Origin of the sequence: Streptomyces sp. NPDC102402, assembly GCF_044765765.1 — a bacterium.
In the GTDB taxonomy this organism is placed as follows: domain Bacteria; phylum Actinomycetota; class Actinomycetes; order Streptomycetales; family Streptomycetaceae; genus Streptomyces.
The window spans coordinates 1-230,686 of sequence record NZ_JBIWKR010000006.1; the positions used below are offsets into that span (position 1 = coordinate 1).

A 230,686-nucleotide genomic window follows, 5' to 3' on the forward strand; every position below is an offset into this window, starting at 1 on the left:
GCCGGGCCCGCGCTCGGGCGCGGAGGTCCACCCGAGCGCCACCGGGCGCTCGCCGGGGGTCCCCCTCTGTGCCACCGCGACTCTGGCGGGGGGGGGGGGGGGGCCCCCCGCCCCCCCGCCCCTCCCCTTATTCCGGCTTTACCAAAAACTGACCGGGTGGTCTTTATCACCACCCGTCAACCCCTTATTACGGTCGCGTAGGTCACATTCGAAGGTGCAGGATAAGCCCTTGTGGCAGACGATTCGAGAAACAGACGACGAGGCATCATCGGGTCGTACGCAGCGATTGGCGACAGCTTCACCGAGGGAGTCGGCGACCCCGGCCCCGACGGGTCACTCGTCGGCTGGGCGGACCGCTTCGCGGTCCTCCTCGCGGACCAGCTCCCCGTCCCCCGAGCGCTGGCCGACTCCGCGGACGACCCGCACGGGAGCTTCCGGTACGCCAATCTCGCCGTACGCGGACGCCTCCTCGACCAGATAGTCGAGGAACAGGTCCCCCGGGCCAAGGAGCTGGCGCCTGATCTGGTGAGCTTCTGCGCGGGCGGCAACGACATCCTCCGTCCCGGTTCCGACCCGGACGACGTGGCGGATCGCTTCGAGCGCGCGGTCGCCGAGCTGACGCAGGCGGTCGGCACCGTCATGGTCACCACCGGCTTCGACACCCGCAGCATCCCGGTGCTGAAGCACCTGCGGGGCAAGATCGCCACGTTCACTGCGCACGTCCGGTCCATCGCCGACCGCTACGACTGCCCCGTGCTGGACCTGTGGTCCCTGCGGTCCGTGCAGGACCGGCGGGCGTGGGACAACGACCGGCTGCACCTCTCGCCCGAAGGGCACACCCGGGTCGCGCTGCGCGCCGCACAGGTCCTCGGCCTCGAGGTGCCGGCCGACCCCGACCAGGTGTGGCCTCCGCAGATACACCGCGGGGCCTTCGAGGTGCGCCGCGACGACATCCAGTGGGCGCGTGAGTACCTGGTCCCCTGGATCGGGCGGCGACTCCGCGGCGAATCCTCCGGGGACCATGTCGAGGCCAAGCGCCCCGACCTGCTGCCGCTCTGACACCGCCCCCTGACGTCTCGTCAACTACGCTGCGCCGGCCGTCGGCCGCCGGTCGACCGCGGCCGGCGTCAGCGGCTGACGAAGGGGACGAGCCCGTACGGGGCGGCCTCCCCCGCGGGTGCCTCCCGTACGGGCCGTGCGCGCGGGTGCCTCCCGTACGGGCCGTGGGCGAGCGGCGCTCTCAGGCGGTCAGCACCTCGTGGTCGATGCCGAGTTCACGGGCCAGCGCCTCCTCGGTCCACCGCAGCATGGTGGCCCGGGAGAGCGGCCCCACGTACGACGTCATCTGGACGGCCAGCCCGTCCAGCAGAGCGGTCAGCCGCCAGGCCACGGACATGGGGTCCTCGCAGTGGAACTCACCCGCCGCGGCACCCTCCTCGATGACCTCGGCCAGCTCCGCCTTCCACTGCTGGTCGAGATCGCCGGCCACTTCGCGCAGCACCGGATCACGCAGGGAGGAGGCCCAGCCCTCGATCCACAGCCGCCAGCCCTTGGCCCGGCCGGTCGGCGCGTACCAGCGGACGGCGGCCCGTAGCCGTCGGACCGCGCTGGTGCGCCGGTTCAGAAGCTTGCGGAGATGGGCGAGATCCGCCTCCGCCGCGTACGCGAAGGCGGCGGCGACCAGTTTCTCCTTGGACGAGAAGTGGTACAGCACCAGCGCGTTGCTCACCCCGAGAACGGCGGCCACGTCGGCGATCCGGACGGAGGACACACCCCGGACCTCGATCTGTTCGACGGCAGCGCGCAGGAGCTCCTCACGACGCTCCGCCACGCTCAGCCGTACTCTCGCCACGCGGTCACCTTAGCCAACGCGCCGCTCCGGGTGTCCGGCCCCCGGCGCCCGACGTCCTACCGGTACCAGCCGAACCGCTCCTCCATCACCGGCAGCCGGTCCGCGGCGAGCGCGTGAGCGGCTGCCCGTGGTGTGCAGCGGTCCGACGCCGCCCGGTCCAGGACGTGGCCGACGAGGGCGCGCATCGAGCGGCGGGTGTGCTCGAACGCCTGCTCGGCATCGGCCCCTATGTCCCCGAACAGTGTCCACCACCACCAGGCATTGGTGCCGGAGTTGACGACCACGTCGGGCAGCACCGTGATTCCCCGGGCGGCGAGCAGCGCCTCCGCTTCCGGCAGTACCGGCATGTTCGCCGCTTCGACCACCCAACGGGCCCTGACCGAAGCCTGGTTCGTCGTGTCCACGGAGTACGACACGGCGGCCGGGACCAGCACCTCCGCGTCCGTCGCCAGCCATGCTTCCGCCGGCAGCTCCCGTTCCCCCTGCCGCAGCGCCCCGCGGTCCACCGCCCCGTGGGTGTCCCGCGCGGCCAGCAGTGTCTCGATGTCCAGGCCGGCCGGATCGGCGATCGTGCCCTTCACATCGGCGACGGCGACGACGGTCAGCCCGGCCCGTGAGAGAAAGCGCGCCGTCGCCCCTCCCATCGTGCCGAATCCCTGCAGGGAGACCCGGGTGCCCGCGTGTGCCACCCCTGCCCGGTCCAGAGCGGTGAGCACGGACTCCGCGACACCGCACCCGCCGACCAGACCGTCCAGCCCGATCCCGTCCACCGTGACGGCGAAGGCGTCCGCCAGCCGTCGCCGGGCCTCCGCCTCGTCGTCCAGCAGGGGAAAGACCGCCTGGACCGTCGAGACGAGCCCGGCCTCCGCCGCCGCCCGGTCGACGAGGTCCTGGCTGAGCCCGAGATCCTCGCCGGTGGTCCAGGCACTCTCCACGTACGGTCGCATCGCCCTCAGGAAGCGGACGAGCACTCCGTACGCGGCCGGGTCGCGCGGGTCGCAGTCGATGCCCCCCTTGGCGCCGCCGAGCGGGACGTAGCGCGACTGCGTGTCGCCGGCGTCGAAGTGCAGGGCCTCCTTCATCGTCATGCCCCTCGCCAGGCCCGCGACCTCCGCGAGGGTGCACCCCTTCCTCATCCGCAGGCCACCGCTCGACACGCCGCGCACCAGCCGGTCGACGACGAGGTGTCCCTCGGTGCCGGTGACGTGGTCCGTCCAGGTCAGGGAGATCAGCGGCGGGGGGAAGGGGGACGTCATCGGGCGGCTCCTGTGGATCACCTGAGTCGATTTACTGAACAGCGAGTCAGTATCAGGAGGCGCGGCGACGGCTGTCAACGGGTGTGGGTTCCCCCGGATGTGACGCGACCGTCCGCCGAACGCGGAATCCTGCAGAGGGCACGGACGTTGGAGTCGGCATGACTGACTTCGAACCGGGGCGCGAGGCGCTGCTCCGACTCCTCGGTGAGTGCGACGGCGGGGTGCTGGTCACCCTCCAGCGTGACGGCAGGCCCCAGGTGTCCAACGTGAACCACGCGTACTACCCCGACGAAGGGGTGCTCCGGGTGTCCGTCACGGAGGGCCGGGCGAAGACCCGCAACCTCCGCCGGGACCCGCGAGCCGTGTACCACGTGACCAGCGACGACCGCTGGGCCTGGACCGCCGCCGATGTCACCGCCGACCTCACCCCGCCCGCCGCGGACCCGCACGACGCGGTGGTCGAGCAGTTGGTCACCCTCTACAGGGACGTCCGGGGCGAACACCCCGACTGGGACGAGTACCGCCGGGTGATGGTCGAGGACGGCAGGGTCGTCCTCACCCTGCGGATCGGCCACGTCTACGGCCAGCCCCGTGCCTGAAGCGGCACCGCTCCGGGGGAGCGTGGGAATGTGCTCCGTTCCCCGTCGAGCTCTCGCCCCGCCGCACCGCCCGACCATAATGAGACGACACCGACTCCCCCAGGAGATGTTGTGACCGGCGCCGACCATCAGCCCTCGCTCCGCACCCGACTCCGCTCACTGCGCCCGGACGCCTTCGGGGCGGACCCGGCAGGTGCCCGGATGGAGCGGATCCGCCGTTCACCCAATTTCGCCGACGGGGTGTTCCAGAACCCGGAAGGGGCCCGGACCAGGCCGTCCGGGTCCATGATCGAATTCGCCAAGGTCTACTTCCACAAGGAGCAGCGGACCCGCAGGTCCCCGGTCGGCACCGTGCCGGTCCACGCCACGACCCTGGCCGATCTGTCCACTCCGCCGGCCACGGGACTCCGGGTGACCTGGCTGGGCCACTCCAGCGTGCTCACGGAGATCGACGGCCGGCGGGTGCTCTTCGACCCGGTCTGGGGTGACCGCTGCTCACCGTTCGCCTTCGCCGGCCCCAAACGGCTGCACCCCGCGCCGCTGCCGCTGGCCACGCTCGGGCCGGTCGACGCCGTCGTGATCTCCCACGACCACTACGACCACCTCGACCTGCCGACCATCAAGGCCCTGGCGGGCACGGACACGGTCTTCGCGGTGCCGCTCGGTGTCGGCGCCCACCTGGAGCGGTGGGGGGTGCCCCCGGACCGGATCCACGAGCTGGACTGGAACGAGACCGCGCTGATCGCGGGCATCAGCCTGACCGCCACCCCCGCGCGCCACTTCTGCGGGCGAGGCCTGCGCAACCAGCAGCACACGCTCTGGGCGTCGTGGGTCGTCGCGGGCCCGGAGCACCGCGTCTACCACAGCGGGGACACCGGCTACTTCTCCGGCTTCCAGGACATCGGGGCCGAGCACGGCCCCTTCGACGCGACGATGATCCAGGTCGGCGCCTATTCGGAGTACTGGCCGGACATCCACATGACACCGGCCGAGGGTCTGCGGGCGCACCTGGACCTGCAGGGCGGCAGACCGCACGGCGCGCTGCTGCCCATCCACTGGGGCACCTTCAACCTCGCCCCGCACCCGTGGTCGGAGCCCGGGGAGTGGATGAAGGACGTCGCCGACGAGGCGGGGCAGACGGTGGCCCTCCCTCGGCCCGGCGAGCCCTTCGAGCCCTCCGGTGACGTCCCCACCGAGCCGTGGTGGCGGTCGGTGGCCCACCCGATCACGCGCCCGTGGCAGCAGGCGCAGACCCCCATCGACGTCACGGCAGACGTGCGGCCGGCCACCGGTCTCGCGGCCGAGCGATGACGCCGGGCCGCGTGACCTCTCTGTGAGCGGTCCGCTTCGCGCGTCGTCGCGTGAGGCGGACCGCGACCGGGTCCCGGCACGAGCGCACTCCGTCGACCGGGGTGCGGTGGTCCGCCCCGGTGGGCCCGGCTCAGCCGTCCAGGGACTCCACGTAGGGAGCCAGCTTGGCGGGGTTCATCACCCACATGACGTGCTCGATGCCGCGTGCCGAGACATCGACGGACAGCAGCGCCACGGCCTCGCCGCCGGCCGAGACGAGGACCGCCGGCCTGCCGTTGGCCTCGACCCGGCGGATCTCCGCCCCGGGCCAGAAGCGCGGCGCGAAGGCGACGAGGTACCTGGAGACCTGTGACCGCCCGACGACCGGGATCCTGGAGGCACCGCGCACCCCTCCGCCGTCGGAGTGGCTGACGACGTCAGCGGTGAGCACGTCCTCAAGCGCCGACAGGCTTCCGGTCCGTGCCGCGGCGAGGAACACCTCCAGCAGGCGACGGTGGGCGTCGGAGCTCGCCGGCTCCCTGCGTTCCGCCGACAGGTGCTTCCGGGCGCGGCTCACCAGCTGGCGGGAATTGGCCTCGCTCGTCTCCAGGATGTCCGCGATGCGCCTGTACGGGTAGTCGAAGGCCTCCCGAAGGACGTAGGCCGCCCGTTCAACGGCGTTCAGCTTCTCCAGGAGGAAGAGCACGGCCAGGTCGAGCGCCTCCGCGCGTTCCGCGCCCAGCTGCGGATCGGCACTCGTGTCGACCGGCTCGGGAAGCCAGCACCCCGTGTAGGACTCCCGGCGGACCCTGGCCGACTGAGCCAGGTTGATCGCCAGCCGAGTGGTGACCGTGGACAGGAAGGCGGCCGGTTCGTCGATGCCGGTGCGGTCGGTCCTCTGCCACCGCAGCCACGCTTCCTGGACGATGTCCTCGGCCTCCACCGCACTGCCGAGCACGCGGTACGCGATGCCGAAGAGCTGAGGCCGAGCCCCCAGGAAATCCCTCGTCGCCCGGTCGAGGGGGTCCGAGTCGTTCCCGGCGCGCATACGTGTCCTCCAGCTCTGGATCGCCAGGTCGAAAACCGCAACGGCGTGATCGACGCCGTGATACGGGGGCCGGTCCCCGGTGACGTCCCCCGGGTCGGGAGGCTGACCCGGCCCGCCCCCGGCTCCCGCCGGGCGGTCGTCGCCGATTCCTCCCGCAGGGACCACCGGCTCGTCCTCGACGGCCGCGCGGCCGGCCCGTGCGCCGCCGCGCGGCCTCGGTCAGCAGACCGCGCCCGGGGACCGGGCCGTCGCCCTCAGGAGGTCTCGTACCAGCTCGAAGTCGATGCTCGCGGGACTGCGGAACCTCAGGCAGCCCTTCCCCATGTCCTGGACCGCCAGCCGCGCCTCGAACGCCTCCCGGACGTCGCCCCGCATGAGGTAGAAGGACATGTACTGCTTCTGACTCGCGAAGGCGATCTCGGCAGAGCCGTCGCGCCGGTAGACGGGCATGCCGTAGGCCATGACCTCCTCGAATCCCTTGAGTTCCGTACGGCACAACCGCCGCAGTCGGCTCAGGGCGCTCCGGCGGTCCTCCGGCAACTCCGCCAGGTACCCGTCAACGTCTCCCGCCTCGCTCCGCACCATGTGGCGAGCCTACGCCGGACGGCTGACCGGCACCTGCCCGGCTTCCGGCCCCGTGCAGGGGCGGGGGTCCCGCCAGGCCGGAGGCGCGGAAGCGGAAGGGAGGCTGCCACCTGGCGGGAGACGCGCCCCGGGACCGTCTTCCGCCGCCAACGGGCGGAGCGGCGAGGGGACGGACCGCCCCGGGGGCCCGGTCAGCCGAACTGGCCGGGCCGGTAGCCCCCTGCGGGCTGCTGGTTGATGACGTTGATCCGGTTGTACGCGTTGATGACGGCGATGAGGGAGATCAGTGCGACCAGTTGCTCCTCGTCGAAGTGCTCGGCCGCCCGGGCCCACGCCTCGTCGGTGACGCCGCCCGCGGCGTCGGCGATCCAGGTGCCCTGTTCCGTGATCTCCAGGGCCGAGCGCTCGGCGTCGGTGAACACGGTGGCCTCGCGCCAGGCCGCGACCAGATGGAGGCGCTGTACGGTCTCCCCGGCGTGCGCGGCGTCCTTGGTGTGCATGTCGGTGCAGAAGCCGCAGCCGTTGATCTGGCTGGCGCGGATCTTGACGAGCTCCTGGGTCGCGGCGGGCAGCGTCGAGTCCGCCACCGCCTTGTTCGCCGAGTTGATGTGCTTCAGGACCTTTCCCGCGAGGGGGTGGCCGAAGTAGTCGAGACGTGATTCCACGAGGGTCTCCTAGGCGTGTTGTGGATACACATCACTGACCGGGACGACCGGGGAAACGTGACAGGAAGGGCGGCGTGACCTGCGTCTCATCGCCCGGCGAGGCGGTCCGCCGCGTGTTCACCGCCGGTCCTCGGGGTGACGAGGAGGCGGGTGGGAGCGGGCTGGGCCGGTCACGCCTAAGCGATCTCCTCAGTGGGATGCCAGCCAGTCCGCGTAGAAGGTGGGGGCGAGAGAGGCGTCGGCCTTGCCCGTGAGGACGTCCCCGCGAACGGCGGCGAACATACCGGCGGTGTCGTCCGTGGTGACGGTACGGCTGTCGGACCGGGCCGCGAGAGTGATTCGGCCGAGTTCGTCGAGAGGGAAGACCTCCGGACCCGCGATGTTGTGGATCCCCTGCAGAGGAGCGCCGGCCGCCACCGCGGCGACCGCGTCGGCGACGTCCTGGGCGGCGATGGGCTGGATGGGGGTGGTGGGCAGCCGGACGGTAGCGGCATCGCTGGTCCAGCCCATGATCGCGTCGACGAACTCCATGAACTGGGTGGCGCGGACGATGGAGTACGGGAGCGGCCCCGAGGCGAGAAGCTCCTCCTGGAGGGTCTTGGCGCGGTAGTAGTCCAGTTCGGGCACCTGGTCCACGCCGACGATCGACAACACCACGTACTGGGACACCGCTGCCTTGCGCCCGGCCTCCAGCAGGTTGTCCATGGACTGCCGGAAGAAGGCTGGTGAGGCGTCGTCGAACGTCGGGGAGTTCGTCAGGTCGATGAGGACGTCGGCGCCGGCCGCGGCATGCTCGAGGCCCTCGCCGGTGATGACGTCCAGGCCGGTCGACCTGGAGTGGGGCACCGCCTCGTGTCCGGTGGCATTCAGCTTCTCCACGACCTTCGAGCCGATCAGCCCGGTTCCACCGACCACCGCGAATTTCATGACAGGCCTTTCCGCCGGGGATCCCGTCCTTGCCGCAGATCACCGGTCCACTGAAACACGGCTGTCTCCGTGCCGCACACGCTCTCGGCCACCGGAGCACAGCCGTCGGCGCGGCCCTCCCCGAGCGAGGCGGCCGAGGCCGGTCCATGGGCTCCCGTCCGTCCTCGGCCGGCCCGGGAAGTGATCCCCGGCCGGGCGGGAGGCGGCTCGCGTGGCTCCCCCGGGGCCGGGTGGCGTCGCCGAGGGCGGCGACGGGCCTCATGCCCGAGGAGCGCCGCGGTCCGGCAGTAGGTGGTGTGCCCCCACATGACGCGCTCGACGCGGGAGGCGCGCGGTGCGGGCGCCTGACCGCCTGCCATTCTGTGCGCTGACACATCGTCGACTCCTGAGGAGCGTCACCACTCATGCGCATGAACCGTCTCACCGCCGCCGCCCTGGTCACCGCGCTCGGCTTCGCCGGGGCGCTCGTCACCGGCCCGGGTGCCAGCGCCTCGGCCCAGGCCGGATGCCAGTACAAGGTCCTGTGGCCGACCGCCGGTGTGTACGAGAACCCGAACCCGAACAGTGTCGTCGTCAAGACCAAGCACGCCGGTGACATAGTCGGCGCGTCGACCTGCGAGGGCGCCGGGTACAACGAGTACGGCTATGTGCTGGTCACCACCGATGCGGCGGCCGACGGCCGCGGCTGGATGCGCGTCGAGGCGGTTGTCCCCGTCTGACCGCCCCCTCGTGAGCGTCCGGTGTGTCGCGGGAGCCCGGGGCCCCGGGCGCGAGGCCGGAACCGCGTCGGCGGGGCGCCTGCCGGAGGCGTGTCCCGGGACCCCCGCGGTACACGGGCGGTCCTTCCGCGGTCTCCGCGGAAGGACCGCCCGTGCCCGCTCTCATGGGCGAACGGCTGGGGCACCGGTCGGCGCCGCCCACGGGTGGCCGGTGGTCACACAGCGGTCATGGCCGCGTGGTGCTCCGCCAGCCGGGCCGCGGTCAATTCCCGCGGGTAGACGGCGACCTTGCCGATCCCACCGAGGAAGAACGAGCGCAGTGCGGCGCTCCCGACGCGCAGGGGCGAGGTCGTGTTGCCCGGGACGATGTCGTAGTCGGCGAGTGCGTCGCTGTCCCGCAGCTGACCGTCCCGGTAGATCCTGGTGCTTCCCGGGGGCCGGGCCGGGCCGTTGGGTGCGGTGGTGATGACGAGTGCGTAGTGGATCCACTCGCCCGGCCGGAGCGGGTCCTGGAAGTACGAGCCCGCGCCCAGCCCGCCCGCAGGGTTGAAGGCGTAGCCGGAGACCCGGTTGACACGGCCCTCGGTGTTGTCCGCGGAGTAGATCCGCGCGACCCACTCGCACTGGTTGACGGTGGCGTAGGTGAGCTTGCCGAGCCAGTGGACGTATCCGGAACCTTCCGTACGGGGGAAGACCAGCGTGTCCGGTCGCAGCCATGCCTCGATGGTCAGCGCTCCCGTGGTGGAGACGGACAGCAGGTCGCTGTCCGGCACTTCGACGTACTGGGTGCTGGTGCCGTCGAACAGGGTGGCCGGGTCGCCGTTCGGCAGATGGGTGTGTCCGGGGGAGCCGTGGTACGTCGCGGTCGGCGCACCGGGGAACACCTCGGTACCGGCTCCGCCGAGCCTGAGGAACAGCACCGGGTCGTCCGAAAGGATCATCTGGTCGTAGCTGCTCACGCGACCTCCTCGCTGCCGTCGTGCCGTGGTCGTGCCGACGCGGTCCGTCCTGAACGGCGCGGCAGAGCACAGCAGGAGCCGTTTCCACTCTAGGAGGCGTCGGCCGTTGAGGTAACGGCGCTCGAGCGGGCGCCGGGCAGAGGGAGACGTGCGCCGGAGCACGCGTCTGCGGGGATGCGCCGGGACGGCGCGCCGGCCGGTCATGGTGTCGTGAATCAAGACACCACGTCCGCCGCCGAGTTGTCCGTGCGACGTCCGGACGCTCCGCTCGGCCCGCGCTTCCGACGCGTCGGATCGGCCCAGGGATCGAGCGTCGGATTGGCCCTCACTTCTGGGCCTGTGCGCCCATGGAGTCGTGTCCATGACCGAGAACGCGACCTCCCCGTTCCCCCCGGCGGAGATCGCCGAGTCCGCCCTGCGCTTCGACAACCACTACGTGGAGAGCGCTGTCTGGAGCGACGCGCTGAAGACGTCGTGAGCGTGTGCCGCGTCCGGCCGGTCCGAGCTTGACGGCGGAACGGTATGCGTGTGCTGCCGACTACCGGGTAGTCGGCAGCACAAGGCGTAACCGAGTGAAAGAAGGGGTTGTTCTCCATGTCCGCCTCCCTCGTCGAGACCGTCGATATCAAGGCACCCGTCAGCGTCACCTGGGCGCTCTGGAGCGACGTGACGCAGTGGCCGAAGTTCCTGAGCCATGTGCGACGGGTCGACCCGATGGACGAGCGCCGCTTCTCCTGGCAGTTGTCCCTGCCGGGCGCCGACAAGGGCTTCGTCGCGGAACTCACCGAGGTCGTCCCGGAGGACCGGATCGCCTGGAAGACGATCGAGGGCGTGCACCACGCGGGTGTGGTCACCTTCCACCGGCTCGACGACACCTCCAGCCGAGTCGCCCTGCAGATCGAGTACGACCCCAGCGGCTTCGTCGAGCACCTGGGTGCGCTCACCAACCTCGATTCGGCGCTGGCCAACTACGACCTGGGTGAATTCCAGAAGCTGGCCGAGTCCACGGCGGCAGGCGCCGGCCCGCGGGCCCTGTGACCCACGGCCGTTCCACCGGGGCGTAGGCCCCGCACACACCACCGCCCGTGCGCACCTCCGAGTGCGCACGGGCGGTGACGTACGTCGCCGGCCCGCGACGCACGGGCGGTGAGGTACGTCGCGGGCCCGAACGGCGGGTCAGTGCCGTGACGGCGTGGGCGAGCCGGAACGCCGGGTGCCCGCATCGCCGACGTTCGCGTACTCCCCGTCCGTGGCCTCGTCCCGCGTCTCGCAGGCTCCCTCGCCCCGCGGCTGCCGTGTCCCCTCGGACTCGCGTGCGGCTCTCGACTCGCGTGCGGTGCGCAGCGGCTGCTGCGTCCACTCGGCGAACCACCAGACGCCGGCCACCACACCGGACCACAGGAGACCGCCCAGAACCGCGCTCGGCCATGGGGCCCGCTCCGCCCATCGCTCCACGGCCGTCAGCGCCACCCAGCCGCTGAGCAGCACGGTCAGAACTCGTACGCGCCTATACCTGAACATCTCGGCCCGCTACCCTGTCGGCCCGGGATTACACAGCGTGATCGCGAAAAACATCCACATGCCGTTCTTGAGCCCCTGCTGGTGAGGGGCCGTCACGACTGGCCGGCGGCTGTCCGTCATCGGTCTCTCCCCGTGGAAGGGGGGTTGTAGGCAGCGGTGGGAGCAGGTGGGATGAACCCATGAAGAAAGCGCTTTCACCGCTCGGTGCCGAACCCCCGGCGTCCTTCGACCACCTCGATCACCGCTACCGCGGCGAGAACCCGGTCCGCACCCTCGGCCATCTCTTCCGCCCCGACCGTGGCCGACTGGCTCTGGCGGTGGCCATCTTCGTCGTGAAGCACAGCCCCATCTGGCTGTTGCCCCTGATCACCGCCACCGTGCTGGACGTGGTCGTCCAGCACGGGCCCGAGTCGGGCATCTGGAAGTCCGCCGGCGTCCTGCTGTTCATCCTGGTGATCAACTACCCGCTCCACCAGTGGTACGTGCGGTTCCTCGGAGGCAGCATCCGCCGCATGGGCACGACCCTGCGTTCGGCGCTCTGCCGACGTATGCAGCAACTCTCCATCGGATACCACGCGCGGGTCAGTTCGAGCGTGCTGCAGGCCAAGGTGGTCCGCGACGTCGAAGCCGTGGAGCAGATGGTCCAGCAGAGCTCCGACATGGGGCTCGGCGCCGTCGTCACCCTGGTCGGCGGGCTCGTCGTCATCGGCATCCGGGTGCCCGAGTTCCTGCCGGTCTTCCTCGTCGTGGTCCCCGCGTCCGGCTTCCTCGTGATGAAACTGCGCAGCCGGCTGCGCAGCCACAACGAGTCCTTCCGGCGTGAAGTCGAGCAACTGTCCTCTCGTGTCGGTGAGATGACCACCCTCATTCCCATCACCCGCGCCCACGGACTGGAGCGGACCGCGCTCGGCCGGGTCGACGGATCACTGCGCCAGGTCTTCGCGGCCGGGCTGCGCCTGGACATGATCAACGGCCGGTTCGGATCGCTCGCCTGGGTCATCCTCAACACGCTCGGCGTCCTGTGTCTCACGGGGTCCGCCGTGGTCGCGTACCACGGCTGGATGCCCATCACCGCCGGTGACGTGGTGATGCTCAGCGCCTTCTTCACCGTGCTGACCGGCTCCGTGACGACGCTGCTGGGCCTGGCCCCCGTCCTCACCAAGGGTCTGGAATCGGTGCGTTCGGCAGGTGAGGTGCTGCAGGCGCCCGACCTGGAGAACAACGCCGGAAAGGCGCGGGTCGACAGCGTGGTCGGCCGCATCGACTTCGAGGAGGCCGGATTCGCCTACGAGGGCGGGGAGTCGGCGGTCGACGGGTTCACCCTCTCCGCGCGGCCGGGGGAGACCATCGCGCTCGTCGGGGCTTCGGGCGCGGGCAAGTCCACGGTGCTCAACCTGCTGATCGGGTTCATCCGGCCCACCTCGGGCCGCATCCTGCTGGACGGCACCGACATGGCCGGGCTCGATCTCCGGACGTACAGGCGCTTCCTGTCCGTGGTGCCCCAGGAATCGATCCTCTTCGAGGGCAGCATCCGCGAGAACGTCACGTACGGCATGGCGGACACGGACGAGGACACGCTGATGCGCGCCCTCCGCGACGCCAACGCGCTGGAATTCGTGAGCGAACTCCCGAGTGGACTGGACACCGTCATCGGGGAGCGGGGCGCACGGTTGTCGGGCGGCCAGAAGCAACGTCTCGCCATCGCCAGGGCGTTGATCCGTGACCCCCGGGTGCTGGTGCTCGACGAGGCCACCTCCGCGCTCGACAACCGCTCCGAGGCGCTCGTGCAGGAGGCACTCACCCGGCTCGTGCACGGCCGGACCGTCTTCGTCGTCGCCCACCGGCTCTCGACGATCCAGGGGGCGGACCGCATCGTGGCCATGGAGGGCGGCCGGATCGCCGAGATGGGAACGCACGAGGAGCTGCTGAGGGCGGGTGGCGTGTACGCGGGTCTGCAGCCGGTCAACCCGGGCTGAGGCGGGCACTCTCCCGATGGCGGGCCGCCCCGCCCGGCAGGCTGCCCACGCCGGCGGCCGCCGTGGTCCGCGACGGCTGGAACCTGCCGGGCGGGCACGTGAGCACAACGGGTGGGGATCCCGCTGGGGGTCCTCGCCTCCTGGGCGTCCGACAGCACGCGCCGACCACTGATGGCCGATGTGTCGCCTGGTAGTGTCGCTCTCTTCGGCTGGGGCAACCTGCTGGAGTCTCAACGGGACGCACAGTGACTTCTCCGGACGACCATGCCCTTGCCTCTGCGATGGCGAGAGTCGCGACGGCCTTCGCCGGCATGACGGCCCGGGCGGACGAGGCCGGCTGCGGCCGCTGCTTCGACCCGGACGAGGTCGAGCTGCTGCGGACTCCTGGCGTCCCGCTCCCGACGGACCTCGTCCGCCGGGTCGTGAAGAAGCATCCCTCTCACTGGGCCGACCAGCCCGCGATCATCCGCCGGATCCTCCCGCAGCTCGTCGCGGTGCTCGCCGGGGGCGAGTCCGAGCCCGATCTCATGGCTCGCGGACTGGCCGCGGCAGGCTGGTCGCGGTGGCCGCGTGAGCAGGCGGGGGCGGTGGCCGGTTTCCTGGACACATGGTGGACGCGGACCCTGCGGACGAAGTCGCCGCCGATTCCGGCGTACGCGGTGTTCGAGAGTTGCGTGACCGCGAGTTCCTCGGCCACCCCGTGGCTCGCCCGTTGGGAGGCGGAGACGGGTCCGGCCGCCCGTCGTCACCTGGCGGACGGTCTCGGGCGGTGGCAGGAGGATCTGGCGTCCGACTGCTCGCCCTTCTGGTGGTGGTGGGGCACCGAGGCCGAGGAGCAGGCCGCCTGGCGTGAAGTGAAGCGGTGGCTGGCCGGTCAGGCACGGGCGACGTGATGCCGGAAGGGCGTGGGGAGTCGGCCGGGGGTGTGAGCCACGTCGACGGTGTTCGCCCGGCCCCGGTCATTCATCCGCCTCGTCGTCGGTTTCGCAGTGCGCCCCGTCCTTGTCGGAGTCCGGACCCACGAGAAGTCCTAGGCTGAGGCCATGACGGAGCACAGCGGATTCGCCCCGATGCTGGCGCGGTTGCTGAACCACCGAGAGCTCCGGGTGGAGGCTCTGGCCGACCGGGCCGGAGCGGCTGCGGACGAGATCCGGAGGGTGCTCGCGGGGGAGGCACCCGGAGAGGGGCTGATCCGGCGGCTCGCGCCCGCGCTCGGTTTCCACGCCCTCGATCTGTTCATCCTCGCGGGGTCGGCGGTCCCGGACGACATGGCACCGGTGGACGCCACTGCCGAGCAGTGGGTGTGGCAGGCAGTGATCGAGGGGGTGCACCTGCCGGCGATGGAACGGCAGGAACTCCTGCGGCTGATCCGCTCGCTTCCGCAGGCGGAACGTACTCCCGGCCCCGCCCCGAAGCATCTCCCGCACCTCGCCGACGGTCCGGGTGCCCGGCTCGTCTCCATGCTCCGGTACCGCAACCTGAGCCGGACCGGAATGGCGCACACACTGGCGGTGGTGACCCCCACCTATCTGTCGGCCGCGACCTACGGAGTGATCGGTGCCGGCCGCGCGGACCTGACACCACGTCTGGTGACGGACTTCGCCGCCCTGCTGGGCGTCGACGCCCGCGCACTCGCCGCGTTGACGGACGTCGTTCTGCCCGAGGTGCCTCCGCCTCCCGCGCCGGAGGCCCAGGACGCCGCAGCGCTGCTGTGGGAGGCATGCCGCCTGTCCGCGGAGCAGGCGCGCCACGTCCACGCACTGGCGTACTCGATGCGCGGGCGCTCCCGCGACGTCTACCGCCTTGACCTGCCCGCATCCTGACGGCTGTGGGCGCCCGCCTGCGGAGGATCGGATCGCAGGGCTTGCCGGCCCGGCACGGATGATCACCGTGGTGGAGGCTTGTGCATGCTCCGGGGGCCGGAGCGCCCAGGCCTCCGCGGCCACGGTCGGCACGCACCGAGCCGAGTACGCCGACCGGTTCGGTGGGATCCGCCGCGGCTTCGGCCGACCCCGCCGGAACGCTCCCACTCCTCCCGAAGCCGTCCTCCGCGAGTTCCGCCTGCGATGCGTACACGCGGGCGGGACCCGGATCTCCGTGCGATGTCGACGGCATACGGATTCGGCTGCCCGTACGAGGCGTCATACCAGAGCGGGACGCCTGGCGGGCAACTTCGACAACTGCACGCCGAGCACGGACGATTGACGACTACCGTGTGTTGCCGGTGATCAACGGTGGGCTCCTATCGGTCGAGCCCGCCCCGACCGTTGACCCGGGCCTGACCGACCACCGTAGGTGTCACCACACGAATGCCGATTCCTGGTGCCCCACGTACCGAGGACGATGATGTCTCAACTTCGCGCACCCACCGCGCGACCGGAACGCCGCGAAGGCGGGCGGCACGGCCGCCCGGGTGGCCGTTCGCACTCGGCCGTGAACCGGCCGCGTGCCGCGCAGCCCGCTCCCGACCCCCGGCTGCGGCCGCAACTGCTGCGCACTGCCCTCCTGCCGACCGTGGCCGCCGTGCTCAGCGGGGCCGCAGCCGTCATCTTCACCATCCGGGCCTCCGGAGTACGTCCGTCCGGCAGCCTCCTGGCCGCGCTCGGCGGATCCGGGGCGCTGGCCGTGGCAGCCGTGGCGGCGGCCCTCCTCGGCGCCAACCGCGTCGCCGCCGGGGTCCTCGACCGCTGTCTCGCGCTCCGGCGCACCGGTGCCCGGCACCAGGCCGAGCTCCAGCGCCTGGTGGAGCAACTGCGCGACGGCGAACCCCTGCCTGCCCGCAAGGCCACGCCCGCCGCCGCTCCCGGCGCGGACCCCTTCGATCTCCTCGCCCATGAGATGAACCGCGCCCAGGACGACGCGGTGGCCGCGGTGGTCCAGGCCTCGCAGCTCTTCCGGAGCAACGGGAACGAACAGAAGGTCGAGGTCTTCGTCAACCTCGCACGGCGGCTGCAGTCCCTCGTGCACCGCGAGATCCAGATCCTCGACGAACTGGAGCACGAGGTCGAGGACCCCGACCTGCTCAAGGGCCTCTTCCAGGTCGACCACCTCGCCACGCGCATCCGCAGGCACGCGGAGAACCTCGCCGTACTCGGCGGTGCCGTCTCGCGGCGGCAGTGGAGCAGTCCCGTCACCATGACCGAGGTGCTGCGCTCGGCGATCGCCGAGGTCGAGCAGTATCCGCGGGTGAAGCTGGTCCCGCCGATCGACGGCACCCTCCGGGGGCACGCGGTCGCCGACGTGATCCACCTCCTCGCCGAACTCGTGGAGAACGCCACGGTGTTCTCCGCCCCGCACACCCAGGTCCTGCTGCGCGCCCAGCGCGTCACGGCCGGACTCGCCCTGGAGGTGGAGGACCGGGGGCTCGGCATGCCGGGCCCCGAGCAGAAGCGGATGAACACGCTCCTCGCCGACCCGGACCAGGTGAACGTCGCCCATCTGCTGCAGGACGGGCGGATCGGACTGTTCGTGGTCGCTTCCCTGGCCCGCAGGCACGGCATCGCGGTCCGGCTGCAGAGCAACATCTACGGGGGTACCCAGGCTGTCCTCGTGCTGCCCGAGGTCCTCCTGGGCATCGACATCGATGCCACGGCCGCTCCCGGAACGGCGTCGGCCCCGCCCCCCGGCCCCGTGCACCGGCCGCCCGCACAGGACGCGCCGCCCGCGGCCCCGTCGCCCGCCGTCCCGCCGCAGGCGACGGACCGGCCCCCGTCGCGGCTGGACCAGCAGCCCGGGCAGGGGCCACGCCAGGGCGAGGGGCCACCGCTGCCACTGCGGGCGGAGCGGGTCGACCGTCCGAACCTCGCGGCGTCCCCGCCTGCCGTCCGGCCCGCCGGGGGAACGGGCTCCGCCCCTGCGGCAGAGCCCGTTCCCCCGGCCGGAGCCGTCCCTTCGGCCGGGACCGTCCCCCCGGCCCGGTCCGCCACGTCCGTCCGGCCCGCCGTGGACGCGGCTGCTCCCGCCGGTGACTCCGCCGCCGGCCCCGGTCGCCCCCAGCTCCCCAGGCGCAGCAACCAGGAGCATCTGGTTCCGCAGCTCAGGGAGGCCCCGGTCCCGCGGTCCGCGGACGAGAACGCCCTCCACGACCCCGGCCTGATGGCGGCCTTCCGGCGAGGGGTCGACCTCGCGGAGGCCCAGAACGCCGAGGAACCGCAGCCCGCGGACATCAACGGCGCCGTCGGTGCCGTGCGTTCCGGCCCCGCCGACGGCCCCGTCATGAGCGTCGGGCCCCAGCGGGACCGCGGCCTCGCCCCGCTGCCGTTCCGCAGCCCCACCACCACCGCGACGGCCCCGGCGGACCCCGGACACCGGCGGCCGCAGATGTCCGAACCGGATCCACGCACCGAGAACATGTTCAAGGAGTAGATGCACCATGACGACGGAAATGCCGTCCGGGCAGGTCTCGGACCTCGACTGGCTGCTGAGCGGCCTCGTCCAACGCGTGCCCTACACGCGCAGCGCGGTCCTCCTCTCCGCGGACGGCCTGGTGAAATCCGTCCACGGCATGGACTCCGACAGCGCCGATCACATGGCCGCCCTGGCCGCCGGGCTGTACTCACTCGGGCGGAGCGCCGGTGCCCGGTTCGGTGACAACGGCGACGTGCGCCAGGTCGTCGTCGAGCTCGACTCGACGCTCCTGTTCGTCTCGACCGCCGGAGCCGGCACCTGTCTCGCCGTCCTCGCGGGCCGCGAGGCGGATGCCGCCGTCCTGGGTTACGAGATGGCCATGCTGGTCAAGAGCGTGCGGCCCTACCTCATGACGCCGCTCCGGCAGTCGGCCGGAGCGCCGTTCACCTCGGGGCTGTGAGGATGCCGGTCCCGCAGGACGGGCCGTTGCTCGACGACGCGGCAGGCCGGCTCATCCGCCCGTACACCGTGAGCAACGGCCGGACGAGGCCGACCACCGTGCTCGACCTGCTCTCGCTCGTGATGGCCACGGGGAGCCGGCCCCAGGCCCACCTCGGCCCCGAACACACCGTGGCCCTGGAGCTCTGCGACGGGCCCATGTCCGTGGCCGAGATCGCCGCACATCTGCGGTTGCCCGCGGTCATCACCAAGGTCCTTCTCTCCGACCTGGTCGACTGCGGGGCGGTCACCGCACACGCCCCCGCGTTCCATGACATGCCAACCGACCGATCTCTGCTGGAGGCAGTGCTCGATGGTCTACGACGACAGCTCTGACAGCTCCGGAAGCTCCGGCTACTTCCCTGTCGCCCTCAAGGTCCTCGTGGCGGGCGGGTTCGGCGTCGGCAAGACGACGTTCGTGGGTGCCGTCAGCGAGATCGCGCCGCTGAGCACCGAGGAGCTCCTGACACAGGTCAGCGCCGCGACCGACAGCCTCGAAGGCATCGAATCCAAGTCGGCGACCACCGTGGCCATGGACTTCGGCCGGATCACCCTGTCCGAGCAGCACGTGCTCTATCTCTTCGGCACCCCGGGGCAGGAGCGGTTCTGGTTCATGTGGGACGAACTGTCCAAGGGTGCGCTCGGAGCGGTCGTGATGGCCGACACCCGCCGACTGGCCGAATGCTTCGCGGCCGTCGACTTCTTCGAGCGCCGCGGCATCGGGTTCATCGTCGCGGTCAACGAGTTCGACGGCGCCTACCGCTACGAACCCGAAGAGGTACGGGCGGCGCTCGATCTGGGGCCCGACGTGCCCGTCGTGCTCTGTGACGCCCGGATCGCCAGCTCCGGAACCGGGGCGCTGGTCACCCTCGTCCAGCACCTGATCAACGCGACGGCACCGGCACCGCTCTCGGGATTCGGAGCCCGTCCGTGATCCCGTACGGGACGTGGCGCCGCCGTTGCTCTTCCCGGTCGGCCGGGGCGGCTCACGCCGGAGCGCAACGCGGGCTCGGGCCGGTGGTCCCCTTGTCCGCATTCCGGCGGCGTGCTGGTGAGCCCTGCGCACAGAGTGCAGCGGCCCGCCGTCACGGTGATCAGGCCGTCCTCGCACCCGGCCCGTTGAAGCGCAGCCAGTCGACCGCGAACAGGTCCGGCCCCTCGCTGTTCCACGCCGAGTCGGTGAACACCAGGTACAGCCGCGCGCTCTCGGGCGTGCCCTTCAGCGCGGTCGTCGTCGACACCGGCCGGGCTTGGTCCCCGCCCCTCGCGCCCGGGACGGTCACCGAGCCGAGCAGGGGGCCGTCGGGGGATCCGGCCCGGACCGCGATCGTCCCGCCGATCCCGCACGGCGTCGCACGGATCGTCACCGACCGGACGCCGCCCAGGTGCACCGGGCCGAAGGAGACCCAGTCCCCGTCCTCGATCTCCGTCAGCGTCCTGCCGTCCGAGGCCTTCGCGCGGTTGCCGGCGACGGCTCCGCCGTGGCTGCCACCGGTCGACGTGAACCGCTCGGCCTCCTGGAAGGCCGTACGCACCGTGAGAGAGGCGGAGCCCGTCAGCGCGGGGGCGTTCGGGCCGCCCCTGTCCGTGTAGCGCACCGTGATCCGGTGGGCGCCGGACACGGGCGCGTCCCCGGCCTCCGTGACGATCGAGCCCTGGCATCCCGGGGCGCCGGGGAGAGGGCGCAGCGGGCCCGGGCGGCCGGCGTCGGAGCGTACGAGGATCCGGGAGCAGTCGACCGGAGAGGTCGCCCCGTCCTCGGCGTCCGTCACGCCCACTGTGACAGCCAGGGTGTCGCCGGGGCGGAACACACCGCCGTCCCCCGGCCGGTGGACGGTGACGCGGGGCCGGGTGTTGCCGACGGTGATCTCCTGGCCCGCCATTGCCGTGGTGCCTTCGTGGCCGGTCACCGTGAGGCGGGCCGTGAACCGCCCCTCGTCGCGGTACGTGTGCGAGGGGTTCGGCTCGGTCGAGTCGGTTCCGCCGTCGCCGTCGAAGTCCCAGGCGTAGGTGACCGGAGCCCGGCCGGGCAACCCGGACCCGTCCCCCTCGAAGGCCACCGTGAGAGGGGCGGATCCGTTGTCGCGGTCGGCGGTGATGTCCGCGCCGGGCAGCCGGCTGTCACCGACGTGGTCGATACGGAAGACACCGGCGCCCGCGTCGCCGCCGTCGTGCCCCGCCTCGCCGCTCCGCCCCGCGTCGACGACGTACAGAGCGCCGTCCGGACCGAAGGCGGCGGCCGTCGGCCGGTGCCACTCCATGTCCCCGAACACGGGCTTGACGGACTGGAGTCCACCCGCTGCGACCGGTCCGGACCCGGGGCCGGAGAGCGTCCGGTCCTCCCGCTGGAACGTGTGCGTGGTGAAGCGCCGTCCCGCCGGGTCGTACGTCAGCCACTTCCCGGCGAAGTACTCGGGGAACTTGGTGCGGTAGAGGCTCCCCGGGTCGTGGGCGTAGACGGCGCCGCCCATCGCGGCGGAGCCGCCCGGGACGGCGGCGCCCATCCCCCCGGCGGTCCGCTGGGCGCACTCCGCGGCTCCGTGGGCCTTGCCGCCGGAGCAGTACGGACGGCCGACCGGCCCCGACCCGGTGATCCGGAAGTAGCCCACCACGCCGTCGGAGGAGGTGTCGGCGGCCAGCAGCCTGCCACTCACCGGGTCCACGGTCAGGCGGAAGGGATTGCGCATGCCCGTCGCGTAGATCTCCGAGCGGGTGGACGCCGTGCCCGCTCGGACGGGATTGCCCTCCGGCACGGTGTAGGTGCCGTCGTCCTGCGGGGTGATCCGCAGGATCGCACCCCGTGGATCGTCCGGGTTTCCCGACGCGAGGGGCGGCGTGGCGTCGCCCGTCGCCACGTAGAGACGGCCGGTCCGGTCGAAGGCGAGCGATCCGGACGGCGGCGATGCGGACGGCGGAGGGCCCCCGGCCGTGGTCCGCCGGCCGGGAAGGGTGAGCAGCCGCCTTTCCGACGCGGGGTCGACCGTGTCCCCGTCGACCGTGAAACGGGAGAGGGCGACGTCCTTCCCCGGCGCGCCGGACCGCAGGAGGTACAGCCAGTGGTTCTCCGCGAACCGCGGGTCGAGGGCGAGGCCTGTCAGCCCGTCCGCAGGGTCCGCAGCCTCAGGCGCGTACCCGAGGTCGAGTGCCGTGGAGACCTTCATCGTCCGCTGGTCGACGAGCTTGAGCTCGCCGGTGCGCTGGGCGACGAACACCCGTCGGTCGGGCGCCACAGCCACGTCGACCGGATCGGTGAGGCCGCCGGTGGTGAGCCGGGTCCGCTGGAACGAGCCGTCCTGCGTCGCGGTGCAGTCACCTGGCTTCGCGCCCGCCGCCCACGCGATGCCGCCCAGAAGATGGGCGAGGAAGGCGTCCTCCCGGAAGGCCGAGGGTGTCTGGCCGCCCGAGGTGAACCACGAACGGCCGCCGTCGTAGTTCTGGCACCACGACCAGGGGTGGCCGGGATCTCCGTCGAGGTCCGCGATGCCGTCGTCCGCCCGGATCTGGGCGAGGATGTGCACCGTGGGGGCCGGACCGGTCCGCCGGCCGGGCCACTCCTCCGGGCTCTCCCACGCGCCCGGGAGCGTCGCCGTCGAGGGGTGCGCGTGGTCGAGCACCTCGATCCTTCCGTGCCGGACCGGGGCCTGCCGGTCCGGGGCCTGCCGGTCCGGCACGGCCCCGACCAGCCCGTCGTACCAGTCCCATTCGCCCGTGCCGGCGGCGTCGTGCAGACCGACCCAGCCGCCGCCGGCCCGGACGTACTTCTGGAGCGCGGCGCGCCCACCCTTGTCCAGGGTGGCGGAACTGCCTTTCCCCGGCGCGGTGTTGTTGAAGACGACCGCGTGGAACCGGGCGAGGTCGGTGTCGTTGAAGACGGCCGGATCGCCCGTCGCCTCGACTCCGAATCCGTTGTCGGTGCCGAGCTTCCTCACCGCGTCGACGCCGGCGCGGACCGTGTCCTGGGAGGCGTTCGCCGCCCCTGAGTACACCAGCACGCGGACCGGGGCCGCCGGAGCCCTCGGTGGCGAGGCGGCCGCGACCGATCCGGTGATCAGTGCCAGAAGGGCGAAGAGGGACATGAGGGCGACGGACGCCGGAGGGAGAGGGGCGGCCGGGGACGCGGGATCGCCGGGTAACGGGCTGCTGCTCATGAGGGCGCTCCCGGTGCGGTGGGGGCCGGGCATGGGGGCAGAAAGCGCTTTCTGGCGTGCGTGATTCAGAGTAGGTTCACGACATGTCCGGGTCAATGGGCCGTCGGGGCCGTCGGGGCCGTCGGGGCCTCCGGGGCCTCCGGGGCCTCCGGGGCCTCCGGAGGCGGGGCGGCCGCCGGTGGACGGCTGAGGCGGCTCAGAGGCGCAGGAACGCGGCGATCCGCCGCCGCAGGGACTCCGCGTCGAGCCCGTGCGCCACGAGGTGCTCCGCCATCTGTCCGTACCTGCGCAGTTCCCTCCTGCCCACACCCAGTCCGAGGACCCGGTGATCCACATCGGCCAGGGCGTCGTTGGCCGCGGCCGTGGACGTTCCCGCCAGGTAGGGCTCGACGAGCACGACGTACGCCGCGGTGCCCCCGCCGGCCGCGCGGCGGAGCCCCGCCGCGTCGAAGGGGCGCACGGTCGTCGCGTACAGCACCGTCACGTCCAGGCCGCTGGTCGCGGTCAGGACGTCGTCGAGCATCGGCCCCACGGCGATCACCACCCCGCCCCTGCCCTGCCGCACGGTGCTGAAGCCGGGCTCCGCCACCGTGCGGCCCGTGCTGTTCGACTGGAGGGAGAGACGCACGTAGGCGCGGTCGTCCCCCGTGACGGCCCGCCGCAGCAGGGCCTCGGCCTCGTCGGGATGGCCCGGCACGTGAACCGTCCAGCCGTCGAGCGTGTCGAGGAGGGCGACATCGCCAGGTGCCATGTGGGTGAATCCGCCGGCCGGCCAGTCGTACGAGCCTCCTGCGCTCACGAGCACGCCGCCCACGCCCTGGTGCCCCAGGTCCAGCTTCACCTGCTCGAACGGGCGCTCCACGAGGAAGCTCGCGAAGGTGTGCATGATCGGCCGCACACCCGTCAGGGCCATCCCGGCGCCCGCGCCGATGAGCAGCTGCTCCCTGATCCCCACGTTGACCACCCGGTCCGGGTGGGCCCGCTCGGCCCGCTCGAAGCCGTCGCGGCTGATTTCGGCGAGCACCAGGGCGAGGCGGGGGTCCTCGTCCAGCAGTCGGGTCGTGGTGGCGATGAAGCGGTCGCGCATGGTGTCCATGGGTATTTCCTCCGTCGTCCTCGGGCGGGGCCGGTCAGCGCTTGGGGGCCACGCGGGCGATCACCGCGTGCGGCCGGCCGGGGTGCGGTGCTGTGAAGGCGGCGTGCAGTGCCTCGTGGTCCCGGCCGTCCACGGTCCGCGCGGACCAGCCGGCGGCCTCGAACCGGGCGGCGATGCCGCCGAGCCGGGCGTGCGACGCCGAGGCGTTGTCGATCACCACGGTGTGCAGCTGCTCGAGCGCGGCCGGACCCGCGTAGGCGATCGCCTCGTGGTTGCTGCCCTCGTCCAGCTCGGCGTCACCGGTCAGCACCCACACGCGGGGGCCCGTCAGCCCCTGGGCCCGCAGCCCCAGCACGTTCCCCACGGCGAGTGGGAGTCCGTGGCCGAGCGATCCGCTGCCGATCTCGGCGCCGGGCACGAGCAGCCGGTCGGGATGGTGTCCCAGTGGTGAGTCGTACGAACCGAAGCCCGTGAGCAGTTCCTCGCCGAAGAAGCCGCGTGCGGCGAGCACGGCGTAGTACGCCATGGGGCCGTGCCCCTTGGAGAGCAGGAAGCGGTCGCGGCCGGGTGAGCCGATGGTGGCGGGGGAGACCCTCAGCACCCGGTCGTACAGGACCCAGAGGGCGTCCAGCGTCGAGGTCGCGGCCGGACCGTGCTTCTCGTCACCGGTCATGAGGCTCATCAGCCGGTCCAGCTCGTCATAGCCGTGCACCGGCGGGAGTGTCGTTGGCGTCATGCGGCTCAGCGTTCGACATCAACCATGGTTGAGGTCAAGTGGCAGGAAACGGGTTCGTGAGCACCGGTGTAAGTGCGGTATTGTTCTCATGCGCGTTCAGCCAGGGGGAAACCCCAGGTCAGGCGGGCAGCGGGACGTAGCGCAGCTTGGTAGCGCACTTGACTGGGGGTCAAGGGGTCGCAGGTTCAAATCCTGTCGTCCCGACTCGTGAGAGTCGTGTTCGAGGGCCGGTATCGGAGTCATCCGATACCGGCCCTCGACCGTTCTCGGGACCGGTCCGGGACCGGCACGCTCGACCGGGGGCCGCGGGTCACGACGACCGGGTTCGGCAGCGAGGCCGCTTGCGCCGCCGAGGCCCCGGGGCCCATCCGCCGCCCGCGGCGGTGACACGGGCGGATCCCGCCACTGTCGGCGCGACCGCTGTCCTTGGCCCGGGTGGTTACGAGAGCCGCTGGTCAGATCGGTACGCGGTACTCGCTGTCTTCGTCCGATGGGGAAGACTGAGTCCATGAGCGACATCGTTTTCACGCGCCGGAGCGGCTGGATACCGAACGTGATCCGCGAGAGCGGCGAGCTGAAGTTGACGCTCGGTGCCGGTGCGGACGCCAACCACGCGCCTCGCACGTTCACGTTCCCGATCGGGGACGCCCATCTCGCCGTGATCCGGGAGGACCTGGCACGGCACCTGCTTCTGTGGAGCGCGGTCCTTCCGCTGTGCGACGCCGCCGGAACCGGGGGCCCGCTCGACGAGGACGCGGCCGTCGCACTCCTGGACCCGATCCTCCTCTCCGCACCCGCGGACGTCGACGCGCTCTTCCGGCGCATCCAGTGGGACAGGGGCCGGCTGGTCGCGCACGGAGCCGACCTCGATCTGCTCGAGCGCGGTCAGGTCTGCGCGGCGATGCGCGCCGCGACGGAGACGTCCGACGGGAGGCGGGCCCAGGAGTACGACGCGAGCCGCCGTCGCGCCCAGCGCGGAGTGGTGCTCGGGCCGCTCGACGCCGCGATTCTGATGTACACCGGCCAGTACCTGCACGGTGCGACGGTTCCGAGGCGGACGCCCGACGCCGTCGACCCCGCGTTGCTGCCCGAGGTCATGGGTGTGATCGCCACCGCGGAGCGGGCCTGCGCCGGAATGCGGATCAGCCGCGATCCGCGACGGGGGAAGCGTGCCACCGACAAGCGCGACTGGGATCGGATGACGACGGCGGTCGACGCGGCCGTGCGCCGCGCACACCCTGAACTCGTCGATGACGCGGTGCGCAGCGTGAGCTTCCTGATGTGCTCGGAGGCCACGGACCGCTCCAGGAACGAGCCCATGGAGGATGAGGAGACGGCTGCTGACGACCGCGCCGGCTCCGGAGGCGGTGTGCGGAAGACGCTCCTGTCGTTCACCGACGACAAGGGCGTCGAGAAGAAGTGGCTCGCCGGCGGTCCCCGCACCGCCCCGGCGGAGTTCTGGGAGTTCGTCGGGGACCGCTCCGCCGCGGACAACGAAGTGTTCACCATCGAGGACGAGGAGCGGGGCGAAGGGATCCAGCTCCACTTCTACGCGGATTCCATCGCCCGGATCACGACGGTGCGCGCGGGTGAGGGCGGGGCGGATCCGGAGTACCGGGTCGAGTACGGCCTGGTCGACGGGATCGGTGGGTACCGGACCCTCGTGAGCGCCTTCGTCCGCGGCGGCTGCGCCGCACTCGACCCGCACGGCCCGTGGATGCCGGACGCCGCTGAGTTCGAGCGCGCACGCCGGCGGCGCGCCGCCGAGTAGTCCCAGTCCCGGCTGAGCCCGTGCACGCTCCGAGGGCCCCGGTTCCCTTGGGGCGTCCCGCACGCTCCCCGTGAAGTCTCCTGACGGTGCCGCCCCTGTCGGGAAACGCCTGTCGCGCGGCGGTGGGCCCCCGGCCTGCCGACCGGGGCCACCGCCGTGTGCCGTGTCAGCCCAGGTTCTGGGCACGGCGGCGGCGCACCGCGAGGAGGGTGCCCCCGCCCGCGATCACGGCTGCCGCGGCGACGCCAGCGACGGCCGTCGTGGAGGAGGAGCCGGTGGCCGCCAGCTGGCTGCTGTTCGCGACCGACTGGTTACCACCGGTCGAGCCGCCGGATCCGGTCGAGCCGCCGGATGCGGTCGAGCCGGTCGATCCCGTGGAGCCGCCGGACCCGGTGGAGCCGCCCGAGCCGGTGGACCCGCCCGACCCGCCGGAGCCGCCGGAGCCGGTGGAGCCGCCCGACCCGCTGTCCTTCACATCCAGCGTGATGTCCGCCTTGTCGTTGCCCTTGTCCGGGTCGAACGGCCGCGGCGCGGTGCCCAGTGCCACCGAGCCCTTGGCACCCTCCACCTTCTTGTCGATCTTCAGCTTGAACGTGTAGTCCCCGCCCTCGCCCTCGTTGATCCACCGCTGGTTGGTCCCGCACACATAGGTCGCGCCCTCCGCTTCGCAGAAGCCGTCGGCCTTGACGACGGACGTGCCGGCCGGGAGTGTGATCCGGACTTCGGGCAGCGGGTCGCCTTCGTCGGTCAGCACCCAGGCGGGACCCGCGTTGGTGAACTTCGTGTTCAGCGTCACCGTGTCGCCCGGGCTGCCCGCGAGCTCGGCACCCTCGACCTGGAAGTCGGCGGTGTTGACCGAGGAGACCGTCGCGTCGACGCCGCTGCCGGTGGCCTCGCCGCCGCCCGGGCTCTCGACCAGCTTCACCGCGGGGCCGGTTCCGTCCGTCGGCGCGGTGGCGGCATCGTCCAGACTCGGGACGGTGTCCCAGACGGTCACGCGCAGCTTGTCGTTGAGCGCGTTGCCGAGCGCCTTGATCGCGAGGGGCTTCTCCGGGGTGTAGTCGGCACCGGGCTCCACCGACTGGTCGAACGCGCAGACCACGTTCGACTTGGCCGTCATCTCGTCGTAGGAGGGAACCTGGTGCGCCTGGCAGTTGGACGGAATCTGCGCGTAGTCCAGTCCACGGGTGACGGAGTACACGATCCAGACCTTGTCGGCGGCCGCGGTGCCCTTGTTCGTCACGACGACGGGCTGGTCGAAGGTGCTGCCCGGCTTCACGCCGTCGACCGGAGCGATGTTCTCCAGGGCCAGATCGGGAGCGGTGTCAGCGGCGAACGCGGTGGGGGCGACGCCCAGTGTCATCAGGCCCGCGGCGCTCAGAGCGGCGGCGGCGACGCGGACGGAACGGTGGGGGGGAATCGGCATCGAAATGAACCTCTGTCGTACGCAGTTGGGCGGGAGGAATCCCAGGGAATGAACAGTCCTTCGGTATTCGAGACTGTTCTCGACTGCGATCGGTTGCGTTCGCGGGGCCTGCTTGTGTGACCCATGGGTCGCACGTGCCCGCCCGCGGATCCGTTCCAGGGCGTCGGGGAGGGCCGGGCGGACCCGGCGGTTCCGCGGCGGCGCGGGTGGGCGACCGGTACGGCCGGAGGCCGCGCCGGAGGTGTCCGGCGCGGCCTCGTACGGCTCTCCGTCAGGCCGCCGGGAAGCGGAAACGGTTCAGTTACTTCAGGCGGTCTCGCCCGGACCCGAACCGGAACCGGCCCCTTCGGCCTTCTTGATGCCCTTGGTGATCTCGTCCAGGACCGTCAGCTTCGGCGCGTCGGCGTTGATGTCGAAGCCGGAGCGGATGACGACCAGCATCCCCTTGACGTTGGGGGAGGGGAAGGCGAGTGACTCGACGTACCCGTCGTCGCCGTTCTTCGTCACCACCTTCCAGCGCACCGCGTAGCCCTTCTGTCCGGCGACCGTGACCGCCCCGGACTTCAGCTCCTCGTGCGAGGTGATTCCGCCGTAGACCTTCTCGCCGTACGACTCCTCGGCGTTGGTCTTGATGTCGGCCTCGGCCGCCGCCTTCGCGTTGGTCGCCTCGATCTTCAGCGCCTGCGCCGGTGCGGAGGAGACCCCGCCGCGGACGCACTTCTCCGACCCGCCGCCGGGGCAGGTGTACTCGCCGGTCTGCACCCCCGCGCCGATCGGCCCGGACTGACCGGTCCAGCCGTCGGGTACGGGGATGCTGATGCCGCTGGCCGCGTCGGTGGCGTACCCGTCCTCGGTCTGTGGCATCTGCTGGCCGGGGTCCTGTCCGCCGCCCCCCTGTCCGCCGTCCTGTCCGCCGCCTCCCTGCCCGTCGTCGCCCTGTCCGCCGGGGAGGCGGGGGCTCTCCGAGGGGGCGGGCGCCGTGGCGGACGACCCGGCGCGGTCGTCGGAGCTGTCGCCCAGCAGGTAGGCGCCGGTGCCGACGGCCGCGAGCAGGACGACGCCGGCGGCGATGCCCGCACCGATCCGTATGCGACGTCGCCGGACCGCCGCGGGGGGTATCCGGAGCTGGTCGGTCCAGCGGCTCCCGTCCCACCAGCGTTCCTGAAGGGGGCCGATTCCTGAGTGCCCGGGGTCTGGATGCCAGCCGGGCGGGGTCGTCTGGGTCACGAGAGCACCGTAGGCGCACTGGGTGAGAATCGTATGAAACGCACAGCGTGGCCGTCGTCACGTCCCGGTGCCCATGGCGGTCGGGCGGACTCCCAATTCCTCCCGCCACCGCAGCGGTTCGCCCTTCGGGGTGGCGGGTGCGTCTCGTGGGCGTCCGGCATCCGGCGCGGTGTGGAGGATGCGCGGCTCCGGAATCCCCCGGGGCAGGTCACGGGGGTCCGGAATCACCCGGGGCAGGTCACGGGCGTCCGGAATCACCCGGGGCCAGGTCACGGGCGCTTGAACGCCCGTCAGGCGGGGTGCCGCAGGAGGATGCCGCGGCCACTTCATCCCCTCCGGGTTCTGGTCCGACCACATGCGTTGTGTGACATAGTCGAGGCATGCGCATGACCCGGAACATCGCCCGGAACAGGGGGTAGCGGATGCCCGTCGAGTGGCAGCCCGTACGGCAGTCCCGCACCCATGAACTCGTGCTCCAGAGCATCGAGGAGCGGGTTTTCGCCGGAGAACTCAAGGCGGGTGACCGCCTGCCGCCCGAGAGGGAGCTCGCACCTGTGCTCGGCGTGAGCCGGTCCGCGCTGCGCGAGGCGCTCAGGGTGCTGGAGACCATCGGTGTCCTGGTCGCCCAGCCCGGCCGGGGTCCGGACTCCGGGGCGCGCATCGTCCGCAACCCCGACGACGCCCTGGGCCGGCTGCTGCGCCTCCACTTCGCGCTCGGGAGCTACAGCCTGCACGACGTCCTGGAGGCGCGCGTCGTGCTGGAACGGTCGAGCTGGGAGGCCGCAGCGCGCCATGCCGGGGCCGAGGACCTCGACGCGGCGGCGGAACTCGTCCGGCGGATGGGGGAGCCGGACGTGGGCGTGGCCGAATTCAACGACCTCGACACTCGCTTCCACGTGCTGATCGCCGGCAGCTCGGGCAACGCGCTCACCTCCACGCTCACCTCGGCGGTGCGTGAGTCCGTCCGCCCGCTGATCCTGCGGGCGCTGGAGGAGACCGAGGACTGGCCGGAGACGGCGGGCGCCCTCAACGCCCAGCACGCGCGGCTGCTCCGGCTGGTGCGCGAGGGGCGGGGAGGCGAGGCGGCCGACCTGGTCGAGGAGCACATCCGGGGCCTCCACGGAACGCTGGTGGACGAGAACGGCGCCTCGTAGGGGCCGCGCGACTGCGGGTGAAAGGGAGTGGGGGGGGGGGGGGGGGCCCCCCCCCCCCCCCCAACCCCCCCCCCCCCCCGCCGGGGGGGGCCCCCCCCGGCCCCCCCGGGCCCCCGCGCGTGTTGTGTGGGGGAAAAAAGAAAGGGGTGGGGGCGGTGCACAGGCACCGCCCCCACTCCCTTTCCGCTCTCCTTCCGGCCGGGCGTGCCCGAACGCTTCCCCATGCGGACCGAGGCTAGTATGGTCGGACCATAAATCGACCGGGGAGGTCCCATGCGCATCGGACTCTTCGCCACCTGCCTGGGGGACACGCTCTTCCCGGAGGCGGTCAGATCCACCGCGGTGCTGCTCGCCCGCCTGGGCCACGAGGTGGTCTTCCCGCCGGGCCAGACCTGCTGCGGCCAGATGCACGTCAACACCGGCTACCAGCGCGAACCCGTCCCCCTGGTACGCAACTTCGCCGAGCAGTTCGGGGACGCGTCGATCGAGGCCGTCGTCATGCCGTCCGGTTCGTGCGCCGGCTCCGTCCGCCACCAGCACGAGCTCGTCGCCGAGCGGTACGGGGACGCCGCGCTGCGCGCCGGGGTCGCCACGGTCAAGGCGAAGACGTACGAGCTCTCCGAACTCCTCGTCGACGTCCTCGGCGTCACCCAGGTCGGCGCCTACTTCCCGCACCGGGTCACCTACCACCCGACCTGCCACTCCCTGCGCATGCTCAGGGTGGGTGACAAGCCGCTGGAACTGCTGCGCGCCGTCGAGGGGATCGATCTGGTCGAGCTCCCCGAGGCCGACTCGTGCTGCGGTTTCGGCGGCACGTTTGCCGTCAAGAACGCCGAGACCTCCACGGCGATGCTCCAGGACAAGATGCGCAACATCGCCGACACCAAGGCCGATGTGTGCTCCGCCGGGGACTCCTCCTGCCTGATGCACATCGGCGGCGGGCTCTCCCGCATCAGGTCCGGTACACGCACCCTGCACCTCGCCCAGATCCTGGGGTCCACCCGCACCGCGCCGTACGCCCTGATGGAGGCCGCCCGATGAGTACGTTCCTCGGCATGCCCGCCGCCCCGCCCCGCTCCCCGTACGGCACGGGAAATCTGCGCGGCGACAGGAAGTTCCCCGAGGCGGCCCACGACGAACTCCGCAACGAGCAGCTCCGCGGCAATCTCGGCAGGGCCACCCGCACCATCCGGACCAAGCGCCTCAACGTGACCGGGGAGCTTCCCGACTGGGAGCCGCTGCGCGACGCGGGGTCGGCCGTCAAGACCGACACCATGAACAGGCTTCCCGAACTCCTGGAGCAGTTGGAGCGTAAGGTCACCGAGCACGGGGGCACCGTCCACTGGGCGCGCGACGGCGTCGAGGCCAACGAGATCGTCACCCGGCTGATCCGCGCCACCGGCAGCAGCGACGTCATCAAGGTCAAGTCGATGGCCACCCAGGAGATCGGCCTCAACGAGCACCTCGAAGCGGCCGGCATCACGCCGTACGAGACCGATCTGGCCGAGCTCATCGTGCAGCTCGCCGACGACAAGCCCTCGCACATCCTGGTGCCCGCGATCCACCGCAACCGCGACGAGATCCGGCAGATCTTCCTCGACGAGATCCCCGGCGTCGACCCGGACCTCGACAACGTGCCCGCGCACCTCGCCGCCGCGGCCCGCGCCTACCTGCGCGAGAAGTTCATGACGACCAAGGTGGCCGTCTCCGGAGCCAACTTCGGCATCGCCGAGACCGGAACCCTCGCCGTGGTCGAGTCGGAGGGGAACGGGCGGATGTGCCTGACGCTGCCCGACACCCTCATCACCGTGATGGGCATCGAGAAGGTCCTGCCGCGCTACCAGGACCTGGAGGTCTTCCTCCAGCTGCTGCCGCGCTCCTCGACCGGTGAGCGGATGAACCCGTACACCTCGATGTGGACGGGCGTGACCCCCGGAGACGGGCCCCAGGACTTCCACCTGGTCCTCCTCGACAACGGCCGTACCGCCGCGCTGGCCGACACGATCGGCCGCGAAGCGCTCAACTGCATCCGCTGTTCGGCCTGCCTGAACGTCTGCCCCGTGTACGAGCGCGCCGGCGGCCACGCCTACGGATCGACGTACCCCGGCCCGATCGGCGCGGTCCTCACCCCGCAGCTCGCCGGCATGGACGCCGCGAAGAACGACCCCAACAGCTCGCTGCCGTACGCCTCCAGCCTCTGCGGCGCGTGCTTCGACGCCTGTCCCGTCAAGATCGACATCCCCTCGATGCTCGTCGAACTGCGCCACCAGCACACCGAACAGGCCGGCACCACGGCGGAGAAGCTCGCGATGAAGGCCGCGGCCGGGGTGATGAGGAAGCCGAAGCTCTTCACCGCGGCGCAGAAGGCCGCCGCCCTCGGGCGCGTCGTCGGTGGACGTGACGGCACCATCGCCCGGCTGCCCGCACCGCTCAGCGGCTGGAGCGACAGCCGCGACACCGCCGCACCGCCCAGGCAGTCCTTCCGCTCCTGGCTGGCATCGGCCGAGGGCGCGGAGACGATGCGGGCCGCGGCGGAGGAAGGTGCCAGGCGGACCGCCGAGGCCCCCGAGGAGGACCAGTGACCACCACCGCCCGCGACACCGTGCTCGGCCGGGTCAGGGACGCCCTGGCCATCGCGCCCGCCTCCGCCACCGAGATCCCCCGCGCCTACCGCACGGGCCGCACCCTCCCGGACGGCGAGCGTCTCGCGCTCCTGACCGACCGGCTCGTCGACTACAAGGCGGAGGTCCACCCCTGTACGGGCGACCGCACGGCCGAAGTGATCGGTGAGATCCTGCGCGAACGCGGTGCCCGGCGGATCGGGGTCCCCGACGGCCTGGACGAGCGGTGGCTCAGCGCCTACGACGGTGAGGCCCAGCGGGACTCCTCCGACATCCCCGCGCCGAGTCTCGACGACCTGGACGGCGTGGTGACCGCCTCGGCCGTCAGCTGTGCCGAGACCGGCACGATCTTCCTGGACGGATCGGCGGACCAGGGCAGGCGGGCGCTCTCCCTCGTGCCCGACCTCCATGTCTGCGTCGTCGACCTGTCCTCGGTCGTGGCCGGAGTCCCGGAGGCGGTGGCCCGGCTCGTGCCGGAACGGCCGACGACCATGATCAGCGGGCCCTCGGCGACCTCCGACATCGAACTGGAGCGGGTGGAGGGCGTCCACGGACCTCGCAACCTCGTCGTGGTGATCCGCACGGATGCCTAGCCAGATCCTCGGCCTACGAGATCAGCTCCTCGCCCGGCGGCCGGGCCGGGGCCGCTGCCGCGGTGAGACTGCCCCGGAGCGGACCCCGGTAGCCCTTGTCCGAGTCGACCACCCGGAACCACTGACGGGCTCCGCCGTTGCGGGCCACCGCTGAACGACGTTCGCCTCAGCAGCACTTGCGCCGGGCAGGCCGGTGCGGGCCGTGGTCGGCACGCGCAGGTTCTGCAGGTGCGCGGCGAAGCCGTGCTCGACCGGCGGAACGGCAGGCGTGCCGCCCGCCGGACCCCCACCTCGGTGCCCGCGCCCCACCGCGGGCACCGAGGGGCGGGACCGGGTCAGCCTTCCAGGCCGTAGAGGGTGAACTCCTCCCAGGAGCCGGTGATCTCGGTCGAGCGGGCGCGCAGCGCGTACTGGAGCGAGCCGGTGTAGCCGTTCTCCATGGCGACGAAGAGCCCGTTCAGCGTGGACTGGAGCGCAAAGCGGTCCAGGCTCTCGTTGTAGTACAGGAAGAACCGCTCCCAGCCGCCCACGCTCGTCGAGCGGGCGCGCAGGATGTTCTGTGCGTTGCCCGTGTAGTTCTTCTCGACCGCCACATAGCGGTCGTTCGCCAGCGACTTCAGCGAGACGGTCTCGGTCGCTTCGTCGAACTCGAAGACGAATCCCTCCCAGCCGCCGCCCACCTGGGCGGAGCGGGCCCGCAGGGCGCCGGTGTTCGGGGCGGCGTAATTGGCCTCGGTGGCGACGAACTTCTCGTTACGGGCCGACTGCAGGGCAAGGAGTTCCGGCTCGGCGGCCACGGCGGAGGCGCTGCGGCCTGCGGCGGGCGGGGCCTGCAGGGTGTCCGCGGTGTCGGTGATGTGCTGCAGTCCTGCGCCGTCCACGGCGACCCAGCCGCTGGGCACCGCGGTCGGACCATCCGCCTGCGGAGCGGCTCCTGCCAGAGGTGCGGCCAGTGCGGAGGTCGCCAGAAGGGCGCTCAGGGACAGGAATACGGACGTGATGCGTCGCACGGGTTTTCCTCACTTGTCGTCACATTGATTGCGGGCCGTGGGAAAGCCTTGCGAAGGAGTTCACGGTCGCCTCGCCGGGCGATCCGTGGAAATGAACAGCAGCAGCCCGGGCGGGTGTTCACCCATCGCCCCGTTCCGCAGCACGGCGAAGCCGCCCCCCGACTTTTCCCCACCCCCTGAAGCCGCTGTCAACGCCTCCCCAGGCGTATCGGCAGCTGCCGCACCATCAGGTGAAGCGGCCTCAGCGTAACCGCGCGACGCGATATCCGGAAATGATTTCGGGGGGTTCCGTGAAGACCCGGAAACGGTCGCCCTGAATTTCTTGTTCCGCAGTTCTCCATTAATTCAGGAGAAGTCTTTCGTTTCCCTTGTGTTCGCTCGGGAGGGTGCGTGAACGGGCCGGACGTCTGCCTTCAGTCCTCGGCGAGGCCCCGTTCGTAGGCCGTGAGCGTGTCGACGAACATCCGCCGCTGCTCGTTCGTCAGTGGGGCGAGCGCCTCCCGCCAGGCCGTCGCTCCGCGCCCCAGCCACCCGTGGATCGTGTCCCGGTGCGACTCGGAGATGCTCACGATCTTCCGGCGCCGGTCCGTCTCCGACTCCCGCCTCTCCAGGACGCCCTTCCGGCTCAACTCACTCACCATCAGGCTGACCGTCGTGGGCGCGACCTCCAGCCCCGCCGCCAGTTCGTTGACGCTCATCGGTCCGTCGAAGAGCAGGTGGGCGAGGAGTGACAGGTGACGGGGGGTGAGCGCGAGCGGCCGGAGCTCCTCAGGGACCGGGATCCGCTTCGCCCGGCCGATCACGCGCGGCATGAGGAGGAGCAGGGCGCGGATGGACTCGTCGACGTCCGGTCCGGGGTCTCCCTGTGCCGGGGCAGCGGTTGACACGGTCTCGACCTCTCTTTAGCTTTGACGTCAAAGATAATTTGCTTTCGAAGCAAATAGGTGTGCGACCTGATGCTACCGGAGAGGCTGATTCCGTGACTGACCAGCACCCTTCACCCGCAGCGTTCAACCAGCAGGTCATCGAGGAGTTCCGGGCGAACGGCGGCGCCGTGGGAGGGATGTTCGAGGGGGCGCCCCTCGTCCTCCTGACCACCACGGGTGCGCGGACGGGCCGGCCCCGCACCAACCCGGCGGTGTACGCGCGTGACGGCGACAGGATCCTGGTCTTCGCCTCCAACGCGGGCGGGCCCAGGCATCCCGACTGGTACCGCAACCTGCTCGCAGATCCGAGGGTCACCGTGGAGACCGGCACCGAGGGCGGCGCCGTCGAGACGTACGCCGCCACCGCGGAGCCACTCCTGGGCGAGGAGCGTGATCGCCTCTACCGGGCGCAGTGCGAGCGCGACCCGGCCTTCAGCGCCTACCAGGCGGGCACCACCCGGGTCATTCCGGTCATCGCGCTGAACCGCCTCGATCTCTCGGACCGCGAGCACACTCGTGCGATCGGCGCGTACCTGGCCCGTGTCCACCGCGAACTCCGGGAAGAGCTCGCCGTGTTGCGTCGGGACGTCGACGACTACCTCGCCGGCCCGGCCGCAGCACAGACGGGCGTCCGGCCGGAACCGTCTCCCGGAAAGCGACTGGCCGTGCACTGCCTGGCCTTCTGCGACGCGCTGCACGCGCACCACACCGGCGAGGACGGCGCGTTCACCGACTTCGAGAAGCAGTTCCCCCAGCTCGCCCCCGCGATCGGGAGGCTCCGTGCAGAGCACCACGTCGTGGCGCAGTCCCTGCGGGACATCGAAGTGATCCTCGGGAGCCTCTCCGCACGGACGGCCGCGGGCGAGGCGGAGACGCTCAGGGCCGAACTCGCGCGTCTGGCAGCCGACCTCGAAGCCCACTTCGACCACGAGGAGCGACAGCTCCTCCCCGCACTGAGCGGAGAGGAACCGCACGCTTCGTGAGCCGGGCTAGGGGCGGTGCGTGACGCCCGGAGGGGTGAAGCGGACGAGGGTCCTCGAGCCGTCGTCGGCCCAGGAGACCTCGACGGTGTCCCCGTCGACGTTCACCCCGCTCAACGCCGCCTCCGTCGGAGCCGGGTCCGCCTCTCCCGTCAGCGAGGCCAGCGCCACCAGCAGCTCCGTTCCCTCGACGTCGGCGCTCAGCCGGGGCAGGACCGCCCACCGGGTGAACGCCGTGCCCTGCGGTGCCCGTACGTCCTCCTGTTCCTCCCAGCCGTGCAGCCCGTGCAGCGTCGAACGCACCGCGCCCCGCGGGTCCGTCGCCCAGCCCGTCAGCTCGGCGCGCGCCCCGGCGGGGGCGCCCAGGATCCGGTGGACCCGTAGCTCGAACCGTCCCCGGACGACGGTCACGCTCTCCACCCGCAGCCCGGGCACGGTCGGCGGGCCCTCGGGAAAGACCGGGGTGTGCCAGGACGCGGCCCAGCCCCAGCCCTCACCGTGCCCCGCACCCAGCGGATGGATCCGGACCCTGCTGCTGCGGGAGCCCCGGACACGTAGCGACAGGTGATTGTCCGCCGTGTTCGCCGCAGAGGTGGGGCCGGTGGCCGTCGAATAGGCGAGGCGTGCGTAGAGCGGGTCCGCCACGTTCGCCGTCTCGCCCTCGTGCGGCCGGACATGGTCGCTGCCGTGGTTGTGCAGCCGCACGATGCCGTCCGACCGCGTCGACTGCACCAGCAGTCCCGGTGAGGGCAGCGACAGCACCTGGTCGGGGCCCTCGCTGGGGGCGGGCTCCTCGTCCGCCGTCCACAGCGGGTGCTCCGCCGGGGCGAGCAGTGCGACGAAGCCCTTGGACGCCCAGTACGGCGACGAGGGACCCGAGTACCCCTGAAGCGTCGCGTCGTGCGGACCGTGCCAGCCCAGGCTCAGCAGCCCGTCCTCCCCGGCCGACCCCCGGTCCAGGAAGTACCGCAGCGAGCCGCTGACCAGCCGCCTGGAGACACCCGGCGCCAGAGGGGTGTGCCCCGACACCGCGCCCATCGCGACCGCCGCGCCCGCCGCGAAGCGATAGGTGAGCGAGCGCCCGAAGTGCATCGGGGCACCGTCCGCACCGAACATCAGCGAGAAGCTCTCCAGATGCTCCCTCAGCCGCGCCCCGTAGTGGGCGGACAGCTCCGCGTCGCCCGAGAGGTACGCGTCCAGCACGGGATACAGGTGCAGCGCCCAGCCGTTGTAGTGGTCGAAGGCGCGCCCGTCCCCGTCGGCGTACCAGCCCTCGCCGCGGTACCAGCCCTCCAGCAGGTCCAGCGCCCGCTGCCGGGCCCGTGCGGTCTCCGCGTCACCCCGGCCCACCGACTCCAGGAAGCCGGCGACGGAGAAGGGGAAGAGATACCAGTTGTTGGGAGCGGGGCTGTGCCGCAGCGCCCCGCGCAGCCATTCCTCGGCCCGGTCCTGGGTGGCCGCGTCCAGCCGGTCCCACAGCCAGGGGCGGGTCAGCCGCAGTCCGATGGCCACCGACGCCGACTCCACCATCGGCTGGCCGAACACGGTGTGGTCCAGGATCAGAGGCCAGGACTCCGCGTCGTCCCGCCCGGCCGTGCGCGTGCCGGCGGTGAGCCCGTCGGCGTACCGCTCCAGCCAGTTGTGCGGGTCCTTGCCCTCCGCGCCGGCGACCCGGAACGCGGCGGTGAGGAACGTACGGGCATAGCCCTCCAGTCCGTCGGACCGCACCCCGGAGCCGGAGGGCCGGCCGGGCAGGTCGAGCAGGGCCCTTCCGGGGGTGGCCCACTTCCACGCGGCGTCCAGCAGTCCGTCCGCCACTGCTTCCCAGTGGGCACGGGTGTAGCCGGTGCGGGGGCTCCGTCCGCGGTCTTCAGGGGGGAGAGGAAAGGGGATGGAGGTCATGCGAGGAATGCCAGCCTTTCGCGTCGTACGGGGTGGGCGAAGCCTTCGCCCGCGGCCCAGCGGGCGACCTCACCGACCGCGAGGTCGGCCAGCCGCCGTAGTTCGTTGCCCTGGGAGCCCGCGAGATGGGGGGTGATGAGGGCGTTCTCGCAGTCCCACAGGGGATGTCCGGCAGGCAGCGGGTCGGGGTCGGTGACATCGAGCACCGCCCGGATCCGGCCCCTCCGCAGGACGTCGGTGAGCGCGTCCTGGTCGACGACCGCACCCCGGGAGGTGTTGATCAGGGCGGCGTCGGGCCGCATCGAGTCCAGGAGTTCGCGGCTGACCAGCCCGGTGGTCGCGGGCAGCAGCGGTGTGTGGACGCTGACCACGTCGCTCTCCGCGAAGAGCCCGGCGAGCGTGACGGGCCGGACGCCGAGTGCGGCGGCCTCCTCGTCGGTGACGTACGGATCATGGAGCAGCACCCGCAGGTCGTAGGGCCGCAGCAGTTCGATCACCCGGCGGCCGATCAGGGAGGCGGACAGAACGCCCACCGTACGTCGGTAGTTGCCCACGTCGGGCGGTGTCGCGAGCCAGGCGTCGCGCACCCGGGCCGCCCGGAAGTCCCTGGCCCGTTCCAGGACCCGCTTTCCGGACAGCAGGATCATCGCCAGGGTGTACTCCGCCACCGGCAGGGCGTTGGCCGCCGCCGCCGACGACACCTCGATGCCCCTGTCCCAGCAGGCCTCGGTGACGTGACCGCGCACCGTGCCCGCGGTGTGCACGACCGCCCGCAGCGCGGGCGCGGAGGCCAGTACCCCCGCGTGGAGCGGTGGGCAGCCCCACCCGGTGACCAGGACCTCCGTGTCCGCGAGTACGGCACGGGCCGACCGGGTCGAGAAGTCGTCGATCGCCGGCAGGGGCGCGAGGTCGCACACCTCGGCCAGCGCCGCCAGGGAGTCCGGGGAGAGCACCGCGGCTGCGGCGTCCGCTCCCATGGCGAGTGCGGCGCGCGGCCGGCGGTGGGCGGGGGGAGTGCTGTGCATGGTTCTCCTGTGCGGTGGTCCGGGCGGGGCGGCACGGTTACTTGACGGCGCCCGCCGTCAGGCCGGACCGCCAGAAGCGCTGGAGCAGGGCGAAGGCGAGGATCAGGGGCACCACCGCGAGCAGCGAGCCCATGATCACGGCGGGGTAGTACTCGGGCGACACGGACGCGGAGCTGTTCCACGTGTACAGGCCGAGGCTGACGGGATACAGGTCCTGGTCGGAGAGCATCACCATGGGCAGGAAGAAGTTGTTCCAGATGGCGGTGAGCTGGAAGAGGAAGACGGTGACCAGCCCCGGGCCCAGCATGCGCAGCGCCACCTTGAAGTAGGCGGCCAGTTCGCCGGCGCCGTCCATCCGGGCCGCCTCCAGCACCTCGTCCGGCACGTATCCCTGGCTGAAGATCCGGCCGAGGTAGACCCCGAACGGGTTGAACAGGACGGGGACGAAGACCGCCCAGAAGGTGTTCACCAGACCGGCGCCGGACGCCATCAGGTAGAGCGGCAGGGCGAGCACCGTCTGCGGCACCATGACGGCGGCCAGCACCAGTCCGAACAGCTTCTCCTTGTGCGCGAAGCGGTACTTGTCGAAGGCGTACCCGCACGCGATGCTGATCAGCGCGCCGAGGGCCGCGCCGAGAACCGCGTACAGCAGGCTGTTGCCGTACCAGCGGCCGAACAGCCCGCCGTCCATCGCGAACAGGTCCTTCAGGTTCTGTACGAAGGAGAAGTCGCTCAGCGACAGGATGTTGCTGCTGAACAGGGCGTCCCTGTTCTTGGTGGCGGCGAGCACCAGCCAGAGCACCGGCAGCAGGGTGTACATCACCGACACGAGCACCACGAGATTGACGACGGAGCGCCCGAGGAGCCGGGGCCGCAGGGGTGCGGCGGTGCGGGATACGGTCGACGCGCTCATCGGGCGCCCTCCTCGGCGGCGTTGGAGCGGTTGGTCCAGCGGGTGACGCCGTAGGAGAGCGCGATCGTGCACAGCAGCAGGACGACCGAGGCCGCCGCCGCGAGGCCGTAGTTGTTGCGGGTGAACGCGGCGTCGTAGATGTACATGCTGGGGGAGAAACGCGAGTTGATCATCGGCGTCGACTGGCTGAGCAGCATCGGCTCGGTGAAGAGCTGGAGGGCGAAGATGAGGGTGAACATCGCGACCATCACGATCGACGAACGCACCAGGGGGGTCTTGACCTGGAGGGCCGTGCGGACGGGGCCCGCGCCGTCGACGACCGACGCCTCGATCACCTCGCGCGGGACCGCCTGCAGCGCGGCGTAGAACACGATCATGTTGTAGCCGAGGTTGCTCCACAGCGCGATGTTCACGATGGACGGGAGCACCGTGTGCACCCCGAGGAAGTCGACGGTGATGTCGGCCCTGCCGAGCAGGTCGATGACCGGGCTGATGCCGGGGGTGTACAGGTACAGCCAGATCAGGGCCGCGATGATGCCCGGCACGGCGTGCGGCAGGAAGAGCGCGAGCTGGACGGTGGCCCGCAGCCGGACCACGCCGGAGTCCAGCAGCAGCGCCAGGACGAGGGCGCCGGCCACCATCGGCGGGATGTAGACCAGGCAGTACAGGGCGACGACCCCGAGGCCGCCGAGGAAGGTCGGGTCCGCCAGCACGGCGGCGTAGTTGCGGACTCCGGCGAAGACCGTGCGCTCCGGCCCGAAGCCGAGCCCGGGCTGGTCGTCGCTGAAGAAGCTCAGGTAGACGGCGGTGCCGACCGGGATCAGGAAGACGGTCACCAGAAGGACGAAGAACGGAGTCATCAGGACGCCGCAGGCTCCGAGTTCACGCCGACGGGCGGACCTGCGGCCCGCGGGCGCGGGCGGGGCGGCGGCCGGGGTCTTCGGGGACGGCCGAGCGGGGGCGTCCGCGGCCACGGACACGGGGGTGGCGCTGGTCATGGGTGTCACCTGCCTCTCTGCTGCTGGGAAGGGGATGCGGATCACCGGTCAGGTGGAGCGCTGGGTGGTGGAGAGGCCGAGCGCCTTGAGATCCGGCATCGTTCCCTCCTGCGCCGCACGGACCGCTCCGAGGATGGAGCCCTGGCTCCCGCTCGCCCGCGCCAGTCCGTCCTTCATGATCCTTCCGGTGGCCGACATCCGGGGGCCCCAGACCCAGCCGGGCCGGATCCTGCGGGCCTCCTGCTCGAAGAGGGTGTAGATGTCCTGGCCGCCGTAGTACGTGCGGTCGAAGGCCTTGCGGCCCACGCCGACCAGCCCGGGCGCGGCGGGGTACTGGCTGCTCGCCCCGCTGGAGAGGCGGGCGCGCAGGGCGTCCGGGTGCGAGACCTGCCATTCGACGAACTCCATGGCGGCTTCGGGGTCCGCACAGTCCTTGGTGATCGCGAACGTCGATCCGCCGTGGGTCCCGACACCGGGGTCGGCCGGGTCCCACTGGGGCATCGGGGCGACCTTCCACAGGCCCTTCTGCGCGGGGCGGGCCTTCATCTGGGCACCGGCGTCCCATGCGCCGCTGAGCCGGCTGAGCACCAGGCCTTCTGCGATCTGGACGTCGCTCTGCCTGCTCTCCACGGCGTTCATGAACACCAGGTCCTGGTCGGTGAGCCGCTGCCAGTAGGCGGACACCCGCCGGGTCGGCGCATCGGCCAGCGAGAGGTTCCAGGCGCCGCCGGAGGTGTCGAACCACTGGGCCCCCGCCTGCCACGCGAACGCGGCGAGCTGGGTGTCCCCGTCCGTCGGGAAGAGAGCCATCCTGCGCTCACCGCCCTTGCGGCGGACGGCCCTCGCCGCTTCCTCGAAGTCCGCCCAGGTGCGCGGGACGCTCAGCCCGAACCGCTCGAAGAGGTCGGTGCGGTAGTGCAGCACCATCGGCTCCACGTCGAGCGGGACGCTGAACACCCGCTTCTCGAAGGTGGTCAGCTCCAGGGCCTGCGGCAGCAGCCTGGCGCGCAGCCGCTCGCCGACCAGGTCCGTGATGTCACGGCAGACCCCGTCGATGGCGAAGCCCGGGACCTGGGGGTACTCGATGGTGGCGATGTCCGGGGCGTTGCCCGCCCGGGCGGCGTTGCTGAGCTTGGCGTAACCGCCCTGGGCCCCTCCGGGGACCTGCTGGAAATCGACCTCGATGGTGTCGTGACCGCGGTTGAACGCGTCCACGACCTCCTGGCTGCCCCGCAGGGCCGACCAGAAGGTGATGCGTGTCTTTTTGCCCGTCCTGCTGCTGACGGTCCTGCCGGTACTGCTCGTGCTACCCGATCGTGTGTCTCCGCCACCACCTCCGCAGGCGCTGAGCGCGCCTGTCAGAGGCAGTGCGGCGATCGTGGCGAGCACGGATCGACGGCTCTGTCGACCAGGCATGTGCGCCTCCCGCGGCTCCTGATTCGAGACACGGGGAATACTGATCGGCTGGTCGATCGCGGTCAATAGATCGATCAAAAGAAGCGTGAAGTGTTCAATCGATCAGTCGGCCTGGCGGGGCAACGCCCCCGTCGATCCGCGTACTTCGAGACGGGGCAGGAGCTCCGTCCTGCGCACCGGACCGGTGGTGCCGGCCGGCCGGCCCAGCCGGTACAGGAGCAGTTCGGCCGCGGCCCGTCCGATCTCGGCCCTCGGCGGGGAGACTGCGGTGAGGGAGGTGCTGGCCAGGGCCGCGACCACGTCGTCGTACGCCACCACCGAGCAGTCCCGCGGCACCTCGATGCCGTTCTCCGTCAGCCGCTGGACCAGCATCAGGGCGTCCTCGTCGCCGTGCAGGACGGCGCCGGTGACGCCTCGTTCCCGCAGGTGCGCCGTGAGGTCCGGGGCCTCCTCCAGCGTGCCGGGCTCCCCGGGGCCCGCGTTCGGCGAACTCAGCACCACCGACCACTCCTCCACCTCGGGCCGGGCGGAGGCGATCTCGGCGAACGCGGCCCGTATGGCGCGCGCCGTGGGGCTGTCGTTCCTGGCCGCCAGCACGAGCCGGCGGTGGCCGAGCGAGACCAGGTGGTCCACGGCCAGGTGGATCCCGTACCAGTGGTCGGTGCACACGGTGTCCATGGCGTGCAGCACGCTGCCCGCCCGGGGCCGCCGTTCCATCATGACCGTGGGCACCCCCACGTCGGCCAGCCAGGCGTAGTCCGCCTCCTCGCCTGCCGCGCTGCGCCACCGCGGGGCGATCAGCAGACCGCGCACGCCGGCGGCCAGGGCCCTTTCCACCTGCGGTCGTTCGGCCCCGGCCATCTGCGGGGCGATGTGCAGGGTGATCCGCGCGCCCGCCTCCTCCAGCGCCGTCCTGGCGCCGTGCAGCGTCTCGTGGAGGTAGGAGTGCCGCTCGGGGACGACCAGGCCGACGGCGGCCCCCTCGCCGACGGGCTCGCCGCCGCGCGCGGCCGGCTCCGGCGTCACCGGCCCGGTGCCGCCCATCGGCCGGACCACGCCGTGCCCGCGCCGCAGCATCCCCGTCCTGGCGAGCTCCTCCACGTCCCGCCGGAGCGTGACCATCGAGACCTCCAGCTCGGAGGCGAGCGCGCTCACCTTGACCGCGCCCCGTGCGTGCACCACCGCGAGAATGCGCGTGCGCCTCGCGTCGACCGGCTCCCGCATGCTGGCCCCCTTGCCTACCGCTGTGCGATGTTCGTTTGAACGCTTACGTGAGCGATCGCAGCATAGCGAGGGACTCGCTCCCGGGAAGGTCACAGGATGGAACGATGATCCGCCGACAGGAAGATGTGTCTACCATCTGAGCTGGAATGGATACCCTCACACTCTGGCAACTGGCCGCGCTCGCCGCGGCATCGACCCTCGTCGGCTTCTCCAAGACGGCGGTCAGCGGTGCCAATACGATCAGCCTGGCGGTCTTCGCGGCCGTCCTCCCGGCCCGCGAATCCACCGGGGTGCTGCTCCCGATCCTGATCGCGGGCGACGTCCTCGCCGTGCTGGTCTACCGCCGTCACGCCCACTGGCCGACCCTGCTGCGGCTGTTCCCCGCCGTGGCCGTAGGTGTGGTGGCGGGCACCGTCTTCATGCTGTGGGCCGACGACGGCGCCGTACGCACATCGATCGGCGCGATCCTCCTCTTCATGGCGGGTGTCACCCTCTGGCGCCGGCGTGAGCGGCCCGTGCCGGCCACCGAGGGGGAGGACGAGGACGGCCCCTCACGCGGCGGGCGGTTCAAGGCCCGCTCCTACGGGGTGCTCGGCGGCTTCACCACCATGGTCGCTAACGCCGGGGGCCCCGTGATGTCGCTCTACCTGCTGTCGGCGGGCTTCCGGAAACTGGGCTTCCTCGGAACGTCGGCGTGGTTCTTCCTGATCGTCAACACCTCCAAGGTCCCCTTCAGCGTGGGACTCGGCCTGATCGACGCGCAGTCGTTGCTGCTGGACGCCGCCCTGGTGCTGTTCGTCGTCCCGGGCGCCTGGCTGGGCCGCGCCTGCGTCGGGCGGATCAACCAGAAGCTCTTCGACCGGATCGTGATCGGAGCCACCGTCCTGGGCGGCCTCCAGCTGCTGCTGCGCTGAGGACCGCCCGGGGGAGGGGCGGTCAGACGATGCCCTCGGCGATCTCCGCCTGCTCACGGGCGTTCCCGTACGCGGCCGGAGTGCTGTACGTGCGGCGCGCGACGAACCACCAGACCGTGGCCAGGACCAGGACGACGACCAGGGCGATCGACGCGTAGTTCATCGAGTCGATGGTCACCGGCGAGGACTGGGGGAGCAGGAAGATCACGGTCACGATCGCGACCCACGTCACGGCGATCCAGCCGACCGGCTTCGACCAGCGGCCCAGATGCCAGGGGCCGCGCTCGAAGCGGTCACCGGCGCGCAGCTTGAGATAGATCGGGATGGCGTACGCCGGCGTGATCCCGATGACGTTGATCGCCGTGACCGCCCCGTACGCCGTCGCCGAGTAGAGCGAGGGCACCGCCAGCAGGGCGGCGACCGCGACCGACAGCCACACGGCGGGCACGGGCGTCTGGGTACGCGCGCTCACCTTGCGCCACAGGGCGGAGCCCGGCAGCGCGTTGTCACGGCTGAAGGCGAAGACCATCCGGCTCGCGGCCGCCACCTCGGCGTTGCCGCAGAAGAGCTGGGCCGCGATGACGATCAGCAGCATGGCGGTGGCGCCCGCCGTGCCCAGTGCGTCGATCAGGATCTGGGCCGGCGGTACCCCGGTGGCGCTGTTCTGCGTGCCCGCGTAGTCCTGGATGGCGAACGTCAGCCCGGCCAGCAGGACGAACCCGGCGACCCAGGAGACCCAGATGGCCCGGACGATGCCCTTGGCCGCCGTCACGGACGCGTTGGAGGTCTCCTCGGACAGGTGGGCGGAGGCGTCGTAGCCGCAGAAGGTGTACTGCGCGAGCAGCAGACCGATCGCCGCCACGTAGATCGGGTTCTCCCAGCCCGTGCCGTTGACGAACTCGGTGAAGACGAACGACGGCGACTGGTGGTTCGAGGGCACGATCGCCAGCACCGTCACGATCACGGCGACACCGGCCAGGTGCCACCAGACGCTGATCGAGTTGAGCACGCTGACCAGGCGTACGCCGAAGAGGTTCAGCACGGCGTGCAGGAGCAGGATGCAGAGGAAGATCAGCATCGTGGAGCCGGGAGTGGGATCGAACCCCCACTGCAGGTTGAGCAGTGCGCCCGTGAACAGCGCCGCTCCGTAGTCGATTCCGGCAATGGCACCCAGCAGACCGAGAAGATTCAGCCACCCGGTGTACCAGCCCCACTTGCGGCCGCCCAGCCGGTCGGCCATGTAGTAGAGGGCCCCCGACGTCGGGTACGCGCTGGTGACCTCGGCCAGGGCCATGCCCACACAGAGCACGAACAGGCCGACACCGGCCCAGCCCCAGAGCATCACGGCCGGACCACCGGTCGACATGCCGAAGCCGTAGAGGGTCATGCAGCCGGAGAGGATCGAGATGACGGAGAAGCTGATCGCGAAGTTGCCGAAGCCGCCCATGCGACGGGCCAGCACCGGCTGGTAGCCGAGCTCACGCAGCCGCTGCTCTTCGTCCTTCTGCGGCACGGGCTCCGTGCCCGACTGGGTCGAGGCGGATATGGACATGGAGATGACCTCCGGGTGGGGGATGGGGGGACGGGAACGTACATGGGGTTCCGGCCGGGTGCGTGGATCCTCCTGGGGAACGCACGCGCCGGCCCGTCAGCCGTGCGGCTCTCTGCCGGGATCGGGCCCGGCGGTCAGACAGCGGCCGCGGGCCCGCAGGAACACGTCCTCGGCCCCGGCCGGATCATGAGGTGTGCGCGTGCGGTGGGCCCATGGGGCCGAGGTGTAGTAGGGGCCCATCGCCCGGAACACCGGCGCGGCCTCGGCGAACCGGAGCGAGCCCCACAGCGCGTGGGCGAGATGGTTGAGATCCAGAAGGGACCGGGTGGCCGGGTCGGCCGCGGCGAACCAGACACCGAGCGCACGGCGGGCGTCGCGCTCGCCGTCCTCGGTGACCCAGTGCAGGTCCAGTGCGTGTTCGTTACCGTGTTCACGGCGGTAGCGCTCCACCCGCACGTACAGCGGCAGGACATGGAGAGCGGAGCCCTCCGGGGCGGAAGAGGCCGCCCACTGGACGAAGTTGACGGCTTCCGAGAGCGTGCCGCTCGCCTGTCTCGCGTAGACGAACTGCAGCATCCGGTGGTAGGCCTCGCGATTGAACGGATCGCGCTTGTCCGCCTCCGCGAGCAGTCCCCAGGGCCCGGGGAACAGCATCGGGCCCGGCGGGAGCAGCCGGTGCTCCTCCAGGCGCTGCCCTTCGTCGATCTGCGACAGGGCGAGCAGGCAGACCCAGGGCACCGGGTCGCCGGGTGAGGCGTGCGCGGCGGAGCGGCACCCCTGCCACGCCTCCTGCCACAACCCCTGGGCGCCGGGGCGCTTCTCCCGGTGGGCACGGACGGCCCGTTCCACGGTCACCCGGGCGTGCATCACCGTCGCCGCGACACTCCGGGGCTCCTCCGCCAGCCAGGCGTGCACCGTGTCCGAACCCGCGGCCACGGCCCCGAGGACCTGGGTCCGCTGCGTCCAGAGCGCCCAGTCCGGTGTGCTCTCCAGCAGATTCCGCATGGCGAGCCAACGGCCGGTACGCAGGTCCTGTAACGCCACACGCAGGGGGTGGTCGTGTCCCGCGGGGTGGTAGACCGGTCGGAAATCACCGGCAGCCATGTATACGCCCCGCCCCTGAAAGCGTGGTGGGGGCGGGGCGGTGAGCCGGGCACCGGGGCACGGCACAGGTTCGTCTCGTCATGAATCCTCTAGCGGCGTGGGGGGTTGGGCGTTCCGGTCGTGAACATCCTTTGGTCATCGTCCGGTTGTCCACTGGGCGGTGAGTGTAGAGCTCCCCGCGCAGCCCGTCGGGCGACTTCGTGGATCTTACTCAAGTGATGCTTTTACGCAGGACGTTGACGCTCATATGTGGCTCAAGGCGGGATGTTCTGAATGGCGACGGGATGTTCCGGAGAGGGTTGACGCGCGACGTGGTCTGCACGACTGTGGGCGGAGGGACCAGATGATCACGATTCCGCCCGGCACGGGCGGCCCGTACGGCTGGAGCGTCGATTGACAGGACCGGTACTCGCCATCGACCAGGGGACGTCCGGATCGAAGGCGCTGGTGATCTGTCCCGAGCGAGGGGTGATCGGTTCCGGTTCGGCGCCCGTGCGCCCGCACCACGGCGCCGGTGGCCTCGTGGAGACCGATCCCGCCGAGCTGATCGGATCCGTCCTGGACGCCGGCCGGCAGGCGGTGGCGGACGCCGCCGAACCCGTGGCTGCCGTCGGACTGGCCAACCAGGGGGAGACGGTGCTGGCCTGGGATCCCGCGACGGGCAGACCACTGACCGGTGCCGTCGTCTGGCAGGACCGGCGTGCGGCGGGACTCTGCGGTGAGCTCGCCCCACACGGAGAAGAGCTGAAGCTGCTGACCGGGCTCCCGCTCGATCCGTACTTCGCCGCGCCCAAGATGGCGTGGATACGCCGTGAGCTGACCCGGGAAGGGGTGGTGACCACCAGCGACTCCTGGCTGATCCACCAGCTGACCGGGGCGTTCGTCACCGACGCGGCCACCGCGGGCCGCACCCAGCTGCTCGGCCTCCACGACGTCGCCTGGTCACCCCGGGCCCTGGACATCTTCGGCCTGTCCGACGAGCGGCTGCCCGCCGTCGTCGACTGCGCCGGTGCCGTCGGCACCACCACCGCGTTCGGCGGGGAGATTCCCCTGACCGGCCTCCTCGTCGACCAGCAGGCCGCGCTGCTCGCCCAGAACGCCCTGGAGCCCGGACAGGCCAAGTGCACCTACGGCACCGGGGCGTTCCTCCTCGCCCAGACCGGCGGGCGGCCCAGCACCGGCTCCACCGGCCTGGTCAGCTGCGTCGCCTGGCGCCTCGGCGGCCGGACGGACTACTGCCTCGACGGCCAGGTCTACACGGCAGCCTCCGCCGTGCGCTGGCTCACCGACCTCGGGGTGATCTCCGGAGCCGCGGACCTCGACCCGGTGGGCGCCTCGGTCCCGGGCACCGGCGGGGTCACCTTCGTCCCGGCGCTCGCCGGTCTCGCCGCCCCCTGGTGGCGCAGCGACCTGCGGGGCTCGGTGACCGGCCTCGGCCTCGACACCACCGCGGGCCACCTGGTCCGGGCCCTGTGCGAGGGCATCGCCGCGCAGGTCGTCGCCCTGGCCGACGCCGTCGCCCACGACCTGGGCGCACCACTCACCACGCTGCGGGTGGACGGCGGCCTGACCCGCTCCTCCTTGCTCATGCAGACCCAGGCGGACCTGCTGCAACGGCCGGTCGAGGTCTCGGCGCTGCCCGACGTGACCGCACTCGGGGCCGGAGTCGTGGCACGGCTCGGCCTCGACCCGCGGCTGACGCCGAGCCGTGCGGTCCCCGCATGGCGGCCCTCCGCCGTGTACGAGCCCCGGATCGGCCCGGAGGAGGCGGGGGAACGCCTCGCGGGCTTCCGGGCCGCGGTGGACAGCCTGCTGGAGCGCGCGTGACCCTCACCCTCACCACGGCCGGCCCGCTGCCCTCGGACCGGGACCCGGAGAACACCTACGACGTCACCGTCGTCGGCGCGGGCGTCGTCGGCGCGGCCATAGCCCGCGAACTGGCCCGCCATGATCTGCGCGCCGCCCTGATCGACGCCGCCGACGACATCGGCAACGGCACGTCGAAGGCCAATACCGCGATCCTGCACACCGGCTTCGACGCCGTCCCCGGTTCACTGGAGGCCCGCCTGGTGCGCGAGGGACGGGAACTCCTCGCCGCCTACGCGGCGGAGACGGGCATCCCCGTGGAGCGCGTCGGCGCCCTCCTCGTGGCCTGGGACGACGACCAGCTCGCCGCGCTGCCGGGGCTGCGGGCGAAGGCCGAACGCAACGGCTACCACGCGTCCCGCATCATCGGCGCCGACGAACTGCGGGAGCGTGAACCCCGTCTGGGACCCGGTGCGCTCGGCGCGCTGGACGTTCCCGACGAGAGCGTCATCTGCCCGTGGACCACCCCGCTCGCCTTCGCCACCCAGGCCGTCCGCGCGGGCGTCCACCTCCACCTCAACTGCCGTGTGGAGGGCGTCGCAGGCGATGCCGGGGGGCATGTGCTCACCACCTCGCGCGGTCCGCTGCGCACCCGCCACCTCGTCAACGCCGCCGGGCTGTACGCCGACGAGATCGACCGGCTCCTCGGCCACGACGTGTTCACCGTGACCCCGCGGCGCGGTCAGCTCATCGTCTTCGACAAGCTGGCCCGGGACCTCGTCAGGCACATCCTCCTGCCGGTCCCCGGCCCGGCGGGCAAGGGCGTCCTGGTCGCACCCACCGTCTTCGGCAACGTCCTCCTCGGCCCCACCGCGGAGGAAGTCGACGACAAGACCGCCACAGGGTCCACCGCCGACGGGCTCCGCCTCCTGCGCGAGAAGGGCCGCCGGATCGTCCCCGCGCTGCTGGACGAGGAGGTCACCGCCGTCTACGCGGGCCTGCGTGCCGCCACCGGGCAGGAGGACTACCGCATCCAGGAGTACCCCGGCCTGCGCTACGTCGCCGTGGGCGGCATCCGGTCCACCGGCCTCACCGCGTCCATGGCGATCGCCCGGCACGTCATGGGACTGCTCAGGGCCACCGGCCTGGAAGCCGGCGAGCCGCGCGCACTCCCGCCACTGACGATGCCCAACCTGGGCGAGGCGTTTCCCCGTCCCTACCGGAGCGCCGCACTGATCGCCGGCGATCCGGCGTACGGCACGATCGTCTGCCACTGCGAACAGGTCACGCTCGGAGAGATCCGGGACGCGCTGTCCGCGACGATCCCGCCGCACTCCCTGGACGGCCTGAGGCGCCGCACGCGCGCCGGGGGCGGGCGGTGCCAGGGGTTCTACTGCGGCGCGGCCGTCCGCGCCCTGTTCGAGGAGGCGCGACCATGACCGGGAGCGAACGCACGACCGACGTCCTGATCATCGGCGCGGGGCCGGCGGGTCTCGCGGCCGGAGCGGAACTCGCCGCGGCCGGCGCGGGCCGCGTGGAGATCCTGGAACGCGAGCAGGAGGCGGGCGGCGTCCCGCGCCACTGCCACCACGCGGGATTCGGCGGGCGCCTGGAGCGGTCGGTGTACGCCTGGACGGCGGCGACCGGGTCCGCGTACACCGGGGGCGGGACGAGCGGACCCGCCTACGCCCGGCGGAGTGTGGCCGCCGCCGTGGAGGCGGGCGCGAAGCTGCGCACCGGGGTCACCGTCACAGGCTGGGCGGGACCCCGCACCGTCGAGACCACCGGGCCCGCCGGGCCGGGACGGATCACCGCCCGGGCCGTCGTCCTCGCCACCGGCGCCCGTGAACGGCCGCGCAGTGCCCGTCTGATCCCCGGCACCCGGCCGCCCGGTGTCTACACCACCGGAGAGCTCCAGCGCGCCGTCCACGCGCACGGACAGTGGATCGGCAGCAGGGCCGTCGTCGTCGGCGACGAGCCCGTCAGCCGTGCCGCCGTCGCCACCCTGCGCGCCGCGGGGGTCCACGTGGTCGCCGTCGTCACCGACCGTCAGCCCCTCCCCGTCCGGCTGCGGAGCCGGCACGTCCCCCTGCTCACCGGCGCCACCGTCACCGGGCTCACCGGCAGGACCCGGCTGTCCGGGGTGGCGCTGCGCCACGACGACGGGCGTACCACCACGCTGCGCTGCGACACCGTCGTCCTGACGGGCGACTTCGTCCCCGACCACGAACTCGCCAGGCGTGGTGGCCTCCACCTCGACCCCGGAACCCTCGGCCCGGCCTACGACGCCGCGTTCCGCACCTCGCGGCCGGGCGTCTTCGCCGTCGGGAATCTGCTGCACGCCGTCGAGCGGGCGGGGTTCGCGGCCCAGGAGGGCCGGGCCGTGGCGGTGTCCGTGCTGCACCGCCTGGCCGGAACCGAGGATCCGCCCGGAGCCGGACGGCGCCTGGTCGTCGACGCCCCCCTGCGGTGGATCGCCCCCAACGTCACGGGACCGGACGGTGCGCGTCCGCCGGGGGACCGGTTCGTGCTGCGCACCGAGAGGCGACTGCCCCGCCCGCTGCTCGTCGTCTCGCAGAACGGACGCGAACTCCACCGCCAGCGACTCCTGCTGCCCGCCCTGCCGGGCCGGCCGTTCGCTCTCGCCGCCGACTGGACCGACCGGGTCGACCCGGACGGCGCGTCCGTACGGATCACAGCGTCGTGACCGTCCGGGCGGAGGCTCCCGGGGAACCGGCCGGTGGGGGAGCGCTCAGGGGATCAGCAGCCAGTCAGCGCCGACGGCCGCCACCAGGCCGACCCCCAGCAGCCAACTGCCGAGCCGTGTACGGCCGTTCCTGCTGAGCTCGATCACCACACCGCACAGGATGAGCGCCAGTCCGTACACCCCGACGACCAGTACCGACGAGCGGCTCGCTATCCGCAGGGCCAGGACGACGGCCATCGCCGCCATGCCCACCGAGGAGAGGAGGATCCGCAGCCGCCGCGCCTGACGAGGCGTCAGCCTCCCCTCCCGCGCGGCGGGCCCGGGTATCTCCTCGGGGCTCTCGTCCGGCTCCGCGTCCCGCTCGCGGGCCTGCTCCTGCTCCTGGTGCTCGTGCTGGTCCTGGTGCTGGTCCTGGTCCTGGTCAGAAGTGCTCATGACGCCGGATCGTAATGGGTGCGCACCGTCGAATTCACCGGTCCGCGGGGAACATCCGCGTGATCAGGCGATCGAGGCCGACACGATCGCGGACACCGCCAGGTTGCAGGACGCCGTCACCCACACCGCCGGGTGCGGCTCACGCTCGACGAGCGTGGCCCCCAGCTTCCCGGGCGTGACCAGGTCCACGACGAGGAACGCCACCGCCATCATGATCAGGCCCAGCAGCCCGAACGCGGCGGTGGAGGCGAGTCCCTTGCCGAAGTCCTCGTACGTCGTCCAGATCGACGTGAACACGATGCCGCCGATGCCCAGCAGGGCCGAGCTGAGGAGCAGCGCGGCGTTGCGGTTGCGCTCCTCCCATATCTGCCGGCCGAGCTTGCCCGGCGTCAGGGCGTCTACGAGGAATATGCCGAGTACGAGCAGTACGACGCCGAGGGCCCCGTATGCGGTGGCACGGCCGAGGCCGTTGATGATGTCGGTCATCGGGGCGTCCGTCTCCTGAGCGAGTGGTCGAGGCATGGAGCAGCAACATGACAGGCGCGGTCAACACGCCGTCAGGAAGGTGCAAAACCTATCGCACGCAGACGTTCACTCTCCGGCCCGGTCCCCGCGCCGCAACCGTGGTGCCTCCGCCGCCGCGTCCACGGCCGCCGCGCGCACGGGGGCTCCGCCCGCGGCCCCGGCCCCTGCCTCCGCGTCCTTCGGCTCCACGGGGTCCACCCGGTCCGCCAGCTCCCGGGCCCAGCCGATGAGCGCGTCCACACCGATCCCGTGGGGACCGGACACCCGGAACCCCTCGACGGCTGCGGCGCCCCGCCTCAACAGCCGTGCTCCACCGGCCGCGTTGCCCCGGGCGGAGTGGGTCAGTCCCACCGCCATCTGGGCCAGGCCCCGCCACAGCTCGCGCTCCTCCTCCGGCCCCGACTTCCAGGCGTCCTCGAACACCTCGTGGGCATGGAACGGCATGCCCGCGTCCAGCAGCCGCTGGGCCTCGCGCACCGTCTCGTCGGCCGAGCGGACCACACCCTCGGGCTGGCGCTCCACCCCCGGAGTCCCGTACGGCAGGGGGCGCCCCAGCCCGTCCCGGGGGCGCGCGTTGCGCGCCCGCCCTTCCTCGTCGCGGTCCCTGCGAGATTCGTCCACCCCCCGATTGTGCCTCGCACCTGCGGAGAACCACGCGAACCCTGCCCGTGAGCACCCGCGCGCGGATAGGCTCGGATCCTCCGCAACCACCCTGGGAAGGGGAGGCATGAAGCCGTCCCGGCCGTTGTACGAGCGCGAACCGGAACTCGCCGCCGCCGCACAGGCGGTGGACGCCCTCTGCGGCGCGCAAGCAGCCGGAGGGCTGCTGGTCTTCAGCGGGGAGGCCGGCATCGGGAAGACCGCGCTGCTCGGTGAGATCCAGACGATGGCCGCAGACCGCTGCACCGTGTGGTCCGCACGCGGCGGTGAGACGGTCACCTCGGTCCCGTTCCACGTCGTACGCCAACTGCTCCAGCCCGCGCTCGACCGGTTCCCCGCCGACGAGCTCCGCGTCCTGTTCGGCGACTGGTTCGACAGCGCCGCGCCCGCTCTGGGCCTCGCCACTCCCCGGGGCCCGCAGCCCGACCCGCAAGGTGTCAGGGACGGTCTCGACCACGTCGTGTCCCGGCTCGCCTCCCGCCTCAGCCACCGGCCGCTGCTCCTCATAGTGGACGACGCGCACTGGGCCGACGGCGAATCCCTCGCCTGGCTCTCCGGCTTCACCGCTCGGCTGTCCGAACTGCCCGTGCTGGTCGTCCAGGCGCACCGTCCCCAGGAGTTCGCCGACCGCGACGCGGACTGGGCCGTCGCCCGTACCCCGGAGGGCGGTGCCACAGCGGCCCACCCGGCGCTGGTCCGGGTGGCGTTGCGCGCGCTCACCCCGGAGGCCACCGCCGACCTGGTGCGGGCCGGCCTCGGCGACCACGCGGACGACCCGTTCTGCCGCGAGGTCTGGGCCGTGACCGGAGGCAACCCGTACGAGGCGGTCGAGCTCGTCGCCAAGGCCCAGGACCGCGAGCTGGCTCCGATCGAGGAATCCGCCGGTCTCCTCCGCGAGCTCGGAGCGTCGGCCCGGGGCAGCGGTCTCGTCGCACGCCTGGAACGCCTGGGCACCAACGCCAACCGCTTCGCCTGGGCGGCGGCCGTACTCGGCACCGAGATCTCCCAGGACCTCGCCGCGACGCTCGCCGGCATGAGCTCCGCGGAGGCGGCGGACTGCACGGCACGCCTGCGGGACGCCCGTATCGTCAGCGGCTTCGACCCGCTGGAATTCGTCCACCCGCTCATCGCCACCGCCGTCTACCGCTCGATCCCGCCGGCCACCCGCACCGCGATGCACGGACGGGCGGCCTGGGCCATCGCCCAGGCCGGACTCGGGGCGGCCGCCGCCTCCCGCCATCTCCTCGAAGTCCACCCGGACGACGACCAGGAGCTGGTCGCGCAGCTTCGCGAGGCGGCACGGCAGCACCTGGCGGTCGGAGCGCCGGAAGCCGCCAGGCGCTGTCTCGAACGCGCCCTGGACGAGCCGCCGCGCCCCGACGACCGCGCAGCCCTGCTCTACGAACTGGGCTGCGCCACACTGCTCTTCTCACCGGCCACGACCGTGCAGCACCTGCGTGCCGCCCTCGACACACCCGGCCTCGACGAGACACTCCGGATCGACGCCACCTTCCGGCTCGCCTCCGCCCTGTCCCACAACAACCAGCTCAAGGACGCCGCGCTCTCGCTGGCCGCCGAGGCGTCCCGCACCGCTCCCGGGCCCGGTCTGATGCGCCTCCAGGCAGCCCACTTCCTGTGGGAGGGCATGCAGGCAGCCGAGGACGACGGGCCCGGACGCTCGGCCCGGCTCGCCCGCAACGCCGACCACCTCAAGGGACGCGACAACGCGGAGCGCGCCCTGCTCACCCTGCGGGCCTTCGACGCCATGCTCCGGGGTGAGAACGCGCAACTCGTCGTGGACCTCTGCGAACGCGCCCTCGTCGACGGCCGGCCCGCGCGAGGCCTCGGCTGGACCGACACCGAGTGGGGCTTCGAACTCCCCACGATGGTCGGCATCACCTACGCCTTCACCGACCGGACGGACCGTGCCGAGGAACTCTTCGGCGAGGCCGTACGCGCCTTCGAGATCTCCGGCTGGAGCGGCGCGCACCTCGCGTTCGCGCACACCCTCCTCGGCCTCGTCCACCGTCGGCGCGGCCGTCTTGCCGAGGCCGAGGGCTTCCTGCGCGAGGGGCTGCGCCTCGCCGACCGGGCCGGCCGAGGACTGCCCGTCCACTGGGACGCCGCCTGCCTTTTGGTCGACACACTGCTCGCCCGCGGCCGGACGGCGGAGGCCCGGCTGGTCGCCGACCGGTACGACTTCGGCCCGCCCTACCCCACCGCCATGGTCCTGCCGGACGCCCCGTGCGTACGCGGACGGCTCCTGCTGGCCGAGGGCCGTACGGAGGAGGCGGTGGCCGAGTTGGAGTCCGCGGGGGCGGCCCTGGAGCCACGGGGCCGGTTCAACGGCGTCTGGGCGCCCTGGGCCGGCGACCTGGCCCGTGCCCTGGCCGACAGCGACCCGGTCCGGGCCGCGCAGCTCGCCACCCGCGCCCGTGTCCACGCGGAACGCTTCGGCACGGACACGGCGATCGGCGAGGCCCTGCGCTGCGTAGCCCTCTTCGCACCCCCGGAGGAGGCCGCACACCTGCTGGCGGAGTCCGTACGCCACCTCGAGGCATCCTCGTCCGCCTACGAGCACGCCCTGGCCCGTTTCGAGTACGGGATCGCGATCCGCTCCCCGCAGGAGATCGCCCGTGCCCAGAAGCTCGCCGCCGCGTGCGGGGCCGAAGGGCTGGCGAACCGCGCCCAGCAGGTACGGGCGTCGATCCGGTCCTCGGAGTGAGGTAATGTTTGTCCTGCGCAGCCCCCCGGGAACACCGGGAGGAGACGCATCGGGACGTAGCGCAGCTTGGTAGCGCACTTGACTGGGGGTCAAGGGGTCGCAGGTTCAAATCCTGTCGTCCCGACTCGTGAGAGTCGTAGTTCAGGGGCCGGTTTCGGAGCAATCCGAAACCGGCCCCTTGGACATTCTCGGGAACCAGCCGGGACCAGCGTCTTGACCGGGGCAGCGGTGCAGTGTCTCGAGCGGGGCAGCGGGCCGTCACGATCGGGTTCGGCAGCGAGCGTGGTGTGCGCGGCGCGCTGAAGTGAGCCGTGAGCGCCGCCCCGGCCCCCGGGATCCTGTGGGCGTCCGGGTGCGGGCAGCGCCGGGTGGTGGTCGGTGAACCGTGGTCGGCGGTCCTGCGGGGAGTGACCTCAGTCCGCGTCCTTCGCAGCTTCGAGGAGGACTTCGCCGGTGTACCGGAATTCCTCCATGAGCCGCGTCGCCTCGACGACGAGGATGCCGTACGGGGCAGAGGCATCGGTGAGGGACACGGACAGCCGGTGGGTCTCCTCGACCACCTCGTCGCGGCGTGCCTCCGCCTCGTGGGCAAGGCGCCGCAGCCGTTTCGCCTGCGGCAGCAGGGTGGTCTCGTCCAGCGTCGTCAGCACCTCGGCGACCGCGGCGACGGACTTCAGGAATGCCGCGTAGCGCTGGAGGAACGGCTGGCGGGCCGCGTCCTCCTCCAGGGTCCGGTCGAGACCGCGGATGAGGGAGGCCGTCTGGTAGAGCGTGCGTTCCAGGGCGCCGAGCACAGCCTCGTAGCCCTGAAAGCCGGGGTGCTCCCGGTAGGGGCGAAGCAGGCGACGCGGGTTGAGCAGGCCGCTCTCCTTGGCCGTCTGGAGCCGCGACCGTGCCTGGCCGATCACCTCCCCCGTACGTTCCGCGCGCGTACGCCACCCTCCGGTGGTGTCCCGGTCGGGTACCCCTTCGGCGAGGACCGGGTACATGTCGGCGAGGAGGTCGTGGAGGGTGTGGGCGAGGTTGCGGATGCCGTACTCGGCGCTGCGGTAGCGCAGCGGCGGGGCCACGAGGACGTTGACGGCCGTGCCGATCGCGCAGCCGATGAGAACGAGAACGACGATTTCACCCAGGCGGTACACACGCTGGGCGTCTCCGGACGAGGAGGTGTAGGTCGAAAAGGCGAAGAAGGCGGCGGTGGCGACCTGCGGTCCCTGAACGCCCAGGACGTGCCAGCGGCCGATGGTGAGGGCGATGAGGGCGACGAGCACGAAGGTCAGCAGGTCCGGGCCGGCCAGGAAGCCGAGGGCGGCCTGCACGAGGACACCCGCGACCACCGCGCCGACGTAGCGCAGTGACTGCAGGACCGAGCGGTAGACGGTCACCTGCATGATCAGCACCGCGGAGAAGGGGGCGAACGCGGGCGAGCGGGAGTCGAGGACGTTGTAGGCGATCACCCAGGCGAGCGTGGCGGCGAGGGCGCTCTTGCCGATCACCAGCAGCGTGTCGCGTTCGTCGCCGGAGTAGGCCAGAGCGCGCCGCCACCACCGGGACAGTTCAGCGAGCCTTCCCGTACCGCCCTGTGAGGTTGCCGACGTGCCCGGAGTCATGAACCCTTGTGCCCTTCGGCTTTCATAGTCCTGCAGCCTGCTTCCAGCCTGATCCGCGTCCGGACGACGGTACTCCCGGACACCGGACGTCACGCCGAAGGACGCCCGTGCGCCGGGCAAGCCGCTCCTCGAACAGCGGCGGCGGAGCGGTGAGGCCGGGGGCAGCCGGGGCGCGGAAGGCTCGCGAGCGACGAAGCCCCCCGCGTGGCTGGTGTGCCTCACGTCTGGCAGTGCGGGCACCACACCGTGCGACGGCCGGCGACACGGCTCGACTCCAGGGCGCGGCCGCAGTGAGGGCATGAGGGCTCGGGCGCGTCTCTCCGGCCGGTCAGCCACGACCGTTCGGGGGGTACGCGCTCGGCGGTCACGGACGCGCGCAGTGCACGTCTCATGACCCGGTGGACTCCCCGGTGCCGTTCCTCTGCCCCACATCGCGTGACCGGTCGGTGGCGAGCCACTTCTCCAGTTCGCCGGCGGTCATGTTGACCGCCTCGCCGAAGCGGTCGAGCGTACCCTGCCGTTCCTCGTCGTTCCCGCCGCTCACGAGCCACCCCCGCTCCTCTTCTTGTGCAGCGACTCCGGCTTGTGCACGGCGTGGTTGCCCGTCTTGTCGCTCCGCACCTCGTACTGCGGCTCGTCGTCGGAGGCGTCCACGGTCCGGCCGGCGGCCTCGGTGCGCTCATCGATCTTCCGGGTGACCGACCCTTCGACATCCTGACCGTGACTCTGCCAGGTGACGTCGTCGCCCTTGGTGAGTTTCTTGTTCTTCTTCGCCATGATGGTCTTCCCTCCGCTCACGCTGCGGCCCGGCGAGCCGCTCACGGGCCGCCGTTCGCGTGCCCGACCTCGCCAGGATCAGCGCTGTGCGGGCGCTGCGCACGGCGGCGGGAGCCGTTGTGCCGACGTGCAGCTGCCCGCCGCGTGGTGCGGCCGGTGCGTCGCGGGCATCGACCGCTTCGGGCCGCACGCGGGCGGGCGGGCAGGCACTCCGGACGCCGGCGCCCGGCACGGTCAGGCGCCGTCCTGCTCGTCCTGCTCCTGTACTTCCCCGTTCGGGGTCACCGCGTCTCCGCTCTCGCCGTCCTTCGCACACCGCATGTCCAGAAGCATCAAGGCGGACCGGACCGTCGGTGAGTGCCCTGGGCAACCGCTGAGCCGAAGGCCTACGCTCAGATCCTCCTGGGAGACAGCGGGCGTAGCGCGGGTCCGTGGAGGACTTCGCCGTCGATGCCGAACCGTGAGCCGTGGCAAGGACACTCCCAGGCGGTCTCCGCCTCGTTGAAGGCGACCAGGCAGCCGAGATGGGTGCATCGCGCCGACACGGCGTGCGCGGTACCGTCCTCGTCGCGGTAGACGGCGCAACGGCGCCCTTCGACCCGGACGACCGCACCTGAGCCGGGGGCGATCTCGGCGACCGAGTCGACATGGGTCGTCTTCAACCGGTCACCTACGAAGTGCCGGGCGACTTCCGCCTGCTGCTTCAGCAGTGCCGTGCCCTCGCGGAGGGTGCTCCACAGGCGGCGTGGGTCGTACAGCCCCGCCCATTCGGGTTCGGCGCCGGTGATGAGGGAGGCCAGCAACTGGCCGGCCATGGCGCCGCCGCTCATGCCCCAGCCGCCGAATCCGGTCGCCACGTACACATGGTGCGCTCCGGGGTGGTAAGGGCCGACGAGGGGCACGCCGTCGCTCACGTCGTTGTCCTGGGCGGCCCATCGGTAGCTCGTCGGGCCGACCGGGAAGTGCTCGTGCATCCATGCGTCCAGGCTCCGGAAGCGCTCGCCGGTATCGCCCGTGCCGGGAGTGAAGCTCTCGCCCGTGACGATGAGCAGCCGTAGGTCCTCGCCGAGCGGAGCCGTACGCACCGATCGCTTGCCCATGTCGTCCGTGATGTACATGTGCTTCGGGGCCTCGGAGACCGGCAGAGCCGCGGCGACCACGAGTTCGCGACGTGGCGACAGACGCGCGAAGTGAAGAGCGCGGTCGAAGACGGGGTAGTGCGTCGCGACGACGACGTCGTGCGCGGTGACCGTTGTTCCCCGCTCGGTCGTCACCGTGCACGGGCTGCCCTCACTCAGGCCGGTGACGCGGGTCCGTTCGTGGATGACACCGCCTCGTGCGGTGATGTCGTCCGCGAGGGCCAGGAGATATTTGCGCGGGTGGAATTGTGCCTGGCCGGTGACGCGCACAGCCGCGGTCACCGGGAACGGCAGGTCCGTCTCCGTCACGAAGCCGGCGTCGAGGCCTGCATCCGCGGCCGCGTCGGCCTCCGCTTCGAAGGCGGCGCGCTTCTCCGGATCCGTGGTGAAGGTGAGAGCCGACGCCCGTTCGAAGTCGCAGTCGATGCCGAGCTGCTCAGCCACCGATGCGACGCGTTCCACCGCCGCCTGTTGCGAAGCCGCGTACCAGCGTGCGCTTTCCCTCCCGCGCGTACGGCGCAGCCGTTCGTAGACGAGGGAATGAGCGGCGGTGAGCTTCGCCGTCGTGTAGCCGGTCACTCCTGCGGCGACGCGGTCCGCCTCCAGCACGATCACCTTCCGGCCCGCCGCGGTCAGCTCCCAGGCCGTGCTCAGGCCCGCCATACCGGCGCCGATCACGACGACATCTGCGGTGGCGTCGGTTTCCAGCGCAGGCCATGGAGTGCCTGGTGCCGTGGCCATCCAGTAGGAGTCGGCCATGCCGGGGAGTGCGTCTCGTGTGCTCATGAAGCACGTGTTCCCTCAGCTGCCGAGCGGAGACGCCGCGCTCCGATTGTTCCCCTGAGCGGCTCTGCACCATGCGGTCTCGGGCCACGCATCGCGATCCGGCGTGGACTCGCACCGTTCGGGGCGCGACGTCCGCGTTCACCTCTCCGCTCCTACCGGTGCCAGAGTGAGGAGCAGTTGGCAGATCGAGACGAGGAGGCCACCGCTGACCGCGGTGGCCTCGGTGTCCTCCGGGTTGTGCACCTTGCCCAACAGCTGCTCGTAGCGTCGCCAGGACGTCACCGCCCGCGCCGGCTGCTCGTTGCTGCCCTCGTCGTGCCGCGCGATCAGCTCGGCCCGGTCCGCGCAGAGACAGGAGAGATCGTGGGCCAGGGCTGCGTACTCGTGTGTGAAGGCGTCGGTGGGTGAGGAAAGGGCGTGCGACCGGGCTGCGACGCCGGAGAGTGTGTGGGTGAGAGCGACGAGGTGGTGAACGACGTCTTCCCACTGTCGGTCCAGCCGCAGTGGGGGATGGGGGGTGCGGTGACCGCGGCGCATGCGCCGCCCCGGGTTGAGGCGCGTGCTCTCAGCAGCCAGGTGCCGTGCGAGGGCGACAGCCTGGACACCGCGGTGAAGTCTGCGTGCCTGGTCCTCCCATGCGTCGGCCTGGGCCGCGCCCCATGGGCGCCTGAGGCCGTCACTTATGGCTAGCAGGAGGTCGCTGCACTCGACAGCCAGGGTGTGAAGGTCGGCCCGCACGCCGTCGAGGCGTACGGGCGGCAGCACGCAGGCGTTGACGGACAGGCCGATCAGTGCTCCGATCAGTGTCTCCAGGAGGCGGTGGCCGACCTGCCATGGCTGGTAGGCGCCGTAGGCGATCACGAGCAGAGCGGTGGTCGCCCCGTAGATGCCGTGTGCCCCGAGTCTGCGGTAGCCCGCCATCAGCATCAGGGGAGGCAATGAGATCGCCATGGCCGGCAGCGTGCCGCCACGTGTGAGATACATGGCCACCGAGGCCCACACCGCGCCGATCGAGATGACGCCCAGCTGCTGCGCACCGGCCCGTAAACTCCTGTAGACCGTCGAATCGACGAGGACCAGTGCGGTCCAGGGTGCCATCAGAGCCATAGGGCTCTCGATCCAGAACGCAGCCACAGCCCAGGCGAGCATCGCTGCCCCCGCCGCTTTCAGTGCCTGAACCGCGGTGGCGCGCTCCGGTCCCGGATAACGCACAGCCCGGGCCGCACTTCTTCGCACGGCTGTGACTTCGTACCCTGACCGTCGCCGGACAGCCCTCATCACGCGCACCATGGGCACCCCTCAGTACGTCAGCCAAAGGCGCTTTCGCCTCTCAGCCGACCGGGTTACCCGGCAAACGATCTCCATGCTTCCGGTGCTGAACCGTCACGGAAGGCCGGTGGCCTGTGGCCCCGGACTCATCCCCTGATGGCGCGCTCACGTCGTGATGAAGCGACGCTGACGCACGGGACCCGCCCCGCGAGCAGTCGCGAGGCGGGTCCCATGAGGATGAAGGGCTCAGGCAGGGGTGATGTTCTCGGCCTGCGGGCCCTTCTGGCCCTGGGTGACATCGAAGTTCACCTTCTGGCCTTCCTGAAGCTCCCGGAAGCCGGAGCTGGCGATGTTCGAGTAGTGGGCGAAGACGTCGGGTCCGCCGCCGTCCTGCTCGATGAAGCCGAAGCCCTTTTCGGAGTTGAACCACTTCACGGTTCCGCTGGCCATGTTGCCCTCCAAGGCGTTGAGAAATCAGTCCCCGCACCCTGCGGGAACCGGAGGTGATCGCCCTGGTCCTTCGAGACTCGCTTGAACAGCACAATCGCCCGCTGACAATCTCGCGGGCGATTTCCTAGGAACCACGACAGCTGGACCTGACGCTACACCGAAAGGTCAACTCGCGTCTCTTAATGGCGCGAGATCGAGCGTCACATCCTGAACTGAGCCGACAGGCGAGAGGCACAACGAAGCAGCGATCGTGCCTTGGCCGGTGGCCGCCTGGTCCTTCGGAGACGGTAGAGCGACTTCGGGAGCCTCACCCCCTGTGGCCGTCGCCGTGTCCGTTGGGATGCAGGACTACCTTGGTCCAGCCCTCGTCCCGGGCGTCGAAGTGTTCGTAGGCGGCGGGGGCCTCGTCGAGGCCGAGTTCGTGGGAGACGATGAAGCCCGGCTTTGCCTTGTCGCCGGCGATGAGGTCGCGCAGCGCCCGGTTGTACCTCTTCACCGGTGCCTGTCCGGTGCCCATGTGCTGGCCCTTGAACCACATCATGCCGAAGTCGATCGGGACCTTGCCCTGCGCCTCCAGCTTCCCCTGGGCCTTTTCGCCGCCCGGGTCCTCGGGCAGGAACACGCCCACGACGCCGAGGTCGCCGGTGAACCTCACGGAGTCGATCAGGCCGTTGAGCGTGAGGCCGGCGTCCTCGTTCCCCTGGGGGTCGTGTGCCTGGTAGCCGACGCATTCACAGCCGTTGTCGGCGCCCAGGCCGAGGGTGGCTTCCTTGACGACTTCTGCCGGGTCCTGCTCGGCGGTGTTGATGGGGATGGCCCCGATCTCCTCCGCCTTGCGCAGCCGGTCGGGCTGGTGGTCGGCCACCCAGACGCGTCCGGCGCCCTTGATGAGGGCGGAGTAGGCCGCCATCAGTCCGACCGGGCCGGCTCCGAAGACGACCGTCTGGTCGCCGGGTTTGACGTGGGCCATCTCGGTGGCGTGATAGCCGGTGGGGAAGATGTCGGCGAGCATCACGTAGTCGGTCTCCCGCTCGGCGGCGTCCTCACCCAGACGCAGCGCGTTGAAGTCGCCGTACGGCACGCGCAGCAGTTCCGCCTGGCCGCCCTGGTAGGCGCCCATCTCGGCGAATCCGTAGGCGGCTCCGGCGAGGGCCGGTTCCGGCTGCATGGTCAGGCAGTAGTTCGTCAGACCCCGCTCGCACTGCTTGCAGAAGCCGCAGGCGATGTTGAAGGGCAGGACCACGTACTCGCCCACCCGCACCTTGCTCACGGCCGAACCGACCTCCACGACCTGGCCCATGTTCTCGTGGCCCAGGGTGCGACCGGACTCGAACGAGGTGCGCCCCTCGTACATGTGCAGGTCGGAACCGCAGATGTTGGTGGCGGTGATCTTGACGATGATGTCGCAGGGGTGCTCGATCTTCGCGTCCGGCACGTCCTTCACCGTGACCGTACGCGGGCTCTCATATATCGCTGCCTTCATGATCGCTTCTTTCGGCGCCGCGGCATGACCGCAGCGCGACTGCGATGGAGGCGGAACGCGCAGCCCGACTCTCGCGTATGCGGAACGAAGGAGTCTGTGGCTCCGGCCCGCCTGCGCGGGCCGCCCACCCGGTTCAGGTGCGCGGGAACGCCACGGCCGGACCGCCAGGAGGAACTCCGGCGCGGCACACTATGGCGGTACCCGTGGACCCCTTGGCTAAACGACTGTGCACCGGTCGAGCAGCGCAGCGGATTCTGCGGCTCCGGGCGGCCGTCGAGCGGCGGAACACCCCAGCGGGCCACGACCTGCGGGAACACAGGCGGGTCACCTGCCCTGCTCGAGCGTGGTGACAAAACATGCGGACGGCAGTGGCCATCGGCGACGGGGTGGATCTCGGCGGTCAGTCCGCCGCGGGAGCGCCCGAGGGCATGGCTGGGCGGCTCGCCGCCGGAGACCCTTCTGGCAGGCCCCCGGCGGCGAGCTGATGAGCACTCGCGACGGCGGAGCCGCAGGCTCCGAAGCTCATTCCGAACGATCAGTCGGATCAGGTTCATCGAGTCGGAGGCTGTTCCGCACCCGCACCCGCACCTCGGCCGGGCAGAGGGGGAGTGGAGCCGGAAGGGGCCTGGGGCTGGCCGACCGGGCTGAGCGGGGCCGGTTCTCCTCGCGGGTGGACCGGTGTCAGCGTTCGGCGTTCTCGACGGCGGTCTTGATGCCGTCCAGGGCTTCTTGAAGGCCGTGGTCGACGTGGTCGCCTTCGGTGGTCCGGGTGTGCAGTTCGACGGTGAGCCGGGAGCTGTCCGGCCCGTTGCCTGGTGACACATGGAGCCGGCCTCGGTAGTCGTGGGGGCCGGGTGCTCCCCACTGAAGACTCTTGCCTTCCTCGACGACGCGGATCCAGGCCTCGCTGGTGACGTCCTGTTCGGGGGCGTCCGGCGGGTCGATATGGGCGGTGACCGTGACCCGGTCTCCGTCATGAGGGTGTGCGGAGGTCAGCCGGGGCATGTACGCGGGCAGGTTCTGCACGTCGGCGAGGTAGGAGAAGAGCCGCTCGGGCCCGACCGCCACCATGATCGAATTGTCGTAGTCACCCATGGTTCTCGTTCTGCCTGCCCGGCCCTCCGTGCAAACGGAATTCTGGATTCATCGCTCTGATGAACGGAATCTCGCGCGCATGAAGAGATTTGCCCGGATTGCCTGCTCCGCGTGGGACCCCGGCACACTGATGCCTCTCGACGGCACCGCGGACGGGCTCCCTCAGGGTGGTTTCCGTCGATCGGTCCTCACCCTGCATGTGAGGCCATGCCGTCCGACGCAGGCGTCGACTGCTCGTGCATGCCCGCTCGGCGGTCTGCCCGACTGGTCAGGGCTGGTTACGGGCCTGGTCGGCTGCCTGGCCGGCGGCGCCGGACTCCGTGGTTGCGCCGCGTGTGCTGAGCCGGCCGCCGCTGGACTCGAGATGGGCGCGGACGAACCACTGGAACAGTTCGAGACCGCGTAGCTGCTCGATGAGCATGTCCTGGGTGACAGGATCGGACTCCTCGGTAGCCCGCATGGCTTCCCGGTGGTCCTTGATGAGGGCGGTGTAGACGAGGTCGAGAGCACCGAGGTGCTCGATGGCTTCGGCGCGGCCTATCGAGTAGTCGTTCCAGGTGCGTGCCTTGACCAGCGCCCCGGGGGTCCCGTCCGGCTCACCGCCGAGAGTCGCGATGCGTTCGGCCAGGTCGTCCGTCATCGAGCGGACCTGGTCGACCTGTGGGTCGATCATCTCGTGCACGGCTATGAAGTGAGGTCCGACGACGTTCCAGTGGATGTGCTTCAACGTGAGGTGGAGGTCGTTGAGCGCGTGCAGGCGCACCTGCAGCATCGTCACTATCCGGCCGCTGTCCTGAGTGCTCATTCCCGGCACGGTGTACGAGATGCCGGAGCCTTGTGACGCCACGATGCTCTCCTTCGGACGGTTTTCGGCTGATAGCTCCAGAAGAGCAGGCTTTCAAGGGTTTCGCCGCCTGACCGTGGGTGTACCGAGCAGACCCGAGGATCACTCACGGCGCGCACCGGCCGTCAGCCTGGCGGCCAGTCCACACTGGACGCGGCGTGGAATCGGGCGGTCGGGCGGTGTTCGGCCGCCGCAGCCCCGCGGCCGGTGTGATCGGCACACGTGTGTTCGATGTGAGCAACGCCGGGCCCGCGACGACGCCGGGACACATGGAGCATGCTGGATGACGGGGCGAGGAAGGTCATGATGGCGCGCACGGTGGGTGTCGAGGAGGAACTGCTGCTCGTCGACGCGCGGAGCCATGAGCCTCGCGCACTGTCGAAGGCCGTGGTGGCCCTCGCGGAGCGCCGTGCGCAGGGGGACTCCGTCTTCGAGCCGGAGCTCCACGATCAGCAACTGGAGTTCGCCACCCGACCGCGCGCCGACATGGGCGAACTCGCCGAGGAGATCTGCAGCCGGCGGGCCGAAGCGACGCAGAGTGCGGCCCGGGCGGGTGCCGCCGTGGTCGCACTCGCGACCACGCCCCTGCCGGTCAGCGCAGCCATCGGCGAAGGTGAGAGGTACCAGTGGATGGCCAGGAGGTTCGGACTGACCGCGCAGGAACAGCTGACCTGCGGGTGTCACGTGCACGTCTCCGTGGAGTCGGACGAGGAGGGTGTGGGGGTGCTGGACCGCGTCCGTCCCTGGCTGTCCGTGCTGCTCGCGCTGAGCGCCAACTCCCCCTTCTGGCAGGGCCGTGACACCGGGTACGCCAGTTATCGCAGCAGGGTCTGGGGGCGCTGGCCGTCGGCCGGGCCGGTGGAGTCCTTCGGCTCCGCGGAGCGCTACCACGCGCAGGTCGACGCGCTCATCGGTACCGGAGTGCTGCGCGACAAGGGAATGATCTACTTCGACGCACGGCTGTCGCACCGGTACCCGACAGTCGAGATCCGGGTCGCGGACGTATGTCTGGAACCCGCCGACGCCGCCCTGCTCGCCACGCTCGCGCGAGGGCTGGTCGAGACGGCCGCACGCGACTGGTGCGCGGGCGCACCGGCTGACCCGGTCAGCGTGGGTTTGTTGCGGATGGCCGCCTGGCAGGCCGGCCGCGCCGGTATGGACGGGAAACTACTGCACCCGGCGACCATGCTCCCCGTGCCGGCGTCCGAGGTCGTGGACGCCCTGCTGGCGCACGCCCGCGATGCCCTGGAGGACAGCGGCGACTTCGAGGCGACCGAAGCGGCTCTGTGCGCACTGCTGCACCGTGGGACGGGGGCACGGACCCAACGGGAAGCGCTCGCCCGCACGGGCAGCCTCCGCGGCGTGGTCAGCGACTGCGTGGCCAGGACGCTCAGCTGACATCCGGTGACCAAGGCGCCGGTCCCTCGCTGAACAGGGCCTTCAACCATCCAGACTGCGGTGGCCTGCCCACGGTCGGAGCCGAGGACGTTCGTCGGCAGGAAACGGGGACAGGAGCCCGTAAGTAAACGCTTCGGTGTCCAGCGGATCACGGGACACCGTGCTGCGGGAGAGCTGCCTCCACGCACTTCGACCACCGCGAGCGAGCGTTCGCGTCTCCCTCAGCCGCGGCGCAAGCTGGAAGCAGTGGACCCGAGGAAAGGGAGCGGCAGTGATGGGTGGCACTCCGCAGGACCCGGCGACCAAGCACCCGCAGCCGGAGTTCGCTCAGCAGGACCAGGAGCCGCCGGGCTGGACCGGTCCGATGGACCCGCCCCCTGACCACGGCGAGGACTCCTACCGTGGGAGCGGATTGCTGGCGAACCGGGCTGCGGTGGTGACCGGTGGTGATTCGGGTATCGGGCGGGCCGTCGCCCTCGCCTACGCACGCGAAGGTGCGGACGTCCTGTTCACCCATCTGCCCGCCGAGGCGGCGGACGCCGAGGAGACGGCCCGCCTCATCGAGGAGGCGGGCCGCCGCGGCTTGGCCGTGCCGTGCGACATCCGGGAAGAGGAACAGTGCCGTCGCCTCGTCGAACGGGCCGTGTCGGAGTTCGGGCACATCGATGTACTGGTCAACAACGCGGCCTATCAGATGTCCCAGCCCGGCGGCATCCAGGACATCACCACGGAGCAGTTCGACCGGGTGATGCGCACGAACCTGTACGGCATGTTCTGGCTGAGCAAGATGGCCGTGCCGCACATTCCGTCAGGTGGATCCATCATCAACACCACCTCGGTGCAGGCGTACAAGCCGAGCCCTCACCTGCTCGACTACGCCATGACCAAGGGCGCCATCGTGACGTTCACACAGGGCCTCGCACAGATGCTGGTCGAGGAGGGAATCCGGGTCAACGCCGTTGCTCCGGGGCCGGTGTGGACGCCGCTGATCCCGGCGACGCTGCCGGACACCAAGGAGTTCGGCAAGCAGGCGCCGATGGGCCGGCCGGCTCAGCCCGCGGAGATGGCGCCCGCGTACGTGTTCCTGGCTTCGGAGCACGCGAGCTACATCACCGCGGAGATCATGAACGCCACCGGAGGCACTCCGCTTCCCTGATCCGGCCAGGGCTCGTCCGGTGATCACGACGCCTGTCGGAGAGGCCTCAGGGCCCCATACGTCCATCCAGGCCCTGAGAGAGCGGCCCCCCGAAAGCTCATGGAGTGAGTGGGCCCGTTCGCGTCGGGTACCGGGGCCCGGCGCACACCTGCGAGACCTGGAGGGTCGATGGCTGTACGACACCGATTGATCAGAAGCAGTGTGGAAGACGTCTGGGCGGTTCTCGCCGACAGCAGACGATACGGCGACTGGGTGGTGGGAACATCCGAGTCACGGCCTGACGAGGGTGTATGGCCGCAGGTCGGCTCCAGCATCACGTACACGGTCCGTCTGGGACGGTGGTCCGCGGCCGGAAGCACCGTCGTCCGGCGCAGCGAGCCCCCCGACGTGCTGGAGCTGGAGGCTCACAGCGGGTGGCTCGGCACCGCCCGCATCGCGTTGGAGGTCCGGCGATGGGGCGAGGACGCCCTCGTGACCATCGACGAGCACCCTCTGCGCGGGCCGGCCGGGAAGCTTCACAACGCGGTTGCGGACGCACTGATCCAGATGCGCCACCGCAGCGTGCTGGCGCGATTGGCCGACACCGTGGAGAAGACCGCGAAGCGGGTGCATGACACAGCGGGATCCTGATCCGCGGCTGTGCGCACGGCGGCACGGCGGGGGCTGACGGATCTCATGTACCAGACTCCTGGAGGCATCGATGCCGGACGCGGTGGTCATCGGCGCGGGGCCGAACGGTCTCGTCGCAGCGAATCTGCTCGCCTCCGCGGGGTGGAGCGTGGAGGTGCTGGAGGCACAGCCCGAGCCTGGTGGTGCGGTCCGTAGCGACCGGGGCGTCCATCCCGATCACGTGAGCGACCTCTTCAGCGCGTTCTATCCGCTCGCTGCCGCCTCGCCGGTCATCGACGGCCTGAAGCTCCGGGAGGAGGGGCTCAGGTGGAGCCGTGCCCCGCGTGTGCTGGCGCATCCGCTGCCTGCCGGCCGGTGCGCGGTAATCGACCGCCGGGCGGAGGACACAGCGGCGGGGCTGGACGCGTTCGCAGCGGGCGACGGGGCTGCCTGGCTCGCTCTGTACCGCACATGGAGTCGCCTGGGCCCCGACATCCTGCGGGCCCTGTTCACCCCCTTCCCGCCGGTGGGCTCCGCTGTCCGTCTCGCTGCCAGGCTCCGGGCCTCCGGAGGTCTCCGGATGGCACGGACGATGGTGCTGCCCGTGCGTCGACTGGGTGAGGAGGAGTTCCGCGGGGAGGCGGCCAGGATCCTCCTCGCGGGCAACGCGCTCCACGCGGACCTCGGCCCCGAGGCAGCGGGCAGCGGAGGCTACGGATGGCTCATGTCCATGCTCGGGCAGACCTACGGCTTCCCGGTGCCTGCAGGGGGAGCCGCGGCCCTCACGGCGGCGCTGGTGCGACGGCTGGAGCGGTACGGCGGAGTGGTCCGCTGCGGAGAGCGCGTGACCGAGGTCGTCGTACGCGGCGGACGCGCTGTCGGCGTACGCACCGCGGGGGGTGAGGACGTGCCGGCGTCCCGTGCCGTGCTTGCTGACGTGTCCGCGCCGGCGCTCTACGGCGAACTGGTCGACGCACGGCATCTGCCCAGCCGGATGCTGAGCGACCTGCGCCGGTTCCAATGGGACTTCGCGACGTTCAAGGTCGACTGGGCGCTGGACGGTCGCGTGCCCTGGACCGCTGGGGCCGCGTCCACGGCGGGAACCGTCCACCTGGCCGACGGAGTGGACGGTCTCACCCGCTTCGCCGCCCAGATCGCGACAGGCCGGGTGCCCGACCGGCCCTTCCTCGTCTTCGGGCAGATGACCACCGCCGACGCCACGCGCTCACCCGCCGGCACGGAGTCGGCCTGGGCCTACACCCACGTCCCGCACCGGGTCAAGGGAGACGCCGGCGAGGACGACCTGACGGGGCGATGGGACCGGCGCGAGCAGGAAGCGATGGCCGACCGTATGGAGAACGAGGTCGAACGCTGGGCACCGGGGTTCCGCTCCCGCGTCATCTCCCGGCGCCTTCTGCCACCGCCCACCCTCGAGTCCATGGACGCCAACCTGCACGGCGGCGCGATCAACGGCGGGACCGCGGCCGCACACCAGCAGCTCGTGTTCCGCCCGACGGCCGGTAACGGGCGGCCGGAAACACCGGTGAAGGGCCTGTACCTCGCTTCGGCCTCGGCCCACCCGGGCGGCGGCGTGCACGGCGCCCCCGGCGCCAACGCCGCGCGTGCGGCGCTGCGGGGGAGGAGTGTGTACGGGCTGCACGCACCGTCATTGCCGTGGTCCGTCCGCACGGGACCGACGGGCGGGTGAAGTACGGCCTGTGCTGCCCACCGCGTTGTCAGGCGCGGGGCAGCAGGCTGGAGGCCGCTGCTCAAGTGACGGCGGACTGCGTCATTGATGACGGCCCAGCGGCCCAGCAACGAGATCTGGCGGCACACAGCGAGGACAGCACCGGGATCGGTGCGCCTCTGAAGTGGTCTGTCCGGGCCTGGCCTCGCGTACTCAGCGCGCTCGCTCCGGTCGTGCCAGGGTGCGACCCCTGCGACGAGGAACGGCCTCAACGCCGAGCACGGCCCCGGCGCGTGGTCAGCGGCCGAGTGCCTTGCTCAACTGGTCTTTGGTCATCGACGAGCGTCCTTCGACGTTCTTCTTCCTGGCCTCCTCGTAGAGCTGGTCCTTGGTCGGCCCTCCGGGGCCGCTGTGGGAGCGCTGACCGCCGCGCTGAGGGGCGGACTTGGGGTCACGCGTGGACGTCTTGCTCGCCGTCTCCGACTCCCCTGAGCGGGCCCGTTCCTTGTTGACCGTGCGGGCGGCGATCTCCTTCGCCCGCTTCTCGGAGGTGCCGCGCTTCTCGGCACCTTCCTTGATGTGCTCGTACTGGCGCTCACGCTTGCGACTGGATCCTGCCGGCATGGCACTTCCTCCTCCATCGAGCAGACCGACGAGCCTTCACGACTCGCGGCACATGGACGGCTACCCCCATCACACGCGCAAAACCAGGCGCTCGCGATCCGGGAGAGCCCTCTCGCGCCGCGACCGGCCCCGAGAGGCCCGACGGGGCGGGAGCCCGGCCGCGACCACGCCTGTGGGACACCGGTACGTCAATGGTTCTCCTCGGTGCTGTCGTGCCGCCCGGCGCCGGGCCGGCCGGAACGGTGCCGGCTTCCCGGCAGCACGTCCTGCACCTTGGCCTTCAGACCATGCCTGATCATGGAGCCGCGGTCGCTGTCACCGTGGAGGATCGCGGAAGCCGCGGCCTCGATCTGGTCCAGCGAGGCGTGCGGCGGAATGGGCGGGACGGCGGGATCGGTGCGGAAGTCGATGACGAAGGGGCGGTCGGCTGCGAGCGCCTGGTCCCATGCGGCTTCCACGTGCTTGGGCTTCTCCACCCGTACGCCGTCAAGCCCCAGGTTCCTGGCGATCTCCGCGTAGTTGACACCGGCCGCCGGCGGTGAAGCCTCCCGCGGGCGGAAGCGGTGCTCGTCGCGCGGAACCGGCGCCGTGCGCACCGTGCGCGAGGACTGACACTTCGAGAAGTGCGCCGGTAGGGCGGATCCAGAGCCCGCCGGCCCCGGATTCCGAAGAGCGGAGCTTTTGAGCGCTGTCGGGAAGCCCTGCTCGTGCACTGCTCGAAATCGCTTGACACACCTGTTTCACCTAGGACGGCTTATCGTCGTATATGTGAGTGACGGCAGTGCTGCACCTGGCAGTGGGGCGTCTCTGGACCAGGTGCTCAACCGCACGGTTCAGAGCACAGGGGCGCTGGCCGCAGGCGTGTATCTGCTCGCGGCTGACGAACCGGTGCTGTGCCTCACGGCGGTGTGCGGTCTGCCGGTGAACACGGCGGCCCCATGGCGGAGGGTGGCCGTATCGGCTGCCGGGCCGCTGTCCGAAGCGGTACGGGAGAACCATCTGGTCTGGGTGGGGCGGCAGGAGGAGATGGCGCGCCTGTACCCGAACGCCGCGGCCGGCCTGCCCTACCAGTTCGCGCTGGCTTTCGCGCCACTGAACGGCCTGCGCCTCTGGGGAGCACTGGTGCTGGTGTGGCCCAAGGACCGTCCGCCTGCCCTGACCCGCCGCGAGCGGGGGCACGTCCTTTCCAGCGCCAGCCGCATCGCCCGAGTGCTGGACGAAGCGCCTGTGCCATGGAGGATTCCCGACCAGCCGCGTGCGGTGCCTCTGCGGACGCCGGGCCCGGACCCGGCGCAGACCGGCCTCGCCGCCGACGACCTCCTGCAGCGGCTGCCTGCCGGTGCCCTCAGTTTCGACCTGCAGGGCCGCATCACCTATGTCAACGACGCCGCTGCCCGGATGCTCGGCCGTCCGGTGGAGAGCCTCCTGGGAAATCTGCCGTGGCAGGCGGTGCCATGGCTCGACGATCCGGTGCACGAGGATCACTACCGCACCGCTGTCTTCAGCCGGGAGCCCGTCGCGTACACCGCGCTGCGCCCGCCCGATGACTGGCTCGACATCCGGCTGTACCCCGGTGACAGCGGCATCAGCGCCCTCATTTCCCCCAGCCCCGGCGGACAGCCGGCAGCGGAGAGCCCGCCGCCCCACATCACCACGCCGCTGGGCGCCTCGCCCGGGGCAGCCGGCACCGGGAGGATCCATCAGCTGATCCACCTGGCGGCCGCTCTGAGCCAGACCGTCACCGTGGCAGACGTCGTCACCATGGTGGCCGACCAGATTCTGCCCGCCTTCGGAGCGCAGGGCATGGTCATCTCCGCCGCGGATGCCGGACGCCTGAGGATCATCGGGCACCGGGGCTACGACCCGCGCAACGTCGCCCGCTTGGACGGCCTGCCCCTGGACACGGACCTCACACCCGCCGGTCAGACTCTGCGCAGCGGTGTCCCGGCCTTCTTCGCCGATCCCGCCGAGATGACCCGCGCCTATCCACGGGCATCCGTCCTCAGCGGAAAACGTGCCTGGGCATTCCTGCCCCTGGTGGTGTCCGACCGCCGGGCTGCTGTGTCCTGTCCTACGACCGCCCGCACACCTTCAGCGCGAGCGACCGCGCGATCCTCGTGTCACTGAGCGGGCTCATCGCACAGGCCATGGACCGATCCCTCCTGTACGACGCCAAGCACGACCTCGCGCACGGTCTGCAACAAGCCCTCCTCCCGATGACACTGCCCGCCGTTCCCGGCCTCTCCGTCGCAGCCCGCTATCTGCCGGCCGCCCGCGGCGTCGACGTCGGCGGCGACTTCTACGACCTGATCCGACTCAGCGACACGTCCGCCGCCGCCGTCATCGGAGACGTGCAGGGGCACAACATCAACGCCGCGGCCCTGATGGGGCAGGTCCGCACCGCCGTCCACGCCACCGCCGGCACCCTGCCCGGCGAAGTCCTGGCCCGCACCAACCGCGTGCTCATGGATCTCGAGACGGACCTGTTCGTCTCCTGCCTGTACATCCACATCGACCTCGCCGCGCATCGCCTTCAACTGGCCAGCGCAGGACATCCGCCGCCGCTGCTGCGCGACCCGGCGGCTACTCCGCAGACCATGGCGCTCGAGGTGGAACCCGGCCCCCTGCTCGGCATCGGCATGTGCGCAGAGGCCGACTATCCGCTCACCACCGTTCCGCTGCCTCAAGGGTCCCTCCTCGCCCTCTACACCGATGGGCTCGTGGAAACCCCGGACGTCGACCTCACCGACTCGATCGCCGCTCTGGCTCACGTCCTCACCAGGGACGGTGACCGGTCTCTCGACGACCTGTGCGACAGCCTCCTCCGTCACGCAGGCCTTCATCACGCGCGCACCGACGACATCGCTCTGCTCCTGCTGCGCAGCCGCTCCTGACGGGTGGTCGGCTGCCGCGGGTTTCCCTCCACGCGGTCCGTCGTCACGCCACGGCCATGCCCGTCATCCAGGCTCGGTCCGCCGTCCGACGGACCTGTCCCCGGATCCTGCGGCTCCGGCCCACCGTCCCGGAGCCTGCGGCTCCGGCCCACCGTCCCGGAGCCTGCGGCTCCGGCCCACCGTCCCGGAGCCGACGAGCGACCCGCCGGGTGGTTCAGCGCGTGACGAACGGCTGGGTCAGGTGCGGTGTCGCGAGGTGGAGGGTGTCGGCGGCCCGGCTGCGCAGCAACTGCTCCCTCGAGGACCTGGCCTGTGCGACGTCCGTCTCGTGGGCGTAGGCGAGTTCGGGGTGGAGCAGCTGGATCGCGTGCACGAGCAGATCGCCGGTGACAGCGACCAGGTCGCGGCCGGACTCGACGAGCACGCTCTGGTGTCCGGGTGTGTGGCCGGGAGTGGCGAGCACGCGCACGCCGCTGCTCAGCGGGGCGCCGCCGTCGAGCAGCCGTAGCTGACCGGCCTTCCGGAGCGGGTCGATCACCGTGGACCGCAACTGCGGGTTGATCTCCTCGATCGCGTCGATCTCGGCCTGCTGCAACAGGTACTCGGCGTTCGGGAAGAACGGCCGTGCCTCCTCGCCGACGACGGCCCAGCCCACGTGGTCGGTGTGGAGGTGCGTGAGCACCACCGTGTCCACGTCGGACGGTTCGATACCGGCGGCGGCCAGTGAGGCCGGGAGCGCCCCGGGCACGGGAGCCCACGAGGCCGCCGGGCCGTCGGCCGGGCCGATTCCCGCGTCGACCAGCGTCACACCCTGGCCGCCGCGGATGGCGAACGCGCGGAACTGGAGCCACCAGCGCCCGTCGGCGTCGAGCGCGCCGGGGTCGAACTCGTCCGCCGCCGCCCACTGTTCCCCGGTGGCATCGGGGAACGCCTCGGACCTGGGCGAGAAGAAGGGGCCCGCGCTGTCGGCGAGGGCGGTGACGGTGTAGGGGCCGAGCTCCAGGTGATCGGGCATCCCGCAGATGATGCCATCGGCGGGCGGCCCTCGGCCAGGCCGGCTGACTCGGAGCCGGCTCCAGGACAGGCCGTGGGCGGCGGTGGAGCCGGCTCCAGGGCTGTGGGCGGCGGGGGGCCCGTCCGCCCGGTTCGGGCGTCCGGGCCGGAAGGCGCTGTGAGCCGAAGGGACCGGTCGCGTGGACGACGCAGCCCGTCGGGAGTTGACGGCGCTTCCTCACCCCGCATGTCCCCGTCGCTTTGTCCGCCTGCGCCTCGCTGCTCCCGGATCGTTCCCCGTTCGGGCGGCAAACGGCTACGCGGGCGCCCGATACGGACCCTGGGCGGACGTCCACGGGTGGGGCTGGTGTGACATCCTGTTGATCGGTTTGACCGGTGTCGGCGTGTGCTCAAGCCGCTCGGCACCCAAGGATGCCTACGTACCCAAGAGTTCAGGTGGAGATGCGGCCCGGAGAGCGGCAAGAGGGCGGGCAGAGCGTCCCGTTCGTCGTCAGTCTCCCCGCTGACGGGTTGTCATCCGACGGCGGAGCTGTCGAACCACCCCTCATACCCGAGGCCGTGAGCGCTGCCGCCCGCCAGGCGCCGGGTCACTGGATCGGCGTGGTGGACCCGGAGTGGACCGCGGAGGGGGCGCCGCCGGAGTGGGCGGTGGTCGGCGAGTGGCAGTCGGACGACGACGGCGGAGTGGGGGAGTACCGGGCCAATCCCGCGTACCGCCCTTCCGCGCGGACGCTCGACTGGCCGGAGCCCACCGACCCGGTGGACGCCGCGGCGCAGCGGGCCGCCACCGGCTACGGCTCGGTGGCAGCGGCGCTGGAGGCGCTGGCGGCGGCCGAGGTCTCCGTGGTGCGTGGAACCGACGGCGGGCCGCTCATGGCCACCGGGCGGGACGGCGCGCCTGTGGTGCTGTTGTTCACCTCGCCGGCACACGAGTTCATGTCCCGGGCACTTCACCATGACACGCTGCCGGCGGCGGAGCTGGCCCGGTCACTCAGCGATCCCGGCACGCTGCTGATGGTCAACGCCGCAGCGGCGGCACCCCTGCTCGTCCCGGCGGACAGCCTGCTCGGCCCCGACCGTGCGATGGACGAGAAGAAGGCCCCTGCCGGGGAAACGCCCGTACACCTCTCCGGCGCGGTGCTCCGTACCGGTGCTCCGTCCGCGGACCCCTCCGCGGGCGGGGCCGACAGCCCACCCCGACCCTGGCCCCACACCACAGGGAGAACCCCGTGACGCGTTCGGCTCAGCAACCCCCCGCCTCCCCACGGGTTCCCGCGGAGTCCGGTTCCGAGAGCGAGGAGTCGGCCCCCGCCGCCCTCGCGGAGTCCACACCGGAGGCGAAGTCCGCCACGTCCGGGCCCGAGGCCGGGGCGAAGCCCGCCACGTCCGGGCCCGAGGCGGAGACAGCGGCGGCTGCCGACGCGGCGGAGACCGCAGCGTCGGGCAACGCGGCGGAGGAGAGGCCGGAGTCAGGTACGCCGGGCGGTGCGGCCGAGGCGAAGACAGCTGTGGGCGCCACCACCGAGTCAGGGTCCGAGCCCGGGTCCGAGTCCGGGGCCGAGCCCGTGTCCGGGTCCGGGGCCGAGCCTGAGCCCGAGTCCACCCCCGGGAACGCCTCCGGCAGCCGCCCCGAGGGCGACCCCGACTCCGGTGCCACCGCCGCCGCGCAGAGCCGGCTGCCCGCGCTCGTGCGCACCATGACCGCGACCGCGATCGGCCGGCCGCAGCAGGCCGGACCGGTCGGGCGGCCGGGCAAGGCTGTGCTGGCAGGGGCCGCGATAGCGGGGGCGCTGCTCGTGTCGGTGCCGTTCCTGGTGCTTGCGACGGGCGACGACAAGGACCCCGACCAGCCGAGGACGGCAGCCGGGACCGTGCTCACCGGCAGCGGGCAGGAGACCCCGGGCGAGTTCGGCCTGACCCCGACCGAGCCCGCCGCACCGGGCGACAGCACAAAGGGTCCGGACGCGTCCGAGAAGCCCGCCAAGACGGTGCAACAGGCCCCCGAGGCCCCGGCGCCGGACAAGGACGAGGCCGCGGGAGCGGAGAAGAAGGACGACGCCGAGAAGCCGGCCGCGCCGAAGAAGCAGAGCGGCGATCAGAAGTCCGGCACCACCAGGAACAAGCCGGCGGCCGCTCCAGCGGTCACCCTCAGCGCCCCTGTCTCCTTCCGCAGCCATCTCTCGGGCCGTTGCATCGACGTACCGGGGCACGACTTCAGCGACGGCAAGGCGCTGCACATGTGGGACTGCAACAACGCGGACGCGCAGAAATGGCAGTTCGCGTCCGACGGCACCATTCGCATCAAGGGCCTGTGCCTGGACGTGGCCAACGCGAACTTCAGCGACGGCGCCGTCATCCAGATCGCCCGCTGCAGCGACAACCCGGCCCAGAAGTTCGCCCTGAACGGCAGCCATGACCTGGTCAACACCGTCGTCGGCATGTGCGTCGACATCGCGGGGGCCAACCGCGACAACCGGGCTCCCCTGCAGCTGCTGAAGTGCTCGGGCAACCCCGCCCAGAAGTGGAGCACCTGACCGCGACGCCTCGGCACCGGGAGTACCGCTCCCGGAACCCGCCCGTCCCGGGGGCGAGGCATGATGGCACCGTCGGCTCCCCCGACACACGTCCCCGGCGAAGAGGGGGACGCACGCTGAAGACGTTGCCGTAGCAAGGAGGTTGGTGCGTGTCGCGCCAGGTACTGTCGGTCGGCCCTGACAGCCGGGACCGCTACCGGACGATCGGTGAGGCACTCGCTGCCGCCCGGACCGGTGCGCTCATCAGCGTCCGCCCCGGGACGTACGCGGAGAACCTCGTGATCCACACGAGGGTGACCCTCACCGCCGCCGAGGGGCGGGGCACCGTGGAGATCCGGCCGCGTGCGGGCAGCGTCGTCTCCCTGCGTGCCGACGCCGTGATGCTCTCCGAGCTGACGCTGCGCGGCGGTGACGCCGAGCTCCCGGCCGTCGACGTACGGCGCGGTCAGGCCGCGCTCGACGGCTGCGAGGTCGTCGGCGCCGCCTGGACCGCGATGCTCGCCGGAGGAACGGGCTCCCTCGCGCTGCGCGACTGCCGGGTCAGCAACCCGCAGGGCGCCGGCGTCGTGGTGACGTCGAACGCGCCCACCACCGTGGAGTCCTGTACGTTCGAGCACCTGGGGACCAGCGGCCTGGTGCTCGCGGAGCAGGGAGAGGCGCGGGTCCGCGACTGCACGGTGCGCGGTGCCCGCGGAAACGGACTGCTCGCCAACGGCGAGTCCCGAGGCAGCGTCGAGGACTGCGACATCTCCTCCACCGACAAGCCGTCCATCGCCCTGGAGGGGGGCTGCGCCGTCTCGGTCGTGCGCACCGTGGTGCACGACACCAGCACCGGTGTGCACCTGAGCAGCACGGGCCGTACGACGCTGGAGGACGTCCGTGTCACCGGTGCCTCCGGGAACGGAATCACACTGGCCGGGGGCACCGACCCGGTGCTGCGCCGCTGCCGCGTCTCGCGCACCCGTGGCCACGGCCTGCTGGTCACCGACCGGGCGCGCGGCACCTTCGAGGACTGCTGGGTGGACGGCGCGCAGGGCGCGGCGGTCCGCGTCGCGGGGGGATCCTCCCCGGCGCTGACCGGACTGACGGTGCGTGACTGCGACGGGGCGGGGCTGCTCCTGGAGGAGGACTCCGCACCGGAACTGGACCGGCTCGAGGTGATCGGGGGTTCACCCGCGGTGGCGGTGCTCGGCGGGGCCAACCCGCTGCTGCGCCGTGCCCGGCTGGTGGAGCCCTCCGGCGACGGACTCACGGCCACCAGGGAGGCCCGGGGGAGGGCCGAGGACTGCGAGATCGTCCGGCCGAAGGGGGCGGGCGTACGCGTGGCCTCCGGCAGCACCTTCTACCTGGCCGGGGGCGGGGTGTCGGACACCGCCACCAGCGGCCTCGTCGTGGAGGACGGGGGCAACGTCACCGTCCGTGACTTCCGCGTCGAGATGTCCGGCGAGGAGGGTGTGGTGGTCGCCGCCGGTGGCGAGCTGACGGCCAACCGCACCGCGGTGCACGCCCCCAAGGGCCATGCCTTCCTGCTCCGGGAGGGTTCGCTCGCCTCACTCAGCGGCTGCGAGGCCACCGGCGGTGCCCAGGACGGCTTCCGGGTGGAGTCCACCGCCCCGGTCTCGCTGGTCAACTGCCACGCCCGGGAGAACGAGGGCGGTGGCCTGGTGCAGACCGTGCCCGGTGAGCGGCTCGCCGTGGAGGGCCTCAACAGCGTCGGCAACGGCAAGCGTGACGCCTGGGGCACCGGCAGCGCGGAGAACACCGACCCGGCCGGCGCCGGGGCCGCGGACACGCCCCCGCCGGACCGTGCGGACGGCCCGCTGGGCGCACTCAACGCCCTGATAGGCCTGGAGAACGTCAAGCAGCAGGTGGGCACCCTCGTCAACCTGACCCAGCTCGCCCAGCGCCGCGAACAACTCGGCATGTCCGCACCGCCGATGAGCAGACACCTGATCTTCGCCGGTCCGCCCGGCACCGGTAAGACCACCGTCGCCCGCCTCTACGGGGCCATCCTGGCCGAGCTGGGGTCGCTGCGCAGCGGGCACCTGGTGGAGGTCTCGCGTGCCGACCTTGTCGCGCAGGTCGTCGGCGGCACCGCGATCAAGACCACCGACATCTTCCAACGGGCGCTGGGCGGCGTGTTGTTCATCGACGAGGCGTACACGCTGACCGCCGACAGCGGAAACGGCGGCGCCGACTTCGGCCGCGAGGCGGTGGACACCCTGCTGAAGCTGATGGAGGACCACCGCGACGACGTGGTGGTGGTCGCCGCCGGCTATTCCCGGCAGATGGTCTCCTTCCTCGGCTCCAACCCCGGTCTCGCCTCCCGTTTCTCACGGACCGTCGAGTTCGAGAACTACTCGGTGCCCGACCTGGTCGCGATCATGGAGAGCATGTGCGCCCAGCACCAGTACGAGCTGGGTGAGGGCACCGCGGCGGCGCTGGCCGCGCACTTCGGCGCGATGCCGAGGGACGAGGGCTTCGGCAACGGCCGTGCCGCACGCGGGGTGTTCGAGGAGATGGTCGACCGGCAGGCGGTCAGGCTCTCCACGCAGGCGCAGGTCGGTGAACACGATCTGCGGCTGCTGCTGCCGGAGGACGTCTCCGTCACCGCCGCGGCGAAGGCCGGGGAGCCCGCGGCAGCGGACCACGACCCGCTGACCCGCCTCGGCGACATGATCGGCCTCGCCGAGGTGAAACGCGAGGTGGCCGACCTGGTCAACCTCATCACCACCGCCCGCCACCGGGCCGCCGCAGGGCTTCCGGTCCCCTCGCTCAGCAACCACCTGGTCTTCACCGGTCCGCCCGGCACGGGCAAGACCACCGTCGCCCGCCTCTACGGAGAGGTCCTGACCCAGCTCGGCATACTCGACCGGGGCCAGCTGGTCGAGGCCGCCCGCGCCGACCTGGTCGGCCGCTACATCGGCCACACCGCCCAGCTCACCCGCGAGGTCTTCGAACGGGCGCGCGGCGGTGTGCTGTTCATCGACGAGGCCTACACCCTGACCCCGCGCGGCGGCGGCGCCGACTTCGGCCAGGAGGCGGTGGACACCCTGTTGAAGCTGATGGAGGACCACCGCGACGAGGTGGTGGTCATCGTCGCCGGCTACACCGACGAGATGGAGCGCTTCCTCGGCTCCAACCCGGGTCTGGCCTCTCGCTTCCCGCGCCGGATCGCCTTCGCCGACTACTCGTCCGAGGAACTGGTCACCATCGTGCGCGCCCAGGCATCGGCCATGGGGTACGAGTGCGGACCCGGCACGGGGCCGCTGCTCAGGGAGTACTTCGACGCGCTGCCCCGGGACCGTTCCTTCGGCAACGCCCGACTGGCCCGCCAGGTGGTCGAGTCGATGGTCACCCGACAGGCCGGACGGCTCAGCTCGCTGGCCGCCCCCACCCTGGACGACCTGCGCATCCTCCGACCCGAGGACATCGTCGCCGCCGCACCGAAGGTGGCTCCCCGATGAGGCCGCACCCCCGCGGGACCGCTCGACTGCTCTCCGGTGCCGGTCTCGCCGCCGCCCTGCTGCTGCCCTTCGCCCCACCGGCCCAGGCGACGTCCCCCTCGCGCGTGCCCGCGGCCGACGGGGCGAAGGGCCAGGAGCTGCCGGGGATGCCGTCCGCACTTGATCCGGGGGCCGAAGAGGCGGCCTGCACGCCCGCTTCCCGGGAGAGGGCGGAGAAGCAGGACTGGTCGCGTCAGCGCCTCGACCTGGACCGGCTGCACGGGCACAGCACGGGTGAGGGCATGACCGTCGCTCTGATCGACACCGGTGCCGCCCCCGACGCGGCCGGGCTGAAAGGCCGGGTCTCGGCCGAGGGCGCGGCCGGTGAGGACTGCGTCGGGCACGGCACGTTCCTGGCCGGGCTGATCGCCGGGAACGGCGCCGGCAACCCGCGACTGGCCGGTGTCGCCCCACAGGCGAGGATCCTGGCCCTGCGCGGCACCGACCCGCGCGGCCGGGCGACTCCCGCCCTGGTGGCCGAGGCCCTGAACGAGGCGACCGCCGCCCGGGCCGACGTGATCGCGGTCGCGGTGGCCCTGCCTCGCCGGGACGCGGCGCTGACCCGCGCGGTTGCGGAGGCCCGGCGTTCGGGCGCGGTGGTCGTCGCCGCGGCGACCCCGGACCCGCCCCGGAGCGGCACGGAGGAGATCCCGGCCCGCACCTACTGGCCGGCGGGCGAGCCCGGCGTCCTCTCGGTCGCCGACATGCTCCCCACCGGTGTCCGCCCGGACGACGCCCCGCCCACCGCCGGCATCGACCTGGTCGCCCCCGGTGCCGGGGTGGTCTCCGGCGGCCCGCGCGGCGACGGGCACTACCTCGGCGCCGGCGCTTCGGTGGCCACCGCATTCGCCGCCGGCTCCGTCGCGGTGGTGCGCGCCGCCTATCCCGGGGAGGAGCCCGACGACGTCATCCGCCGTCTGACGGCCACCGCCTACCCGGCCGGCATTCCCCAGCTGGACCCCTATGCCGCGGTCACCACGATCCTCGGCGCGCCCGGTGCTTCCCCCGGTGCCGAGCGGCCGTCGGAACCCGTGACCGTCCGCGACACGGCTGCCGCCGACCGCGCCACCGGTCGTGCCACCCTCCTCGCCCTCGTCGGCTCCGCCGCCGTCCTGGCCGTCCTGTGGGCGGGCTTCGCCGTCACCCGGGCCCGCGCCCGGGGCTGGCGTCCGGCGGGAGCGGGAGGAACGGGAGCGGGAACGGACTGAGCTGACACCCGGTACGACACGGCACGACGCCCTCCCGGAATCCTTCCGGGAGGGCGTCGTCGCGTTCGCCGGTCCTACTGACCCTGGTTCTCCTCGACCAGCGCAGTCTGCATCAGGCGCGGCTTGCGGCGGGCGATGTGCAGGGCACGGCCGGGAGGGAGGTTGAGGGGCTTCGCGTCGCCGAAGAGACGGCCTTCCGTGGGCGGGCAGGAGAGCAGGACGGCCGGGTTGTTGGCCTCGTCGAGGCGGCGTACGAGACCGTCGCTGAGGCCACGGCCGGCTCCCATCGCGCTGCGGGCGACGACCAGGTGCAGGCCCATCTCGAAGCCGAGCGTCAGACTCTCGAAGAGCGGCTCGAAGGGGCTCTGGAAGGAGTTGCCGGAGACCATGTCGTAGTCGTCGACCAGGATGAAGAGACGCGGCCCGGTCCACCAGTCGCACCGGCGCATCCGGGCGGGGGCGATGTCCGCCCCTGGCACACGGGTCTTCAGTGCGCGTGCCGCACCGTCGATGGTGTCCTTGAGGTTGTCCAGGGAGATCACGTGCCCGATGCGGTACTCCTCCGGGACGGCGTCCACCAGGGTGCGGCGGTAGTCCACCGCGATGATCTTCGCCTCGTTCGGGGCGTATCGGGCGGTGATGCCCTTGGTGACGAGGCGTAGCAGGTTGGTCTTGCCGCTCTCCGTGTCGCCGACCGCGATCAGGTGCGGCGTACGGCTGAAGTCGTGCCAGACCGGCTCCAGGGAATCCTGGTCGATGCCGAGCGGGAGACGCATGCCTCCGCCCTCGGTGGCCTCGGGTGCGGGGAGTTCGGCGAGCGGGAGGCGGTGCGGCAGCATCCTCACCTGAGGGGCGGGCGGGCCGGACCAGTGCCGGGAGACCTCGGCCACCAGGTGGGCGACACCTTCGCCGAGGTCGTCGAGGGAGCCGCTGCCGTCCAGGCGGGGCAGACCGGCGAGGAAGTGCATCTTGCTGTCGGCGGTGATCCCCCGGCCGCCGGTGCGCGGCACCGAGCGGGCCTTGCGCGTGTCGATCTCGGAGTCCATCGGGTCGCCCATCCGCAGTTCGAGACGGGTGGCGGCCTGGTCACGTACCTGGGCGGACAGCTCCACCCAGCGCGTGGTGGTGATGATCAGGTGGATGCCGTAGTTGAGGCCGCGGGCGGCCAGTTCGTTGAACTTCGGGATCAGGCCGTCGTAGTCCTGGCGGACCGTGGACCAGCCGTCGACCACCATGAAGACGTCGCCGAACGGCTCGTCGGAGAACTCCCCGGCGGCCCGGCGGCGGCGGTAGGAGTTCATGGAGTCGATGGTGTGGTCCACGAAGAACTGCTCACGGCGGGCGAGCAGCGTCATCACCTCGGCGACGGCCCGGTGCACACGCTCCGGGTTGAGCCGCGCGGCGACACCGCCGACGTGGGGGAGGGCTGCGAGTTGCGAGAGCCCGCCACCGCCGAAGTCGAGGCAGTAGAACTGGACCTCGGCGGGGGTGTGGGTGAGGGCGAGAGCGGTGATCAGCGTGCGCGTCAGGGTGGACTTGCCGCTCTGCGAGCCGCCCGCGACCGCGACGTGTCCGCCCGCTCCGGAGAGGTCCACGACCAGCGGGTCGCGCCGCTGCTCGAACGGCTTGTCCACGAGACCGACCGGGACCCGCAGCCTGCCGGTGCCCGACCAGCCGGCGGCGCTGAGACCGCGCTCCGGGTCCGGGGCGATGCCGGGCAGCAGGGCGTCCAGGGCGGAGGGCTCCTTCAGCGGCGGCAACCACACCTGGTGGGCGGCGAGACCGGAATCGCGCAGCCGGTCGAGGGCCACGTCGAGCAGGGCCTCCTCGTCACCGCTCTCCTCGGTCTCCGGCTCCGGCACGGCCGAAGGCGCCACCGTGCGCGGCACCACCCAGCCGCTGGTCCACGGCACCACCTGGCTGGCCACCCGGGCCTGCACCACCGCACCCGTACGGCGCCGGTAGGTCCCGGACGAGTAGGCGGCACGGAACCTGGTCAGCGCCTCCACACCGGACTTCAGGTAGCCGCTGCCGGGCTGGGCCGGCAGTTCGTAGGCGTCCGGTACGCCGAGCACCCCGCGGCTCTCCATGGCGGAGAAGGTACGCAGTCCGATGCGGTACGACAGATGACTCTCCAGCTGGTGCATGCGCCCCTCGTCCAGGCGCTGCGAGGCGAGCAGCAGATGCACCCCGAGGGAGCGGCCCAGGCGACCGATCATCACGAACAGGTCCATGAACTCCCGGTGGGCGGAGAGGAGCTCGCTGAACTCGTCGACGACCACGAACAGGCTGGGCAACGGGGCGAGACCGGCCCCGGCGGCACGCGCCCTCTCGTACTCCAGGGCGGAGGTGTAGTTGCCCGCGGAGCGCAGCAGCTCCTGGCGGCGGATGAGCTCGCCGTGCAGGGCGTCCTGCATGCGCTCCACCAGGGCCACCTCGCTGGCGAGGTTGGTGATCACGGCGGACGTGTGCGGGAGCTCCTCCAGGCCGAGGAAGGTGGCACCGCCCTTGAAGTCGACCAGGATGAAGTTGAGGGTCTCGGAGGAGTTGGTCAGGGCGAGGCCGAGGACGAGGGTGCGCAGAAGCTCGCTCTTGCCGGAACCGGTGGCGCCGATGAGCATGCCGTGCGGGCCCATGCCGCCCTGCGCGGACTCCTTTATGTCGAGCTCGACCGGACGGCCGTCCACACCGACCGCGATCGGCACCCGCAACCGGGCGGATCCGGTGTTCCGGTCGAAGAGGGTCCGCGGCTCGTGCCGGTGCAGGTCGGGGATGCCGAGCAGTGTGGTCAGCTCGACGTCGGAGTCCAGCGGCTGCGCGATGTCGGTGCCCAGGCTCATCCGCCGTGACGTGAGGAGCCTGGACAGGGACTCCGCGCCGAGCAGGCCGAGCCGGTCCGGCCGGCCGAGCGGCACGGAGCGCTCCTTGCGGCTGCGGTCCGTGCGCACCAGGCTCACCTCGTCGGGCCCGGCGGTCAGCCGCAGTGTGTTGCGGCCGGGGCGCCAGCGCAGCGCGCCGGAGACATCGAGGGCCAGGGCGTTGCGGTAGCCGTGCCCCTCCCAGCGGTGGCCCTCGGGGACGCTGACGCCGTCCAGGACGACGACGGTGTAGGGCTCGTCGCGGCCGGGGCGGGCGTCCGGGTCGAAGTCCGGCCGTTCGGCGAACTCGGCGCCCAGCAGATCGTCCAGCTCGGCGACATCAGCGGTGATCCGGCGCACCTGGCCGGCGCCGTCCTCCTCGTGCGGGTCGAGCACGTGCGGCAGCCACTTCGCCCACTCCCAGTCGGGTCGCCGTTCGTCGCTGACGCAGAAGGCGATCCACAGCTCCTCCGGCGCGTGGAACACCGCGAGCTGCCCCAGCACGGCGCGCACCAGCGCGCGTACCGCGTCGGCGCCGGGGGCGTTCTCCTCGCGTGAGGGGGCACCCCCCTCGGGGGACGCCCCCTCCGGTGCCTCCTCCGGGCGCAGCAGTATCCGGGCCGAGGAGCGCAGGTAGAGGCCGAGCGGCTGTTCGGGGATGGTGGAGTAGGCCCGGATGAAACGGCGCAGGGCGTGTGCGCAGAGAGGTTCGAGGTCCTCCACCGGGCGGGTGGAGACCGGTTCCAGGGTGAGGGCGAGCTGCTGTTCGCCGACCGCCAGACGGACCTCACCGAAGTCCTCGTCGGCCGGGCGGCGTTCCCAGAGACGGGAGGTGCGGGCCAGGGAGCGGAGCGAAGAGGGCTCCGGATGGCGCCAGGCGAGTGCTCGCTGCTGCTCCGCGATGGTGGTCCTGACCCGCTTGCGGGTCTGCGCCAGATAGCGGAGGTAGTCGCGGCGTTCGCCCTTAAGGCGCTGTTTGCGCTCGCTGGAGCGGCGCATCAGCTGCCCCAGGAGCATGGCCCCGGCGGAGAGCGCCATCACGCCCATCGCCAGATACATGAATACGCCGTTGCCGCCACCCGGTCGCAGGAACATCAGCATCATGGACACCGACATGAGCGCCATCGGCAGATAGGTCCATATCGCCGAGGTGTCCGGCACGGTCTCGGCGAGGACCGGCGGCTCCTGGAGCGTCAATTGCCCTTCGGGCATCTCCGGGCCGCGACGGCGGGCCGGACGGCGGAACAGCACCACACTCAAGGAACAGAACCTCCGGTTTTACGGCTTTCCGGCCCGTACCGAATACCGGTGCGCCCGGTAGTGGGAAAGACCGCACCGCGCTGATTCTCCGGGTCCCGCATGCCGCGGTGAACGCCGGGTGAATGTTTCGGGCGGACAGCCGGGGAGGACCAACTCCCCTGACGGCCAATTGCATACCGGATAGTGAGTCCGGTCCGCAATACGACCCGGTGGTCGTAGGCAGTAGTCTGCATTCACGGAACGCGAACTGTCCACGCGGGGACGGTCGTCGCAGTGCGCGGCAACCCAATTCCCGGGCCAGGCAGGTGTTCCCGGCCGTACGGACCTTCCGTACTGTTCGCACACCCCCTCTCCCGGGGCCCACCCAGTCGAAGTCCCCCACGGAAGCCGAGAGTTCAGCTGATGACCGACAGTGCGGTGGCCGAGTCGTGCCGCCTGACCGTACGTGCGCCGAGCGTCACCGTTGATCTGGCCGTGCCCGCCGACGTACCGGTCGCCGACCTGCTGCCCACGCTGCTGCGCTACGTCGGCCAGGAGGCCGAGGAAGCCGGGCTGGACCACGCCGGCTGGGTGCTCCAGAGGCTCGGCGACGCCCCGCTCGACGAGGAGACCACCCTCGTCGGCGCCGGACTGTCCGACGGCGCCGTCCTCTATCTGCGTCCGCACACCGAGGCGCTGCCCGAGGCGCGACTGGACGACCTCGTGGACGGGATGGCCGACACCGCGGGCCGGCGGCTTCACACCTGGCATCCCGAGGCGGCCCGCGGCCTGCTGGTGGGCACCGCGGTGGCGACCGTCGCGGCCGCCCTCGTGCTGGTGTTCTGGCCGGGGGTGAGCGCCTCCGCGTCCTCCCGAGCCGCGTGCGCGGCGGTCGCGGGGCTGCTGCTGCTCGCGGGTGCGGGCTCCGCCAGCCGGGCCGTGGGAGACCGCCTCTCCGCGACGGCGCTCGGCCTGCTGGTCGCCCCGTGCCTGGCGCTCGCCGGCTGGGTGCTGCCCGGCGGCGACGTCACCGGCCCGGACGCGGCCCAGGTCGTGGGGGCGCGGCTGCTCGCGGCGGGCGCCGCGGGCGCGGGCGGCGCGGTCATCGCGCTCGCCGCCACCGCGGTCGGCGCACCGGGCCTGCTGGCCACCGCGGTCGTCTCGGTGGCCACCGCGATCGCCGGGGCCCTGATGGGATACACCGGCCTGGGAGCCCCCGCGGCGGTGGCGCTGGTCGCGACGGTCGTCGCGCTGGCCGCCGGCACGGTCGCGCCGTTCGCCTTCAAGCTGGCCGGGATGCGGATGCCCGCGCTGCCGTCCTCGGCCGCCGAGCTCCAGCAGGGCATCGACCCCTACGCCGGCGACGAGGTCGCCGAGCGCACCGAACTGGCCGGACGCTGGGTCGCCGCGCTCTTCGCCGCCACCGGCGTCATCGCCGCGGCCGCACTGACCGTCCTCGCCGAGCACCCAGACCTGCCCGAGGTGCTGACCGCTCTCACCCTCGGCCTGCTCCTCCTCCTGCACTCCCGGGGCCTGGTGCACATCTGGCAGCGGCTGTCCCTGGCGGTGCCCGGGATCTGGGGGCTGCTGCTCCTGGCCCGCGCCTGGGCGGTGGACAGCGGGAGCGAAGGGCGCCTCGTGGTCTTCGCTGTACTGCTCGCCGCGGCGGCCGGGTTCGTGACCGCCTCCTGGACGGTGCCCGGCCGCCGGCTGCTGCCGTACTGGGGGCGCGCGGCCGAACTGGCCCACACCCTCTTCGCCGTCGCGCTGCTGCCGCTCACGCTGTGGGTCGCGGGTCTCTTCGGCTGGCTGCGCGGCCTGTTCGGCTGAGTACGCCCGCACACCGGGACATGGGAAACGAGTTGGTGAGGAGAGGCAGTGCAGTCCAAGCGCGACCAGGTACAGGCCCACACGTTCATGATGGGCAGGCTCAGCTCGGGCCTGCTGACCGCCGACCCGGACGCCGCGGAGAGCCCGCTGGGACGCACCACCCGCGGCGTCGTGTTCGGCGTACTGGTGACCGTACTGATCGGAGCGGGCGCCACGGTGTTCGGGCTGCTGCGCCCGGGTGGCAACGACGGCTGGCGGGACGGTGAGCACCTGGTCGTCAACCGCGACACCGGTGCCCGCTACCTGTGGACCGGCACCGACGGCGTGCTGCACCCGATCCGCAACTACGCCTCCGCGCGGCTGATCGGAGGCTCCGACCTGGAGACCGCGGATGTCGCCACCGCGTCGCTGCGGGACGTCCCCGTGGGCGCCCCCGCCGGTATACCCGGCGCGCCCGACGCGGTGCCCGGACCCGGTGAACTCGACAACGGGGCCTGGCACATGTGCGTCACCGGACCGGGCGGCGCGCTTCCCAGCACCTCCGGAGCCGTGGCGGGCAACGGGGTGGACGAGCCGGGGGCCACCACCGTGGTCGCCGGGGCACCCCTGGACTCCCAGGACATCGGCGGAGACCGCGGAGTGCTCGTGCGCGGCCCCGGTGACACCGAGTACCTGGTGTGGCGCGGCAGCCGGCTTCCGCTGGACCGGGAGTCCGACGCCCGGAACGCCCTCGGCTACGGCTCGGAGCAGCCGATGCCGGTCTCCGCGGCCTTCCTCGACGCCCTGGCCCCCGGCCCCGCCCTCAAGCCTCCCGCGGTTCCCGGGCGCGGTCAGGACGGCCCGGTCCTCGGCGGCGAGGCCAGCCGGATCGGCCAGGTGTTCAACGTCCAGGTGCCGGGCGGTGGCAGTACCTACCACCTGCTGCGGAAGGACGGGCTGGTGCCGCTCACGCGGCTCGGCGCGGCCCTCGTGCTCGGCGACCCGGCCACCCAGAGGGACGCCTACCAGGGCCGGTCCCCCGAGGCGCGGGACGTCGGCGCGGACGCCCTGCGCGCCCACCGTGCGAAGGACTCGGCCACCCCCGGAACGGCGGACCTCCCGGACGCGCCTCCGGCCCCGCAGCCCGCACCCCGCGGCACCGCGCTGTGCGCGCAGGTGGACGGGGACGACGGCGGCACCCGGATCAGGTCGGTGCTGGTCCCGCTGGCCCGGCTCGCACCGGTCGTGGTGTCGGAGGGCACCGCCCAGCCGCTGAGCCCGGCCTGCGGGCGCACCGACGCCACGGTGGTGCGCCCGGGACGCGGCGCCCTGGTCCGCGCCCTGAACGCGAGCGGTGCCGCGCACGGCGGGACGACGTACCTGGTGGCGGAGAACGGCGTGAAGTACCGCGTGCCGGCCAAGGACGCACTGGCGGCGCTCGGTTACGCCGAGGGGGACATCGGCTCCGTCCCGGCACCCCTGCTCGCCGCCCTCCCGACCGGTGCGGACCTCGACCCGGCCGCCGCCACAGGCTCGGCGGAGCCCCGCGTCACGGCTCCACGGTGCGGCGTCGACGAGGAGGAGGGGGAGGGCAAGGCGGACACGCGGGATCCTTCCGGCACAGCCGACTCCGCGGCCTGATCCATGCAAAATCCCGTATAGGGCGTCGAAGAACGAGAAAAGCATCGGTCGGATAAGACTCCGCGCGGCTCGCGCCGATTTCCCGGGTGCCGGACACGGCGAGAAACCTCAAATGAACCTCAGATATCCGGGCGGTCGCGTCCCCGGATTCCCGGGCACGCACCGCGTGCCGCCCGGAACGGGCGGCACGCATGACCGTTCCGCTCCTTTCCCTGCCCGATTCCCGGCCGTATCGCGCCGCTCGGCGAGCAGCCGCCCGCCGGAAATCCGGTGCTCGCCAGGACTGGTTCATCTCGTGGAAACACCGGGACAACTCCGTTGCCATGCAGCGGTTCTGAGGAACTGACCTATGCTCAAATCTTCCCCACACGCGTTGCGCGGAACGCCGGGTTCTCTTTAGCCTCGGCAAGGCAACGGCGCAACAAGACTGGTCTGAAGGAAGGGAGCGCGACATGGCGGACACTGGCTCAAGGAAAGCGGACTATGCCAAGGGCTTGGGAGGTGTCTCCTCCCTGGAGTCGGCCCGGAGCGCGGTCGAGAAGATCCAGAACAACGTCGCCGAGATCGCCGCGCGTTCGGGCGTCGGGGGCGACGAGGGCCAGGCCCTGCTGAAGCTCTTCCGCAGCTGGAACGGCGAGGCGCAGAAGGTCGTCGTCCAGATCAGCAAGATGGTCGACGCGCTCCAGGAGAACGTGACATCGGCCGACCGCCTGGCGAAGGAGAACCAGGACCTGACCGAGGTGCTCAACAGCAAGACCAGCCAGGGCGTCTTCGAAGCGCTGCGCTGACCCACCCCCGCGGAACCGGTTCCCCGCGGAGCGGGCCGGAACACGTGAGCTCGCCGGGCTCCCCAGCCCGGCCACCCGAGAGGAGCAGTCATGGCTGACGGCATCATCGATGTGCAGTACTCCACGGTCCGGAACGCGATCGAGGAGCTGAAGGGCCAGACGCAGCAGATCATCACGACCCTCAACAACCTGGAGGACGAGCTGAGGCCGCTCGTGACCTCCTGGGAGGGTGACGACCAGCAGATGTACCGCGGGGTCCAGGCCGAGTGGGACCAGGCCACCAAGAACATGGCCCTGCTCCTCGGCGACAGCGGCGAGCTGGTGCAGAGCATCCACGACAACCACTCCCGTGACGAGCGCAGGAGCGCCGACAACTGGGGCAGCGTGCGGGCCCGCTGAGCCCCTCGTCCGGATCATGCCGGGACACGCTTCCCCGGCATGATCCGGACGGCAGTTCCTGGGCCCGGCCGTGGCTCTCCCGTCCGTACGGCCCGCCCCAGACCCCCGTCCGGTACCGAACCGCAGGAGGACGTCCATGGCTGGTGACAGGGCCGACGTCAAGCATTTCGACCTCAAGCAGATGGAGAACTTCCGCGACAACGAGGTGCATCCGGTGTACACCGCCGCGAAGAAGCACCGCGAGGACGGCAACGGCCCCGACACCCGGCCGCTCGGCGACCTCATCGACGGGCACACCACCGCGGAGAACCTCGACCAGGACCAGCAGCTCCTGCGCATCGGCAAGATGGCCACCGACAAACTGGTCTCGGGGCCGGCACTCCTGGCGGACATCCGCACCGCCGCCACAGCCATCGACAAACTGCTGGGCGACCAGATGAAGCTCTTCAAGGAGCTCAAGGAAGCGCTCAGCGAGACCATCGACGACGCCAACGAGACCAAGAACAAGAACCTCGACGCGATCGACGCCCAGACGCTGCTGCAGAACTTCGAAGAGGTCGACACGCTCACCAGCGGGTCGACGGGCGAAGAGAGCACCTGAGCGCACGCCGCGTGCGGCCGGCGCCCCGCGCCGGAGCGCCCGCGTGAGAGACCCCCTGCCGCACGCCTGCGCGGGGACGTGGTGTGCCGCACCGAAGGACAACCGACCGGAAAGAGTGCACGGTGGCCAAGGGATACGACGACGACTCCGACGACCACGTCGCGAAGTACGCGGAGGTCAACGACACGCCGGACGACGTCTGGGCTGCTCTGGTCACCCACATCACCGGCTACCCGGTGCCGGACCGCAGCACCGTCTTCGACACCCTCCGCTCCGATCACGGGGGCAAGCTCTTCCGGATGGACATCCAGGAGAAGAGCCTCGGCCTGCTCGTCAAGGACTCCGGCTTCCTGATGAACGCGGGCGAGGACTACGACATCTGGTTCTTCGACAGCGGCAAGAAGTACTCGATCCGGCAGGCCAGGATCGTCTTCGAGGGCCGGGTGAAGGCCGGGGACGAGATCATCTTCGCCGCTCCCGGCTCCGACGACGTCCATGACGCGCAGGTCCGCGAAGGCAACGAGTTCACGGACTACAACAAGGACAAGATGAGCACGGTGGCGCTCGCCCGCTACATGAACGGACCGCGGGCCGCGCTCCTCCAACTCCTGACCGGCAGCACGAAGGAAGCCAGGTTCAGCGACCTGGGCGTACCCACGGCCGGTGTGGTGGACCTGAACTCCTTCGACGAGACCGGGCGGTCGTTCGACTTCGCGGCCAAGTTCTTCAAGGACCACGCCGAGGTGCTCAAGGACTGGGAGGAGCGCTTCGGCCGGGACGACGCCGGCTGGAAGGGCGAGGCGGCGGAGGTCTTCCGCGGTCTGGTCAAGAAGATCCGCGAGAACTACGACAGTTACGTGGAGACGTTCAACAACACGTCCGGCACCGGGGACGAGGCCGGCACCGGGTCCACGGTCTACTCACGTGCCCTGTCGCTGGGGCGCTCCTACCTGGTGGACGCCGCCAACGATCTGCTGGACGCGTGGCTGGCCTGGGCCAAGTCCGCCTACTACGACCCGCATCAGGTGCTGCGCTACGTCCTCGACGAACTCGGCCGGTGGGTGGACCAGCACAACGTCGACAAGTCGGAGATCCAGTCGTACACCTCGCAGTACAACACGACGATCAGCCACAGTCCGAAGGAGGGGTTCACCCAGGTGCACCCCGAATACGGCGACCTGACCGACATCGCGAACTGGGCGAAGGTCGGCGACGCGGCGGTCAAGCTCTGGTCGCAGGGGATCGACGACTACCTCGGAAAGCCCGCCGCGAAGGTGCAGTCCGCCCTGAACAACCACTTCCTCGAGCTGGGCAACGACTTCTCCGACAACATCCCCGAGCCGAAGTCGACCAGCACCGCCGCGGAGGAGTACGAGGAGAAGAAGCTCAAGGACGAGCAGGACGAGGCGGACAAGAAGCTCAAGGAAGCCCAGGACGAGGCCGACCGGCAGCGCGACGAGGACAGGGCGTACCAGGACGAGCTGCGGGACGAGGCGAACAAGCAGCGCGAGGAGGACAAGGCCGAGGCCGAGAAACTGCGGGCCGAGGCCGAGGCCCAGCGCGCCGAGGACAAGGCATATCAGGACAAGCTGCGGGACGAGGCGAACAAGCAGCGCGAGGAGGACAAGGCCTACGCCGAGAAACTGCGGGCGGAACAGAAGGCCGAGGAGGAAGAGGCAAGGCGTCAGGCCGAGGAACAGTCCAAGGCGCTCGGCGACAGCCTCGGCAACATCAACGGCCCCGGTGGGGGCGGCCAGGTGAACCTCGACGGTCTCGACGACCTGCTGAACAGCAACAAGCCGGTCACCGAGAGCCTGGGCGACCTGGGTGGTCTGAACAACCCCGGCGGCGGCAACGGGCCCGGCGACGTGAACGGTGACGTGAACAGGGCGGTCACCGAGACGCTCGGCGGCCTCGGCGACCTGAACGACCCGGGCGCCGAGAACGGCAACCAGCAGGGATCCACCGCTGTCCCGCCCCCGACGGTCCAGAACCTGGGCGGACTCGGTGGGCTCAACAGCGGCCCCGGCGGGGCCAACAAGGCTGTCAACGACGCCAACCAGGCCATCACCCAGGACCTCGGCGGTCTCGGAGACCTGAACAACGGCGCCGGCGGCTCCCTCGACACCCCCACCGGCGGCAGCACCCAGCTGGACGGGGGCAAGCTCACCTCGGAGTTCCCGGACGGCAGCACCAGTACCTTCGACCCGGGCAGCGGGCTGGTCACCACCACGCACCCGGACGGCAGCGTCACCACCCAGAACCTGGGCGACGGCGTGAAGGTGACCAACCCCGACGGGTCCACCACCTCCCTCGGCGACGACGGCAGGCTGACCACCACCTTCCCCGACGGCACCACCCAGGTCGTCGACCCCACCACGGGCCAGGCCACCACCACCGACCCCGACGGCGCCACCACCACCCAGAACCTCGGCAGCCTCGGTGATCTCAACGGTCGGAACGGCCTCGGCGGTCCGGGGGATCTCGGCGACATCAACGCCGACCTGCCCACCCAGTCGATCGGCGACCTGGGTGACCTCGGAGGTCTCAACGGCGGTCCGTCCGGACTGGAGACGCCGACCGGCGGGCACACCGCACTGACGAACGGCGACTTCGCCACCACCTTCGCGGACGGGAGCAAAGGTGTCTTCGACCCGGACACCGGGTCGTTCTCCATGACCGGCCCGGACGGCTCCACCGTGACCACCGACCTCACCCACGGGGCGTCGGTGACCAACCCGGACGGCTCCACCACCGCCCTGGACAACGGTCAGCTGACCACCACCTTCCCTGACGGCAGCAAGCAGGTCATCGACCCCGACACCGGCATCGCCACTGTCACCGACCCGCGGGGCAGGACCGACACGGTCGACCTGCACGACCTCAACCAGGCAGGGCGTGACGGAGGTTCGAGTGGTCTCGGCGGGCTCGGTGATCTCGGTGGCCTGAACGGATCGGGTGGCCTCGGCGACCTGGGAAGCCTGAACGGAGCGGGCGGGTCGGGCGGACTCGGCGGCCTCGACACGATCGGCGGTGGCGGCACCACCAGCGAGGTGCCGTTCTCCGACCTGGGTGTCGGCGGGGGACAGGCGAGTGCCGGCGCCCTCGGCGGTGGCCTCTCCGGACCGGGCTCCCTCTCCCCGGACGGCCTCGGCACCGTCGCCCCACTCTCGGACGGCCCGTCGGCCGGCGCGGGCACCCCGCTCGCGGGCGCCGCCCAGGCCGGTACGCCGGGAGCGCCGGGCACGCCCGGCAGCCCGGGCATGCCGATGGGCGGCGGCATGGGCGGCATGGGCGGAGGCGGCGAGAAGGGCAACGGCGAGCGGGTTCGCGCCGTCCTGGTCGACGCGGCGGAGGAGAGCGAACGCCGCAACCGCCGCCGGCGCAGCCCGTGGAACCGTCAGGAGGACAGCGACACCTTCCTGGCCCCGGCCCGCCGGGTGCAGACCACCGGCGGTGACACACCGGAGGAGGAAGGGGAGCCGCGCCACGGGGCCACCACCTCCGCCGACTACCTGGAGGAGGACGCGGACGTGTGGGGCACCGAGGAGGGCGGCACGCCGGCCGTCATCGGCCGATGACCGGCGGCCGGATCCGGCGCGCCACGGCGGCAGGTCCCGGCGCCCCGGTCCGGCGTGCCACGGCGGCCTGCCCATCACGGGCGGAGGCGTCCCAGCCACCCCCGGCTTCCCTCGCCCGACGTCCACCAGGCAAGATCGACAGAGCAGTTGACACACCGTTCAGGACCGTACGCCCCGATCGGGCGTCCGGAGAGACCTGCGGAGAGGAAGGAGAGCGGGCGTGACGGAACCGCTGGAGAAGCGCCTGGAGAAGGCCATGGCCGAACTGCGGTCGGCCCAGGAAGCGGTGGCGCGCACCGAGCGCGAACTGCGGACGGCGTCGTTCTCGTCGCTCTCCTCCGACCGTGCGGTCCGGGCCACCGCCGGCCCCCAGGGCGAGCTGACCGGGATCGAGTTCCTGGAGAACAAGTACCGCGACATGTCCCCGCAGGAGCTGGCCGCCAGCGTCCTGGAGGCGGCGAGCGCGGCGCGCCTGAAGATGAACCGGCACGTCATGAAGGCGATGGCCCCCTTCGCCGAGCCCAGCAGCGACGTGCCGGAGCTGAAGGGCTTCGAGCTGGAGTGGGAGCGCATCTTCGGCCCTGACGTGCTCCGCGACGACGAGGACACGGCGCGCGGCGGCCGGGCGGTCCCCGGCTGGCGGGACGCACTCGGCGAAGAGGGAGGGGACTGAGGATGGGCGAGAGGTACTACGTCGATCCGCAGCGCATCGAGGCGCTGGCAGGACAGCTGGAGGAGATCGGCGCCCTCACCAGGAGCATGACCGAGGAGTTCCTCGACGAACTGGCTCCCACGGTGAACTGGCCGGGCTCGGAAGGTGAGTTCGCGGAGAAGGCCAAGCCGCAGGAGCAGAAGGAGCGGCAGACCACCAAGGACACCATGCTGTCCATCCGTGACGCGCTGGTGGGCATCACCGACGCCACGGTCGGGCAGGTCCGGATGATGAAGGACACCCGCGACCACAACATCGAGCAGGTCGAGAAGGGCACCAGCCGTATCGACGCCGACGGACTCGGCAGCGGCTCGGGCGGGCATGGCCGCCGCTGAACCCCGCACCGCGGGCCGCTCCCGCACCACGCCGGGAGCGGCCGCTCCGTCCTGCCCGAGCGGGCTCCGGGGCGGACAGCGATGAGCATCCACGTATCGCCCGAGATCAACACGATGATCTTCATCCTCACCGGGGAGAAGCTCATCGACGCCGACGAGGACCTGGCCTTCGACAGCCGAGTGCCCTACTCAGGTCTGGGCCGCAAGCTGGAGCGGCTGTCCTCGCTGATCGACAAGTCGATCCATGACATCGGCGAGTCCATGCCGGACGACCTGTCCAAGTCGTACGCGAACGCGATGGGCATGCTCGTCGACGACGGCGGCAAGAACTACCTGAAGGACTTCGCCGACCAGCTCGACAAGATCGCCGAAGGGCGACGCAAGACCTCCATGGACATCATGGAGTCGAAGTGGCAGGTCATCGCCGAGATCATCCGCCTGCTCATCGAGATCGCCATCTACCTGGCGTTGTCCTTCTTCACCGGCGGGGCCTCGGCCAGCCAGATCATGCTGGCCAAGCTGCGCAGCCGGTTCTTCATCCTCACCACGATGAGCCACCTGCTCCAGCGGCTGCACCTGGCGCCCTCCCTGACCGAGGCGTTCGCCGAAGCGTTCACCACCTTCGCGGTCCGGCTGGCGATGATGAACTTCGCCCCCGACGGCCGCCGTCCCGACGGCTTCGACTGGAACGACATCCTCAAGGCCGCTGCGTTCGGCGCGGCGGCGGGCGGCCTCACCAGTCTCTTCGACAGCTTTGCGAAGAACATTGTCAACAGCTTCGACAACAACTTCCTCAAGAACGGCCCGGACCTCGGCTTCAAGAACAACCCCGGTCCGCCGAACACGCCGGGCCCCGACTTCAAGCACAACGGGCCGGCCCCCACGCCGACTCCGAAGCCGGATCCCACCCCGGGCCCGAAGCCGAGCCCTACGCCCACCCCCACCCCGACGCCCACCCCGACCCCGACGCCCACCGACCGTCCCGGCCCCACGCCGTACGGGGGCGGCCCCGGCCCTTCGGGTAACCCACCGGTCACCTTCCGCAACGATCCGCTCTCGTTCCGGAACAACCTGAACCTGTGGCGGAACAACCCGACCCTCCTCAACAACCTCGACCGGCCCGGCGCGCTGGCCGCGCACTACGGACTGAAGGGGACGACCGATTTCCTGGCCGCCGGCGCCGGCGAGGCGCTCGCGGAGATCCTGATCAAGGGCGCCTTCGACGGCGACTGGTCGACCAGTTGGTCCACGTTCGTCGGCGCCGGCATCAGCAGCCAGGTCGAGAGCACGCTGAGCGACACCGCCGTGAACAGCGGCGCCGAACTGCGCCACGCCATCGACAACCTGCGCAACCAGCCGCCCACCGTCTCCGGTGGAGTCGGCGGCACCGGTACCGACGGATCCGCGCGTTCCGGCGCGGACTCCGACCGCGCCGACGGTTCCTCGGACAGGAACACCGCGGGCGGCGACGGACCGGCGCCCGCCTCGTCCCCGCCGGTCGTCCAGCAGACCACCGGACAGGGAACCGACGTCACCGGCAGTCAGTCCCCGCCGCCCTACGCCCCGGAGAACCAGCCGCCGTACGCGACCGCGGCCCCGCCGCTGTACACCCCGGGCACGCTGCCTGTGACCGCCGCCGAGAACGAACTGTGGCAGCAGGTCCACAACGGATCCGCCGAGGTCCGTGAGCAGGCGCTGAACGACCTCGCCGCGCTGCGCGGCGGCTCCTCGGCGCCGGGCGGAACGGAGATAGGCATCCGTGACGGTCTGCAGGGCGGCTTGTCGCAGGTGCCGGAGGTGCGGGTGGTGCCCGCCGGCAACAGCCCTGCCGTGCAGATCGACGCCGACGAGGTCCGCCGTGCCCTCGGTGGCTTCGACGCCCCGGTCACGACGGGCCCCCCGCTCACCGTCGCCGCCGGGACGCAGGCCGACAGCGTCGCCCCGGTCGCGGAGGGGGCCGCCGAAGGCCCCACCGGGGGCGACCCGCAGGGCACCGTCCCCGATACGTCGCCGGAGAGCGCGGGCGTGGACGCGGACGTGGACGTGCCGGAGAACCCGGCCGCGACGGGGGCCGGTGACCCGGAGGTCGCACCGCCCGAGGGCACGGCCGTTACGCCCCCTGCGGATTCGGCGGTGACGTCTCCGGAGAACCCGGCGGTGACGTCTCCGGAGAACCCGGCCGTGACGTCCCCGGAGAACCCGGTCGTGACGTCCCCGGAGAACCCGGTCGTGACGTCCCCGGAGCAGGCGGAGGGCGAGCTCCCGAGCGCCCCCCACGAGTCGCACGAGTCGGCCCCGCAGAACGGCCCGGTGGCCGCGCCGACGGTCCAGGAAGCGGGCACCCCCGTCCCCACGGGCGGACCCGCCGCCTCCAACCCCGCCGCCGGGACGGGCAGCGGAGCCCGGCCGGGCAGCGTCCCGGCAGGGTCTACGCCCCCCTCCGCCCCGCCGCAACAGGGCACCCGCACTCCGGATGGAGCCGCCCCGGCGGACGGCTCCCCGCAGACCGGGCCCTCCCCGCAGGCCGCGCCGTCCCCAGATGCCATGGACGCCGCTTCGGATGCCGCGAACCCGACAACGCACGCGGGCACATCGGATTCCGCGCCGGTGGCCACCCCTCCGCCCGGCCCCGTCGCCACCGACCAGGCCGCGGACGACACTGACACCGCTCCGACGCGGATCAGCACCATCGGTTCGTCCCCCGACACCGGAGACGTGCGCGACGCAGGCGGCACAGCCGACGTGAAGACCGGGCCCGCTCCTGCCGCAGGCCTTGGGCCCGCCCAGGCCACGCCGCTGACGATCGTGGTGTCGGAGGCGCCGCCACCGGGGGAGGGATCGTCCGAGGCGGTCGCGCTGCTGGACGGCGCCGGCACCGACCGGGCCGTCGTGCTCGGGCCGGCGGTCGCGTCGGAGGGCGGGGGACGCCCCGTACGCGCTGCGGTGGAGCTGACCCGGGAGGGGCCCGGTGCACCGGTCCGGGTCCGCCCGCTCGCCGGACCGGTGCCCGCCGCGACGACGGACGGCAGCACGGACACCGCGTTCCCCGGCGCCGACGTGCTCCTGCCGCTCGCCGACGCCCTCGGCCCGATGCCCCGTCCCAGCACCGAGAGCGGCCTGACGACCGAAGGCACAGCTCCGGCCGTCACGTCCTCGGCCACGCCCGCGACGGCGGCCCCGGAGAAGCCGGCCCCCGTACGCGGTACCACGGCGGCCCCGGAGTCCACCGTCATCACCGCACCCGCCCCGGACGAACTCGCCACTCCGTCCCGCCCCTGGACCGGGACGGCCACGGACCTGTACCTGGAGTCGGGCAGGAGCGACACCGATGGCCGGGGCACCGACGGGCCGGGTACGGGTTCCGGCCCCGGACGAGGGTCGAGCGGCGACGGAACACCGCCGCCGCTCCCGATGCCGGACACCCGCCCCGAGTCGCTCCTGCCGACGGCCCTTTCGCCGGCTCCGCCTCCGTCGGCCCGGATCGTCGTACGCCCCGCCGGCAGCGGATCCACCGAGGACGGCGGCAACGGTCCGTCACGTCCGCCGAGTGAGCCGTCCGTCACCACGCTGGACGGCCACACCGTGCCCGTCGCGCAGCTTCGACGCCTGATTCCCGACACCGGGGCGAGGCCCCGGCCCGGTCGTGCCGTACAGACCCTGACCATCTCCCAGAGCCCCGCGGAGGACGGCACGGCGCACGCCGAGGGGCGCCGTGCGCTGCTCGGGCAGGACACCTTCCGTGGTGTGCGGACCACCTCCCGGGCCCCCGGCCCCACCGGGGCCCCGCCCGCCCCCCGTACGGTGTTCACCGGCCCGCCGACCGCGCTCCCCGGCTCGGGAACGGAGCACGGCGCCGACTACTTCGCCGGGCACGGCACCTCCCGCACCGTCTCGCTCGGCACCCAGGACGCGGCGCGCCCCGTCGTGAAGGTCAGCGGTGTACAACTCGGCGAGGTGCTCAAGTCCTGGGCCCAGGACGGCCGGCAGGACCGGCCGCTGGTGCTGTTCTCCTGCGAGACCGGACGGCAGCCCGAGGTCGCGGGACTGCCGGTGGCCCAGCACGTGGCGAACCGGACCGGGCGCACGGTCCACGCGCCGACCACCGAGGCCGGCACGGCCAGGGACGGCGACGGCAACGTCCGCGCGGTGCTCACCGAGGGCGCCGACGGGCCGGGACGGTGGCGCGTCTTCACCCCGGAGCCCAGCGGTGCCGACCTGGACGGCCTGGCACGCGACGCGGGCCTCCACGCGGGACCGGAGCCGGCCGACGCCTTCGCCCTGACCCGTACCCTCCAACAGGTCCGCACCCTGCGCGAGATCCTCGGCCCGGACGCCGAGCAGCGCCCGGAGAACCGCGAACTCCTCGCAGGTCTCGCCTTCGTGGACGGCCTGCGCTGGCGCGCTCCGGACACCGCGGCCCGCTACGGAGACGGCCGCATGACCCCGGACCTGCTCCGCCGGATGGTGACGGCCCGTCAAGATGCCATCGGTGCGGCCACGGGCGATCCGGCGGCCGGCCCCACGCCTGAGCAGTACGCCGATTTCCTGCGTGCCGCGGCCGAGTTGCGTACCACCGCCGGGCCCGGCACCACGCTCGACGCGCTGCTCCCCCCGCCGCCGCCCACGCTCCCGCCGGGCACCCTGGTGTCGCCGGAGGACGTGCGCGGTCTGGCCTACGCGCCCACCGCCCAGATCACCTGGTCGCTCTCCGACAGCCCCCTTCCGCTGTCGGAGCTGGCGCTGAGCCCCGAAGACACCGCCGAACTCGCCCGCCGCAGGCCCGATCTGACGCTCCCACCCAGCGGCCCGGAGAGCCTCGCCGAGGACATGGACCTCCTGAGCAGGCCCACGCCCGGTGCGGCGGACACCGTGCACGCCGACGGATCGGCCTTCCGCCGGCTGGACACGCCGGGTGGCGGGAACTGCCTCTTCCGGTCGCTGCTCGACAGCGCCCGCGGCCAGGACGTTCCGCCTGCGTGGGCCGCGCGGAACGTAGCCGGACTGCGCCGGCTGCTGCGGGACCGGATCACCCGGACCGAACTGGGCGACGCCGTGGCCGTGGCGATCCCCGACCCGGTGTTCGCCGTCGTGGACGACCTGCGGATGCGCGCCGTCGCGGGAGTGCGGGACCCGGCAGAACTGGACCGCATCACCCGGCAGTGGAACCGGACCGCCCAGGCCGTCGTCACCGAGGGCGACGCCGCCGCCTGGCAGCGGATCCTGCGGGACGGCGACTACCCGCACCTCGCCGACCTGGCGCCCACCCCGGCCGACGCCAGGCGGCTCGGCACAAGGGAGCTCGTCGCCTCGTCGGCCGAACTCCCCGCGCTCTGGGCCTCGCCCTTCGCCGACCTGCTGCCGGAGGCGCTGGCGCAGACACTCGACCTCGACCTGCGGCTCGTGCAGCCCGACCCGCGATCGCCGGGCGGCACCTTCGTCAACACGCTCAACCCGGGGGGCCAGGGCGGCGTCCTGCACCTGGCCTACAACGGCACGGACCACTTCGACGCGCTGGTCCCGGCGTCGGCCCCGCTCACGCCCGTACCGGACCCCGGCACCACGCAGGACCCGAAGCCCGTACCGGACCCCGGCACCACGCAGGACCCGAAGCCCCTACCGGATCCCGGCACCACGCAGGACCCGGACGCCACGGCTGCCGACCAGGACCCGCCAGGTTCCGGCCCTCTCGGGGAGTGGCTGCGCAGCATGGGCGGGATCACCGACCTCGACACCCCCGACGCCGGGACTCCGGACCGGGGCGACCCGGTGCCGCTGGAGACCCAGCTCGAACGGCATCGTCCGGCGCGCCTGCTGACAGGTCTGGACGCCCGGCCCCCGGGTCCGCCGCCGGAAACCGTCACCTTCGAGGACGGCAGCCGGCTGCCCAGGATCCTGATCAGCCCGGAGGCCGACCCGGCCGACGGGACACCGGGCGGCCTGACCGACGGGACCGGGCGGAGCGACCGGACGGGACTCTTCACCGGCATCGGGAAGACCACCCTCCGCTCGCCCGAGCAGGTGGCGGAGGAGGTCCTGGGCAAGCTGCCGGCGAAGCTCCGCGCCCAGTTCGACGAGGCGGAGCTGCTGCGGCTGCTGACCGATCAGCCCGGCGCCTTCACCGCCCCGCGCGGGGCGCGCTTCGTCGGCCGTGAGAAGTCCGGGGTCGGCCACGAGATGACAGTCGAGGCCATCCCCTACCACCGGTGGGAACGCTTCTCCGACGTGGGCGGTGCCACCGTCAGGCTGGACACCATGCGACGCGGCCAGGCGGGCACCGGCGGCGGGCGCAGCGTCGGCTTCGGCCGGCGGATCGCAGGCGGGCTGAGCATGGGCCCGCCGCTCAACTGGCTGCTGAAGCTTGGCTTCTCACTGGGCTGGACCCGCAGGACCGACTATGCGCAGGGCACCCAGGCGTACAACCAGTCGGAGTGGCGCAACTGGGAGGGCTCACACCTGCACCTGGACGACGTCCACTACCGGGTTCGGGTGAACCGCGTCACCGAGGCGCCGACGGCTCCAGGGCCGGACACCCGGTCCGACGGCACCCCGGGACGGACCGCCCCGCCCCCGCGGAGACCGAACTGGCAGCGCACGCAGGTGCACGCCGCCGAGTTCGCGATGCGTGACGGGCTCAGCTGGCGGATCCCCGACGACCTCACCGTGCCCTCCAAGGGGCCCCGCCGGGCACCCGAGACGCTCACCTTCCCGGAGGGCGCCGAGCCGCGGATGGCCGACACCACGGGGCTGCACCTGGTGGACCCGCCGGAGGACATCGCCCTCGCCGTCTCGGGAGCACGTCCCGGGAGTTCGGCACACCGCACCCTGGTCTCGTACGTCCGGCCGGGGCGGCTCCTCGCCTTGTTCGGCCGGTTCGCGGGCCCGGTCACCGGACCCGAGCTGACCAGGGGCAGCGGGCAACACCCGCTGGGCCACCTGATCGTGGAGCGGTCGGTGCCGCACCGGGCCACCCTCGTCGCCGAGTCCGTCAGGACGGAGCTGCGCGACCTCACCCAGACCACGTACCAGAACGAGCGCGGTCACGTCCGTGACACCCGGCTGGGCCTCCAGGTCACCGCCGGTCCCAACTACACGCTCACCGGCGTGGACACCGACGTACGGCTCCAGGGCGGCCCGCTGGTCCGTGTGGACGTGTCCACCGGACGTGGCCACTTCCTCGGTGCCGACGCGGCCAGGAAGACCACCGGGCGTGTCCGTAACCACCCGGTCGCGCTCTACCGGGTGGAGCGCACGCTGATGGTGCGCAAGCCGGGCGAGCTCCCGTCGGCTGCCCGCCCCGTCCGGGTCGTCAGCCTGGACTGGATCTCCACCCAGGACGCGCGCCGCCTGGCGGGCTGGGACAGCCGCACCCCGGGGCGCACGGGCCCCGACCCGGACGTCGAGCCGCCGGTGCCGTGGTACCTCACCCGCGAGGACCCGGTCCACCTGAGCGGCCAGGTACGCGCCGAGGGCTTCCTCCCCGACCGTCCGCAGCCGCAGCCGCAGCCGCAGCCGCAGCCGCAGCCGCCGGCCGTGGACGGGGCACCCGCCCCGATCCAGCCGCAGACCGCGCAGTCCGCCCCGCAGGACCCCATGCGGGCGTTCGCCGACACCGTCCTGGACACGCTGCACCAGTCGTACCCGTCGCTGTTCGTCCCGCCGTTCATGCTGCGGCACCCGCGGCTGGCCAAGTTCTGGTACGGCGACGGGCGTATGAGGACCGCGCTGCACAACGACCGTCAGGTCCGCGAGGCCCTCAACCGGCCCAGCCTGGCACAGAGCCTGGACGACCTGACGACCACCGGGGTGCCGGTCACCCTCACCGAGGACGGCAAGGTACGCCGCGGTCACCACACGCTCATCCTCGGGGCACGCCTCACCGACCGGCGGTTCGAGACCACCATGAGCGAGCGCTCCCTGCGGAACGCGGTGATCGGCACCGAGGTCTCCGGACAGGGACAGCAGGCCGCCGTCACCCTCTCCGGCGGTGTGGAGCTGGGCATCTCGCCGCGTGACCACGACAAGGTCCCCGAGGCGGGACTGCCCCGTCAGACCGGCAGCGTGGCAGTCGGGGCACGCCATGCCCGGACCGACCAGAAGGCCACCAGGAACACGGTCGCGGTCACCCACGACCACCTGATGTTCCAGAACGGTGCCGACCTCTACAGCTACCGGGTGGAGCTGAACGCCTCCTTCGAGGGCCACCGACGTCCGCGTGGCTGGGCACGGCTCGCCTCGATCGGCCTGCTGGGCGCGGGCGTCTTCGTCAGCAAGGTCGAGGAACGGCCCCTGTTCACCCGGGGGAACGAGACGGTCGGCCGGGTCGAGCTCGCCGTGCCGGCCGCCCACGGTTCCGAGCACCACGCCCCCGCGGACCCGCCGGCGGCGGGACAGGCACCGACGGCTACGCCCCCCGCACCGCAGCAGCTCTCCTCCACCGAGGCGGACCAACTCCTCGACGGTGTACGCCCGCTGCCGAGGACGGACTCGTCCGACCGGCAGCTCACCGGCAAGCTGCTGAGCGCCCCGCACGTGGTGCTCAGCACCGAGGGCGGCCCACAGCGCCAACGGCTCACCCAGGACACCGCCGACCGGGCGTCGGGCACCTCCTGGCACGTCAGCGCACCCGGCGCTCCCGTGCGCACCGCGCTGCGCCGGGCGATGGCGAACCTCAACATCGCCGGCCAACTCGGCCAGTACCTCGGCCCGTTCGGCTCCCGCGTCACCGGTCTCAACGGCGCCGGCCCCTTCCGTACGCACTACCTGAAGGCAGCGATCCGCGGCGAGCTGAGCAACTTCCGGGTCAGGAGTGATCCCAAACCGGCCAGTCTCGAGGCCACCGTCGGCAACGAACACCGGGTGAACGGCAGCGCGAGCACCGTCTCGCGCACCACCCTCGGCCTCCAGGGCGCCGACATGCCTCTGCAACAGGCCCCCGGACAGCCCGCCGTCGTCGGCTCCTACTCGACCGCCCTGCAGTACGCCTGGGGCAAGGGACGCAGCGTCGCGCAGACCCTCACCAGGGGACGCAACACCACCCTCACCTACGCCGGGCGGATGTACCTGGTGGTCGCCGACACCGCCGAGACCGTCGCGGTACGGGACCGCTGGACGGCGGCGATGGGCGCGGTGGGCACCCGCTCCGGGGCTCGCATCAGCTCCCTGGCCGGACGGCTCTCCGAGAACCTCGGCAACAGCACCGCCCCGCGCCGCGCCGCCGCAGCACTCCAGCGCATCCGGGACGCTGTGATGTTCCACCTCCCCATGCAGGACGTCATCGAGGCCGGGCTCGCCCCCGACGGCCTGGCCACCACCACCCCGCACAACCTCGGCGGGGGATACCGGGTGCCGCCCTTCCTGCGCGGCCGCCGGTTCCCCACCCACCCCAGCGGTCAACTCGACGCCGGGCCTGCCGCGCAACAGCTGATGAGCCGGCTGGAGAAGGCCGGAGTGCCCTCCCACGACCGTGAGCAGGTCCTCCAGCGGCTCTCCCCGGACTTCCTCGCCGCTCATCTGCACGAGCTGACCACCGACGGGATGACCCTGCCGGTCCGTTACCGGAGCTGGACGAGCCCGTTCCACCTGCCGGTGGGCGGCAGCCCGGGACAGATGACGTTCAAGCTGACCCCGGTCACCACCACCGTGGACAGGCTGCGCACCGGCTACGAGCTGGAGGACTACCGCACCACCGCCCGTGACACCGCCGGCGGCACCTCCCAGGACCGCGGCGCCGACGTGACGCTCAGCGCGGGCGAGCGGGCGGCGGACAGTGGCATCCTCGTCGCCAACCCGTCGCTCCAGGGCACCGCCGCGAAACAGCGGTCGAGCACCCGGACGCAGACCTCCGGCACCACAGCGATGCCGAACATCGCCACCACCCAGGCCCACGCCGAGATCGTCACCAGCTACACCCTGACGGTCACCATGACGGACGCGACCGGTGGTCCGCTCGCCCCCGGCGTCTCCGCCGTACCCGTCGGCAGCCTCCACGAGATCCTTCCGGCGAGCCTGCTCACCCCTGACGGCGACGGCACCGACGGAGCGCTCACCGAACAGGACGTCCAAGGGCCCGAGCGCGCGGTGCGGATGCTGACCGCCGACCAGGCACGCCCGGAAGGCATCGCCGCCTGGCGCACCTCCGGCGGGAGCCGCACCACCGGCGCCGATCCGGACGTGCTGCCCTTCGACGACGTCGTCGGCTCCGGCATCCTCGCGGTGGACATCCGGGGCGCCGCCAACGTGCACGACGCCCTGACCCTGGCCACCGCACGCGCCGACGGCCTCGGCGACACCGACCTCGGGCAGCGGCACACGGGCACGGTCCTCGAAGGCCGGGTGCGCATGGCCCGCCACACCCCGCTCACCGGCCTCGGCACCGCCCCCGGGCAGGCCCAGCAGGAGGCCACCGCACAGGTCGGTCTGACGTCCGGCTTCCGCGAGGCACTCGGAGCGAGCGGCACGTCGCTGCCCACCCAGGCCTCCACCCACCTCTTCGGCCAGTCCCACACCGCCGACTCACGCCTCTACGCGAGGATGCACCGGAGCGGGGCCCGGCTGCTCGCCGTCGAGAACAAGCCGCGCATGGAGGCCATGCAGCGGGCGAAGACCTCCGACGCGCTGGACGCCGGCATCACCGACAACGTCGAGGGTGCGGTGGGCACCGCACCGCTGGCCGGCAACAGCAACGCGGGTGTCACCAACCCCGGCGCCACGGTCCCGATCGGCGGTACGAACGACGGCACCACGCTCAAGGGCACCGCGGACACCACCCTCGGCACCCACACCAAGGTCGTCACCGACCGCAGCATGCTCTTCGCGATCCCGGTGAGCTGGCTGGCGGTGGCCGACGTGCACCACCGGGTCACCGACAGCCGGACCATGTACGCGCTCGGCAAGGCCGAGCGGGGGCCGCGCGCGGCCGAGGCCGAGACGACGGCGCTGGTCTGGCTGCGCGAGGACATCGCGCGCGACCACGGCCTCCTGGAGGACTCCACGTTCACCGGGGAGGTCCTCACGGCCTGGGACGACCAGGCCAAGGCGGCCGGCGACCTGGCCACGGCCGAGAAGGGCTACTACGACGCCCGGGCGCGGGCCAGGGAGACATGGCTCAACCTGACCGACGACGAACGGACCGCCCTGGGCGCCGCCGGTTCCGGCGCCGCGGTGACGCCGTCCCCGGCCGTCACCGCCTGGCAGTCCGCCCGCGACGAGGTACGCCGGTGGGAGGAGCGCACCGACGCCGCCGCCGCCGACCACCACCGGCTGCACCTCGCCGCCTCCCGCCTCACCGCCCACCACCAGGGCTCGGCCTCGGTCCCGGTGAAGGACCTCCCGCAGGAGTACACGGCGCCAGGCTGGCGCTCCGAGGCACCCGAGCCGTACACGATCACCGGCGGCACCGGCTCCGCCCCGCGCACCCTCACCTCGCCGGACCGCGCCACGGTGCGCGAGGTCCACGACATGCCGCACGACGGTGCCTCGTTCTTCCACGCACTGCTCGCCGCCGCCCAGGACCGGGGCAGGCTGCCCCACCTGCTCGGGACCGGCCTGGCCGACCGGTTCGCCGCCGACCCGGGAGACCAGGCGGTCACGGCCGAGGCCATCGGCACCGCACGCGACCGCCTGGCCTGGGCGCTGGGACAGGACGGGAACGAGGACCTGCTCGACGCCCTGGCCCTGGACACCGCGGACACCTTCACCCAAGCCGAACTCGACGCCGCGGGAATCGATCTGACGGTCCCTCAACAGGCCGAGTTCGACGCGTTCGGACGCCTCCCGGTGACGCTCTGGCCGACCCCCGCACAACGGGTGGCACTGGCCGGGGCCGCCCTCTCCCGTCCGTTCGCGAGCGAACCGCGCCAGGACGGCGCGGACGGCGAACCCGCCCCGCCGGGGCGCCGCGCGGGCGACCACGGCGGCGCCGACCTGCTGCCCGCACTGGCCGCCCGGGTCCTCGGAACCCCGCTCACCGTGGTCACCGGCGAGGGCCGTGACCAGCTCTTCCTCCCGCACGGCACCGACCCGGCCACCGTCGATCCGGTCACCGACCCGGTCCTCTTCGCCGAGGGCGGTTTCTTCCACGCGGCCCTGCCGCAGGGAGCCGCGGCTCCGGTCGCCACGCCGCTGCCGGCCCCGGTGTCCGAGGGCACCCCGGAGACCGCACGCCCGGCGTCCGTGCAGCCGACCGCGCACCGCAGCCACACCACCGCACCCTGGCTGCCGCCCGCCGACAGCACCGGCGCGCGCTTCCGCCTCGACAGGGACGGCGTCCTCACCGCCCCCGACGGCGCCACCTACGCGCAGGGCGCACCCTCCGGGCGCGGCAACGGATTCTTCGGCGCGCTCTCCACCGCCCTGCACCTGGCGGCGGCACATCCCGGGACGGACCGCCACGACGCGGCGCGGCTGCGCATGCGCGCAGGGGTGCCGCCCGCCCAGCTGATGCGCCTGAACGGACTGCCGGGTGAGCCCGGCGACCGTGACTCGCTCTTCGCGCCGCCTCCCATGAACTCCCGCTCGGGCGGGCCGGATCCGAGCGCCGAGGCCCGGGACGGCCACCTGCGCCGTCACCTCGCCACCGCCCCCTGGGGGCCGGAGGCGGACCGGGCCTTCGCCGAGTGGGCGGCGGCCGCCACCGGCACCACCGTCACCCTGGTCGAGGAGAACGGCACCACCCACACCTACTCCGGACCTTCCGCGGACAGCCCCTCCGTCCTGCTCCGCCGCCGTGGGGGAGACATCGTCCCCCTGATCACCCGCACCCCGGCGCCCGCGCCGGACACGATGAGCACCGACCGGAGTTCCCCGCCGCCCCCGGACCCGGCCACCGTGCCGCTGCCCCCCTCACCCGGGTCCCCGGCCGGGAGGGACGTCCCCGGGCTCCCGGGCGAGGAGGAGGCGTACGAGCTGAGCACGCTCTCCGGCGCCGAGGCCGACGCGCTCGCGCGTTTCCGCTTCACCGACGACTCCGACTCCGGGGCGCTTGCCCAGTTCCGGTTCACCGACGACACAAGCGACTCCGACGGTGAGGACGGCACCCCGGACGACGCCACGCACGAGGTATGGCTCGGACTCCTCTTCGGATCCGCGTCCCGCGACGACTATCCGCCCGAGATGCTGGTCGGCACGGCCCTGTCGCTGCGGGAGCTCGCCGAGAGGCACTCCCCGCCCTCCTCCGTGGCCGAAGGCGATCCCCTGCACGGCCTGGCCAGGCGGGTGCTGGGCCTCGCCCCGGACGCCGAGGTGAGCGAGCGGCAGCTGCTGCTCCTCGGGTCGCTCGCCCTCAGCGCCGCCCCGGCCCAACTGGCCGACGAGGAATCCCTCTCCGCCTACCTGAGGAGCCATGACGGCGCCCTGGTCCGGGGAACCCGGCTCGTCCCCGAGCACGGCCCCGGGCGGAACTGGACCGGCACCGGAGCCGAGGTGCCGCCCCTGGACTCGTACGCGGTGGAGGGTGCGGACGGCCGGCTGAGCACGTGGCCCGCCCCGTGGCCGGCTGCCTACACCGTCCTCGCCCAGGCGGATGCGGATTCGGTCCAACTGAAAACGCCACGCGGCACGTTGACGCTCGACGATCCCGCGGAGTTCGCCAGGATCATCGCCCGGGACCCGGCACGGCCCCCCGGCACCGACATCGCGCTGGTCGTGCCCCACGGCGACATCGCGTCCCTGGCGCGGCACGTCGCCGACCTGACCGGCGCCCGGGTCTGGTACTCCGAGCACGCCCCCCGCCCGTCGACGGACTGGCGCACCGGCACCGACCGCATCACGCTGGGCCCCCTCGGCGACGGTGACGACGTCGGCGCGGTGTGGACCTCCGTCCTGCCGGGGGAGGAGGCCGACAGTGACTCGGACGTCTCGGACATCGTCGGCATGTACGGCGGCCCCGAGCGCCGGGAGGGGATCGACGCACGCCGGGCCGAGCCGCTGACCACGACGGAGTACGGCGTGGTGAACGGCGGCGACTCGAACGTGATCTTCCGCAGGCCCGGCGGGATCCGGGGGAGCTGGCAGACCCCGCACGCCCTGACGGGCACCGACGACGCACCCGAACTCCTCCTGTCCGTGCAGGAACACCACGAGACCCTGGTCTCGGAGCGGCCCGCCCTGCGGATCTCCTCGGACCGCACGCTCGCCGTCGAGGACGGCGCTTACGGGCAGCAGATCTTCGCGACGGAGGAGGCCGTCGCCCGCGCGTCGGTCAAGCTGGCGCGAGCGGGGACCTCGGTGCGGCTGCGGACCGACACGGAACTGAGTGTCATCCTGCCCACCCCCGGCGGCGGCAGCAGGCAGCTGTTCCTGGTGACCCCCGTCTTCCTGACCCGCTCCGGACAGTCCACCGAAGAAATCTGCCGGGACTTCGCCGACATGCTCGCCGACACCTCCCGCACCTCGCACATGGTCTTCCGCACCCCAGGCGCCGGCCCGGTGATCACCGCGCCGGTCAACGCGTCCGACGGGGCCGAGGTCACCGGTACCCACCACCTCGCCGCCGCCCTGGGCCACCTCGCGGACGGTGACACACCCCCGGCCACGGCGGATCCGGAGTGGGCGGCGACGCTCGTCCGGCAGGACGACCGCCCCACCGGCGGCGACGGCGGTCCACTGCCGGGCCGCGCCTACGGCAGCGCGCTGAGCCTGGCAGAGGAGGACGACCCGCGCCGCGACGCCCTGTCGGACGCCGCGGGCCGGATCGGGGTCAACGAGCATGCCTGGGCCGACATCGGCGAGGGCTACGTCGTGCAGTCCGTCGCGGCCCCCGGCGAACAGGGCCAGCCGAGCCTGGAGCACAACCACGCCAAACCGCAGGCGGGTTCCGGCGGTGCGCACTTCGGCTACCACTTCGTCACCGTGGTCCTGGCCAGCGAGGACGGCAGCCACCAGATCTCCCTGGAGAACCACGCCCGCGCCTCCCAGCGCAACCACCGGCACCGCAGGGCGGTCCAGGCGAACCTGCGCAACCACGACCTGGGCGATCTCCGGGAGATCGCGTCGCGGCTGCGCCAGGAGATCGAGAAGCAGCCGGACGAGGGCGCGGACAAGCCGCTCGCGGAGCTGCGCGGCTACCTCGACCTGACCCTCGCCCTGGTCCGGGCGAAGCAGGCCCAGACGGAGATGCACGCGGCGCCCGCCGGTTCACCGGAGCGTGCCGCTGCCGAGAAGACGCTGGAGGGCGCCACCCGCGCCGCCGCACTGCGGGTCGGACAGCTCGAACCCGTCATCGCGGGCAAGCACCAGTGGTACATGCGGATGTACGCGCAGCGTCCGGGCGAGTCCGCCCACGACACCAACGCCGAACTGCTGGGCGACAACCCCTCGGCCGAGGCCAATCCGCTCACCGCCGTCGTGCTCCGGGGCCAGCAGGCACTGCCCGTTCCCATCGTCTTCGAGAAGGGTGTCCAGCAGACGCCCCAGAGCGCCGGGCACTCCCTCCGGTACCTGGCCAAGGTGGTCGCCAGGGCCGCCCTGTGGAACGAGACCAACGGTCTGCCGCTGCCGGACGTCCGGGTCACCGGCCGGCGCGGCGGCCGTCTCGCCGGCAGGGACCTCGCGAAGGTGCGTGCCGAGGCGGTCGCGGCCTCGTTCCGGCAGGACCTCTCCACAGCACTCGCGGAACTCCAGGACGGCACACCCGAGCCGCACCTCACCGCCGACCGGTTCTCCGTCGAACCGGTCTCGGTGCGCGACCGGGGGACGTCCGCGGGCGACTCGGCGGCCTCCACCGTGACCCTCACCGTCGACGACCACCGGGGCGGGCCCCGGCACGTCGCCACCCGGGGGCCTGGCGGCCGGTCCCGGCAGGGGGGCCTGCCCGGAGGGTCGCGCGACGACGGTGTCGACCCGATGGCCGAGCACTGGCCGATCGGCCGCGAGGTCACCGTCATGAGGCCCCGCTTCGGCGTCGACCCGGCCTCCGCCGTGTCCGCGGACGACGTACGCGCGGCCACCGCCACACCCGCGAGCGAACCGTCCCCGGACACCGGCACCGCGAAGGGCAAGGCCCCGGTCCGCGCCGAGGACGGCGCGCCGGCCACCACGGGACCGCGTCCGGACGAGTGGTTCACCTGGACCCGTTCGGCGGAGTCCCGCTCGGAGCCCTTCTCCTACGAGGTCGCCGACACCGGGCACATCAGACTCCCCGACGGTCAGGAGATCCCGCCGGACGGGTGGACGCGCTTCGGCCACGACTTCGTCCACGCCGCGGCGGGCACGATCCTGCGCGGCGACAGCGGCTGGATCGGCCGCATCGCCAACATGGACACTCTCGCGCCCGCGATGGCCGACCTCGACCAGGAGGCCACGCCCCACCGGGTCGTGGCGGACTCCTCGGCGCTGTACCTGGTGCCGGAGGGCGAGGGCGACACGGCCCTGCGCATCCCGTTGCGTGAAGCAGGCTTCGGTGACACGCCCCCCGCCGGCCCGGAGCGCCCCGGCGCCACGGTTCCCGTCACCACGCGGCCGTCCGGAGCGCTCCGCGCCCGCCTCGACGACCGGCCGCGCACCGTCGTCCGATCCGCCTTCGACGTAAGGAGGTTCACCCACGGAGGAGAGACCTTCACCGATCTGACCGTGCGGCTCGCCCTCCGTGACGGCGACGGGCAGGCCGACACGGACGCCGTCATGGCGCGGGTGCTCCAGGGCGTCGAGGAGTTCTACAACGGTCCGGGGCACCGGCTGCCCGACGGCGACCGGCTGCACGTCACCGTGGAGCGGGTGGAGCCCGGCGACGAACCCCACCTGACGGTCGACCTGGTGGGCCGGGACCAGCGGATGAACCAGCGGGCGTGGTGGGCCGACGCCGACCCGGTGGAGTTCGCGCACGAGCTGGCACACCAGCTGTTCCTGCGCGACGAGGCGCGTGACGCGAGCAACCCGGACCGGTTGCACACGCCCGGCAGCCTGCTCGGCCCGTTCCGCGAGCAGGCCCCCGACGGCCTCGCGCAGAGCGGTCTGCGACCGCGCCACCTCCAGCTGTGGGCCGCGGTGGCCGGCGAGATCACGCCGCACGCCCCACCGGAGGGGACCAGCTGGCCCGACGCCAGGACGGGCGCCACGCCGGAGCTCCGGCAGCCGGTGTGGGTCGACCCGGTGTCGCTCCCCACGGCCTCCCCGCAGACCGGTCCGGACGGAGCCGTGCCGCCCGGGCTGCCTCCCGGGGACGCCCTGCCCACCGTGGCGGAGGCGTCCGACGAGTCGGACTCCGACACGGACTCCGACGACGGGGCGCAACCCCCGGTCCGGGCCGGCCAGGGCTGGTTGAACACCCTGTTCGGCCCCTTCCTCGGGAGTGTTCCGCGCGACCGGCTCCAGGAGACCTCCGAGGCGCTGTACGGACTCGTCGCGGAGGAGGCCGGTCCCCGCCCGACACAGCAGCAGCTGCGCGACGGCCTCGTCCGCGTCACCCGGCAGGTCCTGCACATGGCCGACGGGGCGAGGCCGGCCGCCGGAGACGTCCACCTGCTCGGTTCGCTGGCACTCGACGCCTCCTCTGACGACCTCGCGAGCACCGACGACCTCGCCCTGTACTTCATCGACCGGCAGATCGAGACCGGACGGGGCGCCCTCGACGCGGCGACGCAACTGCAGGACGGCGAAGGCAACCCCCTCGGGCGCGACTTCACCGGACCGGGGAGGCCCGCCCCCGAGACGGAGACCTACGCCGTGCGGGGCCGGGGCCGGGTCATCCGGCGGAACGCCCCCTGGCAGAACCCGTACCTGGTGGTGGCCGAGGCGGCCGGCCACGGCGTCGACGTCGCCGTACCGGGACGGACCTTCCGGGTGGACAGCCCCGAGGAACTGGCCCGGCTCATCTCGTACGACTCCCGGCGGCCCCGCGGCGCGGACATCGTCCTGGCGCTGCCGCCGGAGTACGCCGCGACCGTCGCGTCCCTCGTCGCGGGGACGACGGGCCGCCGCGTCTGGTACCCCGAGGCGCCGGTCGGCGTGGCCACGCACCCGACCGCAGGGACCCGCCACCTCATGCTCGACCTCGACGCCGGCGACACGGGCGCGGGCTGGGCGTCCACGGAACCGTCCGAGGACGGCGGCCTGCCCGGAGCCCGCGACACCGACAGCCTGTCGGACCCGGACAGCGACGACGACCGGTCGAGCAGCGACGGGGACGCAGAGTTCGACCGCCTGGCCGACCAGGCGGTCCTGGAGCGCCGGATCGACGCGCGCCGCCCCCGGCCGCTGACGACGCGCGACTACGGGGTCGTCGACCGGCGGGGCACCGGTGTCCTGTTCACCGGGCCGCTGCCCCGGACCGTCGGGGAGGTCGGGGCCGGGGACGGCACCCACGCCCTGGTGATGCCCCGGCAGGACCACGGCGACGTCCTCATGGCCGACCGGCCGCCCCTGCGCATCTCCGAGGACCGGACGCTGGCCACCCTCGCGACCGGCGACGGTCAGCAGGCGTACGCCACCCGAGCGGCGATCGCGCGCTCGTCGGCGCGGCTGTCCGCGGCCGGGGCCGGTGTGCGGCTGAGGGCCGACGAGTCGGTGGGTGTGCTGCTGCCCAGGGAGGACGGTTCCTACGGTGAGCCGCTCTTCCGGGTCGAGCCGGAGTTCCTGACAGGCTCCGGCGGTCCGGAACACGCCTTCACCCGGGACTTCGCCCGGATGGTGGCCGGCCAGAGCTCCGCGCCCTTGTCCCACATCGCCTTCCGCGGCCCCACGGGCGTCGTCACCGCCCCGGTGAACGGGATGCACGGCCGGGAGGTCACCGGCACCCACCACCTCGCCCAGGCGCTGGCGGAGGTCGCCGAAGGCATGGGCTCCGCCGCCGAGGTGACCCCCCGGTGGGCCGCACGCCGGACCGGCCAGGACAACCGCTTCACCGGAGGCGTGGTGGGCGCCCCCACGCCGGGTGAGCGCTACGGCAGTGCCCTGAGCCACGAGCCGCAGGACAACCCGGCGCGCACCCGGCTGGCCACGGCCGCGCGGCGCATCGGCGTCAACGAGTACGCCTGGGCGGGAGTCGGCGAGGGCTACCTGGTCCAGTCCGTCAGCACCACGAACCCGGGCGGCGCGCAGCTGTTCACGCACAACCACGCGAAGCCCGGCGACCGGGTGGGCCCGCACGCCCCCTACCACTTCGCGCAGGTGGTGCTGGAGGGCGAGGACGGCACCCACCAGATCACGCTGGAGAACGAGACCCACTCCCGGGCCGAGCTCCCGGCCGAGCTCCTCGACGACGTCATCGACGAGAACCTCGACCGCTACCACGAGGACGAACTCACCGCGCTGGCCGCCCGGACCGAGCGGCGCCTGGCCGAACTGCGGCGCGGCGGTGCGGACGAGACGGAGATCTCCCGCTCGGAGGGCTTCGCGGCCGTGGCCAGGGCTCTCGCCGACGTCCACCAGGCGGAACAACTGCCCTGGTACTTCGACGAGGACCGGCCCGAGCACGCGCTGGCCCTCAGGGAGGCGGCCGGCGCGCGCACCCGCGCCAAGGAGCTGATCCGGGCCGCCGCGCCGGTGATCGAGAGCAAGGACCTGTGGTTCCTCCGGGCGTACAGCAAGCGCCCGGGCGAGTCGGCGCACGAGACCAACGCGGCTCTGCTGACGGAGGACCCGCCCGCCGTGGCCAACCCGCTGACGACGGTGGTGCTGCACGGCCACACGCCGCGCGCGCACCAGCGGACGATCCACTTCGAGGAGCGGCGGCACGACATCCCCGCCGACGCGGACAGCACACTCGACGGCCTGGCGCAGGCGCTGGCGCGCGCGGGGCTGTGGAACCGGGCTCACGGCCTGCCGATGCCATCGGTCACCGTCACCGGGCACGGCAACCGTTCCCAGGCCAGCGGCCGGGCGAGGGCCGACGCCGTCACCGCGGCGCTCGCGGGGAAACTGGCCGGGGCGCTGGGCACCTTCCAGGCCGGCGCGGACGGACCACGGGTCGGGGTGCGGGACTTCGGCCTCACCAAGTCCGCGAAGCGGGTGCGCAGTGCCACCGGACCCGCCCAGGGACGCGTGGTGACGATCGATGTCGACGACCACCGGCTGGTCACGCCGACGCCGTCCGGCCGCACCACACCGGCCGGGGAAGCCGCCCCGGCAGAGGAGCCCGCCGCCACGCGGCCCACGACCGATTCCGGGACGACGACCGGCGAGCCCGCCACGACCACCGGCGAACCCGCCACGACCACCGGCGAACCCGCCGTCACCCGGCCCGCGACCCCGGAGTCCGTGACCACCGCCGGGCGCGCCGGGTCCCGGCCGCCGGGCAGGTCCGCGCGGCCGAGCCCCGAACGCCGTAACAGCGACGCGCCCCCGTGGGTCCTGGCGCGCATCCGCTACGCCGAGGAGTCGGTCGCCTTCGACGAGCGGCTGGGCGAGTACCTCGCCGAACACGGCCCGGTGGTCGCGGAGTTCCGCAGGATGGCGACCGCCGCCTGGGCCGCGGCACGCCGGGAGCACCCGCGCGCGCTGGCGACGTTCGGCGACACCAGCAAGGCCAAGGCGGGTGTCGTCGGCACGTCCCGCGAGGCGCTTCAGCGCGTGCTGAGGAGCGGGAACCTGCGGGAGCTCGTGGCGTTCCTGTACGAGGGCATCTCCAGCGACCTCGTACCGGAGATGCTCGGCGGCGCCGAGGAACAGCACCCGGTGATCGCCGAGGAGCGGCCGAGCAGGCGGCAGCGCGAGGTCTACGCCGAGTTCATGCGGCGAGCCCTGGAGATCTCGGCGTCGGACAGGACCGTGGCCGAGAAGGAGGCCGCGGTCGCGGAGCTCCAGCGTTCGGTGGTGACCCCGGCGCATCCGGACACCGCACGGCCCCCGTTGAGCGAGGCGGAGCGCCGGTTCGCGGTCAACGAGGCCGGACTGACCTGGATGCCCGCGACAGCGGTGTACGACATTCCGCTGGACGCCGGTTTCCAGGGCGTCTCCGAGGACTCGGGCGGCCTCGTGGCAACCGGAACCGCCGGGTCCACGTACCGCTTCATGGTGCACGCCGCCCGGATGCGGGAGCAGTGGGGCCTGGACCTGGACCTCGGCCTGATCCGTGCGGGGATGCTGGCCATCTCGCTGACGGTGGGCCATCACACCGCCCACGAGGTGATGCGCGGTGCCCAGCTGGCCCTGGACGACGTGCCCGGCCACGACCCGGCCCTGGACTACGCGGACAACTGGGGCCGGTACTGGAACATCCATCCCCTCACCGAGCAGGAGCTGCGCGAGAACGTCGCGCGGGAGGGGCTCTTCCCCGATGAGCACGCCCGTGCCCTGCTCGACGAGCCGACCCCCGGGCCCCCCACGGACACCGGCACGCGGGCCGGCGGAACGGACACCGGCGCAGCGCTCCCGCACCGTCCGGGTCCGGTCCGCGACCGGCCCGTCACCGCCGGGCGGGGCCACCCGGCGCCGCAGGGGCCGAACCCGCCCGGTGTACCCGCAGCCCCCCGTCCGGGGGCCGCCCGCGGGACCGAGGCCGCGAACCAGACCGCGGAACTCGCCGAGGCGTGGCACGCGCACGCCCGGCAGTTGAAGGCGCTGGGCGCGGCCGTCGCCCAAGCCGTGGCCGCAGAGCGGCACGGCTTGGGCGACGCGACGACGAGCGCATCTGCCTCAGCCGTGGCCTGGGCCGGGGTCGACGAGGCACGCGAACGCCTGGAGGCCGCCGAGCACCGGCTGTGGACCCTGGGCGTCGCCCCGGAGGCGCTGGGCGCGGCACGAGGCGACGGTTCCGGCCTGGGCCAGGCGCCCCCGGCCGTGCCGAGGGACGCGGGCCTGCGCCGCTGGATCGCGGGACAGCTCACCGAAGGTGACCTGCCGCCCGCCCCGCCGGAACCCGCCGAGGGCGAAACGGTCGGCACGGAGGAACTGAGAGCCGTGGGCATCACGCTCTCCCAGGGACAGCGGACCGAGATGTCGCTGCGGGGTGACGGCCGGCTGCCCGCGGGCGAGTTGTCGCCGCTTGACCTGCTCCGTGTGCGGATGACACGCCCCGACGTGTGGTCGGAGACGGTGGACACGGCCGCCGCCCAGGTGGCACGGCGGCTGTGGGCGGGGGCCCACGCCGACTTCGCGGACGCGGCACCCGGCGGCACGGGCGAGGCCGACACCACCCGGGCCTGGAGCGCCGCCGTCGCCCTGGTGCTGCCGGCGGAGCCGCACGCGGTGCTCGCCGACTCCCGTTACGCGGGTGACGCCTTCCGCGACGCGGTGCGCCGTGTCGCCGACCGCCTGCTGGGCGGCGGAGGGACCGGCGCCGGGATCGCGGCGGAGCTGGCCGACGCCCTCCGTCCCGGGCTGGGCCTGCGGCAGCGATGGGCTCCTCCCGCCCCTGGCAGCCGGAGCGGCTGACGGTGCGGGCCCGGCGACACAGCCGGGCACAGGTGTGGACATCCCCGGCCTCGATCTGCCGATGCCGGACCACGTCGACCTGGACGCGCCGGCCACCGGCGCCACCCTGGCCATCCGGATCCGGCCCGGTGGAGGGTCACCGCGGCCCTGGCCGGGGCTGGGCGCCGGTCCAGGCCGGCTCCCTGCCGGGCCCGAGCCGGCTCACCCGTGCCGGTGGACTCTCACCGTGGCCCGCCCAGCGCCCGTGCGACCGCTCCGGGCTTCGAGAGGGCTCTCGGCCGGTTCGGGTCTTGTGCGCGCACCACTCGTGATGAATGAATAGACATGCGATCAGGCGCATAATGAAAACACGGAAGAGGGCAGGCGATCATGACCCGTACGACCACTCGGGAGCCCGCGGGGTTCGTGGTGCACACGGCGGCGGTGGGAGTCGTCGGCGATGGGCGGGACGACTTCACGGTGCTGGCCTCGACCGAACCCGCGCAGGTCAGCGCGGTGTTCACCAAGTCGCGCTTCTCCGGCCCGAGCGTGGTGCTCAGCCGGGCCGTGGCGGCCGACGGGCGTGCGCGAGGGGTCGTCGTCGTCGCGCGGAACGCCAACGTCGCCACAGGGCCGGAGGGCGAGAGCAACGCCCGCGAGGTGCGTGACGGGGTGGCCGCCGCCACCGGGCTCTCCCCGGACGAACTGCTGATGGCCTCCACGGGGGTGATCGGCATCCAGTACCCGATGGAGCAGATCAGGGCACACATCAAGACGCTCTCCTGGCCCTTCCCCGAGGGCGGGTTCGACCGGGCCGCGCGAGCCATCATGACGACCGACACCCGGCCCAAGGAGGTCAGGGTCCGGTGCGGCGGGGCGACGCTCGTCGGCATCGCCAAGGGGGTCGGGATGCTGGAGCCCGACATGGCGACCCTGCTGACCTTCTTCGCCACCGACGCCCGACTGCCCCGGGACGTGCAGGACCGGATCTTCCGCAGCGTCATGGACCGCACGTTCAACGCGGTGTCCATCGACACCGACACGTCGACGAGTGACACCGCGGTCCTGTTCGCCAACGGGCTTGCGGGCGACGTGGATCCGGTGGAGTTCGAGGAGGCGCTGTACGAGGTGGCGCTCGCCCTGGTGAAGAACATCGCCTCCGACGGCGAGGGGGCCGACAAGCTCATCGAGGTGCGGGTCACAGGGGCGCGGGACACGGCTCAGGCCAAGCGCGTCGGCAAGGCCGTGGTCAACTCGCCGCTGGTCAAGACCGCCGTGCACGGCAGCGACCCCAACTGGGGCCGGGTGAACATGGCGATCGGCAAGTGCACCGACGACACCGACATCCTCCCGGAGAACGTGACCGTCCGGTTCGGCGGGACCCTGGTCTATCCGCAGCGCGCCGACGGTCCCGGCGACACGGAGCTGCGGGCGGCGGTCGCCGGGCACATGCGCGGCAGCGAGGTCGTGATCGGCATCGGACTGGGCATCGGTGAAGGGGAGTTCACCGTCTACGGCTGTGACCTGACGGAGGGATACGTGCGGCTGAACTCCGAGTACACCACCTGATCCGCCTCGGCACGGCCCGCCGCCCCCTCGAACGCGGCACCGCACCGCACAGCGAAGCGGCGCGCGAGGCGGACCCGGACCCGGCCGGGTGGCGGAGGCCGGCTCGTGGCCCCGGCGGTGCTGTGCGGCCCGGGCTCTCCGCCACGCCGCGGAGAACCCGGGGCGGGGCGGCCGTACTCCATGCCGGGCACGGAACGACGGCCCGTGCCGCGACGACGTGCCTCTGCGACGGCCCGTGCCGCGACGACGTGCGTCTGCGACGGTCCGCGCCGCGACGGGGCGGAGGCGGTCACCGGAGGGGTCCGGTTCCGCCTCCGACGTGCTGCCCGGGCAGGTTCCGCGGGCGTTCCAGGCGGCTCAGGTCGCGTCGTCGTCCTGGATGTGCACCGCGGCCTCCTCGGCGGAGGCCGCGCCTCCGTCGATGCCGACGTCCCTGCCCAGCACCCGGTTGTTGCGCACGGGGCCGCCGGGCTCCTCGTCGGTGACGGCGACGCGTCCGGCGCGCTCCTGTCCGGCGTCGTCCTCCTCCGGGCCGTTGTCCTCCGGCCCGTCGTCGGTCCCGTCCGCCAGGACGGGATCCGCCTCGGGTACCTCCTGTGCGAGGCGCCGGTCGAGGGACTCGCCCTCCCGCTGCTCCTCGCCCGTCGTGCCGTACTTCGAGACGCCCAGGGGCTTCTCCGGAGGGGAGTACCCCGTGTCCAGCATGTCGTCGAGGTCCGGCTCGTCGATCACGTTCTCCGGGTCGAGGTCGTCCGTCGGCCGGTTGTCACTGTCCGAACCGTCCGGCTGGTAGACGTCGTCACCGCGTCCTTCTTCCGGCATCGGATCGCTCCTTCCCTTGAGGTAGGCCGTGTCCGCCGTCGCCCGTACGGGGGTCGGGCGGCCTTCGCCGCTCTCCTGCCCACAGATGCGCACGTCAGTACCGCTGATTTCCCGGTCTGCCGCCGGGGCGGAAGGCCTGGTCGGACCCTTCGAGGTCGGCACCCTGTCGGCCCCGGCAGCTTATGACCGATCCCCGGCCGCTGCGACCGGGAGGCCCCCGGCCCCCGGCGCAGGGTTCGAGCGCCGCCACGGGCGGCAGGTCTGGAGGCGCGAGGAGGGGGAAGACGGCGAAACGCCGGGGGCAGCCCTGGTCCCACTCGTAGTCCGAGGGGCACCGAAACGACGGGAAAGCCATGCCGACCGACATACCGGACAGACGCGCAGCCTTCGCCGGCGGGCCCGTGTCAGCCGTGCCGCCGCACCCGGGCGAGCGCGTGCCGACCCACCCGCTCCCGTCCGGCCGGGAGCGCCCGGAAGGAGCCCTGCCGACCGCGGACGGAGCCCCGGGAACCGCGTACGGAGCCCCGGGAACCGCGTACGGAGCCCAGACGACCGCGGGTGGAACCCCGCAGGCACCCGTCGGTACACCCGCGACCGCCGGAGGCATGGGCCGGGCGGTGGGAGTCATCGCCTCGACGGCGGTCTGTCAGGCCGCCCTGATGGTGGGAATCGGGCTCCTGATCACCGGTCCGGCGGCCGGGGTGTGGCCGCTGACGTCCGAGGACCGGTTCACCGACGCGCTGGAGCGGGCCCGCACCGGCACACTCGACACGGTGTCCCTCGTCGTGTCCGAGGCGGGCAACACGGCCACGGTCGTCGTCGGCACCCTCCTCGCCTGCCTCCTCCTGCTCCTGGCACCTCGGCTCCCACGGTGGCGGGACGCGCTCTTCCTCTCGGTGGCCGTGTCGCTCCAGTCCCTCGTCTTCCTGGTCGTCACCGAAGCGGTGGACCGCACCCGGCCCGACGTCGAGCGGCTCGACGCCTCGCCCCCCACCTCCAGCTACACATCCGGACACACCGGAGCCGCGACGGCCCTGTACGCCGGTCTCGCGGTCCTGGTCCTGCACCGGACGAAGGCGCCGTGGCGCAGGCCCGTCGCGTTCCTGCTGCTGCTCGTGCCCCTGCTGGTGGGGATCGCCCGCGCGTACCGGGGGATGCACCACCCGACGGACATCGCCGGGGGTCTGCTCAACGGCGGGCTGTCCCTGCTGATCGTCGGCCGCGCGCTGCTGACGGGGTCCCACGTGCCCGCCGCCGCCCCGTCCGTCGCGACGGCCCCGGAGGGCGCGGCCACCTCCGCGCACGGCCGCACCGCGGTGGTCTTCAACCCCACCGTCACCGACGAGAGCGCCCGCGCCGAGCTGCGGCGGGTCCTGGAGGACCACGGCCACCACGGTGCGGATTTCGTGCCGACCACGGCCGACGACCCGGGGGAGGGCCAGACGGAACGAGCCGTACGGCACGGGGTCTCGCTCGTCGTGGTCTGCGGCGGCGACGGGACGGTCCGAGCCGCCGCGGAGGCTCTGGCGGGCACGGGCGTTCCGCTCGCGGTGGTTCCCTGCGGCACGGGCAACCTCCTCGCCCGCAACCTCGGCCTGCCGGTGAAGCCGGCGGAGGCCCTCGCCGTGGCGCTGCGTGGCGCTCCGCACCGCATCGACCTCGGCCGGATCGAGGGCGACGGCATGGCGCCCGCGCACTTCACGGTGATGTCCGGAGCCGGTCTCGACGCCGCGATGCTGGAGAGCACCAGTGACCGGGCCAAGGCACTGCTCGGCTGGCCCGCCTACGTCATGGCGGGCCTGCGGGAGTTGCGTGCCCCCCGCATGCGCCTGACGGTCTCCCTCGACGGGGCACGCCCCCTGCGCCGCAGCGCCCGGATGGTGCTCGTGGCCAACACCGGCAAGGTGCAGGGCGGGGCCGCCCTCGTCCCGGCCGCCCGGCCCGACGACGGGCTGCTCGACCTCATGATCCTCGACCCGCGCGGCCCGGGAGGCTGGCTGAGCGCCGTCGCCACACTCGTGCGCCGCGGGCCCACGAGCGGGCCCGGCGGCGACGGAGGCGCCCGCTCCGTGGAGTACTTCACCTTCCGCCACGCGGACCTCCGCTTCGACGCGCCGCAGCAGCGCGAGCTGGACGGTGACCCGGTGGCACCCGGCCGCCGCCTGAGTGCCGAGGTGAGGCCCGGCGCGCTGACCGTGCTCCTGCCCGTGAGAGGGAAGTGACATGGGCACCGCCACCAGGGTCCCGCAGACCCGCGACATGGCCGGCAGCGAGCTCTCCGGTGACGAGGCCCTCGTCACCTTGAGGCGCTACGGCCGCTGGCCGCTGCTGCGCGACTCCTTCGTCCGCTTCCGCTACGCCGACGGCTTCAGCCACTCCCGGGCACTCGCCCTGCAGACCGTGCTGGCGGTGGTGCCGCTGGCCATCGCCTTCGTCGGGCTGTCCACCGCCCTGCACACAGAGGACCTGGGCAGGGTCGCGGAGCTGACGATCCACCGGATCACGGCGGGGCCGAGCGCGGAGGTCGTCGAGGACGCCCTGGACCGCAGCCGGCGGAGCGCCGACGACGGAGCCCAGCTCGCCCTCTGGTTCGGACTGGTCTTCTCCCTCACCAACACCACCACGGCGATGTGCCAGATAGAGCGCGGGGCCAACCGGATCTACGGCGTGGAACGCGACCGCGTCTTCCACCTGAAGTACCTGCGCGGCCTGGTGATGTCGCTGACCGCGGGCATCCCGCTCGGTATCGGCTTCATCGCGATGGTGGCCGGAGGCGACCTGGTGGCGGCGGTGGTCGACGTGTACGACCTGGGTCCCGGTGCCCGGTCCGCCTGGGACCTGCTGCGCTGGCCCGCCGGAGTGGTCCTGGTGCTCCTCTCGGCGAGCGCCATCTTCCGCCGCTCGCCGAGGCGCCGGCAGCCGGGCTACACCTGGCTGGCCTTCGGCGCCGCCGTGTATCTGGTGCTGTGGACCACGCTGACCTGGCTGCTGAGCCTCTATCTCGAGGTCAGCGGTTCCTTCGACACCGTCTACGGCCCGCTCACGGCGTTCATGTCCTTGCTGCTCTGGGCCTACCTCACTTCCATCGCCCTCTTCCTCGGCCTCTCCTTCGCCGCCCAGCTGGAGGCGGTGCGGGCCAGGCGGCCCGGCCCCGTACAACCCGACCCAGGAGCCTGAATGCCCGCACGACCCGTTGTCCCGGCCGCCCTGCGGCGGAGGCGAAAGGATGCCGACCGCCGGTTCGGCATGCGGCTGTTCGGTTCCGCGGCGGTCGCCGCGGCCGCTGCCGTCTTCTTCGGTCTCCTGCTCGTCCTGGTGGAGAGCGGGTGGCATCCGCTGCGGCGGCTGGACGCCGGTGCGGCCCGGTGGCTGAACCGGACCGCGCTCGACCATCCGGCATGGACCGGCACCCTCCGCTTCTTCTCCGACGTGGTGTGGGATCCCGTGACGCTGCGCGCGGCGGTCGCCGTGCTCACCCTCTGGCTGCTCCACCGGCGTGCCTGGAGGCTCGCCGCCTGGTCGGCCGTCACGGCGGTGGCCGGCGGCCTCATCGGCCTGCTGGTGAAGGTGGTGGTCGAGCGTGCCAGGCCGTCGCTCCCGGACCCGGTGGCCCAGGCCCCCGGCTACTCGTTCCCCTCCGGTCACGCCATGGCGGCGACGACCTCCTTCGCCGTCCTCCTGCTCGTGCTCCTGCCCCTGGTCCGTCGCGGTCTCCGCCCCCTGTGCTGGGCCGTGGCGGTCGTCTCGGTCCTGGGTGTGGGATTCACCCGGGTCGCGCTGGGCGTCCACTGGTTCAGCGACGTGGTCGGCGGCTGGACACTCGGGCTGGCCGTGGTGGCACTGACCGGCTGGTCCTTCGAGGCGTGGCGTGCCGACGCCGGCCTCGGCCGCACCGAGGTGTCCGAGGGCCTGGAGCCGGAGCTGAGCGGCGACGACCCCGAAGCGAGGGGCCCCGCCCAGTGATGGGAACGCATGTTCTAATCGCCGGGTAGGCTTGTCCCATGTCCGCTCATCTCCAGGGTTCACTGTTCGACCAGGCCGACCGCCCCCACCTGGGCCGTCTCACCGGGCTGCGCAGGACGGTCCTCGGCGACGGGGCGTGGATCGACCTGCTCCCGGGCTGGCTGAGCGGCGCCGACGAGCTCTTCGCCGAGCTCGCCGACGGAGTGCCCTGGCGGGCCGAGCGGCGCCAGATGTACGACCGCACGGTCGACGTGCCCCGCCTGCTCGCCTTCTACCGCACAGAGGACGCCCTGCCGAGCCCCGTCCTGGACGAGGCCCGCGACGCGCTGTCCTCCCACTACGGCGACGAGCTGGGGGAGCCCTTCACCACGGCCGGGCTCTGCTACTACCGGGACGGGCGTGACAGCGTCGCCTGGCACGGCGACCTGACCGGGCGCAGCTCGCACGAGGACACGATGGTGGCGATCCTCTCCCTCGGCGCCCCGCGCGATCTTCTGCTGCGCCCGTGCCGCGGCGGCGACACCGTGCGCCGGCCGCTGGGCCACGGCGACCTGATCGTCATGGGCGGCTCCTGCCAGCGCACCTGGCAGCACGCCGTACCCAAGACCGCGCACGCCCGCGGCCCGCGGATCAGCGTCCAGTACCGCACCCGCGGAGTGCGCTGAGGAGGCCGGACGGCCTTCTGGAGGAGCAGGCCCCGCATGTCGGCCGATGTGCAGGGCACGCGCTGTGGTGCAGGAACACCTCCTACGGAAGGGAACCGCCACATGCCCCAGGGGCAGCGCAAGAACATCTTCGTCATCGGTCTCGACGACGCCAACCTGCCGACGCTGGAAGCCGTCCCGGACGCAGGCTCCTACCGGTTCCACCGTCTGCTGGGCGTCGGGGAACTGCAGGAGGGCGAGGTGTCCGTGCCCGCCCTGATGGACCGTGCCCGAGCCGTCCTCGACGCGCACGACGGCAGCATCGACGCGATAGTCGGGTACTGGGACTTCCCGGTGAGCACCCTCGTCCCCATGCTCGGCAAGGAGTACGGCGTGCGGACGACCAGCCTCGAATCCGTGGTCAAGTGCGAGCACAAGTACTGGAGCCGCCTGGAGCAGCGGAAGGTCATCGACGAGTACCCGCGCTTCGGCCGGGTGGACCTGGACACGGACGACCCGAAGCCGCCCGAGGGCGTGAACTTCCCCATGTGGCTCAAGCCCGCCCTCGCCTACTCGTCCGAACTGGCCTACGGCGTGTCGGACATGACCGAGTTCAGAACGGCCGTCGACCGGATCCGGGAGGGCATCGCCCGGGTCGGCAGGCCCTTCGACTCCGTACTGGGCCTGCTCGAACTGCCGCCGGAGATGGAGGGTGTCGGCGGCCAGGTCTGTCTCGCGGAGGAGGCGATGACCGGCATCCAGGTGGCCGTCGAGGGATACGTCCACGAGGGCCGGGCGACCGTCTACGGTGTGCTGGACTCCATCAACTACCCTGCCTCACCCTGCTTCCTGCGCCACCAGTACCCGAGCAGCCTCCCCGCCCCCGTGATCCGGAAGCTCCACGACGTCAGCGAACGGACCATGCGGCAGATCGGCATGGAATCGGCCACCTTCAGCATCGAGTACTTCTACGACCCGAAGACCCAGGACATCAGCCTCCTGGAGATCAACCCCCGCCACTCGCAGTCCCACGCCGAACTCTTCCACTACGTCGACGGCGCGCCCAACCACCACCGGATGATCAGTCTCGCGCTCGGCCGCGACCCGGAGCTCACCGGCGGCAAGGGGCCCTACGCCGTGGCCGCCAAGTGGTACTACCGCTGGTTCGGCGACGGGAAGGTCCACGAGGTCCCCACCCCGGAACGGATCGCCGCCATCGAGCGCGAGATACCCGGGGTGCGCATCGACGTCGTACCCGAGGAGGGGCAGAAGCTCTCCACGGTCTCCCAGCAGGACAGCTACAGCTACGAAGTGGCACACATCTTCACCGGGGGAGACGACGAGGAGGACCTGCGCGGCAAGTTCGACCGCTGCGTGGCCGCCCTCGGACTCACCTTCGACGAGACGGAGCCGGGAGGCCGCGGCACGAAGACCGGATGACCCGGCGGGTCCCGCACACAGACCGGGTGACCCGTCAGGTCCCGCACGACGAAAGGAGGCCGCACAGGCATGCGCCACGTCGACCAGCTGCCCTGCGCGATCCAGGAAGAGAAGCACGTCACGATCCCCATGGAGGACGGAGTGAAGCTCTCCGCGCGGATCTGGCGTCCCACCGCCTCGGACGCCGAACCCGTGCCGGCCGTGCTGGAGTACATCCCGTACCGCAAGAACGACCTCACCTCCACCCGTGACGCCATCCACCACCCCTACATCGCCGGACACGGCTACGCGTGCGTACGCGTCGACCTGCGGGGGACCGGCGAATCGGAGGGCGTGCTGCTGGACGAGTACCTCGAACAGGAGCAGCGCGACGCCGAGGCCGTGCTGGCCTGGATCGCCGAACAGCCCTGGTGCGACGGGAACACCGGCATGATGGGCATCTCCTGGGGTGCCTTCGCCGCTCTCCAGACAGCCGCCCGCAGGCCGCCGAGCCTGCGCGCCATCTGTATCGCGTCGTTCACCGACGACAGGTACGCGGACGACATGCACTACCTCGGCGGCGCGATGCTCTCCGACAACCTGGCCGAGGCCGGCACCATGTTCGCGTACGCCACCTGCCCGCCCGATCCGGCGGTGGTCGGTGAACGCTGGCGGGAGATGTGGCGGGAGCGGCTCGACGCCGCACGCCCCTGGGTCCTGGAGTGGCTGCGCCACCAGCAGCGGGACGACTACTGGCGCCACGCCTCCCTGAGCGAGGACTACTCCGCCCTGCGCTGCCCGGTGCTCGCCTCCAGCGGGTGGGCGGACGGCTACTCCAACGCCGTGACGCGGCTGCTGAGCCGTGTCGACGTACCCCGCAAGGGGCTCATCGGCCCCTGGTCGCACAAGCTCCCGCATCTCGGGGAGCCGGGACCGGCCATCGGGTACCTCCAGGAGGTCGTGCGCTGGTGGGACCACTGGCTCAAGGGTGCCGACAACGGCGTCATGGACGGTCCCATGCTCCGGACCTGGATGCAGGAGAGCGTCCCGCCCTCCACCTCCTACGAGGAGCGGCCCGGACGGTGGGTCGGCGAACCGTCGTGGCCCTCGCCGAACATCGGTGAGAGCGTCCTCCCGCTGCGCGACGGCAAGCTGGGCCGGCCCGAGGAGCTGGAGGACCAGGAGGACCGCGTCCACACGGTGCAGTCGCCGCTCTCCGTCGGTCAGTTCGCCGGCAAGTGGGCCTCGTACAACGCCCCGCCGGACCTGCCCTACGACCAGCGCGAGGAGGACGGCGGCTCACTCGTCTTCCAGACCGAGCCGCTGGACGGACGCGTCGAGATCCTCGGCGCCCCGGTCGTCGACGTGGAGGTGTCCGCGGACGCGCCGATCGCCCAGCTGAACGTCAGGCTGTCCGATGTCGCACCGGACGGGCGCTCGACCAGGGTGACCTACGGAGTGCTCAACCTGACCCACCGCGACAGCGAGGAAGCCCCGGAGGCGCTGGAACCGGGCAGGCGCTACCGGGTCCGTGTCCCGCTGCACAGCGTCGCGCAGGCCTTCCCGCCCGGACACCGCATCCGCCTGTCACTCTCCACCTCGTACTGGCCGCTCGTCTGGCCGGCCCCCGCGCCGGCCCTGCTCAGCGTGTACGAGAAGGGCGGCACGCTCACCCTGCCCGTCCGCCCCGACGACGTGCCGGAGGACAAGGCGCTGCCGCCCTTCGGGGAGCCCGAGGGCTGCGCACCCCCCGCCGTGGTCCGCCTCAGCGAGCCGGAGCAGGCGTGGACCGTCTCCAGGGACCTGGTGAACTACCGGTCGGTGCTGGACATCGTGAAGGACCGCGGGCTCCAGCGGTACGAGGACACCGGCATCGAGACCGGGCTCAGGGCCTGCGAGCAGTACAGCTGGACCGGTGAGGAGTTCGGGTCGGTGCGCGGTGAGTCGGGTTGGGAGATGCGTTTCCGCCGTCCCGGATGGGACGTCCGGGTCGAGACGCGCACGGTGCTGACGTCGGACGAGCACGCCTTCCACGTGGACGCGACGCTCGACGGGTACGAGGACGGGCGGCGTGTCTTCTCCCGCACCTGGAACGAGGAGGTCCCCCGGGAGAACGTCTGACGGGCGAGCCGCCGGGGCACCAGGGTGCCCCGGACGCCGTCGGACGCGTGCACGCCGGGTCACCGGGGGGCTGTCCGCTCGCACGAGCGGACAGCCCCCCGGTCGGCGGGTGGCGGGGCTCAGTCGGGGAGCCGGTCCATGAGCCAGGTGCACAGCTCCTCGGAGACAGCCGTGTGCGCGGTGGTCGTGGACGAACAGCGGAAGTCGTCCAGTTCGCTCTCCTCCGGGCTCAGTTCGTCGATGTTCGCGTACAGGTCGGCCTGCTTCTCGATGTCGCGGATCGCGACCGCGCTGACCGAGGGGACGAAGCACACCTCCTCGTGCCGCAGGTCCGCCTTGCCGCCGAGCTTCTCCACCGTGTCGGCGAGGATCCTGTAGGTGTGGAGGGTTCCTCCCGGCGCACCGTCGAGCTCCGGGAAGCCGCTGGTCGTGATGGTCTTCTCGGCCTTGGGGAACCTGCGGTTCAGGTACGCGGCCGTCACGTCGTCGCCCTGGGCGTGGGTGTAGAAGGTGGTGCCCGGATAGATCTGCTCGATCCGCAGGGCCACCTGACCGGGCGTCACGTCCGGGAGGCCGACCCCGTCGGCACGGCCGTTGGCCACGGCGATCTTCATCGGGATCTGCGGCCAGCCGCCGACCCGGTCCAGGGCTGCCAGGAACTCCGCGCGCTCCGGGGCTGCCCCGACCTTCCCCGTGTCCTTGTCGTAGTGCTGCCAGAGCATCTGGCGTGCGGCAGGGCTGTTCATCTGCTTCGCGAAGCTGTTCGGGAAGGGGATGAAGTGGGAGAAGGCCTGCACGCCGACCGGGATGGACGCGCCGCGGTGCGGGCTGTCGTAGGAGAAGTACAGCGCGGTCCGGTGGTCCATGCGCATCGTCTCCATCCTGGCGAGCGCGTAGCGGGTGACGATGCCGCCCATGCTGAAACCCCCGACGACCAGGCGGGCGTCGCCCACCTGCTCGGCGCTGGTCCTCAGGACGGCGGCCAGTACCGCTTCCGCGTTGTCCAGGATCGACGCGCTGCGCTCGTCGAAGCCGAGCAGGATCACGTCCCTTCCTCGCCGGCGCAGCTCGCTGATGAACGGGAAGCCGCTCTCCAGCCCGTGGTAGAGCTGGTCGAGCTTGCTCCGGCCGAGGTTGAAGCCGTCGGCCATGATCACGGGCCGGACGAGCCCGCCGCGGTTGCCCTCGCCGGGGAAGACCCAGGCGAAGCCGTTCGGCAGGGTCCACTCCTCGTGCTCCCGTACCTCGGTCGCGCTGACGGGTTCGGCGGTCAGCGGACCGCCGAGGGTGAACGAACCGACGTCGGGCTCGGTCGTCGCGGACATGGACGTACTCCTTACGGAAGGGTGGTCGGGACGACGTCATCATGGGGGGCGATCCGGGTGGATCACTCTTCTGAGCTGCGGAGTTCACCACATCTGATGGAGCGCTCGCGGGACATGTTTGGTGTGCCCGGCATGTGCCCGTGGCCTGTTCTCATCGCTCGTCCGTTCACCTCGCCGAGGCCGGACACCCGGCTGCGGAAGTGCGGGGGCGACCACTCGGTACGGCTGAGGCTCGCGCCGGCCGCGAGAGGCAGGGGAAGTCCGACGGCGGTCACGACTGCCGGTCCGGGCGGCTGCTCTCCGGGCCACGAACGACGCGGATCCGTGGGTTGCCCTGACCGCGCTCCAGGTACTGGCCCAGCGGTGGCGGGACGACCCCGAGACCCGCGCCGTCGCGGAGCGCTGCGTGGACGGCCCGCTGCGGGTCGAAGCCCTCAGGCTGCTCGCCCTGGTCTGGCCGCAGGACGCTGCGACCCTCCGGACCGTCGAACGGGTGGCACGCGAGGGGCCGGCCGCGATGCACGCCGTGACCACACCGCTCCTGGCGTTCCTCGCCGGGTTCCGCGACGGCACCCCCGACGCCTGCGGCCCTTGACCTGCCCCTGCTCATGGATGGCGGTGCCGGCTCGCGGACCCCGGCCGGGGGCGGCGGGGACGCGGATGATCTCAGACCCGCTCCCCGCCCCGCTCCGGCGCGGCGGCACACGCCTCGTGCGGAGCCGGGCCGAACCGTACGGTCCATCCCGCCGGCACCTCCCGCCAGACCGGCCAGAGGGACGACTGCCCGAGGGCGTTCGCCAGCACCAGGTGCGTGGCCCGGCCCTCCGGCCCGCGATCGAACGGGCCTCTCCGCGCGCTCACGTGTCCAGCCCCTCCTGACGTGCCGCCAGAACGGCTGCGACGGTCTCGAGATGACGGCCCCGCATCAACCGAGCCGCTGCTCGCCCGGTCCTCCCGCACCACGGCGCAGACGGCGTCCACCCCGCCCCGGGCCGTCAGCGCGGTCTCGACCTCGCCGGGCCCGGTGCGCTGCCCGCGGGGCCTGACCCGGTCGTCCGTACGGCCGAGGCGGACCACCTCGCCCCCCGGCGTCCAGTGCGCCAGGTCCCCCGTGCGGAACATGCGCCGCTCCGGCCGTCCGAAGGGGTCGGCGACGAAGCGGGACGCGGTCAGCTCCGGGCGGTTCAGGTATCCGTCAGCGAGCTGGCGCCCTGCCAGGTAGAGCTCTCCGGGCATACCCGGAGGGCAGGGCCGCAGCGCCGCGTCGAGCACGTACAGGCTGGTGTTCCACACGGGCCGGCCGATCGGCACCGGGCCGACGGCGTTCGCCTGGCACGCGTGGAAGGTGACGCCGGCAGTGGCCTCCACGGGGCCGTGGAGACTGTGCAGTTCGACGCCGGGCAGGCCGCGCCCGAACGCGTCCGCGGTCTCGCGGGGCAGGTCCTCGCCGCTGCAGAAGACCCTCCTGAGGGTTCCGTACGCATCCGCGTCCGCCCCGGCCTCCGAGAGGAAGTCCCGGAGCGCCGACGGCGCGAAGTGGCAGGTGGTGACGGACTGTTCGCGGACCAGCCGGGCCAGAGAGGCCGGATCCTCGGTGCTGCCCGGTTCGGCGACCACCAGCACCGCACCCTGGCGCAGCGGCCAGAAGAACTCCCACACGGACACGCCGGACGACGCCGGCGACTTCTGCAGCACCCGGTCGTCCGCGGCGAGCCCGTAGGCACCCTGCATCCAGCGCAGCCGGTTGTCGACCGCCCCGTGCGACACGACGACGCCCTTGGGGCGGCCCGTCGAACCGGTGGTGTAGACGACGTACGCCGGATGGGCCGGGGTGAGGGGCCGCGACGGGTTCACCCAGAGGTACTCCGAGACGTCGAGGCCGTCCAGCACGACCAGCGGTGTCCCGGTGTCCTCGGGGAGCCGGCCCGCCCGGTCGGCCACCGCGCACACCGGTGCCGCGTCCCGCAGCACGTACGCCGGCAGCTGCTCCGGACAGTCCGGGTCCAGCGGCAGGTACGCGGCCCCGGACTTCAGGACGGCGAGCAGCGACACGACGAGCTCCACCGAGCGCGGCACCGACACCGCGACCACGGCACCCGGCCGGGCGCCGAGCGTCCGCAGGTGCCGGGCCAGCCGGTTGGCGCGGGTGTTCAGCTCCTCGTAGGTGAGTGAGGTGTCGCCGCAGACGAGGGCGGTGGCGCCCGGGGTGCGCGCGGCGCGCGCCTCGATCGGCCCGATGAGGGTGGTGGCCGGCAACGCGCGGTCCGTGTCGTTGAACGTGCGGACGACCAGCTCGTGTTCGTCCGCCGTGGCCATGCCGTGCGCGGCTGTCGGCACATGCGGATCGGCCCGGCTCAGCCGCCCCACCAGATCCACGAAGCGTTCCTGGTGCGCGACCAGTTCCCCGTCGTTGTACAGCGCCGGATTGGCGTCGTGGTCGATCCGCAGGCCACGTCCTTCGGCCTGCTCGTGGATGCGGACCGTCAGGTCGTCGACCGGTCCGGCCGACAGGTTCCGGGCCCGCGCCGGGGCGCCGGCGAAGTCCACGTCGTGGTCGAAGGGCATGACGTGGACCAGCGGACCGGCCGGCCCGCGGTTCTCCCCGGGGAGCCCCGGGCTCCGGCGGATGTCCTCGCAGCGGAAGCGCTGGTGCCGGCGGGCCCCGCGGACGCCCAGCACCACTTGGCGCACCAGCTCGGCGAAGGTGACCTCGGGGGACACGTCCAGCCGCAGCGGGAGCACGTTCGTCACCATGCCGGGCACCCGCGGCGGGACGGACCCCACGCGGGCGGCCATCGGCAGGCCGAGTACGACCTCCTGGTGGCCCGTCGCCCGCGAGGTGTAGAGGGCCTGAGCGGCGATCAGCACATCCGGCCATGTGGCGCGGAGCCGGGCGGCCAGGGCGTGAACGCCTTCGGTGGCCTCGGCGCCCAGGTGGGCCGTGCGCCGGAGGAACGTCCGGGAGGGCAGCGCCCCGCGTCCCGCGATCCGGGGTGCCTCGGGGCGGTCGGCGAGCGTCTCCGCCCAGTGCGCCCGGTCGGCGGTGAAGGCCTTCGAGGACCGGTACACGGTGTCCTCGTGGACGAGTTCGGCCAGCGTCCCGAAGGCACGCGGCCCGGGGCCCTCGCCCCGGGCGAGGGCCGTGTAGACCTCGGCGGTCCTGCGTACGACGAGCGACCGGCCGAAGTCGTCCATGATCAGGTGATGGACGTGCAGGTACCACAGCCAACGCTCCTCGCCCACCCGGAACAGGGCGTGCCGGACCAGCGGGCCGGACGTCAGGGCGAAGGGTTCGGTCAGGTCCGCGCGCATCCACTCCTCTGCCTGACGGCCGGGATCGGACGCCTCGCGCAGGTCGTGCGCGGTGAACGGCAGCACCACGGAGGGAAGGACCCGCTGGCGCGGGCCCTGCGCGGAGTCCTCCACGGACACCCGCAGCGTGTCGGCCTCCTCGGTGACGCGGTGCAGAGCCGTGGCGAAGAGGTCCGGATCGAGCGGTCCTTCGATCTCCAGGCACTCCGCCGTGCTCTGCGCCGGACCGAGCGGATCGACCGACTGCGCGAACCACACGTCCGACTGGGCGGCCGTCAGCGGCAGCACCGCGCCCGTCGTGCCCGGGCCGGGTGCGGGCTCCGCCCCGTCGGCGTCGGTGAGCAGGACGGTCATGAGGCCTCCAGCAGCGGCGCCCGTACCTCGACGGCGGCCCCTCCGGCGAGGTCCGCGAGGCCCGTCTCCACACCGTGGTCCCGGCGCCGGCGTGCGGGCAGCGCCGTGACGCGCGGCGAGTCCGGCCCCTGGTCCGGGGGCTTCGCGCCGGGGGAGATCTCCGCGGGCTTCTCGCCGAAGGCGTCGGCGACGTCGTGACGGAACGGTTCAAGGGCGAGCGCCACGGCTTCAGACCTCCTTCAGGAACGCGTCGGTCGAGATGACGACCGCGCAGCGGCCCGCGGCCCAGCGCAGCGCCATGTCGTGGTCCTCGCGGGAGAAGTCCGCCACGGCGTCGGCGACCACGAAGGCCTGGACGTCGCGCATCCACGCGTCGCAGGCGCTCATGAGCACGCCGATGTGCGCGTAGACACCGGTGATCACCAGCTGGTCGCGCCCGGACTCGGCCAGCAGCGCTGCGAGGCCGGTGCGGACGAACGCGCTGTACTTCCATTTGGTCAGGACCGTGTCACCGTCCGCGGGCGCGACGACGCCGGGGATCGCCAGTGCCGCGGGGTCGTCGGCCGCGCCGGCCCCCCAGAAGTCGAGCTGGAGACCGCGCTCCTGCGGCGTCTGGCCTCCGCGCTGGACGGAGTAGACGACCGGCACACCGAGGCGGCGGCACTCCGCGACGACCCGGGCCGTGTTGTCGAGCATGCCGGTGAGCGGCTGCTCACCGGTCGGGAACGCGCCGAGGAAGTGGTTCTGCAGGTCGTGGACCAGGAGCACGGCGCGCGCGGGGTCTACGGTCCAGTCCACGCGGTTCGCGGGCAGTTCGGCCTCGGCCGGCAGTGCGTAGGAAGCGATGGCGGGAAGAGCCATGGGTGGAACCTTTCGGTGCCGCTCTGGGCGGAACTCGGTGCTGATCTCAGTGCTGAGCGGGTGCGGTGCGGCCGGGGACCGCGTCGGAGCGCAGTCCCTTCTTGCTGACCTTGCCGATTCCGGTCTGTGGGAACGCCTCGACGAATTCGACGAGGTCGGGAATCTTGTACGCGGCGACACCGTGTTCGCGCACGAGGCGTTTCACCGCCGCCGGCCTCAGCGGCTCGGCGCCGTCGCGCAGGACGACGTAGGCCAGAGTGCGTTCGCCCAGGTACTCGTCGGCCACCCCGACCACGGACACGTCGTGCACCGACGGATGGCCGAGGATGATGTTCTCGATCTCCTCAGGGGCGACCTTCTCACCGCCCCGGTTGATCTGGTCCTTGGCACGCCCCTCGACGACCAGGTGGCCCGTCGGGGTACGGCGGACGATGTCGCCGGTGCGGTAGAAGCCGTCGGCGGTGAAGGCCTTCCTGTTGTGCTCGGGCGCACGCCAGTACCCGCGGATCGTGTACGGCCCGCGGGTCAGCAGGTGCCCGAAGCCCCCCTCGGCCACGTCCTGGTCGGCGTCGTCGACGACACGGATCTCGTCGTCCTCGGAGATCGGCAGGCCCTGGGTGGTGACCACCGTCTCGTGGTCGTCGTCCAGCCGCGTGTAGTTGACGAGCCCCTCGGCCATGCCGAAGACCTGCATGAGCCGGCACCCCAGCGCGGGTTCCAGCCGACGGGCGGCCGCCTCGCTGAACTTGGCGCCGCCGACGAGGACCAGGTCCAGGCTGGAGAGGTCGTGTGCGGTGGCGGGCGCGGCCTGCGTCCACAGCAGGGCGAGCGGCGGGACCATCCCGGTCATTGTGGCCCGCTCGCGCTCCACGAGCGGGAAGGCGGTGGCCGGGTCGGGGCCGGGACACAGGACCACGGTCCCCCCGGCGTAGAGCACTCCGAGCCAGCCCGGCGAGCTCATCGGGAAGTTGTGGGCGGCGGGGAGCACGACGAGGAAGCGGGTGTCACGGTCGACACCGCAGATCTCGTTGGACCCGCGCAGGGAGTAGATGTAGTCGTCGTGCGTCCGCGGGATGAGCTTGGGAACCCCCGTCGTGCCGCCCGAGAGCTGGAGGAAGGCCAGATCGTGCGGCTCCGGCTCGTACCCGGTCTCCGAGGGTTCGCACGGCACCTCGGACAGGGCGGTGTGCACGCCCGGGGAGCCGACGACGAAGACGTGCTCCAGGCTCGGAGTGCGCTCCTTGACCTTCGACGCGAGCGCGAGGTGGTCGAAGCCCGCATGGCGGTCGGGGATCACGTAGGCGACGGCCTCCGTGAAAGAGCAGAAGTACGCGATCTCCGTCTCGCGGTGCGCGGGGAGCGCGAAGACGGGCAGCGCGCCGACGCGGAAGAGCGCGAAGACCACTTCGATGAACTCGGCGATGTTCGGGAGCTGGACGACGACCCGGTCGCCAAGGGACACGCCACGGGCGGCGAATCCGGCGGCCAGCCGGGACGCCCGCTCGTCCAGCTCGCGGTACGTCCACGCGCGGCGCTCAGGGGCGGGGTCGACGATCGCGACGCGGTCGGGGTGCGCGGTGGCGCGCTCGCGCAGCACACCGCCGAACGTCTCTCCGCGCCAGTGGCCCGCCGCCCGGTAGCGCTCGGCGAACTCGGCCGGCCAGGTCGGTGCGTCAGGTGCCTGAGGGGTGGTCACAGGGAGGCTCCCACGGCGCTCAGGAAGGTCTGGAACTTGGCCTCGGTCTCCGCCGTCTCGGCGGCCGGTGAGGACTGCGCCACCACGCCGGCCCCGGCGAACAGCCGCAGGGTGCGGCCCTCGGCCTCGGCGCAGCGGATGGTCACGACCCAGTCGCCGTCGCCGTCCGCGTCCTGCCAGCCCACCATGCCGGTGTAGGCGCCGCGGTCGAAGGGCTCCGAGTCCGCGATGACCTGCCGTGCCACGTCGGTCGGCGTGCCGCAGACCGCGGGGGTGGGGTGCAGAGCCGACGCCAGGTCCAGAGCGGTGGACGACGGGTCGCGCAGTTCACCGGACAGCGTCGTCGACAGGTGCCACATGGCGGCGGTCCGTACGAGCGTGGGGCGTTCGGGCACGTCCAGGCGCGCGCAGAACGGCGCGAGAGCCTCGCGGATCGCGTCGACCACGACCGCGTGCTCGTGGAGGTCCTTCGGTGAGTCCAGCAGGGCGGCGGCCCTGCGGACGTCCTCCGCCAGATCGCTGCTGCGCGGGGCGGAGCCGGCCAGCGGGTTGGCGACGAGCCGGCCGCCCCGGCGGGCCACGAGGAGCTCGGGGCTCGCACCCACGAGCGTGCGGCCCGGGCCGCTGGGGACGGCGAAGGTGTATCCGTCGGGGTCGCGGCGGGCCAGCCTGCCCAGCATGCCCGTGAGGTCGAGGTCACGCGCCGAGGTCAGCTCCAGGGTACGGGCGAGGACGACCTTGTCGAACTCCCCGGCGCGCATCCGCCGCACGGCGGCGGCGACCGCGGCGGAGTACTCCGCCGCGGCCGGGATCTCCCGTATCCGCCAGTCGTCGCCTTGCTCCACGCCGGGGCCCCGCAGCGCGATCAGAGGGTCCGCCCGAAGGGAGGCCGCCCGTCTGACGGTCTCCGGGACGGCGAGGACCGCCGCACCGCCGGGCGAGAACGGCACGGAGCCGACGACGACCGGCGCGGGGCCGCCCGCACGCCGGGCGGCGTCCAGGACCTCCCGCACCCGCTGTGCCAGAGGCCGTGCGCCGTGTGGCACGAGTGCCGTGGTGCCCGAGGCGAGCAGCGTGTGCCGGGGGGTGGCGAGGAAACGGTCCGTGCCGGGCCGGTAGGCCTCCAGCAGGGCGGTCGCCGCACCGGGGGAGTCGGCCGGGGGAGGAGCGGCGGGCGAGGTGGGGACGCGCAGGGAGGCGGACATGGGTGGTCTCCAGGGGGCTGGCTCGAGCTGCGGCAGGGTGGCGGGGCGGGACGGGACTCAGGCCCGCAGCGTGGCTCCGCCGTCGACGTACAGGTCATGCATGGTGATGTGGCGGGCGCGGTCGGACACGAGGAAGGCGACCGCGTCGGCCACGTCGGAGGGCTCCGCCATCCGGCCGAGCGGGATACCCGTGCGGTACGCCGCCGAGTCGCCCTCGATGACACTGCGGGCGGAGGCCTCCTCGTCACCCGGCGTCCACATGCCGCGCTGCATGTCGGTCAGGGTCGACCCCGGGGAGACGGTGTTGCACCGCACTCCCCTGGCCGCCACCTCCAGGCCGAGGCACTTCGTGAACATCACGGACGCGGCCTTGGACGCCGCGTAGGCGGCCATGTTCGTCCTGGGGATGCCCGCGGCGTTGGAGGCGACGGTGACGATGCTTCCGCGGCCCCGCCCGGTCATGCGGCGGGAGACGGACCGTGACACGTGGAAGACACCATGGGTGTTGACGGCGAACGTGGCCGCCCACTCCTCGTCCGGAATGTCCGCGACCGGTGAACCGCGCAGGATTCCCGCCACGTTGACCGCGATGTCCAGCGGGCCGAGCGTGCTCTCGGCGTCCGCGACGAGGTCCTCGACGGCGGTGGGGTCCGTGACGTCGAGCCGGCGGGCGGTCACCTGGCCGTCGTACGCTCTCGCGAGGTCCGCGACGCCGTCCTCGGCCAGGTCGGTCGCCAGGACACGGGCTCCGCGTGCGGCGAGGGCGTGGACGACCGCCGCGCCTATGCCGCGCCCCGCGCCGGTCACGAGGGCGAGCCGGCCCGCGAGTTCCTGGTCGCCGCTCACTTGGCCACGGCCTTCCGGATGCCGCCGAGCGCGTGGACGGCGGCCTGTGCGCCACTCCGGATGGTCCACCTGCTGCCGTCGACGACGGGACGTGCGATGCCGCGGGACGAGGGGGGCGAGTACGGCGCCATGGCCTGGGATCTCCGTTTGCATTCGGACGAGTCCCGTTCCGGCGGGGCGCTCTCCGTACTCCGTGCCGGAGAGAAGCGGTACACGGCGCACCACTTCAGGGCACAGGGGTGCCCCATGGCCTCGCCAGAACCGGACGAGTGCGTTTAGGTTAGGCTAACCTTATGTGGTCTGCGCAAGGGGGTCGGCCGAGATCAGCCGGATCCCGACCGTCGAAGGGCCTTCCGGCCCGGGGCACCCAACTCCCCGGACGGTCAGGTGACTTCTCCCGGTCGCGGGGCTCCGGGGGCGGTCCCGCAAGGGCGGGTGGCGTCCTCGCGGCGCCCGCACGTGACCCGTACACGCGTCTGCCGCCCGGTTCGGCCGAACCGGGCGGCAGACGCATGTACGGGTCAGACGAGGAGCTTGGCCTTGGCCTTCTCGTACTCCTCCTGGCTGAGGTGGCCCTTCTCCTTGAGCTCGGCGAGCTTGGCGAGCTCGGACGCGTGTCCGCCGCCGGTTCCCGAGCCGTCCTCCGGTCGGGCGGCCTGCCGCACGTACTGCCGGAAGGCCGCCTCGCGGTCCTCGGCCTCCTTCACGTCGCGCCGGCCCATGCTCTTGCCCCTGGCGATGAGGTAGACCAGTACGCCCACATAGGGCAGCACGATCACGAAGACGACCCAGCCGGCCTTGGCCCAGCCGTTCAGCGAGTGGTCCCGGAAGATGTCCGTGACCACCTTGAAGAGCAGGAAGAACCACAGCACCCAGAGGAACACGTACATCATGGTGAGGAAGAGGTTCAGGAGCGGATAGTCGTCCATGGGGCTACTCCGATCGCGCGGACAGTCCCCTATTCGTACATCCGCTCACGAGCCATCGCATTTCTGGAGGACTCAGGCAGCCAGCAGGTCGAGGAACGCCGAGAGCTTGTTCCTCGACCGTTCGATCTGCTGTTCCACCGTCAGCGACTCCTCGAAGCGCCCGCCCGGGGCGGGGGTCTTCTTTCCGCGTACGTACAGCGAGCAGTCGAGGTCGGTGCAGAGGTAGATGCCGACCGAATTGCCGTCCCGGCCGGCCTGGCCCCGCTTGCGGGCCGTCATCAGGGAGACGCCGCTGCCCGGGTGCGTCGTCAGGCAGACCGAGCACATGCTGCGGTGCAGGAAGCCACGCTGCTGGGACGGGAAGCGGAGCGTGATGCCGATGAGCTCGCCCCGCAGTTCGGTGACCACATAGCTCCGGTCGGGGGCGGACAGGTCGCGCCAGCCCAGGAAGTCGAGATCGTCCCAGCTGCGCTCGTCGAGGTCCCGTGGGAGCGGCAGGCGCTTCGCCTCTCCCTTGGAACAGTTGACGAACGACGCCCGGATGTCCTGCTCACTGACTGCTTTCATGGCATCGACGCTAACTCTGCCTATGACTCCTAGGCAAATAATTATCGGACCTAGGGCTACGCCTGGGAGGATTCGATCCGCAGGAGGTGGGCCGCCGGATGCCCGATACCGAGGTCCGGGCGCCAGGCGGCCAGGATCTGGGCCGATGGGTCGAACAGCGGGCCGGGGAGGTCGTCGGGGGCGGTCCACCGCCAGGTGCTGATCAGGTGCGGCTCGGTGACCCTGGGCTCCGCCGCCTCCACCCTCACCAGCGCGGCCATGCTGATCCGGTGGATGCCGCCCACCACGTCGTGCAGCATCGCGAACACGGTCACGTCCTCGTCGCGCACGAGGAGTCCGGTCTCCTCGCGCAGCTCACGGGCGGCGGCCGCCGCGACCGACTCGTGCGTCGGATCGACCATCCCGCCGGGCAGCTCCCAGGTGCCGCCGCGATGCCGGCCGAGCAGAATCCTGCCTTCTCCGTCCTGTACGACGACCCCCACCCCGAACCCGGCCCGGGCGAGTGGCGGACGGGTGTTGCGGGTCAGGTCGCCGAGGGGGTTGTCGGCCATGCGCTGCTTGTCTCCCGGCTGGTCGGTCACTTGTCCTCAAGGGGTCCGTCATCGTCGCACGAGGCTCACGCCACCAGGTTGAGCGAGGTGTCCGAGACTCCCAGACGGATCGTCTGACCCCAGGTCAACTCCAGTGCGTCGGACTCCATCCCGTCACCGAACACCACCATCCGGTCCGACTCCACGGTGAGCCTGAGCGCGTCGCGGCGGCCCAGTTCGCCCGCGACCATCGAGGTGCCGGTGGCCGGTGAGGGCCAGGCCTCGCGAACGAACCAGACGAGCCGCGGATCGGACGGGGCCGGCAGGGGCGGCGGGCTGTCACGCTCGATCCAGAGGGAGCGCAGCCAGCCGGTGGATCCTGTCCCGGTGCCGACCAGCACGCCCGAGGACGCCTGGGACTCACCGGCGGAGGGGGAGCCGTCCGGGGCGATGCGGTAGCGGGCCGTCTGGTGGCCGGGTGACCCGAGGTAGATCTCGTTGAGGGCGAGCAGCCGCTGCGTGTCGTCGGCGACCGCCTCGGTCATCGTGAGCGCGTCCACGCGCCCGCCGGGGGTGACGGCGGCCCGGCACAGCGCCGCCGTGTCGCGGGACCGGTGGCGGACGAGGACGCCGGGGTTGCGCCCGGGGTCGGCGTCGATGCCGACGACCGGCTGGCCGGACAGGTACTTGGCGGCGTTGGCCACCAGGCCGTCCTGTCCCACGACGATCACCACGTCCTCCGGGCCGAAGAGGAAACGGTCGAGGTCCGCCCGCTCCACCCGGGTCCGCCGCCACCGCAACGGCAGGGCGGCGGCCACCTCGGTGAGCGCCTTCTCGTTGCGCCGGTGACGCGCGGCGACCTCCTCGATCGACCGGCCGCGCGCGGCGAGCACGAACGCGGCCTGCCCGTGCGTGCCGTGCCGCGCCAGGAGCTCCTCGTACTCGGTCGTGCGGTGCACCAGCACCGCGCGCGGGGCCAGACTCACGCCCCCGCCTCCGGCCTGCCGAGCCGGGTGAGCAGGCCCGTCACGACGTCGGGGGAGAGGGTGAGGCTGTCGATGCGGGGCAGATTCTCGGCCAGCCGCGTCGCCGCCAGGGCGTGCAGCGTCCCGGGATCCACCTCGGCGTGCGCCCGCAGCCAGGCGGCCTGTGCCTCGGCGCGGGCCGCCCCGACCTCGCGCGCGGCCGCCGCCTCCGCGCGGGCCAGCCGCACGGTGCGGTCCGCCTCGGCCGCCGTGCGTACTCCGTCGGCCGCCGACTTCTCCTCGGCCTCCCGGCGGGCGTTGGTGCCGCGCTGGTCCACCAGCTGCTCCTCGCGCCGCGCGAGCTCGATCTTGCTGGCCAGCTCGTTCTCGGCGATGGTGCGCTCGCGCTCCACGGCTACCGCCCGGCGCTCGTACACCGACCGGTCGGCCTCCTGCTGGATCTGTTCCCTGGCCGGGGTGCGCAGGGCGCGCTCGACCTCGGCCTCGGGCCGGATGGCGACGACGCGCACGGCGACCACGTCGATGCCGGTCGCGGGCAGCCGGGGCTCGGCCGCCAGTCCGGTGGCCACGCTCTCCCGGACGGCCGCGACGCCGTCGACCAGGGCGGTGGCGAGGGGGGTCCGGGCCAGGACGTCGAGAGTGTGCTGCTGTGCCGTCTCGGTGAGCAGGGTGGCGATCTGCTCCAGCGGCGTACCGCGCCAGACGCCGGTGTCGGGGTCCACCGAGAAGTCGAGCCGGGTGGCCGCCACGGCGGGGTCGCTGATCCGGTAGGTGACCGTGGCCTGCACGGTCACGTCCTGGAAGTCGGCGGTACGGGCGTGGAACGCCATCGCCAGCTCGCGGTCGTCGACCGGGATCTCGGAGAGCGCAGCGGTGAGCGAGCGGTACCAGAAGCTCAGCCCGGGACCGTCGTGGACGAGCTTGCCGCGCCTGTGGTGGCGGATGTGGGCGGTGGGCGCGGAGCGCAGGTGCCGCCTGCCGAAGCGCCGGGTGATGTCTGCCATGTCTGGGACCTCTTTCTCGTCATAGCGACGATAACGAAGCCCCGGCGATATCGTCAAGAGGACGACAAGGGTCCTCGGGGTGTGACGCGGCCGGCCGGTGGTCTCCTCGGAAACCACCGGCCGGCCGGGTGTGCGCCGTCCCCGTCCCCACGGTGCGGCGCGCGGGTGGGCCCTCGTCATCCGCTCGGACGACGGCCCACGTTCATCAGGTCCCGCTTCCCCGGGGAGCGGGAGGGGTGGGGGTGAGGCCGAGTGCGGGGAGTACGGCGCACTCGATGAAGCCGGTGAGGAAGGCGTCGTCCGTGTACCGCCCCTCCAGGAGCGGCCGGGCGCGCATGATGCCCAGCACCTGTGCGGCCACGTAGTCCGCGGCGGGGTTGTCGGCCGTGATCTCGCCGCGCCGGACGGCGCGCCCGACCATCGCGTCGATCGCGGCGATGGCCGGCGTGATCAGCGTGGAGCGCATGGCGCAGAGCAGGTCGGGATTCTGGAGCGCGGCGTGGCTGAGTGCGTGCATCAGGGCGGTGTCCTGGCCGGAGGCGGCGTCCACCACCCGCGCGGTCTCGTACAGGTCGCCGCTCAGGCTGCCGGTGTCGATGTCGGAGAACAGGGTCCTGCGGGTGCTGTGCAGTGCGGCGACGACCAGCTCCGGCTTGGAACCCCACTGCCGGTAGAGCGTCGACTTCCCGCACCGGGTCCGGGCGGCGACGCCCTCCATGGTCAGCGCGTCGTACCCGCTCTCGCGGACCAGGTCCAGCACCGCGTTGTAGAGCTCCTGTGCCCGCTCCGGTGTGATCTTCGACCTGCGTGACGCGGGTGCGGACTCCTGTGCGGAACCGGGCGACGGCATCTGCTTCCCTCTCTGCGGCTCTGCGGCTGGGGACCCTCGGTACGCCAGTGTACCGATACGCCAGTGTACCGATACGCCGTCGTATCGGTACACTGGCGTATCGATACGGCGTGGAGCGGCCATGCCGTACGCCGCGACAGCGCACCGTCAGCAAAGGGGCACGGGTGATGCACGCCCGCAGTGAGCCCGCGGAGCGGGAGCCGGACACCACAGCCCGACCGCCCCTCGTCCGCGAACTGCTTCTGATAGCCGGACTCTTCCTCGTCTACAAACTCGGCCGGCAGGCCGCGAACGGCCACGTCGAGGAAGCCTTCCGCAACGCCGGGCACGTCTGGAGCTTCGAACGGGCCGTCGGCCTCCCCGGCGAGGGAGCCGTGCAGGGCCTTCTCCTGCACAGCCGCACCCTCGTCGAGACGGCGAACACCTACTACGCGGCCGTGCACTTCCCGGCGACCCTCGGCTTCCTGCTCTGGCTGTACCTGCGCCGCCCGCGTCACTACGTCTGGGCGCGACGGATCCTGACCGCGCTCACCGGCGCGGCGCTCGCGCTGCACCTGCTCTTCCCGCTGGCGCCCCCGCGGATGCTGCGCGCGGCGGGCCTCGTGGACACCGCCCAGGTCTACGGCCCCTCGGTGTACGGGGACACCCCCGCGACCGACTCGATGGCCAACCAGTTCGCCGCCATGCCGTCCCTGCACCTGGGCTGGGCACTCGTGGTGGCCATCGGGCTGATCGCCGCCACCCGCTCCCGGTGGCGGCTGCTCTGGCTGCTGCACCCCGCGCTCACCCTGCTCGTCATCGTGGGCACCGCCAACCACTACTGGCTCGACGCGATCGTGGTCTCCGCCCTGCTCGCCGTCGCCTTCGCCGCGCTCAGGCTGCCGGGCGCACCGGTCCGCACGCACCTGCCGTGGGCCGCCCCCATCCCTGTCCAGACCTACGCGTCACCCGCGTACGCACGCCCTGGAGCGCGGCGATGAACGCCACCCTCACAGCCGTCGCCCTCTCCCTCGTCTCCGCCGGCGCCTACGCGGCCGCCGCCGTGGCACAGGCCCGGCTCGCCGGCCGTACCGATCCCTCCGCCGGGGCGTTCCGGCTGATGCGGCGGGGGGCCTGGTGGTCCGCGGTCGGCCTGAACGCGGGCGGGGCGCTCCTGCACGTGGCCGCGCTGAAGTACGGACCGCTGACCCTGGTCCAGCCGCTGGGCGCACTCACCCTCGTTGCCGCCGTCCCGCTCGGGGCCCGCGCCGCGGGCCGCCGGGTCAGCCGTACGGAATGGCGCGGCACGCTCCTCACCCTCGTGGGCCTCGCCGCGCTGCTCCTGGCCGCGGGCGGTGCCGCGCCGCACGACACGCTGAGCCTCCCCGAGGCCCTGGGTGCCGGAGCCGTGACCATGGCGCTCGTCGCCGTGCTCAGCCGCCCGGGCACGCGTCCGGGGCTCCGGCACGCCGCGGCCTCGGGCATCACCTCCGGAGTGGCCTCCGCCCTCACCCAGACCCTGACGGTCGCGGCGACCGACCACTCCGGGCCCTTGCTCAGCTGGCGGCTCGTGACCGTGGCGCTGCTGGTCTCCTTCTTCGCCCTGGGCGGGCTGATGCTCTCCCAGACCGCCTATCGCGGCGGCCTCGGGGCCCCGCTCGCCGTCGTCACCCTCGCCAACCCGGTCGCCGCCGCCGCGATCGGCCTGGTCCTGCTCGGCGAACGCCTCCAGGGAGGGCTGCTCGGCCTGGTCCCCGCGCTCATCGGTGCCGCTGCCGCCGTGCACGGCGTGATCCTGCTCAGCCGTGCGCAGGCGGGGGACGCCCCGGCGGCCGCCTCTGTTCCGGCTCCGGCGCCGTCGCGGGTCGTCATCGCCGGCCCGTCGACCACCGCCCCACGTCCCGCCGAACCGTTCGCGCTCCGGTCGGAGCCGATGCACGACATGGTCCCCCACGCCTCGGGTTGACGGCCGACCGGAGGACGCCCTCTGCGCCGGCCTGTCGGGGGAGGGGTGAATCAGCTCGGTCCGCCGGGCCGGCCGCGGTCGAGGTCCTCGATCGCCCTGCTCAGCCAGCCCGTCCAGAACGTCTCCAGGTCGATACCCCCGCGCAGCACCAGATGGCGCAGCCGGTCCTCGTCCGCGGTCCGCTCCGGCGGGAAGTCCCGCTTCTCGATCTCCAGGTACTCCGCCAGCTGGTCCTGGTGCAGCACGAGGTGCCTGCGCAGCTCCCCGGCGAGGCCGGGGGCGCCCACGACCGCCGCCGCCCGCATCCTCAGGAGCAGGGGATCACGGACCGGCCGCGGGTCCTCGGACAGCGACACCCAGGCCGCCAGCTCCGCACGGCCGGCGGGCAGCACCTCGTACTCCTTCTTCTGGCCGCGGGCGGGCCGCGGCGCCGGCAGGACCCGGATGTGACCGGCGTGCTCCAGTTTGCCCAGCTCGCGGTAGATCTGCTGATGCGTGGACGGCCAGAAGTAGCCGATCGACCGGTCGAACCTCCGCGTCAGTTCGAGACCCGACGACGGCTTCTCGAGCAGCGCGGTGAGGATCGCGTGGGGCAGTGACATGGAGTGCAGTCTAAGGACGGCGGGAGCGGTTGCTCACAGCTCCGCGGCGAGCTCTGTGCCCTGGCGGATCGCCCGCTTGGCGTCCAGCTCCGCGGCCACGTCGGCTCCGCCGATCAGGTGTACCGGGCGGCCCGCGGCGCGCAGCTCCTCGTACAGCTCACGGCGCGGTTCCTGACCGGCGCACAGCACCACGGTGTCGACCTCCAGCAGGTGCTGTTCGCCGTCGACGGTCACGTGCAGGCCCTCGTCGTCGATCAGGTCGTACGAGGCGCCCGCGATCATGTTCACCCCGCGGTGGCGCAGTTCGGTGCGGTGGATCCAGCCGGTCGTCTTCCCGAGCCCCGCACCGACCTTGGTGGTCCTGCGCTGGACGAGGTGCACCGTGCGCGGCGCCTTCGGACGCTCCGGCACCCCCAGCCCGCCCCGGTCCGCGTACTCCGTGTCGACGCCCCACTGCCGGAAGAAGACCTCGGGGTCCAGGCTCGCCGCGTCCCCGCCGTCGGTCAGGAACTCGGCGACGTCGAAGCCGATGCCGCCCGCCCCGATGACCGCCACCCGCTCACCGACCGGGGTGCCGTCGCGCAGGACGTCCAGGTAGCTCACCACGCTGGGGTGGCCGACCCCGGGGATCGCGGGGGTGCGCGGCTCGACCCCGGTCGCCAGGACGACCTCGTCGAAGCCGTCGAGGGCGGCCGCCGTGGCCCGGGTGCCGAGGAGGAGCTCGACGCCCTCCTCGGCGAGGCGGGTACGGAAGTAGCGCAGGGTCTCGTTGAACTCCTCCTTGCCCGGGACCCGCCTCGCCACGTCGAGCTGGCCGCCGATCTCGTCGGCCGAGTCGAACAGCGTCACCGCGTGGCCGCGCTCGGAGGCCGTGACCGCGCAGGCGAGCCCGGCGGGCCCGGCGCCCACCACCGCGACGCGCTTGCGGGTCCGGGTCGGCGACAGCACGAGTTCGGTCTCGTGGCAGGCGCGCGGATTGACCAGGCAGGAGGTGATCTGCAGGCTGAAGATGTGGTCCAGGCACGCCTGGTTGCAGCCGATGCAGGTGTTGATGGCGTCGGCGCGGCCCGCGGCGGCCTTGGCGACGAAGTCGGGGTCGGCCAGGAAGGGCCTCGCCATGGACACCATGTCCGCGCGGCCCGAGGCGAGGACCTCCTCGGCCAGCTCGGGCGTGTTGATGCGGTTGCTGGTCACCAGCGGCACGGAGACCGCGCCCCGCACCCGCTCCGTCACCCAGGTGAAGGCTCCCCGCGGCACGGAGGTCGCGATGGTCGGGATGCGGGCCTCGTGCCAGCCGATGCCGGTGTTGATGATGGTCGCGCCCGCCGTCTCGATCTCTCGGGCGAGGTGGACGACCTCCTCGAGCGTGGAACCGCCGGGCACCAGGTCCAGCATCGACAGCCGGTAGATCAGGATGAAGTCGGGGCCGACCCGCTCACGGACCCGGCGCACGATCTCCACGGGGAAGCGGATGCGGTTCTCGTACGAGCCGCCCCAGCGGTCCTCGCGGCGATTCGTCGCCGCGACGACGAACTCGTTGATCAGATATCCCTCGGAGCCCATGATCTCGACTCCGTCGTACCCCGCGCGCCGTGCGAGTTCCGCGGCCCGGACGAAGTCCTCGATGGTCTCCTCGACCTCGTCGTCCGTCAGCGCGTGCGGGGTGAACCCGCTGATCGGAGCCTTGAGGGCGCTGGGCGCCACCAGGTCCGGATGGTGGGCGTACCGCCCGAAGTGCAGGATCTGCATCGCGATCCGGCCGCCCGCCGCGTGCACGGCCGACGTGACCTCGGTGTGCTGCTCCGCCTCCGCCTCGGTGGTCATCTTCGCGCCGCCGGGGAAGGAGCACGCGCGCTCGCTGGGCGCGATGCCGCCGGTGACCATGAGGCCGACCCCACCCCGTGCACGGGCCGCGTAGAACGCGGCCATCCGCTCGAAGCCACGCTCCACCTCCTCCAGACCGATGTGCATCGACCCCATCAGCACCCGGTTCGGGAGCGTGGTGAATCCGAGGTCGAGCGGGCTCAGCAGGGTGGGGTACGGGCTCATCCGGGTCTCCTCGCAGGTGTCGTCGAGCCAGTTGTAGACCACCCGGCCCTGCTTATGCAACAAGTTGCACAATGGCGTACGTCGCAGTCGCCGCAAGGCGGGGACACGAATGGCCCAACACCATCGGACCCCGCTGCCCGGACCGGACGAGAGTGGATCGGTAAGGCCCGACGCCGCTGCTCCTCCTCGCTGACAGGAGACACCTCATGACCTGCATCAACCGACGTGACCTCGGACTGCTCGCGCTCAGAGTCGGAACCGGGGCAGTCCTCGCGGCCCACGGCAGTCAGAAACTGGCCGGGTGGTTCGGCGGTGGGGGGATCGAGGGGACCACCGCGGCGATGGAGGCCATGGGCTTCCACCCGCCGAAGCACAGCGCCCTGGCGGCGGGAATCGGGGAGGCGGGCGGCGGCATCCTGCTGGCACTCGGCCTGGCCACCCCCGCAGCGGGTGCCGCGGCCGCGGGCACCATGGCGGGTGCCGTCGCCGTGCACGCTCCCGCGGGCTTCTTCGCCATGAGCGGCGGCTACGAATACCCGGCGTTCCTCGGTTTCACGGCCGCCGCGATCGGACTGACGGGCGCGGGGCGCTACTCCCTGGACCACGCCACCTGTCACGTCCTCGACCGGCCGTGGGTCGTCGCCCTCGCGTTCGCGGGCAGCGCGCTGGCCGCTGCGGCCGTCGTCGGACGGCGGGCCAAGGAGCAAGGGGCCGCGGACGAGCCGGCTGACGACGGCGTGTAGCTCTTCCGCATTGTTCGCCGTTTCAGGGGCACTCGGCAGTGCATGAATGCGAACGCACTGTCGATGAACGCACGCGGCCAGGCACGAAGAGCCGCACGCAGCCGCGCCATGGACATCGGGGCCCGCGCCGGGTTCGTGGCGCGAGGAGTGATCTACCTGCTGGTGGGGATGCTCGCCCTGCGCATCGCCTTCTCCGACGGGGGCGGAAAGCAGGCCGACCGTGGCGGCGCCATCGCGGAGATAGCGGAGAAGCCTTTCGGGAACATCCTGCTCTGGGCCCTCGGCCTCGCGCTGGCCGGCATGGCCCTCTGGCGGCTGTCCGAGGCCTTCTTCGGCCAGGCGGGCCCTGACGGCGACAAGCCGGGCAAGCGGGCCATGGCGGCAGCGCGCTTCCTCTTCTACTCCTTCGTGTCGTACTCCGTGCTGTCCTACGCGGCCGGTGACAAGGGCAGCGGCAGCGGATCCAGCGACAAGCAGACCGGCGACGTCACGGCGCGCGCCCTGGAGTGGACGGGCGGTCAGTGGATCGTCGGGGGCGCGGGTGTCGTCGTGGCCTGCGCCGGCCTCTGGATCGCCTTCCGGGCCGCCGCACGCAAGTACCACAAGCATCTGAAGATGGCCGAGATGACGAAGAGGACCCGTCAGGCCGTCGACGTCACGGGCGTGTTCGGCGGCGTCGTGCGCGGTGCGGTCTTCGCGACGGCAGGCGGGTTCGCCGTGGCCGCGGCCGTCCAGCACGAACCGGGCCGAGCCAAGGGCATGGACGACACCCTGCGGTCCTTCACCGAGACGCCCGCGGGCCCCTGGCTGCTCGTCTTCATCGCACTCGGCCTGGCCGCCTTCGGCCTCTTCTCCTGGGCCAACGCCCGTTACCGCAAGGTCTGAGCCGGAACGGCCCGATCCGCCCGGGGCCCTGCCCCGGGCTCAGTCGAGCCCCCGCGCCTCCTTGAACCGGGCCAGCCCCTCCGACAGCCCGACCGACGGCTCCGGGTAGTCGCAGCGGGCGCGTTCCCGCTCCGGCAGCTTCCACGGCTCGTGCACGGCCGCCCCGGTGACCTCCGCGAGCTCGGGCACCCAACGGCGTACGTAGGCCCCGTCCGGGTCGTACCGCTTGGCCTGCGTCACCGGGTTGAGCACGCGGTTGGGGCGGCTGTCGGTGCCCGTCCCGGCCACCCACTGCCAGTTGAGCTGGTTGTTGGCGACGTCCCCGTCGACGAGCAGGTCCAGGAAGTGCCGCGCTCCGGTCCGCCAGTCCACGTACAGCGTCTTGGTGAGGAAACTGGCTGTCAGCAGCCGCCCCCGGTTGTGCATCCAGCCCTCCTGGAGCAGCTGGCGCATCGCCGCGTCGACGATCGGATAGCCCGTGCGGCCCTCCTGCCAGGCCGCCGTCTCCGCCTCCGCCGAACGCCCCGTACGCCAACGGTCCTGCCGCGGACGGTAGTCGGAGCCGGACGCAGCCGGGCGGGCCGCCAGGACCTGGTGGTGGAAGTCCCGCCAGCACACCTGCCGTACGAAGGCCTCCGCGCCCGGTCCGCCCGCGTCGCGGGCACGGTGGACGACCTCGACCGGGGAGAGCGTGCCGAAGTGCAGGTGTGGCGAGAGCCGCGAGGTCGCGTCGCCCGCCAGGTCGTCGTGGAGCTCCTCGTACGAAGCGAGTCCGTGCCGGCGCCACGCACTGAACAGCTTGCGCCCTTGCCCCTCCCCGCCCTCGGCCAGGCCTGGCGACAGTCCCCGCACGCCGTCCCGCGAAGGCAGTGCGGCGGACGCGGGGCCCTCCGGCACACGCACGTTGCGAGGCGCCCGGAACGGCGAGCGGAGCCCTTCCTCGCTCCAGCGGCGGAAATACGGGGTGAAGACGGCGAAGTGGTCCCTGCCCGCGCCGGAGGGAACCACCGCGCCGGGCGCGACCGCGGTGATCACCGCGTCGTGCACGCTCAGCCGGCAGCCCATGGCCGTGAGGGCCTCGCGCAGCCGCTCCTCACGGCGCTGTGCGAACGAGCTGACGCCCGCCGCCATGTGCACCGCGCCGGCCCCGGTCTCCGTGACGATCCTGCCGACCTCCTTCGCCACCTCGCCCTCGCGGACGACCAGGCGCCCGCCGCGCTCGCGGAGCCCCGCGTCCAGGTCCCGCAGGCAGTCGGCCAGGAACGCGCGCCGGTTGGGGGCGTCGAACCCGGCGGCCCCGACGGCGTCGTCCAGCACGAAGAGGGGCACCACCTCGTCGGCCGACGCGAGGGCGGCGTGCAGGGGCGGATGGTCGTGGAGCCGCAGATCGGAAGTGAACAGGACGACGGCCACGGTCATTTCGTCACACCCGCCGCTCCTCGGACCGCCGCCTGGGCGATGTTGCGCGCCATCCCACCGAAGACCACCGCGTGGAAGGGGGAGACGCTCCACCAGTACGCGTGGCCGAGCAGTCCCGCCGGATGGAAGACGGCCCGCTGACGGTAGTGGGACCGGCCGTTCTCGCCCTTCTCCGCGTACATCTCCAGCCAGGCCAGGCCCGGTAGCCGCATCTCCGCGCGGAGCCTGAGCAGCCGGCCGGGCTCGATCTCCTCCACCCGCCAGAAGTCCAGGGAGTCACCCACGCGCAGCCGCTGGGCGTCGCGCCTGCCCCGGCGCAGGCCCACACCACCGATGAGTCGGTCCAGCCAGCCTCTGACCGCCCATGCGAGAGGGAACGAGTACCAGCCGTTGTCACCGCCGATCCCCTCCACGACCCTCCACAGGGCCTCGGGGGAGGCGTCCACATCGAGCTCGCGCACATCGGTGTACAGGCTCCCGCCCGCCCAGTCGGGGTCGGTGGGAAGCGGATCGCTGGGGATGCCCGGGACGGACGCGGAGGACCACCGCGTCGTCACCCTCGCCTCGCGCACCCGCTGCAGGGCGAGCGAGAGAGCCGTGTCGAAGGGAAAGGGCTGCCCGGGTTCGTCCGGGACGTGCTGGGCGATGTCGTGTTCGTGGCACACGACCTCGTAGCGCAGGGACTCCGCGAGCGGCCGGGCGATCGTCGCGGGCACGGGGGTGACCAGGCCGACCCAGTGACTGGAGAGGCCCGGCGACAGCATCGGTACCGGCAGGATCAGGCGGTGTCGCAGGTTGGCGACCGCCGCGTACTTCTGCATCATGTCGCGGTACGTCATGACGTCCGGCCCTCCGATGTCGAAGGTGCGGTTCACGTCGGCGGGCATGCGCGCACTGCCCACCAGGTAGCGCAGGACGTCCCGGACGGCGATCGGCTGGATCCGTGTCGACACCCAGCTCGGCGTGACCATGACCGGCAGGCGCTCGGTGAGATAGCGCAGCATCTCGAAGGACGCCGAGCCCGACCCGATGATGACGGCGGCGCGCAGCACGGCCGTCGGCACGCCCGAATCGAGCAGGAGGCGGCCGACCTCGGCGCGTGAACGCAGGTGCGGGGACAGCTCCTCCGCGGGGACGTCATCAGGGGCCAGCCCGCCCAGGTAGACGATGCGCCCCACGCCGGCCGCCTTCGCCTGCTCTCCGAAGATCCGCGCCGCCTCACGGTCGGTCTTCTCGAATCCGGGCCCGGAGGTCAGCGCGTGGACGAGGTAGTAGGCGACGTCGACGTCGCGCATCGCCGCGCTCAGGGACTCGGCGTCGGTCACGTCGCCCTTGACCACGTCGGCCTCGCCCGCCCACGGGTAGTCCCGCAGCTTCTCCGGGGTCCGCGCCAGGCAGCGCACCCGGTGGCCGGCCTCCAGGAGCTCCGGCACGAGGCGTCCCCCGATGTATCCGGTCGCGCCCGTCACCAGACACCGCAGTGCGCCGCTGTCGTCCTTGCTCTCCATGACCCCTCGCTCCGGCTCGTGTCTCCTCCGACCACCGTGTCCCCGAGAGGGTCGTTCCGCATGCCTGCGGGGTCCGGACACGCCGAAGCCCACCCCTCCGGGTGGCGGGGCGGGCAGGGAGTCAGTGAGGCCCGGGCTTCTCCGTGGCGGTGCCGCGGATGACGCGCGGACCGTCCGTGCCGTCGGCCTGCGGCGCCGCAGGGGGGACTCCGTCGGACTTCAGGGCCCGTGCCTCGCTCTTCAGGATCCGGGCCGACTTGCCCAGCGAGCGTGCGAGTTCGGGAAGCTTCCTGGCACCGAAGATCAGGACGGCGAGGAGGAGGAAGATCGCGATCTCGCTGATTCCGAACATGATGGCTGTCTTCTCCCTGGTGGATGCGGGGCGCTCTCCCGGCGCTCCGGACGGTCCGGGGCCACGGGGAGCGGAGCGCCAAATCTACAGCACTGTAGAAAGTGTTGACAGGGCGTCCCGGGGTGGGGCTGTCAGCCCTCGTCGCCACCCTCTTCCTCCTCGTCACCCTCGTCCTCCTCGAAGAAGTCGCCCACCTCGTCGACCACTTCGGCGGCGACCATCCCGCCCACGACGCCGACGGCGACCCCCGCCGCACCGGCGGCCACCACGGTGCCCATGCCGGGGGCGGAGTGATGCTCCGGCTGCCCGCCGCCGTGTGCGTGGACCTCGGGGGTGCCGTGCCACGCGCGTGCGTCGGCCATCGACCGGATCAGGCTGTCCAGTTCGGTGGTCACGTCGCGGGCCTCCGCCTCGTGGTGGCCCAGGGAGAGCCGGCTGAGTGCGTCGTCGCCCCCGGAGAAGCGGCCGCCGCGCTTGTCCGCTTCCAGGATGACCTCCAGCCCACCCGGGCCGGCCAGGAAGGTCACCTCGATCTCGTTGATCCGGTCGGCGTAGCGAGGTGCGGGCGAGAGCTCGATCTCTTGGTAGAACGGCAACTGCTGACCGCTGCCGCGGATGTGTCCGAGCTCCAGGTCGGCCGACCGGAAACCGAACCCGAGCTGTCCGAGCGCTTCGAGAACGGCCTCCTGGGCGGGAAGGGGAGTCACGGTGAGGCGGTCGAGGTCGCCCTTGTCCCTGGCGCCCGCCACCGAGAGCTCTGTCCGGACGCCGAGTACGATCCCGAGGTCCTGGCCGTGGAGCTCGGTGACCGGGGTTTCCCACGGCAGGGTCACACCGAAGGGGACGGCCTGCTCCTCGCCCTCGGGCAGCACGAAACCACCGGCGACGGTGAAGCGCTCGAAGGGCACGGCTCCTTCGGCCTCGCCGTCCCCGTGTTCCGCCTCGACCCTGGCGACGAGCTCCAGGGTGATGTGCTCGATCGTGACGTCGGCGGTGCCGCCCTTGAGCCGGACCTCGCCGCTCAGTGTGCCGCCGGGGCGGCCCCCTCCGGGGTGCAGCACCGTGTCCACGGTCGGGCCGCCCACGCCGAGTGAGCCGAGCAGCTTCTTGAACACCATCGTGGCGTTCACTCCTTCTTCCGTACGCGGAGAACGCGTTCAGCCTAATTTCTACACAACTGTAGAAGTATAAGGGCGGGATGGGCGGTGGAAGCGGCCCTGGCGGAGGGGTGCGGGTGGCGTCGGCGTGCCGCCGTACGCGCCCTACTATGGGTCGGTGGACAGTGCAGACGACCCTCGCGACGGATCTGGCGCGGATGTGGCGGGGGTGTCGGAGCTCCAGGCCCTCGCCGTGGAGCTGCGCAGGATGAACGGTGAGATCAACCGTCTTGTCCACGCCTTCGCGCACGCGCAGGGGCTGCACGCGACAGATGTGCAGGCGCTCGGCGCGATACTCGACGCGGACGCCCCTCTGACCCCCGGCCGGCTGCGCGAACACCTCGGCCTGACGTCGGGCGCGGTCACCGCGTGCCTGGACCGGCTCGAGCGTGCGGGGCACGTCAGGCGCGCGAGGGAGAGCTCCGACCGCCGAGTGGTGCACCTCTACTACGAGTCGGGGGCCAAGGCGGCCGCGCGCTCGTTCTTCATGCCGTTGGCCGAGGCGGCGGCCGGCGCGCGCGCCGTGTCCGGACCTCAGGAGATGGAGGCCGCCCTCCGCTTCCTGGGCCGTATGAACGGTGAACTCGCCCGCGTGGAGGTCCCGCGGCGCTGAGCGGCGAGCCCATGCCGGTGCGGAAGCGCTTCGTGGGCCATGTAATCTCAATCATTGAGATACATCATGATTGAGAGATAGCGGCCGACCCAGGAGTGTCATGTCCACCGCATCGAAGCCGGTCCGCCGGCTGGTCCTTGTACCTGTCTTCCTCGTCCTCGCCTGGCTGGTCGTCGGCGGTGCCTTCGGCTCGTACGCCGGGAAACTCGGGGAGGTGGCCACCAACGACCAGGCCGCGTTCCTGCCGCAGAGCGCCGAGTCCACCAAGGTCGTCGAAGCCCAGAAGGCGTTCAGCCGCCAGGAGACGGTGCCCGCGATCGTCGTCTGGACCTCGGACAAGGACGGCGGGAAGCTCGGCCCGGAACAGCGGGAGGCGGCGACGGCCGCCCTCGCCTCGGTCGAAGGCAGCCCCGGCGTGACGGGCAAGGTGAGCCCCGCGCTGCCGTCCGAGGACGGGAAGGCACTGCAAGGGGTCGTCCAGCTGAGGCCGGACCTGGGGGACGCGCTTCCTGACTCCCTGGCGGACATCCGGAGCGCCGCGGAAGGCGTCCCGGGGACAACGGTCGGACTGGCGGGGCCCGCTGCTTCCCAGGCGGACCTGTCGGACGCCTTCGCCGGCATCGACGGACTACTGCTCGGCGTCGCGCTGGTGACCGTGCTGGTCATCCTGCTCCTGGTCTACCGCAGCGTCCTGCTTCCCCTGATCATCATCATCGGCGCGGTGTTCGCGCTCGGGGTGTCCTGCGCGATCGTCTATGTCCTGGCCGACCACGACATCGTCCGGGTCGACGGGCAGGTCCAGGGCATCCTGTCGATCCTCGTCATCGGAGCGGCGACCGACTACGCGCTGCTGCTCACCGCCCGGTTCCGCGAGGAACTCTCGCGGAAGCCCGACCGCTGGACCGCGATGCGTGCCGCACTCCGCGAGTCCGCCGGGCCGATCACGGCCAGTGCCGCCACCGTGGCGCTGGGACTGCTCGCCCTCCTGCTCAGCGACCTGACCAACAACCGCGCACTGGGGCCCGTGGGGGCCATCGGCATCGTCTGCTCGGTGCTGAGCGCTCTCACCTTCCTTCCCGCGGTCCTGGTCCTGCTCGGCAGGGCCGCGTACTGGCCGTCCGCCCCCAAGAAGGGCGACGCGGAGCCCGAGTCCGGCACGACGGGCATCTGGTCGCGGATCGCCGGGCTGGTCGACCGCGCCCCGCGCAAGGTGTGGGCCGTCACCCTGGTCGGGCTGCTGGCCTGCGCGGCCTTCATGCCCACGCTGAACTCCAAGGGCGTGCCCCTGGAGGAGATCTTCGTCAACGACGCGCCGTCCGTCGCAGCGCAGGAGACCCTGGGGCGGCACTTCCCCGGCGGATCGGGCAACCCGGCCGTCGTGATCGCCGACGCGGGCCGGACGAAGCAGGTCGTCGCCGCCGCGGAGGATGTCCCCGGCGTCGCGAACGTCTCCGTCGTGACGGCCTCCGGACGCCCCGGTGGCGGGGAACCGCTCGTCGTGGACGGCCGCGTACGTGTCGATGCCACCCTGGTGGACGCGGCGGACAGCGACGCCGCCAAGGCCGCGGTCACGCGGCTCCGCGAGGCCGTCCACGCCGTGTCCGGAGCCGACGCGCTCGTCGGCGGCTACACCGCGCAGCAGTACGACACCCAGAAGACCGCCGAACACGACCGCAACATCATCGTGCCGGTGGTTCTGGTCATCATTCTGGTCATCCTGATCGGTCTGCTGCGCTCGCTGCTGATGCCGCTGCTCCTCGTTGCGACGGTGGCGCTCAACTTCCTGGCCACCCTCGGCATCTCCTCGCTGGTCTTCGAGCACGTCTTCGGCTTCACCGGCACCGACTCCTCCGTACCCCTGTACGGATTCGTCTTCCTGGTCGCGCTCGGGGTCGACTACAACATCTTCCTGATGTCGCGGGTCCGCGAGGAGTCCCTGATTCATGGGACCCGGCAGGGCGTACTGCGCGGACTCACGACCACGGGTGGCGTGATCACCTCGGCGGGCGTCGTCCTGGCGGCCACCTTCGCGGCCCTGGGGGTCATCCCGCTCGCCTTCCTGGTCCAGATCGCGTTCATCGTCGCCTTCGGCGTTCTGCTGGACACTCTCGTCGTGCGCTCGCTCCTGGTGCCCGCCCTGGTCAGGGACATCGGACGCACGGCCTGGTGGCCGGGCGCGTTGAGCCGGGGCGGGGAGGAGACGCCGGAGGAGACGAACCCCCGGTTGTAGCAAGGCCTCATGACGGGCGGGAACACCGAGCCGCACGCCCATGTCGTGAGTGCGGTTCTCCCGGCAGCGCTTCCGGGCATCGTCCGCCGCAGCGGTGCGGTGCCGCCGGTGGACACGGCCGAGGGCCTCGAAGCGCATCACGCGGCCACCGGCTTCCGCGCCTTCCTGCCCGCGCGACGCATGACCACCAATCGCCCGCGGACGGCTGGCGACTCGAGCCGGGTCGTCGCCGACTACGCGCGGGAGGCCAGTGGGCACGGTGCTGTGTACCCCGAGGCCCTCTTCTCGCCCGCCGGGCGGGTGGAACGCCTGGCCCCGGGGCTGGGAGCTGCTGCCCGGCAGGCCTGTGACGCGGGGCGTGCCGGTGCGCTGCGCGAAGAGGACGTCAGGACGCGGCACCAGGAGGGTGCGGGGGCCGCGACCTGATCCTCCGCGCCCGGACGCATCGTCAGACGAAGTGCCGGCTGGGCCTGTTCGGCGGCCTGTCCGTGTGTAGTCGGTCATGGATCAACCGTGACAGCCACCGGTGCGAAAGCCCTCCCCCATGCGTGCGACCCGCCTCCCCCTGCCGGGGGAGAAGCGGCGGGGAGAAGCGCCAGAGAGAAGCACCGGGGGAGAAGCGTCTCCGTCTCCCGGGACATGCGCTGCACAGCGCTCCCGCGTGTGCGTGGCTGATCGGCCCGGCGGCGCAGAGCGGCGAAGCCGTCCATCCGCATCCTCCCGCGTGTCCTCGGCCGGCGGACCCGCCGGGCGGGCGCCGGGTCCGGGCCCGCGAGGGCGGCGGCCGGGCGGCGCGCACGCGCTCGACGTCCGCAGCGGACGGGACGGCCTCCCCGTCCGCTGCCGTCCCCACCCGCCCTCGTGCGACATCACGCGACATCACGCGACATCGTGTGGTGCCGCATCGCCGCCTTCGGACCCCGCTAATGTCCCGTCGCGACAGATGTCCCGTCGGGACATTTGAAGGTGTACGGTGCAACTATGAAGGAAACAGGGAGTGGCCCGGACCGGCGCAGTCGCAAGGCGCGCATGACCCGGGACGCGCTGGCGCGGAGTGCGTTCGAGCTCGTACTCGACCGTGGTCTGCGGAGCGTGACGGTCGAGGAGATCGCGCAGGCGGCCGACGTCGACCGGCGCACCTTCAGCCGGTACTTCCCGAGCAAGGAGGCCGCCGTCCTCGACACAGTGCGGGGCGACGGCGACAGAATCAACCGAGCGCTCCGTGAGCGCCCCCCGGCCGAGCCACCGCTCACCGCCTACCGCCGGGCCGTCCTCGACTGGCTGGACGACCAGGAGGCGGAGCCCTGGCACCGTCGGCCCCGCATCTTCGACCTGCTGGTCATGGCCGAGGAGGAACCCACTCTGTACGCGGCCTACCACCACATCCGGGTGGATGCCCAGACGGAGTCGGTGGCGATTCTCGCGGAACGCCTCGGCGTGGACCCACGACAGGACCTCCGTCCCGCCGTGGCCGTCGCCGCGGGAGCCGGAGCGCTCCTCGCGGCCCAGGCGGCATGGGTACGGGGCGGCCGGCCGGCCGACCTGCCCACGTTCGTCGTACATGCCTTCGACGCCCTCTCCACTCACCTGCTGGATTCCCGGCAGGACGGGCCGGCGCCCCACAGCACCACTCAAGGAAGCACAGCATGAGCACCAACCTCCCCACCGCCTACGAGGCGGAGTTCGCCGGCAAGGTCGCCCTCGTCACCGGCGGCGCCTCAGGCATCGGCCTCGCCCTGGCCCGGCGTCTCGCCGGGAGCGGCGCGACCGTCGTCGTCGCCGACCACAACGAGGCGAGCGCCCGCGGGGCCGCCGCGGAACTCGAGGCCACCGGCGCCCGCGCCGCGGCCGTCGCCCTCGACGTCACGGACCCGGCATCCGTCGAGGCAGGCGTGCGGTTCGCCGTGGACACCTTCGGCTCCCTGCACCTGGCCGTGAACAACGCCGGCATCGGCGGCCCCGCGCAGACCACGGGCGAATACGGCATCGAGGACTGGAACAGGGTCGTCGCCACCAACCTCAGCGGCGTCTTCTACTCGATGCGCTACGAACTCCCGGCCATCCTGGCCTCGGGCGGCGGCGCCGTCGTCAACATGTCGTCGATCCTCGGCACCAACGGCTTCGCGAACTCCCCGGCCTACGTCGCCGCCAAGCACGGTGTCGTCGGCCTCACCAAGACCGCCGCACTCGAGTACGCGGCGCAGAACATCCGCATCAACGCGGTCGGCCCGGGCTTCATCGACACCCCGCTGCTCCGCGACACCGACGGACCGGCCCGCGACCACCTGATCTCCCTCCATCCGGCCGGCCGTCTCGGCACGTCGGAGGAGGTCGCCGAGCTCGCCGCCTTCCTCCTCTCGGACCGCGCCTCCTTCATCCACGGCAGCTACCACCTGGTGGACGGCGGCTACTCCGCCTCCTGATCCTCCGAGTGGTGCCACGCCACCACGGGGTTCACAAAGGAAGCACGGAGAAACGAAGGAGAGACCATGAAAGCCGTCCAGTACCGCACCATCGGCGCCGCACCCGAGGTCGTCGAGATCCCCGAGCCCGTGGTGGGGCCCGGGCAGATCCTGCTGAAGGTCAGCGCCGCCGGCGTCTGCCACTCGGACATCGCCGTGATGAGCTGGCCGTCCGAGGGCTTTCCCTACGAGCTGCCGCTCACACTCGGCCACGAGGGCGTCGGCACCGTCGCCGCACTCGGTGAGGGCGCCACGGGCGTCTCGGTCGGTGACGCGGTCGCCGTCTACGGCCCCTGGGGCTGCGGCACCTGCGCGAACTGCGCGGAGGGCCGGGAGAACTACTGCCTGCGCGCCGCCGACCTCGGCATCAACCCGCCCGGACTCGGCAACCCCGGTGCGATGGCCGAGTACATGATCGTCGACGACGCCCGTCACCTGGCGCCGATCGGCGGCCTCGACCCGGTCAAGACCGTCTCGCTGACGGACGCGGGCCTCACCCCGTACCACGCGATCAAGCGCTCGCTGCCGAAACTGTTGCCCGGCGCCACCGCCGTGGTCATCGGCACCGGAGGTCTCGGCCACGTCGCGATCCAGCTGCTGCGCGCCATGACGGCCGTACGGGTCATCGCGCTCGACGTCACCGAGGAGAAGCTCGCCCTCGCCAAGGCCGTCGGCGCCCACGAGGCCGTGCTGTCCGACGAGAACGCCGCCGCCGAGGTCCGTCGGCTCACCGGTGGCATCGGTGCCAAGGTCGTCTTCGACTTCGTCGGTGCCGAGCCCACCGTGAAGACGGCCGGTGCGGTCGCTTCCATCGACAGCGACGTCACCATCGTCGGCATCGGCGGCGGCCTGCTTCCCGTCGGATTCGGCGTCCTGCCCTTCTCCACGTCGGTCACCGCGCCGTACTGGGGCTCGCGCGGGGAGCTCGCCGAGGTCATCGAGCTCGCCCAGGCCGGCGCCGTCGACGTCCACGTCGAGACGTACTCGATCGACGAGGCTCCGCTCGCCTACGAGCGGCTGCACGCGGGCAAGGTCAACGGCCGCGCGGTCATCCTGCCCAACGGCTGACGACGACGGAGGACTCGCCGGGACGCCTGCTGAAGGCGCCCGGCGAGTCCTCCGTGCTCCGGGGTACCCGTGCTCCCGGAGCCCGTGGCTCAGGGAGCGGCCGTGATCACGTCCGACCGGGTCAGCCGCACGGGTTCGGTCCCGGACGAACTGTGCCGCTCCGCCCAGTTCTCCAGCGCCGTACGGCAAGCGTGGTCCAGGTGGTGCAGGCCGGAGAGATCCAGGTCGATGGGACGGTCATCGGGCAGGGCCTCCAGGCTGTCGAGTATCTTCGGCAGCCGCAGGAACGTCGCATTGCCCGACAGCCGGGCCCGGACGCGGTCACCGCGGCTGTCGACGACCTCCAGCTTGATGTGCGAGGCGTCCCAGGCCGCCTTGGCCACCGACAGGGCCAGACCGGTCAGCACGCCCTCGAACATGTTCACGGTGACGATCGCGACGGCGGTGACGACCAGGATCACGGCCTCGCCGCGGTGCTCACGCCACAGGGCGACGAGGGAGCGCAGCGGAATCAGCTTCCACCCGGCGTGGATGAGGATGCCCGCGAGGGCGGGCAGGGGGATGAGCTCCAGGGCGGACGGGAACAGTGCCGCGAAGAGGAGCAGCCACACGCCGTGCAGCACGCGTGAGGCCCGTGTCCGGGCCCCCGCCTGTACGTTGGCGGAGCTGCGCACGATGACTGCGGTCATCGGCAACGCACCGAGGAGCCCGCACACGGTGTTGCCCGTGCCCTGGGCCATCAGCTCCTTGTCGTACCGGGTGCGCGGCCCGTCGTGCAGCCGGTCCACCGCCGCCGCGCTGAACAGGCTCTCCGCGGAGGCGATGAGGGTGAAGGCCGCCACCGTCCCGAGCAGGCTCAGGCTCGCGAGCGCGCCGAACTCGGACAGGGCGGGGGACTGGACGGCGTCCAGCAGTCCCTGGACCTGGACCGTCCCGACCGGCAGATCGAAAGCCAGTGAGACGAGTGTGGCCAGGGCGACCGCGGCGAGTGCCCCCGGAACGGCCCGCACCCGCTTGGGCATCCGGTTCCACACCACCACCAGGACGATGGTCGAGACGGCGACCGCGAGGGATGTGAGGGCCGCGGGGGTCGACACCGCGTCGGCCAGCAGCCCTGGAATGCCGGCCATCTTTCCCGTGCCGGAGGCCGGCGCCTCGACGCCGGCGGCCGCGTAGAGCTGACCCGCGATGAGCACCAGCCCGATGCCCGCGAGCATGCCCTCGACGACCGAGACGGAGATGGCCCGGAACCAGCGGCCCAGCCGCAGTGCGCCCATGGCCAGCTGAAGCAGCCCCGCGGTAAGGACGATCACGCCGAGCGCGGGCAGTCCGAACGTCTGGACGGCCTCGAACACGAGCACGGTCAGACCGGCGGCCGGCCCCGACACCTGGAGGCTGCTGCCGCGCATGAGGCCGGTGACGAGACCGCCCACGATGCCGGTGATCAGACCCAGTTCGGCCGGGACCCCGGAGGCGACGGCCACGCCCACGCACAGAGGCAGGGCGACGAGGAAGACGACGAGGGAGGCGGCGAAGTCCTGCCGCAGGTGAGGGAACTTGGCGACACGGTCCATGGCGGCCCTCATCCCGTGCGGAAGGGAGCCGAGCGCACGTCGCCGGGCGGGGGTGCCCAGGCGTCGTTGTCGCTGATGACTGGGTCTTCTGCCGTGGGGGGATCGACGAGAGATTTCATGCCAGTGGTTCCTCCTGGCGCGCCGGAGGGCGGCGCGTCGGTACGCGTAATGAGAACTGAGGGCGTCGAAGGCGCGCTGAGACGGCCCCAGGCCGCCACGTCACGAAGGACCGCGGGCGGGGGGCAGGTCTCCGAGCGTCTCGGTCAGCTCAGCAGCGGAACACCTGAAGCACGGAGGAGGAGTGGGCGGCCGAGGATCTGGACGTGTGAGGGGCGTTGACCATCGCCGCGACGGCCGCCGGGGCGAGCATCCCGTCGGCGGCACCCGCCGGCGCGGAGCGAGGCGGCGGATCGGTGGCGGGTGCGGTCGCGGAGCGATGCCGGTCGCGATGGCGCAGAACACCGTTCGGCTCACCTCCGCGGTCGGAAGTGCCGCATGTGCCGTACTCGTCGCGCGCCGTGCTCGCGTCAGGGGCCCGGTCCGTTCGCACTCCCGCCGCGGACACATGGGGATCCGGAGATGAAGCGCCGGAGTTCGGGGCCAGAAGGAAGCACATCAGGAGAGCGAGAAGCAACCGGACCGCCGCTGTTCGCACTCTGCACCTCCTTCTGGACTTCACTCCGTCCATCGGGACGCTAACAGGCCTGAGTGCTTATGGAGTTAACCCCTCGTGAAGAGTCTGAAAGTGGATGCCTGACGAGTCGAATCATACGGATGACCCATGTGGCCTGGGCTTATACCACACAGCCGGTTCTCAGCATTTGAGATCCGCCACACCTGTGTGGCCCCTGCATATGCCGTGTGAGCGCCACTCGAGAAATTCGCACAATGGTTCGCCGTGTGGGTGAGCGCAAGCCCATCAGAAGGGTGGCCGGAGTTCAACGGATCGGTGGCCGGATCAATGCCCCCACTTTCAGGACCCGGAACTGCGGTGCGCGGCTGATTCCACTCGCTCAAGGCTGAACGGAAGTGGCTGAGGGGGTGCGCTGAAGCCCGCGGGGCTCCTCGGCGACCGCTGCCGGCGGACGGTGGGACCGGATGCGGGCACGGGGGAGTCCGTGCCTGCGAGCCGGTCCTCCCCCGTGCACGACATGCCCGTGGCGGCCGGGTGACTCCTCCGGTACAGCCCCGCTGGAAACGGTCGTCGAACCGGCAGGGATATTCGGTCGGAGTGCCTGGCCCGACCCGTCGCGATGTCCGCCACCTGTGGACGGCCCCGCTCCCGGGAGACCGACACCGAGCGTATCCGTGTGTCGTGGCCGGCCCGCGCGACCGCGCCGTCGCTGTCCACCACCAGTACGGCTACGCCGCCGCTGTCCACCGTGCTGCCGGTACGGCTGCGCCCGGGTCGCCGCCGCCTCCGCCGTACCGGCGGCGGCGATCGGCGGTCCTCGCCCTCGCGGGTCGGCCTGGCGAACCCGGACGTGAGATCTCTCGAAGGCCCTGGCCCGGATGGCGAGATGCGCGGGGCGCATGCCCGGCGCACGGGGGCGCGGCGCGCATTCAGGGTGCATACGGGGAGTGAGTGGGCGCACACGAGGGGCTATCCGGAATTGCGTGGGTCATAGCAAGAGATAATGACGCAATAAGGACATGGGGGTGACTTGAAGTTTTCGCAGCAAGCCGGTTGGCATATGTCCACGGTGCAATCTGCTTCCGTCGCCCCATTGTGTACTTGTGGGTAACAGGCTGAATTAACCTCTCGGTTCTCCCTGTTCCTCTAGGGTGACTGGCGTGAACGGGCGGGGTCGGGGAAGCCGCGTATCCAGCCTCGGTTTACCGTCGGTACGGTGCCATTGGCCCATGTGGCCCGGAACGTGTCCGGGGGCGAGGAATGATGGTGCGGCGACCGCTTGAAATGGTCGGTCAGGCAGTGTCCGGAAACGGGCGACGAGCAATCCGTCAAGACGGTGAGAACAGGTGGGGGACACCATGACAAACCCTTTCGATGACGAGTCGGGGCGGTTCGTGCCGCTGGTGAACGAAGAGGGCCAGTACTCGCTGTGGCCCGCGCATCTCGACATTCCGGGTGGCTGGCGGGCCGACGGTCCGGAAGGGTCACGTCAGGACTGTCTGGATCTGATCGAGCGGGCCTGGAGCGACATGCGGCCGGCCAGTCTGGTCAGGTCCATGGAGGGCTGACGCCCGATAGTCGCAGGTCCGGGGTGGCGGGGCGCTGCCTCGGGCGAGTGATTCCCGGTGATCAAATTTCATCAACTTAGCTCTTACTTTGATCGAAATTGATCGCATGGTGTCAATGATTGGCCCTTGATCTTCCGTGCTGATACCCCGTCATGCGCATTGTTCATACGCCATTCATCCAACCTCGGCAGGTCTCCCGCCGGCCTGTCCTGGACTTGTGGAACCACGCATGTCTCCATCCGGGTTACCGATATCCGGTGCGAGCCCCCGAGGGCGCTGAGGGGGATCGGTGGGACAGCTCTTGTCTCCGCGTCGGCCGACCGCACCCGACGGCCGGTGCATAGGCGTGGCCGGTTTTCGACCCGCCTGGTTCGTCGTCCCCGAAAACTCTCCCCAAAGGTGTCGCCGGCATGCAGGAAAACCGCTCTCCCTCGTCGAATGAGGATCCCCAAGAGTTCCTCGGGCTCACCGCGGCCCAGCAAGGTGTCTGGTACGGGCAGTTGGTCGATCCGGACAGTCCGAAATACAACATCGGTGAATGCTTCGAGATTCACGGAGACCTCGACGAGGGATTGTTCGCCGCCGCGCTCGGCCGGGCCGTCACGCTGTGCGACAGTCTCAACGTCGAGTTCGTCACCGCAGGGGAATCGGTTCGCCAGCGTGTCGTCCGCCGCTCCGGTGCCCGCCAGGAGGACCGGCTCCGGCTGGTCGACGTGTCCGGCTCCGACGACCCTGCCGCCGCGGCCGAGCGCTACATCGCTGACGACATGGCGACCGTCGACAGACTCGAGGCCCCGCACCACCACTTCGCGCTCCTGCGACTCGACCCCCGCCGGCGCTACTGGTACCTCCGCTACCACCACATCGCCGTCGACGGCCTCGGCGGCGCCGTCTTCGCCCGCACCGTCGCCGACCTCTACGCACGGGCGGTGCGCGGCGAGGACCTCGCGGCGGCCGAGCTGCCCGCAGCCCCCCTGAGCGACCTCATAGCCGACGAGGCGGCGTACCGCGGCTCGGCCCGCCACGAGGCCGACCGTGCCTACTGGACGGAGAAGTTCGCGGACCTGGCAACCGGGGGACCGGCGGGTGCCCGGAGCGGCGCGGACGCACGCGGCGGTTCGTCGCTCGTCCCCAGGCGGACCGACACCCCCGCACCGGACGAGCACGGTGCAGCGGACAACCGGCTCCACGCCGGAGAGACCCTGCCCGTCGCCGTCCTGGACGGCCTGCGACGCCTCGCGTCCGCCGGCCGCACCAGCTGGACCGCCGTCCTCGTGAGCGCGGTGGCCGCCTACGTGGGCCGGGCCACCGGGACACAGGACGTCAGCGTGGGACTCGCCTCCAACGGCCGTCACGGGGGTCTGCGGCACGTCGTCGGGATGACCGCCAACATCCTGCCGCTCCGGCTGACCATCACCCCGGACACCACGGTCGGCGCCCTCGTGCGCTCCGTCGCCGACGAGATGCGCGGCGCTCTGCGCCACCGCCGCTTCTCCCGCGAACAGCTCGCCCGGGAACTGAACATGGCCGACGACGCGGCGCGCCTCACCGACGTCGTCGTCAACATCATGGGCTACGACTACGACCTCGACTTCGACGGCAGCCCCGCCACGTCCCGGGTGCTGTCCATCGGCCCGGTCGACGACGTCTCCTTCTTCATCTCCGAACGGTCCGAGGGCAGTGGGCCGCTGATCGGCTTCGACACCAACGCGCAGCTGTACCGCCCCGAGGACGTCGGACTGCACCAGCGGGCCCTCGTCTCCTTCCTGTCGGCCCTGTCCGCGGCAGCTGCCGACCTGCCCCTCCGCGACCTGCCGTTCCTCGACGCCGGAGAGGCCGGGGCGCTGCTCGGGCGGGGGCGCGGCGCCGCACTCCCGGCCGGGGCCGTGGCATCGAGCCTGCCCGAGGCCATCGGCGCGTGGGCGCACCGGACACCTGAGGCCCCGGCGGTCGTGGACGGCGCCGTCACGCTCACCTACCGGGAGCTGGCCCGGGCGGCGGACGACCTGTCACGCGCGCTGACCGGCTGGGGCGTCCGAGCCGAGGACGGCGTCGGCGTCCTCGTGGGCCGCTCGGCAGCCGTCGTGCCGGCCACACTCGGTCCGGTCGGGGCGGGCGCCGCGTACGTCCCGATGGACGCCGCCTGGCCGCACGAGCGGCTCGCCCGTGTCGCGGAAGTCGCGCGTGTCCGCGCTCTGGTGGTCGACGAGGCCGCCGCCGCACAGCCCTGGGTGGCCGAGACGGCCTCCGCCGTGCCGGTGATCGTCGTCGACGCCCTCGGCGGGATCGTGCGCGGTGCTCCGCCTCGCCCCGGACGGCCACCACGCGTGGTCCTCGCCGACCAGCTGGCCTACGTCATGTTCACCTCCGGTTCCACCGGCCTGCCCAAGGGAGTCGGCGTCACCCATGCCGACGTCCTCGCGCTGGCGGCCGACACCACCTGGGCGAACGGAGTGGCCGACGCCGTCCTGCTGCACTCGGCCCACGTCTTCGACGCGTCGACCTTCGAGATCTGGGCGCCCCTGCTCAACGGCGGGCGTGTGGTCGTCGCACCGGGAGGAGTCCTGGAGGCGCGGACCGTCAGGGAGATGACCGGCGGTCACGGGGTGACCGCCCTGTTCCTCACGACGGCCCTGTTCAACATGGTGGCCGAGACGGACCCGTCGGCCTTCTCCGGGCTCCGCCTGGTCGCCGCCGGGGGCGAGGCGGCCTCGACCACCCTGATGCAGCGGGTGGCCGCCGCCTCGCCGGCCACCCGGGTCCTGCACGTGTACGGCCCCACGGAGACCACGACCTTCGCCACCCGCCATCCGGTGGCGGCCGGCGCGACGGGCGTGCCGCCCATCGGCCGGGCCCTGGACGGAATGCGGCTGTACGTGCTCGACGGCGCCCTCGCCCTTGTGCCGCCCGGCGTCGTGGGGGAGTTGTACGTCGCCGGCCACGGAGTCACCCGCGGCTACGCGGGCCGCGCCGCCTCGACAGCCGCACGGTTCGTCGCCGACCCGTACGACGTGTCCGGTGCCCGCATGTACCGCACCGGCGACCTGGTGCGCTGGACCGCGGGCGGTGACATCGAGTACGTCGGACGTGCGGACGGGCAGGTCAAGCTCCGCGGCTTCCGCATCGAGCCCGCCGAGATCGAGAACATCCTGCTCACCGACGAGGCCGTGCGCGCCTCCTGCGTACTCGTCCGCGAGGACGTACCCGGTGACCGGAGGCTCGTCGCCTACGTGGTGCCGGCCCCCGGAACCCGGCCGGACGGCGCCGCTCTGGCACGCCGCGTCGGGAACGCCCTTCCCGCGTACATGGTGCCTTCCGTGTTCGTCCCGCTCGACGCGCTGCCCCTCAACACCAACGGGAAGGTCGACCGCCGCGCCCTCCCCGCGCCCCGCGCCTCGGTCACCGCGGGCCGCGCCCCGCGTACCGCCTACGAGGAGGTCCTGGCCGGGCTCTTCGCCGACGTCCTGGGCGTGGAGGCCGTCGGCGTCGACGACAGCTTCTTCTCCCTGGGAGGCCACTCCCTGCTCGCCACCCGTCTCACCGGGCGCCTGCGGACGGTCCTGGGTGCCGAACTCACCCTGCGCACCCTCTTCGACTATCCGACGGTCGCCTCCCTCGCGGCCGTCCTCGACACCGCCGCCCCGGCCCGGCCCGCACTGACCCCGCAGCCGAGGCCCGAAGCGGTGCCGCTGTCCTTCGCGCAGCAGCGTCTCTGGTTCCTCAACCAGGCCGAAGGATCGGGCGACACCTACACCGTCCCGTTCGTCCTCGAACTCGACGGCCCCCTGGACGAGGGAGCCCTGCGCGACGCCCTGGCGGATGTCGTCGCCCGGCACGAGAGCCTGCGCACCGTCTTCGCCGAACACGACGGTGTGCCCCGTCAGGTGGTCCTGGGCGCCGACGGCGCGGCGGCACTCGTCCCTCTGACCGTCGAGTCGGCCCCCTCCGGGCAGGACCCCGCCACGTGGGCCGGGGCGACTGTGCGCCGCCTCGCCGCCACACCCTTCGACCTCAGCGGTGACACGGCGGTCCGTGCCCGGCTGCTCCGCCTGGGAGACACCCGCCACGTCCTCGTGCTCGTCCTCCACCACGTCGTCGCCGACGGCTGGTCCCTCGCCCCGCTCAGCCGCGACCTCGGAGCGGCCTACCGGGCCAGGTGCGAGGGCAGGACCAGGCCGGACTGGCCCCCGCTGCCCGTCCAGTACGCCGACTACGCCCTGTGGCAGCGCCGGCTGCTCGGCGACGACAGCGACCCGGACACCCTGGCCGCACGCCAGCTCACCTTCTGGCGGGAGGCGCTCCGAGGAGCTCCCGGCCTGCTCGATCTGCCCCTCGACCGGCCGCGGCCGTCCGTGCCCAGCCACCGGGGGGACACCGTCCCCTTCGAACTGCCCGCGCCCGCACACACCGCGCTCATCCGGCTGGCACGAGCGGAAGGCTGCACCCCGTTCATGGTGCTCCAGGCGGCCCTCGCCGTGACGCTGCGGGCGCACGGCGCGGGCAGTGACATCCCGCTGGGAACGGCGGTGGCCGGACGCACCGACGACGCCCTGGAGGATCTGGTCGGGTTCTTCGTCAACACCGTCGTCCTGCGTACGGACCTGTCGGGCGATCCGGCCTTCCGCGAGCTGCTCGGCCGGGTGAAGGAGTCCGGCATCGCCGCCCTCAGCCACGGCGACCTGCCGTTCGAACGGGTCGTGGAAGCGCTCAACCCCGAGCGGTCGTCCGACCACCACCCGCTCTTCCAGACCATGCTGGTCCTCCAGAGTCAGGAACGGGCCGGGCTCGACCTGCCCGGCATCACCGTCCACGACCGGTCCCGGCACACCGGCGTCAGCAAATTCGACCTGACGTTCTCGCTGACCGAGGTCACCGGCCCCGGCGATCCCGCCGAGCGGGCGGGGAACACGGCGACAGGGCATGCCGGTCCCGCGAGGAACGGTCCCGCGGGCCTCGGCGGATACCTGGAATACGCCACCGACCTCTTCGACGCCGCAACCGCCCGCGCCCTGTGCGACCGCTTCGCCCACATCCTCACCCAGGCCGTGACCGACCCCGACCGCCCCATCGACGACCTCGACCCGCTCACGCCGGGCGAGCGCGGCCTGCTCCTCGGACAGGGGCGTGGCGCGGAGCGGGAACTCCCCGCCCCGACCGCCCCCGAGGCGGTCCGTGACTGGGCGTCGCGCACGCCGCACGCGGTCGCCGTACGGGACGCGCGCACGAGCCTCACCTACGCCGAGCTCGACGCCCGCGCCGACGCCCTCGCCCAGCTCCTGCGCGAGCGGGGAGCGGACCGGGAACAGCGGGTCGCCCTCGCCGTGCCGCCGTCCGTGGACACCGCCGTCGCCATGCTGGCGGTCCTGCGGGCGGGCGCCGCCTACCTCCCGGTCGACCCGCAGTACCCGCCCGCCCGCATCCTGCACATGATCGAGGACGCCCGGCCCGTCCTGCTGCTCACCACCACGGACGTCCACCGGGACCTGCCCCCTCTCGGCATACCGTGGCTCGCCCTCGACGACCAGGCCACCCGGTCCACGGGCCGTACCGTGCCCGCACCGGGCACACCCCACCCGGCGGATCCCGCGTACGTCATCCACACGTCCGGCTCCACCGGCCGGCCCAAGGGCGTGGTGGTGCCGCACGCCGCCCTGGCCGGTCACATGGCCTGGATGGCGCGGTACCTCCGCATCACCCCGGAGGACCGGGTCCTCGCCCGTACCTCCGCCAGCTTCGACGCCTCCGTGTGGGAGCTGTGGCTGCCCCTGATGAACGGCGCCGAGGTCTGTGTGCTCCCGGCCGACGCCAACCAGGAGCCCAGGACCCTCGTCTCCTGGATGAACCGGTACGAGGTGACGATCGCCCAGTTCGTCCCCTCGCACCTGGCCCTCGTCCTCGCCGAGGCGGCGGGGACCGCTCCGCCGCCCGCGCTGCGCGCCGTCCTGTGCGGCGGTGAACCGCTGCCACGCGCCCTCGCCGACGACGTCGCCGGGCGGTGGCGGACCGAGGTCCACAACCTCTACGGGCCGACCGAGGCGACCATCGACGCGACCGCCCACCGGGCCGGTCGCGGGGACGCCGGGACGCCGTCCGAGACCGTCCCGATCGGCCGCCCCGTCGACACCATGCGTGCCTACGTGCTCGACGGGAGGCTGCGTCCCGTGCCGCCCGGAGTCACCGGCGAGCTGTACCTGTCGGGACCCCACCTCGCCCGCGGCTACCTGGAGCGCCGGGGGCTCACCGCGGCACGGTTCGTCGCCGACCCGTTCGACGCCACCGGCGCCCGCATGTACCGGACGGGAGACCTCGTGCGAACGGACCGGGAGGGTCTGCTCGACTACGTGGCGCGCGCCGACGACCAGGTCAAACTCCGCGGCTTCCGCATCGAGCTGGGCGAGGTCGAGGCCGCCCTTCTGGCGAGCCCCGGTGTCACGGCCGCGTGCGCCATGATCCGCGAGGACACACCCGGCCGGCCCCGCCTCGTCTGCTACGCCGTCGCCGGTGAGCCGGCTCCCCGCGCCGCCGCCCTGCGCGACGAGCTCGCGAGGACGCTGCCGCACTACATGGTGCCCGGCGCCGTCGTCGTCCTGGACGACCTCCCCCTCCTGCCCAACGGCAAGGTCGACCGGCGCGCGCTGCCGGAACCCGCCCGGGAGACCGGCACCCCCGCCGGGCGGGGCGGCGGCACGCTCCAGGAGGACCTGCTCGCCGGCATCTTCGCCGACGTCCTGGACCGCCCCCACGTCGGCCCGCACGACAGCTTCTTCGACCTGGGCGGGCACTCGCTCCTCGCCATGCGTGTCGTCAGCCGCGTGCGTGCCGTCCTGGGCGCGGAGACCGGCGTACGCACCCTCTTCGAGCACCCGACCGCGGCGGGGCTGGCCCGCGTCCTCGACACCCGGCGCGGCGCGCGCCCGCCGGTGGTGCCCGCGGTACGGCGCCCCGAACGGATGCCGCTGTCCTTCGCGCAGCAGCGTCTGTGGTTCCTCAACCGGCTGGAGGGCCCGAGTTCCGCCTACAACATCCCGCTCGTCCTCGAACTGGAGGGCTCTCCGGACGTCGACGCCCTCCGGGCGGCCCTGCGCGACGTCGTCGAACGGCACGAGGCGCTCCGCACCCTCTTCCCCGAACAGGACGGTGTGCCCTACCAGTCGGTCCTCCCCGCCGACGCCGCCACGCCCGCGCTTCCCCTCGTGACCACGGCCCCCGCCGATCTGGAGGCGAGTGTTTTGGCTGCCGTGTGCGAGCCGTTCGACGTCGTCACCGATCCGCCGCTCCGCGCGTCGCTGCTGCGCTCCGCACCCGGCCACCACGTCCTGGTGCTGGTCCTGCACCACATCGCGGGCGACGGCTGGTCGCTCGCCCCGCTCGCCCGCGACCTGGGTGAGGCCTACCGGGCGCGCACCGAGGGCGTGGAGCCCTCCTGGACGGAACTCGGCGTCCAGTACGCCGACTACACCCTGTGGCAGCACACGGCCCTGGGAGACGGCGCCGAGCCGGAGAGCGCGCTGAGGCAGCAGCTCGACCACTGGCACACGGCCCTCGAGGGGCTGCCCGGCCTGATCGACCTGCCGCTGGACCGGCCACGCCCGGTCACGACCGACCCGAGAGGCGCCGTCCACACCTTCGAGGTGCCTCCGCCCCTGCACTCCCGACTGCGGGACCTGGCGCGGGAGTCGGGAAGCAGCCTCTTCATGGTGCTCCAGGCGGCCGTGGCCACCCTCCTGCACCGCCACGGCGCGGGTGACGACATCCCGCTCGGCTCCCCGGTCGCCGGCCGCTCGGACGAGGCCCTGGAGGACCTGGTCGGGTTCTTCGTCAACACCCTCGTCCTGCGCACGGACCTCTCCGGCAATCCGTCGTTCCGCGAACTCCTCGTACGCGTACGGGAGTTCGACCTCTCGGCCTACGGGAACCAGGATGTGCCCTTCGAGCGCCTCGTCGAGAGCCTCAACCCCGTCCGGGCCCGCAACCACCACCCGCTGTTCCAGACCATGCTGGTCCTGCAGAACCAGGAGACGGCCCGCGCCGACCTGCCGGGCCTGACCGTCGAGGACCGGCTCGTCCACAACGGCCTCAGCAAGTTCGACCTGACCTTCGCCTTCACCGAGGAGCGCGCCGGGGGCGGGCTCGACGCCGGGATCGAGTACGCCACCGCCCTCTTCGACCGCACCACCGTCGAGACCCTGGCCGCCCGCCTCGTCCGCCTCCTGGAGCAGGTCGCCGACGACCCCGGCCTGCCGCTCACGGGCTACGGCCTGATGACGCGGGACGAGCGGACCCGCGTCCGCCACTGGGGCACCGGACGGAACCTGTCCGCGGATTCGGCGTCCGCCACCCTGCCCGCGCTCTTCGCGGCGCAAGCACTCCGCGCCCCCGGGGCCGTGGCAGTCACCGGCGCCGGCACCACCCTCACCTACGCCGGACTCGACCGTCTGTCCGCCGAGCTGGCCGGAGCCCTGGCCGGCCTCGGCGTCGGCCCCGAAGCAGGGGTCGGCGTGCTGCTCGGCCGGTCGCCGGCCGTGGTGCCGGTGTCCCTCGGGGTGGTACGCGCGGCCGGCGCCTACGTCCCGCTGGACGCCCGCTGGCCCGAGGAACGGCTCGAACAGGTCGCCGGGGCGGCGTCCGTACGGGTCCTCGTCGTCGACGAGGACGCCCTCGCCTCCCCCTGGGTGGCCGGGGCCGCCGCACGGATACCGGTCGTGGCGGTCGACCGGACCGGCCGGATCCTGCGGGGAGCACCCCAGCGGCCCGGTGCGCCCGCCGCCGTACCCGGCCCCGGGGCCCTCGCCTACGTGATGTCCACGTCCGGCTCCACCGGTCTGCCCAAGGGAGTCGGCGTCACGCACGCCGACGTCGTGGCACTCGCGGCGGACTCCGCCTGGGACGACGGGGCCGCCGACGCGGTCCTGATGCACTCGGCGTACGTCTTCGACGCCTCCACCTTCGAGATCTGGGCCCCGCTGCTGCGCGGCGGCCGGATCGTCGTCGCGCCGGACGGAGTCCTGGAGGCCCGCACCCTCGGCGACGCGGTCCACGAGCACGGGGTGACCGCCGTCTTCATGACCACGGCCCTCTTCAACGTGGTCGCGGAGACCGATCCGGGCGCCTTCGCCGGCCTCCGCCTCGTCTGCGCCGGAGGGGAACTGGCCTCGCCGGACGCCATGCAGCGGGTGGCCGGGACCGCATCCGGCGTACGCGTCCTCCACGTCTACGGCCCCACCGAGACGACCACCTTCGCCACCCGTTACGACGTGACGCCCGGCCTGCCCCCGGGCCCGCCGCCCATCGGGCGCGCCCTGGACGGCATGCGCCTGTACGTCCTCGACGGCTCACTGGGCCCGGTCCCGCCGGGCGTCGTGGGGGAGCTGTACCTCGCCGGACGCGGTGTGGCACGCGGATACACGGGACTTCCGGGGCTGACCGCCACACGCTTCGTGGCCGACCCGTTCGACCCGGCGGGCGGGCGCATGTACCGCACCGGCGACCTCGTGCGGTGGACCGGCGATGGGCAGATCGCCTACGTCTCCCGCGCCGACGGCCAGGTGAAGCTGCGCGGCTACCGCATCGAACCGGGAGAGATCGAGTCCGTGCTGGCCTGCCTCGACGGCGTCGCCGACTCCTTCGTCGTCGTCCGCGAGGACACCCCCGGCGACCGGCGGCTCGTCGCGTATGTGGTCCCCGGCCCCGGGGCGCGCCCCGACCCCGGAGAGCTCGCCCGGGCGGTCGGGCGCTCCCTGCCCGCCTACATGGTGCCCTCCGCCTTCGTCACGCTCGACGCGCTGCCGCTGACGGTCAACGGCAAGGTGGACCGCCGCGCCCTGCCCGAACCCGGCCATCACGCTCCGGACCGGGGGCGTGCCGCGCGTACCGCCCGCGAGGAGGTGCTCTGCGCGGTCTTCGCCGACGTGCTCGGCCTGCACGGCGCCGGAGTCGACGACGACTTCTTCGCGCTGGGCGGCCACTCCCTGCTCGCCACCCGGCTCGCCGCCCGGATCCGCACCGCGCTCGCCGTGGAGGTCCAGGTCAGGGAGGTCTTCGAGCACCCCACCCCGGCCGCGCTCGCCGCCGCGCTGGAGGGCGCCGAAGAGGCCAGGAGACCTCTGGAGCGGGCCCCGGTCCGTCCCGAGCCGCTGCCGCTGTCCTCCGCACAGCAGCGTCTGTGGTTCCTCGGCCGGCTCGAAGGGCCCAGCGCCACCTACAACGTGCCCCTCCTGCTCCGCCTCGACGGACGGCTCGACGTGGAAGCCCTGGAAAGCGCCCTCGCGGACGTCGTCGACCGCCACGAGAGCCTGCGCACGGTCTTCCCCGACACCGACGGCGTGGCACGCCAGCTCGTCCTCGGCGCCGAGGACGCCGACCTCGACCTGACCCCGTACGACACTGAACCGGACCGCCTTGACGAGGTCCTGGCCGCCGAGGTGGCGCACCCCTTCGACGTGAGCGCGGAACTCCCCGTGCGGGCGCGACTGGTGCGCACCGGTACGGAGAGCCACGTCCTGGTGCTGGTCGTGCACCACATCGCGGGCGACGGCTGGTCGCTCGCCCCGCTCGCCCGCGACCTCGGTGAGGCCTACCGGGCGCGCGCCGAGGGCGTGGAGCCCTCCTGGACGGAACTCGGAGTCCAGTACGCCGACTACACCCTGTGGCAGCGTGCTCTGCTCGGCACGGAGGACGACCCGTCCAGTCAGGCCGCCCGCCAGCTGGACTTCTGGCGCACCGCGCTGGCCGGCGCCCCCGGCCTGCTCGCCCTGCCCTACGACCGGCCCCGCCCCGCCGTCACGGCGTACCGCGGGGACGCGTTCGGCTTCCCCGTCGACGCGGAGACCCACCGGGCCCTGACGGACCTCACCCGCGCCCGCGGGTGCAGCCTCTTCATGGTGCTCCAGGCGGCGCTCGCGGTGCTCCTCTCCCGCCACGGCGCCGGTGACGACATCCCGCTCGGCACCGCCGTCGCGGGGCGCACCGACGAGGCACTCGACGACCTGGTCGGGTTCTTCGTCAACACCCTCGTCCTGCGCACCGACCTGACCGGGGACCCCACCTTCGGCGAGGTCGTCGACCGCGTCCGGGAGTTCGACCTGGCCGCCTACGCCCACCAGGACGTTCCGTTCGAGCGGCTCGTGGACGCCCTCGGCCCGGTCCGCGCCCAGGACCACCACCCGCTCTTCCAGACGATGCTCGTCCTCCAGAACCAGGCGGACGCCACCGTCGACCTGCCCGGTCTCACGGTGACGGAACAACACGTGCACACCGGGATCAGCAAGTTCGACCTGACGTTCACCTTCACCGAGAGGCGCGACGCGACGGGCGGGCCGGCCGGCCTCGACGCCGTCCTGGAGTTCTCCACCGACCTCTTCGAGCCCGCCACCGCCCAGGCTCTGGCGGCCCGGCTCACCCGTCTGCTCGGCTCGCTCGCCGCCGACCCCGGCCAACGGGTCCACGCCGCCGACGTCCTGGACGCGGCCGAGCGGCGGAGCTTCGACCGCGCCGCACACGGCCCGGTCCGGCCTCTGACGGCACGCACCGCTCCCGAGGCGTTCCGCGCGCAGTGCGCCCGGACCCCGGGGGCGACGGCCGTGCGGGACGGCGCGGACGGTCTCACCTTCGCCGGACTCGACGCGCTCTCCGACGACCTGGCGCACCACCTGCACGGCAGGGGCATAGGCAGGGGCGACCTCGTCGCCCTCGCCCTGGAAGGCACCGCGGACCAGGCCGTGGCGATGCTGGCGGTGGCCAAGGCGGGAGCCGCCTGGCTTCCCGTCGACCTGGAGTACCCCGAGTCGCGCATCGCGTACATGCTCGACGACGCACGCCCCGCGCTGCTCCTCACCCATGGCGCCGCCCGTGCCGCGCGGCTCGCGCCGTCCGTCCCGTGCCTCCCGCTCGACGACCGGGCAGCCTGGTCCACCGGAGGCACCCCGCCCGCCGACGCGGCGCCGGACCCCCTCGACGCGGCCTACGTCATCTACACCTCGGGCTCCACCGGACGGCCCAAGGGCGTCGTCGTCACCCATGCCTCCCTGACGAACCACATGGCCTGGATGGCGGACCACCTCGGCCTCACCGACGACGACCGGATCCTCGCCCGCACCTCGCCGAGCTTCGACGCCTCGGTCTGGGAGACCTGGCTGCCCCTCCTGCACGGCGGTGCCACCTGCCCCGTGCCGCAGGCCGTCAACCACGACCCCGCAGGGCTGCTGGCCCGGATGCGCGACGCGGGCGTCACCCTCGTGCAGTTCGTGCCCCCGCACCTCTCGCTCGTCCTCACCGAGACCCGCGCCGACGAAGCGCCGGCGACCCTGCGGGCCGTCCTCTGCGGCGGTGAGCCCCTGCCCCGGTCCCTGGCGGAGCGCGTCGGAGAGGTCTGGCAGGCCGAGGTGCACAACCTGTACGGGCCCACCGAGGCGACCATCGACGCGACCGCCCACCACCACCTGCGCGGGGACGCCGGAAGCCCGCAGGGGGAGGGGAGTGTGCCGCTCGGCCGGCCCGTCGACAACACCCGCGCCTACGTCCTGGACTCCGGCCTCCACCCGGTGCCCCCCGGCGTCACCGGTGAGCTCCACCTCGCGGGCGACGGACTCGCGCGCGGCTACCTCGGGCGCCCCGGCCTGACCGCCGGGAGGTTCGTCGCCGATCCGTTCGGGCCCCCGGGAAGCCGCATGTACCGCACGGGCGACCTCGTGCGACGGGATGCCGACGGCCTGCTCACCTATGTCTCCCGCGCCGACGACCAGGTCAAGCTGCACGGCTTCCGCATCGAACTCGGGGAGATCGAGGCGGCTCTCACCGCTCTCGACGGCATCGCAGCCGCCTGCGCCCTCGTCCGCGAGGACCGTCCGGGCGAGCGACGCCTGGTCGCCTACACCGTCCCGGGCCCGCCCGGCGGAGCCCCGGCGCCCGACGACGGCGTGATACGGGCCCGCCTGGCGTCCGTGCTGCCGCCGTACATGGTGCCCGCCGTCCTCGTCACCCTCGACGCGCTGCCGCTGACGCCGAACGGCAAGACCGACCGGCGGGCCCTGCCCGCCCCCGAGCGCCCCACCGCCACCCGGCCGGGCGGACAGCCGCGCACCGCACGGGAACACGTCGTACGCGACGTCTTCGCCTCGGTCCTGCGCGCTCCCGGCGTACGCACCGACGACGACTTCTTCGCCCTCGGCGGCGACAGCATCCTCTCCATCCAGCTGGTCAGCAGGGTCCGTGAGGCCGGACTCGGAGTCACCCCACGCGACGTCTTCGTCCACCGCACGCCCGAGGCCATCGCTGCCGCCGCGACCGTGCTCGACCGGGCCGCCGCCCCGCGGGCGGGACAGGGCACGGGGGAGATGCCGCCGACCCCCATCGCCGCCTGGTTCCTGGAGCGGTCCGGCACCACGGACGGCTACAACCAGTCCGGGGTACTGCGCACGCCCCTGGGAGCCGAGGAGGGCGCGCTCGTCGCCGCGCTCCAACTCCTCGTCGACCACCACGACATGCTCCGTCTGCGGGTCGTCCGTCCGGCGGAGGGCGGCCCCGTCCTCGAAGCCCTGCCGCCCGGCACCGTGGCGGCCCGCCGGCGCTTCACCCGGATCGACGTCTCCGGTCTCGGTGCCGACGCCGTACGCGCCGCGCTCACCGAGGCCGGCGAAGAGGCGCGCAGGCGGCTGCGCCCCACGGAGGGGGACGTCTTGGAGGCCGTCTGGTGCGACGCGGGTCCGCACGTGCGCGGGCGGCTGCTGCTGGTCGTGCACCACCTGGCCGTCGACGCGGTCTCCTGGCGCGTCCTCGCCGCCGATCTGGCCGTCGCCTGGCGGGCCGTCACCGGTCCGACGGTCTCCGGCGGGGGCGCGCCCACCACGGCGCTGCCCGCCGTCCACACGTCGTACCGGGACTGGGCGCGGCTCCTCTCCGCGCAGGCGCTGGAGCCCGGCCGTGAAGCTGAACTCCCGCTGTGGGATGCGGTGTCGAGGACACCGGACCCGCAGCTGGGCTACCGCCTGCTCGACCCCCACCTGGACACCGCGGACCGGACGCGCACCCTCACCACGCACCTGCCCGCCGAGCAGACGGAGCCGTTGCTCACCACGGTCCCGGCCGCCTTCCACGCCGGGGTGGACGACGTCCTGCTCACGGCCCTCGCCCTCGCCGTCTGCTCCTGGCGCGCGGAACGCGCCGCCGTGCTCGGCGGATCCCCGCCGGGTGACACCGGCGTGCTCCTCGACCTGGAGGGACACGGTCGCGAGCAGATCGCGGACCACCTCGACCTGACCCGCACGGTCGGCTGGTTCACCAGCCTGTACCCCGTGCGGATCGACCCCGGGCCCGTCGACGCGCGCGATCCCCGTCCCTTCGGCCCCGCACTGGTCGAGCGCGCCCTGAAGCGCGTGAAGGAGCAGCTGAGGGCCGTCCCCGACCACGGTGTCGGCTACGGAATGCTCCGGCACCTCAACCCCGCCACCCGGCCCCGGCTGGCCGGCGCTCCGGAACCCCAGATCGGCTTCAACTACCTCGGCAGGTACGCGTCTTCGCCTGACGGGGAGGACGGCGACTGGGACGTGGTGCTCGACGGCGGCGGGCCGCGCAGCCAGGACCCGGACATGCCCGTCCACCACGTCCTCGACATCAACGCGCACACCGAGGACCTCCCGGACGGACCACGCCTGGTGACCCGCTGGACCTGGCCCAGCGACCTCCTCAAGGAGGAGGACGTGGAGGCGCTGTCCGACGCCTTCTCGCGGGCCCTCGGCGCCGTCGCCGAACACACCGGACAACCCGGCGCGGGCGGCTGGACACCGTCCGACCTTCCCCTGGTCTCACTCGACCAGGCCCAGATCGACCGACTTCAGACCATGTGGGGTGGACGCAAGTGACAGGGTTCCAGCTGGAGGACGTACTGCCGCTGACGCCGTTGCAGGCAGGCATGCTCTTCCACGCGCTGTACGACTCCCGGGCCGTGGACGTCTACACCGCACAGTTCGTCTTCGACGTCGAGGGGACCGTCGACGTCCCCGCGCTGGAGGCCGCCGTCGCCGGCCTGCTGCGGAGGCACGCCAACCTGCGGGTCGGCTTCCTCCACGAGGGCCTGGACGAGCCCGTGCAGGCCGTCGCCGCGCAGGTCCCGGTACCGCTGGTGGAGCTGGACCTGACCGGTGCGGACGGCGCGGGCGCGGGGGAGGAGCGGCTCGCCGCGTTCCTGGCCGCCGACCGCACCCGCCGTTTCGACCTCACCGCCCCGCCGCTGATGCGGTTCACCCTGGTGCGCACCGCCCCGCTGCGTCACCGGCTGGTCATGACGAGCCATCACATCCTTCTCGACGGCTGGTCGATGCCCCTGCTCGTACGGGAGCTGTTCGAGCTGTACGCACGGCACGGGGACGACAGCGCACTGCCGCGAGTCGCCCCCTACCGCACCTACCTCGCCTGGCTGGCCCAGCAGGACCGAGGCGCCGCTCTGGACGCCTGGCGCACCGCCCTGGCCGGGATCGAGGCGCCGACCAGACTCACAGGGCACGGCGGCCCGCACGTACCGGACTCCGGCGAGCTGCCCGGAACCCTCGTCCTCACCCTGGACGAGGTCACCACGCGAGGGCTGCGCGAGACGGCCCGCGCGCACCGCCTCACCCTCAACACCCTGGTCCAGGGCGCCTGGGGGCTGCTCCTCACCCGCCTCACCGGGCGCGCCGACGCCGTGTTCGGGACGACCGTGTCCGGCCGCCCGCCCGAGATCCCCGGCGTCGAGTCGATGGTCGGCCTGTTCATCAACACGGTGCCGGTACGGGTCCGCCCGGAACCGGGCGACACCCTGTACACGCTCCTGACCCGGCTCCAGGGAGAGCAGGGCCGGCTCCTCGGCAGCCAGTACGTGGGCCTGACCGAGATACGCGGTGTCACCGGGCTGGACGAACTCTTCGACACACTGGTCGTGTTCGAGAACTACCCGCTGGACGCCGAGGCCCTGCGCACCGCGCAGCAGGGGCTGCCGGGGCTCGCCGTCACGGGGTTCAGCGGCACGGACGCCGCCCACTACCCGCTCACCCTCACCGTCGCCCCGGGTGACACCCTGAGGATCACCTTCGGCTTCCGGGCCGCGGTCATCGCCCGCGAGGAGGTGACCCGCACCGCCACCCGCCTGCGGCGTCTGCTGACGGCGATGGCGGAAGGGCTCGACCGAAGCGCCGGTACCGTCCCCGTGCTCCTGGACGGGGAGCGCGACACCCTGATCACCCAGGGCATCGGCGCCGAACTCGCCCGTTCCACCGTCGACGTGAGTGTCCCGGACGCCGTCGCCCGGCGTGCCGAACGCCACCCGGACGAGGTGGCGGTCACCGGCATCCACGAGCAACTGACCTATCGTCAGCTAGTCGATTCAGCAGCAGAGTTGGCGAGCGCTCTGGCCGGCCTGGGGGTCGGCGCCGAGGACGGCGTCGGCATCCTCATGGGGCGCTCGGCAGCGCTGGTCACCGCCTCACTGGCGGCCCTGCGCGCAGGCGCCGCCTATGTGCCGCTCGACCCGAACTGGCCCGTCGAACGACTCGCCCGCGTCACCGAGGTGACCACCCCGCGCGCCCTGATCGTCGACGAGTCGACCAGCGCACACCCCTGGGTGCGGCAACTCGGTCCCGGTGTCATGGTGGTGTGCGTCGACGCCGCAGGGCGGGTGCGCAAGGGAGGCCCCGACGCAACCGGAGCCCTCACCCCCGCCACGGGCGGCCACCGGCTCGCCTACGTGATGTTCACGTCCGGCTCCACCGGCCTGCCCAAGGGCGTCGGGGTCACCCACGCCGACATCACCGCGCTCGCGGCCGACCGCACCTGGGAAGGCGGAGCGGTCGACGCGGTCCTCCTGCACTCGGCGTACGTCTTCGACGCCTCCACCTTCGAGATCTGGGCCCCCCTCCTCAACGGCGGCCGCGTGGTCGTCGCTCCCGAGGGCACCCTGCAACCCGCCGTGCTCCGTGACCTCGTGGCCCGCCACGGGGTCACGGGGGCGTTCCTGACGACCGCCCTGTTCAACGTCTTCGCCGAGACCGACCCGGGAGCACTCGGCCTGCTGCGCCTGGCCGTCACCGGAGGCGAGGCCGCCGCTCCCGGCGTCCTCCAGCGCCTCGCGGCCGGCCACCGGGACACCGCGTTCCTGCACGTCTACGGCCCGACCGAGACCACCACCTTCGCCACCCGCCGCCGTGTCCTGCCCGACGACGCCCCCGACGGCGTGGCCTCCATCGGGCGGCCGCTGGACGGTGTGCGCGCCTACGTCCTGGACGGATCCATGCGGCCGGTGCCGTCCGGGGCCGAGGGCGAACTGTACGTCGCGGGCCCCGGCGTGGCGCGCGGCTACCTGGGCCGGCCGGGCCTCACCGCGACCCGGTTCGTCGCCGACCCGTTCGCGGGCGACGGGGCACGGATGTACCGCACCGGAGACCTCGTGCACCGGAGCGCCGACGGCAGCCTGCACTACGTGGCCAGGGCCGACCAGCAGATCAAGCTGCGCGGCCACCGCATCGAACCCGCCGAGATCGAGGCGGTGCTCCGCGCCGAACCGTCGGTGCGCGCCGCCTGTGTGCTGGTCCGGGAGGACCTGCCCGGTGAGCGCACCCTGACCGCCTACGTCGTCCCCGCTCCCGGGCACACTCCCGACCCCGGCATGCTCACCGCCCACGTGGGCCGCCACCTGCCCGCCTACATGGTGCCGGCCGCCGTGCAGCCGCTCGACGCGCTGCCGCTCACCCCCAACGGGAAGCTCGACCGGGCGGCCCTCCCCGCGCCCGCCGCCCCCTCGGCCGGAGTGCACCGGCTGCCACGCGGCGCCCACGAGGAGATCCTCGCCGGGCTGTTCGCGGAGGTGCTCGGGGTGGCCCGCGTCGGTGTCGACGACAACTTCTTCGCGCTCGGCGGCCACTCCCTCACCGCCACCCGGCTGACAGGCCGGGTGCGCGCGGCCCTGGGCACCGAGACCGAGATCCGCACCCTCTTCGAGAACCCCACCGTCGCGACGCTGGCCGTCGCGCTGGCGAACACGGACCGAGCCGCCCGCCCCGCGCTCGTCCCGCAGGAACGCCCCGCCGCGCTCCCGCTGTCCCACGCCCAGCAGCGGCTCTGGTTCCTCCACCGGCTGGAGGGCCCCTCCGCCACGTACAACATCCCCTTCGTCGTGCGCCTGGACGGTCCGCTCGACACCGAGGCCCTGCGCCGGGCACTCCACGACGTCGTCGGACGGCACGCCGCCCTGCGCACCGTCTTCCCCGAGCACGACGGCGGTCCGGTCCAGCACATCACCGGCCCGGACGACGTCGACCTCCCGTTCACCGTCGAACACGTCGTCGAGGACCGGCTCGCCGACCGGATCGCGGAGGCCGCGACCGCGCCCCTCGACATCGAGCACCGCATCCCGGTCGAAGCGACCCTGCTGCGCCTGGCCGACGACGCACACGTCCTGGCCCTCGTCGTCCACCACATCGCCGCCGACGGATCGTCGCTGGCGCCCCTCGCCCACGACCTCGGCGTCGCCTACCGTGCCCGCACCCGTGCCGAGGCCCCGGTGTGGGCCGCACGGCCCGTCGACTACGCCGACCACACCCTCTGGCAGCGCCGCCTGCTGGGCGACGAGAACGACCCCGAGAGCCTGCTGGCACACCAGCTCGCCCACTGGAGGAAGGCGCTGGACGGGTTGCCGCAGATGGTCGACCTGCCGTGGGACCGGCAGCGCCCGGCCGTGCCCCGGCACCTGGGCGCCACCCACGGCTTCGCCCTCGACGGCGACACCGCCCGGCGGATCGCCGCCCTCGCCCGTGACCGGGGCTGCAGCGTCTTCATGGTGCTCCAGGCCGCTCTGTCACTCCTGCTCTCCCGCCACGGCGCGGGCGACGACATCCCCCTCGGCACAGCCGTCGCCGGACGAACCGACGAGGCGGCCTCGGACATCGTCGGCCTCTTCGTGAACACGCTCGTGCTCCGCACCGACCTGTCCGGCGACCCGACCTTCCTCGAACTCCTTGACCGCGTAAAGGAGTTCGACCTCGCCGCCTACGCCCACCAGGACGTGCCCTTCGAACGCCTGGTGGAACTGCTCAACCCTCCGCGCTCGCAGAACCACCATCCGCTGTTCCAGACGATGCTCGTCCTCCAGAACCACACCCCCGCCGCCCCCCTGGACCTCCCCGGCCTCACCGCCGGCGGCGTGCCGCTCGACCCCGGGGTCAGCAAGTTCGACCTGTCGTTCACCTTCACCGAGACGCACGACGACAGCGGCGCGCCCACCGGCATGAGAGCCGCCGTCGACTACGCGACGGAACTCTTCGACCCCGCCACGGTCCGCGCCCTGGCCGACCGGCTCGTCCTGCTCCTCACCGAGGTCACGGACGACCCCGGCCGCCCGCTGCGCGCCTACGACGTCCTCACCGCCGGCGAGCGCACCTTCCTCGCCGACCGGGGCACGGGGCCCGCCGGTACCTCGCCGGGTGCGACGGTCCCCGCGCTCTTCGAGGCGTGGGCGCGGCGCACCCCGGACGCCCCCGCGGTCCGCGACGCCGCCACGACGCTCACCTACGCCGAACTCGACACCCGCGCCGACCTCCTCGCCCACCACCTCACGGCGATTGGCATCGGCCCCGAGGACCGGGTGGCCGTCGCCCTGCCCCGCACCCACGACCTGGTCGTGACCCTCCTCGGCGTCCTCAAGGCAGGGGCGGCGTACGTGCCGCTCGACCCCGACTACCCTGCCCAGCGCCTGTCCTACATGCTCGACGACGCCCGGCCGCGCGTGTTGCTCACGACGCCCGCGGTCCACCGCCGCCTGCCGGTGTCCCCGGTGCCCCACCTGCACGTCGGAGACCTGGGAGCCGTCCCGGCGGCTCCACGGCCCCGCCCCGCCCCCGCCCCGCGCCCGGCGAACCCGGCGTACGTCATCTACACCTCCGGCTCCACCGGCCGCCCCAAGGGAGTCGTGGTCACCCACCGGGGCGTCGGTGCCATGGTCAGGACCCAGACCGAGCGGCTGCGCGTCGCCCCCGGCAGCCGGGTCCTGCACATGGCCTCCGTCAGCTTCGACGCGGCGTTCTGGGAGCTGTGCATGGGGCTGCTCTCGGGAGCCTGCCTGGAGATCGACGAACGGGACGCCCTGCTCCCCGGCCCCGCCCTCGCGGCCCTCGTCCGGGAGCGGGGCATCACCCACCTCACCCTGCCGCCCGCAGTCCTCGCGGTGATGCCGCCGGACTCCCTGCCCGCCGGGACGACGATGGTCCTCGCCGGCGAGGCGTGCTCGCCCGCCCTCGTGCACGACTGGGCGGGGGACCGGTTCCTGGTCAACGCCTACGGCCCGACGGAGACCACCGTCTGCGCCACCATGAGCGGCTTCCAGCACGAGGACGGGCAGCTCGCCCCCGACCGCACCGTGCCCATCGGTGTGCCCGTCGACGGCACCCGGGTCCACGTCCTGGACCACCGGCTCGCACCCGTCCCACCCGGTGTCGTCGGCGAACTGTACGTGTCCGGCGAGGGGGTGGCCCGCGGCTACCACGGCCGGGAGGCCCTGACCGCGTCCCGCTTCGTCGCCGACCCGTTCGACCGCGCGGGCGGCCGTATGTACCGCACCGGGGATCTGGTGCGGTGGACCGCCGACGGCGAACTCCTCTACGTCTCCCGCGTCGACGACCAGGTCAAGCTCCGAGGTTTCCGCATCGAACTCGGGGAGATCGAGGCCGCGCTGACCGCCCTCCCCGGCGTCGCGGCGGCCTGTGCCGTCGTCCGGGAGGACCGGCCGGGCGACCGCCGGCTCGTCGCGTACACGGTGCCCGCGGAGGGAGTGGCGGGCCCGTCCGAGACGGAGGCCCGCACCCACCTCGCCACGCTCCTGCCCGACCACATGGTCCCCGCCGCCTGCGTGCGTCTCGACGCCCTGCCCCTCACGCCCAACGGCAAGACGGACCGGCGCGCCCTCCCCGCGCCCGACCACATCGCACCCGCCGCGGGGCGGCCGCCCCGCACCGCTCGCGAGCGCGTCCTCTGCGAGGTGTTCGCCACGACGCTCGGCGTGCCCGAGGTCGGCGTCACGGACGACTTCTTCGCCCTCGGCGGCCACTCGCTGCTCGCCGTCACCCTGGCCCGGCGCATCGACGAACTCTGCGGCCGGCGCCTCAGCCTCCGGGCCCTGTTCGCGGCACCGACCGTCGAGGGCGTCGACCGCCTCCTGGGACGCGCCGCCGGGGAGGAGGACCCGGGCCACTCCGTCGCGCTCGACCTCGCAGCCGAGGTCAGGCTGCCCGCGGACATCACGGGTACGGGCCGTTCCGTCGCCGCTCCGGAGGCCCCGGCCGCCCGCAGAGCCCTCCGCCCCGGCGCCCGGCCCTTCCTGACCGGCGCTTCGGGATTCCTCGGCGCCTTCCTCCTGCGCGACCTCATCGAGACCACCGACGGCCCGGTCGACTGCCTCGTACGGGCCGGGGACGAGCGCCGCGCTGCCCAGCGGCTGCGGGCCAATCTGGAGCACTACGGCCTCTGGCGCCCCCGGTACGCGGACCTGATCCACCCCGTGCCGGGCGACCTCGCCGCCCCGGGGCTGGGGCTCTCACCCGAGACCAGGGCAGCCCTGCTCCGCCGGCTCGGCCCCGTCCTGCACAACGGCGCGCACGTCAACTTCGCCGCCGGGTACGGCGATCTGCGCGCCGCCAACGTGGCCGGCACGGAGGAACTGCTGCGCCTGCTCGCCGACTCCGCCTCACCCGGAATGCACTACGTCTCGACCACCGGCGTCTACGCCCCGGTGGACGGCACGGGCAGCACCACCATCACGGAGGAGACCCCGACGGGCCCGCCGTCCGGCCTGCCGGACGGCTACGCGCAGAGCAAATGGGTCGCCGAGGGGCTGGTCGCCCTGGCCCGCGGACGCGGCCTGCCCGTGACCGTCCACCGACCCGGCCGCATCAGCGGCGACACCGTCACCGGTGCCTGTCAGGACCGAGACCTGCTGTGGCAGCTCATCAAGGGATGCCTCCAGGCGGGAGCGGTGCCGGACCTGCCGTACGGGTCCACGGACTGGGTGCCCGTGGACCACGTCAGTGCCGCGGTCGTCGCGGTCGCCCTGACAGGGCGGGACGGCACGGAGACCTACCACCTCACCAACCCGGACGCGCCCGGTCTGGAACGCGTCTTCGAGGTGGCGGTCCGTCTCGGGCACGACCTGCGGACCGTGCCCGCGTCGCAGTGGCAGGCCCTCGTCGCGGGACAGCACGACAACGCGGCCCAACTGTTCCTCGGGGAGGAGGGGCGGCCCAGGCACGACGCCCGGGACCACCGCCGCTTCGACTCCCGCCGGACGGCCGGCGCCGCGGCGGCCCTGGGAGCGCACCTGCCACCGCTCACCGACGAGGTCCTGACCCGCTATCTGACGTACTTCGAGCGAACGGGCTTCCTGCCTGCCCCGCACCGCGCACCGGCCGGCCGATAGCCCCGCACCGCCCACCGGCCGGCCGAAAGCGCCGCGCCGGTCCTTCCGGCCGTCGCCGTCAGGACTCCGCGGGGGGCCGGACGGCGACGACCGGCGGGACGAAGTCCGCCGCGAGCTGCTCCGGGGTACGGGGGCCCGCAGCGGTCTCCTCCAACAGACCGTGAGCACGCAGGAGCTGCGTGGTCGCGATGCCCCACGGCAGCCGGAGTCCGGCTTCCCGCAGCAGATCCGTCCGGGCCAGCGTCCCGGGCGCCGGACCGGCCCGGACACCGGCCGGGGTCAGGAGCGCGACGTCGTCGGCCCACCGCAGGGCGAGATCCACGTCGTGGGTGGCCATCACGACGGTGGTGCCACCGCCGCGGAGGGCGCCCAGCGTGTCGAGCAGGCGCTCCTGACCGTCCGGATCGAGCCCGGCGGTCGGCTCGTCGAGGATCAGCACCCGGGGCCGCATCGCGACCGCGCCCGCGATGGCGGTCCGCTTGCGCTGCCCGTAGGAGAGCAGGTGGGTCGGCCGGTCGGCCAGAGCGGTGATGTCCAGGGCGGTGAGGGCCTCGTCCACCCGGGCCCGCACCTCCGCGTCGGGGAGGCCGAGGTTCAGCGGCCCGAACGACACGTCCTGGGACACGGACGCGGCGAACAACTGGTCATCCGGATCCTGGACCACCAGCTGGACCGTCGTGCGCAGCCGGGTCAGTCCCTTGCGGTCGTACGAGACCGGCCGGTCGTCGACGGTCAACTGGCCCGTCTTCGGGCGCAGTCCACCGCTCAGGAGCCGCATCAGCGTGGTCTTGCCGCTGCCGTTCCTGCCGAGCAGCGCGAGCGCGCGCCCTTCACACACCTCGAAGTCGAGGCCGCTGAGCACGACGGGACCGTCCTCGTACGCGAAGGACGCGCCCCGCAGGGCGAGGAGCACGGGATCGCTCATGACAGCAGCCTTTCCAGGGCGAAGGTCAGGGCGGTGAGGGCCGCGAGCAGTGTCACGCTTGCGGCCGTGAACCGGACGGAGATCCGGGCCTCGGGCACCAGGACGCGCAAGGTGCCGTCGTATCCGCGCCCGGCCAGCCCCGACTGGAGCCGTGCCGCCCGGTCGAAGGCCCTGACGAAGGCGGTGGCCCCCAGCCCGGCCAGGGAACGCCAGGAAGCCGCCCGGGTGGTGTGGCCGAGCCGGGCCGCCTGGGCCTCCCGGATCCGCCGCACCGAGTCGAGGAGCAGGAAACTCATGCGGTAGGTCACCAGGGCGACGTCCACCACCGCCGCGGGCACCCCTGCCCCTACCAGGCGGGGCAGCAGGTCGGACATCGGCGTGGTGAAGGCGAACAACAGGACACCGAGTGACGCGGCCGAGGTGCGCAGCAGCAGCCCGCCGGCACGGACCGGACCTCCGTCGGCCAGGCCGACGAGCCCTTCGGGCCCGCCGACCTGTACGAGGAGTGTCGCCGCCCCGGTGACGCAGAAGCCCAGCGGCACCCGGTACGCCCGCCACAGGTGGCGGGCCGTCACACCCGCCGGACCCAGGAGCAGGACGACCGCGGTGAGGAGGACCAGGGCGGCCCCGGGCCACGGCGGCAGCGAGATCGCCAGCACCGTGAGTCCCAGGCCGAGCACGGCCTTGTCGAAGGGGTGGCGGCGGCGCCAGCGACTGCTGTGCGCCGCCGCGTCGATCGGCAGCACGCGCGCTCAGGCCCCCCGCGCGGAGGTCTCCCCGGTCCCGGAGGGGGCATCCCCGCCGCCCTGTGGTGTCCCCGCGCGCGGTTCGCCCTGCCGGCGCCCGCGCCGCAGACCGAAGTAGTAGGCGAGGACCCCCGCGCCGAGTGCGGCCTGGAGGGCGAACAGCGCCGACTCGATCTCTCCGGAGGGCGGTTCGTACAGCGGGGAGAACCAGGGTTCGTAGTCAGGGGCGATCTCGGTGATCGCCGTCTCCGCCTGGGCGTCCGCACCGGCGAACGGCTCCTCCTTGCCGTCGCCCAGGCCGAGGACGAGCGGCAGGACGGCCAGGGCGGCCACGACGAGCAGCAGAAGGGCGTTGATCTTCGTGTTCTTGTTCATCGGGCCACCGCCTCGGTCTTCTCGTCCGCTCCGGTCCTGGCCCGCCTGCCGGCGAGGAACACGCCGAGCCGGGTCAGATCTCCCTTGCTGGACTGCACGAGGAGCCGCATCACCAGCACGGTCAGGAGCCCCTCGCTCACCGCGAGCGGGATCTGGGTGACCGCGAAGATGGAGCCGAACTTCCCGAGCGCCCCGAGGAACCCGGTGCCCGGGTCCGGGAAGGCGAGCGCGAGCTGGACGCTGGTGACGCAGTAGGTGGACAGGTCGGCGACGAACGCGGCGAAGAAGACCGCGACCATCAAGCGCACGCCGTACAGGCGCAGCAGCCTGAACACCGCGTAGCCGGCCCAGGGCCCGACGATCGCCATGGAGAAGACGTTGGCACCGAGCGTGGTCAGGCCGCCGTGCGCGAGCAGCAGTGCCTGGAACAGCAGGGTGATGGTGCCCAGGACCGCCATGATCGGCGGCCGGAACAGGATGGCGCCCAGCCCCGTGCCCGTGGGGTGGGAACAACTTCCGGTGACGGAGGGGATCTTCAGGGCGGACAGGACGAAGGTGAAGGCTCCGGAAGCGCCCAGGAGCAGGGTGCTCTCAGGATTCTCCCGGACCTCACGTGTGAGTGACCGGACTCCGTGGACGACGAACGGCGCGGACGCGACACCCCAGGCGATCGCGTGCGCCGGAGGCAGAAAACCCTCGGCTATGTGCATGGCTCAGCAGACCCTCTCCAGCACCTCGTGGATGGTTGAAGTGCCTTGGCCGGTCTCCTGGCTGACGGGTGACACCGCCCGGCTCCGCCTTCCCGGGTCACAAGGACCCAGTGGCTGCCCGCGAGGGCCGGAGCCGGACTTCCCGATCACAGTGGCGAGGGCCGCACCGGCATCACACCGGATTTCCCGTTCACCAAGGCGTGGTGACAGTAGTGCCAGGTGGGGGGCGATGACAAGCGCGCCCAGCCGCCCGCGGCCGTGGAAGCCCACCGCCGCGACCGGCCCCGCCGGGGCCGCCGCACGGCGGGCGCGGCGGGGCCGGAGCGGCCCCGCCCGCCCCTGGCCCGGCCTGTACCCGCCGGCAGCTCCACGCACGTCTCCGCGTCGGGGACCCCCGCCGCGGAGACGGCTCAGGCGCTGTGGACGGACCCACCTTCCCGAAGAGGTGGCCGGCGGTTCACGCCGTGTGCGACAGCATCTCCCCCCGGACGGGGTCGGCGTAGGGCAGCCGGTGGCCGTACCTCTCCAGTTCGTCCAGCGCGGCGTGCGTCATCCGGGACAGTTCGTTGCCGAGCGACCCCGCGATGTGCGGAGTGAGCAGGACGTTCGGGAGGTCGTAGAGGGGCGAGTCCGCCGGCAGGACCTCCGGTTCGGTCACGTCGAGCACCGCGTCGAGCCGCCCCGACAGCAGCTCGGCGGTCAGCGCGGCCGTGTCGACCAGCGAGCCCCGCGCGGTGTTGATGAGTGTGGCACCGTCCGGCAGCAGCGCGAGCCGCCTCCGGTCGAAGAGGTCCCGGGTCTCCGGCAGCTCGGGAGCGTGGATGGTCACCACATCGCTGGAGCGCGCCAGTTCGTCGAGCGACACCGCGTGTGCGCCCAGCGCTGCCGCCCCGGCCTCGTCCAGATACGGGTCGTACAGCAGCACCCGCAGGTCGAAGGGGCGCAGCAGCTCGATCACCCGCCGCCCGATCCGGGACGCCCCGACGATCCCGACCGTACGGCCGTAGTTGCCCGCGTCGCCGATGACGTCGAGGGCGTTCGTCCGGGCGCGCCGGACGCCGTACTCCCGCTGGGCGGCCAGGACCCGCTTCCCGGCGAAGAGGATCGCCGCCACGGTGTACTCCGCGACCGGAAGCGCGTTCGCCCCGGCGGCGGACGCGACGGTCAGCTTCCGCTCCCAGCAGGCATCGGTGATGTGGTGCTTCACCGAACCGGCGGCGTGGACGACGGTACGCAGGCGGGGCAGCCGTTCCAGCACGTCGGCGGTGAGCGGGGGGCAGCCCCAGCCGGTGAGCAGCACCTCCGCCCCGTCGAGCGCGTCCGCCACGGCCGGGTCGCCGAAGTCGTGGACCACGAGCGAGGGGTCGGTGTCGGCGACCGCCACCAGCCGGGCGAGGGATGCCTGGTCGAAGAGCGCGTCCCGGACCGAGGGTTCCATGGCGAGCACCGTGCGGGGCCGGTGGTAGGCGGTGGGGGAGGGGGACGTCATTTGACGGCTCCTGCGGTGAGGCCCGAGCGCCAGAAGCGCTGCAGCGATACGAAGGCGACGGCGAGCGGGACGACGGACACCAGCGACCCGGTGATGACGAACGAGTAGAGCTGGGGCTCCTGGGGAAGCGTGGCGTTCCAGTTGAACAGGCCCAGGCCGACGGGGTAGAGCGCCGAGTCGTTCAGCATCACCAGGGGCAGGAAGAAGTTGTTCCAGCTGCCGGTGAACGAGAAGAGGAAGACGGTGACGAAGGCGGGGGAGAGCATCGGGAGGGCGACGGAGCGGAAGGCGCGCAGCTCGCTCGCGCCGTCGATCCGGGCCGCCTCCAGGGTTTCGCCGGGGACGTAGGTCTCCGCGAAGACACGCGACAGGTAGACGCCGAAGGGGTTCACCAGGCCGGGGATCAGCACCGACCAGTACGAGTTGACGAGCCCCACCTCGGATGCCATCAGGTACATCGGCAGCGAGATGACCGTGTGCGGGACGAGGATGCCCAGGAGCACCAGTGCGTAGAGCTTCTCCTTGCCCCACCAGTCGTACGTGGCGAAGGCGTAGCCGGCGAGGAGCGAGACGAGGGTGGAGGCGAGCGCGCCGACGACCGAGTACAGCATGCTGTTGGCGAGCCAGCGGCCGAAGACGCCGTCCTGGTAGGTGAACAGGTCGGAGAGGTTCGTCAGGAGGTTGAAGTCGGCGAGCTCGAAACCGGGGCTCGCGAACAGGTCTCCGTTGCTCTTCGTCGCGTTGACCAGCAGCCAGCTCAACGGCATCAGCGTGTAGACGGCGACGATGCCGAGCAGTGTGGTGACGAGGGCTTTCGAGGACCAGGACGGTGTGGAGATCCGCGAGGGCCGGTCGGCCCCGGGGCGTTTCGGTGAGCGGGTGGCCGGCAGGGTGCGAGGGGGCGTCGCGGTGGTCATGGTCACGCCTCCTTCCAGCGGTTGCCGAGCTTGGTGATCACGAAGGAGAGTCCGGCGCCGAGCAGGGCCAGAAGCAGCGAGGCAGCCGCGGCCAGGCCGTAGTCGTGTTCGGTGAAGGCGGCCTGGTAGATGTACATCACCGGACTCCAGTCCTGGGAGACGGCGGACGAGCGGCTGCGCAGGACCTCCGGCTCGTTGAAGAGCTGGATGGCGCCGACGGCGGTGAAGAGCATGGTCAGGACGACGGAGGAACGGATCATCGGCAGCTTCACGGACAGCGCCGTGCGCAGCTGGCCGGCCCCGTCGACGACGGCGGCCTCCAGGGTCTCCTTCGGGACCGCCTGCAGTGCCGCGTAGAAGATCACCATGTTGTAGCCGATCCACTGCCAGGCGGCGGCGTTGGCCATGGAGAAGACCACCCCGTCCGGGCCGAGGAAGTCCCACTCCACGCCCAGGGTCCGCAGGAGGTCGATGACCGGGCTGAGCCCTGGTGTGTAGAGGAATCCCCAGATGATCGCGGCGATCAGGCCGGGTACGGCGTGCGGGAGGAAGTACGCCAGCTGGAAGAACTTCCTCGCCCTGGCCATCGCCGAGTCCACGAGCAGGGCCAGGGCGAGGGCCCCGCCGACCATCACGGGGATGTAGACCAGGCAGTAGAGGGCGATGTGCAGGAAGCCGCGGTGGAACGAGGGGTCACCGAGGGCGCGCAGGTAGTTGTCGGCGCCGACGAACAGCGTCTCCGTGCCGCCGAAACCGAGCCCGCTGGTGGCCTGTTCACGGAACAGGCTCATCCACAGGGAGTACCCGACGGGGACGATCAGCGTGGCGGCGAAGAGGACGAAGAAGGGGGCGACGAAGAGGGCCGGAGTGCTGCGCTGCCCGCGGCCGAGCCGGGAAGTCATCGGCGGTGGCTCCTTGGGTGGGTGATACGCCGGGGCGGGTGCGGGACCCGCCCCGAGGCGGCTCGGGGTCGAGGGCTACTTGGCGAGCTTCAGGCCGCGGTCGGTGATCGCCTTCTCGGCCGCCGCCTGACCGGCCTGGAAGGCCTTCCAGAACTCCCCGGTCCTCTGGACCTTGCCGAACTCCGCCTGCATGGTCATCGTCGTGGAGTTGTGCACGGGGCTCCAGGTCCATCCCTCGGTGATGAGGGGCACCTGTGCGCCGGCGACGTCGTAGACGTCCTGGCCTGCGAAGAACGAGGAGTCGAAGGTGGACCGGGCCGCGGCGCGCAGGTCCTCGTCCGCGGGCAGCCCGCTGGAGGTTCCGGCGGCGAGGCGCGCCTCGACCGCCTCCTTCCGGGTGGTGGCCCAGGTGATGAACTCGGCCGCCGCCTCCGCCTGCTCGCTGTCCTTGGTCACGGCGAACGCCGAGCCGCCCACCGACCCGGTTGCCGGGGTGCCCCAGTGGGGCAGCGGGGCCTCGGCCCACTTGCCCTTCTGCCCGGGGTAGGTGGTCTTGAGGGATCCGGCGCTCCATGAGGCCCCGATCAGGGCGATCGCCTCGGAGTCGGTGACGGCCTTCGTCGCCTCCGGGCTCCACGCCTTGTGGTTCAGGACCAGATCGTCCTTGACGAGGTCCTTCCAGTAGTCGGCGACCTTCCTGGTCGCGGAGTCGGCGATGTCCACCTTCCAGGCGTCGCCGGACGTGCCGTACCAGCGGGCGCCCGCCTGCTGGGCGAGACCGGCCCAGGTCGCGGTGTCGTCACCCCAGAAGTCGAGCAGTCTGGCCTTGCCCTTGGAGGCCGACTTGACCTTCTCGGCCGCCGTCCGGAACTCGGCCCAGGTGGTGGGGACCTCGACGCCGTACTTCTCGAACAGGTCGGTGCGGTAGTAGAAGGTCTGCGGGCCGACGTCGTAGGGGGCGGCCCAGGTCTTGCCCCCGAGGGTGACCAGGGACCGTACGGATTCGGGGGCGTACTCCTCGACCGGCTTCCCGAGCTCCGCGCTGGAGTCGCGCAGGAGCCCCTGGGTCACGAGGTCGGGCAGGGCCTGGTATTCCAGGTTGACCACGTCGGGGGCGTTGCCCGCCTTGACCGCCTTGGCGATCTTGTCGTAGCCGCCGTTGAGTCCCGCGGGTATCTCGGCGTGGGTGACCTTGATGCCGGGGTGCGTCTTGTTGAACGCGGCGGTCATGTCGGCGGTGCCGGGCATCCAGGACCAGTAGGTGATCTCCACGGGACTGCCGTCGGAGCCGGCCTTCTCGGAGGAGGCCCCCTCCCCTCCGCATGCGGTGACCAGGAGGGCCAGGGACGCGGCGGCCGCGAGGGCCGTGGAGGTCGAACGAGTGGTGCGCTGCATGGCGGTACTCCTACGAGAGGCCTACAGAAGGCGGCGAGTTGACGCACATCTTTCGACCATGAGCGATCAGAGTCAATAGGAAATGGACAAACGAACATCAAGAAGCGGTATCGATCGCCTGCTTGTCCATATGTGTGCCGCCGATGGAGCACCGGGAGGGGCACGAGAGGGGTCCGACTGCGGCCAGGGGACCCGGACATGGCTGTGTCCCGGGCCAGGCCCCCTCGGGGGAGCCCGGCCCGGGACACACGGCCGCCGTCAGTCGTCGCCCGCGGCGTCAGCCGAGGTCCGGGGCCTCGCGCAGTTCCACGACCGGGCGCGCGCAGTCATCCAGCTCCAGCACCACGATCTCGTTGCGCCCGGCACACAGCAGCGGCCAGGGCACGTACAACGTCCGCTGCGGGCCCCGCGTCTCCCAGTAGCGGCCCAGGCAGAAGCCGTTGACCCAGACGTACCCCTTGCCCCAGCCGGGCAGCGCGAGATACGTGTCGCCCGGCTCCACCAGCTCCAGCAACCCCCGGTGGAACACGGGCCCCGGCCGCGCGCCGCCCTCCGGCTCCTCGCGGAGGGCGTCCCACGGCAGGCCGTCAGGCGTCCCATGACCCAGCGGAACGGCACGCGCGGTCCAGCCGTGGAGCGTCTGCTGGGTGTGCAGGACCCGGCGGACCCCCTTGTGGTCCCCGAGCCCCACCCCGTAGTTGACCCGGCCCATCGACTCCACCAGGAGCTCCACGCGGGACCGTTCCCCGTCCACGCGGACCCCGTCGACGGACTCGGTGCCGTCGCGCTCCAGTACGCCCAGGGGCTCGCCGTCCACGTAGACGTGCGCGCGGTCGGCGAGCCCCTGGACCGACAGCGGGTAGGGTCCGCGCGGTCCGGGGATCCCGGAGGTGTACAGCACGAGCCCGTGGGCGATCCCCAGGTCCTCGAAGGACGGTGGTTCGGCCGCCCGCACCTCCTCGCCGGCCAGGGTGTCCAGGACGTCGAAGAGCGCGACCGCCCGGGTCAGTTCCAGCGTCGCTGCGGGCAGCAGGGGCGCGGGGGCCTCCGGCTCGGGCAGCGGCCCCTGTGCGTGTCGTGCGAGTACGTCGCGGAAGGCGAGGAACTTCTCCGTCACGCACCCCCGCTCGTCGATGGGCGCGTCGTAGTCGTACGAGGTCACGGTCGGTTCGTAGTACGCACCCGTCGCCGGATCCCGCGTGTTGGCGCCCGCCCAGGTCGAGAAGTTCGTGCCGCCGTGCGCCATGTAGAGATTGACCGAGGCGCCGGCCTCCAGGATCTCCTCCAGCGTGTCCGCCGCGTCCTTCGGTTCGCGTACGACGTGCTCGGCGCCCCAGTGGTCGAACCAGCCGCACCAGAACTCCATGCACATGGGCGGATCCTGGGGGCGTTTCCGCTTCAGGCCGGCGAACGCCTCGGTGGCGCGGCTGCCGAAGTTCACCGTGGCCAGATGCCCCGGCACGGCGCCGCCGGTCAGGAAGAAGTCGTCGGGCCCGTCCGAGGTGAACAGCGGCACGTCGACCCCGCGTGCCCGCATCCCTTCGGCCAGGTGCTCCAGGTAGCCGCTGTCCGTCCCGTAGGAGCCGTACTCGTTCTCCACCTGCATCATCAGGACGTTCCCGCCCCGGGTGACCTGGTGCGCGGCGACGAGCGGGATCAGCCGGTCGAACCAGCGGTCGACGTGGGCCAGGTACGCGGGGTCCTGGCACCGCAGTGCCCGCACCCCGGGGTCTGCGAGCAGCCACCAGGGCAGGCCGCCGTGCTCCCACTCGGCGCAGATGTAGGGCGACGGCCTGACGACCGCGTACAGGCCGGCCTCGCGCGAGGCGTGCAGGAACCGGTCCAGATCCGCGATCCCGTCGAAGTCGTACTCACCGGGGCGGGGTTCGTGGAGGTTCCAGGGGACGTACGTCTCCACGGTGTTGAGGCCCAGGGCGCGCAGCATCCGGAGCCGGTGCGGCCACTGCTCGGGCAGGACGCGGAAGTAGTGCAGCGCGCCCGAGAGGACACGCAGGGGGGTGCCGTCGAGGGAGAAACCCCCGGGCGATATGCGGAACATGAGGGATCTCCGGTGGGCATGCCGTGTGAACGGGGATCAGCTGGACGAGCGGACGTGCAGCTCCGGCAGGATCGACACGAGGTGCCGGGGGCGTGCGGGGTCCGCGATGCGCTCGGCGAGCAGCGCCACCGCGGAGGCGCCCACGGCGAGCTTCGGTGGTGCGACGGCGGTGAGGGGGATGTCGGCGAGTGAGGCGACCTCGTCGTCGTAGGCGACGAGGGCCAGGTCGCGCGGTACGTCGATTCCGCGCGCCCGCAGGCGCTGCAGCAGGACGATCGCGTCGTGGTCGTTGTGGATCAGGCCGCCGTCCAGTTTCCCCGCCGCCGCGGCGTCGGCGAAGGAGTCGAGGACTTCCTCGCGCCGGGCCGCGTCACCGGCCGGAGGGGGCATGCGGAAGAGCCCGTCGGCAGGCGCGTCGAGCTCCGCCGCCGCCAGGCCCCTGCGGTATCCCTCGACGAGCGGACCGCTGTGCGGGCTGTCGTCACGCACCAGGAGACCGATCCGCCGCCGCGTCCGAGCCAGATGGCGCACGGCCAGCCGAGCGCCGTGGACATGGTCGGTGACGACCCGTTCGGCGTCGGACAGCTCGTCACCCGGCCGCCGCTCCACCAGGACGTGGGGAATCGTCAGCCGGCCCAGCCAGGGCGCGGCGGCCGCGGGGTCGCAGGTCGCGACCAGCAGACCGTCGAGCCCGTCGGAGAGCATGCGCCGGGCCTGGGCGTGCTCCTCGTCCGGGTTGTACTGGGAAATCCCCAGGACGAGCCGGATGCCGCGCTCTCCGGCCGCCTCCTGGGCCCCCTTGATCACTTCCGGGTAGTAGTAGTCGGCGGCGGGCACGATCAGTCCGAAGGACAGGGGCCCGCGGGCTGCCGATGCCCGGGCGGGACCCATCGCGCTCGTCGTCTCCGCGCGGGTCTCCGGCAGCACCGCGCCGCCGTGGACCCGGGCGACCAGCCCGCGGTCCGCGAGGATCTCGATGTCTCTGCGCACCGTGACCGGTGAGACGCGCAACTCCTCCGCGACGTCGCTGACCCGGAGCGTCCCCCGCTCGCGCAGCCTGCGAAGTATCGCCTGGTGCCTCTCTTCGGCGTGCATGGCTTCGACTTCCCCTCGTCATGGCTGGACTCCGGAGCAGTGTAGCCGCCCGATGAGCGGACGTGTACGTTCTTGTTCGAACAATCACTTAAGAACGTCCGTACCGCCACACCTGCCTTGATCCGGACACCGGGCCATGCTCTATCTGAGCCGGACCGTCGTCCTCTGGGTGGTCCCCGCCGTCACCGAGAGGTCGCCGAAGGTGAGTTCCAGCCGGGAACCGGTTGCGGAGCCCGTCAGCGGACCGGGTTTGGTGACGACCGAGCGGACGGGCCGGTCCCAGATGATCCTGACGCCCTTCTGCTGTCGCGTCGGGTCGCTGACGCAGACGACCGCGGTGCCGTCGCGCCGTTCCCTCACCAGCACGGAGACCGGGGCGCTCGCGGAGAGGCGGCCGAAGCGGCCACCGGCCCAGAAGTTGGCCGCGGTGATCCCGAGTGCCGGGATCCGCACGCCGTGGACGTCGGCGGTGTGGGCGGAGTCGGTCAGCCAGCGGCCGAGGGAGGCCGCTCGCCGTGCGGTGGACGAGGCGGAGGCTCCGGGAAGGAGGAGGTAGGCGTAGCCCTCGTCGGCCGGATCGGTGCCGTGGTCGAACCAGAGTGTCGTGTACCGGCTGGTGATCGCGGCCGTGGACCCCGAGGCGCTGTTGATGTCGTGCCAGGCGCCCGTGCGTTCCTCCCGCAGCGCGTTCAGGGTCCCGCGCTCCGGGAAGACGTAGCCGCCGTGCCCGGCGATGTGCGCCCATCCCGCGCGGGCGATCCTCGCCGACCACGGGAATCCGGTCGGCTGCCGTCGGCCGTCGACCGTGAGGGCGTTGGTGCCGCTCACGCCGAGGTGCCGGTTCTCCACGACGGTCTCGACGGCGGCCCCGTCGGCGGCGCTGATGCCGGACCCGAGGCAGACGACGGCGTCGTCGGCGAAGAACCAGGACTTGTGGGCCCGAAGGCTGGAGGACAGTCCCTTCAACTCCTGCCCCAGCATCGTGCAGGAGCCGTCACCCGTGCCGCCGACGAAGTCCACGTCCGGGCGCGCGGCTCCCCAGATCCCGCCTTCGCCGTCGGCCAGGGGCTTGGCCGACACGGTGGTGCCCGGGAGCCGGTAGGGGTCGACCGTCGGCCAGAACCGGTCGGAGAACTGGTCGTTGGCGAAGTCGCCGCCCCACCAGTAGAGCATTCCGGATCCGGTGTGCCAGCCGCGCAGGTTCTCCCCGTTGCCGTTCTCGTAGTGCGTGATCCGGCGGGAGGCCATCGACACCGAGGCCACCCAGTCCTTCCGGCGGTGCACGGCCCGGTCCATGGCGGGGAAGACCAGGCTGCTGTCCGGCTGCGCCAGCGGGGCGAGGGAACCGTCGTCCAGGACGGAGTTGAGCAGGGAGAGCTTGGCGACGGACAACATGGGGTCGGTGACCGGTGAGCGATACGAACCGCGTTGGATCCACCCTCGCACCAGACCGCGCCAGCGCAGGTTCTCCTCGGCGCTCGCGGCCTGGCCGAGGGAGACGACGGAGGACATGATCGCGTGGCCGCGCAGCTGGTCGTCGTTCTGTCCGCCGGCGCCGCCGGGCTCCAGCCCGCGGGCTATCGCCCGGCCGGAAACACCGTCCATGAACAGGCCGTTGTGCAGGAACGGGGCGTAAGCCGCTTCCACGGCGTCGAAGATGATCTGACGTCCGGGGTCCGTGACCTCCCAGGCGGAACCGCTCAGCAGGGCGAGCAGTTTGCTCAGTCCGTCGAGGAGGACGGCGCCGTAGGACCCGGTGTACGGCACGAAGGTGTGCTGGATCACCGAACCGTCGGCGTACAGGCCGTCGCCGCTGGTGACGTACGGGAAGACGGGAGCGATGGCGCTCGCGGCGAGCGCGGTCTTGTCGGCGTCCTCGCCCAGGATGCCGCGGATCGCCAGCACCCGGCACAGGTCGATGCGGTTGGCCCCGGTGGAGGTGCCCGTGTACGAGGCGACCGCGCTGTCCGGGACGAACGCGTCGACGGCGCGGCAGTAGGAGGCGATCTGATCGGCGGAGAGCTCGTCGCGGACCAGCAGGGCCGTGTCGAGCAGCGCCTGGGGGCCACCGATCTGCCAGTTGTACCAGTTGCCGTACCTCGCCTGGCCCTCGTTGTAGATCCGGGCGTACATGTGGTCCAGTCCCACCACGATCTTCGCGGCGACGGCGGGGTCCCCGGTGATGCCGGTGCCCGGCTGGGACCACGCCTCGGCCATGGCGTACAGCCGCTGGTAGCTGGTCTGGATCTTCGACGAGAAGGCGTACGACTCGGTGTCGAGGTCGGGATCCGGGTCGGCCCAGACCGCGTCGGGGAAGAGGGAGCCGTCGGCCGGGGCCATCAGCTCCGTGTAGGCGGAGGCCTGGGCGCCCAGGGCGGCCAGCTTGGTGGCGAACGGCTCGGCCGTCGGCTTGAAGTCCTTGCCGAGCAGCAGCGAACGCCACGTCGCGCGCAGCGCCGCGAAGTCGGCTGCCGGCGGGGGATTTTCGGCGGCGACGGCGTTCGTTCGGCTCATTCCGGCGAGGCCGACGGCTGTGGCGGCGCCTGAGATCTGCACGAACATGCGACGGGAAAGCGAGGACGGCATGGTGCCTCCGAGCCCGGGAGATCAGTAGTGGGTTCCTTGAACGTCTCGTGTCACGCACCTCGCGACGACGAGTTGTTCAAGAGCGACACGTTTCTAGCATGTTCGATCAGGACCGACAATGGATCGTGCAATGTGAAGGGAAACGAACATGGGGTGTGTCGGTCCATGCCCGTCCGCGTTTCCGGCCTCGAGGCCGCCGGCCGGATGACGATCTCGGTGGTGGTGTTGCTGTCGCGGTCGTGGCGCCCCACGCGGGCTCGTCGGCGGAGTCCCATGTGCGGCCCGCGTATCGCGTGGTTCCGCCGGAGAGCGTCTGCCTGACGCCGTTGTGGTGCAGCTCCACCCAGTCGGCGGATGCCGATGCGGACGTACGGATCCCGACGGCCCCCGCTTCCAGGCGAAGGCTTCGACCGGCTCCGACCACGTGGTCCACCGGTCCTCTCCCGGCGGTTCAGAGAGCGGCGAGCAGGCTGTCGAGCGGGGCGGGCACACGGCCGGGGTCGAGCGCCTCGACGAGGACACGGCCGTACCGGATCTTGCGCCCCTTCTTCGTGCCGAGGAAGCGCCGCAACTGCTGCTGAGGTGCGCGGCCCTGCTGCGCGGGCTGGTTCAGGAAGGTCTGCAGGGGCCGCAGATCCCCCTCCTCCCGGACGAGCTCCTTCACCCGGGTCACGCCCAGCGCGCGGATGAGCTCGTCCTCCAGATCCGCCGCGCAGATGAAGAAACCCTGCCGCGCCGCACCGGACCGCTCCAGGCCGCGGGCGAAGTAGCCCCATTCGTTCTCGTCGCACAGTCCCGTGAGGCCGAGGTCCAGACCGGGTGGCCCGAGGAGGCGGGCGTACCGTCCGATGTTCATCGCACCGCCCATCGGCAGGACGCAGACCCCTTCGGCCGCCAGGTCCCGGCCGTGCGCCGCGGCCAGCGCGTCGACCGCCGCTACGTCGCTCGGACCTTCGAGCAGGACGGCCGTCCGGACGGGCAGCCGCGCGGCCAGGTCACGTGCGGCTTCGCCGGGCCCACCGGCCGACCACGCCGTGACCGCCTCCTGGAACTCACCCATGCCGGACACGGGACGAGTCTCCGCGTTTCCCGGCCGCCACGCCAGAGGATTTCGGGCACCACTCACCGACTGGCGCAACCGGCCTGACGGGCCGCCGGGTCAGGAGGCGCGGAGTCGCCCCTCCTGCCCGGAGGGTCTGGGGGCCGGAGGCTGATCAGCCGCGCAGGGCCGAGGCGAAGATGCCCGGCAGCCGCGCCGGCCTCGGGTCCGCGGTGTAGGCCGTGAGGCGTTCCATCGTCGTACGGCCGGTGCGGTTGGTGACGTAGTACGGGGGACGGGGTGAGAGCGACGGCGACCCGCTGAACAGGCCCCGCGGCGCAGGGGCGAAGGGAGCCCTCAGGACTGTCTTCTCCACGTGCTCCAGCATGAACGCGTTGTGCACGAAGCCGATGCCGCTGCCGACCTGCTGACGGGAGTGGCCGGGGAACGCGCCCCACGGTGTGTATCCGAGGAGGAATCCGAACGCCGACCAGCAGTTGACGCCGAGCGTGCCGTAGCGGAGCCCCGCGACGGCTTCGCCGACCGCCGCCCGGTGGGCGCGTTCGGTCCGGGGGTGGACCAGCAGCGTGGCGCCGAGTGTGCCCGGCAGCCTGTCGTTGGCGAACTCCACCGCCGCACGCAGGAACTGCGGTGCGTCCTGCCCCGGGAGCCGCACCACTCCGAGCGCGCTGGCGAACACCTCTGTGCTGAGCATCGGGTCGTCGGCGTCCGTGATGTCCGGCACCAGGATGCGGCACGCGGTGTCGCCGAGCGTCTCGGCGTCCGGATGGGCCCGGGCGACGGCGTCCAGCCTGTCGGCCGAGCCCGGGTAGTAGTCCGAGCGGGGCGGCAGCGCGCGCAGCACCGCGCGGACCTCGTCCAGCAGCCGTTCGGTGCCGTCCCAGTCGCGGGGGACCACGAGGATCTGGCCGGCGACGCAGTTGTGGCCGGAGTTGTTCATCTTGCTGGTGACGATGTGCTCGGCCTGGAAACGGAAGTCCGCCGCGCTCCACGGCCCCGGAGCCACGATGCAGGGGCTGACCCCGCCCAGCTCGCTGGTGAACGGCTTGTCGTTCAGGGGAGTGTCCTCGGCGCGACGGCGTCCCGCGTGCTCGTCCGTGCCCCACACGATGGCGTCGTGGGTCCGCTCGCTGCCGGTGACGTGGATGGTGTCGACGCCGTCGTGGGCGGTCAGGTAGGCGCCCTCCGCGGGACCGCCGTCGACGAAGCGCACCCAGCCCCGTTCGATGAACTCGGCGAACACCGTCTCGAACCTCGGGCGGAGGTACGCGTTCACGGGGTTCATCTTGGCCAGGACGACATGGCCCTCCGAGTACAGCTTGTGCAGGACGTCGAGCGGGGTGATGGCGGGGACGTTCCCGGCGCCCAGCACGAGTGCGACCGCCGGACTGCCCGCGCGCCCCCGGTACTCGCCCGCCGCGTCCGCCAGTACGGCATCCCGCGTCGTGCCCGGCAGCGTCCACACCTCGGCGGTGAAACCGTTGAGCAGCAGACGGTCGGAGGCGGTGGCGGGGAACACGTCGACGACGACCCGGCCGTCGCGGTCGCGGACGGCCCCGGCTCCGACCGGGCCGCGTCCGGCGGTCAGCCTGCGCAGGACGTGCAGATACGCGCTCACCGTCTGCGCCAGCGCCCAGGGAGCGGTCATCCAGTCCTCCGCGGCCCAGGAGGACGCGGCGTCATAGCCCTTGGCGGTGGCCGCGTCGCCGACCATGCCCGGTGCCGCGTCGGCGATGCGGGGGAGCATCCGCTCCAACAGGCGGACGCGCTCGGTCAGTGGTGTGGCGGTCCATGCCGCGGCGTTGTCGTGCAGGTCCGAGACGGCGAGGTCGAGGGAGGTGGTGTCGAGTGCTGGTGGGGCGCTCACGGCGTACTCCTTGGGGGTGTGGGTCGGTCGGGGTCACCGGGGCGGGCCGCGCCCCCGGTGGCGTGGGTGTCCGGCGGTGGGTCAGCGGGACAGCCGGGCGATGTCCCGTGCCGGGTCGACGAGCAGGAAGGACGCTCCGGCTCCTGCGGCCAGGAGGAGACCGGAGACCAGGACGGCGGTCTGGTATCCCCGCGCGCCCTGGGCGTCGACCAGGGCGCCGACGACGGCGGGCGCGGCCAGGCCGGCTGCCGTGACCACCGCGTTCATGACTCCCAGTGCTCCGCCGCTCCTGGACGGCGGGGCCAGTTCGGCGACGGTGGTCGTGGCCACCGCCGCGTAGGAGCCGCCCAGGCCGAAGCCCAGAGCGACGAGCACCGTCCTGGCCGTGGAACCGTCCACGAGGGGCAGGGCCAGGCAGCAGCCCGCGCCGAGCGCGAGCAGCGACCCGCCGACCCAGCCGCGGGCGCGTCGGCTGCTGACGCCGCGTCGCATCAGCCGCCCCGTGACAGCCGCCTGGGCGAGCAGCACCACGGCGCCGATGGCCCAGGGGGCGACCACGATCACGCCTGCTTCGTGGGCCGGGTATCCGAGCCCGTTGCGCAGGTAGGACGGCAGCCAGACGAGCATGAGGGCGACCGTCCAGTAGCTGGTGAAGTACGCCAGGGTGGCACCGGTCCAGGTCCGGCTCGTGAGGATCTCGCGGTACGTGAGCCGGGCGGTCCCCGCCTTCTCCGGTGCGGGTCCGCCGCCGGCCGCCGGCTGGTGACGGCCGTCGGCTCCGAGGAGTGCCCAGGCCGCGGCCCACACCAGGCCCAGGGCGGCGAGGACCCACAGGGCCGCCCGCCAGCCGTGGTGCTGGATCACCCATGTCAGCCCGGGGGCCGACGCGATCACGCCGAGGGTGACTCCGAGGGTGATCAGGGCGCCGGGCAGGTTCCGCCGGTGGTCGGGGAACCAGGCGAGGGTGGCCTGTTGCGCCACAGGGAAGGCCGGACCTTCGGCGGCGCCGAGGAAGACGCGCGAGACGACCAGGACGGCGAGGCCGCCACCGACGGCCGCGGGGACCTGGGCCACGGACCACAGCACGGCCATGGTCAGCAGCAGGATCTTGGGCGACACCCGGTCGGCGGCGAGACCGACGACGACGGCCGCGAGCGAGAACAGGAGGAAGAACGCCCCGTTGACCAGGCCGAACTGAGTGCCACTCAGGTGCAGGTCCGCGCGGATCTCGTCAGCGGCCAGGCCGAGAACGGACTTGTCCGCGAAGTTGACCATCATGAAGACCACGAGCAGCGCGGTCACCGTCCAGGCGCGGACACGGCTGCTGGTGGGCTTCTCGGCCCCGGCGGTGTGCTGGGGCCCGGCGATCGGTGCCGCGGTCATGGATTCTCCTGATGGGCAGGGGTGATGTCCTACGGGTGCGGCCGTCGAGGGCCGCGCGGTGCGGGCCGCGCCAGGGTCGGCAGCCACGCGGCCCCGGGCGGCCCCGGGCGGTTCCGGGCGGTTCCGGGCGATCTCACGCGGTCCCGGGCGGTTCACACGAGCGGGACACCGGCCACGGCGATCCGTTCCATGACCCGCCGTTGCGGGAAGTAGTCGTTGATCGCGTAGTGCTGGGTGGCGATGTTGTCCCATACGGCGATCGAGTCGGCCTCCCAGCGGAAGCGGACCTGGTACTCGGGGATGCGAGCCTGCAGCACCAGGGTGTCCAGCAGTTCGCGGCTCTCCGTGTCGGACAGGCCGTTGATGCGGGTGGTGAACGGTTCGTTGACGTACAGGGTCTTGCGGCCGCTGCGCGGGTGGCGGACGACGACGGGGTGCTCGACCTGAGGCCATTCCTTGCGGAACTCGGCCTTCTGCGCGTCGTTCATGAGCGCGCCCCAGCTGGGTGCCCAGTCGTGGACCGCGGTGAGGCCCTCGATCCGCCGCTTCGTCCCGGCGGGGAGGTTGTCGTAGGCGGCTGCCATGTCCGCCCACATCGTGTCGCCGCCCGCACCGGGCACCTCCACCGCACGCAGTACCGAGCCGAGCGCGGGATTGACCATGAACGAGTGGTCGCTGTGCCAGATGTTCTTGTTGCCGACGGCCTTGGCGTCCTTGGCGAGCCGCGAGACGCCGGCGGTCCCGGTCCCGGGGAAGAACGGATTCGGCTCCGGCGGCCCCCAGACGCCCGACAGTGCGAGCTGGTGCTCGGCGGTGAAGCCGGTCTGCCCGCGGAAGAAGATCACCTTCCACTCCAGCAACGCCTGCCTCAGTTCCTCGGCGAGTTCACCGGAGATCGGGCGGCTCAGGTCGACGCCTCCGAGCACGGCGCCGAAGTGCGGGGTGAGCGGGGCGATCTCGACGTGCCGGTACGAGGCCGGCTCGGCGCCGGGGGCGAGCCGTTCGAGGACTCGGCTCCCGTAATGCATGAGGGGCTTGTCGAGAACCGGTTCGGGGCGGCCGGCGGGGTTCGTCGCGGCGGTCTGCATGAGGGTTCCTCCCAACAGCGAACGCTAATTACGTAACCAGCAGTATCGATATTGGCGTGCGGAGGGGCAAGGGGTGTGACGCATCGATTTCCGGGACGCCCGTGGCCGTGTCGCACGTCGTCCGCGCATGCCTGAGGGGCGCGTGACGTACCGGGGAGCTCCCGGTGCGCGGGGGAAGGTTCCGATGGGGAAGGGGCGATTACGGCCTGGCGGCGACAGCTCGGCCGACCAGGTCCACCACCGATTCGACCAGTGCCTCGTCCGGAGTGCCGTGCTCCCCGACCATCCGGAAGACCAGGGAGGCGGCCACGAGCGTCGCGGCGGCCGGCACGTCCACGTCCGCCCGTACGTCACCGCGTGCGATGCCGCGTTCGAGGACGGTCCGGGTCTCGCCCATCACGCGGGCCGTGTAGTCGCGGTAGGCTCCGCGCTCCGCTCCCGCCTCCGAGGCCGCACCGATCACCCCGGCCATCAGGCGGCCCACGCCCGGCAGGCGGTACGCCTCCATGCGGGCCGTCAGCACGACCCGCAGTTCGGCGCGGAAGTCCCCCATGTCGGGTACGACCAGCGCCCCGATCCGCGACTCCGCGGCAGCGATCACGAGGTCCTGCTTGGTGGCCCAGCGCCGGTACATGGCCGGCTTGCTCACCCCGGCGCGGCCGGCCACGGCATCCATCGTGAGCGCGCTCATGCCGCTCTCGGCGACCAGCTCGACGACGGCGTCCAGCACGGCCCGGGTGACGCGCTCCTCGCGCGGACGTCCCGGCCCCTTGCGCGCCTGTCGCGCCTCCTCACCGGCCATGCCGCGACCTTACGCGTCCCGAGGGCACCTGTGGCCCCGGGGTCGCCGGTCGGGCCCCGCGCCCGCCGGTTCGACCCCCGGGCCGGCGTCGCGTCGACCGGCCGGGTCGGTGCGCCCGTCATGGCGGGAAACTCTGAATGATGGTTCACTTCTTTCATGGCCTACCGCAAGACCCCTGCCGAGATCAGTCGGCTCGAAGCCGCCCGGGAGCACCTCATCGCCTGCGCCACCTCCGTGGTCACGGAAGTCGGCTGGTCACAGGCGTCCGTGACCGCTGTCGCCGATTCGGCGGGTATCGCGGCCGGTTCGGTCTACCAGCACTTCGCGTCCAAGACGGCGCTGGCCGTCGAGGTGTTCCGGCGCGCGGCCGGACGTGAGGTCGATGTCCTCGGCGGGGTACTCCGGGAGCCGGGAAGCCCCGTCGAACGCCTCGGCCGCGGCGTAGAGGTCTTCGCCCGCCGCGCCCTGGAGAACAGCGGGCTGGCGTACGCGTTGCTCGCGGCCCCGGCCGAGCCGGCGGTCGGGGCCGAGCGCCTGGACTTCCGCCGCCGCTACCGGGCCCTGTTCGCCGACGTCGTCCACGAAGGCATTGCGAGCGGTGTCCTCCCGGCCCAGAACACCGAGATCACCGCCGCCGCGCTCACCGGCGCGGTCGGCGAGGTGCTCGTCGACCCACTCGGAAGCCGTGACGAAGGTGCCAACGAGCGGCTCCTGGCCGAACTCGTCGCCATGGCCCTGCGCTGCGCGGGCGCACCGCCCTCACCGCAGCATCCCTGACCTGCAACGCGTACCGCTGTCTCCCGGAGGATCCACCGTGTCCACGAACGCCGCCCCGCGCAGCCGGCCCACCGCCCTGACCCACGAAGTGACTAATCAGGCACCGCCGTTGACCGGACACGACGTGGCCGATGACGCCGTCCTGCTGGAAGGCGTGGACCGTGAGGGTGCCTCATGGCACATCGGCGACCTCCACGGCCTCGGCCGCTTCGCCGGAAGCGAGGAGGCCCAGGAGTGGGCCGACCAGGCCAACCGCCACGAACCCGTGCTGCGCACCCACGACCGCTACGGTCACCGCGTCGACGAGGTCGAGTTCCACCCCGCCTACCACCACCTGATGGAGAACTCGGTGCGCGCCGGACTCGCCGGCGCCGCGTGGGCCGACGGGCGCCCGGGCGCCCATGTGGCCCGCGCCGCCGGCTTCATGGTGACGTCGACGCTTGAACCGGGACACCTGTGCCCGGTCTCCATGACGTATGCGGTCGTCCCGGCACTGCGCCACGCACCCGACCTGGCCAAGGCGTACGAGCCCCTGCTCACGAGCCGCGTGTACGAGGCCGGACTGCGGACCCCCGCGGAGAAGAGCGGCCTGCTCGCCGGGATGGGCATGACGGAGAAGCAGGGAGGCTCCGACGTACGCGCCAACACCACCTCGGCCACCGAGGCGGCGGACGGTACCTGGCGGCTGCGCGGACACAAGTGGTTCACCAGCGCGCCGATGAACGATCTCTTCCTCGTGCTCGCCCAGGCGCCCGGCGGGCTCTCCTGCTTCCTCGTGCCGCGCGTACTCCCGGACGGCAGCCGCAACACCTTCCGCATCCAGCGGCTCAAGGACAAGCTGGGCAACCGCGCCAACGCCAGCAGCGAGCCGGAGTTCGACGACACGGTGGCCTGGCTCGTCGGCGCCGAGGGCAGTGGCGTACGCACCATCATCGACATGGTGACCATGACGCGCCTCGACTGCGTCCTCGGCTCCGCTTCCGGGACCCGGGCCGCGCTCGCCCAGGCCGCCCATCACGCCCGTCACCGCTCGGTCTTCGGCGCCAAGCTGATCGACCAGCCCCTGATGCGCAACGTGCTCGGTGATCTCTCACTGGAGTCCGAGGCGGCCACCACGCTGGCGCTGCGACTGGCCGGGGCCGCCGACCGGGCGCAGCGCGGCGACGCCCGGGAACGCGCGTTCCTGCGGCTGGCCACGGCCGTCGGCAAGTACTGGGTGTGCAAGCGTCAGCCCGCCGCGGTGGCCGAAGCCCTGGAATGCCTCGGCGGCAACGGGTACGACGAGGCGTCCGGCATGCCGCGCCTCTACCGGGAGGCCCCGCTCAACGGCATCTGGGAGGGCTCCGGCAACGTCAACGCCCTCGACCTGCTGCGCGCCCTCGCGCGTGAGCCCGAGTCCTTCGACTCCTTCCGTGAGGAGATCGAGGCGGCCTCGGGTGTCGACCGCCGACTGGACGCCGCCTGGCGAGAGTTGTGCGGCGAGCTCGCCCTGACCGAGGACGCACCCCTGCGCGCCCGCCGCCTCATCGAGCGGGCGGCGCTCGTGCTCCAGGGCTCCCTCCTCGTGCGTCACGCACCGGCCGCCGTCGCCGACGCCTTCTGCGCGTCCCGGCTGGCCGGAGACCGGGGACTGGCCTTCGGAACCCTGTCGCCGGGCACCGACTTCGCCGGGTTGCTGGAGCGGCTTCCCGCCTAGGTGTATCGATCCGCAGCGCTGACCGTGGCCCGTGCCTGCCTCTGGCGCCCGGGAACGGAACCGGGAGATGACTTCGTCACCGGTGCACCGTCGCCGACGGCGGACGCGGCGGTGCACCGCATCGAGCAGCTCACCGACCTGCCCGGTCGTCTGTCACACATCGACGCCTGACCGTCTCACCACCCGTTCCCCCGGGGAGGCACCGCAGGGCGCGTCAGCCGACGGGGGTGAACGGGCCCGGGGTCCCGCCCGTCCAGCGGTGCAGACGGATCTCGCCCTCCTGCGCGGGGACGCCGTCCTGCTCCACGGCTCGGCCCTCCGCCACGTAGTAGCGCCCGTCGCCCAGCGCGTCGAAGCCGTAGCTCCCGTGGAACTCCCAGCCTCGGATGCCGGTCGCCTCGTCGCGCAGGCCGGCCTCGCGGAGAGTGAGGAGACTGCCCGTCTCCGGCGCCGGCTGCCCCTCGATCTCGCCGCGCACCGGCGCGACGGACCCGTCGACCGTGAAGAACGAGTAGTTGGGGAACCCCTCCTTCCTGCCCTTGTAGACCGCCATGATCCAGTTCCTGGTGTACGGGTCGTACTGGAGGTTCTGCACGCCGTACGTGGTGTTCCCGGTGCGGACGAAGAACTTGCCGTCGGGGTGCTCGGGGCCACTGTGGTGCGGGGCGTCCTGGGAGAGCGGCCGTGCGTACCTGTCCCACGCACCGACCTCGTACTCCAGGATCACCTGGTGGTCGTTGTCGGTCCGGCCGGTGTGGGAGTAGACGCCGTACGCGACCTTCAGGGTCTGCCTGCCGCCCCGCTTGCCGAACGCGGGGCCGAACGACACGCCGTCGATGCCACTGCATCCGTAGCGGTGGTCGAGGGTGTCGGCGGTGTCGCCGTCGAAGACGCCGTTGCCGTCCATGTCCGCGGTGAAGTCCTCGGCCACCTCGTCGAGATGGACCGCGGTCATGACGCCGTCCCGCTCGGCGTCCATCCCCACCCGGTCGATCGCCCGGCCGTCGAGGACCGCTATGTAGAACGATTCCGCCGACTTGTACTCGAGCGATCCGTAGACCCTGCCGTCCCGTTCGTCGACGTCGATGTCACCGAGGTGCCCCGTGAGGCCCACGACCGTTCCGAGGACCTTGCCGCCCAGGTCGGTCTTGACCAGCTGCTGGGTGAACGACCAGTACACGAAACCGCGTCTGCGGTCCACGGTCACCCCTTGCACATGGCTGGTGGGCCAGGCGCCACCGTAGACGTAGGAGGGTGGTTCGGGCTTTCGGCCGCCGCGTCCGTCGTCGGCGGCGAGGCCGGGCGACGCGGCGGCGAGGAGGAGGACCGGGACACTGATCCCGGCCACGAGAACCGTTCGGAACATCCGGAGCTTGCCGCGCACGCGGTTTCCTTCCGCAGGAGGACGGGCCCTTCGTGTGCCGGTCAGGACCAGGTCCGCAGCACCTCCGGGTTCGCGCAGTGGGCCGGGGCGCCGCCGGCCAGGAACCGGGCGACCTCACCGGCCACGAGGGCGGACGCGTTGTGAGCGGTCTGCTTGCTGGCACCGGCCAGATGCGGGGTCATGACGAGGTTGGGTGTGCGCAGCAGCCGGGAGCCGGGCGGCAGCGGCTCCTCGGGGAAGACGTCGAATGCGGCGCCGAAGAGCCGGCCCTCGTCGAGGGCGTCACAGACGGCTTCGTAGTCGAGCAGGGAGCCGCGGGCGCAGTTGACGAGTACGCCGCCGGGAGGCATGAGCGCGATCAGTTCGCGGGAGAGCAGCCCTTCGGTCTTCGGGGTGGCTCGCGCGTGCACGGTGACGAAGGAGGACCGGCGCATCAGCTCGGGGAGTTCCACCCGGTCCGCCGGGGCCACATCCGCCTCGTCGACGTACGGGTCGGCGACCAGGACACGGGCGCCGAATCCGCGGACGATGCGGGCCACCCGGGAGCCGATCGCGCCGTAGCCCACGATGCCGACCGTGCTGCCCTCCAGCTCGGGGCCGACGCTGTCGTAGCGGTAGTAGTCGCCCCGCCAGACGCCCGCCGCGAGGTCCTGGTGGGTGGCGGGCACTCGGCGGGTGGCCGCCAGCAGCAGGGCGACCGTGTGCTCGGCGGTCGCGGTGGCATTCCGGCCGGGGGCGAAGGTCACCGCGACGCCGTGCCGGGTGGCCGCCGTGAGATTCGCGTTGACCGGGCCGCCCCGGCCGACACAGAACAGCCGGAGTGCCGGGCTCGCCGCGAGGACCCGTCGAGTCAGCGGCGCCATCTGGGTGACGCAGATGTCGACACCGTCCAGCGCCTCGATGAGCTGGTCCTCGGTGCCGGACGCCTCGTGGACCTCGGCCACCGCGCCGAACGGCTCGACGGGCCAGGGCAGGGTGAGTTCACGGAGGACGGCCTCCGGCGCGACCGGCCGGAGGCTGCCGGTGAACAGGGAGTTGCGGACGAAGTGGTCGCCGGCCGCGAGGATCGTGGTCACTCGGTCGCTCCTGGGGTCACGTGCTGGTTCAGCGCCAGCAGCGAGGGTGTGCCGTCGCGCAGGATCAGTTCGTTCACGGCGCAGTTGGCCAGGTAGGGGAAGACACGGCGGTAGTCCCGCAGCGGGACGCCGAGCAGCCGGCAGAGGGTGAGCCGGATCGCGGTGGAGTGGGCCACGACGAGGACGCGCCCCTCCTGGTGACCGGCCCGCAGACCGGTGAGGAAGTCGGCGTAGCGCCGGCCGACGGCGACGGGATCCTCTCCCTCCGGGAAGTGGCTCCCGACCGGGTCGGCCTCGAAGGCCTTCAGCGCGCCGGGCAGGCGCTCCCTCATCTCGGCACGGGTCATCCCCTCGGCGACGCCGAAATCGATCTCGCGCAGCCGGGGATCGAGGACCAGCGGCAGACCGGCGCGGACCGCGCTCCCCTGAGCGGTCTGCCGGCAGCGGTCCATCGGGGAGGACCACACTGCGGTGAGATCCGCCCGGCCCGCCCAGGAGGCGAGCCGGTCCGCCTGGGCGCGGCCGTGCTCCGAGAGGCTGATGTCGGTGACCCCGGCGTAGCGGTTCTCCTCGTGCCAGACACTCTCCCCGTGCCGGACGAGGAAGACGTGGAGGCTCATGGTGCGGTCCCTTCTCGTGCGTGGGCCGCGACGGACCCCGGCAGCCAGCCGCGCTGGACCAGCAGACCGAGAAACCGGGTGTAGCCCTCGTCGTGGGCGGATCGATGCGAGGACCGCGGCTCCAGAACCAGGTCGGACCGCACCATCGCGGCGGCGGCACGGTCCAGCCCGCCCGGTTGCCCGCAGGCCGAGGCGGCGAGCACGGCCATGCCGAGCGCGGGCTGGGCGTGGCGGGGCAGATGCACGGGCCGTCGCAGCACATCGGCGCGGAGCTGGTTCCACACCGGGTTGCGGGCCGCGCCGCCGGTGAGGACGACGGCCCCGCCGGTCGGGGCACCGAGCAGGTCGAGATAGTCGAAGCAGAGGCGTTCGACGTAGGCGACACCCTGCATCAGCGCCGCGAAGTCCTCGGCGCGCCCCGCCGGTTCCCGGCTGCCGAAGGCGGTGGCGTCCGGCGCGACGAAGGGGAACCGCTCCCCGGGCGAGACCAGCGGATAGCGCAGCAGCCCGGTCGGCAGCAGGGGCGCCGCCTCGTCGGCCAGCCGGTCCAGGTCGGCGCCCGCGAACTCCCGGGCGACCAGGCCCGCACCGGTGCTGGAGGCGCCGCCGGGCAGCCAGTTGCCGGAGGGCGAGCGGTGGGAGTAGACGACACCGCTCGGATCGTGCAGCAGGTCCTCGGTGACGCCCTTGAGGACGAGCGTGGTGCCCAGGACCGAATTCCAGCTGCCGACCGCGGTCGCCCCTGAGCCCAGCTGGGCAGCACAGCCGTCGGTCATCCCCGCGACCACGGGAACGCCCGGGACGAGCCCGCACTCCGCCGCGGCCCCCGCGCACACCTCTCCGATCACGGTGCCGGGTGTCACCAGGCCGGGCAGGACCCCTGCGGGGATCCCCAGCGCGGCGAAGACCTGTTCCGGCCAGGTCACCGTCGCGGCGTCGGCCCCGGTCTTGAGCGCGTTGCTGGTGTCCGTGGGCACCTCGTGCCCGACCAGCCTGCGGTTGATCACGTCGCTCTGGTGGGCGAGGCGCCAGCCGTCGGCCACGGCGTGCGGGTACCGGTCGAGCAGCCAGCGGAGCTTGGGAAGCCCCCAGGAACGCTGCATCCGCCGGTAGCCGGCCTTGGCCCACTGCTGCTCACCGAGCGCGTTCACCAGCTCCGCCTCCACGGTGGCGCGGCCGTCGTCGTACATGAGGCCGGGGGTCACGCACCTGCCGTGCCGGTCGGTCAGAGTGAGGGTCCCGGAGGTCGCGTCGACGGCGACGGCCCGCACACGACGCGGGTCGGCGTCGCCGGCGAGGGCCTGACCGACGGCCGAACAGACCGCACGCCACCACTGGGCCGGGTCCTGCTCATGGCGTACACCCCGCCGGTGACCGGTCAGCGGCGACGACCCCGAGCCGGCCGGCCGGCCGTCCGAGGTGACGGCGACAGCCCGGACTCCCTGCGTACCCAGGTCGACGCCCAGCCACAGGTCCGGGTCGGTGCCGGTCACGCGAGGGCTCCGCCGGCGCGGTCCGCGCCACCGCGTCCGAGCTCCCAGATCGGCCGGTGGAGCTCCCGCAGCCGCAGGAACTCCGCGTAGCGGTCGCCCACGGCCGGGCCCTTGGCGGTGTCCGGCTCGCAGGTGGCGGCGACCCGCACGTACCGTGCCGCGGCGGTCGCGAAGTCGGGCTCCCGGCCGGTCGCGACCAAGCCGGTCAGCCATGCTCCTCGGGCCCCGGTCTCCGTGTCGGCGGGGATCGCCACCGGCAGGCCGACGACATCCGCGATCAGCCGTGTCCAGTACGCGCTCCGGGCGCCACCGCCGCTGAGGGTCAGCAGCTCCGGGGTGGCCGACGAGGCGGCGAGGCAGTCGCGGATGGCCATGGTGACACCCTCCACCACCGCCCGGGCCACGTCCTCCCGGCCGCTGTCCAGGGACAGACCGGACAGCGAACCGCGGGCTCCCGGGTCGAAGAACGGGGCACGTTCGCCCGCCGAGGAGACATAGGGCAGGAACCGCACCCCAGCCGTGTTCTCGGCGCCGCGCTCGGCCAGGGCCATCAGGTCGGTGACCGACCCGAGCCCGAGCAGCCGGGCGCCCCAGTGCAGCATGTCGCCGCCGCTCATGGTGGGGAAGGCGCGCAGGTAGTGTCCGGGGACACCCAGGGTGACGGTGATGCCCACCGGCTCGTCGGTGAGCACGGAGGCGGCCGAGTCGGTGACGGTCTCGGTGCACAGGGTGGTCCCGAGCACGGTGCAGGCACGGCCGGTGCTCACCGCGCCCGAGCCGATGGCGGTGGCGCAGATGTCGTAGGGCGCCAGCACCACCGGGATGCCCGCGGGCAGACCGGTCTCGGCGGTGGCGGCCGCGCTGAGCGCGGTCACCCGGTCCTCGTCGTCCCGGAGCGGGGGCAGCAGGTCACGGGCCCACTCCACGCCGTACAGCTCGAACAGCTCCTCGGACCACGTGCGCCGCCTGATGTCCAGGAACGGCGCCGAGGCCTCCGACTCGTCGACGGCCGCTTCTCCGGTGAGCTTGAGGAAGAGCCAGCCGCCGCAGGTCAGCAGGTGGCGGGAGCCGCGTGTCCGGTCCGGGTCGTGCTCCCGCATCCAGGCCAGCACGGCGTTGGGCATGCCGGTGGACAGCCGGGAGCCGCAGATCCTGAACGCCTGCTCCAGGGTGCCGTCGCGCTCCCAGGCGGTGACCACACCGGCGGCCCGGCCGTCGTTCCACAGGACGGCGGGCCCGGTGGGGCGGCCCCGGTCGTCGACGAGCCAGGCTCCGTCGCCCTGCCCGGTGACGGCGACGAGCCCGGGTGGCTCCGGCAGCGCGGCCACGACGTCGCGGACGGCGGAGGCGACCGCTGCCCAGACCTGGTCCATGTCCTGCTCCGCGTGGCCCGGCCGGGGCCGCACCACCTGGGTCGGACGGTGGCTGGAGGCCAGTTCCGCTCCGTCCGGGCCGTATCCGATCACCTTGACGGTGGTGGTGCCGGCGTCGATGGCCAGCGAGGTCATGCCCTCAGCCCCTTCCGTGTGCCTGCCGCGAGCGGCGGGCGGCGGAGTCCAGGGCCACGGCGACCAGCAGCACGCAGCCCGTGATGATGAAGCGGTACGAGGAATCGAGGTTGAGCAGGGTGAGGCCGCTGGAGATCGACTGGATGACGAGGACGCCGAGCAGGGCCGCGAACGCGGAACCACGGCCGCCGAAGAGGCTGGTCCCGCCGATCACCGCGGCGGCGATGGCGTTGAGGTTCACGTCCGCGGTGCCGGTGCTCTGGTTCGCCGCCGCGAGGCGGGCGGCTGCCAGGACCCCTCCGGTCGCGGCGAGGGCGGAACACATGACGAACGCCGCGGTGTACACGCCGCGTACGTCGATACCGGCCCGCCGGGCCGCCTCCGCGTTGCCGCCCACCGCGTACAGGGACCGTCCGAACCCCGTCCGGGTGAGGACGTAGTGCAGGACCAGGACCAGTGCGACGAAGAGCACGAACATCCACGGCACACCGCGGGTGCGGTTCAGGTAGTACACGGCGAACAGCAAGGCCACCGCCAGTACGAGGGCCTGCGCCGCCAGCCACCGGGGAGAGACGGACGACAGCCCGGCGCGGCGGCGGGCGCGTGCGCGGGCCAGACCGGCTCCGAGGAAGCCCCCGGTCGCCAGGAGCACCAGGGCGTAGGCCACGGCCTCGGGGACGAACCACACCTGGGCGAACTTCACCAGGCCCGAGTCGTACGGCAGATTGATGGCGTTCTGGCCGCGCAGGAGCCAGAGCTGGGTGCCGAGGAACGCCAGCAGGCCGCCCAGGGTGACGACGAAGCTGGGCACACCGAAGCGGTTGAGCCCCTGCCCGTATACCCAGCCGATCAGCGCGCCGACGCCGGCCGCCACCAGGATCGCCACCCACACCGACTGTTCGTGACGGACCATCACCACGCCCGTGATCGCGGCGGCGACACCGCTCACGGAGCCGACGGACAGGTCGATCTGGCCGACCAGCAGAACGCACACGATGCCGAGCCCGATCACCCCCAGCGGCACCATGTCGAAGGCGAGGTTCACCAGGTTGGTGCTGGACAGGAAGGTCCGGTTCAACGACTGGAAGATCGTCCAGATCACCACGACACCGGCGACGACCGGCAGCATGCCCAGATCGCCGCCCCGGGCCCGGCGGACGGTCCCGCGGACGCTGTCGCGGAAGCCGTGCCGGAGCGCCGGCGGCTCGTCCCGCAGGTCGGTGGCCGCGGCCACCGGGGAACCGAGAGAGGTCACGGCTGTTCCCCCTCCTTTCGAGAGCTGGCCGCGCGGCGCGCGGCACGCCGCGTCACGGCGTTGTCGGTGGCGCCGGTGATCGCGGCGACGACCTCCTCGGAGGAGACCTCCCGGACATCGAACACACCGTTGTTGCGGCCGAGACGGAGCACCGCCACCCGGTCGGCGACCGCCCGGACGTCCTCCATGTTGTGGCTGATCATGACGACGCCCAGCCCGTTGTCCCTGAGCCGTTCGATGAGGTTCAGCACCTCGGCGGTCTGCGCGACACCGAGGGCGGCCGTCGGTTCGTCGAGCAGGATGACCTCCGGCCGTCCGAGCAGCGCCCGTGCGATTGCCACCGTCTGCCGCTGACCGCCCGAGAGCGCGGCCACCGGGACGTCGAGCGAAGGGATCCTGGCCCGCAGCTCACGCAGCAGCTCCCAGGACCGCTTCTCCATGGCGACGTCGTCCAGCATCCAGCGGCGGAGTTCCTGCCCCAGGAAGAGATTCGCCTTGACATCGAGGTTCTCGCACAGCGCCAGATCCTGGTAGACCGTCGCGATGCCCAGGGCGTGCGCGGCCCCCGGAGAGTCGAACGAGACCTCTCTGCCGTGGAAGGCGACGGTCCCCGCGTCGGGGGAGTGGACCCCCGAAAGGACCTTCACGAGGGTGGACTTCCCGGCACCGTTGTCCCCGACCACCGCGACCACCTCGCCGGCCGCGACATCGAGGTCGATCCCGCTGAGCGCGGCGACCGCGCCGAACTGCTTGCTCACACCCCTCAGCGAGAGGACGGCGGTCCGGCCGGTCCCGCTGCATCTGCCGGCCGTGTCGCTCCCGTATGTCCCGTCGCTCCCGTATGTCCCGTCGGTCGCGTCGTGCCCGTCGTGCCCGTCGCTCGCGTCGCACCCGTCGCTTCCGTCGGCTCCCGGCGACGTACCGGGGATAGCGGAGCTGGTCATGGCCCCCCTCTCGCTTCCACTCTCACGCTGGTTGTCCGGCTCCCTCTCCGGTACGAGCAGGACGCGGCTACTCGATGCCCAGACTCCGGCAGTCGTCGGCGTACACGCGGGTGCAGACGTCCTCGGCCTCGAACACCCCGTCGGGGCCGAAGACGACCTCCTTGACGTTCTCCCGCGTCACCACGGTCGGTTCGAACAGTTGGGAAGGCGTGTCGAAGAGGGTCGAGTCCGCCTCGGGCTTCTCCCCCCTCATCAGCCGGTGGGCGGCCTCCGCCGCCGCTTCCGCGACCGTCTTGATGGGCTTGGAGATGGTGTTGTACTGGTCGCCCGAGACGACGCGCTGGACCGCCGCCAGCTCGGCGTCGTTCCCGGTGACCGGCGGGACCTTCACCTCGGCGCCCTTGAAGGCCGCGATCGCCCCGCCCCCCGTGCCGTCGTTGGCGGCCACCACACCGGCGATCCGGCCGGAGTGCTGGGCGATCTGCCCGCTCACCCACTGCTGCGCCTTCTCCGGTGACCAGTCCGGGGTGTCGTACTCGGCGAGGAGATCGAACCCACTGCCGTCGACGGCCTTGTGGATGCCCTTCTTGATCAGCCCGGCAGCGGCGTCGGTCGGGGAACCGTTGACCTGGAGCAGCCCGCCCTTGGCTCCCGTCTTCTCGAGGTGGTCGACCAACGACCGGCCGATCGACTCGCCGATCGCCTCGTTGTCGAACGAGACGTAGAAGTCCGCGGGCTTTCTGGAGACCGGACGGTCGTAGGCGATGACCTTGACGCCCTGCGAATGTGCCATCTGCACGATGGTGGAGGCCGAGTCGGAGTCGACCGGGTCCAGCACGATGACCTTGGCTCCCTGCGCCATGGCGGAGTTGGCCTGTTGCTGCTGCAACGACGCGTCGCTGTCGGCGTTCTGGTAGATGACCCCGCACTCCTGGCAGAGCGCACGCATGCGCTTCTTGAACAGCGGGGCGTCGTACTGCTCGTACCGGGTGGAGGCGAGGTCGGGCATCAGGAACGCGACCTTGCCCATGCCTCCCGCGTCGCCGGAGCCGCTGGTGGAGGGCTCCTCCGCACACGACACGAGCGTGCCCAGGGCGAGGACGGCGGTGAGAGCGAGACGGGCCGGGCTTCTCATGTTCCACTCCCTACGCAGGGGGACTGAAGGCAACGCTCAGGAAACTCAGATGTTTCATTTGTGTCAACGGACCGCAGTAATTGAACAATTGCTGTACGGCTTCTCCGGCCTTCGATGTGCGTTCGGTGTACGAGAACCGCGATGCGGGACGGGACGCCCTGCCGACGGTCATCGCCCCGGAGGGCGGCGACAGCGGCGGCAGGTGCATGGATGACCCCTCCGGAAGGAGTGACGGACGAGTTACACGGGGTCAGGTCCGGGATGTTCACTTCACAGAAAATGAACAGGAGCTCTTATGGGACCGGAGGACCGGCAGCCGGCCGACATGAGCGGCAGGAAACCCCGCGAACGCAGGGAGCAGATCAAGGGCCGCGTCGTCGACCGGGGGTTCGTCCGGATCGAGCAACTGGCCGACGAGCTGGGCGTGACCGCCATGACCATCCGCAGGGACCTCGACTATCTGCAGGACCGGGGCTGGCTGAGGAAGGTCCGCGGCGGTGCGACCGCTCAGCCTTCGACCGCCTTCCACGGAGACGTCCGCCACCGTGCCCGTGCCATGGCGGAGGCGAAGGAGGCCATCGCCCGCGCCGCCCTGCCGCTGGTCAGGCCCGGGCAGGCGGTCGTCATCGACGACAGCACGACCGCTCTCGCGCTCACACGCCTCCTGGACCGGCACGCCCCGTTGACCGTCATCACCAACTTCGGGCCCGTCACCCAGGCGCTGGCCGACAGTCCGGGCATCGAGCTCATCTCCCTGGGCGGCACCTACTACCCCGCGTACGACGCCTTCCTCGGCCTGCGCACCGTGGACGCGGTGACCAGTCTCAGCGCCGACACCCTCTTCGCCTCCACCACAGCCATCACCCGGGGGCACTGCTACCACCAGTCGCAGGAGACGGTGGCGGTGAAGCGGGCCCTGATGGAGGCCTGCGCGCGCAAGATCCTCCTGGTCGACCACACGAAGTTCCGCCGTCGCGGCCTCTACCAACTGGCCCCCGTGTCCGCCTTCGACCTCGTCATCGTCGACTCCGGCATCCCGGCCTTCGACCTCGACGCACTCCAGGCCGGCGGCGTGGAGGTACTCGTGGCCCGCCCGGAACAGCCCCGGTCATAACAGCTCGGAGGCACCGGGCGACCTCGCGCACCGGGCGACCCGCGTACCCGGAAACCCGGGCGCCGGCAGCGGCGCGGCTGCCGGACCGGCGGGTACCGGCCCCGGAGCGTCCGCACCGGGCGCCCCTCGGCCGGTGAACCGCCGGCCACCGGCCCGGCTCACGGCGCCGATTCTCCGCGGGGGCGTATCCGCCCGACTCTCCCGGTACGCCGACCGGTCGGCCGATGCCGGCCCGGCTCCGTAGCCCGGCGCGGAGGGCGCCCTTCTGCGTCGGCGTGAGGGCACGGAGGAGGGCCGGAGGGAGTCCTTGCGCAAGGTTCCGACTGCGGGGCCGAGGAGCGCCGGACAGCGGATGCGTAGGCGCCGGAAGCTGCGGAGGCAGGTGATCGTCCGCTCAACGACCCGACGACGGGCACCGAAGTCGGAGCCGTGCGGGACACAGCGCCGGGTGATCGCGGGGCTGATGCCTGGCCCGGACAGGGGCGGCGGTACGTGTCATGACCTCAGGATCCGCTCCGAAGGACGCGCCGATCCCCGCTTCGGTCTACTCCAACCCGCCTGCAGCATCATCTGCCTGCGCCGACTCCGAACGTCGCCCAGAGCCGGCCGGTTGAAGGAGGTGCACATTGGTGTTGGAGGTCGTGACAGGCTCACCGGATGGATCACACATTCGACGCCCCTCCCGCTGATCGAGAGCTCCTCGACTTCGCTGTCGACTTGGCCGCGCGGGCCGGCCAGGTGTCCGCGCAGGGCTTCTTCGGAACGTGGGGAAGCCGCCGTAAGGAGGACGGCAGCGAGGTCACCGAGATCGACCTCGCAGTCGAAGAGCTGGTCAGGGACGAGCTGGCCCGCCGTATGCCGGAGGACGGCATCTACGGTGAGGAGAAGGGCTCGACCGCCGGGGTGTCAGGGAGACGTTGGATCATTGACCCCATCAACGGCACCACGTCGTTCACCCGCCGGTGGCCACTGTTCTCGAACGACATCGCCTACGAGGACGAGCACGGTCCCGCTATCGGGGTGATCAACATGCCCATGAGCCGACAGATGGTCGTAGCCGGACGGGGCCTGGGCTGCTGGGTGCTGACCGGGGAGAGCCCGGCCCTGAAGTCGGGCCACCGCGCCCGAGTCACCAGGCGGGCCAGCGCGCGCGGAGCGAGGACTCAGGCACTCAATCCGGCCGGCTGGCCAGAGGAACTCCTCACCGCTCTCCACCGCCAGGTGTTCCTGATGGCGTCGATGGGGTGCATCGTTGACCTCGTCACCGGTCGTGCGGACGCCGTCGTGATCGCTGGCCCGCCCATGGGTTACGAGGACGTGGCCCCCATGCCCGTCATCGTGTCGGAAGCCGGCGGCCGGGTGACGGACCTTGGTGGCGGACCCGTGCTGGCGGGAGACATGACGGTGCTGGCCACCAACGGCCTACTCCACGAAGCCATCCTGGCCCTGGTCAAAGGTCTGCCGCACAGACGCGACCTGTACGCCCTCGACGACGGTGTCTAACTCGACAGGGTGCCGACGCTGAAGTCCATTACGAAGCGGTCGGTTGGACCGGCAGCCACACGTGCTCCAGGGTGACATCGAGGCGGCTGAACATCGGCGTACCGGCGGCGTGGCTGCACGGACGAGGTGCTCCGGGACGTCGCCGACGACCAGGTGGGCGGAGCCCTCATCACCGACACGCGGGTGGGACACGTCTGCAATCCCTACGACGCTGGGGGCCGACGCCTTCCTCACCATGCCCGAGGAACGGGACCGGATGCGGGGCCGGCACGCCGACCGGCTGTCCAGCCTTCCGTCAGGAGCGTGACGCCTCGCACGTCCCCATCCGCTCCCGATGCCGCCGGAAGGCACGCACTGCGAGTACCTCCCGGCGCTCTTCCAGGACTTCCCGCCCGACAGCACCCACCGCGCCCGTTGCCGTCCCGGCAAGAAGCGACCCTCCCGAGGCCGATGGGGCGTCTACTGGAGCTTGAGCTCGATCTCGACGAAGGAGAGCGGAGCATTTCCGGCGTTGACGACTTCGTGTTCACCGCCGGCCGGGCGGGCGTAGGACTCACCGGCACGCAGTTGCGAGGGGGTGACCGTGCCGTCCGGAGTGATCACGTCGGTCCGGCCGTCGGTGACAGGGACGACCACGTAGGCGTATGCGTGGACGTGCCGGCCTGTGCTCTCTCCGGGCGCGAAGTCCCAGCGCGTGACGCACACCCGCTCGTCCTCGAACTGCTTGCTTGCCCGCGCAGTGGTCGTCATGGAACTCCTCCTCGTGCCGAATCGACGCACCGGTAGCGGCAACGTCCCAGGTCGCAGGGTAGTTCGTGCCTCGTCCGGCTCGGTTGTCGGGCGCGCCGACGGCTCGCAGCGTTGACGAAGGGCCGTGCGGACCAGGGCCGTTGAGAGGATCGTGGTGGAACAGCGGGCAGCGGCGATGATCAGGCATCCCCTCAGGTAGTCGGGAAGAGAGACGGTGTAGTTCCACCGTTTCACGGTCAGATGAGACACACGTCGCACACGCCTGTTCAGGGCGCACATGGGTATATCGCTGCCGTTGCGGACACGTCTGCCGGACGGCCGCTGATCACCCGTGGAAGGTGCGAGCGATGACCGATGACTTCCCCTCACCCACCCTCGAACCCGTAGCTACGTTCTGTGGGAGCTGCAACTGCGGGTGCCCGCAGCTCTTCGTCGACCCCGATGCGGAGGAGGACCGGCGCGTCGTCATCACCGACGACTTCGGCCAGCGCGTCCAGATGAGCGCCGACCAGTTCGCGAACCTCGTGTCCGACGCGAAGGCCGGCAAACTGGACGCGGTCGCGATCGCCTGAGAGTCGGGGAGGCCGGAGGGCAGGACGGCACCCGGGGCGGATCGGTCAGGGTCGTTCACGATGACGGTTCGACCGCCCGTGCGATCCTGACCGCGTCGGCCATGGGTGCACACATCGTCAGCCCTGACCGCCCGAGCCTCCTGACGAACGGTGTCCAGGCGTCCAGGCGTCCAGGCGTCCAGGTGCCCCGGCGTCCTCGCACGATACGGACCGAACGGTCTCGGTGGCCGGGCGGTGCGTCGGTCGATCCGGGCAGTCTCCTGGTCGGGCCCACGGAGCGACGGAACCGTCATGCCGACCGCCGACCGCCGACCGCCGACCGTCAGACCCGGTCAGCCGCCGTCTCTCTTCAGTTCCTCGGCGAGCATCACGAGGATGCCGCTGGGGCCACGGACGTACGTGAGCTTGTAGACGTCCTCATAGGTGGCCACGCCGCGAAGCGGGTGGCATCCGTGCCGTGCGGCTGTCTCAAGGGCCTGGTCGATGTCGTCGACCGAGAAGGCGACCCGGTGCATGCCGATCTCGTGAGGGCGAGTGGGCTCCGTCTCGACGGCCTCGGGGTGGATGTACTCGAAGAGTTCGAGACGACCGTGGCCGTCCGGCGTCTGGAGCATCGCGATCCTGGCGTGATTGCCATCAAGGCCGACGGCGGTGTCGGTCCAGTCACCACTGACCGTGTCCCGGCCGATGAGCGTCAGGCCGAGGTCGGTGAAGAAGGAGATCGCCGCGTCGAGGTCCCGAACGGCGATGCCGACGTTCTCAAGTTTGATGGCCATGCGTTGCATGCTAACGAGCCGGGCCGGGCGGGTGCTTCCGGCACGCACGCAGCCGGAAGCGGTCTTCCGCCGTGGAGCGAAGCCGGCACGGCTGAGCGTGCTTCGGGTGCGCTCGGGCATCCTGATCCGGCTGACGGTCTCCATCGACGACGTCGGAGCTTCACGGCCATGTGAGACCGGTGCGATGATGCGTACGTGGTGACGGATGCCGAGTGGGACCGGACGCGCAGGGCCCTGCGCTTCGGGCAGGTCTTCGAGGGCACCGTCGTGAACGTTCCTCGGCCAGGAGCCATCGGGATCTTCGTGGACATCGGTCTGAGCGTCGGAGGGTTCGTCGACGTCCTGTTGCTTCCGGAGCAGGGTGAGGACTGGCCGGAGGTGGGCACGGTCGGCGAGTTCGAGGTCTGGTGGGCCGACAGCGGTCGGCAGATCCGGCTGAAGCCTTCCGATTCGCGTTACCTGTGCAGCGACTTCGCGGACTTCGTGGACCGCTGGCGACCCGGTTGGCCTTCCGACATCGGCTGTCCCGTACGTGACGCAGGGGCACCGTCCCCTGATGAGGTGCAGGTCGTGCTTCGATCTGACGGGCCCCCTGTCGATTCCTCATGAGTCGCAGGGCGCTCGGCGTCTGGGTGAGAGCCAACCGGGCCGTGTGACCCCGTGGACGATCGAGTGAATTACCAGGTTCCTTTGCCTGAGGGCGCGCGCCCCAGGTCCGCGGAAGTGTCCGGTCACCTCACCTCGTTCCAGGGCCATGACCTGAAGTGATTTCCGCTGTAGGGGCCGTGCGGTGGTGGGGGTTTCCACCGGCGTACCTGGCTGGCGACCGGGACCGGCCGGAGGCGCTGCGCGACCTCTTGACGGCAGAAGCGGATCTTCCTGAGGAGTGCAGAGGGTTCAGTCCTCTGCACTCCTCTGTTGTCGAAGGAGCAACTTGTCCGACGAGTGGCGGGCGCGTCGCGTCGTGCGGATCATGAGATGAGGGCTTCCGGTTCTTTCTCGGCGGCCGGGCCGGTTCAACTGCGAGATCAGGGCGGCAGAGTCGCGAGGAGCGCTTATGGCTGTTCTCCCGAGTGCATTCGAAGCGTTGCGTGAGCGTGCTGGCGAACTTTTGTTCGAACGTGTTGCCGGTCCGGAGGGCCCCCGCAACAGAGACGCCATACACAACACGCCTGGCCCCCGATGGTTCCCGACGGACAGCCCGGTGCGCCGTGTTCACGCGGACAGCGCGATGTTCATCGGCGGACTGTCGGCGCTGCTCCTGCAGTCCCTCCATCCCGCAGCCATGGCCGCGGTGTCCGCCCACTCGGGATTCAGGGGAGACCCCTGGGGGCGGCTTCAGCGCACCAGCACCTTCCTCGCCACCACGACGTACGGCACGGTCTCGAGTGCGCGGTCCGCCTGCGAACGCGTTCAGGGCGTGCATGCGCGCATCCAGGGAGTGACCGACGAGGGTGTTCCGTACCGCGCCTCCGATCCGCACCTGCTGGAGTGGGTGCACGTGGCCGAGACCGAGAGCTTCCTCCGGGCGCACCAGACGTTCGGGGTCCGGCCCCTCACGGACCATGAGTGTTCCCGGTACGTCGCGGAAATGGCTCGCATAGCCGAGGCCCTGGGGGTCGTCTCCCCGCCTCGGTCCGCTCAGGCGCTGGATGCACGCCTGGAGGAGTACCGAGCGGAGCTGCGATGTACGCCGCAAGCGCGGGAGACCACGCGATATTTGCTGCTGCGCCCACCGATACCTGTGCTCGCGCTGCCGTTCTATGCAGTCCTGGCGAGCAACGCTGTCGCCCTCCTGCCCCGCTGGGCGGCCAGTGAACTGAGCCTTCCGCGATGGGGGCCGGGCGAGCGATGGTTGCTGATGCCGACCGGTCGAGGGGCTACGGGTCTGATCAGGTGGGCGATGCGCGAGCCCGCGAGAGGGAAACGGTCCTGAGGGTGCCTTGGAGCCGCCTGAACGCCTGCTCCGGTCGTCGCGTGCGAGCGAGCTCACGTGTCCGCCTTCCTCAGGCGTCCAGGGACCATCGGCGTGTGATGGCGGCGTTGTCGGCGACGTTCCGTACCTACCGACACCCGATGCCAGCAAGCATCACCAAGGCTGCACGCGTCCTGGACGCCGGTCTCTGGAACGCAGCTTGAGGTGGTCCTGTCCGCCTGTTTCTTCAGACTGGTGGCCTTCACCTCAAGACCTGCGGCGGGGAGGTGCGGGCTCCCCACCCGTAACTCTGTTCACCCTCGGCGCTGTTGTGGATGACACCCGGGACAAGGCGGCGGCCATCGTGGTGCCGGCATCGAGCATTCAACCGGTGGTGGTCAGTGCAGCACTGAGCCGATCCAGTCCGTCGCCTGCTCCGGCGTCGTGCGGGTGTCGACGCCGAGGACGTGGATGGTGCCCAACAGGCCGTTGGGGCCCCGCACCTGGAGGATTCGCTGGGCGTGACCGCCCGTACGGGGATGGACGATGACCGCGATCGGGGATTCGGCGGGTCCGTATCCGCCGCCGTAGGTGAGGAGCTGGTGGACGTCGTCCGCACTCACGCCGTGCCGGTCGTAGCGCTTGTACTTGGCGTCCACGGGCAGCAACCTGCGGTGCGCCGTGCCGCGCTCCGGGACGCTGAGCAGCAGGTCGGGCCGGAAGGCCGAGGCGTTGCCCAGGTCTCCGCGGACGGTGATACCGGCGCCTTTTCCGCCGGGTACGGCGTGGCCGCCGCGGGGGCCGACAGCCTCGGTGCCGAGGCGCCGGACGACGGCTTCCCAAAGCGCGGGCATCCTGAGCAGAAGACCGTCCGCCGTGGTGCCGCGGTCGGTGAGCAGGTCGCTCACGCCTCCGCCGCCGAGCAGCAGGCGGGCCCAGCCATGGGCGGGGCGGTAGCGGGCGTTCAGACGGGTGTAGTGGATGCGGTCCAGAGCGCGGAGTGCCGCCGCGGGGGTCGGCGCCTGAGGGAAGGCGCGGGCGATGTCGCGCAGGGTGCGTGCCAGGTCGGGGTTCGTGGTGAGACTGAGTGCAGCCTTCAGCGCGCTCCCCAGAACGCGGTTGTCCCAGATGTCCGCCTCCCGTTCGAAGGTGCGCATATGCAACTGGTCCAGTTGCCCGTAGCGGCGGGTGGCCTGGGCGGCGAAGTCCAGTCGTCCCCGGAGTGCCGACTCGACACTCCGACGGCGGACGTAGTCCCGGCGCAGCCCTTCCCGCAGCAGCCGCTCGCACTGTTCGAGCAGGGCGGCGGCGACCAGGTCGGCGTAACCGTCGGGGCCGGTGGTCCAGCGCCTCGCCGTCGCCGGGACGGGCGTACCGAGGGCATAGGCGAGCCAGCTCATGAGCTGCTCTCCCGGGATGGCGAACTTGGGGGAGATGACCACGCGGACACGGTCCAGGACCAGAACGCCGACGGTCGCGTCGGCCTTGAGACGCCAGCCGGTGCGCTCCCTGGTCAGGGTGAGGCAGCCCCGTGTCTGAAGAGCCCGCAGACGGTCGATGTCCCGTGGAGTGAGTTGGCCGGGTTCCAGTGGGGCGGACTCGTACTCACCGAGAGGGACCTGGACGCGGTCAGGCATCCGGGCCGGGAGCGCCGCTGGTGAACTCGGTCGCCAGCGCGTCCGGCAGGTCCTGCGGGGACATGAGGCGGGCGCGCCCTGTGTCGGCGTCGACCAGGTCGCCGAGGATGAGGTGCAGCAGTTCCGCCCGGCCGAGGCAGTAGTCCTCCAGGAGCGGGACCACCTCGTGATGGAAGGCCGCGGCAAGGTCCTCCTCGGTGGTGATGGGTTCACCGTCACGCAGCAGGTAGGCGTGCCCGATCTGGTGGTCCGCGTCGAGATCACGGGCGATACGGCTGTTGAGGGACTCGAGGAACGCGGCCAGGTCCAGGGGGCCGACCGCGCCGGAGACGGCGTCCGGGTCCGGGCCCACGGGCAGGAAGGCGAAGCGGCGGCGGACCGCGGCGTCCAGGTGGCTGATGCTCCGGTCGGCCGTGTTCATGGTGCCGATGACCCGGACGTTCGGCGGGACGGAGAAGCGTCGTCCGCTGACGGGCAGGGAGACCGGCAGGTTCCGCTTGTCGAGTTCGAGGAGCGTGATCAACTCGCCGAAGATACGCGGCAGGTCACCACGGTTGATCTCGTCGACGACCAGCAGGAACGTCTGGTCGGGATGAGCGGCCGCACGGCTGCACAGGCTGTGGAACAGGCCGTCCGTGAGCGCGAGGGTGAGCCCGGCGCCGGTGGCGCTCAGGTCCGGCTTGAAGCCCTCGACGAAGTCCTCGTAGCCGTAGGACGGATGGAAGGTGACCATGCCGACCCGGTCACCGTGCAGCATCTCGGCTTGCGCCTGGGAACGGTGGCGGGCGTCGGCACCGAGCGCGTCCGCGCGACCGTCAAGGGCGAGGGCGGCGCCGAGCGCGAGGCGAGTCTTGCCGGTACCGGGCGGCCCGTGGAGGATCACTTGTCCCTTGCGTTCCAGGGCGTCCAGCACGACCTGTATGTCCTCGGGCAGCGCGACCGGCGTGGTCTGCGGTGTTGTTCGGACCACGTCCGTACCGGAAGCGCCCTGGGGTGCGATGAGCTTCGCGAAGAGGGCCGGGTCGACCTTGGCGAAGGTGGACCGCCACTGCTTCGGTTCCGACAGCTTTCGCGCGTGCGACAGGTCCCAGTCCACCGGGACGACGTGCTGGAACTCGGGCCGGTCCGGTTCGAAGCGGTAGCTCCCGCTGACCGTGCCGATGGCCAGGACCTCGCCCACTCCCCGGTTGGCCACGATCCGGTCGCCGTCCTCCAGGTCACGGAAGGCCATCAGCCGACGAGCGAGGGTCAGGCTGCCCCCGCTGCTGCGGGGCCAGTTCGCGTCCAGGGACTGCTTGAGTTCGGTGTCGTTCTGGTAGAGGCCGAGGTCTCCGAGTCGGTCCCATCCGACCCGGATGACCGCGTCCGCTCGGCACTCCTCCCACAGGCGGCCGCGCTCGCCGGGCGCGATCTTCCAGATGACGCGCTGCCTGGGCCGCGGGTCGAAGTGCGCGTACAGGAAATGCATTACTTCGTGCTTGGTCCAGCCCTTGAACTCCGGGCGAGACGGGACCAGTTCCAGCAGGCGGCGATTCCTCTCCCAGGCCGGCACGTCGCCCTGCGCCGAACCGCCCAGCAGAGTGACGAACCGGCGCAGGTGCTCTCCCGCATAGATGGGAAGAAAGTGCTGCGGGTAGTAGGCGGCCAGGGACTTCGTCACCAACGCCGGTCCGAAGCGCAGCACTTCGAGGTCACCCAGCGCCTCGAAGTCTCCCGCCCGGACGGCGTCGAAGGCCCGCACGAACTGTCCGCGCAGTTCCGCCCAGGCGTCCTGGGGGTCCATGCCACGCAGAGGAGCGGCCAGCCGCCACTCGCCAGAGACGTGGTGGTACATGATGTGCTTCGCGGCACTGCCGCCCTTGATGCTGCCCAGGTGCGGAGTGCCGAACTCCATCAGCCGGCAGTACGTTGGCCCCGATCCGGGCGGCGCGGCCTGCCCGAGGGCGTAGCGCTCCAGCGGCAGCTCCGCCCAGTCCTCCAGCGGAAACTGGGACAGCACCTGCTTGCGCTCGTCCTCGGCAGCCGACTCGGCGTCAGCCACGGCGGTCCGGTCGAACTCGGCCGCAGCTGTGCGCACATCCACCCCGTTCGTCATGGGGGCCATGATGCCGGACGGCGAGACAGAGGTCTCCGCGGCCGGAAAAGTCGGTGCATCGCCTGCGTGTGGGCCACAGTGCTGGAACCATGGCCCAGCACCGCGAGGTCGGTTCTCGGGCGGCCCGCACGACGGCGATGGGAGAGACCGTGCAGGACTGGATCTACATCCTTAATCCGAACAAGGACACCCTGGACGGGGAGCCCTCCGACAAGGAGACCGTGCGCCGTCTCGCCCATCAGGACCCCGAACTCGACCTCTGGCTCAGCCGGCGCAATCGCATGAACCCGGGGGACCGGCTGTGGTTCTTCTTCAGCCGGCCCCAGTCGGCAGTCGCCGCGGTGGCCGAGGTGGACGCAGAGCCGGAAGAGGACCCTGCCGACCCCGACTTCTCCTACCGGGTGGACGTGACCCTCCTGCCCGGCCCCACGGATGCCCTGTACGCCAATCCCGTGAGCCGGGACGAGCTGGAACTCGGCCAGGTGCGGTCCGTGCAGAAGGTCAAGCCGGGAGCGCTGAAGACTCTGCTGGCGAGGGCCGGTCTCTGACGTGACGTTCGCGCGCGGGTCGGCTACCAGGGTTCCGGCACTCTCGGCCGGTGGCCACGGCTGGAGAAAGTGCAAAGCGGTCCGATAAGCCCAGGTCACGAAGGGTGTTCTCCGCGCGAGCGGAGGTGAACCGCCGTCCAGGCCGAGCCCACCCCGGTCACCACGGTGCTCTCCGCGCAAGCAAACGAGCGATCTCCCGGTACAGCGCCCGCGGACCCGCCGTCGACCGGGCAACCTGCAAAGCCACCAGCAGCATCACCATGCTGTCAGCCGACCCTTGACAGCACCCAGCCCCGCCCCAACTGAACGGCGTTGGAACTGGACGGTGCGCTCATAGCTGGGGTCTGGAGTGGTGTGGCGGGGGAGTGGGGTGTGCAGGGACTCTTGGTGTCAGAGGTGACTGGCCCCTGGGGCTCGTTCCCGCCCTCACATCATCGCGACGACAGCCTTGCCGGCCTTCGGTCGTCCCTTCTCCACGTACTCCATCGCCTGAAGTGTTTCGTCGAAGGGGAAGACGCGGTCGACGACGGGGCGGATCTTCCCTGCGTCGATGAGGGGGGTGAGTTCGCGCAGTTGGTCGCCGCTGGCCTTCATGAACAGGAACGAGTACGTCACGCCGTGGCGCTTCGCGCCGCGCCGGGTCGTGAAGCTGAGGGCGGTCATGGCCAGGCGGAGGATCGGGTTCACGCGGAGTTCGCGAGCGAAAGCCGGGTCGGGCGGGCCCGCGACGCTGATGGCCGTTCCGCCGGGCTTGAGCACGCGCAGGGACTTGGCGAGGTTCTCGCCGCCGAGGCTGTCGAGGACGACGTCGTAGCCTTCGAGGAGCTCTTCGAAGTCCTGCGTGCGGTAGTCGACGACGATGTCCGCGCCGAGGCCCTTGACCAGGTCGACCTTGGTGGTGCTCACCGTGGTGGCCACATGGGCGCCCAGCGCTTTTGCCAGCTGGACGGCGATGGAGCCGAGGCCGCCGGCCCCCGCGTGGATGAGGACCTTCTGGCCCGGTTGCACATGTGCCCGCTCGACCAGTGCCTGCCATGCGGTCAGGGCGACCAGAGGAAGGGAGGCGGCCTCGGCCATGGTGAGCGTGGCGGGTTTGGGTGCCAGGTCGTCCTGGTGAACAGCGATGAGTTCGGCGAAGGTGCCGATGCGATCCTTTTCGGGCCGGGCGTAGACCTCGTCGCCCACCGTGAAGCGGGTGACGGACGGGCCGACCCGGACGACCGTCCCGGCGAGGTCGTTGCCCAGCACGAGCGGGAGACGGTAGGGCATGAACGCCTTGAAGTCGCCGTCGCGGATCCGGAGGTCCAGCGGGTTGACGCCCGCCGCGTGGATTTTGACCAGGACGTCGTCGGCACCCACCTGGGGGTCGGGAATCTCGGCGGCGCGCATCCCGGCTCGGTCGCCGTAGTTCTCGACCATGAAAGCCTTCATCGTCGTCTCCGTTCTGATTCCGCCCGTGGAAGGACGGGGGTCTCCACTCGCCCCGGGCTTCTCCCAGTACGAGACAGTTTGTGTTGTTCTCGTGGCTGTGGGCGCAGGCGCACTGTGTCCTCGGCCGCGCTCACCCCTCAGGCGACCGGCATGACCGGGGCGGTGATCCGGTCAGCGGCGCCTCCTTGCAGGCGGTCGAGGGAGGCGGCGGTCCCGTCGTGGGGCGCGCCGAGCGGTACCGCGCTGACTTCGGCCAGGCGGGTGTACTGCGCGTCGGTCAGCTGTACGTCGAGGGCGCCGAGGTAGCTGTCGAGCTGGGAGAGGTTGCGCGGGCCGATGATCGGGACGAGCGTGGCCACGGAACGGGCTGCACGCTCGCGCACCCAGGCCACCGCCACCTGGGCGGGTGTCACCCCGGTCTCCTCGGCGACGGCCAGGACGGTGTCGACGACGGCGGTCTTCTGCCCGGTGTCCTCGGTGTGGATGACCATGCCCAGATCGCTGAGGCGCCCCTCGTCGGAGCTGCGGTACTTGCCGGTGAGTAGTCCGCCGCCGAGCGGGGACCACAGGGCGGCCCCCAGTCCGAGGCTCTCGGCCATGGGCAGGAGTTCGCGGTCTGCGGTGCGTTCGACGAGGCTGTACTCGTGCTGGATG

General features: G+C 72.0%; 161 protein-coding genes, 2 tRNA genes, 2 pseudogenes and 1 riboswitch (1 of these 166 cut by a window edge). Of the genes and pseudogenes, 72 read left to right on the forward strand and 93 right to left on the reverse strand.

Annotated elements, in window-relative coordinates; genetic code table 11:
- The first annotated feature begins 231 nt into the window (after positions 1–231).
- Positions 232–1,059 carry an SGNH/GDSL hydrolase family protein gene (locus ACIRJR_RS19405; RefSeq protein ID WP_403781960.1) on the forward strand — a complete coding sequence of 276 codons (828 nt, stop codon included), beginning with the start codon at positions 232–234 and terminating at the stop codon, positions 1,057–1,059.
- Positions 1,060–1,240: 181 nt separating this feature from the next.
- Here the strand turns inward: ACIRJR_RS19405 and ACIRJR_RS19410 are convergent, their stop codons facing one another.
- Both ACIRJR_RS19410 and ACIRJR_RS19415 read right to left on the reverse strand, forming a co-directional pair.
- Entirely contained in the window at positions 1,241–1,852 is a 612-nt protein-coding gene (locus ACIRJR_RS19410) for a TetR/AcrR family transcriptional regulator (RefSeq protein WP_403781963.1), read from the reverse strand.
- Positions 1,853–1,908: 56 nt separating this feature from the next.
- Positions 1,909–3,108, reverse strand: coding sequence for a Glu/Leu/Phe/Val dehydrogenase dimerization domain-containing protein (locus tag ACIRJR_RS19415; protein WP_403781966.1), 1,200 nt, complete (start codon positions 3,106–3,108; stop codon positions 1,909–1,911).
- A 158-nt stretch (positions 3,109–3,266) separates the two neighbouring features.
- Here ACIRJR_RS19415 and ACIRJR_RS19420 point away from each other — a divergent pair, with 158 nt between their 5' ends.
- Both ACIRJR_RS19420 and ACIRJR_RS19425 read left to right on the forward strand, forming a co-directional pair.
- On the forward strand, positions 3,267–3,707 hold the full coding sequence (locus tag ACIRJR_RS19420) for a PPOX class F420-dependent oxidoreductase (RefSeq protein WP_403781969.1): 441 nt from the start codon (positions 3,267–3,269) through the stop codon (positions 3,705–3,707).
- Between the two features lie 111 nt (positions 3,708–3,818).
- Entirely contained in the window at positions 3,819–5,018 is a 1,200-nt protein-coding gene (locus ACIRJR_RS19425; protein ID WP_403781972.1) for an MBL fold metallo-hydrolase, read from the forward strand.
- A gap of 130 nt (positions 5,019–5,148) precedes the next feature.
- Here the strand turns inward: ACIRJR_RS19425 and ACIRJR_RS19430 are convergent, their stop codons facing one another.
- The 4 genes from ACIRJR_RS19430 to ACIRJR_RS19445 all read right to left on the reverse strand — a co-directional run bounded on the left by ACIRJR_RS19430 (position 5,149) and on the right by ACIRJR_RS19445 (position 8,222).
- On the reverse strand, positions 5,149–6,045 hold the full coding sequence (locus ACIRJR_RS19430) for an RNA polymerase sigma-70 factor (RefSeq protein ID WP_403781975.1): 897 nt from the start codon (positions 6,043–6,045) through the stop codon (positions 5,149–5,151).
- Positions 6,046–6,264: 219 nt separating this feature from the next.
- A complete protein-coding gene (locus ACIRJR_RS19435) occupies positions 6,265–6,630 on the reverse strand; it encodes a DUF1801 domain-containing protein (RefSeq protein ID WP_403781978.1) in 366 nt (121 codons plus the stop codon).
- Between the two features lie 191 nt (positions 6,631–6,821).
- Positions 6,822–7,295: a carboxymuconolactone decarboxylase family protein gene (locus tag ACIRJR_RS19440; protein ID WP_403781981.1), complete on the reverse strand. Its 474-nt coding sequence runs from the start codon at positions 7,293–7,295 to the stop codon at positions 6,822–6,824.
- A gap of 189 nt (positions 7,296–7,484) precedes the next feature.
- The gene (locus ACIRJR_RS19445) at positions 7,485–8,222 is read right to left on the reverse strand and encodes an SDR family oxidoreductase (RefSeq protein ID WP_403781983.1); all 738 of its coding nucleotides are present in this window, start codon (positions 8,220–8,222) and stop codon (positions 7,485–7,487) included.
- 404 nt (positions 8,223–8,626) lie between these two features.
- On the opposite strand from ACIRJR_RS19445, the gene ACIRJR_RS19450 reads away from it, so the two are divergent.
- Positions 8,627–8,941, forward strand: coding sequence for a glycosyltransferase (locus ACIRJR_RS19450; RefSeq protein WP_403781986.1), 315 nt, complete (start codon positions 8,627–8,629; stop codon positions 8,939–8,941).
- A 215-nt stretch (positions 8,942–9,156) separates the two neighbouring features.
- Here the strand turns inward: ACIRJR_RS19450 and ACIRJR_RS19455 are convergent, their stop codons facing one another.
- On the reverse strand, positions 9,157–9,900 hold the full coding sequence (locus ACIRJR_RS19455; protein ID WP_403781990.1) for a LamG-like jellyroll fold domain-containing protein: 744 nt from the start codon (positions 9,898–9,900) through the stop codon (positions 9,157–9,159).
- A 594-nt stretch (positions 9,901–10,494) separates the two neighbouring features.
- On the opposite strand from ACIRJR_RS19455, the gene ACIRJR_RS19460 reads away from it, so the two are divergent.
- A complete protein-coding gene (locus tag ACIRJR_RS19460; RefSeq protein WP_403781993.1) occupies positions 10,495–10,938 on the forward strand; it encodes an SRPBCC family protein in 444 nt (147 codons plus the stop codon).
- 138 nt (positions 10,939–11,076) lie between these two features.
- On the opposite strand, the gene ACIRJR_RS19465 is transcribed toward ACIRJR_RS19460, so the two are convergent.
- Entirely contained in the window at positions 11,077–11,421 is a 345-nt protein-coding gene (locus ACIRJR_RS19465) for a hypothetical protein (protein WP_403781996.1), read from the reverse strand.
- Between the two features lie 179 nt (positions 11,422–11,600).
- Here ACIRJR_RS19465 and ACIRJR_RS19470 point away from each other — a divergent pair, with 179 nt between their 5' ends.
- The 7 genes from ACIRJR_RS19470 to ACIRJR_RS19500 all read left to right on the forward strand — a co-directional run bounded on the left by ACIRJR_RS19470 (position 11,601) and on the right by ACIRJR_RS19500 (position 19,176).
- Positions 11,601–13,397 (forward strand): ABC transporter ATP-binding protein, encoded by a 1,797-nt coding sequence (locus tag ACIRJR_RS19470; RefSeq protein WP_403781999.1) that lies wholly within the window; start codon positions 11,601–11,603, stop codon positions 13,395–13,397.
- Between the two features lie 281 nt (positions 13,398–13,678).
- On the forward strand, positions 13,679–14,290 hold the full coding sequence (locus ACIRJR_RS19475; RefSeq protein WP_403782002.1) for a hypothetical protein: 612 nt from the start codon (positions 13,679–13,681) through the stop codon (positions 14,288–14,290).
- Positions 14,291–14,440: 150 nt separating this feature from the next.
- Positions 14,441–15,220, forward strand: coding sequence for a hypothetical protein (locus ACIRJR_RS19480; protein WP_403782005.1), 780 nt, complete (start codon positions 14,441–14,443; stop codon positions 15,218–15,220).
- Between the two features lie 523 nt (positions 15,221–15,743).
- Positions 15,744–17,762 (forward strand): sensor histidine kinase, encoded by a 2,019-nt coding sequence (locus tag ACIRJR_RS19485; RefSeq protein ID WP_403782009.1) that lies wholly within the window; start codon positions 15,744–15,746, stop codon positions 17,760–17,762.
- 7 nt (positions 17,763–17,769) lie between these two features.
- Positions 17,770–18,204, forward strand: coding sequence for a roadblock/LC7 domain-containing protein (locus ACIRJR_RS19490; RefSeq protein WP_403782012.1), 435 nt, complete (start codon positions 17,770–17,772; stop codon positions 18,202–18,204).
- Positions 18,205–18,206: 2 nt separating this feature from the next.
- Complete coding sequence (locus tag ACIRJR_RS19495; RefSeq protein ID WP_403782830.1) at positions 18,207–18,578, forward strand: DUF742 domain-containing protein; 372 nt, start codon at positions 18,207–18,209, stop codon at positions 18,576–18,578.
- The gene (locus ACIRJR_RS19500; RefSeq protein WP_403782016.1) at positions 18,556–19,176 is read left to right on the forward strand and encodes a GTP-binding protein; all 621 of its coding nucleotides are present in this window, start codon (positions 18,556–18,558) and stop codon (positions 19,174–19,176) included. Before ACIRJR_RS19495 ends, ACIRJR_RS19500 begins: the two co-directional genes overlap by 23 nt.
- Positions 19,177–19,336: 160 nt before the next feature.
- On the opposite strand, the gene ACIRJR_RS19505 is transcribed toward ACIRJR_RS19500, so the two are convergent.
- From ACIRJR_RS19505 to ACIRJR_RS19515, 3 genes are all read right to left on the reverse strand, one after another.
- Complete coding sequence (locus tag ACIRJR_RS19505; protein ID WP_403782019.1) at positions 19,337–22,390, reverse strand: ThuA domain-containing protein; 3,054 nt, start codon at positions 22,388–22,390, stop codon at positions 19,337–19,339.
- Positions 22,391–22,586: 196 nt separating this feature from the next.
- The gene (locus tag ACIRJR_RS19510) at positions 22,587–23,486 is read right to left on the reverse strand and encodes a transketolase family protein (protein ID WP_403782022.1); all 900 of its coding nucleotides are present in this window, start codon (positions 23,484–23,486) and stop codon (positions 22,587–22,589) included.
- A gap of 34 nt (positions 23,487–23,520) precedes the next feature.
- Positions 23,521–24,222 (reverse strand): transketolase, encoded by a 702-nt coding sequence (locus tag ACIRJR_RS19515; RefSeq protein ID WP_403782024.1) that lies wholly within the window; start codon positions 24,220–24,222, stop codon positions 23,521–23,523.
- Between the two features lie 130 nt (positions 24,223–24,352).
- Here ACIRJR_RS19515 and ACIRJR_RS19520 point away from each other — a divergent pair.
- Together ACIRJR_RS19520 and ACIRJR_RS19525 are read left to right on the forward strand one after the other, a co-directional pair.
- Positions 24,353–24,426: transfer RNA gene (locus tag ACIRJR_RS19520), tRNA-Pro, on the forward strand.
- A 304-nt stretch (positions 24,427–24,730) separates the two neighbouring features.
- A complete protein-coding gene (locus ACIRJR_RS19525; RefSeq protein ID WP_403782027.1) occupies positions 24,731–25,993 on the forward strand; it encodes a DUF6357 family protein in 1,263 nt (420 codons plus the stop codon).
- Between the two features lie 166 nt (positions 25,994–26,159).
- Here ACIRJR_RS19525 and ACIRJR_RS19530 read toward each other — a convergent pair whose 3' ends face one another.
- Positions 26,160–27,419 carry an LAETG motif-containing sortase-dependent surface protein gene (locus ACIRJR_RS19530; protein WP_403782030.1) on the reverse strand — a complete coding sequence of 420 codons (1,260 nt, stop codon included), beginning with the start codon at positions 27,417–27,419 and terminating at the stop codon, positions 26,160–26,162.
- Positions 27,420–27,725: 306 nt separating this feature from the next.
- A complete protein-coding gene (locus ACIRJR_RS19535) occupies positions 27,726–28,646 on the reverse strand; it encodes a DUF2510 domain-containing protein (protein WP_403782033.1) in 921 nt (306 codons plus the stop codon).
- A gap of 422 nt (positions 28,647–29,068) precedes the next feature.
- Here ACIRJR_RS19535 and ACIRJR_RS19540 point away from each other — a divergent pair, with 422 nt between their 5' ends.
- The 4 genes from ACIRJR_RS19540 to ACIRJR_RS19555 all read left to right on the forward strand — a co-directional run bounded on the left by ACIRJR_RS19540 (position 29,069) and on the right by ACIRJR_RS19555 (position 33,014).
- On the forward strand, positions 29,069–29,800 hold the full coding sequence (locus tag ACIRJR_RS19540; RefSeq protein ID WP_403782036.1) for a FadR/GntR family transcriptional regulator: 732 nt from the start codon (positions 29,069–29,071) through the stop codon (positions 29,798–29,800).
- A gap of 273 nt (positions 29,801–30,073) precedes the next feature.
- On the forward strand, positions 30,074–30,841 hold the full coding sequence (locus ACIRJR_RS19545) for a (Fe-S)-binding protein (RefSeq protein ID WP_403782039.1): 768 nt from the start codon (positions 30,074–30,076) through the stop codon (positions 30,839–30,841).
- A complete protein-coding gene (locus ACIRJR_RS19550; protein WP_403782042.1) occupies positions 30,838–32,382 on the forward strand; it encodes a lactate utilization protein B in 1,545 nt (514 codons plus the stop codon). The genes ACIRJR_RS19545 and ACIRJR_RS19550 overlap by 4 nt, the downstream gene beginning before the upstream one ends.
- A complete protein-coding gene (locus ACIRJR_RS19555; protein ID WP_403782045.1) occupies positions 32,379–33,014 on the forward strand; it encodes a lactate utilization protein C in 636 nt (211 codons plus the stop codon). Before ACIRJR_RS19550 ends, ACIRJR_RS19555 begins: the two co-directional genes overlap by 4 nt.
- Before the next feature lie 13 nt (positions 33,015–33,027).
- Here the strand turns inward: ACIRJR_RS19555 and ACIRJR_RS19560 are convergent, their stop codons facing one another.
- The 3 genes from ACIRJR_RS19560 to ACIRJR_RS19570 all read right to left on the reverse strand — a co-directional run bounded on the left by ACIRJR_RS19560 (position 33,028) and on the right by ACIRJR_RS19570 (position 34,836).
- Complete coding sequence (locus ACIRJR_RS19560; RefSeq protein WP_403782048.1) at positions 33,028–33,162, reverse strand: hypothetical protein; 135 nt, start codon at positions 33,160–33,162, stop codon at positions 33,028–33,030.
- Positions 33,163–33,349: 187 nt separating this feature from the next.
- Positions 33,350–34,015 carry a fascin domain-containing protein gene (locus tag ACIRJR_RS19565; protein ID WP_403782833.1) on the reverse strand — a complete coding sequence of 222 codons (666 nt, stop codon included), beginning with the start codon at positions 34,013–34,015 and terminating at the stop codon, positions 33,350–33,352.
- Between the two features lie 422 nt (positions 34,016–34,437).
- On the reverse strand, positions 34,438–34,836 hold the full coding sequence (locus ACIRJR_RS19570) for a MarR family winged helix-turn-helix transcriptional regulator (protein ID WP_403782836.1): 399 nt from the start codon (positions 34,834–34,836) through the stop codon (positions 34,438–34,440).
- A 167-nt stretch (positions 34,837–35,003) separates the two neighbouring features.
- Between ACIRJR_RS19570 and ACIRJR_RS19575 the strand changes: the two genes are divergently transcribed.
- Positions 35,004–35,933 (forward strand): nitroreductase/quinone reductase family protein, encoded by a 930-nt coding sequence (locus tag ACIRJR_RS19575; RefSeq protein WP_403782051.1) that lies wholly within the window; start codon positions 35,004–35,006, stop codon positions 35,931–35,933.
- 6 nt (positions 35,934–35,939) lie between these two features.
- Here the strand turns inward: ACIRJR_RS19575 and ACIRJR_RS19580 are convergent, their stop codons facing one another.
- The 6 genes from ACIRJR_RS19580 to ACIRJR_RS19605 form a co-directional block, all read right to left on the reverse strand.
- On the reverse strand, positions 35,940–37,832 hold the full coding sequence (locus ACIRJR_RS19580; protein WP_403782055.1) for a DUF2264 domain-containing protein: 1,893 nt from the start codon (positions 37,830–37,832) through the stop codon (positions 35,940–35,942).
- A complete protein-coding gene (locus ACIRJR_RS19585) occupies positions 37,829–38,857 on the reverse strand; it encodes a hydroxyacid dehydrogenase (protein ID WP_403782058.1) in 1,029 nt (342 codons plus the stop codon). The genes ACIRJR_RS19580 and ACIRJR_RS19585 overlap by 4 nt, the downstream gene beginning before the upstream one ends.
- 37 nt (positions 38,858–38,894) lie before the next feature.
- Positions 38,895–39,770 (reverse strand): carbohydrate ABC transporter permease, encoded by an 876-nt coding sequence (locus tag ACIRJR_RS19590; protein WP_403782061.1) that lies wholly within the window; start codon positions 39,768–39,770, stop codon positions 38,895–38,897.
- Complete coding sequence (locus tag ACIRJR_RS19595) at positions 39,767–40,768, reverse strand: carbohydrate ABC transporter permease (protein ID WP_403782064.1); 1,002 nt, start codon at positions 40,766–40,768, stop codon at positions 39,767–39,769. The genes ACIRJR_RS19590 and ACIRJR_RS19595 overlap by 4 nt, the downstream gene beginning before the upstream one ends.
- Before the next feature lie 48 nt (positions 40,769–40,816).
- Entirely contained in the window at positions 40,817–42,184 is a 1,368-nt protein-coding gene (locus ACIRJR_RS19600; RefSeq protein WP_403782067.1) for an ABC transporter substrate-binding protein, read from the reverse strand.
- Positions 42,185–42,286: 102 nt separating this feature from the next.
- Positions 42,287–43,408 carry a substrate-binding domain-containing protein gene (locus ACIRJR_RS19605; RefSeq protein WP_403782070.1) on the reverse strand — a complete coding sequence of 374 codons (1,122 nt, stop codon included), beginning with the start codon at positions 43,406–43,408 and terminating at the stop codon, positions 42,287–42,289.
- Positions 43,409–43,554: 146 nt separating this feature from the next.
- Between ACIRJR_RS19605 and ACIRJR_RS19610 the strand changes: the two genes are divergently transcribed.
- Positions 43,555–44,322: a sulfite exporter TauE/SafE family protein gene (locus ACIRJR_RS19610; protein WP_403782073.1), complete on the forward strand. Its 768-nt coding sequence runs from the start codon at positions 43,555–43,557 to the stop codon at positions 44,320–44,322.
- A 22-nt stretch (positions 44,323–44,344) separates the two neighbouring features.
- Here the strand turns inward: ACIRJR_RS19610 and ACIRJR_RS19615 are convergent, their stop codons facing one another.
- Together ACIRJR_RS19615 and ACIRJR_RS19620 are read right to left on the reverse strand one after the other, a co-directional pair.
- The gene (locus tag ACIRJR_RS19615; protein ID WP_403782076.1) at positions 44,345–45,874 is read right to left on the reverse strand and encodes an amino acid permease; all 1,530 of its coding nucleotides are present in this window, start codon (positions 45,872–45,874) and stop codon (positions 44,345–44,347) included.
- A 96-nt stretch (positions 45,875–45,970) separates the two neighbouring features.
- Positions 45,971–46,978 (reverse strand): hypothetical protein, encoded by a 1,008-nt coding sequence (locus ACIRJR_RS19620; RefSeq protein WP_403782079.1) that lies wholly within the window; start codon positions 46,976–46,978, stop codon positions 45,971–45,973.
- Between the two features lie 393 nt (positions 46,979–47,371).
- Here ACIRJR_RS19620 and ACIRJR_RS19625 point away from each other — a divergent pair, with 393 nt between their 5' ends.
- Genes ACIRJR_RS19625 through ACIRJR_RS19635 form a run of 3 tightly spaced genes read left to right on the forward strand, consistent with a single transcriptional unit; the run spans position 47,372 to position 51,491 of the window.
- The gene (locus tag ACIRJR_RS19625) at positions 47,372–48,805 is read left to right on the forward strand and encodes an FGGY family carbohydrate kinase (RefSeq protein WP_403782082.1); all 1,434 of its coding nucleotides are present in this window, start codon (positions 47,372–47,374) and stop codon (positions 48,803–48,805) included.
- On the forward strand, positions 48,802–50,223 hold the full coding sequence (locus ACIRJR_RS19630) for an FAD-dependent oxidoreductase (RefSeq protein WP_403782086.1): 1,422 nt from the start codon (positions 48,802–48,804) through the stop codon (positions 50,221–50,223). Before ACIRJR_RS19625 ends, ACIRJR_RS19630 begins: the two co-directional genes overlap by 4 nt.
- Positions 50,220–51,491: an FAD-dependent oxidoreductase gene (locus ACIRJR_RS19635; protein ID WP_403782089.1), complete on the forward strand. Its 1,272-nt coding sequence runs from the start codon at positions 50,220–50,222 to the stop codon at positions 51,489–51,491. The genes ACIRJR_RS19630 and ACIRJR_RS19635 overlap by 4 nt, the downstream gene beginning before the upstream one ends.
- 45 nt (positions 51,492–51,536) lie before the next feature.
- Here ACIRJR_RS19635 and ACIRJR_RS19640 read toward each other — a convergent pair whose 3' ends face one another.
- The 3 genes from ACIRJR_RS19640 to ACIRJR_RS19650 all read right to left on the reverse strand — a co-directional run bounded on the left by ACIRJR_RS19640 (position 51,537) and on the right by ACIRJR_RS19650 (position 53,072).
- Entirely contained in the window at positions 51,537–51,926 is a 390-nt protein-coding gene (locus tag ACIRJR_RS19640) for a hypothetical protein (RefSeq protein WP_403782092.1), read from the reverse strand.
- 63 nt (positions 51,927–51,989) lie between these two features.
- On the reverse strand, positions 51,990–52,412 hold the full coding sequence (locus tag ACIRJR_RS19645; protein ID WP_403782096.1) for a DUF350 domain-containing protein: 423 nt from the start codon (positions 52,410–52,412) through the stop codon (positions 51,990–51,992).
- Positions 52,413–52,517: 105 nt separating this feature from the next.
- A complete protein-coding gene (locus ACIRJR_RS19650; RefSeq protein ID WP_403782099.1) occupies positions 52,518–53,072 on the reverse strand; it encodes a DUF309 domain-containing protein in 555 nt (184 codons plus the stop codon).
- 106 nt (positions 53,073–53,178) lie between these two features.
- Here ACIRJR_RS19650 and ACIRJR_RS19655 point away from each other — a divergent pair, with 106 nt between their 5' ends.
- Together ACIRJR_RS19655 and ACIRJR_RS19660 are read left to right on the forward strand one after the other, a co-directional pair.
- Positions 53,179–55,836, forward strand: coding sequence for an ATP-binding protein (locus tag ACIRJR_RS19655; RefSeq protein ID WP_403782102.1), 2,658 nt, complete (start codon positions 53,179–53,181; stop codon positions 55,834–55,836).
- 50 nt (positions 55,837–55,886) lie between these two features.
- A tRNA-Pro gene (locus ACIRJR_RS19660) sits at positions 55,887–55,960 on the forward strand.
- Between the two features lie 289 nt (positions 55,961–56,249).
- Here ACIRJR_RS19660 and ACIRJR_RS19665 read toward each other — a convergent pair.
- The 10 genes from ACIRJR_RS19665 to ACIRJR_RS19710 form a co-directional block, all read right to left on the reverse strand.
- Positions 56,250–57,446 carry an aromatic acid exporter family protein gene (locus tag ACIRJR_RS19665; protein WP_403782106.1) on the reverse strand — a complete coding sequence of 399 codons (1,197 nt, stop codon included), beginning with the start codon at positions 57,444–57,446 and terminating at the stop codon, positions 56,250–56,252.
- A gap of 218 nt (positions 57,447–57,664) precedes the next feature.
- Complete coding sequence (locus ACIRJR_RS19670; protein ID WP_403782109.1) at positions 57,665–57,838, reverse strand: zinc finger domain-containing protein; 174 nt, start codon at positions 57,836–57,838, stop codon at positions 57,665–57,667.
- Complete coding sequence (locus tag ACIRJR_RS19675; protein ID WP_403782112.1) at positions 57,835–57,990, reverse strand: DUF3140 domain-containing protein; 156 nt, start codon at positions 57,988–57,990, stop codon at positions 57,835–57,837. The genes ACIRJR_RS19670 and ACIRJR_RS19675 overlap by 4 nt, the downstream gene beginning before the upstream one ends.
- The gene (locus ACIRJR_RS19680) at positions 57,987–58,223 is read right to left on the reverse strand and encodes a DUF2945 domain-containing protein (protein WP_403782115.1); all 237 of its coding nucleotides are present in this window, start codon (positions 58,221–58,223) and stop codon (positions 57,987–57,989) included. Before ACIRJR_RS19680 ends, ACIRJR_RS19675 begins: the two co-directional genes overlap by 4 nt.
- Before the next feature lie 392 nt (positions 58,224–58,615).
- Positions 58,616–60,148 carry an FAD-dependent oxidoreductase gene (locus ACIRJR_RS19685; RefSeq protein WP_403782118.1) on the reverse strand — a complete coding sequence of 511 codons (1,533 nt, stop codon included), beginning with the start codon at positions 60,146–60,148 and terminating at the stop codon, positions 58,616–58,618.
- Positions 60,149–60,286: 138 nt separating this feature from the next.
- A complete protein-coding gene (locus ACIRJR_RS19690; protein WP_403782121.1) occupies positions 60,287–61,438 on the reverse strand; it encodes an aromatic acid exporter family protein in 1,152 nt (383 codons plus the stop codon).
- A 225-nt stretch (positions 61,439–61,663) separates the two neighbouring features.
- The gene (locus ACIRJR_RS19695) at positions 61,664–61,867 is read right to left on the reverse strand and encodes a cold-shock protein (protein ID WP_010982331.1); all 204 of its coding nucleotides are present in this window, start codon (positions 61,865–61,867) and stop codon (positions 61,664–61,666) included.
- 307 nt (positions 61,868–62,174) lie between these two features.
- Positions 62,175–63,350 (reverse strand): glutathione-independent formaldehyde dehydrogenase, encoded by a 1,176-nt coding sequence (locus ACIRJR_RS19700; protein ID WP_403782124.1) that lies wholly within the window; start codon positions 63,348–63,350, stop codon positions 62,175–62,177.
- A 681-nt stretch (positions 63,351–64,031) separates the two neighbouring features.
- The gene (locus ACIRJR_RS19705; protein WP_403782127.1) at positions 64,032–64,445 is read right to left on the reverse strand and encodes an SRPBCC family protein; all 414 of its coding nucleotides are present in this window, start codon (positions 64,443–64,445) and stop codon (positions 64,032–64,034) included.
- A 268-nt stretch (positions 64,446–64,713) separates the two neighbouring features.
- Positions 64,714–65,250, reverse strand: coding sequence for a Dps family protein (locus tag ACIRJR_RS19710; RefSeq protein WP_403782130.1), 537 nt, complete (start codon positions 65,248–65,250; stop codon positions 64,714–64,716).
- 345 nt (positions 65,251–65,595) lie between these two features.
- On the opposite strand from ACIRJR_RS19710, the gene ACIRJR_RS19715 reads away from it, so the two are divergent.
- The 4 genes from ACIRJR_RS19715 (at position 65,596) to ACIRJR_RS19730 (ending at position 70,160) form a co-directional block, all read left to right on the forward strand.
- Positions 65,596–66,687, forward strand: a complete 1,092-nt coding sequence (locus ACIRJR_RS19715) for a glutamate--cysteine ligase (protein ID WP_403782839.1) — start codon at positions 65,596–65,598, stop codon at positions 66,685–66,687.
- Positions 66,688–66,961: 274 nt separating this feature from the next.
- A complete protein-coding gene (locus ACIRJR_RS19720) occupies positions 66,962–67,843 on the forward strand; it encodes an SDR family oxidoreductase (protein ID WP_403782133.1) in 882 nt (293 codons plus the stop codon).
- Between the two features lie 168 nt (positions 67,844–68,011).
- Complete coding sequence (locus tag ACIRJR_RS19725; protein WP_403782136.1) at positions 68,012–68,473, forward strand: SRPBCC family protein; 462 nt, start codon at positions 68,012–68,014, stop codon at positions 68,471–68,473.
- Positions 68,474–68,543: 70 nt separating this feature from the next.
- The gene (locus ACIRJR_RS19730) at positions 68,544–70,160 is read left to right on the forward strand and encodes a phytoene desaturase family protein (protein ID WP_403782139.1); all 1,617 of its coding nucleotides are present in this window, start codon (positions 68,544–68,546) and stop codon (positions 70,158–70,160) included.
- A gap of 276 nt (positions 70,161–70,436) precedes the next feature.
- On the opposite strand, the gene ACIRJR_RS19735 is transcribed toward ACIRJR_RS19730, so the two are convergent.
- Positions 70,437–70,763 carry a plasmid stabilization protein gene (locus ACIRJR_RS19735; protein ID WP_403782142.1) on the reverse strand — a complete coding sequence of 109 codons (327 nt, stop codon included), beginning with the start codon at positions 70,761–70,763 and terminating at the stop codon, positions 70,437–70,439.
- Between the two features lie 188 nt (positions 70,764–70,951).
- Positions 70,952–71,326: pseudogene (locus tag ACIRJR_RS19740) on the reverse strand (thiamine pyrophosphate-dependent enzyme); the annotation flags it as partial.
- 205 nt (positions 71,327–71,531) lie between these two features.
- Between ACIRJR_RS19740 and ACIRJR_RS19745 the strand changes: the two are divergent.
- A pseudogene (locus ACIRJR_RS19745) lies at positions 71,532–73,657 on the forward strand (SpoIIE family protein phosphatase).
- A gap of 214 nt (positions 73,658–73,871) precedes the next feature.
- Here the strand turns inward: ACIRJR_RS19745 and ACIRJR_RS19750 are convergent.
- Entirely contained in the window at positions 73,872–74,672 is an 801-nt protein-coding gene (locus tag ACIRJR_RS19750; RefSeq protein WP_403782145.1) for an MBL fold metallo-hydrolase, read from the reverse strand.
- Between the two features lie 434 nt (positions 74,673–75,106).
- Between ACIRJR_RS19750 and ACIRJR_RS19755 the strand changes: the two genes are divergently transcribed.
- The 4 genes from ACIRJR_RS19755 to ACIRJR_RS19770 all read left to right on the forward strand — a co-directional run bounded on the left by ACIRJR_RS19755 (position 75,107) and on the right by ACIRJR_RS19770 (position 81,919).
- A complete protein-coding gene (locus ACIRJR_RS19755) occupies positions 75,107–75,904 on the forward strand; it encodes a type VII secretion system-associated protein (protein WP_403782148.1) in 798 nt (265 codons plus the stop codon).
- A complete protein-coding gene (locus ACIRJR_RS19760; protein ID WP_403782151.1) occupies positions 75,901–77,205 on the forward strand; it encodes a ricin-type beta-trefoil lectin domain protein in 1,305 nt (434 codons plus the stop codon). Before ACIRJR_RS19755 ends, ACIRJR_RS19760 begins: the two co-directional genes overlap by 4 nt.
- A gap of 149 nt (positions 77,206–77,354) precedes the next feature.
- A complete protein-coding gene (locus ACIRJR_RS19765; protein ID WP_403782154.1) occupies positions 77,355–80,672 on the forward strand; it encodes a right-handed parallel beta-helix repeat-containing protein in 3,318 nt (1,105 codons plus the stop codon).
- A complete protein-coding gene (locus tag ACIRJR_RS19770) occupies positions 80,669–81,919 on the forward strand; it encodes a S8 family serine peptidase (RefSeq protein ID WP_403782157.1) in 1,251 nt (416 codons plus the stop codon). The genes ACIRJR_RS19765 and ACIRJR_RS19770 overlap by 4 nt, the downstream gene beginning before the upstream one ends.
- A gap of 74 nt (positions 81,920–81,993) precedes the next feature.
- Here ACIRJR_RS19770 and eccCa read toward each other — a convergent pair whose 3' ends face one another.
- Entirely contained in the window at positions 81,994–86,037 is a 4,044-nt protein-coding gene (gene eccCa / locus ACIRJR_RS19775; RefSeq protein WP_403782160.1) for a type VII secretion protein EccCa, read from the reverse strand.
- A gap of 402 nt (positions 86,038–86,439) precedes the next feature.
- On the opposite strand from eccCa, the gene eccD reads away from it, so the two are divergent.
- The 10 genes from eccD (at position 86,440) to argJ (ending at position 119,735) form a co-directional block, all read left to right on the forward strand.
- The gene (eccD, locus tag ACIRJR_RS19780) at positions 86,440–87,846 is read left to right on the forward strand and encodes a type VII secretion integral membrane protein EccD (RefSeq protein WP_403782163.1); all 1,407 of its coding nucleotides are present in this window, start codon (positions 86,440–86,442) and stop codon (positions 87,844–87,846) included.
- A gap of 48 nt (positions 87,847–87,894) precedes the next feature.
- Positions 87,895–89,466 (forward strand): type VII secretion protein EccB, encoded by a 1,572-nt coding sequence (eccB, locus tag ACIRJR_RS19785; protein WP_403782166.1) that lies wholly within the window; start codon positions 87,895–87,897, stop codon positions 89,464–89,466.
- Positions 89,467–89,918: 452 nt separating this feature from the next.
- A complete protein-coding gene (locus ACIRJR_RS19790) occupies positions 89,919–90,254 on the forward strand; it encodes a hypothetical protein (protein WP_099176577.1) in 336 nt (111 codons plus the stop codon).
- A gap of 90 nt (positions 90,255–90,344) precedes the next feature.
- Positions 90,345–90,653, forward strand: coding sequence for a WXG100 family type VII secretion target (locus tag ACIRJR_RS19795; protein ID WP_362933362.1), 309 nt, complete (start codon positions 90,345–90,347; stop codon positions 90,651–90,653).
- A 136-nt stretch (positions 90,654–90,789) separates the two neighbouring features.
- Positions 90,790–91,254 (forward strand): type VII secretion system-associated protein, encoded by a 465-nt coding sequence (locus ACIRJR_RS19800; RefSeq protein WP_403782170.1) that lies wholly within the window; start codon positions 90,790–90,792, stop codon positions 91,252–91,254.
- A gap of 122 nt (positions 91,255–91,376) precedes the next feature.
- Positions 91,377–94,835: an AAWKG family protein gene (locus tag ACIRJR_RS19805; protein WP_403782173.1), complete on the forward strand. Its 3,459-nt coding sequence runs from the start codon at positions 91,377–91,379 to the stop codon at positions 94,833–94,835.
- Between the two features lie 220 nt (positions 94,836–95,055).
- Positions 95,056–95,508: a YbaB/EbfC family nucleoid-associated protein gene (locus ACIRJR_RS19810; protein WP_403782176.1), complete on the forward strand. Its 453-nt coding sequence runs from the start codon at positions 95,056–95,058 to the stop codon at positions 95,506–95,508.
- A gap of 2 nt (positions 95,509–95,510) precedes the next feature.
- Complete coding sequence (locus ACIRJR_RS19815) at positions 95,511–95,882, forward strand: hypothetical protein (protein WP_403782179.1); 372 nt, start codon at positions 95,511–95,513, stop codon at positions 95,880–95,882.
- Between the two features lie 81 nt (positions 95,883–95,963).
- The gene (locus ACIRJR_RS19820; RefSeq protein ID WP_403782182.1) at positions 95,964–118,187 is read left to right on the forward strand and encodes a hypothetical protein; all 22,224 of its coding nucleotides are present in this window, start codon (positions 95,964–95,966) and stop codon (positions 118,185–118,187) included.
- A gap of 369 nt (positions 118,188–118,556) precedes the next feature.
- Positions 118,557–119,735, forward strand: a complete 1,179-nt coding sequence (argJ, locus tag ACIRJR_RS19825; protein WP_403782185.1) for a bifunctional glutamate N-acetyltransferase/amino-acid acetyltransferase ArgJ — start codon at positions 118,557–118,559, stop codon at positions 119,733–119,735.
- Between the two features lie 357 nt (positions 119,736–120,092).
- Here argJ and ACIRJR_RS19830 read toward each other — a convergent pair whose 3' ends face one another.
- Positions 120,093–120,557 carry a DUF5709 domain-containing protein gene (locus ACIRJR_RS19830; protein ID WP_403782188.1) on the reverse strand — a complete coding sequence of 155 codons (465 nt, stop codon included), beginning with the start codon at positions 120,555–120,557 and terminating at the stop codon, positions 120,093–120,095.
- A gap of 353 nt (positions 120,558–120,910) precedes the next feature.
- Between ACIRJR_RS19830 and ACIRJR_RS19835 the strand changes: the two genes are divergently transcribed.
- From ACIRJR_RS19835 to ACIRJR_RS19860, 6 genes are all read left to right on the forward strand, one after another.
- The gene (locus tag ACIRJR_RS19835; protein WP_403782191.1) at positions 120,911–122,779 is read left to right on the forward strand and encodes a diacylglycerol kinase family protein; all 1,869 of its coding nucleotides are present in this window, start codon (positions 120,911–120,913) and stop codon (positions 122,777–122,779) included.
- A gap of 1 nt (position 122,780) precedes the next feature.
- Entirely contained in the window at positions 122,781–123,734 is a 954-nt protein-coding gene (locus ACIRJR_RS19840) for a YihY/virulence factor BrkB family protein (RefSeq protein ID WP_403782194.1), read from the forward strand.
- Positions 123,735–124,520: a phosphatase PAP2 family protein gene (locus ACIRJR_RS19845; RefSeq protein ID WP_403782197.1), complete on the forward strand. Its 786-nt coding sequence runs from the start codon at positions 123,735–123,737 to the stop codon at positions 124,518–124,520. It begins immediately after the preceding gene.
- Positions 124,521–124,558: 38 nt separating this feature from the next.
- Positions 124,559–125,185, forward strand: coding sequence for an alpha-ketoglutarate-dependent dioxygenase AlkB (locus ACIRJR_RS19850; RefSeq protein WP_403782200.1), 627 nt, complete (start codon positions 124,559–124,561; stop codon positions 125,183–125,185).
- Between the two features lie 102 nt (positions 125,186–125,287).
- Positions 125,288–126,604, forward strand: coding sequence for an acetyl-CoA carboxylase biotin carboxylase subunit family protein (locus ACIRJR_RS19855; protein WP_403782203.1), 1,317 nt, complete (start codon positions 125,288–125,290; stop codon positions 126,602–126,604).
- A gap of 69 nt (positions 126,605–126,673) precedes the next feature.
- Complete coding sequence (locus tag ACIRJR_RS19860; RefSeq protein ID WP_403782206.1) at positions 126,674–128,704, forward strand: CocE/NonD family hydrolase; 2,031 nt, start codon at positions 126,674–126,676, stop codon at positions 128,702–128,704.
- 119 nt (positions 128,705–128,823) lie between these two features.
- Here ACIRJR_RS19860 and ACIRJR_RS19865 read toward each other — a convergent pair whose 3' ends face one another.
- The gene (locus ACIRJR_RS19865; protein WP_403782209.1) at positions 128,824–130,029 is read right to left on the reverse strand and encodes an esterase/lipase family protein; all 1,206 of its coding nucleotides are present in this window, start codon (positions 130,027–130,029) and stop codon (positions 128,824–128,826) included.
- A 406-nt stretch (positions 130,030–130,435) separates the two neighbouring features.
- Between ACIRJR_RS19865 and ACIRJR_RS19870 the strand changes: the two genes are divergently transcribed.
- Positions 130,436–130,624, forward strand: a complete 189-nt coding sequence (locus tag ACIRJR_RS19870) for a hypothetical protein (RefSeq protein WP_403782212.1) — start codon at positions 130,436–130,438, stop codon at positions 130,622–130,624.
- A gap of 71 nt (positions 130,625–130,695) precedes the next feature.
- On the opposite strand, the gene ACIRJR_RS19875 is transcribed toward ACIRJR_RS19870, so the two are convergent.
- From ACIRJR_RS19875 to ACIRJR_RS19935, 13 genes are all read right to left on the reverse strand, one after another.
- A complete protein-coding gene (locus ACIRJR_RS19875) occupies positions 130,696–133,695 on the reverse strand; it encodes an amino acid adenylation domain-containing protein (protein ID WP_403782214.1) in 3,000 nt (999 codons plus the stop codon).
- Complete coding sequence (locus ACIRJR_RS19880; RefSeq protein WP_403782217.1) at positions 133,692–133,919, reverse strand: isochorismatase; 228 nt, start codon at positions 133,917–133,919, stop codon at positions 133,692–133,694. The genes ACIRJR_RS19875 and ACIRJR_RS19880 overlap by 4 nt, the downstream gene beginning before the upstream one ends.
- Positions 133,920–133,923: 4 nt before the next feature.
- Positions 133,924–134,556 carry an isochorismatase family protein gene (locus ACIRJR_RS19885; RefSeq protein ID WP_403782220.1) on the reverse strand — a complete coding sequence of 211 codons (633 nt, stop codon included), beginning with the start codon at positions 134,554–134,556 and terminating at the stop codon, positions 133,924–133,926.
- 46 nt (positions 134,557–134,602) lie between these two features.
- Positions 134,603–136,252: a (2,3-dihydroxybenzoyl)adenylate synthase gene (locus tag ACIRJR_RS19890; RefSeq protein ID WP_403782223.1), complete on the reverse strand. Its 1,650-nt coding sequence runs from the start codon at positions 136,250–136,252 to the stop codon at positions 134,603–134,605.
- Complete coding sequence (locus tag ACIRJR_RS19895; protein ID WP_403782226.1) at positions 136,249–137,457, reverse strand: isochorismate synthase; 1,209 nt, start codon at positions 137,455–137,457, stop codon at positions 136,249–136,251. Before ACIRJR_RS19895 ends, ACIRJR_RS19890 begins: the two co-directional genes overlap by 4 nt.
- A gap of 57 nt (positions 137,458–137,514) precedes the next feature.
- Positions 137,515–138,303 (reverse strand): 2,3-dihydro-2,3-dihydroxybenzoate dehydrogenase, encoded by a 789-nt coding sequence (locus ACIRJR_RS19900; RefSeq protein WP_403782229.1) that lies wholly within the window; start codon positions 138,301–138,303, stop codon positions 137,515–137,517.
- A complete protein-coding gene (locus ACIRJR_RS19905; RefSeq protein WP_403782232.1) occupies positions 138,300–138,434 on the reverse strand; it encodes a hypothetical protein in 135 nt (44 codons plus the stop codon). The genes ACIRJR_RS19900 and ACIRJR_RS19905 overlap by 4 nt, the downstream gene beginning before the upstream one ends.
- Positions 138,435–138,824: 390 nt before the next feature.
- Positions 138,825–139,232, reverse strand: a complete 408-nt coding sequence (locus ACIRJR_RS19910; protein ID WP_403782235.1) for an SHOCT domain-containing protein — start codon at positions 139,230–139,232, stop codon at positions 138,825–138,827.
- 72 nt (positions 139,233–139,304) lie between these two features.
- Positions 139,305–139,799, reverse strand: a complete 495-nt coding sequence (locus ACIRJR_RS19915) for an FBP domain-containing protein (protein WP_403782238.1) — start codon at positions 139,797–139,799, stop codon at positions 139,305–139,307.
- 56 nt (positions 139,800–139,855) lie between these two features.
- Complete coding sequence (locus tag ACIRJR_RS19920) at positions 139,856–140,350, reverse strand: NUDIX hydrolase (RefSeq protein ID WP_403782842.1); 495 nt, start codon at positions 140,348–140,350, stop codon at positions 139,856–139,858.
- Between the two features lie 65 nt (positions 140,351–140,415).
- Positions 140,416–141,315 carry a hypothetical protein gene (locus tag ACIRJR_RS19925; protein ID WP_403782241.1) on the reverse strand — a complete coding sequence of 300 codons (900 nt, stop codon included), beginning with the start codon at positions 141,313–141,315 and terminating at the stop codon, positions 140,416–140,418.
- Positions 141,312–142,319, reverse strand: a complete 1,008-nt coding sequence (locus ACIRJR_RS19930) for an SPFH domain-containing protein (RefSeq protein WP_403782244.1) — start codon at positions 142,317–142,319, stop codon at positions 141,312–141,314. Before ACIRJR_RS19930 ends, ACIRJR_RS19925 begins: the two co-directional genes overlap by 4 nt.
- 205 nt (positions 142,320–142,524) lie before the next feature.
- Positions 142,525–143,169 (reverse strand): TetR/AcrR family transcriptional regulator, encoded by a 645-nt coding sequence (locus ACIRJR_RS19935; RefSeq protein WP_403782247.1) that lies wholly within the window; start codon positions 143,167–143,169, stop codon positions 142,525–142,527.
- A gap of 167 nt (positions 143,170–143,336) precedes the next feature.
- On the opposite strand from ACIRJR_RS19935, the gene ACIRJR_RS19940 reads away from it, so the two are divergent.
- Together ACIRJR_RS19940 and ACIRJR_RS19945 are read left to right on the forward strand one after the other, a co-directional pair.
- Positions 143,337–144,149: a phosphatase PAP2 family protein gene (locus tag ACIRJR_RS19940; protein WP_403782250.1), complete on the forward strand. Its 813-nt coding sequence runs from the start codon at positions 143,337–143,339 to the stop codon at positions 144,147–144,149.
- Positions 144,146–145,114, forward strand: coding sequence for a DMT family transporter (locus tag ACIRJR_RS19945; protein WP_403782253.1), 969 nt, complete (start codon positions 144,146–144,148; stop codon positions 145,112–145,114). Before ACIRJR_RS19940 ends, ACIRJR_RS19945 begins: the two co-directional genes overlap by 4 nt.
- Positions 145,115–145,164: 50 nt before the next feature.
- Here the strand turns inward: ACIRJR_RS19945 and ACIRJR_RS19950 are convergent, their stop codons facing one another.
- Entirely contained in the window at positions 145,165–145,716 is a 552-nt protein-coding gene (locus ACIRJR_RS19950) for a PadR family transcriptional regulator (protein ID WP_403782255.1), read from the reverse strand.
- 33 nt (positions 145,717–145,749) lie between these two features.
- Complete coding sequence (locus ACIRJR_RS19955; protein ID WP_403782845.1) at positions 145,750–147,765, reverse strand: FAD-dependent oxidoreductase; 2,016 nt, start codon at positions 147,763–147,765, stop codon at positions 145,750–145,752.
- A gap of 206 nt (positions 147,766–147,971) precedes the next feature.
- Here ACIRJR_RS19955 and ACIRJR_RS19960 point away from each other — a divergent pair, with 206 nt between their 5' ends.
- Both ACIRJR_RS19960 and ACIRJR_RS19965 read left to right on the forward strand, forming a co-directional pair.
- A complete protein-coding gene (locus ACIRJR_RS19960; protein ID WP_403782258.1) occupies positions 147,972–148,508 on the forward strand; it encodes a DoxX family protein in 537 nt (178 codons plus the stop codon).
- Positions 148,509–148,550: 42 nt separating this feature from the next.
- Positions 148,551–149,393, forward strand: a complete 843-nt coding sequence (locus tag ACIRJR_RS19965) for a DUF1206 domain-containing protein (protein ID WP_403782261.1) — start codon at positions 148,551–148,553, stop codon at positions 149,391–149,393.
- A 39-nt stretch (positions 149,394–149,432) separates the two neighbouring features.
- Here ACIRJR_RS19965 and ACIRJR_RS19970 read toward each other — a convergent pair whose 3' ends face one another.
- The 4 genes from ACIRJR_RS19970 to ACIRJR_RS19985 form a co-directional block, all read right to left on the reverse strand.
- Positions 149,433–150,812, reverse strand: a complete 1,380-nt coding sequence (locus tag ACIRJR_RS19970) for a cryptochrome/photolyase family protein (protein WP_403782264.1) — start codon at positions 150,810–150,812, stop codon at positions 149,433–149,435.
- A complete protein-coding gene (locus ACIRJR_RS19975; protein ID WP_403782267.1) occupies positions 150,809–152,320 on the reverse strand; it encodes an SDR family oxidoreductase in 1,512 nt (503 codons plus the stop codon). Before ACIRJR_RS19975 ends, ACIRJR_RS19970 begins: the two co-directional genes overlap by 4 nt.
- A 121-nt stretch (positions 152,321–152,441) precedes the next feature.
- A complete protein-coding gene (locus tag ACIRJR_RS19980) occupies positions 152,442–152,672 on the reverse strand; it encodes a twin-arginine translocase TatA/TatE family subunit (RefSeq protein ID WP_403782270.1) in 231 nt (76 codons plus the stop codon).
- Between the two features lie 131 nt (positions 152,673–152,803).
- Complete coding sequence (locus ACIRJR_RS19985) at positions 152,804–153,790, reverse strand: sporulation protein (protein WP_403782848.1); 987 nt, start codon at positions 153,788–153,790, stop codon at positions 152,804–152,806.
- 157 nt (positions 153,791–153,947) lie between these two features.
- Here ACIRJR_RS19985 and ACIRJR_RS19990 point away from each other — a divergent pair, with 157 nt between their 5' ends.
- From ACIRJR_RS19990 to ACIRJR_RS20015, 6 genes are all read left to right on the forward strand, one after another.
- Positions 153,948–154,442 (forward strand): MarR family winged helix-turn-helix transcriptional regulator, encoded by a 495-nt coding sequence (locus ACIRJR_RS19990; protein ID WP_403782273.1) that lies wholly within the window; start codon positions 153,948–153,950, stop codon positions 154,440–154,442.
- A gap of 100 nt (positions 154,443–154,542) precedes the next feature.
- Positions 154,543–156,672 carry an MMPL family transporter gene (locus ACIRJR_RS19995; protein WP_403782276.1) on the forward strand — a complete coding sequence of 710 codons (2,130 nt, stop codon included), beginning with the start codon at positions 154,543–154,545 and terminating at the stop codon, positions 156,670–156,672.
- Positions 156,673–156,681: 9 nt separating this feature from the next.
- The gene (locus ACIRJR_RS20000) at positions 156,682–157,098 is read left to right on the forward strand and encodes a hypothetical protein (RefSeq protein ID WP_403782279.1); all 417 of its coding nucleotides are present in this window, start codon (positions 156,682–156,684) and stop codon (positions 157,096–157,098) included.
- 555 nt (positions 157,099–157,653) lie between these two features.
- Positions 157,654–158,322 (forward strand): TetR family transcriptional regulator, encoded by a 669-nt coding sequence (locus ACIRJR_RS20005; RefSeq protein ID WP_403782282.1) that lies wholly within the window; start codon positions 157,654–157,656, stop codon positions 158,320–158,322.
- Positions 158,319–159,095, forward strand: a complete 777-nt coding sequence (locus tag ACIRJR_RS20010; protein WP_403782285.1) for an SDR family NAD(P)-dependent oxidoreductase — start codon at positions 158,319–158,321, stop codon at positions 159,093–159,095. Before ACIRJR_RS20005 ends, ACIRJR_RS20010 begins: the two co-directional genes overlap by 4 nt.
- Before the next feature lie 66 nt (positions 159,096–159,161).
- Positions 159,162–160,202 (forward strand): NAD(P)-dependent alcohol dehydrogenase, encoded by a 1,041-nt coding sequence (locus ACIRJR_RS20015; protein WP_403782288.1) that lies wholly within the window; start codon positions 159,162–159,164, stop codon positions 160,200–160,202.
- A gap of 89 nt (positions 160,203–160,291) precedes the next feature.
- Here ACIRJR_RS20015 and ACIRJR_RS20020 read toward each other — a convergent pair whose 3' ends face one another.
- Positions 160,292–161,776: a SulP family inorganic anion transporter gene (locus ACIRJR_RS20020; RefSeq protein ID WP_403782291.1), complete on the reverse strand. Its 1,485-nt coding sequence runs from the start codon at positions 161,774–161,776 to the stop codon at positions 160,292–160,294.
- A 1,992-nt stretch (positions 161,777–163,768) separates the two neighbouring features.
- Between ACIRJR_RS20020 and ACIRJR_RS20025 the strand changes: the two genes are divergently transcribed.
- From ACIRJR_RS20025 to ACIRJR_RS20035, 3 genes are all read left to right on the forward strand, one after another.
- Positions 163,769–163,978 carry an MbtH family protein gene (locus tag ACIRJR_RS20025; protein WP_403782294.1) on the forward strand — a complete coding sequence of 70 codons (210 nt, stop codon included), beginning with the start codon at positions 163,769–163,771 and terminating at the stop codon, positions 163,976–163,978.
- 410 nt (positions 163,979–164,388) lie between these two features.
- A complete protein-coding gene (locus ACIRJR_RS20030) occupies positions 164,389–178,833 on the forward strand; it encodes an amino acid adenylation domain-containing protein (RefSeq protein ID WP_403782297.1) in 14,445 nt (4,814 codons plus the stop codon).
- Positions 178,830–186,404 (forward strand): amino acid adenylation domain-containing protein, encoded by a 7,575-nt coding sequence (locus ACIRJR_RS20035; RefSeq protein ID WP_403782300.1) that lies wholly within the window; start codon positions 178,830–178,832, stop codon positions 186,402–186,404. The genes ACIRJR_RS20030 and ACIRJR_RS20035 overlap by 4 nt, the downstream gene beginning before the upstream one ends.
- A 58-nt stretch (positions 186,405–186,462) precedes the next feature.
- Here ACIRJR_RS20035 and ACIRJR_RS20040 read toward each other — a convergent pair whose 3' ends face one another.
- The 16 genes from ACIRJR_RS20040 to ACIRJR_RS20115 all read right to left on the reverse strand — a co-directional run bounded on the left by ACIRJR_RS20040 (position 186,463) and on the right by ACIRJR_RS20115 (position 205,803).
- Positions 186,463–187,329 (reverse strand): energy-coupling factor ABC transporter ATP-binding protein, encoded by an 867-nt coding sequence (locus ACIRJR_RS20040; RefSeq protein WP_403782303.1) that lies wholly within the window; start codon positions 187,327–187,329, stop codon positions 186,463–186,465.
- Complete coding sequence (gene cbiQ, locus ACIRJR_RS20045; protein ID WP_403782306.1) at positions 187,326–188,075, reverse strand: cobalt ECF transporter T component CbiQ; 750 nt, start codon at positions 188,073–188,075, stop codon at positions 187,326–187,328. Before cbiQ ends, ACIRJR_RS20040 begins: the two co-directional genes overlap by 4 nt.
- A 6-nt stretch (positions 188,076–188,081) precedes the next feature.
- The gene (locus tag ACIRJR_RS20050) at positions 188,082–188,450 is read right to left on the reverse strand and encodes an energy-coupling factor ABC transporter substrate-binding protein (RefSeq protein WP_403782309.1); all 369 of its coding nucleotides are present in this window, start codon (positions 188,448–188,450) and stop codon (positions 188,082–188,084) included.
- Positions 188,447–189,160 carry an energy-coupling factor ABC transporter permease gene (locus tag ACIRJR_RS20055; RefSeq protein ID WP_403782312.1) on the reverse strand — a complete coding sequence of 238 codons (714 nt, stop codon included), beginning with the start codon at positions 189,158–189,160 and terminating at the stop codon, positions 188,447–188,449. The genes ACIRJR_RS20050 and ACIRJR_RS20055 overlap by 4 nt, the downstream gene beginning before the upstream one ends.
- A gap of 29 nt (positions 189,161–189,189) precedes the next feature.
- A riboswitch (cobalamin riboswitch) is annotated at positions 189,190–189,395 on the reverse strand.
- A 222-nt stretch (positions 189,396–189,617) separates the two neighbouring features.
- A complete protein-coding gene (locus ACIRJR_RS20060) occupies positions 189,618–190,649 on the reverse strand; it encodes a hydroxyacid dehydrogenase (RefSeq protein ID WP_403782315.1) in 1,032 nt (343 codons plus the stop codon).
- Positions 190,646–191,566 carry a carbohydrate ABC transporter permease gene (locus ACIRJR_RS20065; protein WP_403782318.1) on the reverse strand — a complete coding sequence of 307 codons (921 nt, stop codon included), beginning with the start codon at positions 191,564–191,566 and terminating at the stop codon, positions 190,646–190,648. The genes ACIRJR_RS20060 and ACIRJR_RS20065 overlap by 4 nt, the downstream gene beginning before the upstream one ends.
- Positions 191,567–191,568: 2 nt before the next feature.
- Positions 191,569–192,468: a carbohydrate ABC transporter permease gene (locus ACIRJR_RS20070; protein WP_403782321.1), complete on the reverse strand. Its 900-nt coding sequence runs from the start codon at positions 192,466–192,468 to the stop codon at positions 191,569–191,571.
- A gap of 75 nt (positions 192,469–192,543) precedes the next feature.
- The gene (locus tag ACIRJR_RS20075; protein ID WP_403782324.1) at positions 192,544–193,863 is read right to left on the reverse strand and encodes an ABC transporter substrate-binding protein; all 1,320 of its coding nucleotides are present in this window, start codon (positions 193,861–193,863) and stop codon (positions 192,544–192,546) included.
- Between the two features lie 277 nt (positions 193,864–194,140).
- Positions 194,141–195,922 carry a beta-galactosidase family protein gene (locus ACIRJR_RS20080; protein WP_403782327.1) on the reverse strand — a complete coding sequence of 594 codons (1,782 nt, stop codon included), beginning with the start codon at positions 195,920–195,922 and terminating at the stop codon, positions 194,141–194,143.
- A 36-nt stretch (positions 195,923–195,958) separates the two neighbouring features.
- Complete coding sequence (locus ACIRJR_RS20085; protein ID WP_403782329.1) at positions 195,959–197,017, reverse strand: LacI family DNA-binding transcriptional regulator; 1,059 nt, start codon at positions 197,015–197,017, stop codon at positions 195,959–195,961.
- Between the two features lie 141 nt (positions 197,018–197,158).
- Complete coding sequence (locus ACIRJR_RS20090) at positions 197,159–199,603, reverse strand: polysaccharide lyase 8 family protein (protein ID WP_403782332.1); 2,445 nt, start codon at positions 199,601–199,603, stop codon at positions 197,159–197,161.
- Positions 199,604–200,054: 451 nt separating this feature from the next.
- Entirely contained in the window at positions 200,055–200,663 is a 609-nt protein-coding gene (locus tag ACIRJR_RS20095; protein ID WP_403782851.1) for a TOPRIM nucleotidyl transferase/hydrolase domain-containing protein, read from the reverse strand.
- Positions 200,664–200,817: 154 nt separating this feature from the next.
- A complete protein-coding gene (locus ACIRJR_RS20100; protein WP_403782335.1) occupies positions 200,818–202,530 on the reverse strand; it encodes an aldehyde dehydrogenase family protein in 1,713 nt (570 codons plus the stop codon).
- Between the two features lie 81 nt (positions 202,531–202,611).
- Positions 202,612–203,913: an MFS transporter gene (locus ACIRJR_RS20105; RefSeq protein ID WP_403782338.1), complete on the reverse strand. Its 1,302-nt coding sequence runs from the start codon at positions 203,911–203,913 to the stop codon at positions 202,612–202,614.
- Between the two features lie 152 nt (positions 203,914–204,065).
- Positions 204,066–205,001 carry a TauD/TfdA dioxygenase family protein gene (locus tag ACIRJR_RS20110; RefSeq protein WP_403782341.1) on the reverse strand — a complete coding sequence of 312 codons (936 nt, stop codon included), beginning with the start codon at positions 204,999–205,001 and terminating at the stop codon, positions 204,066–204,068.
- Positions 205,002–205,200: 199 nt separating this feature from the next.
- Positions 205,201–205,803, reverse strand: a complete 603-nt coding sequence (locus ACIRJR_RS20115) for a TetR/AcrR family transcriptional regulator (protein ID WP_403782343.1) — start codon at positions 205,801–205,803, stop codon at positions 205,201–205,203.
- A 156-nt stretch (positions 205,804–205,959) separates the two neighbouring features.
- On the opposite strand from ACIRJR_RS20115, the gene ACIRJR_RS20120 reads away from it, so the two are divergent.
- Together ACIRJR_RS20120 and ACIRJR_RS20125 are read left to right on the forward strand one after the other, a co-directional pair.
- Positions 205,960–206,580: a TetR/AcrR family transcriptional regulator gene (locus tag ACIRJR_RS20120; protein WP_403782346.1), complete on the forward strand. Its 621-nt coding sequence runs from the start codon at positions 205,960–205,962 to the stop codon at positions 206,578–206,580.
- A 37-nt stretch (positions 206,581–206,617) separates the two neighbouring features.
- Positions 206,618–208,276 (forward strand): acyl-CoA dehydrogenase family protein, encoded by a 1,659-nt coding sequence (locus tag ACIRJR_RS20125; RefSeq protein ID WP_403782349.1) that lies wholly within the window; start codon positions 206,618–206,620, stop codon positions 208,274–208,276.
- Positions 208,277–208,490: 214 nt separating this feature from the next.
- On the opposite strand, the gene ACIRJR_RS20130 is transcribed toward ACIRJR_RS20125, so the two are convergent.
- The 8 genes from ACIRJR_RS20130 to ACIRJR_RS20165 all read right to left on the reverse strand — a co-directional run bounded on the left by ACIRJR_RS20130 (position 208,491) and on the right by ACIRJR_RS20165 (position 217,691).
- Positions 208,491–209,660, reverse strand: a complete 1,170-nt coding sequence (locus ACIRJR_RS20130) for a hypothetical protein (protein ID WP_403782352.1) — start codon at positions 209,658–209,660, stop codon at positions 208,491–208,493.
- Positions 209,661–209,701: 41 nt separating this feature from the next.
- Complete coding sequence (locus ACIRJR_RS20135) at positions 209,702–210,736, reverse strand: 2-hydroxyacid dehydrogenase (RefSeq protein ID WP_403782355.1); 1,035 nt, start codon at positions 210,734–210,736, stop codon at positions 209,702–209,704.
- Positions 210,733–211,356 (reverse strand): histidine phosphatase family protein, encoded by a 624-nt coding sequence (locus ACIRJR_RS20140; protein ID WP_403782358.1) that lies wholly within the window; start codon positions 211,354–211,356, stop codon positions 210,733–210,735. The genes ACIRJR_RS20135 and ACIRJR_RS20140 overlap by 4 nt, the downstream gene beginning before the upstream one ends.
- Entirely contained in the window at positions 211,353–212,849 is a 1,497-nt protein-coding gene (locus ACIRJR_RS20145; RefSeq protein ID WP_403782361.1) for an FGGY-family carbohydrate kinase, read from the reverse strand. Before ACIRJR_RS20145 ends, ACIRJR_RS20140 begins: the two co-directional genes overlap by 4 nt.
- The gene (locus ACIRJR_RS20150) at positions 212,846–214,357 is read right to left on the reverse strand and encodes an FGGY family carbohydrate kinase (protein WP_403782364.1); all 1,512 of its coding nucleotides are present in this window, start codon (positions 214,355–214,357) and stop codon (positions 212,846–212,848) included. The genes ACIRJR_RS20145 and ACIRJR_RS20150 overlap by 4 nt, the downstream gene beginning before the upstream one ends.
- Positions 214,358–214,361: 4 nt before the next feature.
- Positions 214,362–215,612: a sugar ABC transporter permease gene (locus ACIRJR_RS20155; protein ID WP_403782367.1), complete on the reverse strand. Its 1,251-nt coding sequence runs from the start codon at positions 215,610–215,612 to the stop codon at positions 214,362–214,364.
- Positions 215,609–216,556, reverse strand: coding sequence for an ATP-binding cassette domain-containing protein (locus tag ACIRJR_RS20160; RefSeq protein WP_403782370.1), 948 nt, complete (start codon positions 216,554–216,556; stop codon positions 215,609–215,611). The genes ACIRJR_RS20155 and ACIRJR_RS20160 overlap by 4 nt, the downstream gene beginning before the upstream one ends.
- A 67-nt stretch (positions 216,557–216,623) precedes the next feature.
- Positions 216,624–217,691, reverse strand: a complete 1,068-nt coding sequence (locus tag ACIRJR_RS20165) for a sugar ABC transporter substrate-binding protein (RefSeq protein ID WP_403782373.1) — start codon at positions 217,689–217,691, stop codon at positions 216,624–216,626.
- Between the two features lie 325 nt (positions 217,692–218,016).
- On the opposite strand from ACIRJR_RS20165, the gene ACIRJR_RS20170 reads away from it, so the two are divergent.
- Together ACIRJR_RS20170 and ACIRJR_RS20175 are read left to right on the forward strand one after the other, a co-directional pair.
- Positions 218,017–218,805 (forward strand): DeoR/GlpR family DNA-binding transcription regulator, encoded by a 789-nt coding sequence (locus ACIRJR_RS20170; RefSeq protein WP_403782854.1) that lies wholly within the window; start codon positions 218,017–218,019, stop codon positions 218,803–218,805.
- 657 nt (positions 218,806–219,462) lie between these two features.
- Positions 219,463–220,308, forward strand: a complete 846-nt coding sequence (locus ACIRJR_RS20175; protein ID WP_403782376.1) for an inositol monophosphatase family protein — start codon at positions 219,463–219,465, stop codon at positions 220,306–220,308.
- Positions 220,309–220,767: 459 nt separating this feature from the next.
- Here the strand turns inward: ACIRJR_RS20175 and ACIRJR_RS20180 are convergent, their stop codons facing one another.
- A complete protein-coding gene (locus tag ACIRJR_RS20180) occupies positions 220,768–221,058 on the reverse strand; it encodes a cupin domain-containing protein (protein ID WP_403782379.1) in 291 nt (96 codons plus the stop codon).
- Positions 221,059–221,405: 347 nt separating this feature from the next.
- Between ACIRJR_RS20180 and ACIRJR_RS20185 the strand changes: the two genes are divergently transcribed.
- Positions 221,406–221,630 (forward strand): hypothetical protein, encoded by a 225-nt coding sequence (locus tag ACIRJR_RS20185; RefSeq protein WP_403782382.1) that lies wholly within the window; start codon positions 221,406–221,408, stop codon positions 221,628–221,630.
- A gap of 332 nt (positions 221,631–221,962) precedes the next feature.
- Here ACIRJR_RS20185 and ACIRJR_RS20190 read toward each other — a convergent pair whose 3' ends face one another.
- Positions 221,963–222,406 carry a VOC family protein gene (locus ACIRJR_RS20190; RefSeq protein WP_403782385.1) on the reverse strand — a complete coding sequence of 148 codons (444 nt, stop codon included), beginning with the start codon at positions 222,404–222,406 and terminating at the stop codon, positions 221,963–221,965.
- A gap of 195 nt (positions 222,407–222,601) precedes the next feature.
- On the opposite strand from ACIRJR_RS20190, the gene ACIRJR_RS20195 reads away from it, so the two are divergent.
- Positions 222,602–223,015, forward strand: coding sequence for a hypothetical protein (locus ACIRJR_RS20195; protein WP_403782388.1), 414 nt, complete (start codon positions 222,602–222,604; stop codon positions 223,013–223,015).
- Between the two features lie 448 nt (positions 223,016–223,463).
- A complete protein-coding gene (locus tag ACIRJR_RS20200) occupies positions 223,464–224,342 on the forward strand; it encodes an oxygenase MpaB family protein (RefSeq protein WP_403782391.1) in 879 nt (292 codons plus the stop codon).
- A 377-nt stretch (positions 224,343–224,719) separates the two neighbouring features.
- Here the strand turns inward: ACIRJR_RS20200 and ACIRJR_RS20205 are convergent, their stop codons facing one another.
- Together ACIRJR_RS20205 and ACIRJR_RS20210 are read right to left on the reverse strand one after the other, a co-directional pair.
- Positions 224,720–225,958: an McrC family protein gene (locus ACIRJR_RS20205; protein WP_403782395.1), complete on the reverse strand. Its 1,239-nt coding sequence runs from the start codon at positions 225,956–225,958 to the stop codon at positions 224,720–224,722.
- Positions 225,951–228,053 carry an McrB family protein gene (locus ACIRJR_RS20210; protein WP_403782398.1) on the reverse strand — a complete coding sequence of 701 codons (2,103 nt, stop codon included), beginning with the start codon at positions 228,051–228,053 and terminating at the stop codon, positions 225,951–225,953. Before ACIRJR_RS20210 ends, ACIRJR_RS20205 begins: the two co-directional genes overlap by 8 nt.
- Before the next feature lie 89 nt (positions 228,054–228,142).
- Between ACIRJR_RS20210 and ACIRJR_RS20215 the strand changes: the two genes are divergently transcribed.
- A complete protein-coding gene (locus tag ACIRJR_RS20215; RefSeq protein WP_403782401.1) occupies positions 228,143–228,601 on the forward strand; it encodes a hypothetical protein in 459 nt (152 codons plus the stop codon).
- 426 nt (positions 228,602–229,027) lie between these two features.
- On the opposite strand, the gene ACIRJR_RS20220 is transcribed toward ACIRJR_RS20215, so the two are convergent.
- Both ACIRJR_RS20220 and ACIRJR_RS20225 read right to left on the reverse strand, forming a co-directional pair.
- Complete coding sequence (locus ACIRJR_RS20220) at positions 229,028–230,032, reverse strand: NADP-dependent oxidoreductase (protein ID WP_403782404.1); 1,005 nt, start codon at positions 230,030–230,032, stop codon at positions 229,028–229,030.
- 137 nt (positions 230,033–230,169) lie between these two features.
- Positions 230,170–230,686 carry the end of an aldo/keto reductase gene (locus ACIRJR_RS20225; protein ID WP_403782407.1) on the reverse strand. Its footprint extends 539 nt past the window's final position, so only the last 517 of its 1,056 coding nucleotides appear in the window; its start codon lies off the right edge, out of view — the gene reads right to left on this strand; it ends in the stop codon at positions 230,170–230,172.

What these genes read in the sequence shown, in the direction of transcription:
- ACIRJR_RS19730 (WP_403782139.1), top strand. Translation starts at nt 68,544, where the DNA reads ATGCCGGACGCGGTGGTCATCGGCGCGGGGCCGAACGGTCTCGTCGCA.
- ACIRJR_RS19500 (WP_403782016.1), top strand. Translation starts at nt 18,556, where the DNA reads ATGGTCTACGACGACAGCTCTGACAGCTCCGGAAGCTCCGGCTACTTC.
- ACIRJR_RS19935 (WP_403782247.1), bottom strand. Translation starts at nt 143,169, where the DNA reads ATGCCGTCGCCCGGTTCCGCACAGGAGTCCGCACCCGCGTCACGCAGG.
- ACIRJR_RS20005 (WP_403782282.1), top strand. Translation starts at nt 157,654, where the DNA reads ATGAAGGAAACAGGGAGTGGCCCGGACCGGCGCAGTCGCAAGGCGCGC.
- ACIRJR_RS20010 (WP_403782285.1), top strand. Translation starts at nt 158,319, where the DNA reads ATGAGCACCAACCTCCCCACCGCCTACGAGGCGGAGTTCGCCGGCAAG.
- ACIRJR_RS19695 (WP_010982331.1), bottom strand. Translation starts at nt 61,867, where the DNA reads ATGGCCAGCGGAACCGTGAAGTGGTTCAACTCCGAAAAGGGCTTCGGC.
- ACIRJR_RS20000 (WP_403782279.1), top strand. Translation starts at nt 156,682, where the DNA reads ATGACGGGCGGGAACACCGAGCCGCACGCCCATGTCGTGAGTGCGGTT.
- ACIRJR_RS19970 (WP_403782264.1), bottom strand. Translation starts at nt 150,812, where the DNA reads ATGACCGTGGCCGTCGTCCTGTTCACTTCCGATCTGCGGCTCCACGAC.
- ACIRJR_RS19515 (WP_403782024.1), bottom strand. Translation starts at nt 24,222, where the DNA reads ATGACGCCAACGACACTCCCGCCGGTGCACGGCTATGACGAGCTGGAC.
- ACIRJR_RS19655 (WP_403782102.1), top strand. Translation starts at nt 53,179, where the DNA reads ATGAAGCCGTCCCGGCCGTTGTACGAGCGCGAACCGGAACTCGCCGCC.
- ACIRJR_RS19420 (WP_403781969.1), top strand. Translation starts at nt 3,267, where the DNA reads ATGACTGACTTCGAACCGGGGCGCGAGGCGCTGCTCCGACTCCTCGGT.
- ACIRJR_RS20215 (WP_403782401.1), top strand. Translation starts at nt 228,143, where the DNA reads ATGGCCCAGCACCGCGAGGTCGGTTCTCGGGCGGCCCGCACGACGGCG.
- ACIRJR_RS19505 (WP_403782019.1), bottom strand. Translation starts at nt 22,390, where the DNA reads ATGAGCAGCAGCCCGTTACCCGGCGATCCCGCGTCCCCGGCCGCCCCT.
- ACIRJR_RS20140 (WP_403782358.1), bottom strand. Translation starts at nt 211,356, where the DNA reads ATGAGCCTCCACGTCTTCCTCGTCCGGCACGGGGAGAGTGTCTGGCAC.
- ACIRJR_RS19545 (WP_403782039.1), top strand. Translation starts at nt 30,074, where the DNA reads ATGCGCATCGGACTCTTCGCCACCTGCCTGGGGGACACGCTCTTCCCG.
- ACIRJR_RS19690 (WP_403782121.1), bottom strand. Translation starts at nt 61,438, where the DNA reads ATGGTGCGCGTGATGAGGGCTGTCCGGCGACGGTCAGGGTACGAAGTC.
- ACIRJR_RS20050 (WP_403782309.1), bottom strand. Translation starts at nt 188,450, where the DNA reads ATGAACAAGAACACGAAGATCAACGCCCTTCTGCTGCTCGTCGTGGCC.
- ACIRJR_RS19450 (WP_403781986.1), top strand. Translation starts at nt 8,627, where the DNA reads ATGCGCATGAACCGTCTCACCGCCGCCGCCCTGGTCACCGCGCTCGGC.
- ACIRJR_RS19670 (WP_403782109.1), bottom strand. Translation starts at nt 57,838, where the DNA reads ATGAGACGTGCACTGCGCGCGTCCGTGACCGCCGAGCGCGTACCCCCC.
- ACIRJR_RS19835 (WP_403782191.1), top strand. Translation starts at nt 120,911, where the DNA reads ATGCCGACCGACATACCGGACAGACGCGCAGCCTTCGCCGGCGGGCCC.
- ACIRJR_RS20120 (WP_403782346.1), top strand. Translation starts at nt 205,960, where the DNA reads ATGGCCTACCGCAAGACCCCTGCCGAGATCAGTCGGCTCGAAGCCGCC.
- ACIRJR_RS20015 (WP_403782288.1), top strand. Translation starts at nt 159,162, where the DNA reads ATGAAAGCCGTCCAGTACCGCACCATCGGCGCCGCACCCGAGGTCGTC.
- ACIRJR_RS19490 (WP_403782012.1), top strand. Translation starts at nt 17,770, where the DNA reads ATGACGACGGAAATGCCGTCCGGGCAGGTCTCGGACCTCGACTGGCTG.
- ACIRJR_RS19895 (WP_403782226.1), bottom strand. Translation starts at nt 137,457, where the DNA reads ATGTCCGCCTCCCTGCGCGTCCCCACCTCGCCCGCCGCTCCTCCCCCG.
- ACIRJR_RS20200 (WP_403782391.1), top strand. Translation starts at nt 223,464, where the DNA reads ATGGCTGTTCTCCCGAGTGCATTCGAAGCGTTGCGTGAGCGTGCTGGC.
- eccD (WP_403782163.1), top strand. Translation starts at nt 86,440, where the DNA reads ATGACCGACAGTGCGGTGGCCGAGTCGTGCCGCCTGACCGTACGTGCG.
- ACIRJR_RS19700 (WP_403782124.1), bottom strand. Translation starts at nt 63,350, where the DNA reads ATGAAGGCAGCGATATATGAGAGCCCGCGTACGGTCACGGTGAAGGAC.
- ACIRJR_RS19920 (WP_403782842.1), bottom strand. Translation starts at nt 140,350, where the DNA reads ATGGCCGACAACCCCCTCGGCGACCTGACCCGCAACACCCGTCCGCCA.
- ACIRJR_RS20070 (WP_403782321.1), bottom strand. Translation starts at nt 192,468, where the DNA reads ATGACTTCCCGGCTCGGCCGCGGGCAGCGCAGCACTCCGGCCCTCTTC.
- ACIRJR_RS19950 (WP_403782255.1), bottom strand. Translation starts at nt 145,716, where the DNA reads ATGTCACTGCCCCACGCGATCCTCACCGCGCTGCTCGAGAAGCCGTCG.
- ACIRJR_RS19850 (WP_403782200.1), top strand. Translation starts at nt 124,559, where the DNA reads ATGTCCGCTCATCTCCAGGGTTCACTGTTCGACCAGGCCGACCGCCCC.
- ACIRJR_RS19540 (WP_403782036.1), top strand. Translation starts at nt 29,069, where the DNA reads ATGCCCGTCGAGTGGCAGCCCGTACGGCAGTCCCGCACCCATGAACTC.
- ACIRJR_RS19605 (WP_403782070.1), bottom strand. Translation starts at nt 43,408, where the DNA reads ATGCGGGAGCCGGTCGACGCGAGGCGCACGCGCATTCTCGCGGTGGTG.
- ACIRJR_RS19480 (WP_403782005.1), top strand. Translation starts at nt 14,441, where the DNA reads ATGACGGAGCACAGCGGATTCGCCCCGATGCTGGCGCGGTTGCTGAAC.
- ACIRJR_RS19750 (WP_403782145.1), bottom strand. Translation starts at nt 74,672, where the DNA reads ATGCCCGATCACCTGGAGCTCGGCCCCTACACCGTCACCGCCCTCGCC.
- ACIRJR_RS19955 (WP_403782845.1), bottom strand. Translation starts at nt 147,765, where the DNA reads ATGAGCCCGTACCCCACCCTGCTGAGCCCGCTCGACCTCGGATTCACC.
- ACIRJR_RS19875 (WP_403782214.1), bottom strand. Translation starts at nt 133,695, where the DNA reads ATGACCGTCCTGCTCACCGACGCCGACGGGGCGGAGCCCGCACCCGGC.
- ACIRJR_RS19570 (WP_403782836.1), bottom strand. Translation starts at nt 34,836, where the DNA reads ATGCCGCGCGTGATCGGCCGGGCGAAGCGGATCCCGGTCCCTGAGGAG.
- ACIRJR_RS19770 (WP_403782157.1), top strand. Translation starts at nt 80,669, where the DNA reads ATGAGGCCGCACCCCCGCGGGACCGCTCGACTGCTCTCCGGTGCCGGT.
- ACIRJR_RS20210 (WP_403782398.1), bottom strand. Translation starts at nt 228,053, where the DNA reads ATGACGAACGGGGTGGATGTGCGCACAGCTGCGGCCGAGTTCGACCGG.
- ACIRJR_RS19465 (WP_403781996.1), bottom strand. Translation starts at nt 11,421, where the DNA reads ATGTTCAGGTATAGGCGCGTACGAGTTCTGACCGTGCTGCTCAGCGGC.
- ACIRJR_RS19485 (WP_403782009.1), top strand. Translation starts at nt 15,744, where the DNA reads ATGTCTCAACTTCGCGCACCCACCGCGCGACCGGAACGCCGCGAAGGC.
- ACIRJR_RS19960 (WP_403782258.1), top strand. Translation starts at nt 147,972, where the DNA reads ATGACCTGCATCAACCGACGTGACCTCGGACTGCTCGCGCTCAGAGTC.
- ACIRJR_RS19635 (WP_403782089.1), top strand. Translation starts at nt 50,220, where the DNA reads ATGACCGGGAGCGAACGCACGACCGACGTCCTGATCATCGGCGCGGGG.
- ACIRJR_RS19725 (WP_403782136.1), top strand. Translation starts at nt 68,012, where the DNA reads ATGGCTGTACGACACCGATTGATCAGAAGCAGTGTGGAAGACGTCTGG.
- argJ (WP_403782185.1), top strand. Translation starts at nt 118,557, where the DNA reads ATGACCCGTACGACCACTCGGGAGCCCGCGGGGTTCGTGGTGCACACG.
- ACIRJR_RS19830 (WP_403782188.1), bottom strand. Translation starts at nt 120,557, where the DNA reads ATGCCGGAAGAAGGACGCGGTGACGACGTCTACCAGCCGGACGGTTCG.
- ACIRJR_RS20085 (WP_403782329.1), bottom strand. Translation starts at nt 197,017, where the DNA reads ATGCACGCCGAAGAGAGGCACCAGGCGATACTTCGCAGGCTGCGCGAG.
- ACIRJR_RS19585 (WP_403782058.1), bottom strand. Translation starts at nt 38,857, where the DNA reads ATGCACAGCACTCCCCCCGCCCACCGCCGGCCGCGCGCCGCACTCGCC.
- ACIRJR_RS20110 (WP_403782341.1), bottom strand. Translation starts at nt 205,001, where the DNA reads ATGCAGACCGCCGCGACGAACCCCGCCGGCCGCCCCGAACCGGTTCTC.
- ACIRJR_RS20080 (WP_403782327.1), bottom strand. Translation starts at nt 195,922, where the DNA reads ATGTTCCGCATATCGCCCGGGGGTTTCTCCCTCGACGGCACCCCCCTG.
- ACIRJR_RS20065 (WP_403782318.1), bottom strand. Translation starts at nt 191,566, where the DNA reads ATGACCACCGCGACGCCCCCTCGCACCCTGCCGGCCACCCGCTCACCG.
- ACIRJR_RS20220 (WP_403782404.1), bottom strand. Translation starts at nt 230,032, where the DNA reads ATGAAGGCTTTCATGGTCGAGAACTACGGCGACCGAGCCGGGATGCGC.
- ACIRJR_RS19940 (WP_403782250.1), top strand. Translation starts at nt 143,337, where the DNA reads ATGCACGCCCGCAGTGAGCCCGCGGAGCGGGAGCCGGACACCACAGCC.
- ACIRJR_RS19580 (WP_403782055.1), bottom strand. Translation starts at nt 37,832, where the DNA reads ATGACCTCCATCCCCTTTCCTCTCCCCCCTGAAGACCGCGGACGGAGC.
- ACIRJR_RS19735 (WP_403782142.1), bottom strand. Translation starts at nt 70,763, where the DNA reads ATGCCGGCAGGATCCAGTCGCAAGCGTGAGCGCCAGTACGAGCACATC.
- ACIRJR_RS19645 (WP_403782096.1), bottom strand. Translation starts at nt 52,412, where the DNA reads ATGACCGACATCATCAACGGCCTCGGCCGTGCCACCGCATACGGGGCC.
- ACIRJR_RS19620 (WP_403782079.1), bottom strand. Translation starts at nt 46,978, where the DNA reads ATGGCTGCCGGTGATTTCCGACCGGTCTACCACCCCGCGGGACACGAC.
- ACIRJR_RS19460 (WP_403781993.1), top strand. Translation starts at nt 10,495, where the DNA reads ATGTCCGCCTCCCTCGTCGAGACCGTCGATATCAAGGCACCCGTCAGC.
- ACIRJR_RS19595 (WP_403782064.1), bottom strand. Translation starts at nt 40,768, where the DNA reads ATGACCAGCGCCACCCCCGTGTCCGTGGCCGCGGACGCCCCCGCTCGG.
- ACIRJR_RS20150 (WP_403782364.1), bottom strand. Translation starts at nt 214,357, where the DNA reads ATGACCTCGCTGGCCATCGACGCCGGCACCACCACCGTCAAGGTGATC.
- ACIRJR_RS20020 (WP_403782291.1), bottom strand. Translation starts at nt 161,776, where the DNA reads ATGGACCGTGTCGCCAAGTTCCCTCACCTGCGGCAGGACTTCGCCGCC.
- ACIRJR_RS19495 (WP_403782830.1), top strand. Translation starts at nt 18,207, where the DNA reads ATGCCGGTCCCGCAGGACGGGCCGTTGCTCGACGACGCGGCAGGCCGG.
- ACIRJR_RS19435 (WP_403781978.1), bottom strand. Translation starts at nt 6,630, where the DNA reads ATGGTGCGGAGCGAGGCGGGAGACGTTGACGGGTACCTGGCGGAGTTG.
- ACIRJR_RS20105 (WP_403782338.1), bottom strand. Translation starts at nt 203,913, where the DNA reads ATGACCGCGGCACCGATCGCCGGGCCCCAGCACACCGCCGGGGCCGAG.
- ACIRJR_RS19415 (WP_403781966.1), bottom strand. Translation starts at nt 3,108, where the DNA reads ATGACGTCCCCCTTCCCCCCGCCGCTGATCTCCCTGACCTGGACGGAC.
- ACIRJR_RS19665 (WP_403782106.1), bottom strand. Translation starts at nt 57,446, where the DNA reads ATGACTCCGGGCACGTCGGCAACCTCACAGGGCGGTACGGGAAGGCTC.
- ACIRJR_RS19530 (WP_403782030.1), bottom strand. Translation starts at nt 27,419, where the DNA reads ATGCCGATTCCCCCCCACCGTTCCGTCCGCGTCGCCGCCGCCGCTCTG.
- ACIRJR_RS19865 (WP_403782209.1), bottom strand. Translation starts at nt 130,029, where the DNA reads ATGTCCGCGACGACCGAGCCCGACGTCGGTTCGTTCACCCTCGGCGGT.
- ACIRJR_RS20205 (WP_403782395.1), bottom strand. Translation starts at nt 225,958, where the DNA reads ATGCCTGACCGCGTCCAGGTCCCTCTCGGTGAGTACGAGTCCGCCCCA.
- ACIRJR_RS19680 (WP_403782115.1), bottom strand. Translation starts at nt 58,223, where the DNA reads ATGGCGAAGAAGAACAAGAAACTCACCAAGGGCGACGACGTCACCTGG.
- ACIRJR_RS19840 (WP_403782194.1), top strand. Translation starts at nt 122,781, where the DNA reads ATGGGCACCGCCACCAGGGTCCCGCAGACCCGCGACATGGCCGGCAGC.
- ACIRJR_RS20095 (WP_403782851.1), bottom strand. Translation starts at nt 200,663, where the DNA reads ATGGGTGAGTTCCAGGAGGCGGTCACGGCGTGGTCGGCCGGTGGGCCC.
- ACIRJR_RS19930 (WP_403782244.1), bottom strand. Translation starts at nt 142,319, where the DNA reads ATGGCAGACATCACCCGGCGCTTCGGCAGGCGGCACCTGCGCTCCGCG.
- ACIRJR_RS20160 (WP_403782370.1), bottom strand. Translation starts at nt 216,556, where the DNA reads ATGACCAGCTCCGCTATCCCCGGTACGTCGCCGGGAGCCGACGGAAGC.
- ACIRJR_RS19845 (WP_403782197.1), top strand. Translation starts at nt 123,735, where the DNA reads ATGCCCGCACGACCCGTTGTCCCGGCCGCCCTGCGGCGGAGGCGAAAG.
- ACIRJR_RS19945 (WP_403782253.1), top strand. Translation starts at nt 144,146, where the DNA reads ATGAACGCCACCCTCACAGCCGTCGCCCTCTCCCTCGTCTCCGCCGGC.
- ACIRJR_RS20040 (WP_403782303.1), bottom strand. Translation starts at nt 187,329, where the DNA reads ATGAGCGATCCCGTGCTCCTCGCCCTGCGGGGCGCGTCCTTCGCGTAC.
- ACIRJR_RS20025 (WP_403782294.1), top strand. Translation starts at nt 163,769, where the DNA reads ATGACAAACCCTTTCGATGACGAGTCGGGGCGGTTCGTGCCGCTGGTG.
- ACIRJR_RS19685 (WP_403782118.1), bottom strand. Translation starts at nt 60,148, where the DNA reads ATGAGCACACGAGACGCACTCCCCGGCATGGCCGACTCCTACTGGATG.
- ACIRJR_RS20180 (WP_403782379.1), bottom strand. Translation starts at nt 221,058, where the DNA reads ATGACGACCACTGCGCGGGCAAGCAAGCAGTTCGAGGACGAGCGGGTG.
- ACIRJR_RS20030 (WP_403782297.1), top strand. Translation starts at nt 164,389, where the DNA reads ATGCAGGAAAACCGCTCTCCCTCGTCGAATGAGGATCCCCAAGAGTTC.
- ACIRJR_RS19995 (WP_403782276.1), top strand. Translation starts at nt 154,543, where the DNA reads ATGTCCACCGCATCGAAGCCGGTCCGCCGGCTGGTCCTTGTACCTGTC.
- ACIRJR_RS19860 (WP_403782206.1), top strand. Translation starts at nt 126,674, where the DNA reads ATGCGCCACGTCGACCAGCTGCCCTGCGCGATCCAGGAAGAGAAGCAC.
- ACIRJR_RS19640 (WP_403782092.1), bottom strand. Translation starts at nt 51,926, where the DNA reads ATGAGCACTTCTGACCAGGACCAGGACCAGCACCAGGACCAGCACGAG.
- ACIRJR_RS19715 (WP_403782839.1), top strand. Translation starts at nt 65,596, where the DNA reads ATGGCGCGCACGGTGGGTGTCGAGGAGGAACTGCTGCTCGTCGACGCG.
- ACIRJR_RS19510 (WP_403782022.1), bottom strand. Translation starts at nt 23,486, where the DNA reads ATGGACACCATGCGCGACCGCTTCATCGCCACCACGACCCGACTGCTG.
- ACIRJR_RS19610 (WP_403782073.1), top strand. Translation starts at nt 43,555, where the DNA reads ATGGATACCCTCACACTCTGGCAACTGGCCGCGCTCGCCGCGGCATCG.
- ACIRJR_RS19915 (WP_403782238.1), bottom strand. Translation starts at nt 139,799, where the DNA reads ATGAAAGCAGTCAGTGAGCAGGACATCCGGGCGTCGTTCGTCAACTGT.
- ACIRJR_RS20115 (WP_403782343.1), bottom strand. Translation starts at nt 205,803, where the DNA reads ATGGCCGGTGAGGAGGCGCGACAGGCGCGCAAGGGGCCGGGACGTCCG.
- ACIRJR_RS20090 (WP_403782332.1), bottom strand. Translation starts at nt 199,603, where the DNA reads ATGCCGTCCTCGCTTTCCCGTCGCATGTTCGTGCAGATCTCAGGCGCC.
- ACIRJR_RS19600 (WP_403782067.1), bottom strand. Translation starts at nt 42,184, where the DNA reads ATGCCTGGTCGACAGAGCCGTCGATCCGTGCTCGCCACGATCGCCGCA.
- ACIRJR_RS20165 (WP_403782373.1), bottom strand. Translation starts at nt 217,691, where the DNA reads ATGAGAAGCCCGGCCCGTCTCGCTCTCACCGCCGTCCTCGCCCTGGGC.
- ACIRJR_RS19800 (WP_403782170.1), top strand. Translation starts at nt 90,790, where the DNA reads ATGGCTGGTGACAGGGCCGACGTCAAGCATTTCGACCTCAAGCAGATG.
- ACIRJR_RS20055 (WP_403782312.1), bottom strand. Translation starts at nt 189,160, where the DNA reads ATGCACATAGCCGAGGGTTTTCTGCCTCCGGCGCACGCGATCGCCTGG.
- ACIRJR_RS19820 (WP_403782182.1), top strand. Translation starts at nt 95,964, where the DNA reads ATGAGCATCCACGTATCGCCCGAGATCAACACGATGATCTTCATCCTC.
- ACIRJR_RS20170 (WP_403782854.1), top strand. Translation starts at nt 218,017, where the DNA reads ATGAGCGGCAGGAAACCCCGCGAACGCAGGGAGCAGATCAAGGGCCGC.
- ACIRJR_RS19710 (WP_403782130.1), bottom strand. Translation starts at nt 65,250, where the DNA reads ATGAGCACTCAGGACAGCGGCCGGATAGTGACGATGCTGCAGGTGCGC.
- ACIRJR_RS19980 (WP_403782270.1), bottom strand. Translation starts at nt 152,672, where the DNA reads ATGTTCGGAATCAGCGAGATCGCGATCTTCCTCCTCCTCGCCGTCCTG.
- ACIRJR_RS20075 (WP_403782324.1), bottom strand. Translation starts at nt 193,863, where the DNA reads ATGCAGCGCACCACTCGTTCGACCTCCACGGCCCTCGCGGCCGCCGCG.
- ACIRJR_RS19430 (WP_403781975.1), bottom strand. Translation starts at nt 6,045, where the DNA reads ATGCGCGCCGGGAACGACTCGGACCCCCTCGACCGGGCGACGAGGGAT.
- ACIRJR_RS19905 (WP_403782232.1), bottom strand. Translation starts at nt 138,434, where the DNA reads ATGGCGCCGTACTCGCCCCCCTCGTCCCGCGGCATCGCACGTCCCGTC.
- ACIRJR_RS19470 (WP_403781999.1), top strand. Translation starts at nt 11,601, where the DNA reads ATGAAGAAAGCGCTTTCACCGCTCGGTGCCGAACCCCCGGCGTCCTTC.
- ACIRJR_RS19965 (WP_403782261.1), top strand. Translation starts at nt 148,551, where the DNA reads ATGAATGCGAACGCACTGTCGATGAACGCACGCGGCCAGGCACGAAGA.
- ACIRJR_RS20060 (WP_403782315.1), bottom strand. Translation starts at nt 190,649, where the DNA reads ATGACGTCCCCCTCCCCCACCGCCTACCACCGGCCCCGCACGGTGCTC.
- ACIRJR_RS19705 (WP_403782127.1), bottom strand. Translation starts at nt 64,445, where the DNA reads ATGGGTGACTACGACAATTCGATCATGGTGGCGGTCGGGCCCGAGCGG.
- ACIRJR_RS20175 (WP_403782376.1), top strand. Translation starts at nt 219,463, where the DNA reads ATGGATCACACATTCGACGCCCCTCCCGCTGATCGAGAGCTCCTCGAC.
- ACIRJR_RS19445 (WP_403781983.1), bottom strand. Translation starts at nt 8,222, where the DNA reads ATGAAATTCGCGGTGGTCGGTGGAACCGGGCTGATCGGCTCGAAGGTC.
- ACIRJR_RS19720 (WP_403782133.1), top strand. Translation starts at nt 66,962, where the DNA reads ATGGGTGGCACTCCGCAGGACCCGGCGACCAAGCACCCGCAGCCGGAG.
- ACIRJR_RS19910 (WP_403782235.1), bottom strand. Translation starts at nt 139,232, where the DNA reads ATGGACGACTATCCGCTCCTGAACCTCTTCCTCACCATGATGTACGTG.
- ACIRJR_RS19550 (WP_403782042.1), top strand. Translation starts at nt 30,838, where the DNA reads ATGAGTACGTTCCTCGGCATGCCCGCCGCCCCGCCCCGCTCCCCGTAC.
- ACIRJR_RS19525 (WP_403782027.1), top strand. Translation starts at nt 24,731, where the DNA reads ATGAGCGACATCGTTTTCACGCGCCGGAGCGGCTGGATACCGAACGTG.
- ACIRJR_RS19615 (WP_403782076.1), bottom strand. Translation starts at nt 45,874, where the DNA reads ATGTCCATATCCGCCTCGACCCAGTCGGGCACGGAGCCCGTGCCGCAG.
- ACIRJR_RS19815 (WP_403782179.1), top strand. Translation starts at nt 95,511, where the DNA reads ATGGGCGAGAGGTACTACGTCGATCCGCAGCGCATCGAGGCGCTGGCA.
- ACIRJR_RS19855 (WP_403782203.1), top strand. Translation starts at nt 125,288, where the DNA reads ATGCCCCAGGGGCAGCGCAAGAACATCTTCGTCATCGGTCTCGACGAC.
- ACIRJR_RS19985 (WP_403782848.1), bottom strand. Translation starts at nt 153,790, where the DNA reads ATGGTGTTCAAGAAGCTGCTCGGCTCACTCGGCGTGGGCGGCCCGACC.
- ACIRJR_RS20190 (WP_403782385.1), bottom strand. Translation starts at nt 222,406, where the DNA reads ATGGCCATCAAACTTGAGAACGTCGGCATCGCCGTTCGGGACCTCGAC.
- ACIRJR_RS20185 (WP_403782382.1), top strand. Translation starts at nt 221,406, where the DNA reads ATGACCGATGACTTCCCCTCACCCACCCTCGAACCCGTAGCTACGTTC.
- ACIRJR_RS19590 (WP_403782061.1), bottom strand. Translation starts at nt 39,770, where the DNA reads ATGAGCGCGTCGACCGTATCCCGCACCGCCGCACCCCTGCGGCCCCGG.
- ACIRJR_RS19790 (WP_099176577.1), top strand. Translation starts at nt 89,919, where the DNA reads ATGGCGGACACTGGCTCAAGGAAAGCGGACTATGCCAAGGGCTTGGGA.
- ACIRJR_RS19795 (WP_362933362.1), top strand. Translation starts at nt 90,345, where the DNA reads ATGGCTGACGGCATCATCGATGTGCAGTACTCCACGGTCCGGAACGCG.
- ACIRJR_RS19975 (WP_403782267.1), bottom strand. Translation starts at nt 152,320, where the DNA reads ATGGAGAGCAAGGACGACAGCGGCGCACTGCGGTGTCTGGTGACGGGC.
- ACIRJR_RS19475 (WP_403782002.1), top strand. Translation starts at nt 13,679, where the DNA reads ATGGCGAGAGTCGCGACGGCCTTCGCCGGCATGACGGCCCGGGCGGAC.
- ACIRJR_RS19885 (WP_403782220.1), bottom strand. Translation starts at nt 134,556, where the DNA reads ATGGCTCTTCCCGCCATCGCTTCCTACGCACTGCCGGCCGAGGCCGAA.